The following is a 230,686-nucleotide window of genomic DNA, read 5'->3' as shown; positions in this document are numbered from 1 at the left end:
ACCCACTTGTAGCACTATTGACCGCGCTTTACATCGCAACACTTTCTTTCAGCGTTAGCGCTAATGCCGATAGCGCGCAATACGAAAAAGGCCAAACACTTTCACAATACTGTATGGGGTGTCACGGTGAAACAGGCATTGCCAACATTGAAAGTAACCCTAATTTGGCAGGTCAGAACAAACCGTACCTAGTTTATGCACTTAAAGCTTATCGCGACGGTATCAGGAAAGGCGGTATGGCCAGCATCATGCGCCCCAATGCATCAGGGCTTAGCGATGACGATATTGACGCCCTAGCCACTTATTTTGCAGCCCAGTCAGGTAAACAAACCACTAGCCAAAGCAGCAATAACTAGGAGCTATCCCATGAATTTATTATTGTCACGTTTTTCGATTGTTGCTCTATTGTTTGGCGCTAGCCAGGCAATGGCTGCCCCAGATCTGGTCGTTGTAAATGCAAAAATCACAAATGCGAGCGGCCAAACCTATACGGCTCTTAGCGTAGAAAACGGTAAATTTAGCGCCTTTTCGCAAGATGCCCAACAGCTGCTAGCAGACGCAGATAATGCCACTCAAGTAATCGATGCAAAAGGACAGCGGCTCATTCCAGGTATTAATGACTCGCATATGCACGTAACGCGTGGAGGACGTTTTTATAATTTAGAAACTCGCTGGGAAGGTATTACAAGCTTGAAAGAAGGCTTAGCCATGCTAGAAGCACAAGCCAAACGCACGCCCAAGGGTCAATGGGTAAGAGTCATTGGAGGTTTCAGCCCTTATCAATTTGAAGAGAAGCGCTTACCTACACCACAAGAGCTTACCGACATAGCGCCAAACACACCGGTATTTGTGCTTCACCTTTACTCAGGTGGTGTGCTCAATAAAAAAGGCCTTGAAGCACTGGGAATAGACAAAGACACCCAAGCACCAAAGGGAAGCGTGATAGAGCGAGATGCTAACGGCAACCCCACAGGTGTTTTGCTTGCTCAACCCAACCCAATGATTTTATATAAGACCATTGCCGCGCTGCCTCAACTAAGCGCAAATGAACAGTTAAATTCCAGTCGACAGTTTTATCGCAAGCTACTTAGCTTAGGCGTAACCAGTGTAGTAGACGCAGGCGGCGGTGGCCATACCTTCCCTGAAGACTATACAGCCAGTGAAACCCTTGCCAAGCTCGGTGAGTTACCGATACGGGTTTCTAATTACTTGTTCCCGCAAGTTCCCACTAAAGAAATGGTGAGTTTTGCTACATGGATGAGTAAGTATGAAGCAAATCAAAACCAGCATATTCATTTAGACAATGGCTATGTAATTGAAGGCGGTGGCGAGCTACTCACTTATAAAGCGTCAGACTATGAAAACTTTCGTGCGCCACGCCCTGAACTTCCAGGCGAAGCCGAAGATGCGCTGGAAGAAGTGATTAGGCTTCATCTATTGCAGCAGTGGCCGTTTAGGCTCCATGCCACTTATGACCAATCTATAACACGTATTTTAAACGTACTTGAACATATTCACTCAACACAGCCCGTTGATAGCGTGCGCTGGATTATCGACCACGCCGAGACGGTGTCTGATGAAAATCTCTCGCGCATTAAAGCGTTAGGTGGCTCGATTACGGTACAAGGCCGTATGGCCTTTGCTGGTGAGGATTTCGTTGAGCGATATGGCGCCGAGCAAGCCAAGCGCACGCCCCCTATAAAGCAAATGCTTAGTGCTGGCATCACAGTGGGCTTAGGCACAGACGGTACCCGCGTTTCAAGTTTTAATCCATGGGCAACCTATTACTGGGCAGTGAGCGGAAAAACCGTGGGTGGTTTTGATTTAGGTACAAAGCATGTAGACAGACTGACAGCCCTTAAGCTATTTACGCAAGGAAGCGCTGCACTATCTGGAGAAGAAAACGTTAAGGGTAGATTACGACCTGGCTTTTACGCTGACTTTGCTATTCTTAACCACGATATCTTAACAGTAAGTGAAAAGGCATTGCTAAACACACAAGCACAGTTAACTGTCGTAGACGGCAACGTCGTTTTTGCCGATAGACAGCAGTACCCAGAACTCGCAACACCAATAGAAACAGCCGAGCCCGCGTGGTCACCGGTTAACTTCTCCCAACAACGTTAATTGAGAAAGATCATGGCAAAACGAATTTCATCTCACAAAAAAGATTTAGGTGGCTTCTCAGTAAGTCGCATTATTCCCCACGTTGACGCAAGGAGCATTGGCCCATTTGTTTTTGTTGACCATATGGGACCTGCACATTTCCCAGCAGGCAGCGGCATTAACGTTAGGCCCCACCCGCATATAGGACTGGCCACCATTAGTTATTTAATGGAAGGTAGTATGCTGCATAGGGATAGCTTAGGCACTATTCAGGAAATACAGCCTGGCGACGTAAACTGGATGACAGCGGGTAAAGGCATTGTTCACTCTGAGCGAGAGACCATTGAAACCCGAGGCAGTGACCATGTGCTAAACGGTCTACAGTGCTGGGTTGCATTACCTGAAGAAAAGGCAGATATGGAGCCCAGCTTTATACACGTTAACAAAGCTAAACTGCCGTATATACATCGTGAAAAAGTACTGATGCGACTAATTGCAGGGGAAGCGTACGGCTATACGTCACCGGTTAAGACGTACTCACCCATGTTTTATTTAGATGTGATAACAGAAGCAGGAGCGGTTATTGAGCGTCCGTGTGGCAAATCTCAAACGGCCTGTTACGTTATTTCCGGAAAAGTAAAACTAGGCGATGCAGTTTTTAGCGCAGGCGAATTTGTGCTTTTGGACGATGAAAGTGAAATTGAAACCATGGAGAACAGTCGCTACTTCCTTTTAGGTGGAGAGAAAATGGAGAAACAACCCATTTTACGTTGGAACTTTTTGGCGTACTCTCAAGAGAAAATAGAAGACGCTGAGGCTCGTTGGGCAAACGGGTTATTCCCAACTATTCCGGGTGACGACCAAGAGTTTATTCCGCTGCCTAAATAAAGCTGTTGTTGTAAGCAGCTCTAGCAACAAACTAATGGCTTTAAGCACAAGGTACATTAAAAACAAAAAGAGCAGGCTTATAGCCTGCTCTTTCGTTTACTTAATCACTACTGCGTATTAGTGATCGTGATCGTCGTGCTCGTGTTCTTCAGCAATACCTAGCCAAACTGCACCTGCAGGCTCAAAGTCCAGTTCAAGCAAGGTTTCCGTGGTCTCGGCTTCCAAATCAACAGCGAGGATAGCTTGCGCAACAGGGTCAACAACAAACAAGGCTTCTTCGTGTTGCGATGCCGCCATGCTAAATGACTGACCTTCTGCTAGGTTTGCGGCGCTGGCACTGGCCACATCAATTTTGTGCGCAAATTCCCAGTGCGTGTCACCGTCTTCTTCATGCGCTTCTAGTAGTGTTACAAAACCTTTGTCATCTAAAATAACAAAGAATTCACCACCCATTGAGAAGCCGTATGACACTGCATGAGCATCAGTCTCTGGCTGCCAATCGATTACACTCATGGTGCTGGTTACAGGCGACACATTGGCCAAGATGGCACTACCGCCACCATGTTGTGAAGCAATACCGATAAAGGCTTCTGCGTGTTCATGTCCATACATTGTGCCAATGCGCAGATCGCCAAGACCATCAATGTTGTCAATAAACGTGCTGATAAATACCTCATCATCTTCGTTGAGAATTAATACGCCGTCGCTACAGCCAAATGCAACAGCGATTTCGTTTTGAGCGGCGCCATGTAAATCAGCACACTCGCCATCAAAGCGTTGCTCTTCTTCGTACTCGCCATCATGCCAGTGATATACCGCAACGCTGTCTGGCAAGATTGGGTTAGCAGAACGAGACTCTGCATCATCACGACGTACAGTACTAATTAGCATGTCTCCACGCGGTTCCGCGACACCGTGCATGTTTACAGTAAATTCCAAAGTAGGTACTTCTGTAATTTCACTGGCAATTTGGGTATCAGTTACCACTTTTACCGCTGCCGGCATGCTGGTATCGGCATTTCCGTCGTAAAACACAGCAAGCTGACCGTCGTGTGTTACTACGTGAGTTGGTTGACTACCTTCAAGTGTGAAACCAGACAGACTTGGGGCTTCTTCATAGTCGTGCAGGTGCTCTACGTGATCTTCTCGCCATAATCCACCATCAAGAAACTCAGTTAATCCGTTTGCTCGGCTGTTGATGACTGCAAAGCGATAGTCTGCTGAGGCGCTTACACTGCTTCCATCAAAGGTTGCTGAAAACGTATCAAGTACTGAATTATCATCTAGATCAAAGACAGTGAGCGTATTTGATGCAGCATCGGCAACAACCAATCTGCCTTCACTTTCTATTTCATAGTCTGAGTCGTGGTCGTCATCGTGATCATGGTCGTCGTGGTCGTGATCATCCTCTGGCACCTCAATAGGATCCAGCTCTACAATATTGGTTTCTGCATCACCACAGCCTGCAAGCAAAAGTGCGCTGGCTATGGCGCTTAGTACTAGTCTATTTTTCATGTGTGTATCCCTATCAATAATTCTTTTTTTAAGCTGATCTTAGAAATAACCACGTACGCCGAAAGCAAAGTTTCTACCCGGACGTGGTGCAATATCTTTCAAAAATGAGGTGTGAACGCGCGCTTCTTCGTCTGTGAGGTTTTCACCGCTCAGGTAAACCGATAAATCAATATCTCCCAAAGGAATGTCGTACGTGATTGAAGCATCAACAAGGGTGTAACCGTCTGTTTCAGTCTCGAACGTCGAGATATCGTCTTGTTTTGCAAAATATGTGATGTCTAAATCTGCGCGAATGTTATCTAACGTGTAGGCAAGGTGTGAGCCCACTCGCATGGGCGAAGTGCGAGGCAGTGCGCCACCATCTTTAAGGCGGGCTTTAACGTAGTCGGCGAAAAAATCGAGTTTTAGGTTGTCAGTGGTTTGCCAGGCAACTTGTAACTCAAAACCATAAAGAACGGCGTCAGCTGAACCAAACAGGTGAACAGGTAATTCATCGCTGTGTTCATCTGCGCTATGCTCTTCTTCACCGTGCTCCTCTTCTCCATGATCATGATCATGGCCACTTTCAGCAAATAATCCGGTTTCAGCTTGGAAGTAGTAATTATCTACCTGGTTATAAAAAGCATTAAACACAAAGCCAACGTCGCCCTGTGTTTTTCTAAACGTTAGGTCAATATTGTTAGCTGTCTCAAGGTCGATAGGCGTTTGAGAAAGCACAAACTCGCTCTCTTCTGACAAATCAAACAGCGCGCCAACTTCATAAGTACGGGTGCCGATATGCGGGCCAAAGGACAGAAGCTCGGATGCTGAAGGCGCACGCTCTGAGCGGGAAAGTGAAATGCCTACGTTGTAGCTTTCATTAATGGTATAGACCACACCTGCTGACAGAGATATAGGTGTAAACTCTTGGTCTACCGCAAACTGTCGTATGAACTCGCTGCCTTCATGTTCGTCGTGATCGTGCTCGTCATGTTCGTGTTCATCGCCATGATCGTGAGCGTCAAGTTCAGGCAACAATACACTTGATGCGTCTAATGTTACTCTTTCCGCTCGCGCCCCTAACTGAACCAGAAAATCACCAAAGTGACGCTCTTCCATGAGTGCTACAGCAAACATCTCCATTTCTGAAGGCGGTGTAAATGCTTCTTCGCCTTGAGCAAATACATCGCTCCCTTTGTAATGTAAGCTGATACCACCGCGCCAGCCAGCCATTGGTTTATGTAATAGCTCTACGCGAAGTTCTTCAGTTTCATTACTAAAGGTGGTACCTACTGAACCACCTTCAACTTCAGCATGTTCATAATCGGTATAACCCGCTCTAAAGTGAACACTTTGCAAAAAGTCATTGGTAAAGTTGTATTCACCTAAAAGCTGATACTTAGTTTGCTCAAGATTAGCGAATACCGAAGTATCTCCGCCGTGACTGTGCCCAGGCACGCCATACTCTCGCTCAAACCGCTCTACCGCTACGCCAACATAGCCTTGGTCGAATAAGTAGCTGGTACCTAACGTAAATCCGTGGGACTCTTCGTTACTGTTCTCAACCACGTGGTCGCCATCTGGGTCGTCAATATCAGGCGCCATTGGGGTTTCATAGTCATTTGAGTCGCGATAAAAACCGTCAACATAGAAGGCCATGTTGTCCACGCCAGTAGTCACGTTAAACGTTCCAAGCTTCTGGTCGTTAACGGTTTGCGTTTCTAATACAAATTCACCGCGCGTTTCAGTGGACGTGGGCACACGTTGGTCAACTACGTTCACCACACCGCCTATCGCACCGCTTCCGAAGAACAGGGTTGCTGGCCCACGCAGTACTTCAATTTGTTTAGCGGTTGATGCTTCACTTGCTACTGCGTGGTCGGGGCCAACGCGGGAAACGTCGCTCACATCCAAGCCATTTTGAGTAATCAGCACCCGTGGTCCGCTAAGGCCACGAATAATTGGCGTGCTCGCAACATTGCCATGGAAGTTAGACTGTACGCCGGGTAATTTTTCTAGCGTATCGCCCAGCGTGGCCGCTTGTTGCCGACGTAAGGTTTCGCCAGATAACACGCTCACTGGAGTGGCCGATTCCATCACCGATAAATGCATAGGCGTGGCGTGCACGTCAATCACTTCGATAGCACTACGCGCCAAGACAAAGTTAGCGCCACCCGCGCTGTCAGATTGAACTTGCATATGCTCATGTAAGTGAGCAAAGCCAGAGGCGAATATGTGAAGCGTATAGTCGCCCTCCTTTACGTCAGAGAAAGTAAACTCGCCCAGCTCGTTAGTACTGGTAACACGCTTTAGCGCCTCAATTTCAACAGTGGCATTGGCGAGCGGCTTTCCGGCTGCATTAGTTACCGTGCCAGAAAGTGTTTGTGCCAGCACTGACGGAGATGCTAATAGCAACGCAGGCGCTGAAAGCGATAAGCCTAACGCCAATCGAGACAGTTTCATTATTCTAACCTCTGAATTCGTGTAATGTGATAATGTATCAACTTTATTTTTATGGTATGTTATATTGTAACACTTACGCAAGAGGTAAAAATGAAAACCATTTCTATTACGTGGAAGAATTCACAAAAAGCGCTACGCGCCTCTTCAACTTTTCTTAAGGTAGGTACTTTTGTCGGACTAAACTTGGCTGGGATGAGTATCAACGCTGTTCATGCTGCGCCTCATACTCACGGCGAAGGCAAACTACAAATTCTGCAAGCGGGAAGTGAGTGGCAGTTTGTGCTGCAGCTGCCTGCTGCTGATGTCCTGGGGTTTGAATACGCGCCATCTACGACTAGCGATAAAAAACGTTATGAAGAAACGCAAAAGGTTTTTCAGCGCTTTGACGACATTTTTACCCTAAGCAATACGTGTGAATTACTCGATACCACACTTGAAAGCCCATGGGAGGTAGCTAACGAGCATGACGAGCATGACGAGCATGACGAGCATGACGAGCATGACGAGCATGACGAGCATGACGAGCATGACGAGCATGACGAGCATGACGAGCATGACGAGCATGACGAGCATGAAAGTGAACACGAAGGCCATGCCCATCGCAACACGCATTCTGATTTTCGTGTCGCATATTTGCTTAGTTGCCAAGGCCCCGTAAAGCGTATTGAGATGACAGGGTTTCCCCATTGGCCAAGCCTGCAGCATGTTAATGCAATTTGGGTAACCAACAAAGGACAAGGCGCACTGGAGATAACTCCAAGTCAGCCAACCTTACTGATAAGCAGCTAGTTATATTTTTTACTCTCTCAGGCGCAAGCTTCACCCATTATAGCTGCGCCATAGCAATTTTCGGACATATTATGAATTCGATATATCAAGGAAGCAGCGCAATGCCAAAAGTGCAGTTTATTTCAGACAGGCTCGCTATGCTCCTTTCATCCCTTTGCGTAATACATTGTTTATTAACGCCTATTTTATTGATTTCCATACCTGCATTGGCAAGTGTGTCAATGCTCAATGATGAAACCTTCCATCAAATATTGCTGTTCTTCGTGTTACCCATTGGGGTTCTTGCACTTTCACTAGGCTACCTACATCACAAAAATAAGTGGGTAGTATTTGCTGGCGTTTTTGGCCTAACACTTTTAAGTAGTCCGCTGCTCGTTGAGTGGATAGGCTTAGGACACGAAGTGCTAGGTGAATATGGTGAAGTGATAATCACGGTAATCGCATCGTTTATTATCGTTGGTGCGCACCTGATTAACTATAGGCTTAGGTCGACCGTACAGGTGCCTATTTGCGAAGAGCGCGAGACCACCCAATCACAACCCTATTAGTTTCATCATAACCTCAAAAGCGGGTAATTCTTATCTAGCGACGCTCGCAATATTAGTGATGTAAGCCGTTTTTGAGGTCTCATTCAGAGGTTATTTTGTCTAGTTTCAATCATTCCGACACGGTACTTCCCGATGTCACTACAGAGCATTCCACTGCGCAGCTTCCTGTTATTGATAATGTTGGTATGCAGGGTATTGCAATACCGCTACACGTGTTAGGTAAACGCGGAGAGCGTTTAGCTAGCCAAGCAAAGGTAGATGTAACGGTAAGTTTGGATCATCCCAACGCCAAAGGCATTCACATGTCTCGCTTGTACAGCTTGCTGCAGCGATATTTGAGCAACCAAGACTTACATAAGTCGGCACTTGTGTCGTTAATGAACGCGCTTATCGAGTCTCAAGATGGGCTGAGCAACAGCGCCCAGCTTAATCTACACTTTGACCTCACCGTGTCGCGTCCGGCACTCATAAGTAGGATGTCAGGATATCAATCGTACCCCGCTTCACTTTGCGTAAGGCGTTCATCTGAACGTTATGAGGCACAGCTTAAGTTAAGAGTACCGTACTCTAGTACTTGTCCTTGCTCGGCCTCCCTCTCTCGCAAGGCGTTATCAGAAGTGTTTGTGCAGCAATTCGAAGGAAAAGGTTTATCTGTAGAAGAAATGGGCGCTTGGCTCGCTTCTAAACAAGCCAGCATCGCCACGGCGCATGCACAGCGTTCCTTTGCCGACATAACATTGGATTTAACCAATAACGAAATTCCCGACTTCGTAGGCATTATTGACTTAGTAGAGAACGCGCTGGGCACGCCGCTTCAAACCGCGGTTAAGCGGGAAGATGAGCAGGCGTTTGCAAAACGTAATGCAGAAAATTTAATGTTCGTTGAAGATTCGGTAAGACGTCTACATGCCGCGTTCAGTACGTATTACCAAGCAACCTATTTTCGTGTAAAAGTAGAACATCAAGAAAGTTTGCATGCACACGACGCCATTGCTGAATTATCAGGCCCAGTTCATCGATAAATTCAGACATAATTTGGGTGTTGAAACCGGTAGGCAGAAAAAACAATAAAAGGAAAATAACATTGTTATCTCTTAACAAGCTCGCTTACATCAGCAAAGCAGCGTGCATAGGCGCTGCAGTATCAGCTATTGCGGCGTGCTCGTCTGCGCCATCAACCCCGCTTGCTGGTGTAAAATCACACACTCTGTCAAATGCCGTGATATACCAAACCAGCAGCAAAGAGTACCCTGTTCTTTCAAGTTTTGTGTATGGCCAAGCTATTTCAGCGCTACCTACGCGTTTTGCTAATGGCGATGTTGTGGTGATGGATGTTGATGAAACCGTGCTAGACAATAGCACCTATCAAAAAGAACGGGAAAGTGCTGGCTTGGGATATTCTTCACAAAGCTGGGCCGAATGGGTAAAACGTGAAGAAGCCACATTAGTACCCGGAGTCGCTGATTTTATCGACGAGGTTGTTAAGCGAAATGGCAAGGTGGCGCTTATTACGAATCGCAATAAAGCGCTTGATAGTCACACCTGGAATAACCTTTTGGCGCAAGGTTTGCCGCTTACCTCGAGTAATACCTGTGTTGTTGGCCGCACTGCTGAAGACAAAGAAGCGGTAGGCCAAGAAGGTATGGTTAATGACAAAGACTTGCGCAGAATGCAGCTTACCCAGGGCAAGATCGCATGTTCGAATACGTCTAAAGACGCGACGTCTACGTGGGCTGTGCCTCACACTATTATCATGCAAATTGGCGACAACATTGAAGATGTGGGCGGCGTAACTCAAGAATCTGCCAACGTTGAGTTGCTCATGCCACGAGTGGGCACAGAGATTTTTATTCTGCCAAACCCCATGTACGGTTCTTGGTAAACCATTGATAAAGTAAAATCAACGAATGTCGCTTTCTATATGGAAAGCGCCGTTCGTTAAATTAGCGCTGTCATCGTTAATGCCATTTCCCAGCCCTGAATAGGGCTTTATTTCTACCACATCCAGTAAGTAAGCGGATGTGCCCTGAGGGTCTTCATACAACCCGGTAGAAAACTCACCCGAGAAGGTGTAAGCCTGCTGGATGTCTATTCCTCTAATACCGCCTTGCTCGTGGGCATTATTCAACGAAACAAACACAATTTGATTTGGTGGCGGTGGTGGGTAATGAATACACGCGCCGAAATAAGGCACAATGAAGAACGCCGTTATTTCTCGCTGTGCATTGGCCTCTACAGGCACAATAAACCCGCTGAGTTCGACGTACTTGCCGTTAAATGTATTAACCGTATTCACTGAGATTAGTGCTTGCTGGTATTCATCGTCAAACGTGCGTTGAATAGACTGAAATACCTGTTCATGAAGGGGTAAATTTTGTTGAGAACTCTGAGTAGACTGGGCTTTACCCAGTAACACTTTTTCAGCTTCAGGTAGCAAGGCATCCCAAGATAAAACTTGATATTGTTGGGTTTCCTGCAGTCGCGTGCTGTCTTGATAAATGACAACGTCACTGCTGAAAAATCCGATAAGGCCGTTAAGTTTGCCATTAAGCCCTAAACCAACTAATGCACCTAATGCGGCGAATGCGATGAGGAAAGACAGTAAAGCAAAAGAGGGGCGCTTCATTTTTTGAGTCAGCGCCTAACTCGCTAGAATTTTTACTTTGCGCGTATAAGTGACTGGCACATTCTTTTTAAGCGCATACACTTTTAATACGAGTTCGTGGGTGCCTTCTTCTTGTGCCTGAAAGCTGATAGCTTGTTCGCCTTTAGCCGAGACCAGAGCGAATCGCTGCGGCGAAAGTAGTGTTACGCCGTCGCTTGCTATTATATCTACACTCACTTCTTTATAGTTCGAAGGAATAGTAAATCGCAAAGGTACAGCAGACGCTTCAAGCTTGGCCACTTCATGCTTCCTATCTATGTTAAGGGAAATAAGTGGTTCTTTCGCTGCCGCTAGGTGCTGCTGCATCATAGGATGCTGAAAACCAAACTGCATATTACCCATACCCGCGTGCAGTTCGCATGCACTGCTTTGAAATACTATCAAGCTTGATAAAAGAGTGGCTGCAATGACCGTCTTTTTCATGTTAGTTACTCCTCATACAGCGTAAAGCTGTCTAGCACTAATGAATAGGCTGATGTCCCAAGTGCGCTTTCGTGGTTGTCGATTTTTACCGTACCCTCGAACCAATAAGGGTCGTACAAGTTCTCAACTGCGATACCTTCTTTGTATTCAACATATAAAATTTGATTTGGCGGCGGTGGTGGCATATGCAAGCAAGCCCCAAAATACGGTACGACGAAAAACGCCGTCGCTTTTTGCTCTTCGTTTTGCTCTAGAGGCACAATAAATCCCGGGATGCGTATAGCCTTTCCATCAAACGCCTCTATCACTCGCGTCGACACCAACGCTTGTTGGTATCGCTGTGCTTGTTCATCTTCTAACTGCTTTGAAGCAAAATCATCAATTGAGTCAGCAGCAGACCCATCAGCAATATCATTTAAAAATTCAGGTCTGTTTAAAAGCGCACTCAAGTCGTCCTCGGGCATAAGGGCAACCCAGTCAATTTCCTCATAATCGGCGGCTTGGGTTTGGCTTAATGCGCTAATTAAAATCAATAGTGCAGCAACTAAACCCAATTTAACGCTAGTGTGCATAGCAAAAAATTTCACAAAGGTGACCTAACATATTATTCAACAATCACGTTATAACATATCACAACGTAGTGAATTGTGATAAACGTTTATCCTTTTAAAACGCTGTTTAAAGGCCTTGGATATTAATTTTTTTCTTGTATTCTCACGCAACCTTAAAACAAGGCTATAGTTATTGGAGAGAAAACCTGAAAGCAGACGGAACGCCTTCACATGCCCAAACTTGGTTTCATCGCCCTAACCTTTTTGATGACCTTCTTTTTCTTAAATAAATTAGCAATTGCTAATACTCAATTAAACTTGGCACCTAACGATGACGTTATAAAGGGCATTAAAGCACTGCATCGTAATCCAGAAATAGAAATGACTAAGTTAAAAACCTTATTAGAAGAAAATGACGCTCACCCAGAGCGACACAAATGGCTTTATTTGTATGCACTGGGCAAGGAAAAACGCGGTGAATATGATGCAGCACTAGACTTAGTGGAAGCCGGTTTACGCAACATCAATACAGAAGGTTTGATGCGGCAACGCCTGAAGATGCTACAAGCCAAGATTTACGCTAATACTGGCGAAGTAATGACTGCGATAACGCTACTTAATTCAGTAAAGCAGTGGTCTATCAACAATGGCATCATACAATTAAACATTGGCGTTCTTATGACGCTCGGCACAGTCTTTGAAAGCATACAAGAACACCAATTAGCACTGGATAACTACTTGGTGGCCTATGAAATGGCCGTACAGTTTAAAACGCAAATTTCAGCACCTCATATTGCCGGGTTAATTGGAACTGTTTATTTAGAACTGTCTAGATATGAAGATGCAAGAAACTATTTACTAGAAGCTTATGACTTTTCGAAAAAGAAAAACAATGCACTGGTCCAAGGGCGCTTCGCCGAAAAAATTGCGCTAGTAGAATACGAATTATTAGATGTCGAGAGCTCAGAAGAATATTTCGACCAAGCCATAGAGATTGCCCAACGTATTAAAGACACACCTTTACTAGCCCGCTCACTGCTAGGAAAAGGAAAAATGTTGCTACGCCAAACAGACAAAGGAAAAAGTATTGAGGTTGTCCGTTCTTACTACGAAACGGCCCTTTTACTCGCCAGCAACTTAGATAACAAGACCCTTTATTTTGACGCACTGCTTGCTCTCTCGAAGCTGGCGCTTTCCAATGGAGATATCGATGTAGCCTTGTTGCGATTGGAAGAGGCCGAAGCGTTATTGAAAGGAAAAAAGCCGGGACAGCAAAACCTTAAGGCGGCGCACCTTAGATTGTCGATTATGGAAACTAGCAATAACGAGCGATCACAAATTAATGCGCTTAAAAATTTTATCTCGCTTAGTGAGACAGTGTCACAATCACTCGACAAATCAAGGGTTCAAGTCATCAGGACGCTATACGAATTAGACGAAATTCAAGAGGAAAATACTAATTTAAAAAAGGTAACTCGACTACAAGCTGAAAAACTCAATCTCAATAAACAGCGCAACTACCTTTTTGGAGCCTTGGCAGGGCTTCTATTCCTTCTAAGTATATCGCTTTTTCTGCTATACGCTAAACGCATTCGCTACCAGAGGAGATTGGAAAAATTAGCAACAACAGATTCATTAACGCGCTTCTTTAATAGAGGTAAAACCTTAGAGCTGCTAGATGCTCAAATTAATAACCTTGCACAGAATGGCCATGATTTTTGTGTGGCCATGCTAGACATCGATTTCTTTAAAATGATAAACGATAAATACGGACATAAGGTGGGCGACGATGCATTACGTCTATTTTCCAACGTCGCGCGTGAACACTTCACTGACAATGTATTAATGGGACGCTTAGGCGGAGAGGAGTTTCTATTTATTTTCGATAAAATTTCGTTAAAAGACGCGCTAGCTTCCCTCGACGTGTTTCGCTGCTCATTAAAAGAAACTTCTCAAGATGAACTATCTGATGAAATTAAACTCACCTTTTCAGCAGGTTTAATGGCTATATCAACCTCGCAAAGCGTCACCTCTGTTTTGGAAAATACAGACATAGCACTCTACCAAGCCAAAGAGTCTGGTAGAGGCAAAACCGTAATATTTAATTGTTTGTAATTTGAGACATGTCACTAGGAAAAATATTCACATCTTTCCTCATTGCACCTTTCAATATATTTTCAGCTTTTCTAAAAAAATAAAATTATCCAAAAAATTCAACATCTTAAAAAACAAAAAGAGAAATAACACAACCTGGCACAGATCACGCATAATCTATACTAACGAATAAGTGCAGAACGTAATTTGTAGCCAGGACGGCTTTAGCGACGGAGAGGCCAGATTACGTAAATATCAAAGACTGAAGGTGACGACATAGGAAGTATATGGAATGGTCACCAAGGATAAAAGGATGAGTCAGTGTTTGAGATTAAAGGATACCTGTGGAGCATTCGTTAAATTGCTGGTCGATGATGAGGTTAGGTAAAAGATAACCTAAATAAACTCGCAGGATGCAAGGCTCTTGTTTCATAAGGATTGCGAACAGGCACTGAGTACCTACATCGCAAGCATCGACAATGATGTCTCGTGCAGCAAGGGACTGTTGACCCAATTTGGATTCGTTGAAGTATATGTGTGTTGCTTCAGCGAGACCATAGTGAGGACACTGGTAATGTCGTCGATATTATTAGTGAGTTGTCACCCGACGACATTCCTCTCCCCTCTAAGGCCCATCCCGGCCTTTACATACCTCTGATTTTGGCCCGCCTTTGGCGGGCATTTTTTTATCTTCATTTGTGATAAAATTACGTTGTTTCTTTATCGCCTACCAAAAGGGCTACCTGCGTGCTTTCGCCGTCTGCATCTACCATTGTTTTTAGAGTTCTTTTTTGTGCGTTGCTCGCTACGTCTGTTGGCCAAAGCGTTATGCTTACCACACTCCCTTCTATGGGGCGACAGGCGAACCTTTCTGAATTTCACATTGCCACTATTATGTCTAGCTCTGCACTTATCTTTGCGTTCGGTACGAATGTGTGGAGCAAGGTCGCTAAGCGTGCGGGCTTTAAACGTATTTTAATGGTTGGTCTGTCGGGTTATAGCTTGGGCACGTTTGCCTTCGCTAGTGCATGGATGGCAGGTTTTTCTGGCATTATAAGCGGCACCAATTTGTTTTTGGCATTGTTGATAAGCCGAAGTCTGCAATCAACCATTATGTCTGCAACTCCGCCTTCTGCGGTAGGTTATGCCGTCGCCATCAGTACGCCCCAAAGTAGAGTAAGTGCAATCAGCAAAGTCACCTCTGCAAGCAACGTAGGGCAAATTGTTGGTCCGGCTTACGCTGGATTATTGGTAGGGTTCGGCTTACTAGCTCCACTGTACAGTATTGTTTTATTGACCTTGTTAGCGCTGACATTGGTGTATTATAAGCTGCCAGTTTTACCCCCTTTATCTAAGCAGCAGACAGCTGTGCATACAGGTGAAGACAGTCGAGCTCCCACCAAACTACCGTATGTGTTTGTTGCTGCATGTATTTGCGTGTTCTGCGCGATGGCAATGATGCAGCAGTCGCTAGGTTTCTTTTTTATCGATTTCTATCATTACACGCCTGTTGAAGCCGCTCGACAAGTGGGTTTTGCAATGATGGTCAGCGCTGCAGCCTCTCTTACTGCGCAATTTGGTTGGGTACAAAAAGGCCGAATAAGCAAAGAAGCGATGATCACTATCGCGCTTCCGCTATTGGGCTTAGCCTACTTGCTGATCTTTCTTCAACATTCGTTATTTATGCTTTACGCGGCCATGACATTAATGGGTTTAGGTATGGGAATGGCCTACCCATCTTTGGCAGCTGCGGCAACGACCTACTGTGCCCCCTCTCAACAAGCCACGATCACTGGGTTAATTACAGCAACGACTGCCATGGGCTACGTAATAGGTCCGCCACTGGCAGCTTTCATTTACCAACTGGACATCGCGCTACCGTTCGCTATCGCGTCAGCGCTAATCGCAGCAACCACATGCGTCGTCTACATAACATTGCGAAGAATAAGACACGTTGGCTAGAGCCTGTTAACCGTTGCTATACATTTGGCCCAATTCGCCATCAAAGCTAAACAGGCCTTAGCGAATTAATGCCAGCCTGACAGGTGACAGGAATACGCCTATTTCAAAGGTATTTATTTTTTTACCTTTTATTTTTAAAAAAGCGGAACCTTTTTATAATTAGGCTATCTTAACTTATACATGAAGTCGTTGAGTGTGCGTCTTTGTGGTGTGTAAATGTGTTTTCCAAGTTATGTTGTGGTTTTTTAAGGGGCTATTTAGCCCCTTTTCTTTTGCTCTCATCTTTCCTTTTCCAGTGCGTATTCCTCGCTTACTTTTATAGTGCTAACCCAACGTACACCTATCTATTTTATTTGCATTAGTTTCTCTTATGACCAATCAGTTAATCTAAAAAATAGAACTAAACAATCCTGATCGTTTCACCTTTAGAAATGGAAATGAGAATTATTACCAAATAAAATAGTTGCTCAAGATTACAGGAGTAAGCTAATGTCTAAACCGCAACCTCGCAGAGCTATTGTCACCCAATCAGTCCGAATTACCCCAAATATGCAGCGTGTACACCTTAGTGGGGAAGACCTTTTTACCTTTCCCTCGGTCACTGCAGGTGCGTACATTAAACTTATGTTCGACCTAGAAGGGAACCCGCTCAAACGCCCCACAGACACAAGCCAAGTGGCAATGCGCACCTATACAGTTGCGCACTTTGACGCAGAGAAGCCTGAAATGGTTCTGGATATGGTTATCCATGCCGATGGTGGTAAAACTGGCCCTGCGTCGGCATGGGCAACAAGTACAAAGCCTGGCGATATCATCACGCTCGCAGGGCCCGGTTCTAGTAAGGGACTAAGCGAGCAATATGATTGGATACTGTTGGCTGGCGACATGACAGCGCTTCCTAGTATTAGAAATCACCTTGCTGAGCTTCCTGCGCAAACCAAAGGCTACGCCGTGATTAGAATTGAAGACGAAAAGGATGCAGTTACACTTAAAAAACCCGAAGGAGTAACGGTGATATGGGAACATGAGCAATCTTTACCTTCCCGCCTTGACCAGTTAACTTGGCTCGACGGAACCCCCACTGTTTGGGTGGCGTGTGAATTTTCTGATATGCGGGCGATTCGGACATGGCTCAAGGACGAAAAATCCGTGGCGCACGAGAATATTTATATTAGTAGCTACTGGAAGCATGGCCGCAGTGAAGATCAACATAAAATAGAAAAAAGGCAGGACAGTGAAGCGTATGCTAAAACATTGGCCTAGCTGATGACTATGCTTCCTGTAGGCTTTGCAAGAACTTGTAAATTCTGCATAAAAAACAACTGTGCGGCAAGATTTTTACAAACAACAAATTCAATACTTTCATACACCTACATAATGGAACAGCATTTGCTGCTGAGAAAATAACTGGCCAATTAATTCCGCCAGTTTTTTCAACCAATTGTTTGGATAAGGAGAGCAAGTTATGAACAGTGATCGTATTGAAGGTAATTGGAAAGAAATGAAAGGTAAGGTGCAGCAAAAGTGGGGCAAACTTACCGATGACGACCTAGATGTAATTGACGGTCGACGTGAAGAACTAGTAGGTAAGATTCAACAAGCTTATGGCAAAAGCCGTGACGAAGCTGAAAAAGAGGTCGATGGTTATTTCAATTAATCGCCGTCTTCAATATATGAATTAAGACACTGGCAGTATAACAATCTGGTATCACTGTATTGTTAATCTTTACTGCTACTAAAAGGGCCGCTGCATAATGCAGCGGCCCTTTTTATTTGTGTCGTAGTCAAGGGAGGTTATGCCCTTTGATTTTTTATCACTCTTCCGTCTTAGGCTGTAAGTTATCGCGAACTTCCCTTGCGTCAAAGCTCGTTGCCGACGTTGGACGCGTACCTTTGCCTATCTCAATGCTCAAGATACTTTCGATCTCACTTTGCTGAGAGCCCCCTACAAACACACCCGTTTCGAATTGGGTAGTAGGGTGGTAGGACGTTCTGCAAGTGAGCACACCGCACTCGGTAACCCGTGTATATCGCTGACTAAAGCCTGCGGTAGGTGTGGTTTGCACGGTTTCCTTATCTACTAAGGTCTCTCGGTCAGTCACTACAAACCAGTCGTAACCTTCTAATAACGTAAGCTCGGCAGCACGGAGCATGGCGTAATCCATCGCCTTGCCTTTATCAGACCCCTTCGCTTTGAAATGCACGCGATATTGGGTATCACTCAACTTACTTTCCGTGTAGCCAAAGCCGCCTTTTTTGGCCTGTCTATAATCGGGTTGACTGGCGCAGCCCGCCATAATTAATACCGCAAGTACTAACATAATTTTAGTTTTCATCATTTACTCCTTCGGCCTTGTCAGCTAGCCAAGTTGCTTCAATTGCGTTTTTCTCTTGCTCTCGGTTTAATGGCGCAGACGCCATCATTTTGTCTAACTCTTCTTCCATTACTTTAGCGCTAGTGGCGGTTTGATATTGACCTGCATTCTCACCTAGCTCGTCCAATTTGCTAGCGGCAAGCTGCCACGCACCTTGCTTATCTTTACAAGCAATCATTACATTTAGTTCATCTTTCGATGCGACTTCAGCCTGTCTACAGTAGTTAAACTCCGTATTTACGAAAGACAACTGCGGCGTAACCGTCACGCCCGAATCAAAAGTTGTTGCTTCGCCAGTTAGGTTACTGTCGAGTACCGATGATACTCTCGCCCAATGAGAAGGCTGCGTTGTTTCAGCGCCCTGTTGATTAAAGAACACTAAGCCCGTTAATACCGCCACACTCGCAGCTATAGCAAAAGGCCCCTTCCACTTCGTTTGTTTATGTGGCGCACTATTAGTTGAATTCGCTTTCTTTGGAAACGGCTTAACGTTTTCCGCAGGGCTTTGATTTACAGAGCCTTGCTTTGCAGCGCTTACGCTGGCTAAGCTTGCATCAGATGCCTGTACGCCGCTTGCCTGGCTTAACGTTTTTTCATCACTCAAAAGGGCCACGATTTCTTTAGGCAGCGCCACTGCTGTCGCTTTTTCTGCAGCCACCTTCACAACTCTATCCACTTCTGCAAGTGCGGCGAGTCGGTCAGAAACGGTAACATCGTGCGCTATCGCTTCACGAACCAGATCCATCTCAGCGGTATCTAACTCTCCATCTAAAAATGCTGAGAGTTTTTCGTCAGTTAAGATCACGATAGCACCTCGTTTTGACCATTTAGTAAGTTTGATATTTTTGCTCTCGCTCTGGCAAGACGGCTCATAATGGTGCCCGTCGGTACCTGCAACACTTCAGAAGCATCCGCATAACTCATCCCTTGTACAGCAACCAAAGAAAGGGTTTCTCTTTGCTCACAGGGTAACTCATCCATAGCGCTTGAGACTTGTTTAAGCGTAATTGTCTGCGTTATTGCGTCATCTATGTCATTGCAGCTATTCGCCGATTGCGCTTCATAGGAAAGGGCATCTGTCGCATTGGTTCTAACTTTCTTCGCTCTGTATTCGTCTATCCAACAGTTGCGGCACACTCTAAATGCCCAAGCCATTAATGTAACTTGCTCAGGAAGCGGTTTACTCAATAGCCGTTCAAGCGTGTTCTGAAGTAAATCATCAGCATCATGCATGTTACCCGTCAACGAATATGCAAATTTTCGCAATGACGGGACGAGTTCAGTCAACTCATCTTTCATTTTCATGTACCTTTGTAGGGTTCCCGTTATCTCTACCCTGTTAACGAGCCACTTTTGTTTTTATTCCACGTACTACGACCTATTTTTTTACTGCACTGTATTGCAGCGGTCTATGAGCCATCTAGACAAGGCGAATGTTTAACAGTCTAAAGGGTCGCATTGGAATTTTTCTTCTGTCTAATCGTCACTACACTGTATGGTAGTGGTAAATGCCTGTTCGCCTTGAGCGCACATTTAGAACAACGTTTGTGCACAATGGACCACAGGCCTCTAATAGAGGCTATGGCACAATTTATGCCATTCCTTCTTTAGGCACCGATCTGCCCCAACGTTAACGTAAAGGTAGTAAAATGAAGTACACACTCATTGTGGCGATTTTGAGTTTGATTGCGGCACCAACATCACAAGCCCAACTAGCAGGAACATTGAATCAAGTGGTGTCTCCTGTGCGTCCGATAATTGATCGAACCTCCTCCGACCTAAACGCCATTCGCGAGGAAGCAAGACGAAAAGCGCAATCATCTATCGAAGGCGCCAGAGGCTTATCAACAGTGGCGTCGGGCGTACTAGGCGACATTCCTGCCCCCCGATTTATCGCTCCTGCAGCAACCACTATTTTATCGACTTCAGGCCTGGTAATTGTTAATGAAGTAACGGTTGAAAATGGCTTTCTGGCTGTCGAAAAGGAGTGGCTATTCCTAGGGGAAGAAGCCGACAAAGTACACTTTCAAGGTGCCAATATTGAAATACAAAAAGCTCAGTTTTTGCCCGCGCTCTCTCAGTGGCTTTTTAAAGTTAAAGTCACAGGAGATGAGGATGATGTGTCGTCTATTCGCAACAGTTTGCCCCATAATTTGCAGTCTCAAATTGGTCGAAATCATATTTATTTATCACAGACCAAGCCCACTTCGAACGGGTCTTTTCAAGAGATAAGCAGTGAAAAGCTGGAAACCTGTCCAACCCCACTGCGCATTGGAATGGTTGATACTCATGTAGCGTCCAATCACCCACTGCTCTCACACGTTAATCTAACGCAAGCGTCTTTTATTGTTGGTCATAATCAAGATCGAAATCAGGAGCAAGATGGCAATGCGGGCAGCGAAACTGACGTTGCCTTTTCGTCAGACCACGGTACCGCAGTAGCCAGCCTATTGGCGGCGTCGTTGCCTAAGTCTAGCCAGGTGTTTAACGCCAGTGTGTTTTATTCGCGTAATAGCGTTAGCCAAGGCGCTACGCTAATGTCGTTAATTGAAGGTTTAAACTATCTTGCCTCACAGCAGGTAGACGCCATAAACATGAGTCTTGCAGGTCCCGACAACCCTATTTTAGCGCGGGTCATAAATCAATTGGATAAGAGCGGTATTCAAATCATTGCTGCGGTGGGCAACGAGGGACCAGCCTCTTTACCCTTGTACCCCGCGGCTTATACAGAAACGTTAGGCATTACGGCCGTTGATAAATCTAATGTAATTTACCGGTGGGCAAACCAAGGGGATTACGTTGATTTTGCTGCGTTTGGCGTGTCGGTAGATGCCGCACATCCTAATGGAAAAACGATCAGGCAAACGGGAACCTCTATGGCTTCACCGCGCGCCACCGCTTTGTATGCATGCTTTTTGCGCGAAAAACAAGAAAGGAACGCTGCCTTGTTGAAACTTCAGCAGCTAGCTTTAGATGCAGGGGCTCCCGGACGAGACAGCGTATTCGGTTTTGGTGTGCTGCCTTAAATTAAGCGTGCTGTTCATTATAGAATTTATATTAACGCCCACTAAAAATGAACGTTAATGCCTAACTCAGCAATGGTTTCTTGGTAATTTGCACCATCGACGCTAGAAGCAAAGTCTCCATATTGCGTAGACAGTTTAATATCAACATTGTTGTGAATGGCGTAATCGGCACTCATCTCAACAACGTGTCTGTCGTCTTCCCTGCCTATACCTCCATCTTGTTCTGAGGCGTAATCTCTTACATCTAATTGATAGGCAACCGTAAGCTTCAAGGGTTTACTAAACACCGCTAGAGGATAGGTGTACGCTAGATCCATCCCAATACCGGTGTAGTCGAACACATTATTTTGGGCATCTTCATTTTGATACTTAAGTGCGATTTGGAAGAAGTCTTCCCCTTCGAAGAAGTAAAATAGGTCACTGCGCACAGCTGCTACTTCACTATCTCGGTTTGGCGTACCTTCAGGCGTGTTCTCGAATTGTTTATCGATAAGGTCGCTACTAACACGCAAGTAAGTGCGCTGCCCCAACAATTTTCCGACAGATAATCCAGACTGTTGATAGGTGAGGAAGTCACGCCCGTCTAGCTCAGCGCTAGCGTGATAGTAGTGCGCTCCTAGTTTGGCGAAGTCAAACGCATAGCTGGTGCTAGCGGACAGTGTGGTAAGGCCAAGATCGAACTCGCTTAGCGTTTGATAGTTGGTATTCGCCTGACTTACCGACAGTACATTTTCCCATTTCGCTGTGGGTTTCACCAGCACCTTTAGCTGAGCTTCTGACTGTACCGCGCCGTCGGCCACCTCTGAATTCGTATCGAGCTCGCTAACGCTCACATTGCTATCAGAGCGGTACCCTAAATAGCCAGACCCTGAGAATGAAATCGTTTGATGTTTTGCGTTTGTATGATTCGCATCTTCATCATTGTGCGAGTGACTGTCAGAGCCCGCATAAGCAGCGCTACTACCGAGTAAAACAGCTGCCACGGACAGCGATAGGCATTTGCGGCAGCCACGAATAAGGTTGTTTGTTGTTGATGAGTGTTGAAGTATTTGCGTATTCATTGTTGTTACCTACCACAGAGAAAATGAAACTTAGCGATTGCTGTTTTTAAGGAGAGACGTGAGATTTGACTTGAGGTGCTCGCTTTAAGGAATGCACGATAGCGAGGCAGTGTATTCGCACTTGCAGCCTAGACCTTAAATAGCGGCTTGCCTTTCTATTTAGACAAGCCGCACTCAGACTTTAAGGTGGCTATTTAACGTGCTAGCTCAAGATTGCTCTACGCCCACCTAGTGGTTTAGGCCCTTATATTAAAGGCCAAGCGCACCTGAGATACTTGAAGCTACGTTGTCGTTTACAGTGCTTGTTACGGCGCTTTCAACCGAACTCGCCACGGTATTATTTACCGTGCTTGCTACGGTGCTATCCACCGTATTTGCTACCGTGCTTTCTACCGTATTTGCTACCGTGCTTTCTACCGTATTTCCTACCGTATTTCCTACCGTATTTGCGACTGTTGCTGACACAGTTTGCTCGACTGTATTTGAAACTGCGCCTTCTACAGAGCTATCCACCGTACTTGCTACCGTACTTGCTACCGTGCTTTCTACCGTGCTTTCTACCGTATTTCCTACCGTGTCAGTAATTGTTCCTTCGACAGCGGTGCCAACCGTTCCGGTTACAGAACTGGTCACTGAGCTTGCTACGGTGCTGGCTGCTGTATTGGCTACGCCGCCGTTTACCGCACTTTCGATGGTGCCTGCAGCCGTGTTCGATAAGGTACTACCTGCTGCTGTTTCTGCAGTATTGTTTAGTGCACCACTTACACTGCCAGCTAGCGAAACTCCTGCGGTATTTTCCGCACCATTGTTTGTTAGTGAACCGATTTGGTTCAATGCCAAGCTTGGCGCTGTCTGCGCTGTACTTTCTGCTTCACTTTCTGCTCCATCGACTTGTTCTGCATTTCCAGACGCTGATGACAGTACAGATAATGACCCAGACACACTACTTGTCAGTGCGCCTGCCACTGGCGAAGTTATCGAATTCGCCATATCTGAGGTTGCAGAAACTTGACTCACTCCCTGATCGGCAGATAGATCGTTGCTTGTTTGGTTTGCGGATAATTGTTCACCGGTATCGGCTGAGCTCTCGGTGGACATTTGGCTCTGCGTAGATGCTTCGCCTTCGGCAGAAGTCTGGGTATTAACCTGATTTGCAGACTGTGTAGTTGCACCGCTTGTTAGTGAAAGCGATGCAGAAGTCGACGCATTAGCTGATGTGTTAGCAGAGAACGTGGTTTCTTGAGCCAACACAGACGTTGACGCGATACCTAAAGCCAGTGCAATTGCAGTATTTAACTTTTTCATCCGTTTATCTCCGTTTTTCATAAAGGACACTGAGATAACGATTAGACGAAAGGTTTTATTCCGTTGGGGGAGATACTTTTTTGCGAAGAACAGAAAAAGCCCTGTAAAAACAGGGCTTTCTTAAAACTATTTTTCTGAAGCAGTCATGCTCTTTTCCCACCAGGGAAGTGAAAAATCTATATTATCTGGGTCGTAGGTTTTAGCATATTTCATTTTTACAGAACTCCAAAACGCTGCTTTGAAGACAGGGTCGTAAATGACAAACTCACCTTGTTCTCGATACTGCTCAAACAGTTTTTGGTAGGCACCTACAGGTGTTAACGGGTTGTCTTGTTGAAAAACCACATCACCACCATAGGCTTCATAAAGCGCTTTAGATACTTTCCAGCTTTTTGCCATACCTTCAGCCATTGCCAAACGGTAGCGCTCTAGTTCTTCATCTTGATAAGTGCCATCACTATCTAATTCAACGGTCCAAAGTTTAATGACAGAGTATGCAGACTGAATTTCGCTGTCGTTGGGCTCTATGGCGTTTTTATTTGCGAAATCAGAAAGTACAGATTCGGTAATTTTGTTACCAAGCGCGCGTTGCGCCAAAATATTGCGCACTTCTTTTTCTGATTTGTCAGTGAGAATAGACTGAAAACGATCAACGTCTGCCTGTGAAGGCTGTAGTTCAGTACTAGAAATAGATTTGTTAAACAAACGAGCAATAATTTCGTTTGCGGCTTGCGGTGTATTAATCCCAAGCGAAACCACTATGGCTGCAAATAGCACCATAGGAATTACGTTCGAACGCGTCACTTTGTATGCTTCCCTAAGTTCCAATAATTAGCACAAGCACAAGACACATTCATTTGTTATTGTAAGAATTTTCCGTTGTCTTGCGAAATGACATCTAACAGGCTTTATACTTTAGATTAGTTTTGTTTAAAATTCCACTTTCTTACGCATAGATTTTTTCGCACCCTGTTGTTTTTTTACATCTAAACGACGGGCTTTAGCTGCTCGGCTTACCTTAGTTTTTATACGCGGCTTTTGTTCTACGGTTGCCGCCTTTATCCACGCGACAAGGCGCGCTAATGCATCTTCTCTATTTTGTTCTTGAGTGCGAAAATTTTGTGCTTTAAGTACAAAAACGCCTTCGTTAGTAACGCGACTATCTTTCGCATTCAGTAATTTGGCTTTAAGCTTATCGGGTAAGGTCGACTTATTGATATCAAATCGCAGATGTATTGCGCTACTTACCTTATTGACGTTTTGCCCCCCGCTACCTTGAGCGCGAATAGCCTGAAGTTCGGCTTCGTCCTCATCTATCGAGATAGAGCTAGTTATCTTTAATTCCATATCAGTTCCTATATGCTTAGTAGCATGGCGTATTATTTTTTCTGCGCATATATCACGCTAATAGCTTGCGACTATAACTCATCGCTTACTTGACCGTTAAAAGGTAACTCGATAGGTTAATTTATCCCCTATCTTGGAAACACAGCATGCTCACTATTTTACTTATCGTTATTTGTATCTTTGTAGGTCTTATTTGGTTTACTGCAAAAATGGATAGCAGCATCGAGTCAGCGTTTCGGCCGTCAGGAAAACTTACCCCTGTCGAGGGAGGAATTATTCACTGGCAAAAACAAGGGAATGGACCATCACTTTTACTTATTCACGGCTTACTAGGCAATAGTAACAACTTTAATGAATTAGCAAAAATCCTTGCGCAGCATTACACGGTTTATTCCGTAGACCGTCCTGGTAGCGGTTTTTCTAGTCGATACAAAACCACATCGGCCAGCTTTGAGCAGCAAAGTAAAATGTTATTAGAATGGATGGAAAAAGAAGGCGTTAAAGAAGCTAGCGTTGCTGGTCACTCGATGGGCGGGGGTATTGCGTTAAGGATGGCAATTGATGCACCTAGTGTCATTAAATCTGTATCATTGCTATGCCCGTTAACTACGCCACTTAAAGGCGGTGCTGGCCCGCTTTCGGTGCTTTACATACCCAACGAATTTGTGCGCAATAGCATATCTAAAACCATTGCCAGTCCATTAAGAGCAAAACTGGGTAAAAAACAGGTTGCTCAAATTTTTCATCCAGAACCTGTACCTACCTATTTTTCTGTTGAAGGAGGCGGATTACTTGCGCTTCATTCTCGCAGCTTTTATGAAGGAAGCCGTGATACTGTTTCTGCACAAGGTAGCTTACATAGACAGCAGTCTTTTTACGGTGAAATCCAATGCCCCGTAGGCGTCCTATACGGCGAAAAGGACACCATCTTAAGGCCAAGCGAGCATATCGAAGCTGTCACTTCGGCAATAGACTCGGCTGAACATAAAGTAATTCCTGACGCTGGTCACATGATACCCATTACTCAGGCGCAAATATGTGCCGACTTTATTGTTGAGATTGACAGTAAAGCGGAACAAGCCGACTAATGAAACACAGCGCCCATTTTTGAAGTGTGAGCATTGTGAGAGAACTCAACAATTGCCAGCGCGTTTTGTCTGCCAGATTCAGTCTGTTTTAATTTACGCAACTGGTCAGCCACACGCTCAATACCATCGTATTCCTTACACATCTCAAGAGGGCTCGATTCAAGCGTAATATTGTAGCTACTATACCAAGTTTTCATTTGTTCACTGTCCCCTTCTGACAATGAGATGAGTAAATGATACATACGAATAAATGCAAGTTGCTTTCGGTACTCCGCTGTGCCGCTTTCAAAACCAAGCAAGGTAGTTTGCGCAAGAGAGGAAGGAGAAATACCCAATATTTCAGAGGCTTGTTTGATATTTAAACCCAGCTCTTGATAAGCCCAAGTGAACGCTTTGGTTACTACGCTGGTAGGAAATGGTAATCTATTCATAATTTCGCCTCGTTTCATCAAATAATCGCAACTAGATTTTTTGCTAACTATGCATTGATTTGCGAAATACGTACCAACTCGCTTGCTAGTTAATTATTCACTTAAAACGTCCCCAGCTAAGACGCTTGCTTTGCTGCAACTTTTGCTAAATGTGATGAGATACCTTCTGGTTCGATATTAAACCTGTGCTCGGAAAGCCATTCAACGGCCTCTTCGATTATTTCAACAAACGTAACTTCGATATTGAGCCCTTTGTACACGCGTTTAAGTTGACTCTTAGTCGTTGCTTTTGCTGTCGAATCACCTAATACAACCGCAACGTGAGTCAAGCCCAAAGGTTGCATTGCCGCCGTACGCTCGCGCAGCTGTGCTTCTGCATCGGGTATCAGCAGCGACTCTCCTGTAACGCACACGATATTACACCACTTTTTGCCAAATAACCCTTGAGCACTTACTCGGTATTCATCAGCAAAGCTTTTAACACATTCTTGATTCCATGGACCGAAAGCTTGTGTTACGACGGCGTCACCACACCGAGTTACAATAAATTCACCATGAGCGTACCGCATTAAACCACCTGATTATTCGAGCAAATTATTGAGTAGCATATATTCAGATACTGTATAAGATGAGTATCTTTTACTACGCGGTGTTATGTACAGCGCGCAGTAAAAGTATGGTCCAAAATTTATTAAATGCGAAAAATATTAAAGATGCTAAAAAAGTGAAGTTTATGCCGCTAGAATAGTGAGCAACTCCGCAAATGTAGGACGACCTTGAATATCAAGTGGCAACCGCAATTCTCTAGCAATATCGCTCACGCTGATAACACCACGAACTTCGTGACTCTCTCTGTCCATTACTAGGCAGTGATGTTGCCCGTAATCTTTGAGTGTCTCTATCACATCACCCACCGATGAATGAGTTAATTCAGTGTAATCAAAAGACATAAGCGACGTTTTGGGGCGCATAAAATCGTGAATCGTTAACTCTTCGCGTTTCACTTTAAGCTCGCTTAAACGCTGAACAATTTGCTGTTCACCTACATCATGACTGGTAACAATTCCAATGAAACGATTTTCACTGTTCACCACCAGCATCATACGAACGTGTGACTGACGCATAATCGAATCTGCTTTGATTGCCGGTGTTCTGGCATCCAGAACATGTGGCAAGTGCTGCTTAAAGTCCGTGAAAACAGCCATAGCAGATGAGTTAACGGTAATAGTGTTTTCGACAACCGGCCATGCCAATGTATCAATAGATTCAGTTTTATATAGATTTAAGGCGTGCATACCTTTCTCCTAATCAAAAGTAAAAAATTAGTTTTTCAAATGATTAAGTGAAAGAGGGCGGCCCTCGAATGATGTTAGCGCGAAGTTTAGTAAAGGCCTCTGCATCAACCGTTTCACTAGCCGAAAATAAGTATTCTTCCAAACCGTTAATTAGGCTGAAAAACGAAATATCATCGTCAACGTCGTCGCCCAGTACTTCGAAAGCGGAGCTTTCCCATTCGCTAAGTAATGTCGAGAACGCAGTAGCGCCGTTCGACTGCTGAGCAATATTTTGCTCACTTCGCCCCTCTCCAATTACGGAGACGGATACCAGTGATGAGAATAACGCTGGCAAAATAATTGCCAACAAAACGAATGAAACGCGCAAAGCGTACGACCTCTACCTGACTAGACGATGTTGAAGCAAAGCAGCCAAGTTTATGACTGCTTATTTGAACTATAAGAACATTTAACACGTTTTACATAGGTGTTGAGCGCATTAAATCGACGATTAAACGATCCATCTTCGAAGAACGAAGCATGTGTTCACCCGCTTTAACGAGTTGTTATTGCATGTTTGTTCTAAAAACAAGAACGAATACTCCCAATAAATGTGATGATTAGCCCACGCTATTAGAAATACACTAAGGCTACTTAACAAATGAGGCGTTTTATTCAGCGGGCATTTAGCTGGTGAGATAACGAGACTAGCAGAGGGCCAAAACAAGCTGCACGCTAGTAAGTAAAAATGGAAGTGATATGAAACCTAGGTGGTCAAGACCTATAGTTGTTCTACATTGGATATCTGCGCTTGCCGTTGTTGGCATGTTTGCATCAGGACTATGGATGGTCGACCTTACTTATTACAGCGACTGGTATAAAACCGCGCCACACTGGCACAAGAGCGTTGGATTAATTTTGTTAGCTATCACCGTAATCCGCTTGGTGGCTCGCATAGTTACTACAAGACCACCGTCATATGGCACCCATTTAGAAAAAGGACTAAGCCACGCAGCTCACGGGCTTTTGTACACCCTGATTATCGCGCTATTCGCGAGCGGCTATTTAATTTCAACGGCCGATGGAAGAAGCATCGACGTATTTAATTGGTTTTCTGTACCTGCAATGGGCGAGTTCTTTGAAAATCAAGAAGACATTGCAGGAGAGGCCCATTTTTATATTGCGTGGTCAGTGATTGTATTGGCGATCATTCACGCGCTGGCTGCGCTGAAACACCACTTTATTGGTAACGATGACACACTGAAGCAGATGTTACGGCTTCGATGATATTGAGGAAAAAGGAGAAATGATGAAGAAGTTAACACTTGCCTTAGCCGCTGCGCTGTCTTTAAGCACCGCTAATGCCGCAGATTACGTGATTGATAGTAAAGGCGCCCACGCGTCTATCAACTTTAAAATTCAACACTTGGGCTACTCGTGGCTTACTGGTCGTTTCAATGATTTTAAAGGTAACTTCAGTTACGATGACAAAGCACCAAGTGCAGCAAAGATTATGGTGACTATCGATACAGACAGTATCGACTCGAACCATGCAGAGCGTGATAAGCACCTTAAGAGCGACGATTTCTTAAATGTTGACGACTTTCCAGAAGCGAAGTTTGTCAGCACAAAAATTGTCGATAAAGGTAACGGCATGATGGATGTAATGGGTGACTTCACGCTTCACGGTGTGACAAAGCCTATTACTATCGAAGCCAAAAAGATTGGCGAAGGCAAAGATCCATGGGGCGGCTATCGTGCAGGCTTTATGGGCACAACGACGATTGCACTTAAAGACTATGGCATCGACTATGATTTAGGCCCAGCGTCGCAAACGGTAGAATTAGAGCTTCACGTGGAAGGCGTGAAACAATAGCTATTTACGTTTAGTCCCATCGAGCTAAATTTATGATTTAAGAAAGCCCCAAACATGGGGCTTTCTTTTTCATATGTGGTTAGTGAAGCTTCAGCTTGGGGCTGATGGCCTGACTTAACTTTTTCACAAGAAGCTTTAGTGCACCTTTTATCTTTCCGTGTACTGCAAATTGATGCATGTTGTATAAAGAAACATAGACCAGCTTAGCTAAACGCCCTTCAATAAACATACTGCTGTTAGATAACGAGCCCATTAGGCTTCCCACCGTGCTGTATTTGCTTAAGTGAACGAGCGATCCATAGTCTTTGTACGTAAAGTCTTTCGTGTCTTTTTGAGTAAATAACGATGTTATATTATGTGCAACAATATCCGCCATTTGGTGAGCAGACTGCGCTCGAGGCGGCACCCACTTTCCATTTTCCTGCTGGAAGCCACAGCAGTCGCCTAACACCCAAATATTTTTGTGAGACGAACTACGAAGTTGTTTATCAACAAGAATCTGATTGGCTCTGTTTGTCTCAAAAAGCTCAAGCTTGGTAATAAAGTCAGGCGCTTTAACGCCTGCTGCCCATACCATCAAATCGGCATCAAGGCGCCCACCGTCTTTGGTGATTAACCCTTTGGCATCGGCTTCAGCCACCATGGTTTGCTCTTTTATATCGACACCCAGCTTATACAGTGCTTTTTTTGCAGAGTTCGCAATCCGTTCTGGCAATGCCGGTAAAATTCGATCGCCCGCTTCTACTATAGAAATTTTTAGGCGAGAAGCTGACATATCTGGCATGCCATAGGCCTTCGACAAGTTCGCAACGTGATGAAGCTGCGCAGCCAATTCAGTGCCCGTAGCCCCTGCACCCACTATAGCAACTTTAATTTTGGCGTCTTTGTCTTCTTGCTGATTAATACGGATAAGCTGATTGAGAAGTGCTCTATGAAAGCGCTCAGCTTGCTTCAATGAATCAAGGAAGTAACAATGCTCAGCAACTCCTGGTGTGCCGAAGTCGTTACTCACGCTGCCAACGGCTAGTACTAACTGATCGTATTGAATTTCGCGTTCGGGTAAAACTTGTGTCCCTTCCTCGTCAATTAAAGGAGACAAGGTTATGGTTTGCGCCTGCGCGTTAAGCGAGCACATTTCACCTAATTGGAAGCGGTAATGATGGGATGCAGCGTGAATTGCGTAGTCCACACCGTCTGAATGTTTATCAATTACACCGGCGGCTACTTCGTGTAAGAGCGGCTTCCAGATATGAGTTCGACTGCGATCGACAAGGGTGATTTCGGCTTGTTTTTTTCTCCCGAGGGTTCGGCTTAAGCGACTGGCTAATTCAAGACCACCAGCACCGCCACCAACAATTACTATTTTTTGCATGGGTATACCTATTAACAATCATTCCACCTATATCGCCTCGCCGTTTAAAGCGCAATACATGGCATGACTGAAACCCATGCTGATAGCTACAGACTACGCCTGAAGGCAATGAGGTACAAGCGGATCACGGCGATAGTCTATATTTCTGGGATTAATAGTAATCTATTACATATGTCTATTTAAGCTTATAAGGTAAACGATGCCGTTATCATGTAGTTGCGAGGCCGCCCCGGAAAATAACGCGGCCCAGTGAAACTGGTAAAATCAGCGCGTTCGGCGTATGCCGTGTCAAATAAGTTATTAATCCGCGCATATAGCGTAATATCGTCACTCACGCTGTAACGCACGCGAGCATGCACTAAGTCATGCCCATCATATTCGTTTAGGTTTTCAGCGTCGGTAAAATAGCGTCCAACATGCTGCCACTCTAACTGAGTTTGTACCGATTTCGACACATCGAAGCTTAAGCGAGTGTTAAACTGAAGCTTGGGCGCGGTATCGATATCATTACCCTCAATGTCTTGTTCACCTGAAAGCTGGCTGTGTTCATAAGTGTGCCTTGCGTAAGTACCAGCAAAATCTAAGCGAAGCGCCTCGCTTAGTTTCTGGTCAAAAGCTAGCTCTACCCCTCTATGCCAAGTTTCGCCGTTACTTACATTAAAGAAGTCGCTATCGCGATAAATAACATTGTCCTTGCGCAGGCTATAAAGGCTTAGCGTATAGTTGCCCTTTAACAGCGCGCCGGTTACGCCCACCTCAATATTGTCAGCCGTTACTGAATCTAGATCTGAAACAGTCTGTGCGCGTTGTAAGCGATACAACTCTGTTGCCTGAGGGGCGCGATAGCCTCTAGCAACTCCCCCAAATAATTGTGTTTGCTCATTTAATTGATAACGGACGGAGAGTTTAGGACTGAAATTATCATAATCGTTTTCACTGTCTGCAGGTCTGGAATATCTACAGCCGCCAAACCCACATTCTGTACCATCTTCACGTACACGACCTACATTCATATTATTGGTGTAGTCGTATTTCATGGACTCAAAACGCCCGCCAGCAGAAATAGCCCAACGCTCAGTTTGCCAATTGAAAATAAAGAAAGGTGCGAATAAGGTGGCGTCCACATCGTAATCGTAATGCTTGCCTACAGGTATCGTTTCCACTAGAAAAGCAGAACCTTCGGTGACGCTGTCTTGCGATTGGGTGAGTTCACCTTCGGTATATTCAATGTCAACCCCAATATCTGTGCTTAGGTTGTCGTTGATAACATAGTTGAATTGGGACAGTACACCAACCCCTTGTTGCGCATTGGTTTCAAGAGGCTTTCCGGGCAGAAAGTGCATGCGAAAACGCATATCTTGGTTACGTACATAAGGTGTAATTGAAAGGGCGTGACCGCCATTAAAAGTGGTGTCTAGTTTACTCCACAACCTGAAACTTTCTGCCTTTCGAAACGCCTCGGGATTAGGATTGCTTTTCGCTAATTGCGTGTCTTTGTAACTTTCAAACCCTACTATGTATCCAGCCGTTTCCTGCTCTAAATGGGTATAGGTAAGTCCACTTGTGATAACCGTGTTATCCCACTCAATCCGGTGGCGAAGCGAAACCTTCTCTTGGTCAACGCCTTCTTCATCTCTGTATCCGGTGTCACGGGTTACGCTAGCCGCAATGCCTACACCGCTACTACCGAAGTCTTTCCCTTCTTTAAGCTTAATGCGATGAAAGCCATAGGAGCCATAATCAGCACTTAGCAAGCCTTCGCCTTGCGTGGTATCTGGCGTGATTACGTTAATAACCCCGTGAATGGCATTAGAACCATAAAGCGCTGACGCCGGACCTTTAATTACGTCAATACGCTCAGCAAGCTCGCCATTAGCTTCAAACAATTCATTGATATTGCAAAATCCTGCCGCTCGAAGCGGAATACCGTCTTCAGCAGCTAAAATGCCTCCGCATGCCCCTGCACCGGTTAACACGGGTGAACGCAGGGCTGGTAGATACTCTTGCCCGTTACCACGCTGCACGCCTGCCCCCGCTATATAGTTAAGCGACTCTTGAATATGCTGAAATGAAAGCAGTGAAAGTGTTTCTTCTGAGATAGACGATACCGCGTAGCCAGAAGCATTCATACTACCTTGTATACGAGAAGACGTAGTTTCTATTCTTTCTATCTCATTGGTTTCATGGGCGAGCACGGCAGGCGATAACAGTGCCGTTGTTAGCAATGAAAGTGGAAAGCTTGGGGCAAAGCGCATTATCTATCCTTTTGATGACAAATGTTTTTTTAGCAATTAGCTCTAGTGTATCGTTAATTAGTGAATGAATGGGTTAAAAACCGATAAACTATTGCAATGTTCAGATAACTAAGCCAATTATGTGATTAAACCCTTGGCGTAATCTTTGCTGTAATTTTTGCTGTGAGCTTGGCTAAAAGCCTTGTAAAAGCAATGAGTAGTTACCTTACTCACTGACTACACACGGCCATAAATACTGCACAGTAAATAGGCAGTGCGTTATCAAAAAAGTTGAGCCATTAGTTAAACACCGTTGCACTAAAACAAAAACCATGTTCGCTGGAGGAATCATTGGACACACTTATTCCGAGTCTTTCACAGCTTATCGAATTTGCTGTAGCCCCTGTATTTTTACTTACCGGTATTGCGGGGTTCCTAAACGTAATGTCGTCCCGGTTGGGGCGAATATCAGATAGGGTCAGAGTCGCAGAAAGGCAAATTCATACCTTGTCAGACCCACATATTGTCGACCGCTCTAAAAAAGAAATAAAAGTACTGTGGCGCAGGGTGAAAGTCATCAACTGGGCGATTGGACTTTGTGTCGCTTCGGGGCTAATGGTTTGTACGGTTATTATGGCGCTCTTTTCCGGGTCACTGTGGGTGGTCGATTTGAAAACGCCTATTATAGTACTGTTTATATTGGCAATGATGTTTCTTATCAGTGCACTTATTGTATTTCTGGTTGAAGTGAAGCTTGCCACCAATACTATAAACTTAGTCAGAACTATTCGATAGTTTCTTTATTTCAGCTCCAAAGCAACCAGTGCTGTGTTTGTAATAACTAGCCCCATCAGAAAGACGACTAGAGAGTTTCCCTCTCTAGCCGCCTTATCTTGTTCCTACGCAAGGCTTTAATTTTTTTGAAAAGCATTTTTTATGTAAGAATTGAGTAAAGAGCACGGTTAAACACGCTCATTAACTTTTAAGTGAGGTAAAATTCGCACATTGCCGTCGGTAATTTGCTACAAATGTAGCCCTACAATACTGCGGCCAATAGAAAGGATTTAACTGCGCCATGAATACTAAATTACTTCGCTCTCTCCAGGTTTTTGTTGCAGTGACAGATAGCGGTAGCATGAGTGTTGCAGCCCGCGAGCTACACATGACTGTTTCTGCAATTAGCCAGCAGCTACGAAAACTCGAACATGATATAGGGCTTAGTCTTTTTAACCGAAATACACGAAGCTTAAGTCTCACTGAAGCCGGACGCATTTACTACGACACCAGCAAAAAAATGCTGCAAACCGCAGAGCTTGCCCAACAAAGAATTGAAAGCCTACAAGATGATCCTACAGGAAACATCAATATCATCGCACCTGAAGGATTTGGTGGTGGTTTACTAAGTGAACCGTTGAAGAAGCTATGCGAAGAGTTTCCAAAAATTACAATATCATTAACCGTTACCGACGAACCTAAAGACATCATTGCATCAAGCGCAGATCTTGTACTTTGCTTTGCTCCCGTTTCTGACACTAATTTTAGTAGTTTGAAACTTGCTACATGGAAGCGGATTTTATGCGTGTCCGATAAGCACCCGCTAGCTAGGTTAAGCTTGTCTTCACCAGAAGCGTTGAATGGTCATGCTTACATTGTGCACAGGCACATTGAAGACTATGTGATGAAACATGAAAGCAAAGGTGAGTTTGAACTAGATTCTCAGCGTATTGATGTAAATTCAATGCAGACATTGATTAAACTTACTCAAGATAATTTGGGCTACGCCGTATTGCCTGAGCCAGAGGTAAGACACTTACTTAAATCAGGTGAAATGAAGCAGCTTTTCACAGAATGGGAGTTGCCCGACTATACCGTTTATGCGGTTACGCCAAAACGGGATCTTATGCCCGCCAAAATTAGCGCCGCGATTACTTGCTTACAAGATTTGTTCGCGCAGATTTAATCGCTAAACAGCGGAAAAAAAGCCCGTGCTCTAGTACATCTAAAACGAAAAAGGCAGCGTAACAAGCGCTGCCTTTTTCGTGTTTTTAGCTTCTTTTTATTAGAAGCGAGTGTTCATCTGAACACTTAGAATGTGCGCTGTAGCCGACTGAGTACCAGTGAAGTTCGTGGTAAAGTTCGTACTAGGAAGAACATTGTTTAAAATAGTTCTGTCTTTATTGATATCTGCTTCACGACCATCGATGAATACATAGGCAAGGTCAATCGACGTATCTTCGCTCATGGTGTAAGTCATACCACCAGAGAACCAGTGACGGTCAGTGTCTGGGATACTTAGTGAGCGGTTTTCTACAGATACCACGCCATCATCATAAGCATAGCCTGCACGAAGGGTGATTTCGTCACTTAAGATGTAAGTTACACCAAGAGCCGCACGCCACGAGTCATCAAAGTTTTCTTGTTTAATTAAGAAATCGACGCCGTCTTCTAGATTAGCTTCAAGCTTCTCAAACGTGCTCCAGTCGGTGAACGTCAAGCTTGCTTGTACAGACCACTGGTTATCGATTTTTTGATCAACCGCTAGCTCTGTAATAGCAGCAAGGTTTAAATCTAGGCTACCAGGCTGATTAAGGTTAATAGGGAAAATAGGCGTTTCTGAAGAGACGTCACCTTCAAGTTCTAATTTTGTTTCCGCACGGTATGAAAGCGCAATATTAGTCATATCCGTCGGCTGCCAGAAAACACCCGCGTTCCAACCAAAACCTATGTCATCACCTTCCATGCTAAACAGAGAATTCCCAGCAGTAAGCTCTGGTAGCGTTACACCTAGAGCTTCAGCGTTTGGCGCGAAAGCGACTAAAGTGTCTACAAGTGTGTTTGAAACGCCAGAGCCGATTTCAGCTTCTGCATATGTGATGTTCAAACCAAAACCAACCATAAGTTGCTTATTCACTTTATAGGAAATAGCAGGGTTAACCGTTACGGTTTTTACTTCTGCTGTATCAGCGAAGTGAAGCGCACCGAAATCGTCTGAATAATCTGAGCGAAGGCCGTAAGTGGTGAAAACGCCAACACCCGCAGATAGTTCATCGTTGATAGGCGAAACATAGAAGAAACCAGGCACTATTGCAGTATCAGCGATGTTGTCTTCTTGCGCTGCACCAGCACCAACGGTAGTGTCGCCAAGGTCATAAGTAACCGCACCGTTAATATCTACATTTGGGTCGATAAAACTTACTGACGTACTGAATTCAGCTTCTTTAAATACACCGATTGCTGCAGGGTTGGTTGCAAGAATAGAGGCATTCTCTGGCTTTGCCGCTTGACCGGCCATAGCACGGCCTAGGCCATTTGCACTGTGTTCATTAACTTGGAAACCAGCTGCCAGCGCAGAAGAAGAGGCTAAGGTAGCAAGCGCTAAGCAAACTGAGGCACGTAAAGAAAACTGTTGCTTCATAAAATACTCATTGTAATAGGGGAAAATTGCAGCGGGCATTTTACGGATATGAGTAGTTTTGTTCAATGCAAGTAAACGTTATTTACGCACTTTTATCGCATTATTTACAATTTTAGCTACAACTTCGACGCATTTGTAGACAAAATTGATAAAGCCAAGTTAACCAAAGATCACAATAATGTTAACAACATTGTTAGGCAACTAGTACCAGCAACTATTGGAATTATCTTTTTCATTCACTCAAATTTAGGGGTACAGATTCCTTTTGGTTGTGTTTATAACAATAAGCCCCACCCTATCTTTACAATTGATGGGTGATCTCAGCTATGCATATTGCGTTTCAATACTAGGCAAATACTTAGGCACATCACCAAAAACCTTTCACATGTTACAGGAGGATACAATGTCAACATATAAAGCTATCACGCTGGTAAAGCGTCCCGAAGATGGAAAAATTGGCCCACACTTGTTTGAGACAAAAGAGCTTGAAATACCCACACCAAAAGATGGTCAAATTCTAATTAAGCAAACTCACATGTCTCTAGACCCTGCCATGTTAGGTTGGATGAGTGAAGACAGAGAGAGTTATATTCCTCCTGTAGAGCTTGGCGATGTTATGCGCTCGAGCGGTGTGGGCGAAGTAGTTGAGTCTAATAATCCAGACTTTTCAGTTGGCGACAAAGTTATGGGCATGACCGGCTGGAGTGAATATGTGCTAAGTGATGGCTCAGGCTTCAATAAGCTTCAGCAAGGCGTGACAGAAGAAATGGCACTTTGTGTATTTGCGCTACCGGGTTTAACCGCGACAACAGGGCTTTACAACTTTGGCGAGCCAAAGAAGGGCGAGACCCTCATTGTTACAGGAGCAGCAGGCTCGGTAGGTTCAATTGTAGGTCAATTAGCAAAAGCAGACGGGCTTCGCGTAATTGGTGTCGTGGGTAGTGACGATAAGGCTGACTGGATTGTGAACGAGTTAGGTTTTGACGGTGCAATTAACTACAAAACTGACGACTTGGAGAAAAAGCTGGCTGAGCTAACACCAGATAAAATTGATGTATTTTTTGAAAACACGGGTGGCCCTATCCAGCACCACATATTCAACAGGATGAATGCACATGGTCGTATTGTCGTATGCGGAATGATTGCCGATTACCAATCAGAAAAGCCATCACCTGGCCCTAACTGGATCCCGTTAATTAAAAAGCGTATTAACGTTCGTGGATTTGCGATGCCAGACCATTGGGGTGAAATCCCACAACTTTTACAGAAGCTTACTCCATACGTACAGCAAGGTAAGATAAAGTACCGTGCCCATACCATTGATGGGTTAGATAACGCTGAAAAAGGCTTAAACATGTTGTTTGAAGGTAAAAACACCGGAAAAATGATAGTGAAGCTGTAATTTTTAAAATGAAGAATGCTGTTTAAATCAAAAGCACGGTGTTAACTTTAACACTGTGCTTCTATTACCACATACTGAGCTTTACCTTTTTCTTTCGCTTCATAGAGTGCTTTATCAGCTTCATCAATGAGCCTATCAATGGACAACTCGCCAACTGAATTGGCGTAAGACACACCAATTGAACAACTCATAAAAGGGTGCTTGGCTTCATCAGCATGTTTAAGTTTAGTGTCGTTCCATTTATTCAGTATTGTTTGCGCGTGCTTTTCAACCTGTTCTTTACTGATATCGCTTAAAACAACAATAAATTCTTCGCCACCGTAGCGGCCCAAAATATCAGTTTCGCGCTTAAGCACCTCTTTCATAATACGTGCCTGCACTTTTATTGCTTCATCGCCCTGTTGGTGACCAAAACTGTCGTTGTATTTTTTAAAGTCGTCTAAATCGAGCATTAATACTGCCATAGAGACATTATGACGCTTACTCAAGGCCAACAGTTTTTCACTTTGATCTCGCAGGGCACGCCGGTTAAGTAAGTCCGTCAACGGGTCGAACTTGCTAAGTTTCAATAAGCGATCGTTAGTTTCTTTAAGCATGCGCACACTGCGATCTAATCTGTACTTAGCATAAACACATATAAACAGAGAACCTGTTACAAACGCAGCTGAGATTAGCACCCTGTCACCGTAAACTGGTGCTAACCACATCAACCCTAAAAACCCAAAGATATTAATAACATTAGCTGCTATCGCTAATTTAAATGGGATACCCAAGGCAAATACGCAAAAGAACGCATATAGAATGGTGCCCTCGTAAGGAAAAATAAAATTGTACTCTTCCCAACATACCCAAATCAGCCAATAATTGCTGTAGGAAAGGGCTACAAGCAAACCTGTAAAAATATACGCTCTGTACCGTATGAAATCACGCCAAAAAGAGAGTACAACGACGGCGATTACAATAGGAAATTGAAGCAGTAGACGGTCGAAGATATAGAGCTCGAACATACTACTAGGAATTAACACCAAGTCGGCAGCCATGAACAAAAGCACCAGAACTGCGCCTATGATAAGAGCGATTCTAAGCCTGCGAAGTTCACTGGGTCTGTTGCTGTGCACGCATCACCTTGATAAGAATATATCCATTAAAGTTTTCCAACATAGCCAATCATGACAATTGCCACCGGCTATGCTAGCGGTACGCATTTACGCAGAACTGCTTTAAGTATTATCAGAGACTTCTTGGCTAAGCGCCAGTTTTAACAAACTTTCTTGGAGCGCCTCGACGGTGACAGGTTTTGTAACTATGTCGTCCATCCCTGCCTGCTTAAATGAAACATGGCGCTCTTTAAACGCTTCTGCGGTAAGCCCTATAACCGGCGTTTGGCTAAGGTCACCCTCAAGTTTTCTAATGCGCTTAGTCGCTTCAATCCCATCCATGACAGGCATATGCACATCCATGAAGACCACATCAATTCCGCCCTCTTCTACCCGTGCGGCTGCTTTTAACCCATTATCAACATGCTCGACATTACAGTTTAGCTGCTCTAGTAACGCCTGTGCGACTACCGCGTTAATTGCGTTGTCTTCCGCCAATAACACCTTTAAGCCTGTTGGTAGGTCAGTGCTGAGGGCTTGACGCGCCGATGAAGATTCGGGTGATGAATCTGAGATAAGCCGTGACTGAACCTCTGCTGTAACAGTAAAGCATGACCCTTCACCCACTGTACTAACAACTTTTATATCGCCGCCAAGTATCTGGGCTAGCTGCTTAGCTATGGCAAGACCAAGTCCAGTACCGCCATATTTGCGGGTAATAGAAGAGTCGGACTGGGTGAATTTATCAAATATATGATCAAGCCTTTCAGCTTCGATACCAATACCAGTATCTTTTACCGCAATGACTAAACGGTTATCGCTCATAGTTTCTGTTGAAGGCTGTTTAAGTTTAGCGGAAATTCTCACCGTACCTTTGTGAGTAAACTTAATAGCATTGCTGACCAAATTGATAATAATTTGGCGAAGCTTAGTGATATCGCTGGTTACCGCCACAGACTCTAAGTTTTTGCTTTTATAAACTAACCGTGTACTGTTCGCGCTAGCGTTCGTGCCTAATAGCGTAATGAGGTCGTTGAGCATTGAGTCAAGGTCGAACTCTGTCACATCAATTTCCGACACACCCGATTCAATCTTAGAAAGGTCTAATACATCGTTTATAACAGTAGCAAGAATAGATGCTGAAGACTTCAAATCGCTGGCATACTGATGCTGCTTGTCAGACAGTTGTGTATCTAAAAGCAATGTTGCCAACCCTTGGATACCGTTTAGCGGCGTGCGTATCTCATGACTCATTACCGCTAGGAAATCGGTTTTAGCGCGGTTTGCTTGCTGAGCTTGAGCAACATACTGCTCGATTTCTCCAGACATTGCCTCAACGTCTCGCGCTAAACTACCCAATTCGTCGTTCTGCTGTAAGTCTATGCTGACCCTCTTATGGTCGAGGGCAATGCGACTCGCTGCTGATTTTATTTTTTCGATAGGAGCAACAACAAACACCTGTGTGACTCTTCCCATAAGCAAACTAACAATAACGACAGCAAATAGCGTCACTAGTGACGTTAGCCACGCAATAGTAGACAAGGAAGATTGCAGTGCGTCAGCAGGCTGCAATACGGTAACTTTCCAATTCCATGGCGCAAATTCAGCACACGCAAACAATACATCCATATCATTTACGTTCGACTCGCCAAACGCCACACGCCGGTTGGCAATAGTCGCCAAATTAGCGTCTTCTACATTAAGTACTAACGCATTATCGGCCGTGCTAAATATGACAGTATTTGTGCTTGTGTCATTAATAGCAAAATGTCTGTTTGTAGCTTGTTGCAGCGATTTTAACTCTTCAAACACTTCGTTTTGATAAGCCTCGCGAAACACAGGAACATTCTCTAGCCCAGATTCAATGAGCAGTTCTCGCCTCTCATCGATAATTTCTAAAACGTTCAACGTAAGGGTTTGAGTAAGAAGCTGATATTCTCTCTCGCGCACCGAGTCGTACGCGGTTAAATAAGCCCAATACCCAGTAAGTGCCATACCAATTAAAAGTATTGGAATGTAGATGACTAGCAGTTTTGATTTAATCCGCATACTTACTTCTAATCAGACCTTATTGATACACATGCTCTTTAGAGAGCTTCAAATAATTGGAAGGAATGGGCAATTGTAGTTTAATTGCCGTAGCAACATTCACCGCAACAGTGTACGTATCCATTTTACCAACAGGAATGTCTCTCGCCGAATTTCTTTGCAGTATCAGCTTTGCTTTTCTTGCTGCTGATTTGCCAATACTTTTTGATTCAGATACCACACCGATAAGCGCACCTTTTTTTACTGATGCAATACTTTCAGCAAATAGAGGAAGCAATCCAGTCTTCTCTTTAACCTTCTCCACCAACCCACTGGCTTCAGCTAAAGGGCCTGAAGATAACCAGTAGCCATCAAGTTTTGAGCTATTTTGTCCTAATCTATCAACAATACTATCCGTCATTTGAACAAGTCCTTCATCACCTTCTAAATAAGGCGTGCTGACCTCGACTAAGTTTATATTTTCATACTCACTATCTAACGCTAGTAGTTGGTTTACCAGATTACTCGATGAGGGATAGGTTGAATGTACTAAAGCTATAGTAAATGGAGACGCAGGATTTGATGCTCTGAGCACGCCATCTAACATATCAAGCTTTACTTTCGCATCAAGTACATGAGACTCGCCTGTCATATTGCGTTCACTTATCGCGCCAATAGCCGGAACTATCCCCTCTTCAACAGGGGAAGAAACCGCCATAAAAAGCTTAGGCGTATCAATAAACTCTTCAGACGCATTCAACGCGCGAGTGGCCAAAGTCGCTATGGACACAATGAGATCAGGCTCTGGCTCTTGCGCCAGTTCGCTCAGTATTTCTTTAGCGCGAGTCTCGGCTCCTTCAGCATTGTATGTGGTTACGTTGATATCGTGCTCGGGCATAATTCGAACAAGCTCTTTTACAAACTCATCTCGCGATTCAGCAACGATAGGAACGGGGAGCGTTTCAATGATGACAAGGTCCAGCGCTTCTTTCGCATGTGCAGAACTTAGGCCCGCTGCGAGAGACGCAAAGGCAAAGAAAAAGGAAAACCAGACCTTTGGCATGACTGTAAACCTGTAATAACTAAATGAAAATATGTATTTCTTTTCATATCATAAAGTTATTCTATGCCATTGCATAGAAGAAGTTATAACCAAGTATTAAAAGCTACTCATAAAGTTTTGTGCATTAAAACACGATGTCTGCAAACGCCCTAACGCTGAATAAACGCGCGTCTATATCGTAAATGGGCATAGACACAATAATCTCATCAATATCCGTTGCTTCGATAAATTCAGCGAGCTTGCGTTGCACGGTTTCTCTCGAGCCAACTAAGGCATATCTGAGTACACTTGATAACATGGCCTCATCTGGTACCGTACAGTATTCACTAAAGTTATGCATAGGCTTTGCGAACGGCTTGTTAAGGCCACGTCGCATGTTCATAAATTGCTGCTTCACCGATGTGAACAACAGTTCTGCTTCTTCATCGGTTTCAGCAATCACCACCATTACACCTGCCATCGCTTTTGGCGCTGATAATTGGGACGAAGGTTTGAACATATTGCGGTACACATGAAGCGCATCGAATAGCGCATCGGGTGCGAAGTGGGATGCAAATGAATAAGGCAGCCCCATTTTTGCCGCCACTTGTGCGCTATACAAACTAGACCCGAGTAACCACAAAGGCACATTGGTATTCGCCCCAGGCACAGCAACGATTGACTGACCTTCCCGAGGTGTGCCCAAGTAATGCTGAAGTTCTTGAATGTCTTCTGGGTAGCTATCTACGTCGCTTTGTAAGTTACGACGAAGCGCTCTTGCCGTTGCCATATCAGTACCTGGTGCTCTCCCAAGCCCAAGTTCTATGCGATTGGGAAATAACTCTGCTAGCGTGCCAAATTGCTCAGCAATAACCAAAGGCGCATGATTAGGCAGCATAATGCCCCCAGCTCCAATTTTGATGGTAGAGGTAGCATTAGCAATGTGCGTTAACACTACAGAGGTGGCAGAACTGGCTACACCATGCATGCCGTGATGCTCGGCTAACCACACTCTTTCATAGCCACTGCGCTCGGCTTCCATAGCCATTAGCTTAGAGTTGTTTAGCGCGTCTTTTACGCTATACCCTTCAGATATAGGGGCTAAATCGAGCAGTGAATAAGGAATAGCCATGGTGCCTCGCATTGTTGAAACTCGGTAATGATTTATAAGTATGAACGTGCCGTCCGTTTTACAACGGTTGTATTGATTGTTTAAGACGGCTGGGGAGGGTTTATCGATGAAGTGGTGTCAGTAAATAAGTGAATAGGCTTAATGCGTTGCTACTTTCATTCAGCGAAAACCTCTGAGAAATAAAAAAGCCTGCGAGTTTGTCAGTCGCAGGCTTTGTTTTCAAGCACCTAAATGTAGGCGAGTATTAATTTAGGTTCACAAAAGTATATTATATTTGGTCTAATCAGGATTGGTTAGTGAAAAGCTATCCGCTTTCCCCCTTAGGCGGAGTCATCTTTTACCTTTCTCATTCATTTAGCTTTTAAACAGACAATAACTCTAGCAGGTTAGTAAGACACCACTTTGAGCAAGTGGTGTCTTTGCAGTTTGCCTTTTTCTTTAGTAAGTGAATTTCGGTTTAGGCTTCATATTTTTCTTGCCTTGTCCATATTATCGTTAACATCATTAGTATAAGAATGATACCTAAAGAACCGCCGCCCCCAGAGTCACTAGAGCGGTCTGATGTCTGTGTTGTTGACGCCTCAGCCTTATTAGTCACCGTAACCTTTACAGTGTCCGTCGCTGTTGCTTTACCATCAGTGACTGTCAGCTTAAACTCTAAGTCATGTTTATTGGTTACTTGCGGGGCAGTGAATGTTGCTTCTATGTTATTCGGGTTGTTTATAGAGACAGACTCTCCCGTTACTTGAGTCCAGCTATACGTCAAGGAATCGTTATCAGCATCACTTGCTGTAGCATAAAGAGTTACACTACTTCCTTCGACGACTGTTTGATCATCACCTGCATTTACCGTAGGGGATTGATTTGCTCTATTGACTGTTATAATTACTGTATCTTCAGCGCTATCTTCGCCATCACTTACACTAACTCTGAATACCAATTCAATCGACACGTCAGTTTCTGGAGCTATAAATGAAGCAGTATCTGTATCTGCACCAGTGAGGTCAACGCGGCTACCACTCTCCTGCACCCAAGTAAACTCGAGAGAATGGCCATCGGCGTCAGTGGCAGATGCGCTTATCGTGACTATATCACCTTCCGTTACAGACTGATCTTCTCCCGCTCGAACTTGAGGTGGGTTGTTTACATTTAGTATGGTAATTGCCTTTCTAGCAGGTTCACTTTCAATACCGTTTTCAGTAACTATCAACTGAATTATAATTTCTTGGTCATCCTCTACTTGAGGGATCTCAAACGAAGTCGATGATGCAGTCTCATCGTCTATCAAAACTGGAATCCCGCTGATTTGAGACCACCTGAAATCAAGCATGCCGTTTTCGTTGGCAGGTTGTGATGCGCTGCCATCGAGCGTTGCAGAGCTACCTTCGTATGCAATACTCTCTGCGTTTATATTAGCCGTTGCCCCAATTACGTAAACAGGTGCTCCGGGGTCGAGAATGACGCCATTTAATTCTCCATCAGCGTCCCCATCACCACCGTCTGTTAATATGAGGCGGATAAAGGTATCACCCGGAGTCAATAGACCTTCAGTTTTTGCTTCCCAGTCCAATCCCGTCGAACTTGAATATACGCGTTGATAATTGCGCCAACCGGAGTCACCTGCATAAAATTTTCTATAGACGAGCCTTTCATTAGTCTCTGGCTCTGTCAGCGGAAACGCCAACTTTATAATAACCTCTGCTGTTCTACATTCCATATCAGCTTCTTCACAGGTTTCATCAAGATGAATTACAAAGTCTGATAAGCCATGACTTATGCGATTGGATAGATTAACTAAAGAAGCTTCTAAAACTTGACCACATTGATAAGAAAGTGACGGTGTTCCTCGAGTTCTAGCAAGACCGCCAAGGGTTATACGCCCTTTATTTGAGTAAACCCAAGTGTCCCCTGCAATTTCGCCACCATTACTGTCGCCAATAGACACTGCTGGGCATGTAGAAAAATCATCATAGCTTGAAATAGCTACATTTCCGGAATAACGAGTTCTCATTGCCATTAAATTTTTGACTTTATCGGCGGTTATATCGCCTATTCCCGGAACTAACACTGAGCCCTCGTGCACATCCAAAATTCCGTCGGCATCCAAGTCTGCAAATTCCAATATGTCTACGACTCCGTCTCCGTCAGAGTCGAATACATTCGGATCTTGGCCTGTTGCACCATTCAGAAGTTCAGTAAGCGTAAAAGCCCCTGTAAATGCGTAATAATCTGTATGACCTATGGCTGTACTTGTTGTCAAACCTACAGCATCGTCCAATAGAGGAATTCTATTACCGACGTTCATTTTGACTCTATAGCCGTACTGTGAATCAAGCGCGAACCCGGCATCTAAATTATTTGCCGGTAGCAAGTCTTCCGATTCAAAATCGACTCTAAATGGTCTGGGTATAACCATGTAGAGCGCACCTTGTTTCACATCTCTAATACCTTTTTTTAAGCCGCTAATACCCCTACCAGTCTCTAACTCGATACTATACTGACGAGCGTTGTACTGTTCATTGGTGCCTAACCCTGTGATTTCTAATTTAAGAGGTCCTGTATCAATTAATTCATCGCACAGTGAATCGTCATTAGGATCACTTGAAGTCTTTGCATTCAAACATGCGAGTGTAAACCTTGTTCGAAGGAAGATGACCGGATAAAGTACCTCGCCTGATGAATAAGCCCCCCCCACTGGCACTACGTTACCGGAGGAATCAAACAGTATATAGTGCCATTGATTGTCACCTCCAAGTTCAGAATACAACTTGCGAATAGTACCGAACCAATTCAGTGGAAGCAGATTATTTCCTAAACCAAGTGTAATGCCAACCGAACCGAAAGCTTTATCTTGAACACCTGCCTTTAATACATTCCATGCACCTCTGAGGAAATTATTTAGAGCAAGCTTATCCCCAACCAGCTCGTCATAAACCTTCGAATATTCGTATACGACAAAATGCTCAAATTCACCAAAGTCTTTTAGCTCAGAAATAAGATCGCTAGTGAGTGCAAACTCAACAGTTAATTCGGTGTTTGAATTGGCTACAAATGTGCAATTCAATTGCAGTTCACATTCAGGCAGAGTCCAAGATGAGAAGGCATAATTGGGAGAAGCTAATGGTTGTAAAGTCACATCTACTCCAGCATCAACAAGTAGTTCACAAGATGTTGCTAAACATTCAATATCACCGGCTGAAGAGATAACACTTCCGTTTCCTAAGATATTTATATGAACTTTAACAGGAGGAGCGAGGCTCGGATTATTGGCCGAACTCACCCAAGACGGAATATTTACGTTGCCATACACAGAAGGGCCTAAGCCGCTGGGGTTTACTGTTGGTAGAAAAGGACCTGTTGGAGTTCCAAAGTAAGAGTCAATAATTTCAACAGTCCCACTTTCTGAGTTATTTTGAACCGCTATTTGAGTCGAAGTGCCATAAAAGTCATTGCTTCTGAAAACATAGTTGCCATTCTCTTCTATTGTAATCGCTGGCTGGGAGCCAATAAAAAAGGCATTGTTATCAACTTGATAATTTGTTCCTGCAATTTTTAAAGGTATATGAATTGAGTTAGAGCTTAAAGTTCCACTACCGGGGGCATTCAAGTAAAGGTTTGTTCCATTAATAGTAGAATTGATAATATTAATTTCACCACCTTCGACTTTAAAGTCGTATGACTGCGTTGGAAATCCAATTGTAAATGTTACGCCATCTGCGTTCAGTTTACCGCCGCTGCGTACAACTAAATGATCAGTGGAGTGGACCTCTACACTCTCCTCTATTGTTAACGCCGCATTAACCGAAAAGACTGCATAATTTGCATAAGAGGTGTTAAGTACATACTTTGAGACCCCGTCAACAACATCAAGTGATGTGGGCACATCTATACTATTAACGATTTCAAAAGCACTATTGCTATATGAGTTTTCACTCAAAGAGTAAGTCGATAGCGAACTGCCCTCTCCATCAACAATGATTCTATTCATAACAATAGAATTATTTCGCAGAACACCACTCCCTTCATTCTTAAGATAAAATGCTGACCCATCAATAGAAGAATTAGTAATGTTGATTTCACCACCTTCAACTTTAAAGTCGTATGACTGCGTTGGAAATCCAATTGTAAATGTTACTCCATCTGCATTCAGTTTACCGCCGCTGCGTACAACTAAATGATCGGTGGAGTGGACCTCTACACCCTCCTCTATTGTTAATTCCGCATTAACCGAAAAGGCTGCATAATTTGCATAAGAGGTGTTAAGAACATACTTTGAGACCCCGTCAACAACATCAAGTGATGTGGGCACATCTATACTATTAACGATTTCAAAAGCACTATTGCTATATGAGTTTTCACTCAAAGAGTAAGTCGATAGCGAACTGCCCTCTCCATCAACAATGATTCTATTCATAACAATAGAATTATTTCGCAGAACACCACTCCCTTCATTCTTAAGATAAAATGCTGACCCATCAATAGAAGAATTAGTAATGTTGATTTCACCACCTTCAACTTTAAAGTCGTATGACTGTGCTGGAGATCCAATTGTAAATGTTACGCCATCTGCATTCAGTTTACCGCCGCTGCGTACAACTAAATGATCGGTGGAGTGGACCTCTACACCCTCCTCTATTGTTAATTCCGCATTAACCGAAAAGGCTGCATAATTTGCATAAGAGGTGTTAAGAACATACTTTGAGACCCCGTCAACAACATCAAGTGATGTGGGCACATCTAAACTATTAACGATTTCAAAAGCACTATTGCTATATGAGTTTTCACTCAAAGAGTAAGTCGATAGCGAACTGCCCTCTCCATCAACAATGATTCTATTCATAACAATAGAATTATTTCGCAGAACACCACTCCCTTCATTCTTAAGATAAAATGCTGACCCATCAATAGAAGAATTAGTAATGTTGATTTCACCACCTTCAACTTTAAAGTCGTATGACTGTGCTGGAGATCCAATTGTAAATGTTACGCCATCTGCATTCAGTTTACCGCCGCTGCGTACGATTAAATGATCGGTGGAGTGGACCTCTACGCCCTCCTCTATTGTTAATTCCGCATTAACCGAAAAGACTGCATAATTTGCATAAGAAGTGTTAAGTACATACTTTGAGACCCCGTCAACAACATCAAGTGATGTGGGCACATCTATACTATTAACGATTTCAAAAGCACTATTGCTATATGAGTTTTCACTCAAAGAGTAAGTCGATAGCGAACTGCCCTCTCCATCAACAATGATTCTATTCATAACAATAGAATTATTTCGCAGAACACCACTCCCTTCATTCTTAAGATAAAATGCTGACCCATCAATAGAAGAATTAGTAATGTTGATTTCACCACCTTCAACTTTAAAGTCGTATGACTGTGTTGGAGATCCAATTGTAAATGTTACGCCATCTGCATTCAGTTTACCGCCGCTGCGTACAACTAAATGATCGGTGGAGTGGACCTCTACACCCTCCTCTATTGTTAATTCCGCATTAACCGAAAAGGCTGCATAATTTGAGTATGACGAGTTAATTACATAGGGGCTCCCAGCCAGCGTCCACACTGTAGGCTCATTTATACTGTTAGATACGTCTGTATTTGCTTTGACACTATTCGAAATTACTAGGGTAAGAAGCAGACATAAAAATAGAATCGGGCGCATCGTTAAAAGTCCTTTTGCAAATGTAAGTGCGTTTTGGATACACAAAGTATTATCGTGGTAACAAAGCTTTGGATAATTAAGTAGTATTTTGGTTGTCCGATTGGCGTTAGTAACCTTAAGATAAAACTACACCGACAAATGATATATATCGAATAGAGGTATATCGAGATTTTCGAAAAATCTGTCGAAAATAACCTAATACTTAGATTTACTTGCTTTTTTCTTGTTTAAACTGAGAGGGAGTAATGCCTTTTTCCTTCTTGAATACTTCAGAGAAGTGAGAAGGGCTTTTGAATCCAACGGAATAGGCTACTTCAGTTGGAGACTTATGAGTAAGTAATGCGCATGCCCTTTCTATCCTTATATTGATAAGGAGTTTTTTGAAAGTTAATGAGAACATATACTTTAGCTTTAAGTTCATTTTTGTTTCGGAAATCGACAAAAAGTTGGATAGATCCACGGCTTTTAAGTTTGAGTTATCGCAATTGTCGTTAAGCCACGCGACAATCATTTTTTTAGACTCAAGTATGGATTCTTCCAATTCAGATTTGGTCTTAAATAACTCTTGATTTTTTTCTGCAATGATTTCCTTATATTGATTTACGAGCGCAATATGAGCTGCTTCGCGTTCACGCTGAAGATTTTCTTTGATTGATAATTGGTATTCATAATTTTGCATTAAGTCACTATGGTAAGTGTGGAGGTAGCTGTCAGAACGAAGGTACTTGTTCAAAAGTTTGTCTGCTAGCAGCTTTTGCACTGTCTCTACGAGATTTCTCAATCTAGACTTTTTTTTCCAAGTGAATCTAATTTTCGAATAACCAGACTCTAAACCATTTCCAAAAATGTCAACTTCAGTATGATAGCTAATTTCTTCATATTGAAGATATTCCAAAACAGCTAAGTAACAACCAATATTATGCATCGTTACGTATCTAAAGTGCGTAAAGCCTTTAAAGTAAAAGAGCTCAACAACACCACCAGTAGAAGTCACTTCAGATACTTTTGCCATTTTACTATGGTTGTATTTCTCATTAACTCTCTGAACACCCTGCAACGTTCGACCAAGCCCTACTAAATTAACTACAGCGAGAATCATGCTGCCCCTATTGTTAAGGGTTTGACTTACGGTTGCTTTACCAAGCTGCACAGGATCAAGACCATAAATTTCAAAACGCTTAAATATTTGCAGGTTTAGCTCATAGTCGAACCAATAATTTGGATCTTTGAGAAACTCGAGCGTTATTGGCGAACCCAAGTAGGTCCGCTGTTTATCTTGTTTCCGAAGTAATTCGTTGAATACCTGATTTATTAAATGGGATTTACCCGTTTTTTCTAGTTGAGAGATCCAACCAGATGTGTTTAACGTCGATATATGCTGATTACTAGTATCAGATAATTCAACTATCATTACCGAATTAATATCCTTTTAAACTTATAACGAAATTCATATTTGCGGAAAATTAATAATTTAACCTAGTTATTAGGAACAAGCCAGAATCTTGATACCTGCACCAGCTTCAATCCCCAAAGCCTCACAATACTGCACATACTCATGCACAGACAAATTTCTTTGTCCTTTCTCTACCTTACTTACGACCTGAAACAGTTTGTCTAGCAACTCGCCAAGCTGCCTTACTGTTAAGACACGGTCGAGACGCGCCTTTTTTAAGCCGAGCAATCAGCTAATGTTGCAAAATCAATTATCACATTAGCGTTGAATTGTTGAAAAACAAAAAATTCTCATACACTTAAAAACTTTAACTATAAATCAATACGATAATTAGTATTCATTTAGTAAGAATTTAAATAGACACATTGCACCTTCAAACAGAGTTTGACAGTCTGTCTAATATCCTACGGTCACAGAACACCAGCAATAGTATCCCAATAGTTTATGGCAGTGTATAAGACTCCGCCTAGTACAATGATCAATACGAAAACCTTCAATATTGGAAATCTCCCTTCAGAAGATCTCTGCTGATTTCTATTGGTGGAGTAAGGTGAACTAAAAGCCGTATCTGACCTATTGATGTCATTAGCAAATCTTTTAAGTAGAGCTTCCGCATGCTCACTTGATAACGGTTGTTGCACGTTTCCAGGCTGAATTATTTCCTGTAAAGCGGTTCGTTTCTCGAAAAGAATTATTTTCTCTTGGGCATTTTGTAGTGCGTAATACAAAAACATCAATACAAAACTTAGTATTAACGCTACGAAAGTCGTATCAAAAGCAACACCAATACTACTACCGACAGAAGATTCGGCAGCGGAGTTTTTCGAAAGGACAGAAGACTGAATATCTACGGTTGCTAACAATGCCTCACCAATTCCTAAAACTGTACCCACAAAACCAAGTGTTGGAATCGCCCAAATTAAAAACTGTATTGATTTACTATGTGCTTCAAATAATTCGAAAAAGCTGTCTGCTTGAGCAGAAATAAATGCAGGTACATTGGATGCCGAAGGGTCACTCTGCATAGCCATATAGCCTATTCTTCGCAACTCTGTAACAGGAATTACCGGGGATACCCTTGGGAAACTAAACATGTCAGTGAATTTTTGGTGTAGCTTGGAAAAAAATCTTTCAAAATCATGTGATGTACCTTCAATATGATGACGATCTGACCAAGGAACAGGTATCTCACAGCCATAGCCATTTGCATTGTCAGGGTCGAAAAACAAGATCTGTCTGCCTTCAGTGTCTTTTATGGTTTCTCCTTTTAGTCGAATCCTTTTGTGCATTCTTGCCAGATAATTTGGAAAGACAGTGCTCATGTGAGAAAGGAATAGATTTATGAGCGCAAATGAAAACAACAAATAGCATGCAAGTTGTATTGGCCCCATCAATCGCCTAGCAGAGACCAAATCAATTTGGTTTGGCGACGGTAATCCGCCCACAGCATTGTCAATGATTGCTCTAAGCTTTTCAATTTCGGAATTATCTAGCTCTCTCCCTCCTACTTCACCACCTGATAGAGAAGCCTCAATCATTTGAGCACTAAACACGTAGGGGCCCGAGAAAAATTCTATTTGATAAAATGGCCAATTATATGTCGGTAAAAACTTATGCAGGAAACCAAATTCTGCCATCAATGGTTTGATTTCAAAAAGTATTATTTCGCCTTCACCTCCAATCTCTGCACATTTATCGCATACAGTAATTAACTTATAGAATTTTTCCTCTTGATTTTTCAAGACAACATCTCTTTCGTCCTCCATTAAATTTGGAGAAGTTCTAAGCTTAACGTTTGCTAAATCGATGTTTGATTCTTCTAGTTGGCTACTTGCTAACAAAGATTCAATCTTCTCTATTTCGTTATTTACATCGGACTTTAATGGTAAAGTAGGAGTTAGAAATAACTTAGTAATAAAAACAAGGAGTGCAGCAGACAAAGCAAAAACACATGCTAATCGCAAAAGCCCAGAAATCAAATGTGACAACCAACCTGCTTTAAATTCGTGCACCCCGAGCCAAATAAATGGCATCAATAGTATCCCTAATATTCTCATATCCCCTCCGCCAAATAAAAAACAGGGTCCATAACAAAACCTTCGATTTGAAGCGTTGATATATCATGTTCAGGATCCAAAAAATTAAGTATTAGTGACTCTAAAACCTCTTCAAATCTCTCGCTCTCACTTTCGAGTTGAACTACTAAGTTAAATTTCTTAATACGAGCCTTTAAGGCTACCGAATCCACTATTCTCAATCCGGTAGAACCAACAACCCCAGATACTTCACCAGTATCTGTGATCAATTCGTAATTTGGTCCAATCCATTTAATCTGTTCAGTGCGTATACTATGACTATTTATAGCCTCGAATAGGGCCTTGGCGTCTATGCTTCTGACGCTATCACTTATCTTCGAAATAACAGTTTTTTCGCCGCCAGGCATTGTGATGACAAGACCTTCTGATGGAAACTGGATTGATAAGTTTTCTGATATATTAACGTTTTGCTCTCTAAGAGAGTCAATTGCGTTAAGGCTAAACAGCGTTTGCAACATCTCTGTATTTTCTAGCCATAAGGAGCGAGGGGCACTATACAAATTTCCAAGCTTTGCAGAAGGACAATTTGAATACATTTTGATTAAGTATTGTTTGTCAATATTTACAGTGGCACATGCAGTAGGCTTTCCCCCCATATCACAAGCACCCGACACTCTAGAATCAAATAATGTCAGCGAAAGTTCGCCATCTTTTTCTAAAATCAAACCGTTGTACGTAGAGGTTTTCGATAAAAGGCATCCTTTGTCCGCTACCTGTGAAACAAAGTCATTTAAATGCACGCTACCTCTATCTGTGGGGGACTCAGCATATGCCGGTTTAATCAGAAGACAGCAAGCTAAACTAAGTATCGATTGAATTCTTATCACCTTAGCACCCTAAATAATTGGCATCTGAAGAAATAGAAGCTCTATATCCTTCTGAGCGTTTAAGCGGTAGAGTAACGTCTAACGAGGAGCCAGGAGAAGAAACCCTCACGCATACTCGTTCAGGAAAGGCAAACCTATCGGATGTTCTCAACATAAAAACATCGATATAGCCATCAATATCAGCTCCTAAAATAGTTGCGGTCGTTCTCCCATTAATTGCTGACCACAAGACCTTACCGTTGACACATCCTTGTTTCACACCTGGCCAGCAATAATGTGTTTTACCCTTTACAGTTATTCTCATACCCAACTTCTCTGGATATGTCCTTGGTAACTCAGCTATCACTAGCCTTAGGCTTTTAGTGGCTGGGTTTTCCTCTCCGTCAGTTCTATCAGCTAAGATGTAAAGCAACAAAATTCCGCCAAACGCGCAACAAATCAAATCTAAAAAAGACATGCCGACAACTTCGAGTGGGCTTTTTCTTCTTCTCATTAGCACCCAGTCTCCTTATGGTCAGTTGACCAACACTTTAGCTTGCGAATAATACTGTAATCTATCTTACTGAGTTGTTCCCCACTGGTCTCTCTGACAGGCCTATCGAATAATACTTCGACACTCCCTCTTGATGTAGCTCTAAAATTAACTTTGGACGCTTCTGGATGATCATCTAACCACGTATAGGGAACGAATTTTTTCTTGGATTGAATAGAAAAATCGGGATTTTCAATTAACCACCTAGCGAAGCCGTGTGTTGAACCATCCTTGCTAAGAGCAGAGTTCAATGTATTAATATCTTGATGTAAGTAAACTCTTTCGTTAACACCCTTTCGATCTGCTTGCAGAATTGAAATTGCATGAGGAGCGGTATCTGCTTCACAAATCCGGACGTGAATGGTGACATTTGCATTAGGTTTTACATTTTCAAAATTGATAGATAAATCACCAGCAAACGCTCCATGCGAACCTTTAGTTTTAATTGATATTTTGGGTTTGTCCTCAACCAATGTAGTTGATTCAAAAGTAAGCTCCGAAACCCAGTTTCCGCTCTTTTCCGTTGAAATTTGTTGAGAACTATGCTTTTGAACGAATGCATTTACTAAAGGGGTACCATCGCCAAAATCTACCGTAATATCCGGCTCAAGCGAATTTGAAGGGGAAAAAATGTGACCAATACCGTATTGGGATACCCTTACCACTGCATTAACGCGCTCTTGAGTTCCTATACCAGTTTGACCGGAATTTGGCAAAACCAAGAGCCATAATACTGCGGCGGCAGCAAGGCCGCATGATAGTAAGTCAACAGCTGCGGCTGAAAACGTTGCAATAGAGTCCTTTCTTCTAGCCATTTCCTACCTAATCGCAGTAATTTGTGTCACCAATTTGAACAGCTAAAGCCTGATCTTTTACTGGAACGCCATCTTCCACTCTGCCATCACTGTCAATCAAATGTACGCAAACATCTCCACCATCATTATTGACAACCATTCCCAAGGCTTTATTTTCTAAGCTACACTTTATTGATTTAACTTTGGGGTCTCTTGGACCTGAGAGTTGAGGAATTCCTTTGCCGAAAATCAGCTCATCCCACTCAATTATGAATCTATTAGAGTTGTTTGCTTTATCGGAAATTATGAGCCTCCCATTCCTAAAACTTGCTTTACATGGTCCATCTATATTGTCACCAAACTCACCACCATCTGTTGACCTACCGGAGCCTTTAGAAGTGCCAGCGGGGGCTTCTCCGTTGTTACCATCTTCTCTACCATCATTACTGCTTCTACTTACTCCATCGCCTTCAGTGCCACCATCTGAGCCACCGTTACCGCCTCCTCCACCCAGCTCACCACTCAGAATTGCAAGAGCAAACATTAACGCCGCTGCATAAGGGTTACCTGTTGAGAGCAACATCATGGCCATATTCATAGCTTGACTTTGCATTTGCTCCGCTACCATACTGCCATTTCTATAGTCAGAGATTATATCTTTTGCTTTTTTTGCACATTCAGGCAGATCGAATGAACTTTCTCCTGCCTTAATAGCGCTGTCAACATACTTTAAAATGTCAACGACTTGTGTTTTTTCACATTCACTAATTGCAGATTCAATTTCTGCACGCTTTTTCTGCAAATCATCTTTCAGCTTATTGAATTCATCCGTGTATTTAGTTTTTAGTTGCTCAAACTCTTCTCTGCTTAAGTTTTCCCTACCTTCCCACATTTCGTTGAGTGCTGTTCTTCCGTTCTCTAGGGCGCCTTCGTAAAGTCTTTTTGCTTCCCTCTCGTTTAATTTGAAAGCAAATTCTTGAGCTTTGAGTTCTGCGTTTTGGATGTTCTGTTGCATGTTGTTTAAAGTAGAGGCTGTGTCAGCTATTGAGCTCGTCACAATCCCTAAAGCTTGCCCTAGACCGTTTGTCATTGCTCTTAGTTCGCTATTTTCTTTTTCAAGTGCTGATAAAGAAGATCGAACACTCTCTAGATTACTTACCAGAGCATTTGCAGAAGACTCAGCGAGCCCAATTTGCTTTAAATTTTCAACAACTTTTTCCAAGTCTTCTACTTGTCTATCCTGAGAGAAAACCATCTTAATTGGAGCCATTGCCAATGCAGCACAAAATCCTAAACAAACAACTTTTGAAGAACTATTTCTCTTAAGCATTTTAATTCCCTTCATTTAAATTAGTGGCTCTGTCTATCAATCTAAACATTTCATCACACCTCGAAGTATCCTCTTTAACTCGTTTCACTTCGTTAAACATACTTTCTAGCTCTAGCTCTAAATAAGTAATCGAATCTTTTGCTCGCAAAGCTTCTTGTAGTATTAATGAATTTGTTGTTGCAATATTCTTTGGATACAGGGATTTATTTACTGTAGAAGAAAGGTCTAATCTTTGAAGGAAAGTGGGCTCGCCGTCATTGTGCTTATCTAATCCGGTATAGATTAATAGTTCTGTATATTGTCCCCCTGTTCCGGAGTAAACACCTAACAAATAGAATGAAGATAATGCCGCGATTAGAAATATTGAACTCGCGGTGCGATGTAGAAAAGTCTTGGTTACGTAAGTGTTGACTGCTTTAGTGCCATTATTAATTATTTCAGGCATTCCTATACCCTCAATTTGTTCAGCCTAATACAGAATTCTAATCCTGAATTAAGCGTTTACCTTTCAGATTTGCTAAGAAGCTGTTCATAATTTAGTCTTTTATGCATTAACTTAAGGTTAAAATCAAATGATTTAGTTTTTCACCGACGGAGGTTTTCCATGTTCAGGCTTTACTTAGCGTTCACTATCTTAATACTTTGGAGTGATATGGTGTCTGGTGTAGATTTATACGTTGACACGAAGCCACAGGCGGAAACCAATACTTGTCAAAGCTACTCTTCAATTCTGTCACTCGCTATGAAAAGGGACGAACGCTTTGAAATAGACACGTTTGAAAAACTTAGGGAACTTGAAAAATCTTTCAGTAGAATTTTGCGAGAAACCCAAGGTTCGCCTTACTTACATTCAAAATGGCCGAAAGCAATGGAGGCAATCACTGGAGGCGCATATACATTTGAACTGAAATATGAGACAGATATTACTCGTTGGATGGAATACATTTCAGATAACACAACACACAGTAACAACATCGAAGATGCACTTTCAGTTCTACAGAGCAGTCCGAGAGATACGGTATTGACCAGTGTTACCAAGCTGGGAGAATCAAATTATGATGGCCACATAATCACTGTTCTTGGGATGTCAGGAACGGGGTTAGACAGTACAACCAGTTTGATCGCATTTAACAGCGCGATCAAGGGTACATCAGGAGCTGTTTACTCATGTGACTCTGAAAATGAACCTGGTGATGAGAAGTACCAAGCTGGGGTTATCGAAACAAACTCTTTTTCGTTAAAAAGCTTTGAAGGGCTTGGTTTTGTGTCCCTTAGGCTTGTAAAGAATGAATGATTTGTCAAAGAAGAATGCTCATCTTCATTACAGCGAACAAGCTAATTAATATGTATAGCTCATAGCTGCCTGGCAGATAAGGTCTAAAACAATTCAACAAAACTATAGGAGCAGATATGAGCTGCTACACTTTACCCACTCGTTTTAGTTAATTTTGAATGATTACTTTTTCTTGGGAATAACTCTAAATCCCCCGAAAGTTTTCGTATAAGATGAAATAAGATTATGTTCCTGCAAAAGGTCTAGCATTCTTTTCATCACTGGGGTTTGATTCACTACCGGCCTTTTGTTATCGACAATAGCGCTGTAGATATCTTCGTTAATATACGGTAATAACGCTATTACCTCTTCCGAATCTAAATCTTCAAGTTGCTGGAGCAACAGTTCAATTCTCACTTCTACTTCTTTTGAGCTAATTGATTGAATTAGCAAATTTAAAATCTCATAGCCAATTTTTATCTTTTGGTCACCATCTTTAGTAAACTTTAAGACCCACTCTGCTATTTCTTCATTGTCTTCTTTTTCAGATAGAAGATGGCCATGGTTTTCTAATAAGAATTTTTTGAAATCTGCTGAAAAGTCTCCACCCATTACTTCGTAGAAGTCATCCTCAATAAAATTAATTCCTTCAGAGCTAAAATCTGCTGTTTCATAATGTTTACTTAGTAACATATAAGCTAAGTGATCATCATGCGAGTAAAGCAACCGATAATTTGAAACACACATATCAACACGATCGGCTTTTATGTACTTAGATAATGACTCAACAGGAGCAAGACGAATAAGGAACTCATCAAATTCAAGTTTAAAAAGATCAATAACTTTTTCCGCGTAGCTTGCAGCTTCATTGTTAAAAAGAATACTTACTAAACGTTGGATGTTACTGAGGTCAAGGTCTTTACAAAGACTATTGCTATCGATTGCTTTCTCAAAATAGCCTGCCAGATAACTTTCACCAACTTCAATTTTCGTGCCTAGAAGGTCAATTTGATTCTTGCAGTTAAGCGCTAGTTTTTGCTCTGCCATGAGGCTCTGGACGATATCTTCGAAGTAATCTGTTTCTAAACCGCCTGAATACTTGATGTTTTCCAGATCTGATATGTCCACAGCAATTGTTTTAATTAGTAACTTTTTCATCTCCAAGTCTATTTCGTCGCTGTTTAGCAATCTTGACAACACTTTCTCTGTATTGATTACAAGTTGCCTATTAACGACACAGTTAGCAAGAAACTCGTCTTCATTCTTAATAATGCGTTTCACTGTGTCATCTTTTATGTTAAACAACTCATCAAGCGCTATAGCACCATCATTATCGAGCTCAATACCAAAACAAACTGTCAACAATGCACGAAAGTTGGGATAATTGAGTTCGAACAATTCATCGTCAAGGATCAGCTTCATCTCTTTTGTCAGATGCATGCTTTTATCTAAGTTTGCAAAGTGAACACCTATTTCATTGAGTTTCTGTAGGTAGACATGTGGTTGCGAATATTGCGAAACGTACTCTATGAAAGACTGATTCGCCGATATGTATCTCGACAACGCCGCACTTTCTTTTGTGAATGTCTGACCTGATTTACATGAGTGAACTACTAAATCATTAACAAATATAGATATATATTTATCAATAGAGTCAAAAGCAAATACCGTCTTTAAAAATTCATGTAGTTCGGTAAATATTATCCATGCTACTTGCTCAGGAGTCTCGAACCCGTCACGCGAATTTATAAAAAGCGAAAGTAATTCCGACTCATCCTCATAAGCTGATCTGAAGTGAGCTCGAACCATATTTTCACCTGTAGCAGTTGGCAGTAATTGATTAATCATTGCTACATTAAAAAACGCTTTTTTCGCGTAATCGTGACTATCGAGATACTTTGTAAATTCAGCGATATCAGAAGGCAAATAATCAGGTAACACCTTTTCGTCGCGTTTAATCACTCTCAAGTAAGCCATATCCTTTGAGTTGAGTACCCCATCTCTGTGATGGAATATATACAAATGATAATGTTGATCAATGTAACCTCTCTCTATCATGTGTATTAATAGGTCATATTTTTTTCTATCACTGCTGCCTTCTACTCCAAACACATCGAATATTTCTTTTCCACCATGACTAAGGCAGAGTTCAGATATACTGTCTTGAGATATTTTAGAGGCTTCGTGTTTTAGCTCGATAATTTTAGCTTCAATACTCTTTTTCCTATTGGAAGCTTTATCTAAAACCAATCCTAATCTCTCATCGAATTTAGGCATAACTTTTGACACATAAGTCTTAAAAGTCATGTTTTGATTATTTCTGTACAAATTTGACTGGGGAAAATGATACGGGGTAGAGCTTTCGTAGTACTTCATGAACTCTTCATATTCGAATAGCTCTGATATATCCGTGTTGTTAATAAACTGCTTTATTTGTCTATTTTGTTGCACATAGCATTGTTTAAAAACTTCTCTAAAGCATAGTGATATGAGCTCTTTTTCATCCTCCAACTTTTCGTTCTCAATCTGTAACACTTGCTCTTCTAGCTCTTTAATTTCATCTTGCTTATTCTTTCTAGCAGTATCTTTGTAACTTGCAACGAGGTTAAAAAAATCCGCAAGCTTTCCAGAACCTTCATTGAGAAGCGCAAAATCATCGCTATAGTTGTTTTTATATACGACGAACGCGAAGATTTTTTCTAAGTCTCTTTTATCAGATGAACGAGTTAATACATCTTTATAAATACCATACTCTGCAACGATATTATTGATCATCCGCATATCGTCTAAAAACACTGAGATATCACGGATATAATCATCTCGAAGATCTTCGTTATATCTGCATTTTTTTAACAGCTTTTCCAATTGTGGATAAGAATTAGAACTACTCGCATATGGGACTATAGGAATTATTGAATCAAAGAATTTTGTTCTCGTTTTTCCCTTAAAAACATCATCTTTAAGAGCGTAAATGAATCTGACTGACTGCTTAACGTCAGCGCTATCGTTTATCAATTTATTTAGCTCTTTAAGGCTTACGAATATGTCTGTTGAGCCAAAGCGATCTAGATCCTCGAAAACTACGATATCTGTTTCCTGTACCGCGAAATAATAAATAATTTCCTCTAGATACTTATTGAAAACCGAATCATTAGACTTTTCTGAAAATGCAAACTCCCCTTTAAGAGGATTTAGTTTTGTTAATGAGTAAGAACGTGAAAACTGAATTACATCTTTAAGAACCAAAATTGGTAATGATATTGTGGAAACGATGCAGGTGAACTCAAAAGACAGATACCGCTTCCAAGAAAAAGCGTCATATTTCAGAAGTGTCTGAATAACATCATTTAAATTTATCTGTCCTCCTAAAAGAACATACAGAAAGGCGACTACGGTTAGTAGCCAACATGAAAAAAGAGTGCTCCTCACGCCTCTAGCGGGTCTAGGGAAGATTCTTCTAAATCTGGAGTATGTAGTCTTATTAGAACTTGTTCTATAAAGCAATTGCTGCAATATGCTCTTCTCGATTTTATTTTCACGGCTTGTAGTATTTATCTCACTCCCATTTGATTCCGTTTCTTGGTCGTTAGCTTCACTCGCTATAGTATTTTGATTCTCGTCTTTAAAAGCTGCAAGAGAGATTACCTCAATAAGAAGTGATGGGCGTTGCTTCATGTAAGTGCGTAAAAATGAACTTTTCCCTCCCGAAAATGGCGCAGTAACTGCAATTTCTTTTACTTTTTCAGATCGCGAAAAAATAAGGTTGTCCAATCTCTCGATATAGTCTTGGACTAGTTCTGCATTTTCATTGGGGGCAAGATCGGGGAAGTCTCGATTGGGAGTAAACGTAAGCTGCTTGAAAGCTTTGAATATCTGCCACTTTGTCTTTAATTTACGGCTAACAAATATGTAGCGCTTTTTTAAAAAAATACGGGCACGCTTGGCCTTTTCCTTGAACATGTATCAACTCCATGATTATTAGCCGTACTTCAAATTCTTTACCTTGACGGAGTGTCCATAAAACTCATTAACTTATCGCTGCTTATTGCCACACAATAAGTCTAATCCAGTCTGGGAATTTTCCCCCAAAGCCTCACAATACTGCACATACTCATGCACAGACAAATTTCTTTGTCCTTTCTCTACCTTACTTACGAACTGAAACGGTTCGTCTAGCAACTCGCCAAGCTGCCTTACTGTTAGGCCACGGTCAAGACGCGCCTTTTTAAGCCAAGCAATCAGCTTTTGATAATCCTGATGATTAGTTGATTTGATAATTTGTCCCGAAAAAAGTGACAAAACTATTTGTCCCTATTATGATGACAAAAACAAACGTCCCGAAATTAGGGACTAGAGCCCAAATGGTCACATTACCGTTTTTCCCGTCTCCATATCCGAATGAGCTTTTTTATAGCGTGTTAGCTCGCTATAAAGTCCGTTGTGGATACATTTCTGACAGGCACCTTCTCCATGAAGTATTCAATAGATATACAACGCTCGCATCACCTGAAATGCCAAACTGTATTTCATTAGCTGTTGATAATATAAGACCTACTATCGCCTCAACAGCCAAAGAAATAATACGCGACCACACCTTATACCCTCTCTATACCTCATTCAGCCCACCGAATATCAAGAGAGTCGTAGCTTAAGAGTAGGTCCGTAGTAAAAATATGAAACTTGTTACCTTTTTTCGGGTGTTTAATACCAGCCTCTTCTGCCACGGTAAGCGATGTTTCTAAGTCGAAGGGATACTGTTCGCGAATATCTGTTATAGATTCGTTCCAGTCGCAAAGTGAGAATGCTAGAAATTCAAGTTTTGAAAGTAGATGTACAACTCTACCCGAGGTATGGGAGAGCGCTCGATAGCTTGTACCATCGCTAGAGATTTCTTGAATACGGATCCACGGTTGATATGTGAGGCCGCGGCCCACACCTCTGCGGCTTTCAAAGCGCTTTTTAATTTCTTCTTTTGTCAGCCATTCAAGCTTTTTCATTGTTTATGCTCACCAATCTCCTATTTGATGAGCATAAACCAAGATTTTTTATAAACCAAACTTACGTCGATTTATTTTAGTCAAACCAAATATAATATTACATGAACCAAATATAATGATGCTAAAACCAATTTTAATAGGCTCTGACACTAAAGCTGCTTTAACAGCGTGGAGCTATTCCACCGTCACACTTTTTGCCAAGTTACGCGGCTGGTCAACGTCTGTACCTTTGATTAACGCTACATAGTAGCTCAATAGCTGTAGCGGTAAGGTATAGATGATAGGTGCAATTGGCTCGTCGCAGTGCGGCACGTCGATAACGCGCATGGTTTCATCCCCTGCAAACGCCGCGTCTTTATCTGCAAATACATACATAATACCGCCACGGGCGCGCACTTCTTCAACGTTCGACTTAAGCTTTTCAAGCAGTTCGTTATTCGGTGCAACCACAATTACCGGCATTTCATCATCAATTAGCGCAAGCGGGCCGTGTTTCAATTCACCAGACGCATACGCTTCCGCATGAATATAAGAAATTTCTTTAAGTTTAAGCGCACCTTCCATAGCAATTGGGTATTGATCGCCACGACCTAGGAACAAACTGTGGTTCTTATCTGCAAATTCTTCAGCTAAATCTTCAATGCCGCCAGTGATAGCTAAGGTCTCTTCAAGCTTTGCTGGTAGGCTATGAAGCGCAGATACTATGGCCTTGCTGTCGGCCTCGGTCATGCCGTTATCTTTGCCCAATGCAAGAGTTAGCATAAGGAACGCAGCAAGCTGGGTAGTGAAAGCTTTGGTAGATGCTACGCCAATTTCCGCGCCAGCCCGGGTCATAAATGCAAGGTCTGACTCGCGTACTAATGACGAACCCTGAACATTGCAGATAGTCAAACTAGACATATAGCCCAGCTCTTTTGCTAAGCGAAGGGCAGCTAACGTATCGGCTGTCTCGCCCGATTGAGAGATGGTAATAAGTAGGCTGTTTGGGTGAACCACTGACTTGCGGTAACGAAACTCTGATGCAATTTCTACGTTGCACGACACATTGGCGTACTGCTCTAGCCAGTAGCGCGCCGTCATTCCCGCGTGGTAGCTAGTACCACAGGCAATAATTTGAACGTGTTTAACCTTTTTAAATATTTTGTCTGCACCAGGGCCAAATATGTCTGCGGTAAGACCATTTTCATCAATACGATCTTTAAGCGCATTACGTACAACAGTTGGCTGCTCGTGAATTTCCTTGAGCATGTAGTGGCGGTAACCCGCTTTGTCACCAGCATCGTGATCGATATTCGACTCAATCACTTCGCGTTCAACGGCATTGCCGTCTTTATCGAAGATTTTAACGTCGCGACGAGTAATCTCTGCCACATCGCCTTCTTCTAAAAAGATAAAGCGGCGTGTCACTGGCAGAAGTGCCATTTGATCTGATGCAATAAAGTTTTCGCCAAGCCCTAAACCTATAACTAGCGGGCTGCCCGAGCGTGCAACCACTACGCGGCTTGGGTCTTCTTTATCCATGATGACGGTGCCATAAGCGCCGTGAAAAGTTTTAACCGCACTTTGTACTGCGTGAAGCAGAGCTTTACCCGACTTTAGCTCTTCATGCACAGTATGAGCAATGGTTTCAGTGTCAGTGTCGCTGGTAAAGGTGTAGCCTTTTTCTTTTAGTTGGGCTTTTAGATTTACGTAGTTTTCAATAATGCCGTTGTGAACAACAGCTACGCGCTCGGTTGAAAAGTGCGGGTGAGCGTTCGCTTCAGTTACGCCACCGTGGGTTGCCCAACGGGTGTGTGCTATTCCTGTAGAGCCTAACGCTTCGCCTTCTGCTACCGCGTCAGCCAGCTCTTGTACTTTTCCTGTGCGACGAATGCGAGTGAACGTGCCGTCGCTTTGCAATAGCGCTACACCAGCTGAATCATAGCCGCGATATTCTAGTCTTTTTAATCCTTCAAGAAGAATTTCTACCACATTACGCTCAGCAACAGCGCCAACAATTCCACACATAATTATTCTCCACTCGGCGCTGCAATAAGCACGGTCACGCCCTGATTTTCAATATTGAGTTTGTCTTCATCACTAATGTCTTCATCAGTAATCAAAACAGAAATGTTTTTCCAGCTCAGCTCTAGGTTAGGCATTTTATGCGTTAATTTTTTTGAGCTGGCTAATACCGCCACCTTTGTCGCAGCCTCGGCCATGGCACGGGTCACACCAATAAGCTCGTTAAAGGTGGTAGTGCCTCTGTTTACATCAATGCCCGCTGCACCAATAAGTGCAATGTCAAAACTATAGGCGCTAACTAACTGTTCAGCCATTGCACCTTGGAACGACTGAGACTGGGCATCCCATGTCCCCCCCACCATTAACACCGTAGGCTCTTTAGCACTTTGGGTAAGGTAATTGGCAGTAGATAGTGTATTGGTCATTACCACTAAGTCATCAATATCCGATAGGTAAGGTAAAACTGACGCAGTGGTTGAACCGCAATCTATGACTATTTTATTGCCCGGTTTAACTAAACCTGCCGCACACTGACCTATGGCTTTAGTTATTGGGCTACCGTTCTGGCTTGAGTAAGCTTCATTAGTGATGGATTGAGAAGAGTGAGTATCTAAGGCTACTGATGGCACAGGCATTGCGCCGCCAAACTGGCGAATCAGCAAACCTTGCTGAGAAAGGGCAGCAAGATCTTTTCTTATCGTGACTTCAGAGGTAGCAAAACGCACGGCCAAATCTTCAACTTGTGACTGACCGCGTTCTTTCACCCACGCCACTATCTGCTGGCGGCGCAGCTCAACTGATTGACTACTTTTCAATATAACCTCGATGGCTTTACGAATTACTTTAGCGCTTGAGTACGCGTTGGGAGTTCGCGGTATAAACACACCAGCTCGTTAGCTTCATAAATATTTCGTAAAAAATACGCTTCTCGCACTTCATAACTTTCAAAACGAAAGTCATTAATTACAAATTGAAAGCATCGTAAGTTAAATTGAAACTTTGATCAAGATAGTTTGTTTAAATAAACGACAGCGTTTGCTTTTGCTCACTTGCTTGTATAGCTAATTCAATGACCTTGATAACAGGTACAACTGTGCTTGCATCAGCTGGCGAAAACTTACCGTCTTCAATAGCGTGAGCAAGACGATTGAAAAACGTCAGGTATTCCCCTTTGCGCGTTTCGATAGTTTCTTCCAGCAACTCGCCACTTTCGCTTGCGACCGTTAGCACACCATGCTCTTTATCATTGGTTAACGCCCAGCTTGCATCGTCAAAAGACAGCCCGGCACGTAACTGGTTTTCTTGTGGGTCCAGATGAAACTTTCGAAAGCTACCTTTTGTGCCTTGTAGGTCGTAGCGCAGGGTTGCTCCCGCCTGAAAAGCTGAGCTACCCAATTTTATAACCTTATCGCCATAGTGAAGCGTAATATCAAAAGTGTCATCTGATTGCCCGTTTTCACGTAACGCCATTATATTTGCAGACACTGCTTTTGGGTTGCCAAAAAGCTGCAATGCTTGGTCTATTAAATGCGGCCCTAAGTCCCAGAAAATACCGCTGCCTGGGCCTTCGTTTTCACGCCACCTATCGCGAGGAACTGGGCGGAAACGATCAAAACGGCTTTCCAAGCGTTTAATCTCACCAAGAGCACCGTCGTCGATAAGCTTTTTAATTGTAAGGAAGTCGCCATCAAAGCGCCTGTTCTGGTATACACAGAGCTGTTTTTTCTGGGCGTTTGCAAGCTCCACAAGAGCTTGTGCTTCTTCGCTATCCAATGTAAATGGCTTTTCAACTAGCACATGGCAGCTATGCTCTAATGCCAATTTAGCTTGCGGACCATGAAGGTGATTCGGCGTAGTAATAACCACTAGGTCTACGTCATGAATTTTTAGCGCTTCTTCTAACGAGCTGTACACTTCAGCTTCAGGCAAGAGCGCCTTAACCACATCGGGTTTTGAAGAAATAACCACATCTACCGAGAACTGCGGAAGATAATTTAGAAATGGTAAATGAAACGTAGTGGCTGAAAATCCAAAGCCAACAAGAAGAGTAGATATCATCGCATATCCTTGTGTAACGAGAATTAAGAGGTAAGTAAACACACACTATCAGTTATGATAGATGGAGGAAACCTCAGATAGTTCATTAGTTAGAAGATGTGAAACAAATAAGATAGCAGGATGAGTTGCGTTTATACCAACACAGTAGACGTAAAATTTAGCCCTCTGGTTTTATCACCTTTCTAACTGGGCGATATTTTAATGGGACTGAAGAAGAAACTGGGCTAGCTAATCACTATTTGTGTTTGCCAGCCCTAATTCATCAAGTGACCCTTTAGCGTCCTTCAATAAGGATACGCCTTTATTTTTTGGTCGGTCGTGGCCAATTTGGAATATTGCGCTGTTTTCCACGAGCAACGGCTAGTGCGTTTTCGTCTACTGTTGACGTAATTACAGAGCCTGCACCCACAGTGGCGCCATCACCAATGTTTACCGGTGCGACAAGTGATGAGTTGGAGCCGATAAAAGCGTTTTCGCCTATCACGGTTTTTGATTTATTCACGCCATCATAGTTACAGGTAATTGTACCTGCGCCAATATTCGCTTTGGCACCAACTTCTGCATCGCCTAGATAGGTTAAATGGTTCGCTTTGGCACCTTCACCTAACGTGGCCTTCTTCATTTCTACAAAATTACCCACCTTGGCATTTTTCAACATGACTGCACCAGGGCGTAATCTTGCGTAAGGCCCGACTGTACACGCTTCACCAACATTGGCATCTTCAACAATAGAATTTGCTTCGATGACCGCGTTATCGGCAATAGTACAGTTGCGCAGAATACAGTTAGCGCCAATGGTAACGTTACTGCCAAGCGTAACCTTACCTTCAACAATAACGTTAACGTCGATAATTACATCGTTGCCGGTTTCAAGCTGGCCACGTAGGTCAAAACGAGCGGGGTCTAGCAAGGTCACGCCATTGGTCATTAGCTCTTCGGCTTGACGGTATTGAAGCGCACGTTCTAAGTTAGCTAGCTGCAAACGGTTATTTACGCCTTCCACTTCTACAGCCGACTGCGGCTGAGCAGAATTAATGCGCTTGCCTTCAGCGGCAGCCATTGCAATAACATCGGTAAGGTAATATTCACCCTGTGCATTGTCGTTGCTTAACTCCCCCAACCAGCGCTTAAGGTCTTTGCCAGACATCATCATCATGCCGGTATTAATTTCTTTAATTTCACGCTGTGCTTCTGTAGCGTCTTTATGCTCAACTATCGCGGTGATATTGTCATTTTCGCGAATAATGCGGCCCATACCTGTAGGGTCATCTAAATTCACAGTCAATAAGGCTAAATCACAGCTTTCCTTTGCTGCTTTTAGTGCACTCAAAGTTTCTTCACGGATAAGTGGGGCGTCGCCAACAAGAACAAGTACATCTTCATCGTTATTAATATGTGGAGCAGCTTGCTGAACAGCGTGACCTGTTCCTAACTGTTCGGCCTGTAAACACCAATTTAGATTGTCTTCAACTATCGTTTCCTTTAGCTGATCACCGCCATGGCCGTAGACCAAATGAATATTATCAGCACCCAATGACTTAACGGTGTTGATAATTCGCTGCACCATAGGCACGCCACCCACTTTGTGTAATACCTTTGGCAACGCCGACTTCATACGGGTACCTTTACCCGCTGCTAAGACAACCACTGAGAAAGCCATATAATTCCTTTATTTCGCAAAGAGAATGAAAAAACGGAACATAGTGTAACCAAGGGCCAACGATATGTCAGCGATATCTTTGATGCGAGGTCTGACCGGACGACTTTGCGTTGCGCTTTCGCTCTTCGTTATTTAGTCTAAGTTAATCCAAATCGCCTAGTAGTTAATCATTGCAACAGGTATACTCGAAACCTAAGTAAGGTTCAGTCAGGCAAGGGAGCATGCGCAGTCTGTGAACACATTTCGTACACTACACAGAAGTATTCTGGTGTTATTTGCGGTAGTGGTTATCGCTATTGTAACACTGGTTCATTTCAGTATTTCAAAAATCGTTGCCGAACAAAGTCGAGCGCAGCAACAGTCATTGTCACCTGCTATTTCACTTATTGTTGAGCAGCTTCTTAAGCCACTGCATATATCTGAAGCTTTAGGACATTCTACCGAACTGGTCGACTTAATGGATGGCGATACCATCGATCAAGAAGCCGTTTTCAAAACATTGGATCGTCTTGAAAATGAATTTGGATTGTCTTTTTTCATCGCCAGTGAAGCAGACAGAAAGCAATACAATTCCGATGGCAGCATTATTAACCTTATTGAAGGTGAAGTGAGCTGGTACTTCAAATACCGTGACTATCCCGCCGATGCCGTTGCCGATATCGGCAAATGGGAAGACACGCATTTTTACATTGATATAAAAATCCACGATGAAGATGACCGCTTCCTAGGCTTTTTTGGCTTAGGAAAAAGCTTACGTAGCTTTATTGAAGTATTTGATACCTACAAACAAGAGTACGGCTATGACTTCTTATTTGTAGATGGCGAAGGTGACATTATGTTGTCTTCAGATCCAAGCCTTATTGCCTCTTATTCTGATTTTACCAACTTATCGGAACTACCCTGGTATGCCAGTCTTCCCATGACTATTCAAAGCGAGCAAGCGCTGAACAATAAGTTAGTCACTATTGATCAAAAAGACTTCCTTATTGCAGAAGTTAAGCTGAATCAATTCGGGTGGACAGTATTTCTTTTAAGTCCGCTAGAAGACCGCCAAGCAGAAATTTCTCAAGCGTTCATCTTTAGCGTGGTAACACTGCTGGTTGTCGTATTCTCACTGTTTTTGCTGATCTACAATCTTCTGTATTATTTCAGAAAAGATATGCAGCCAGACTTAGTGGTACGTCAAAGCAACCGTCTGCCTGAAAAGGATAATTTACAGCTTATTTATAAAACGCTATTGGCCGAGCACAAATCGCTTAGCATTATGTTAGTCAGCGTTGATACACTTTCAGAAATTGTTGACGCCCATGGACGCAATGCGGGCGATGACATTCTAGATAAAGTGGTATCTTACTTAGCTGAGAACATGCGCGAACAGGATGTAGTCGGTAGATGGAGTAGCGCTGAGTTTATTATTCTGCTGCCTCACACTGGCCCTCATGTGGCATTCGACATAGCACAAAACCTTCGCCATGGCATCGCTACGCTTCCCCCTCTGCAAGATTTACCGGAGGTAGTCATTACCGCTTCTATTGGTATTTCATATACTGCGTCAACCCGGGCTATGCACGAGGTAACCGCGCATGCTGAAGACGCGCTTTATCAAGCTAAGCGCGACGGCAGCAATTTGGTAAGAATGCAGCTGATAGACTAGTCAAAGCTGGCTTTAGTTTAAGCAGGTTTAACCTTAAGGCGTTTTCGTTTGAAAACGCCAGTGGTTAGCGCAACACCGAATAAAATCATTAAGCCTCCCACTATGGTTTGAACAGACAAATGTTCCTGCAAGAACAGTACACCCCAAATAATGCCAAAAAGCGGTACTAGATAAGCTACGGTAATAGCCTTTGCTGGGCCAATATCGGCGATAAGTTTGAAATACAATATATACGCGATACCGGTACCACCGACGGCCAGCGCTACGGCATTTACCCATGCATTAACGCTTGGCATTGTGTCTGGCAAAGTTGCAAGCGCAAAGGGCGCTAACATAATGCTGGCCATAGCTTGACTGCCTGTGGCCACAACTAAAGGCTTTACACCCTGCAGCCATTTTTTCATCATGCACGCCGCAATTCCGTAGCCTGTTGTAGCTAAAAGCGCAGTTAGAATAGGAAGAAAGCTAATATCTCCCTCGCCAAGCTTTTGCTGACTAATAACGGTAACGCCTACAAAGCCAACAAAGAGCCCAACGACAGCTGACTTTGTTAGTTTATCGCCCAACCAAAGCCAAGCAACAATAGCCCCAAACATGGGTGCGGTAGCGTTTAGAATAGCGTTAACGCCAGCCTCTAAGTGCAGACTGCTGTAATTAAAAAGTACAAATGGAACGGCGGTGTTCGCCAACCCTACTAGCGCTATGGCAAGCCAGTGATGCTTAATATCTTTAACCGAGCCACGCAATAACAGTAAAGGAAATAGCACTGCAGTTGCTAGCAATGTACGTATTGCCACCAACACATAAATGCCAAATTCTGGTGCCGCTACACGCATAAAAATAAACGAACCGCCCCAAATACCCGCTAACACCAGAAGCGAGAGAATGTCTCTTATTGCCATTTTTCTATCACCATTCTCTTATAACCCATTATTTTAGGACCACAGCACCCCTTGGGCTCCCTCCAAATTCAGTAAATACTGCTTACGTGGTAAACCACCCGCGTAGCCCGTTAAGGTTTTATTACTGCCAATTATACGATGGCAAGGTACTACAATAGCAATAGGGTTACGACCATTTGCCATACCCACTGCCCTAACGGCTTTTGGGTTACCTATTGCTTTGGCGATATCTAAATAGCTGGCCGTTTCACCATACTTTACTTGCTGTAATGCCTGCCACACTTGGTTCTGGAACACGGTTCCCTTAGGAGTAAGCGGTAAATCGAATTCCTGAAGCCGCCCATCGAAGTACGCCTTAAGCTGACGACAACCTTCATCAGTAACTGCGTTAGCGCAAGAATACGTACGAGCGTAAGCCTCATCACCAAGGGAATTGTATTGCTCAGCTTCATCTGCGTTTAAAAACGCAATGGCTGTTATGCCTTCATCAGTTGATTCTATTTTGACTGGGCCTTGCTCGCTATTAACGAAACCTGTGTATACCATGATTAAGCCTCTTTTTGCTGATTGCCAAATTGCCAAAGCTGAAGGGTTAAATAACTGCGCCATGGTGCGGCCTTATCAGGCTCAATCGGATACTGCTCTGCCACTTTACGAACAATTAAATCGCCCCCAAGATAGATATCTGGATTTCTCTCGCCACGCATTTTTAAATAATCCAGTGTCCAAGGGCCCACGCCCTTAATTGCAAGAATATCTTCATGGGCTGGCATGCTATCGCCAACAAACAATTGTGCAAAGCTGCGTAACGCGTTTTTTCGCGCCTGTGGCATACGCAAAAACTTCAAGCTGTTGTCTGCGACTACTTCTGGGGTGGGAAAGCTATAGTGTTCCCTCGCCTCTAGTCCAGAGTCGTTAGGCGTAGTTGCACTCGGACGCCTTTCACCAAGTTGATGTACAAGTAGTGTAATCTGTCCAATAGCCGCTTTTACACTGACTTGCTGCCCGACAATAGCACGGCAGCCGCTTTCAAATACGCTCCACGCGCTAGGAAGGCGTAGACCTGTCGTTAGCTGCTTTTGCGATAACCCGGCCTGCATTAAGCTTTGTTCAATTAATAGTGGGTCGGCATGAAGGTCTAGAACCAGTTTTATGTTTTCTATTACGGTATGAAGAGCGCGTAAATCTGGCATATCAATGTGAACATTGAAGCCGTTGCGCGTGTGATCATGTTCTGCTTTGAAGACACCAACATTGGACTGACTTGAAAAATAGCGCTGATAACTGTTTTCTGTAACTAGCTCCATACCCTCAATGGCGCGCGCTGCTAAAAAATCACGTACATAGGGCCAGTTATACGGAGGACGATAAGCAAGAAACAGGGATATCGACTTTTGTTCAGCGCCCTGCTTTTTTCTAAGCTGTGTCGGCGAGCTTCCGCAATATTGTTCTACAGCTCGCTGTAATTGCCTAAGCGACTGATAGCCAGCGGTTACTGATATATCTGTCATAGACAAGTGGGTTTGTTGAATAAGCTGTTTTGCAAACAAAGTACGCTGCATATTCTGAAATTGTTTAGGCGATATACCTACCGCATTGACTATCAGCTTATTTAAGTAGCGTTCACTTATACCTAAACGGCAGGCGATATCAGCCACACTCTCTACAGGAATGGCAGATAATAGCGATAGCGCTCGACTTACTGTTGCGCCCACGCCTTTCCAAGCTGCAGAACGAGGTGCGCTGTCGGGTCGACACCGAAAACACGGTCGATAACCTTGGCCCATAGCCTGAGTAGCATGTTCGAAATAAGTAACATTCTCTTCTTTTGGCAAGCGCGCTGGGCAAATCGGCCTACAAAATATGCCCGTCGTTTTTACTGCAACGAAAAATCGCCCGTCGAAACGCGGATCTCTGCTAAGTCTCGCCTTGGAAAATACGGACTCAGCTAAACTTTCCCTTTCTGACGCCTCTTCTTCTTGCACAACATTGTTATCTAACATAAGTATGCAGCGCTCGCCCTTAACTCGTTACCAGAGCATAGTGTATCGCGTCTTTACTGTGTAAGTGCGACAAAATCGGTACTCTATAAAACCAGGGTTAAAATGAGTGAGTATAATTAGCGACATTTGATCATTGATGCGGCTAAACGCATAATAACAAAATAATAATAATGAACGTCCTGTGAAGTAACCTTGAAGGCACAGGCACAATGAGCTGACTATATGCTGAACTCTTCGCGCTTTTCACTACTTAGCCTAGCTACACTTTGGCTATTTGCGACACTAATGCTCATAGCTCAGAGTGCTTCTGCTGATTGGTTAGATGACTACGCAAATCACGTGAAAAAAGAAGCGTCAAAATACAATGTTCCTGGTTATGCATTTGTGTTTTACGAACAGGGAAAAGCGCCGCGGGTTTACGTTTACGGAAAGACCCGTAAAAAAAGCGGAAAGAGCGTTACTGAAGATACCGTATTCAGGCTAGCCTCTGTTTCAAAAACCTTCACAGCCCTTCTATCTGCTAAGCTTGTTGAGAAAAACCAGCTTAGCTGGGAGACCCCTATCTCCACTTTATTGCCCGACATACCTTTTACAGGAAAAGGTATGGGCGCGCTTCAGCTACAACATATTGTAGGGCAGTCCAGTGGCTTTATGCCTAACGCCTACGACAATCTAATTGAAGCCGATTATTCGTTAGAACGCGTATTAAAATCTCTCGGTGAGCTTGAACCCTTGTGTACACCTGGCGAATGTTACACCTATCAAAATGCACTTTTCGGAGCATTGGAGTACTACTTTAGCAACAATAATACTTCCTACTCGCGCCAACTTCAGGCAAACCTTTTTTCACCATTAGGTATGAAGACAGCCAGCGTTGGTAAAGGCGGTTTACTCGCATCCCAGTCATGGGCACAACCTCATATCGCCATTGCTAGAAATAAATGGCGTGAAGGCAAAGTTGAAAGTAACTACTACCGCTTTTCTCCCGCGGCAGGAGTTAATGCCAGCATTTCAGATATGACCATTTATTTACAGGCGTTGCTTGGCGAATTCCCAACGGTGATTTCTGATGAAATGGTGGACTATGTCACAACAAAACGAGTCAGAACCAAGCGTGAAACCTATCGCAGGGGTTGGCGCGGTATGATAGACGATGCGCATTATGGTTTAGGTTGGCGTATTTATGACTTAAATGGCGTGCAGCTTAACTATCATGGCGGCTGGGTAAAAGGCTATCGCGCCGACGTAGCCTTTATGCCCGAGAAAAAAGTGGGCTACGTGATGTTGATGAATGCAGAGTCAAATATGATTAACTCTACAACAGCGGAACTTTGGAAGCGCTATTTAAAAAAAGCCGATGCAGCTAATAAGTAGCGGCACCGGCTATATGAACCTGCGAACTTAAGTATAAAGAAATCGTAGACTCTGGATTATTTACTATTGCTTAAGGTAAGTGTAACCCGCTAAACACTTCTCGTAGAAATCAGTCCAACGAACCCCTTCACGAGGATTTAAGTTACCGTCCCACACGTGTTTGTCTATCATGCGCTTCACATCTGATGCCATTGCACGCGGGTTATATTGCATAACGTTAAGCACATCTTCTACCGACGAGCCTTTCACCACTTCTTCAATGTAGAAATCTTCCGGATCATCATCATAGCTGTAAATATGCACTTCATTTAAGCGGCCAAACAGATTATGCATGTCGCCCATTACGTCTTGATACGCGCCCGTTAAGAACAAACCAATGTAGTACGGCTCGTCCTTCTTGAGTGGATGCATAGGCAGCACATCAGTGATCTCACGACCAATAGTGAACTGGTCAATCTTACCGTCACTGTCACAAGTAATATCCACCAGTGAGCAATTAACCGTGGGCTCTTCATTCATTCGAATAAGTGGTACTACTGGCAGAAGCTGGTCGATAGCCCATGTATCAGCTGCTGACTGGAACACAGAGAAGTTACACAGATACTGAGACGACAAACTGTAATCTAGCTCTTGTAGCTCTTCAGGTACGTACTCTTCGTTGCGGTACCACTTCTGTAAGCGACCCATGATATCCCAATAAAGGGTTTCTATTTTGCCCAGCTCTTCAAGTGACAACACGCGAAGCTTAAACGCATCAAGCGCTTGCTCTTTATACTGAGAAGCATCGTTGTAAATCTCATGCATATTTGTTTGTTCATCAAACGTATCGGCAAGTTCACGCATGTTTTTCAAAAAGAAGTGCTCGCCTTCTTTTGCAGACGTATCCATATGCGATGCATTCGACTTAATCTCGCCCACAATTTCAGTGATAACACAGCTGTGGTGCGCAGTAATTGCACGCCCACTTTCACTTACCAAGTGCGGATGTGGTACACCTTCAAGGTCACACATTTCCTTCATGCCATAGACAACATCGGCAACGTATTCTTGCATGCTGTAATTACGTGATGATTCATTGGTTGAGTTACTGCCGTCATAGTCAATACCAAGACCGCCACCAACATCTACATAGTCCAGCGCAAAGCCCATTTTATGAAGGTCTGCATAAATACGTGCACCTTCGGTTACCGCTTCTTTAACCGCGCGAATATCGGTCAGCTGACTACCAATATGAAAGTGAAGCAGCTTTAAACAATGGGCCATGCCCTGCTCTTCAAGATAGCGGGCTGCGTTGATAATTTCAGTAATAGTTAAGCCGAATTTCGCACGCTCACCACCAGAGCTTTCCCACTTACCTCGCCCTTTTACGGTCATTTTAGAGCGCACACCGATAATAGGGTCGATGTTAAGCTCTTTTGAAATTTTCACGAGTAAAAGTAGCTCGGTATATTTTTCCACTACCACAACAACTTTGCGACCAAGCTTTCTGCCTAACAGTGCAAGGCGCATGACTTCATCGTCTTTATAGCCGTTAAGGATGGTCAACGAGTCTTCGTTGGTATTCATTGCCAATACAGTAAGTAGCTCAGCTTTAGAGCCTGCCTCTAGCCCATAATTGTAGGGCTTACCTGCATCAACAATTTCTTCAACCACTTCACGCATTTGGTTAACTTTTACCGGATACACACCTTGGTACTGGCCTTGGTATTCGGCTTCTTCGATGGAGCTTCTAAATGCTTTGTTCAAACCGGCAACTTGCGAACGCAAAATGTCGTGAAATCGCACTACAACGGGAAACTGTACGCCCTCTTTGCGGATATCTTCTATTACCGAGTTAAAGTCGATTCGAATGCTAGGATCTTCAGGAACAGGAGTAATATGAACATTGCCATTTTCACCAATTTGAAAATAGCCACCACCCCATTGAGACACGCCATAGACGCGCTCTGCTTCTTCGATGCTCCAATCTGACAATTTATTCACCTATGTGTAAGTGGGCTAGATTTATAACCTAGCAAAGTAAGTGCGAAAATAAGCCGCGTATTATAGACAACGCAAGGCTGAACGCGAGCCTTGTTGCGATGTAAAATATCTATTGTGGCGACTAATTTTGTTTATCGAACTAAAGTTTAGTTCAATTATGAGAAAGCCATATTTTGATGTATTGCACTACACTGTCATCGGCTTTCTGTGCACATTGCTCTATGAAATCTGTGATGCTTTTTGTACGGCTGAGCGTAAATTTGGTTTCAGCAAAAAATTTTTCTGCAATATGATTGGCTTTTGTCTCTTCATCCTCTAGCCAAAGCTCACTAACCTGATTACTTCTGTCTATTTTTATGGCCGCTTTCATTTGCGTGAACGTCTTCGCAGTAGGAATTTGCCATGAGCGCATATCAACAATGAGATGAAAAGGGCGCCCCTTGCGTTTATTGATTTCTTCTGCCATTACGGCGAGGTACTCAATATTGGTCGCCATCGTCCAATTGCCTCGAAGGGTGACCAAAATACAATTTTTAAACTGCTCTATTTTGTAACAAGTAGCGCGCGTCATAATTCGTCTCAAACTGGCGTCAAGTGCACTGACGTTTGTCCAATCCATAGTATGGAAGATGGACATTAACTACAACTTAAATAAAAGAGGCCAACAATGTTGGCCTCTGTGTGCAAATTATGCCTTGTATCGTTTAGTCGTCTCCGAACTCGCGAATAATGCTGTTAATGGTGTCTTTAGCGTCACCCAGAACCATGCGCGTGTTGTCTTTGAAAAACAGCGGGTTGTCTACACCGGCAAAACCGGCATTCGCAGAACGCTTAAGTACAAAGACCGTTTTCGCACGATGTGCTTCGATAACTGGCATGCCGTAAATAGGGCTGCCTTTCATCTCTTTGGCTGCTGGGTTAACTACATCGTTTGCACCGATAACAATAACCACGTCATAGTTTTCCATACGAGGGTTAACGTCATCCATCTCGTATAGTTGGTCATAAGGCACGTCAGCTTCTGCCAATAACACGTTCATATGGCCCGGCATACGCCCCGCTACAGCGTGAATGGCGTAGTCAACCGTACAGCCATTTTCCTCTAGCAATGACTGAAGTTCACGTACCGCATGCTGCGCTTGCGCAACCGCCATACCATAGCCAGGCACCACTAGTACTGCTTGCGCTGCTTCTAATACATAAAATGCATCTTGCGCCGCCAGTACTTTAATTTCACCCTCTATTTTTTCACCGGCTTCTACTGGCTTGGCAAAGCCAGATAACAGCACATTCATCAGTGAACGGTTCATTGCTTTACACATAATATTGGTAAGAATTAAGCCTGACGCGCCTACTAATAAGCCGGTAACAATCAATATTGTGTTGCCAGTAGCCAAACCTGCCGCCGACGCTGCTACACCTGAGTAACTATTTAAAAGCGCAATAACCACCGGCATATCTGCACCACCAATTGAAATGGTAGCCCACAAGCCGAAGCTTAGTGACAACGCAATAGCACAGTAAATCCAAAGTGGGTTGCTTGGGTCGGTAGTAAAGAAATAACCAATCACCACCATGCCAATTAGATGCAAGATGCTTAGCTCGCGAAGCCCTGTGAAAATAACGGCTTTAGAGCTCATTTTTCCTGACAACTTACCCCAGGCTACCACCGAGCCAGAGAACGTAATGCCCCCAACTAAAATTGTGAAAAACAGGGTAATAAAAGTAAACGCACTTTCAGTTTTAAGAGTAATTAGGCTCATTCCGGCTAATGTTGCCCAACCCAGAAGCAATGACGCTGCCCCACCAAAGCCATTAAATAACGACACCATTTCTGGCATTGCCGTCATTTCAACGGTCTTGGCTTTCCACGCACCAAAGGCGCCACCAATAACAAAACCTAGCAGGATGTAATGATAGCTAATAATCTGCTGGTCAAGCAGGGTGACGACGACAGCAACCAGCATACCAATGGCAGAAATAAAGTTACCTTTTTTCGCGGTATCTGGATGGCTAAGTAACTTAAGTCCTAGTATAAATAGTGCCGCAGCTACTACGTACGCAAGGTTTATTACGGTTACGATATCACTCACTTGCGTACTCCTTATTTATCTTTTTTCTTGAACATGCCAAGCATGCGATCAGTAACGAGATAACCACCCACCACGTTGATGCTGGCCAGCGCCACCGCTGCGGTACCAAGAGTGGTCGTTAGCAAGTTGTTGTCGCTACCCGAGGCTACCAATGCTCCCACTAACGTAATACCCGATATCGCGTTAGAGCCTGACATTAAGGGTGTATGTAAGGTTGCTGGGACTTTTCGAATTAACTCAAAACCCAAAAACGCAGCCAGTAGCACGATGAAAAGTAGGTAAATGATTTCCATGATTAGGCTCCTTTGTATGCGTTGTTAAGCATGTCGTTGGTAATGTTACCGTCGTGGGTAATAACACAGCCGGCCAGAATGTCGTCTTCTAAATTCAGCCCAAAGGTTTTGGTTTCGTCGTCAAAGAACTCATCCACAAGGTTGTAGATGTTATTGGCGTACATGTCGGTGGCGGCTTTAGCCACATACTGGCTCCAGTTACCGTTACCAATTACCTTTACACCGTTAACCTCAACCGTTTCGCCAGCAACCGAACCTTCAACATTACCACCTGATGTTGCGGCCATATCGACCACGACACTGCCTGGCTTCATGAGAGCTAATGTATCTTTTGATATAAGCACTGGTGGTTTGCGACCAAATAACTGCGCTGTTGTAATAACAATGTCAGAGTCGGCAATCGCATCACGCTGGGCTTCTTGCTGCTTTGCTTTTTGCTCTTCGGTGAGTTCTTTGGCGTAACCGTCCTTCGTTTGGCCTGTTTCCCCAATGTCAATCTTAAGGAATTTACCGCCTAGAGACTCTACTTGCTCAGCCACTACCGCACGGGTGTCGTAAGCAAGTACGTTAGCGCCTAGGCGCTTCGCAGTTGCGATCGCCTGAAGACCCGCTACGCCAGCGCCAATAATAAATACCTTTGCTGGTTTTATTGTTCCTGACGGTGTCATCATCATAGGTAATATTGATGGCAACTGGTTGGCTGCCTGCATTACCATGACATAACCTGCAAGACTCGCTTGCGAGCTCAATGCGTCCATTTTCTGTGCACGAGAAGAACGAGGGATCATCTCTACAGAAATAGCGGTTAGCCCCTTTTCTGCAATAGATTCAACAAGCGATTGCTGAAAGAAAGGGTCGAGATGGCCTACCACAATGGCCCCTTTTTTCATCAACGCTAGCTGTGCATCGGTGGGTTTGTTCACCGCCACCAGCATATCAGCTGTTGATAATGCATCATTCACATCATCGATAACAGTCACGCCTACATCTTTGTATTCTTTATCTGAATACCCTGAGTGTACGCCCGCCCCCGCTTCTAGCAGTAAGGTCGCTCCTTTTTTCACCAGACGCTGTGCACTACTAGGTGTAGCCGCACATCGCTTCTCCACATTATTTAGCGGATCTGGCGCTTTTGACTCATTTAATATTATGATTTTCACACGCTTCTCCTCACATTCCGGCTATCCGAGAATGACACTCTTTAATCAGTACTAAGCCATTTTATTCACTTATGCCTAGCATTCTCTAGAGAAATCAAAAACAGAACAGGCAATTTTTGTATTTATTTTGCTTCGAATAGCACCGCTTATTTCGCTTATTTTTCAAGCGAAACTGCGGCAAAGCTACGCTATATGGACATACATCACTAGTATCATTTACTTCGAAGTCATAACTAATATTTATATAGAAATGGCATACAGGCGATAAATAAAGTAGATGAAGTAGCATTTATTCTGTGAATACACTAATAATTGTGCATTTTTTAAACATACGTAAAGGTGGATTACACTAATCGATGTCGAAGAAATCACGCCTTTTAGATAAGGTGATTAAATTAATTTAAAAAATTGTTAAATAAATTTGGGGGATTTTACAAACCGTGTCGTCTTGATGAATTAACAGCGAAATGCTGTGAGAAAAAGCCAAGTGGGGTGCACACCATAAGGCGCATTAAAATTAACGATTAGGACACACACCATCATGTATAGGAAAACCAAGCTTGCATGCTCAGTGGCAGCAGTTTTAGCGTCGGCTATTTCTGCAAATAGTGCATTTGCCCAAGACGCGCAACCCAATAAAGACGTAGAAGTGATTGAGGTAAGTGGTATCCGCTCATCGGTTGCTAAATCGATGGATGTTAAACGCAGCTCTGCTGGCGTAGTCGACGCCATTAGCGCAGAAGACATCGGTGATTTTCCCGATACCAACTTAGCTGAATCACTACAGCGTATTACCGGCGTATCTATCGACCGTTCAGGCGGTGAAGGCCAGCTAATTACCGTACGTGGTTTTGGACCACAGTTTAACACCGTGTTGGTAAATGGCCGTCAGATGGCGTCTGAAAACGATTCGCGTGCGTTCAGTTTCGACACGATTGCTTCTGAGTTAGTAAGCAGCCTTGACGTGCATAAAACGTCAACGGCCACAATGCAGTCTGGTGGTGTAGGCTCTACCATTAATATTAATACCGCGCGCCCGTTTGCATTAAACGGTTTTAAAATGGCGGGCTCGGTAAAAGGCGTGTACGACGAAAATAGCGAAGAAACTACGCCGCAATTTTCTGGCCTTATTAGCAACACGTTCAATGACGACACCTTCGGTGTATTACTTGCCGTTTCACATCAAGAGCGTGAGACTCGCCTTAACCAGGCTCAGATGGACGGTTGGCTAGAAAACGTTGGCGTGCCAAACCCTGTTACCCAATCAGGCGACGCTTGGACAGGCAATGTATTTTCACCGCGAAACTACGATCACAAAGTGACCTTTGAAGAGCGTACCCGTACAAACGCTAACCTTGTATTCCAATATGCACCTAACGACAAGCTAGTTGTAACTGCTGACGCATTGTATTCAGATTTTGACGTAGAGTCTGAAGCAACGTCTTACGGCCATTGGTTTACTGCACCTAACATTCAGGGTGTAGGTGATGACGGCAGCCTATTTGATGAAAACGGCAATCGCCGCAGCCCAACGGTTGATGCAAACGGTACTATTGTCGATTTATACCAAGAGGTAGGTTTGGCGACGGACATGCACGCCAAAACGTTCGACCGTTTAACCGATACCTATGCCTTAGGCCTTAACTTTGATTACCAGTACTCTGATAATCTGAATTTATCGTTTGATTTAAGTCATTCAGAAGCCGAACGCGAAGCCAATAATGGTGGCGGCGATCAGCTTTCACTTATTGGTTATGCCAACCGCGTACGATTCCAAGTAGATGACAACATTTTACCAGTTGCCAGCATGTTCGCTTCGCCTAATGACAATATTTATAGCGGACAACAAGAACTCGATGGCGCGATTGTTACGGGTCCTGACGGATTCCCTATATACAACCCTGCACTGACACCTGATGGTGTAAGCAATCATCTTGATGAAGCTAACAGCCGAGCTCACGTAATGCTGCGTCGAGGCTGGGCGGTAGAAGATGAAGTGAGCCAGCTGCGCTTTGACGGCGAATACGTAACAGATGGCAGCGGCTTAACTGAAATTCGCTTTGGCGCACAGTACAGCACCGAAACCAAATCACTTACCCGTTGGGACAATGAAGGTGTTGGCATTCACTGTACATACTGTGGTTACCCTGACTTACCTGAAATCCCAGCAGGAAGCCAATACGTTTTTGACGCAGGTAGCGATTTTCTTTCTGACGTAAGTGGTAGCGGTCGCATGCCCACCTCTTGGCTAACTCACGATGGCGAAGCCAACTTTGCGTTTTTAGAGTCTTACTATCAAAGCGTAAACGGTGATTCGATTAGTTTTGATGCGGTGCGCCGTAACAACAGCTTTGAAGTTGAAGAAGATATTATCTCTACCTATATGGAATTCGACTTTGAAGGCGAAGTTGCAGACATGTTCTTAAGCGCAACCGCAGGTGTGCGTTATGAAATGACGGACGTGACGGTTAACGGAACGCAAGCGCCTATAACGGGATTAACGATTCTGGATCAAACCGAAATGCTGGCTGGTTTTGGCGATGCGCAAAGTATTGCCACTGAGTCTGATTACGACGTGCTATTGCCAAACTTCAGCGTACGTTTGGAAATTACCGACGACTTAATTGCGCGATTTGCTGCGAGTTCAACTATTACTCGCCCTACGCTTAACAGCATGTCGCCGGTGACAGTAATTACAACCACCCGCCAAGGTGGTGATTTAACGTCTACCAGTGGTAACCCTGCACTAGAGCCATTCAAATCGGACAACTTGGACTTGTCGCTTGAGTACTATTACGACGAAGCAAGTTATGCATCAATTGGTTACTTCAGAAAGCTGGTATCGAACTTTATTGTTAATAGCCAAGAAGACAAAACTTTCGAACTTGCTGATGGCAGCCTGCTAACAGACCCCTCTACAGGCGCTAACGCCAGCGCGCCAGATGCGGGTGACGACGTTGCTGTGTTTACCAATACTCTGCCAAATAACGGTGAAGACGCAACGGTAGACGGCTTCGAGCTTGCGCTTCAGCACACCTTCGATAACGGCTTTGGGGTGCTTGCCAACGGAACTATCGTTGACAGTGACGCCGAGCTCGATCCATTCGATATTAATCAGGTATTTGCACTAACCGGGTTAAGTGATTCTTACAACTTGGTGGCATTTTATGAAACTGACGACTATCAAATTCGTCTTGCCTATAACTGGCGTGATGAGTTTGTTCAGTCGTTAACACAAGGGCAGGGTGACGGCCCAACCATTGTTGAGTCTTATCAACAGCTTGACATTAGCGGTAGCTACAGCGTGACAGACAATGTAGAAATCTTCTTTGAAGGTATTAACCTTACAGAAGAGTTTGTACATAAACGCGGTCGCTTCTCTAATCACTTGCTGTTGGTTGAAGACAGCGGCAGACGTTGGGCTCTCGGTGTGCGCGGAAACTTTTAGTTTCGCGTAATTGGGGCCGGCATTTGTTGGTCCCACATTCGTGGCTACCATTTGGTAGCCACAGTTTTTATTCAGGAAATCAGTATGACAACAGCAACTCCCATAACGCACATTGTAGTAGTTGGTGGCGGTAGCGCAGGGTGGCTAACGGCTGGTCGTATTGCAGCGCAACATCAATGCGCTACTCGCAAAGACATTAAAGTAACCTTAATAGAAAGCCCCAATGTGCCTATTATTGGCGTGGGCGAGGGCACCTGGCCAACCATGCGCTCAACACTAATTGCATTGGGTATTAGTGAAACCACTTTCATCAAAGAATGCGACGCCACATTCAAGCAAGGAGCAAAGTTTGCTAAGTGGACCACTGGTGAAGAGCACGATTTTTACTACCACCCTCTTATGCTGCCCCAAGGGTTTTCGCAAACAAATTTAGGTCCTTACTGGCAGACTGTAGCACCAGAATTAAACGAGTCTTTTTCCCATGCAGTATGTGTTCAGGAAGCTATATGCGAAGCAGGTTGTGCACCTAAAAGCATACGCCACGCAGAGTTTGCAGGCACCGCAAACTATGCTTATCACCTAGATGCAGGAAAATTTACCGCCTTTTTAACCAAGCACTGCACAGAAAAACTAGGTGTACACCATGTGCTGGCCGACGTTAACCGCGTCGAAAGCAGCAATAACGGCGATATCAAAGCCCTTCATACCGAGCAAGGGGTAACAGTAGAAGGCGACCTCTTTGTTGACTGTACCGGCTTCAAATCTATGCTGCTCGGCGAACACTACAAGGTGCCGTTTATTCCCTGTGACGATGTACTTTTTATCGACCGAGCATTAGCAGTACACGTGCCTTATGACACCCCGCAAAGTCCTATTGCATCCCACACTATCTCCACCGCACAAGACGCCGGTTGGATTTGGGATATCGGTTTGCAGTCACGCCGAGGTGTAGGGCACGTCTATTCCAGTAGGCATCAGAGTAAAGATGACGCCTATGCTCGCTTAGACACATACGTTCGCCAAACCAGCACGTTAAACGGCATAGATGGGATAAACGTAAAAGACATTACTATTCAAAGCGGACACAGGCAGCACTTTTGGCAAAATAACTGCGTGGCTGTTGGGCTAGCGGCGGGCTTTCTAGAGCCGTTAGAAGCCTCAGCGCTTGTACTGGTAGAGCTGTCTGCCTCAATGATCGCCGAACAGTTGCCAGCAAACCGAGCCGTAATGGATATTGTGGCGAAGCGCTTTAATGACACCTTTTCTTACCGTTGGCAGCGAATTATCGACTTCTTAAAGCTGCATTACATGTTGAGTAAGCGAAAAGACAGCGCATTTTGGCGGGACAATCGCGATAGTCATACTATTCCCGATTCATTAAAAGAATTACTCGCACTGTGGCAATACCACCCGCCTAGTGACAAAGACTTTACCAGCAATAATGAAGTATTTCCCGCGGCAAGCTATCAATATGTGCTGTACGGAATGGGATTTACCTCAGATTTAGCTACACATCAGCAATGGGTGAACGCCGACTTCGCCAAGCAACAGTTAATGCAGAACAGGAAAGCACGCGACATGGCGGTGGAGAGGCTGCCTAAACATCGCGAACTTATTAATAAAATTCACCAATTCGGCCTGCAGGCCGTTTAACGTAAATCAATAAGCAGGACCTACGTATGACTCACATGGTTGCCATTAATAATAAACAGCATGCAGACTTAAAAGTAACCGACGATGCATTGTCACTAAGCGCCAATCAGCACCTTGTTCCTGTGGTGGTCTCTGAACTCAACAAGCTTGTTGTACATTACCCCGTGGTGATCACCAAGTTTGACGATTCTGGACAATTTGGCTTATCTGCCTTGCTAGGTTTTGAAGAAAAAGAAAACCTATTTTGGCAGCAAGGTGAATGGGATGCGGTTTATATTCCCGCACAGTTTGAACGCTTGCCTTTTTATGTAGGAACGGAAGCGCAAAGCGCTGACAGCAGTAACCAGGTGCTGTGCATTGATATGGATAACGCTTCAGTAAGCGAAGAAAAGGGTACGCCGCTTTTTGATAACACAGGAGAGCCCAGTAACTACCTGTTAGAAAAGCAGCAGATCCTTGCTCAGCTTCTTGACGGTGAAACGCAAAATCAACGTTTTATTGCCGCGCTGCAACAGCATAACCTTATCACACCATTCACCCTAGATATTACCTTTGAAAACGAAAGCAAAACGTCTATAACAGGGTTATATACTATTGATGAAGATAAACTAGCGGCGCTTAGTGCTGACGCGATTGCTGATTTGCATGCACAACACATGCTGCAAAGCATTTACACGCTCATAGCGTCAAACGCACAAATCTATGCCCTTATCGACAAAAAGAACAAGGCGAATAAAAACGCAGACGCATGGTTTCAAACTACGAATTGATTAAGGTTGGTGAGCAAGCCACACCGATTGTTGTTATCGATGGTTTCATACCAGACCCGCTGAGTTTGGTAGAAACAATTGCTCAACACCACCCATTTACAAAACAAGATGGCGACTTTTATCCGGGGGTGAGAAGTCACCCGCCCCAGGAGTATGTCGAACACCTACATACCTCGCTTCCGCTGCTGTTTAGCCAACTTGCTTTGCATAATGGGCTACAAGATTTTGGCGTGGAAAAGCCGCTTCAAATACCCCTAGTGCAACTTTCCATAGCCAATCAAGCACCGAAAAGTTTATCGCCCATTCAATGTATTCCGCACATCGATACGCAAAAGGATAATGAATGGGCATTGGTACACTATCTGTTTAGCGCGCCTTTGGGCGGTACTGCATTCTATCGACATATTGAAACGGGGTTAGAGCGGGTTAACGCAGCGCAATACGAAGGCTATTTTAAAACCTTAAAACGTCAAGCCACCAGCGTAGGGTTACCACCTAAAGCGTACATAAACGGTGATACCGCCATGTTCACCCAAATCGCCCGCATTGAGCCTATGTTTAATCGCGCCGTGTTGTATCCAGCCAACTTGCTGCACAGCGGCTGTTTACCTAACGATATTTCGGATTCGGTTGATGTGAAAGAAGGCAGGCTAACCGCAAACGCCAGTATCGTTTTTTGACCCCCTTTTTTAACAGGGCATGACGTAACATCAATAGAGTAGTCTGCGCGTGCAGCATCACAATTGTGTGCCTTGTGCAAAATATTCATGAAGGTTTATTCATACAAAAAGGTGATCGAAACTTTATTTTCAAACGTTTCCTCGCTAAATCACCATATAGGATATTTATTATGTTTGGACTTTTCAAAAGCAACCCAACCAAAAAGATGCGAAAGCAGTATGACACCCTTCTTGAGAAAGCCATGCATGCGCAAAGAAACGGCGATATAAAAACGTACTCCTTGCTCACAGCGCAATCTGAACAGCTATGGAAAGAAATAGAGGCATTGGAACAAGGTACGCTAAAATCATAGCGCGCTATGAATTAGGATAAATAAGGCGGTTAGTAGGTGATGTTAACGCCCACTGCATAGCGGGCGCCTGCATCTTGCACTAACAACAAATGGTTACTGAATCGACCACGTTTGTGCACGGTTTCATTAGTAATATTGATGCCTTCAAAGAATATAGAAACCCTTGGACTGAACTGATATGACAGACTCATATCCCACTGCTTGTAGGGGCTAACAAAGGTAGGCTCGGTGCTTTGGGTTTGGTTCAGCGATTGCAAGAACCCTTCTCGCTGGTTCCAGGCCACCCGCCATTGCAGCGCGTTTTTTTCATAAAACAGCACCATGTTTTTGGCACCCGACAAGCCCGTAAGCGCAAAGGTTGAACGGATATTGGCGGTGTCTAATTCAGCGTTGCTATCTACAAAGCTCGCATTGGCCTGAATTCCCCACCCTGACTCGCCAAACAAATGCTGTACTGCTACCTCTACCCCTTCAACCGATGCAGACTCACCGTTGCTAGGAGATATTACGGAAAACTGCGCTAACGCATCAGCATCGTCAACCGCATTTGGATCTGTGCCGGTACTAGGGTCAGTCACGTTATTAAAGGTTTGTGTACTGCTTTCATTAACAATGAAATTATCAACCGTTTTTCTAAAGTAACCTGCAGATAAGTAGCTATTTTCTTGGTAGTAATGCTCAATGGCCAAATCAATGTTTTTTGCCTCGAAGGGCAATAGCTGTGCGTTTCCGATACGCGCTCTCAGATCCCCACCTTGTCGCGTAGTGGTATAGGTTACACCCGGCGCCATCTGCTCTAAGGTTGGACGGGTGATACTGTGATTGTAAGCAGCCCGAAATACCCAGCTATCTAACCAGCTGGCTTTAAGACTTACGCTAGGTAGAACGTTGGTGTAGTTTGACGATTCATCAATGCTTACCGAGGCGCCAAACTCTTGCCCCAGTTCGGTTTGGTCTAAAATGACTAACGCCGATAACTGTTCGTCGACACCACTTACTTTTACGTCAGTATACTCAGCGCGTAGTCCTAAATGCACATCGATAAACCAAGGCGCAAAATCCTTTTCGATAGCGGCCTGAGCATACCCCGCATACACCGTTTCTTTGACCGCGAAAGAACTCCCCCGGGTTTCAGCGGCTAAACTGACATCACCGGTGCTCTCCAAGTAACGGAATAACGTATCACCGTCGTGACGTAGCCACTGATGAGGTATGTTCTCGTGCCCGCTAATTGACCCAAGAAAATCGTCGCCTGCGTCAAATATGGTTTGGAAGCTGTCGGGAATATCTGGTGCATCAAAATAGCCGCAAAAACTGCAATGTCTTGCGTCTGCTTCGTTGTCTCTTCTTTCGTTGGCCTTTTCTCGTTGAGTTAATGCTCCGCCAACGTCAATTTTGCTAAACCAGTTATCATCGCCAAGTACGCTTACATTGATTTTTGCTTGCCCTATATCGTCGTCAACACTCCATCCTCTGCGCAACATCACGTGGGAACGCCCGTTAGCGGGGTCTAAGTATTGGGACACCCCCACAGGCTCACCTAAAGCATTAACTTGACGAGAGTTGGCTTGTTCAAAGCCCGATATAGCCGGCAATATGTTTGACTGAGTGTGGTCGAATGAAGAGCGATTTAAATAGCCGATAAGCGAGAGAGAATTGCCCTCTCCGTTATTGTCATCGACATTAGCCATTGAATAAGACAGATCAGTATCAACGATTACGCTATCGCTCGCGATATAGTTTGCTGCAAAACCGAAGCTTTTTAAGGTCGATGAACGGTTAAAAGTGCGAGCGTGAAAGTCTGTGGCATGCCCGCTATTTTGTGAAAAAGCCACCGCTGTGCCATTTTTATCAACCGTAACATCTTCAAGATTGCTTGACGTGAACCAATGACCCATTGAGGTTGCCGAGGTCTCCACATCGAATGTCGACCCCAGATAATCGGCCGTAAGCTCGAGCTTGTTGTTGGGTCTATACTGTAAAACGAGCGCAGATCCCGTACGGGTTCTATCATCAAACCGCACTCTTTGATCGTAATTTCTGGGAACGTACAATGTAGGAACGTCTTCATTAAGCTCACTTTCAGGTACGTTAGTATTCACTAACCAGCCATCGATTTGCGCTTCTTCTAACCGCGCTTGGCGCTTGTGCTGAGTAAAAGAGGCTAGAATACCAAACGAATTATTTAAATAGGTGTTGCTGAACATGGCAGACGTCGAAGGCGCGTATTGTTGCGAGTTGGTATCGTACTGCATTTTGACGCTGCCAGCCGCCCTCATTCCTTTGAAAGAAAGAGGTTTAGCGGTGTGAACATCAATTGTAGCGCCGATGCCACCTGACTGCATAGTCGCCTGGCTTTGTTTGTGCACGGTAACACTGCTGACAATCTCAGAGGCCAGTGTATCAAAGCTGAATTCGCGCCCGAGCTTATCCGTTGCCATAGGCCTGCCGTTTAGTAAAACCCGATTAAATTCCGGCCCAAAGCCCCTCACCGTAACCAGTTGGCCTTCACCTTCTGCGCGGTCAATAGACACGCCAGACACACGCTGTAGCGCTTCTGCAAGGTTTTGATCGGGGAACTTGCCCATATCCACCGACTGGATAGTATCAATGATAACGTTCGCGTTGCGTTTAATCCCCACCGATTGAGTAACACGCGCTCGCAAGCCCCTTACTTCAATGTATTCAATATCGTAACTACCTTGCTCGTCAGGTACGGTTACCAAGCTATCGTCTTGTGCGGTAATGACGTTAAATAGGCGACCAAGCAAGTGATTGTTTTCATCGCCATCGCTAGCAGGCACTATTTTTATGCGGGTATTATCAATAATGTGAGCACTTAGGCCCGTACCAGTTAAAAGCTTTTTAATTGCCTCTTGTGGCGTATAGTTACCACTTACTTCGTTGGCAAAGACATGTCTTACTTTATTGAAGGGAAAGACTACAGTCAGCTCGGCCTGATTAGCAAACGCAATGATCGCCTCGTCTGCACTTTGTGCAGGAATAGCGAAATCTATTGAGGAGAGCGGCGATGTATTCTGTGTAATCACTTCTGCTTGTTGGTGAGGCAGCACTGACTGCGCAATAACAGTGTGACTTGCGCCGAACGACATCATGCACAGCGCAACCGTTAAAGCTTTAGGCTTAAAAGGCAGCATGATTATTGTGTCGAATGGTTCACTTGCCACAGGCATATTCGGTTTTACGCTATTGTTATTATTGATTATTATTGATTATTATTGATTATTAGAGTGTGTGATGCGTATGCGTCACCCTGCTCGTTATTGTTGGTGTTGTTTTAAACTAGCGTCGCATTATATACAACCCATTAACAAATTTAATTTTTGAGCGATAATGTTGAAAATACTGGGGGAAAATAGCCTGGCTGTCGTCTTAGTAAGTAACAACGATAAAAAATAACAATATGCCCATAGAAACAGCCATACATAATGCCTATATGTCGGCGCGCGGCTCGATGGCCAAAATGCTATCGCGCCTTGTGCCACCTAAAGAAGTGGATGACATACTACAAGATACGTATGTTCGCTTGTGTCAGGCGAAATCTACCGAGCATATTAAAGAGCCTAAGTCGTTTTTGTTTAAGACCGCAAAAAACTTGGCCTACGATCATTTAAAGCGTGCTGACACGCGCATGGTCGACGACAGCGTAGAGGTTGCGGCAGCGTTGGAAAGTGCAATTAGCGGTGTTGAAGATGAGACGTTTCACAACAACGCTACCCAGCAAGAGTTTAAGCTGTTTTGTGACGCAGTGCGCGCCCTACCCAAACAATGCAGGCGCGCATTTGTATTGAAGAAAGTGTATGGCTACTCTCTTAAAGAGATTGCCCAAGAATTAGAGATAAGCGAAAAAACCGTGGAAAAGCATATTGCTGAAGGAATAAAAAGATGCACCTTGTTTATGCGACGGCAAAGGGCGTCACATACACGGCCGAATGCTTATCAAAGTGGTGGGCAACACAGTACGGCGGATGTAAAGAGAGACGCCCATGAATAGTTCAAGAAACGAAACAAAAAACGCTAAGTCAGGCACCAATAGCAACGTTGTACAGTTTAATAGCGATGAGCGTGTGCTTGATGCCGCCAGCGAATGGCTTGTGAAGCTAGACGAGGGGCTTGATGACGAAGAAATGCAAGCGTTAAAACAATGGCTTGCAACGCCATTGCATCAAGATACTTTCCTCGAGATGGTAGCGCTATGGGACAAGATGTCGGTGCTTAGCGAACTCGCTGATATCGTACCTCATACACCTGAGCCTAGCGCCAAACACAAAGCAAACAACACCGTGACTTGGAAGCGCCCGCTGGCCATTGCTGCCTCGTTTTTAATGGTTGGACTGTTAAGTTATCAGGGGCTAAATTTATTCTCGCCGTCTAACCAAACCGAACCTGTTGCACAAATGGCAAGCTACTCGTTACAAGCCTCGACCAAACCAGGCGAGCACAAGAGCATTAGCTTAGAGGACGGCAGTACACTATGGCTTAATACCAACTCTCAAGTGAACATCGCTTTTACTGAAACCTCACGGGTTATCCAGCTTATTAAAGGCGAGCTTCATATCGAAGTGGCGAAAGACAAATCCCGCCCGCTCAATGTACTTGCAGCCGGTAAAGCCATACAGGCGGTTGGTACTGCTTTTAATGTGCAATATCACCGCGGCGACCTTGAACTGGTAGTTACCGAAGGCGTGGTAGAAGTCGCCAGCTATACACTTAACAAAGCGAATGGCGAAAGCATTATTGATCCAATTATTAAACCGCAGGCTCAGCCACTGACGTTAGTTCAAGGTGAAAAATCGCTTTTATCTTTGCCTAACAGCACCGTTGAGACCGTATCAGATGAAGATATCGCGAATGATTTAAGCTGGCGTGAAGGCAAGATTGTATTTCGCGGCGAGCCATTAATTGACGTGATTGAAGAAGTAAGCCGATATACGGATAAAACGGTTGTTTTAGGTGATGCTGCGCTTGCTAACATGCAAGTAGCAGGGCTATTCAACACCAATGATGTAGACGCCCTTATTGCCGCTCTTGCCGACAATTTACAGATATCTACAGACTACTCTAGCGACACTATCGTCCTTCGCCCCCGTTAATGGTGGGTTTGGCTAATAGTTTCTTACTTAGCTTTATTGAGCTACAAGCTAAACACAAAGCGCGTTCTAAAGCTTAACTCGCGCTTTTACCCACTACCCCTTACAATGACGCCTCATACCAATCCGCATGCGTTGGTATTATATAAATGCATCAAACAATAAGGCGTCTTTGATATGCAAATAGGCAGTGCTGTAACGGCAATTAAGCAGCTCACTTCTAGGCTACTACTTCTGGCCACCTGCGCGGTGCTATCTAATACAGCTTTCGCCATTGAAGCTGGCCAATATTATTATTTCATTTCTGACAAGTGCGTAGCCAAAGGCCCGCAAACACCTGAAGAGCGCGGTGCGGTCACCCCAGACGTCATGCTGTTTGAAGTAGTACCTGCGGGGATCAGCGACTACTATGTAAATATGAATACAAGCGCCCTAGTTCACTATGCAGAGGAAGGGCAAGACACCCTTTCTTCGTTAGAGACAGAGCAGGCTTACACTGCTGGCAAAACACCGTCAAAGGACAGCCTTAGAAAAGACGGGAATGCTATTCATCACGACTTTATGTTGCAGCGCGAAGCCATAGATTTGAAAACCTTGATTAACACCTTAAACGGTTTTTCGCAGCTGCAATCTGATAAAGGCTACTTTTTTAAGAAGATTGTAGGGCTTTCAAACCCTAACGCTAAGTTCAAAGCTATTACCCGAGTTCGCTTAACCGATATGGGTTATGAAAACCGTATGATGCTAACAAGCTATACCAGCAATTATTTTATGTTGGATGGGCAAGGCAAAGCGCCTGATACACCTTTTATTGAAGTAGATCACGGTTCAGCACTTCGCGGTTCACTTCACGAGACCAACAGCCCTTACGCCATATTTACCAAAAATTCAGTATGCGGTGAAAAGTGGGAGCCGGGTAACTAGCCAAACAAAATACTCGGCTGCACAATCTTTCTATATTAGTGGAGAGCGTGTAGTGGGTAAGATGTGTTGCCCACACTTCGGCTATGCTGTGCGTTATTTGGTTAATTGTCTCTTTAATTACTACGATAGAGCGTTTTTATTAGATGAAAACCAAAGCGAGTTTTAACTGGCCCATGCACTTTAAGCACTTCTTTCTTAAACACCACATCATCAAAAGCTTTTACCATTTGGCCTCGGCGAAATTCACCAAGATCGCCGCCACGCTTGCCCGACGGGCATTTAGAATGACGCTTTGCTAATGTCGCAAAATCCTTGCCCTTTTTAAGCTGCTCTAAAATAGAAAGCGCTTCTTTTTCTGTTTTAACCAAAATGTGAAGTGCGGATGCCGTTGCCATGAAAATTTTCTGCCTTACGAAATAATTAGTGCCAATTGTACCTCAGCACTAAGGTCTATACGCAATTTTAAAGTGTAATTGCAAATAAACCGACTAACACAACGCAATAGTGGGAACGATAAATTGTGAAAGCGTGTAATTCGCTTATGTAGAACAGAAAATAATATAAATTCTTCGTTTATGAAAACTTGGCAAAGCAGAGAACGCTGGAAAGTTATTAATGCGTTAAGCTTCCGATAAATAAGACGAAACACACGAAGCTTTTTCTAGTTGGCTATAAGTATGCTCTTATTACAACAAAGTGCATATAACACTTTATGGCATATGCCTTTGCTATATACTAAATTCATGTATATAGTAATGGTATATACCAATTAAGAGGTGTAAAAATGACGACAGCTAGAATTTTTATGAACAACCGCTCTCAAGCAGTTAGGATGCCAGCAGAAGCACGTTTTGACGAATCTGTTAAAGCAGTTAATGTTCGAGTTGTAGGTAAGGAAAGAGTATTAAGCCCTATAGAAAATACGTGGGATAGCTTTTTTAATGCAAGCAATTCAGTAACAGATGATTTTATGAGTGAGAGGGCGAGCCAAGAACAAACTGCTCGAGAAAGCTTTGATGATTAAGTACCTACTAGACACCAATATTTGTATTTATGTCATCAAGAATCGCCCTTTGGAAGTTTTATCAAAATTCAATGAATCAGCGGGCAGAATGGCTATTTCGTCAATTACATTAGCTGAACTTTTGCATGGATGTGAGAAAAGCCAAAAAGTCGAACATAACACCAGGCAGGTAGAAGACTTTTGCTCCAGGCTTGAAGTTCTTGAGTATGGCAACAATGCAGCGCAACATTATGGTTCAATTAGAGCTAATTTGGAAAAGTCCGGCCAAATGATTGGTGTGAATGACCTACATATTGCGGGCCATGCGCGTAGCTTAGGGTTGACCGTTGTTACAAACAACGAACGAGAGTTTCATCGGGTTAAAGGGCTACTTGTAGAAAATTGGATATCTTAATTAGAACAACTGTCCAGTAAAGTCTGGTCAATTCATGGTTAGGGGCAAAGTTAACCGAGAAGCAGTAGATACAAAAAAGGCGCCAACTCATCGAGTAGCGCCTTTCTTTTAAGCGTTAAGCTTGGGGGATGAATTACATCATGCCGCCCATACCGCCCATGCCGCCCATATCAGGCATTGCAGGAGCTGCTGCCTCGTCTTTAGGTAGTTCAGCTACCATTGCTTCAGTTGTGATCATTAGTGAAGCAATTGAAGATGCGAACTGAAGTGCAGAGCGCGTTACTTTAGTTGGGTCAAGGATACCCATCTCTAGCATATCGCCGTAAGTGTCGTTACCTGCGTTGTAACCGTAGTTACCTTCGCCGTTCTTCACTTCGTTAACAACTACTGATGCTTCTGCACCTGAGTTGATAGAGATTTGACGTAGAGGCGCTTCCATTGCACGTAGTGCAAGCTTAACACCTACAGTTTGGTCTTCGTTGTCGCCCGTTAGCTCAGCAAGTTTAGCTGCTGCGCGAACTAGTGCAACACCACCACCAGGTACCACACCTTCTTCAACCGCTGCACGCGTTGCGTGTAGTGCATCTTCTACGCGGTCTTTCTTCTCTTTCATTTCAACTTCAGTTGCTGCACCAACCTTAATTACTGCAACACCGCCAGAAAGCTTAGCTAGACGCTCTTGAAGCTTCTCTTTGTCGTAGTCTGACGTAGAGTCTTCAATTTGACCTTTGATTTGAGCACAACGGCCTTCAATCGCTTCTTGGTCGCCGTTACCGTCAACAACTGTTGTGTTGTCTTTGTTGATAACTACGCGCTTAGCAGTACCTAGGTCTTCAAGCTGAACTTTTTCAAGGTCTAGACCAATTTCTTCAGAGATTACTGTACCGCCAGTTAGGATAGCGATGTCTTGTAGCATTGCTTTACGACGGTCACCGAAACCTGGTGCTTTAACCGCTGCAACTTTAACGATACCGCGCATGTTGTTTACTACTAGAGTAGCAAGCGCTTCGCCCTCAACATCTTCAGCGATGATCATAAGCGGCTTACCAGCTTTCGCTACGCCTTCAAGGGTAGGAAGTAGTTCGCGGATATTAGAAATCTTCTTATCAACCAATAGGATGAACGGGTTGTCTAGTTCAACAGTACCGTTTTCTTGGTTGTTGATGAAGTATGGAGATAAGTAACCGCGGTCAAACTGCATACCTTCAACAACGTCTAGTTCGTTTTGAAGTGCTTGGCCTTCTTCTACAGTGATTACACCTTCTTTACCTACTTTTTCCATTGCTTGAGCAATGATGTCACCAACTTCTGCATCAGAGTTTGCAGAGATAGTACCTACTTGTGCGATAGACTTGCTGTCTGCACAGTCAGTAGAAAGGGCTTTAAGCTCTTCAACTGCTGCAACAACCGCTTTGTCGATACCGCGCTTAAGGTCCATTGGGTTCATACCCGCTGCAACGCTCTTAAGACCTTCAGTTACGATAGCTTGCGCTAGAACGGTTGCAGTAGTAGTACCGTCACCCGCTTCGTCGTTCGCTTTAGACGCTACTTCTTTTACCATCTGAGCGCCCATGTTCTCGAACTTGTCTTCAAGCTCGATTTCTTTCGCTACAGACACACCATCTTTAGTGATAGTTGGTGCACCGAAAGACTTGTCTAGAACAACGTTACGGCCTTTTGGACCTAGTGTTACTTTAACTGCGTTAGCTAGTGTGTTTACGCCTTTTAGCATTTTACTGCGAGCGTCATCACCAAAACGTACTTCTTTAGCTGCCATGATTAAATTCCTCTAAAATTCGTTTTAACGTTAGTTGTAATTACTCAACAATCGCTAGAATGTCGCTTTCGCTTAGGATTAGTACTTCTTCACCATCCAGCTTTTCTGTTTTAACGCCGTAACCGTCGTTGAAAATAACGGTGTCGCCTACTTTAACGTCTAGCGCTTTAACTTCGCCGTTCTCAAGAATGCGACCGTTACCTACTGCGATTACTTCGCCGCGTGTAGATTTTTCTGCTGCAGAACCAGTCAGAACGATACCGCCTGCAGATTTGCTTTCTTGCTCTGCGCGCTTAAGGATTACGCGGTCGTGTAAAGGACGAATTGCCATTTTCAAGTCTCCTGAAAATTCCACTATTCAAGTTTATGTGATTACCAACATTCAGACAGTCTGAATGTTGTGTGCCTGGGTTGCTCATTGCTGAGCAGTTAAATTCTTATCTGCACGGATAGATGGGGTAGTACCCAGATAACTTCAAGGGTTTTTAAACAAAAAAATGTAAAAAAATTGGTTTTTTCGCTAAATACTTCTTTTTGTTGGGCAAGTAAACGCCGTTTATCTCGGTAAACAGCGTTAATAACCTGAGAGAAAGGGCCTTGAGATTAAGGTCTGTGGACCTTTTTATTTTAAGCGCTTATCCGGGTCGTTGGTGGTGCGATCCGAGTACTCACCTTCAAATACATCACCATCGTTGTTGTGTGAGCGTGAACGCTCGTCGAAAGGGCTTTGCCCAAACGGTGACTGACCTTGCCCGAAACCTGAAGCTCCCGGACCCATACCAGGCCCCATTCCTGGAGCAACAACGCGCATTTTCATATGCTTACTGACCTGAGCAGCAAAGAAGTGACGAGAGCCTGGCATTGCCAATAAGAAGCCGAAAATATCGGTAATAAAGCCTGGCGTAACAAGCAATACGCCAGCAACCACCAGCATCAAGCCTTCAACTAACTCTTTTCCTGGCACTTCATTTCGCTGCATTTTTTCCTGTGCCGTCTGCAGTGTGCTTACCCCCTCGCGTTTAACAAAATAAGCACCGATAAAAGCAGAAAGAAGAACCAAGCCAACGGTATTCCAGCCTCCGATCACGCTGCCTACATTAATAAGCAACGCAATTTCTAAAATAGGTAATAGGGCAAACAATATAAATAAAACCCGCAAAACGCTTCCTCTTTCATGTATTCATAACCTGTTATAGGGTCTTTGTACGTAATAACAAGAAAAGGTGCCTTCCCTTTCGCTTAAATAGCCACTTAAAGCGACCGATAGCGACCGTGATATACTTTGGCTATGAAAGAATAGTGTGGATTTTAAGGTCTATTACACATCGACTCATTAGCTAAGTAGCAGGTACGAAAAAAGTAGGAAACGTATATGACAATAAAGCTTGTTCTGTGTACTACGCCAGATGAAAAGACAGCACAGTTGATCGCCAGTACCCTCGTTAAAGATAGGCTTGCAGCTTGCGTGAATATTATTAAAGGTATTGAGTCTGTTTATGAATGGCAGGGTAAAATAGAGACCGACACGGAATGCCAGTTGATCATTAAAACGAATACACACCTTGTATTACAGGCTTTCGATAAGGTTTGTGAACTACATCCGTACGATGTACCTGAATGGCTCGAACTTAATGCCGAGGCTAGCAGCACTTACGGTCAGTGGTTAAAAACTACGCTACAGCGATAGATAAAAACGTTTCCCAATAAAAATAACGACAATGCAAAATAGATAATATGAATCTTAACTTTATGACTTTACCTTTTGTTTTATCAGGCACTGCATCAGCCTCGCTGTTCCATCGCTTTAGTGCTTATGTTCTCTCAGCGTTTTGTTTGATGTCGCTATTAAGCGCGTTCGCCTTTGCACAGGTGCCAAGTGCATTTGACGACCCTTTTACAGATGAACCTCAGTTTTTAGATGTAGACCAAGCGTTTGCATTCGATTTCAATCAAAAAGACGATGTGCTTACCTTAAGCTTCGATATTGCCGATGGCTATTATCTGTACCTAAAACAATTCAAGTTTGTGGCTAAAGAAGCTGAAGTCGGCGAGCCTGTGTACCCCACTGGCGTAATGATTGAAGATGAGTTTTTCGGCGAGTCTGAAGTATTTTACAACGGCGTATCTATTACTCTGCCTATCGAATCGGCAGTTCGTGACGGCGTAGTTAAAATTCGTTATCAAGGCTGCGCTGACGCAGGGCTTTGCTACCCACCAACGGTGAAAGTCGTGTACTTGAACGAAGTGGGAGGTGTTACAGCAGACAATTCAGATGAGGTGTCTGGGTCAAATAACGCAGCCGCCTCTTCGCAAAGCGAGCAGTTCGATTTAGCGCAAAGGCTAATCGATAAAGATAACCTTGCTCTCACTTTAGCTTTATTTTTTGCACTGGGCGTAGGCTTAGCTTTCACGCCTTGCGTATTTCCTATGTACCCCATTGTGTCGGGCATTGTGATTGGTCAGGGCAAGCCTAAAACCGCATCACATTCGTTCTGGTTAACTTTTGTTTATGTACAAGGTATGGCGATCACTTACTCACTACTTGGTTTGGTGGTTGCAGTAGCCGGCGCGCAGTTTCAAGCCGCGCTGCAACATCCTGTGGTGCTGGGCGTATTCATTGTGCTATTTGTGGCGCTTGCCATCGCCCTATTTGGTGGTTTTGAAATTCAGCTGCCAGCAAAGTATCAAGAAAAGCTCACTCATATGAGTAACAACCAAACGCCAGGCAGTTTTGCGGGGGTGTTTATAATGGGTGTATTGTCTGGTCTTATCGCATCGCCCTGCACTACTGCGCCGCTAACCGGCATATTACTATTCATCGCCCAAACCGGCGATATGACGCTGGGCTTTATTTCGCTTTACTTGTTAAGTATTGGTATGGGCTTACCACTTATTCTGTTCGGCATGACAGGCGGTAAGCTGCTACCTAAAGCAGGTAACTGGATGAATGTGGTTAAAGTCACCTTCGGCTTTATGATGCTTGCCGTGGCCATTGTGTTTATTGAGCGTTTATATAATAGCCCTGCCACTGGCTTCCTATGGGGATTGCTTGGCTTCGGTTTGTTCGGTTATTACTGGGCACTTAATCGCGCAAGTAAGAATTCACTGATGAAACTTGTACGTGCTGTTGTAGTTGCAATAGGCATTATGGGAAGTGCTGGCCTTACCTATCAAGCAGGACTAAACACTGGGCTTTGGGGCGAACAGGCTGATGGTGTACACGCAGGGCACCCAGACTTTGTTGTTGCGCGAGACTTGGCAGACTTACGTAATAAAATTGCGGCGGCTAACACACAAGGTAAAACCGTGATGGTCGATTTGTACGCCGACTGGTGCGTAGCCTGTAAGGAGTTCGAGAAGTACACCTTCCCTGACGAGCAAGTGGTATCTGCACTTAGCAATACGGTATGGATGCAAATGGACCTTACCGATAACACACCAGAACGTCAGGAGATTTTTGACACCTTTACTGTGCTAGGCCTGCCTACCATTTTGTTCTTTGATGAAAACGGCGACGAGCTAACCAAAGCCCGTGTCACCGGGTTTATGAAAGCAGACGCCTTTGCCGGTCACGTAAAAGAGTGGCTTAACAATGGGTCTAACACTAATGACGGTCAAAGTGGTCGCTTGGACTAAGGCGCTTCGATTCGAAGCCTTTCCTCTTCTCATATGGCGAGTATGGCGAGCGGTGCGAGACGCCGCTCTCTTTATCTCGGGTAGGGGCGGGTTTCAGAAAAGAAGGTTGGCTTCAATGCTGGCCTTCTTATTTATTTCGCTCACTTTTTCCCTATCAGTAACAGCGAAAACCACGGGATGCTTTGATAACAAACGCTTTTGTTTTGAGCTTACGCCTTCGTCTTCTTCTCTTTATTTAGTCTCAGTACAGAGAAAAGTGGAGTTGCCCGTAGCACTAACCCTTTATTCTAATGTTTTGCGTCAATTCCCTACGGGTAACAGTGAGCCTAAACCGAAAGCACACGTTAATGCGTTTTTGGATACCGATGACAAAGTGCCGCTAGGCGTAGTAAACAATGCCAATGCGTTTTGGCAGTCGATGCGGGTGAAATGGACGGTAGGGCGTGTGGATGCCATACATGATATCGACTACCCGTACACGTCACCGCTACAGCCAGCTAGTGAATACCGCATTGTTCAAGGCTTTAACGGTAACTTTAGTCACTCAGGGGCGTCAAGGTATGCACTTGATTTTGCAGCCCCAGTGGGTACCCCCATCTTAGCGTCACGTGGCGGCATAGTGATAGACACTAAAGGTGATGGAACTAGAGGCGGGCCTACCCCGGAGTTTGCTAAGTACGCTAACTATGTGGTTATTCTTCATAGCGACGGTACAACTGGTGAATATTACCACCTCAAACATAAGGGCATTGCCGTAACCCGTGGTCAAAATGTGCAGAAAGGGCAACTTATCGGCTATACCGGCAATACGGGGTTTTCTTCATTGCCCCATTTACACTTCGGTGTTTATGTAGCGAAATTCCATGGTAAATACATAAGTGTGCCGTTTTCTCTCGCGAACGCCTCTACTGAAACCGCGCACTAATCTTTTCCTATCGCATGCCCTCAAGAATGCAGCATGCTGGGATTCAGCACATGTATCTCACTCAAACCAAACAAAAAAACTTTGCCCCGAAAACACCTGATTAGACCAGTATTTTGCTGCTAAATCTTTATCTATCACTATAATCACCAATTAACACAATAAACGAGCAAAGAAATTGGCTTTTTTTCGTGCAACTGTCACAAAAGTTTGTTGAAATGGCAACAACAGTGACATTTTCCCGAAGATAGCAGCAAACTAGATGAATATTTTGTTATTAAATGGCCCTAACCTGAATATGTTAGGCCAAAGAGAACCCGACAAATACGGCACACAAACCTTGCAAGACATCGTAGATGATTTGCAGGCGCAGGCTGTGTCAAGCAACGTGACCTTAACGCATTTTCAGTCAAACGCTGAGTTTGAACTGATTGATCGCGTGCACGCTGCTATGGGTACTGTTGATGCCATTATTATTAATCCTGCTGCCTTCACGCACACCAGCGTCGCCCTTCGCGATGCGTTATTGAGTGTCAATATCCCGTTTATTGAAGTGCATTTGTCGAACGTTCACGCCCGTGAACCTTTTCGTCATCATTCTTATTTTTCTGATGTTGCAGCTGGCGTCATTGTTGGCCTTGGTGCCATGGGCTATTCGCTCGCGTTAACTGCAGCAATCAATTTACCGAAATCGCCAAAATAGAGCAGAGACAGAACATGGATATTAGAAAGATTAAAAAACTCATCGAACTAGTGGAAGAATCTGGCATTGCCGAGCTAGAGATCACTGAAGGCGAAGAGTCTGTACGCATCCACCGTGGCCCAACGGGTGTTCAAGCACCAATGAACTACAGCTTTGCAGCACCTGCTGCCCCGCAAGCTGCGCCAGCTGCTGCGGCAACAACGGCGTCAGAAGCGCCTGCTGCAGAGCCTGCACAGCCAGACGGTCACGTTGTTAAGTCTCCAATGGTAGGTACGTTCTACCGTGCATCTTCACCAACGGCAAAGCCGTTTGCAGAAGTTGGTCAGCAAGTAAAAGTTGGCGACACGCTTTGTATCGTTGAAGCGATGAAGATGATGAACCAAATTGAAGCAGATAAAGCAGGCGTGGTTAAGGCAATCTTGGTTGAAAACCAAGACCCTGTAGAATTTGACCAGCCAATGTTCATCATTGAATAAGCGAGTGCTTAACTATGCTAGATAAAGTACTTATTGCTAACCGTGGTGAGATTGCCCTACGTATTTTGAGAGCCTGTAAAGAACTAGGCATCAAAACCGTAGCTGTGCACTCTACTGCGGATAAAAACTTAAAGCACGTGTTGCTGGCTGACGAATCAATTTGTATTGGTAAAGCATCGGCAACTGAAAGCTACCTGAACATTCCTCGCATTATCGCTGCTGCAGAAGTCACTAACTCTATCGCTATTCACCCAGGTTACGGTTTCCTAGCGGAAAACGCAGACTTTGCTGAAGCGGTAGAAAAAAGCGGCTTTATTTTCATTGGCCCTAAAGCTGAAACTATCAACCTTATGGGTGACAAAGTATCTGCTATCAACGCCATGAAAAAAGCAGGCGTACCGTGTGTACCCGGCTCTGACGGCCCGCTAACTGACGACGCAGAGCGCAACAAAGCCATTGCTAAGCGCATTGGTTACCCAATCATCGTTAAAGCTGCGGGCGGCGGCGGTGGCCGTGGTATGCGCGTAGTACGCAGCGAAAGTGAACTTGTAAAAGCCATTGAGACCACACAAGCGGAAGCTGGCGCAGCCTTTGGTAACGCAACGGTTTATATGGAAAAATTCCTTGAAAACCCGCGCCACGTAGAAATTCAGGTATTGGCCGATGGCCAAGGTAACGCTATTCACTTAGGTGAACGTGACTGTTCAATGCAGCGTCGCCACCAAAAAGTGGTTGAAGAGGCACCTGCACCGGGTATTTCTGAGCAAATGCGCACCAAGATTGGCGATCGCTGCCGCAGAGCCTGTATTGAAATTGGCTACCGCGGAGCAGGTACTTTCGAGTTCCTATATGAAAACGGTGAATTCTATTTCATTGAAATGAATACCCGTATTCAGGTAGAGCACCCTGTATCTGAAATGATCACAGGCGTTGACCTTATTAAAGAGCAGCTCCGCATTGCAGCCGGTCAGCCACTGTCAATTGATCAGTCGCAAATTCAAATTCGTGGCCACGCTATTGAATGTCGAATTAACGCAGAAGATCCACAAACCTTTATTCCTAGCCCTGGTCCTATCGATATGTTCCATGCGCCAGGTGGTTTAGGTATTCGTTGGGAGTCGCATATTTATGCGGGCTACCACGTGCCTCCTTACTACGACTCAATGATAGGCAAGCTTATCACTTACGGTGAAAGCCGCGACGAAGCGATTGCTCGTATGCGCCATGCCCTTGAAGAGATTGTGGTTGAGGGTATTAAAACGAATATTCCGCTTCAACGCGCTATTATGGCCGATGAAAACTTCTTCGCAGGTGGAACCAACATCCACTACCTAGAGAAGAGCTTAGGTTTAGCCTAATCCCCCCTTTGGGCTACACGCTGTTTTTTGTGTAGCCCAATTTTCTTTATTCGCTATTCGCTATTCGCTATTCGCTATTCGCTATTCGCTATTCGCTATTCGCTATTCGCTATTCGCTATTCGCTATTCAGAGCATTCTAATTTTCCGATTACCACAATCAATTTTTAACGATTTTCCTATTTAAAAACTGGTTCTATACTGCACACAAGTTTTAAGACATCTCCCTTAAACTTTTGTGTGTTTTACCCTCATTGGAGTCCCACTCCACTTATCGCCGGCATCCCTGCCGGCTTTTTTTTGTATTTTTTCGTTAAGTCTTTCTTTTTTGCGCTAATTAATTAGATTTAATGTATAAACTAGCTAATTGCTTTGTTTAAGGTTCGATAGGTGCGAATTCCGTTTTTGCTTGTTTTACCACTCATTACTTTTTCGGGAACCAGTGCGTTTGGAGAACAAATAGCACCCACTTTTTCACAGAAGCTAGACATACAGGTTCGATACGATGATCGCTCTAACCGCCCTAGCCGCGAACAATATCGACTGCGCTACTATCCCTCTCTTGCCATCACTTCAGCATGGTCAATAAACAGCTTTGTGGTAACTGGTGATGACTTTTCATCAAGCCACAATACGTTCGGTAGCGACAATACTGATTATCTCTACGCAAGGCGTCTGTATTTGAGACATGAAACCGAATCAGGAAAAACTGAGCTAGGCATTATTCCAACCTACAAAGGGCGTGTTTCTTCCACCGGTTTATCGAAAGATGGGTGGATAACGGGAGTACGTCACGTAAGGCAATTACAAAACGACACTGCTCTTGAAATAGTTTTGGGTCAACTTGCAAATGCTGAAGCCTCAGAAGCCTTTAATATTGGCGGAGAGGATGAGTATTTCGAAATTGAATATTCGGCCAAGATGGGGCAACGACATAGCTACGAGGCCAGTTTTGAAAAAATGCTCGGTGGTAGATTTGCACGTGCTGAGTATCGGTTTCGCATGAACGATAAAGATACCGCCTTTATAGAACTGGTTCAGCGCACTGATGAAAGTGCTGCAAAAATTGTAGCGGGCACCAGCGGCGAATTCGCGGCAAGCGCTTTTAATACATCTTATCCTATCGAGTACTTCGCATACTATTCCTACATAGACAGTAACTTTGGTGAACGCGCTGAACTAATTGAAGATTTTTTGGGAACTGGGCACGGCGGTTCATTAGAGGTGAGCGGCGTGCTGTCTGAAAAGCATGATGTAGAATGGTTTGTCAGGGCTGATGTCGTAGATAGCGTCAGCAGGTTACTGGCCGGCGTAAAGCTTTCCTTTGAAAGTTGAATGACTGACGCTCTTTTGCGCTTTAGCGCAACCGACAGCACGATAACTGCTAAGCCCAAAAAAAGGCCCATCAAACGATGGGCCAAACAGCAAGAACGCGTACGCACTTTAACAGTGCATAATAAATTACGGCTTATCGCCGTTGTGAGTTTAGTTACCGCAGATTACGTATTTTTAATCTCTTGAACTTTAAACTTAAAGTTGAGTTTATTAAACTTTAGTCTAATAAACTCACTACATTTGTATTGTTTAACTTTAATATTCGTAATTTGAAGGTGTTCTTGTGCCAAGCCGTTACGCTCAGTTCAAAGATAAACTTCCCATTTCTCGACTCTCTGATGAAGCGCTTCTTGCGTTTCGCGTCCTCTTTGATGATCCACTTGATATTGTAGATTTAGCGCAAGATATTGCAGATTTGGCAATATACCCTGAACGCTTAAAAGAAAGTTACAGAAAAGAGTGGGAGGCCTATGTTCTTAAAGCGCTTGCTTTTGAAATTAGGCAGCACGACGATTTATCCACCGCTGAGTTTATAGAGCTTATGATGAGAAAGGTTGAAGCATTGCAGCAAACCAATGACACCTACCAAAATCTTTTACGTCAGGTTCACCATACGAAGAGCATTTTGCAATCAGAAAACACGGTTGTTTTTCCAACGCCTTTGCGTCAGGAACTAACCGCGTTTCTTTTACCTATAACCACTATTACTCCGCCAAAGAAATAGCCACAGCATCACATATTTCAAGAAGCTAGAAGCTTCCCGAAAATGCAAATGTATTTCTATTTATTTGCACCCTTGTATTTGTACTGAGATGGGCAATAGCCTCTATCCACACCTTCAGGGCGCAAACTCGCATGTTTGGTTTTTCGACCTGACACCCGTTCTCGCCAATTTTTAAAGGTTTTTTGTTTAAGATTTTTACGCATGAGCTTTATTACGTCTTTCTCCGGAAGCCCGTATAAACGCTCAATCGCTTCAAACGGCGTGCGATCTTCCCACGCCATTTCAATTATTCGTGATTCTTGTTCTTCAGTTAATGCCATGTCTTACATCTCAATATGCACGTTATAACTCAACTCAATACTGAGTTTACGCACATTTTGTTCAGTGTCCGCATGCTAAAAATTTCAATAACAACCTAATTAATTCGACGACAGCGCCGTGATTTCATCATCTTTCTCAAACGCCAGCTTTAACAGTTCGGCGGCAGCCTTGGCATCGCTGAGCGCTCGGTGATGTTGCTCCATCTCAATATGGAAATGTTTAGTTAAATTAGCCAACGAGTAAGATGGCAGCCCTGGGTAGGTACGCCGCATTTCGCGAACGGTGCACATTTTAGGGCGTCTGAAGTTTTGCTCTAACCGCGCAAACTCTTGTTTAATGAACCCATAATCAAAGTTTACGTTATGCGCGACAAATACGGCATCTTCGGTAAAGCGTGCCACCTGCTCAGCGACTTCAGCAAATAGCGGTGCGTCTGCCACCATGTCATCCGAAATCCCGGTAAGACGGGTTATGTTACTAGGAATTCTGCGCTGCGGATTCAACAAGGTTTGAAATCTATCGACCTCTTCACCGCCGACTAATTTGACCATGCCTATTTCGGTAATGCGGTTATAACTGTTGTTGCCACCAGTAGTCTCAATATCTACTACCACATAGGGTTGTGCAGGGTCGCGTACCCAATTTACGGTTGTTACCGCAACATCAAAACCGGCTTGCTGCAAACGCTGAATGGAAACCAATTGGTTTCGACGAAGCTGATCGCCCGGCGCTTTTATCTCTTCAAAGCGAAGCGCATCGTCAAACACCATAATATCTGGGAAGCCATCTCGAAGGCTTTCGAAGTCTTTGCACATCATGCGAAGTAAAGCATAAATAGAGTCTAGCGAACCATGCTCAATTAGCGCTTCTATAGGCGTAAGCAAATGGCTTGACCACATAAACAGGCTGTTTACTTTACCGTAGTGCATGGTGGCCATCTTGTGGATGTGAAAACGCAGTTTCTCTTTGCTATCAAGGGCAAGCAGTAATGCTTCAATACTTTGCTCAAACTTGGCGTAAAAATTATTTTGCTTAAGCGATAATGGCCTTCGATCAAACTCTGTTACTAACGTATCTTCTTCGTAAAGTTGCTTCCAAAAAGTAAGGCCGAATAGGCTGCGCCACAAACGGTTTTCTGTACGCCAGCCTTCCACGCCTTGTCGAGCATAGTGCGCTAACACTCCACGCTCTACTTGCTGATTTTGGCTTACATCAATATCCAAAGTTCGGCTGGCATTGCGAAGCATATCGGTAACGGTACTTGTGCGCTTTTTATGGTATTTACGGGCATAAAAATCTTCGGCGAACGCCAATAGCGTATCGGATTGAGGGTTATCAATAATGTCCTCAAGGGCTTGTTTGACGTCATCTTCTTGTCCGCCTTTATAGCTCTCCCTTAGCCACTTTTCTTTTGCTTTATCGCTTTGAGCTAATTTTAAAATGTCTAACCCTTTGGGTTTATCGAAAGCCAACACTTTGAGCCCTAGCGCATAAAGCAGCTGGTCGCGGTAGAAACTGGCTGACACACCCTCTGTTATAGGAAAGTCACCTTCGGCTAAGGCAATTAACATATCATTGTTATAGAAGGCCAACTGACTGAAGTGATTGGCGTAAAACCAAGAAGCTTCGGCGTCGCTTTTAGTATCAAAACGCGCTGTATCGGTTACCGAGTCAGAACGGGTTCTCATTACGCCTAAATCACGCATAGAAAACTGATTTAAACGACTTTTGGTGTTACCAAAATAGAGAAACAGTAAATAGCGAAGCGCGTTATTAAATAAACACACCAAATAATTGTTTAGTGAAAAGCGCTCTGGCCAGCCTCTAGCACCGATATGTTCATTAAGTAACGTCACGAGTTTCGGCTTAGTGAGAGATGCTAGCCCCCGCGTACTTCCGTATTCAGCAAGAAGTGTCAGCAACGCGTCTTTGGTTAGAACGCCGGCGATATCATTAAGCGATGCGTTCGAAAGGTCGCCAAACCACCCGCTATCAATGAGCCAATCTATTTGTGCTTGCGGTTCGTTTATTTCACCGTAGTTAAACTGGGTTCTGTCAATAACCGCATACTTGCGATTTGCAGCGCGCACTACAATACATTTTTTGTCATCGTCTAATGCGTTAAAGCGCTCAACAAAATCAGCCGCCTCATCACTCAAAAGCATGCTGTTAGCACCTTCAAAGAACTTAAGGAACTCGTGAAAATGTGTGAGGTAATAACGTGGCGGTAAATCTTTTCGCATGAGGTATCTTTGGCTATGAAAACACCAACAGTGTATATTTATACAGCCAAGTTAATCAAATTAAATCCATATCGAATGTATTTAAAGTCTACTGGCCGGTATTAGACCAAGCCATTTATTAAACACGCACTCGCTGTTTAGACACCCACTGAAAGAACGTCGAAAGCTGCTCGTCATCTAGTAAACGTTGTAAATTGAAGTAGTGCTTGGCCAATGTCATCTCATCATAAAAGCGATGTATGCCGCTATGGCACTGCCTACAAATATAGATACCGTCCTGCAGTTCGGCTTTGCTAAAGTGCTTTTTGAAATAGGTGCGTCGGTGCATTTTTTTCGGGATAAGGTGATGATAAGTCAGGCGCGTTTCTCTATTACAACACGGGCAGTTTCCTACTTTATTTGCCACACCATCACCTCTATTCATTCACCTTGCTACTGTTTATTCGGGCTAATTATTAAGACTTTCATTTAACAATGGCTATTGCGATTGCCTCAGCGCGTTCTTTTCATAAATAACGAGGTATTTTGCTAAAGAAAATCCACTCGTCTTAGCATTACGTAATAACCACTATTCATGATTAATAAGGCAATGAAATATGAGCTTAACCCGTTCCATGGGCTTCTCCTGCCCTTACTGTATGGCGCCTAACGACGTTGAAATAGATGAAGTTAACGATGTGGGTCAAGTCCAAGTACTCGACTGTCAGGTGTGCTGCCAACCAATAGAGTTGACCACGTATCAGCATGGTGACGACATTCAAATTGAGGCAGAACGAGAAAATGACTAAGCAGTTTACACGCAGCGATATTGACGAACTTGCTCAGCGATACCGAGCTAATCTAGTCAACAGTTTATCTGGCTTTAAGTCGGCTACTTTGGTGGGTACCACAAACGGGAACACCAACAATTTAGCCATTGTAAGCTCTATCGTTCATGTCGGTGCTAACCCACCACTTATAGGCATGATCATGCGCCCACATACTGTGGTAAGAGATACCCTTAGCAATATAAAGCAACAGGGCTTTTATACGCTAAATCACGTGTCGACTGATTGGGTCGATAAAGCACACCAAACATCTGCCCGTTATGTCCCTGATGAAAGCGAATTTGAAGCAGTGGGTTTAACGCCGCACTTCAGCGAGTCTTTTAGTGCACCGTTTGTCGAAGAGAGCGAAATTAAAATGGGCTTAAAGGTGGCGCAACATTTAAAACTGCTTAACGAAACCGAAATGGTTATTGGAGAGATCCAAGAGCTTCATATGCCAGAGAGCATTATTGATGAAAACGGATACGCCGATATAGAAAAAGCCAACACCGCCTGCATTTCTGGGTTAGATAGCTATCACAGCACTACGCGTATTGCACAATTTGCCTACGCTAAACCTGGTGTTCCCCTCGCTAAAAAGTGAACTTGTAGCAGAACAAACGGTCTGATCTTTATAATCTGGTGGCATCACTCTGAATTTTATTTAATCTAGATCAAGTGAAAATACGACTTTTCGTTCGATCTTTTTTCAAAAAGAGATAGTATTTAAACAATACACAAAACCTGCCTCTATGGGCAGGTTTTTGCGTTTAAAGCACTGAATAAAAAAGAATCATTATCGTTTCTATCTCTTAAGGAGAATGTTATGAAATCTGTAAATCGCCGTGACTTTTTAAAACTGTCGGGCTCTACAGTTATCGGTCTTACATTAGGTGGTGTAGCGTTACGTGCACAAGCTCAAGAACAATTGAGCGCTGATGACCCAACTGCGAAAGCATTAAACTACACACCGTCTTCAACCGTTGAAGGTGCAAAATGTGCAAACTGCATGTACGTGCAGGGAGCCGATGGCGAACAATATCGGCCTTGTAACATTTTCCCTAACAAGCTGGTTAACGCTGATGGCTGGTGTAGCGCGTGGGTTAAAAAGCCAGGCTAAACCATCACTCGCAGCTACATAAATAGAAAAATCCCCCGATAAGTATCGGGGGCTTTTTAGTTTCAATACTGCTTAACGGACTACACATTCAAACCACGTGCTTTTATCTAGCGGCTCTCATTTAGACCATTTTGGATGCCCTTTAAGCTCGGGTCATCAAAACGTGTAGGTAAAAGACCTGGCTTAATGAAAAAGCCATGTTTAGCTTCAAAGACTTTACCTATCTTTAGCACATCTTCATCTTTCCACTTAGCACCGATAAAGCTAATGCCTACTGGAAGACCTTTCACTTCACCCGCTGGTACTGTGAGATGGGGATACCCCGCTACAGCGGCTAGATAGCCTATACCAATGAAACCCGCTGGCGAATGATCGCCATACACACCGTCAATTAAAAATGACGGGCTATTTGAAGGTGCAACTAATACATCGACATTGTGTTTTGCTAGCAATGCGTCAATACCATTTTCGCGCGCTGTATCTTGAATAAGACTTAGGGCGCTGTGATACGCTTCGCTATCAATAGGCGCCGCGTCTAGCGACTTTTCAAAAATATCTTGGTTGAATAACGCTAGCTCTCGCTCGGTTTGGCTGTTAAAAGCGATAAGCTCAGATAAATTTCTTGCGGGGATTTCTGCTGGCGATCCCGACAAATATTCGTTGATGCTGTGGTGAAACTCACTCAGTAAAACATTATAAGAGTCGGCCCAAAAGGAGTCAGGCTGAGAAAAATCACTAATATCCACCAGCGTAGCACCCGATGCTTTTAGCTGATTTAACGCGCTTTCGTAGACGTCAAGTACATGAGGGTTATCACCTTGACGATACCTGACAACACCAATGCGCTTGCCTTTTAAATCTGTTGCCAGCATTTCCGATGAAGGCATGTTAGGTTGATGAGACGCCGTGTTTTCAGTTGCACTATCGTTCACGTCTTCACCAGCCATAACTGACGTCATCAGCCATGCGTCTTGAACGTTGGAAGTCATAGGCCCCGCTGTATCTTGGCTGAATGAAATGGGTACAATATGAGTTCGTGAAAGTAAACCAACGGTTGGCTTAAAGCCCACTACACCGTTAATAGATGCCGGGCAGATTATAGAGCCATTGGTTTCAGTACCTACGGCAAGTGACGCTAATCTAAGTGACATTGCTGCGCCCGAGCCAGACGATGAACCGCATGCGCTTCTCGATAATATGTGAGGGTTACGGGTTAGTCCCCCTACTGCACTCCAACCGCTTATCGATGATTCAGAACGAAAATTTGCCCACTCAGATAAGTTAGTCTTGCCAAGAATGATTGCGCCCGCTGCTTTTAGTTTCGCCACAATGGGGGCGTCTCGTCCGGTGTCGTTATTAATAAGCGCCATAGAGCCTGCCGTTGTGGGCATTTCCGCGCTCTCTATATTGTCTTTTAAAAGTACAGGGATACCGGCTAACGGGCCTAATTCCGCTCCACTGGCAAATTGTTTATCAATTGATTTAGCGTCTGCTAATGCATTGGGGTTTAGTGCTAAAACGCTATTTGTCTTTTCATCTAACTTATTAATTCGAGCTAAATATCCGCTCACGAGCTCTGTCGATGTTGTATCGCCTTGAGCAATAGCTTGAGCCTGCAGGTATGCTGGCTCATCTAGCCACTTTTTATTATCGCTATCTTCACGGTGCGCTTGCGACACGCAGGCGGTACACAGCAAGGTTACGGCTAGTAAATACCACTGTTTCAACATAGAGCTTTCCTTAACGCATTGTTTTTAATGTGGACGTGCTTATGCCATCGTGTCTCATCTTCGGTTAGGTAGGAGGTGATGGGCATTAACGTAATGGTAGTTTGATATACGTTGAACCAGAAATAGTTCACTGTCTAGACGATAAAATGTGCATTTACAGTGCGGCGGGCGCCTTTGGCAGTTTGTGAAGCAAATTATCAAGTTGATATTCATCGAGCAGTAATTGATACCGACCATCTGCAATAAAGCGATGAAGAGCAGCATTAAACTTTTCTCTTAGCTCAGGATCAGGAATAGCCGCGCAATATGCCGAAATAGGAAACAACTCATGGAACACCGTTTCTTTCTCAGCATAGGTGCTGTTTTGGGATCTGAAGTGATTGAAAATATTTCTATCTAGCACAATCGCGTCCACATGATCGAGCATAAGCATGTCGACCTGACGGTCCTGCCTTGCCATTTCCATATACATTGGTTCTAGCGCTAATGCTTGCTTAAATTCTTCACCTAATACCGATTGCGCTGTTTGAAACGCGATGACACGCTTGCCCTTCAGATCATCAATATCATTGATAACATAGTGGCTCTGCGCTTTTGTCACAACAACATTTTGATAGATGATATATGGGTCGGAAAGGACAGTATCATCCACATTGTGCGCAGCGTTTTGTGTAAGTCCTATATCCACAGCGTTATCTTTCAAAAGCCGCGCAGTTCGCCCAAAAGGAACATAGATGGGCGAAAGCGTATGCCCCATTTCCGCTAAAATGGCTCTTACCAAATCAATTTCAAAACCACTGTGTTCTTGTGAAATCACATAGGGCGGCTTGTTCCAGCCAACCACCACGTCTAATTCACGGGCTTTAGTGGGCAAAGCAATGGCAACAACACACATAAAAGAGATAAGAATACGCATAAAACTCCGATTAACTTTACAATCGAACCGCACTAATAAATAACTATAGGCGCATTTAGAATCCATACCAGTGAACAAAAGGCTAAGGCTTTAAAACACCGCTGACTCTGACAAATCACACCTATCGTAACGCTTTTCGCTTGCTTCCATTTTGTTTGACGCCGAGCAAAGGTACAATAACCAGCAAAGGTCCCAACGAACGATAACTATGGCTTGGCTACAACTTCGAATTAATACTTCTTCTGAATATGCAGAATCAATAGGCGACATGCTAACGGCAAATGGCTCGCAGGCGGTTACCTATGTAGACGCGAAAGACACCCCAATGTATGAACCCAAGCCGGGTGAAGTCTTATTGTGGCCAGATACACAAGTAGTGGGTTTGTTTGAAGCAGATGCGGATATGAAAGGTATTCTGCAGCGCCTAGGTAAAGCTAAAGTGCTTGGCCCAGACTTTAAATACAAGCTAGAGCCGCTTGAAGATAAAGACTGGGAGCGGGAATGGATGGATAATTTCCACCCAATGCAGTTTGGCGAACGCTTATGGATTTGTCCAAGCTGGCGTGACGTTCCAGACCCTGATGCCGTTAACGTTATGTTGGATCCAGGCCTTGCTTTTGGCACAGGTACGCACCCTACTACTGCACTTTGCCTACGCTGGTTAGACGGTATCGATATGACAGATAAAACTGTGGTCGATTTTGGCTGTGGCTCGGGAATTTTAGCGCTGGCCGCGTTGAAATTGGGTGCTAAACGCGTAATTGGCATTGATATTGACCCGCAAGCACTTCAAGCGACAAAAGAAAACGCACGCCGCAATGGCGTTGAAGACCGACTAGATGTGTATCTACCGGAAGACCAGCCTGAGCTTGAAGCCGATGTGGTTATGGCGAATATCTTGTCAGGTCCATTATTAGAACTCCAAGGCGTTATTACTAATTACTGCAAAAAGGACGGCTTGTTAGTGCTCTCAGGCATACTGGCAGAACAAGTTACTCGCATTGAAGACGCTTATTCAAACGACATTACGCTTGAACCCAGTACCATTGACGGAGAGTGGGCGCGAGTGTCGGGTAAAAAACACTAAGCGCGATTAAAAAACTGACTAGACGGTTAAATATACGTCTAGTCGCATTAGAGCGTTTACGGCAAACCACCTCAATATTGCGACGAAAATTCATACGATAAAAATCGTCAGCATCTAATAATTTGTTAATTTTTTTCACATTACAGCCCTTTCAAATCGGGGGCTGTAAGACTTTCGCACAATATTCGTACTAAAAATCGACGTTAGCTTACTAATGTGACAGATTTTTTTCACTGTCAAGACCACGAAGTGAAATTTTGTGTGATTTTTAGCCTTTTCAAGCCTTGCGAAAACACGTACACTTAGCGCCCCGTTTTAGCCGGGTGTATATTTTCTGTGCAGTTTTAGATGGTGAGCTATACATTTTACAATGCGAATTGGACCTTACGAGTTAGAAAACAATTTGATGTTGGCCCCCATGGCTGGCGTAACAGATAGACCGTTTCGCCAACTTTGTAAGCGCTTAGGAGCAGGGCTTGTTGTTTCAGAAATGCTTTCGAGTAATCCGAAGGTTTGGAACACAGCTAAGTCCCAGGCGCGTATGAACCATGAGGGTGAAGAAGGCATTCGCTCTGTACAGATAGCTGGGGCCGACCCTGAGCTTATGGCTCAGGCAGCGCAATTCAATGTTGAGAATGGTGCGCAAATCATCGATATCAACATGGGTTGTCCTGCTAAAAAGGTCAATAAGAAGCTTAGCAGGTTCTGCGCTGCTTCAATACCCAGACACAGTGGAAGCGATTATTAAAGCAGTAGTTAATGCTGTAGAAGTACCCGTGACACTGAAAATTCGTACCGGCTGGAACCCAGAAAATCGCAATGGGGTAGACATTGCCCGCATTGCAGAGCAAAACGGCATACAGTCGCTTGCTGTTCACGGCAGAACGCGAGCTTGTATGTACAAAGGAGAGGCTGAATACAGCACCATACGTCAAATAAAGGCGGCAATTTCAATTCCGGTTATTGCAAATGGTGACATTACTTCTCCAGAGAAAGCACAAGAGGTGCTGAATTACACCGGTGCAGATGGCGTAATGATAGGTCGCGGCGCGCAAGGTAAGCCTTGGATATTTAAACAAATCCAACATTATCTTGAAACGGGCGAGAACCTAGCACCACCGCCGCTGTCAGAGCAATATGAGATTTTGCACGAGCATGTAGCTAATGTGCAGGACTTTTATGGCGACATTGCCGGTGTAAGAATTGCCCGTAAGCACGTGGGCTGGTATCTCGCGGAGCACGATACGGATCGTCAGTTTCGTAAAACGTTTAACGCTATCGATGATGCGAATGAGCAACTCGATGCACTAAATGCATATTTTCAAGCGCTGCAGACACGAGAGACCCGACAGATCTCTCCCGCAGCATAGTGATGACTAACTTAAGAGCAACACAGTATTATGTTCGATCAAAACGTGACTTCACCTTTTACTACTACAGTAACTACGCCTTCACAAACGCAAGCTCAAAAGCCATTGCGTGACTCTGTAAAGCAAGCGGTTAACAAGTACCTTAAGCAATTGGATAACGCAAACATCGATAACCTGTACGAAATGGTACTGGCTGAAGTTGAAGCGCCGCTGCTAGAAGAAGTCATGACTTACACACGCGGCAATCAAACCCGCGCTGCCATCATGATGGGCATCAACCGTGGCACACTTCGCAAGAAGCTTAAGCAATACGGCATGAACTAAGATTCCAAGGGCTTTGCCCACCAAAGAGCACCAATCGGTGCTCTTTTTGTTTCAACACTACAACATTAGAAACTTAAAATTTATGCAAACACCAAAACCTATTAAACGTGCTCTCCTTAGTGTCTCTGATAAAACCGGTATCCTCGATTTCGCGACAGCGCTGCATAACGCTGGAGTAGAACTTCTGTCGACGGGCGGTACTGCTAAACTTCTCGCTGACGCTGGCTTACCTGTTAAAGAAGTGTCTGATCACACAGGTCATCCGGAAATTATGGCTGGCCGCGTTAAGACCCTTCACCCGAAAATTCATGGCGGTATCCTTGGTCGTCGCGGTACCGATGAAGCGGTGATGGAAGAGCACAATATTGCGCCTATCGATCTTGTGGTGGTCAACCTTTACCCGTTCGCTGCAACCGTGGCAAATGAAGACTGCACGCTTGAAGATGCGATTGAAAATATTGATATCGGTGGCCCTACAATGGTTCGCGCGGCAGCCAAAAACCACAAAGACGTGACTATTGTGGTTAACGCATCTGACTACTCTCGCGTTCTTGCTGAAATGAACGACAATAACGGCTCTTTGTCTTACAGCACACGCTTCGATCTAGCCATCAAAGCATTCGAACACACAGCTGAATACGACGGCATGATTGCGAACTATTTTGGTGCCCGTTTAGACAGCACTGGTTGTGAAGCAGACTGTGACCATCAGCACAGTGAATTCCCACGTACCTACAACATGCAGCTGACTAAGAAGCAAGATCTTCGCTATGGCGAAAATAGCCATCAAGAAGCGGCCTTCTATGTTGAAAACGATATTCAAGAAGCATCGGTTGCTACTGCTACTCAGCTTCAGGGTAAAGAGCTATCGTTTAACAACATTGCTGATACCGATGCAGCGCTAGAGTGCGTGAAAGAATTCGAAGAACCAGCATGTGTAATTGTTAAGCACGCTAACCCGTGCGGTGTTGCTATTGGCGACGATATTCTAAGTGCCTACGACCGTGCGTTTAAAACTGACCCAACGTCTGCATTTGGCGGCATTATCGCGTTTAACCGCGAGCTTGATGCGAAAACGGCACAAGCCATTGTTGACCGTCAATTTGTGGAAGTGATTATCGCACCAACAGTAAGCGATGAAGCGAAAGAAGTCGTAAGTGCGAAGAAAAACGTACGCCTTCTAGCGTGTGGCGATTGGGCTGGCCAGCTAACTGAAGGTTATGACTTTAAACGTGTAAACGGTGGTTTATTAGTACAAGAGCGCGACTTCGGCATGGTTGAAATGGAAGACCTAGAAGTGGTGACTAAACGTAAGCCGAGCGAAGAAGAACTACGCGACCTTATGTTCTGCTGGAAGGTAGCAAAATACGTGAAGTCTAACGCAATTGTTTACTGCAAAGACGGCATGACAGTGGGCGTGGGCGCAGGCCAAATGAGCCGCGTTTACTCTGCAAAAATTGCAGGTATTAAAGCAGCTGACGAGAACCTTGAAGTGGCAGGCTCTGTTATGGCATCTGACGCTTTCTTCCCATTCCGCGACGGCATTGACGCAGCAGCTGAAGCTGGCATTAAGGCAGTAATTCAGCCTGGCGGCTCTATGCGCGACCAAGAAGTAATTGACGCCGCTGACGAACACGGCATTGCTATGGTGTTCACGGGTATGCGTCACTTCCGTCACTAATAGGTATCTGCGCTATATCTTTTAGTGCAGGCTTAGTGAGGGAAACCAATACCTAAGTTAAACACGCAGTAAAGTGGCATTTAGTTACTTTACTGCGTGTTTGTTATTTTTCCTTAACCCTTTTTATTACGCAGACCCGAGGCCAATCGCATGGTTGTGTTGATACCTCATCGAAGCGACAGAGTTGCGGATAATTCTGCTAAGGCGTAAGTGCGAATAGAGGTTAGCTGATAGGCTTGATCTGACTTGTAGTAATTTGTAGTAATAGTGTTACTAATAAATGTTATGTTTTACTAGTCCGCATAGACAACTACCTACCCTCGACAGAAAAAGGAAATAAGAATGAAAAAGTTAGCCCAACTCGTATTAGCAGCAACACTAGGTGTAACAGCAACCTATGCCGGTGCCGATGCTATTTCTGACGCCGCAATGAGCGATATCCGCTCTGATAAAGCCAAAGTGCGCGATGAGTATCGCAACCCTCAACAAACATTACGCTTTTTTGGTCTACAGCCGGACATGACTGTAGTCGAAATTTCTCCAGGTGGCGGCTGGTATGCCGACATTCTTTATTCTGTTGTAAAACAAGACGGAAAATACGTAGCGGCTCACTTTTATGTAGACGATGAGACCAGTGGCTACTATAAAAAGTCGGTAGAAGGCTTTAAAGAGAAAATGAAGCCAGGCATGAAGTATGAAGGTGCTGAGCTTACTGCATTCGACCCTATGAAAGCGCTAGATATTAGCGAAGCGGGCAGCGCTGATATGGTGCTAACCTTTCGCAACGTACACAACTGGTACATGCGTCACGGTGACGAAGGCATCGACAATGCATTTGGCGCATTTTTCAAAGCGCTTAAGCCAGGCGGCGTACTGGGCGTAGTGGAACATGAGCTACCTGAAAGTGCAGATGATGAAGCGATGAAGAAAAGTGGCTATATGAAGCGTTCTTACGTTATTGCTGCCGCTGAAAAAGCGGGTTTTGTCCTTGAAGCTAGTAGCGATGTTAACGCAAACCCAATGGATAGCGCAGATCACCCGAAAGGTGTGTGGACGCTACCTCCTCGTTTGGCGCTTGACGACCAAGACCGCGAAAAATACATGGCGATTGGCGAGAGCAATCGCATGACGCTAAAATTCACCAAACCAAAATCATAATATTAAACACTCAAAACGGAACAGTTAATGAACGTACTTGTAATTGGCGGCGGTGGCCGCGAACACGCGCTAGCGTTTAAAGCAGCGCAGTCTTCTGATGTTTCAACCGTATTTGTAGCTCCTGGTAATGCAGGCACTGCTACAGAACCTAAGCTTGAGAACGTAGCTATTGATGTCAACGACATCGCAGGCCTAGTTTCTTTTGCTCAAGGTAACGATGTTGCGCTTACTATTGTAGGCCCAGAGGCGCCGCTAGTTGCAGGTGTAGTAGATGCGTTCACTAACGCAGATTTAATGATTTTTGGCCCTACTCAAGCTGCGGCGCAGCTAGAAGGCTCAAAAGCTTTTACCAAAGACTTTTTGGCTCGGCACAATATTCCTACGGCTGAATACCAAAACTTCACCGAAATTGACCCAGCTATTGCTTATGTTCGCGAGAAAGGCGCGCCGATTGTTGTAAAAGCTGACGGCTTAGCGGCAGGTAAAGGTGTTATTGTTGCGATGACCCTTGAAGAAGCCGAAGATGCTATCCGCGACATGCTGGCAGGTAACGCGTTTGGTGAAGCCGGCAGCCGCGTAGTTATTGAAGAATTCCTAGACGGTGAAGAAGCGTCCTTCATTGTCATGGTAGATGGCAAAAACGTACTGCCATTTGCCACCAGCCAAGACCACAAGCGTGCGGCTGACGGTGACAAAGGGCCGAACACAGGCGGTATGGGTGCTTATTCTCCGGCTCCAGTTGTAACGCAGGACATTCACGACCGTATTATGCAAGAAGTGATTATGCCAACAGTTAACGGCATGGCTGCTGAAGGCAACGACTACGTTGGCTTTTTATATGCTGGCCTTATGATTATGGCCGATGGCACTCCAAAGGTAATCGAATACAACTGCCGCTTTGGCGATCCGGAAACCCAGCCAATCATGCTGCGCTTAAAATCTGACTTGGTTCCACTTTGCCAAGCAGCGTGCAAAGGCGAACTTGCTGGTAAAACAATTGAGTTTGATGAGCGCGCATCGGTAGGTGTTGTGCTTGCCGCTGGCGGCTATCCAGGCAGCTATGATAAAGGCGACGTGATTACTGGTTTCGAAGAAGCCGCTAAGTTAGACGGAAAGGTTTTCCATGCAGGCACCGCCCTTCAAGATGGCGAAGTGGTAACCGCAGGTGGCCGCGTACTTTGCGCTACAGCTTTGGGTAACAACGTTACTGAAGCGCAGCAAAAAGCTTACGAGCTACTAAAAGCCATTCAGTTTAAAGATGTGTATTACCGTACTGATATTGCACACCGCGCTATTGCCCGTGAAGCCGAAGCAAAATAAACGAAACACAAAACATTAGAAACGCGGCTTAATGCCGCGTTTTTTATGACGTATACGACCAACATTACTTAGTTAAAAGCACTTTTCCAAACACCGACGCATCTTTATACCCCAAGTTTTTATCGCCGTTTACTGGGGTAATCTCATGGGAGCCTAAAAAATGCTCTCTGTCACCACCATCTGCGTCGCAATAGGCAAGCATAAAACCCAGTGCCATATCTTCTTTTAATGCAACAGGCGAATTATCTTTTCCGTGTTGATAGCTATCATCAAATACATGAACCGCTGCTTCCCAATAAATATTGTAAGGCGCTTGTGTATCACGCTGCCACTTATTCTCAACATGGTTGTTGTATAGCTGCGGTACCGCCTCTCCCGCCTTATTGGGGCCAATATCAACAACCTGATTGTCTAGCGCCAGGTGATAGGCAAACGCATTGTAGTTATTAAGATGATCGCCACCAGAGGCATCCGCATCAATGAAAATTTCTAAACAGTCATCATCCCAGTAACGCTCAAGCGGGTTAGCATATGTGTCGGAAAGGTGGTCGTCTTGTATTTCTGCCAGCAGGTATAACGCATCTTTGTTCCAGCGAAGCTTATATCTACCAGAAAAATCGCTGGGCTCAGGTGCAGTGCCCCACATAAGCGAGGTCATTTCGTGCCAATCGCCCTCTTTCCATGCCGCATCATTTGCTACGCCATCTATCACGGGTGCATTCTTGGTAAACATAACATTGTCTGGATCCGCCTTTGCTGCAGGTGCAAGCATAGCGACAACAAGTGTTGCGACAAATAGTACCGAGTTGAATACTGACACTAGGGGTTTAGTACTTTTCAATTGAATACGCTCTTAGTTTGCCTTCTTGTCTTTTAAACTAACATGTTTTAAGCCCTGCTGCGTTTGAAATGCTGACCAGTAACGTCTCCCTTTGTCAGAAGCATTACCAATTTATCTCCGTTATTGATATAACAAGGCTAATTCTTAAATCATAAATTTAGCTATGTCATTTCGAAACGCGTGCTATCACATTCTTGCTCCCGCTAGCGAAGCTCACGAATACAAAAAACGTAGCAAGTGGTTTGATATATTGCTTATCACGCTGATTATCGTAAATGTGGCGGCTATGATGTTAGAAACTGTACCGGGTATTCCAACCCTTTGGCAGAATGAGCTGCATATCATTGAGGTCGTTTCGGTACTTATTTTCACTATTGAATACATACTTCGCGTTTACAGCAGTGCATCAGCGCCTCCCCGTATTTCCCAAGCCAACAGTGCTTCCCAAGCTAACGGCGCTCCCCCCAAAATAACAACGGCATGGCAAAAGCGTTGGACTTATATAAAGAGTCCGATGGCACTGGTTGATTTGATGGCAATCCTACCTTTTTACTTAAGCGTTTTTGTAACATTTGATTTGCGCATATTAAGGGTATTCAGAGTACTACGAATTTTGAAAATTGGACGCTATTCCCGTTCAATGCAAACCCTTGTTACCGTTTTGCGCAACGAGTCGCATAGCCTCATTGCTGCTATCAGCGTACTTCTGCTGTTCACTGTTATTGCCGCCACGTGCATTTACTATATCGAACATACCGCGCAACCCGATGTTTTCAGCAGCATTCCAGCGTCATTGTGGTGGGCACTGGTTACGCTTACTACCGTTGGCTATGGCGATGCCGTTCCCGTGACAGCATTAGGCAAGATATTTGGTGGCCTTATAACTATCATGGGTATTTGCTTTTACGCCTTACCAGCAGGTATTTTATCTTCTAGCTACACGTCGCAGATGCAGCTAAAGCGCGATAGGTTTAAAGACACAGTACGAAGCGTTTTGGACGACGGAAAGCTTAGCGAACACGATGTACACCACCTAGAACATGTTCGCGCACTTCTTGATTTAGATGAAGAAGAGGCAAAGTTAATTGTGCGCCTATTGCAGCATCATCACAAACGGCTAGATGATTGACTGCACGCAGGCTGCCGCGTAAATTCCCCCAAGAATTGAGTGTTAAGCGCTTATACCTCCCCTTGATTCTTGTCGCACATCAGCTTATAACTAGTACCCGTCATTTCCAAAAAGAATTCCTATGTCTGTCAAACACCCTATTATTGCTATAACAGGTTCTTCCGGCGCGGGTACTACTACCACGACCAATGCTATTCGCCATATTTTCAGGAACTTAAATGTTAATGCTGCAGTAGTTGGCGGTGACAGCTTTCACCGTTTTACTCGTCCAGAAATGGAAGTTGAAATTCGTAAAGCCCAAGAACAAGGCAGACATATCAGCTACTTTGGTCCTAAGGCCAACGACTTTGAATTACTGGAAACGCTTTTTAGAGAATATGGCAGTTCGGGCACGGGGCAGTTTAGGCAATACCTTCACACCTTTGATGAAGCTGTTCCTTTTAATCAGATGCCGGGCACCTTTACTCCGTGGCAAGATTTGCCGCAAAACACCGACTTGCTGTTTTATGAAGGTTTACATGGCGGTGTTAAAACTGAAGAAAATGACGTAGCGAAGCACGTAGACTTGCTGGTTGGCATGGTGCCGATTGTAAATCTAGAGTGGATTCAAAAGATTGTGCGTGACACCACTGACCGCGGCCATTCGCGTGAAGCGGTAATGAGCAGCATTGTTCGCGGACTAGACGATTACTTCCACTACATCACGCCGCAGTTTTCTCGCACCCACGTTAACTTTCAGCGCGTCCCCACGGTTGATACTTCGAACCCTTTCAGCGCCAGGGAAATTCCCACCCAAGATGAAAGCTTTGTTGTAGTGCGCTTTAGACGTGAAATGAAGAATGTCGATTATCCTTACTTGCTTCAAATGATCGACGGGTCGTTTATGTCACGTATCAACACGTTAGTTGTGCCGGGCGGTAAAATAGCGCTGGCCATGGAACTTATCCTAACTCCGCTGCTTGAAGATATTTTGAATAAAAAACGACGAGCCGGCCATCAAATGGATTGGCTTAGTACCGACGAGTAGCAGCGGGCTGTATACACTGCTTCTATAGGCATCTATTTAAAACATTAAGTCGTAATGGCTATTCCCCTGCGTCAGTCTAGGTTGAATATTGCTTAGCTTTTTTGACTAAGCTTTTTTCGACTAAGCTTTTTAACTGGGCCTTTTAACCCAGTTCTATGACCGTTGGGCACCTATTATGACTACAGTTCAAAGCCAGCAAATTTGGATAGATCAGCAAGACCTTACCAACACTAAAGTTGTTTACTGCGATATAAACGTAGGCGATCTACAGCAAGACGAAGTATTGCTGGAAACCGACAGCTTCGGCTTTTCTGCCAATAACATCACCTACGCAGCGCTGGGTTTTAAAATGGGCTACTGGGGCTTTTTCCCACCACAAAGCGATGACAGTTGTGATAGCCCAAACGGTTTTGGCATAGTACCGGTTTGGGGCTTTGCTACAGTGAAAGCGTCTTGTCATCCTGATATCAAAGAAGGCGAGAAAGTATTCGGCTACCTGCCCATGGCGAGCCACTGGGTAATTAAGGCAGGAAAGGTTGCTCCACACGGATTTTCCGACGTACACGAAATGCGTAACAGCATTAGCCCAGTTTACGACCAATACCTGCGCTGTGTGGCGGACCCTGGCTACGACAAAGACCGTGAAGCATGGCAGCTAAATTTCAGGCCCCTTTATATGACCTCGTTTGTACTTGATGATTATGTTGCAGAGAAAGCGCAGGGCGAGACTTTGCTGCTATCTAGCGCTTCAAGTAAAACTGCATTGGGAACGGCGCAACTACTTAAAGATCAAAAAGCATCTCGCAAAGCCAGCTATAAGGTGGTTGGGTTAACCTCTCAGTCTAATGTGGATGTGGTCAAAGCGTTTGACTGCTACGATGCAGTGTATAGCTATGATGACCTTAATGCGCTTGCGAGTGACAAAAGCGATTCACGCTACTGGCTACTTGATTTTGCAGCTAACGGCACGCTAATTAATAACCTCAGCGAGCGGCTTGGCGATAGCTTGAGCGAAGTAACCTTAATAGGTGCAACCGATTGGAAAGCCGAAGAAAAGCCCAACCCCAAACGGCTTAATGCAGAAATTTTCTTCGCACCAGCTCGCGTAAAACTGCGCCAAGGGGAATGGGGGCATGAGGCCTTTTTAGCGAAATACGCAAGTGCATGGCAGCGCTTCGCATCAAAAGTCAGCGACCAGTTCTTCGAACAGCCGCACAAGGGCACTGATGCCATAACAAAGTTATATCTGGAAACACTTAACGGCACGGCGGATACTAAAGCGCTTAATGTCGTTACTTTTGATTAGTATTCAACAATCTATACAGCCAGCATTTCACGAGTGGTCACGCTCTTATCTGAATTATGCTAGATAAAAAAGAAAAATGGATGAAAGGCAATGTCCGAGGGGCGAGCAACCCGCCCCTTCTCTCGACTTATCTGCCTTAGACACTATTTGTAACAATCATCCCTTAGCTTTTACGCTTTTCTCGCTTTTGTATTTCACTTCTTGTGGTTATAGTGAAACAAAATTAAAACGAAAGGTATGAGTATGGGTCAGGAAACCTCTAAAATTCTCGTTGTTGATGACGACATGCGCCTGCGCAGCCTGTTAGAGCGCTATTTGCTAGAACAGGGCTACCAAGTTCGTAGTGCTGCCAATGCAGAGCAAATGGATAGACTGCTTGAGCGCGAGAATTTTCACCTAATGGTTTTAGATCTTATGCTACCAGGCGAAGATGGTTTATCTATTTGTCGCCGTCTTCGTCAGCAAGAAAACGACATGCCTATTATTATGCTTACCGCGAAAGGCGATGAAGTTGACCGCATTATTGGGCTTGAAATGGGTGCAGATGATTATTTGCCAAAGCCATTTAACCCACGCGAGCTTTTAGCCCGCGCTAAAGCAGTATTGCGCAGGCGCAGCAGCGAAGCGCCGGGCGCACCGTCTAAAGACGTGCAAATTGTGGAGTTTGGCAATTACAAACTTAATCTCGCCACCCGTGAGATGACAGCAGGCGATACGCCGTTGACTCTGACAAGCGGCGAGTTTGCAGTATTAAAGTCTTTGGTTACTCACCCCCGTGAGCCTTTGTCACGAGACAAATTGATGAACCTAGCACGAGGCCGAGACTACAGCGCCCTTGAGCGCAGTATTGATGTTCAAGTTTCTCGACTACGTAGAATGCTTGAAGATGACCCAGCCAACCCGCGCTACATTCAGACCGTATGGGGTTTGGGCTATGTTTTTGTCCCAGACGGCGAGCAAGTTTAACCACCTATGAGCTACACAGCAGACGGTGAGCTATGCGTTTAGTTCCCAAAAGTGCTTTTGGTCAAACCGTCATGCTCATTGGCGTGTTGTTGCTTATCAACCAAATAGTGTCCTACATCTCGGTCACCTACTACTTTATTCAGCCCAGCTACCAGCAAATTAATAGCTTATTAGCCACACAGGTTAAGTCTGTGCTGGCTAATGATTTACTGGTGACTAACCAAGAAACTCGGGAACGCTACTTTCAGCAAACGCAGGTGCAAGTTTTCGATGAAAGCGTGGCGAGAAAGAACGGCTTAGAAAGCGCTGTTTATTACAGCTACATATCGACGCAGGTAAGTGAACAGCTAAGGCAGCTGGCCGATGTGCGCATAAGTACAGCCACCCAAGCTAGCGACGAGAATGCGCCCTACATTGTATGGATATCTCTTATTCGCTATCCAGACACCTGGATTTCTATTCCCATTTCGGGGTTAAACGAGGCGAATATCTCCCCACTGACTATGTATTTAATGGTAATTGGGATATTGAGCGTAGCCGGTGGCTGGTTGTTTGTAAGGCGCATGACGCGGCCTTTATCAGCCTTACAAAAAGCAGCAATTGCCGTGGGTAAAGGTGAGCACCCCGCGCCGCTTCGCGAGCAAGGCAGTACGGAAATGATCCAGGTAACGCGTGCTTTTAACCGTATGAATCAAGGTATAAAGCAGCTTGAGAACGACCGTAATATTATGACCGCAGGTATTTCCCACGACTTGCGCACGCCGCTCACACGCATCCGCCTTGCTTCGGAAATGCTGCCAGAAGATCAGGATTGGATAAAAGACGGCATTGTAAATGATATAGAGGATATGAATGCCATTATTGACCAGTTCATTGACTATGCACGTTATGACACAGAAGAAGTCACACAAGAAACCGATTTAAACGCGATTATTGCAGAGCTTGTGCAAGCAAGACATTTAGATGATAAACACCATATTGAATTAAAGCTTAACGCCATCCCTCCATTATCACTGCGCCGTATTGCAATGAAACGAGTCATCGACAACCTCATTGAAAATGCTTTTAAATACGGTTCTGACGAAATCGCCATTAGCAGTTTTTATAATCGTCACGAAAAACGCGTGTACTGCAAAGTGCGTGATTTCGGGCGAGGTATTCCCGAAGAAGAGCTCAGCAGTGTTTTTATGCCCTTCGCACAAGGTGACAAAGCGCGTAACTCGTCAGGCTCTGGTCTAGGGCTTGCCATTATTCGTAGAATAGTAGAGGCTCACGACGGCGAAGTGTCGCTTAGAAACCACCCGCAGCAAGGGCTAGTGGCAGAGTTTTACTTACCCTACCTTTCAGAACTACCTCAAAAGAATTAGCGCTATAGGTTTTCGCTGTTAACGCGCTGCCATTTGCCATTGAGATTAAACTTATTGCAACTAGCTAGCCCTCTCAACCTATTCAGCTTCTGTGGTACTTAATCTTCCTACTGTAACCGTAAGAAGCTTAGCCAAAGCACACATCCACCCAATGGGATCACCCAAAATGCCGTGGTAAGGGGTGCAAAGTTAGCCCAAAGTCCGGTAGAAAACAGAGCTACCTGTACCCCCGTGGCATTGCCGATAATGGCAATGCCAGAAAGCACAGGGCCGTTGTCGCTGTCGATATTCATTGCCGCAGACAGTGCAAGCGGAAAAAGCCCACCTAGCCCTAAGCCTAGCAATAAATTACCCGCGCCGATGCCATAGGAAGTCGGCATCATTTTAAGTGAAAAAACGCCAGCAAGCGAAGCGGTGGCCATGAGTACAATCATGCGGTGGACTGATACAAAGCGAAGCAGAAATGGAAAGCTCAGGCGACTTATCACCATACCCGCGGTAAAGCACGCGAGTAAATTACGGGATTGTTCACCGCTAAAGCCTAAGCCGTTTTGCGCATAGCTCACAAACCAGTTAGCGTTACCAAACTCTACCGCGCCATAGCCAAACGAGAGCAAAGTTAAAAATATAAAAACTGGCTGCTTGATGATTACGCCAAATGCCAAGGTTTTCTTCGGCTGTTTTGGTTGATCTTTACTAACTTTTGCCTGCGACCGCGCAGCGATATAGGTATAGCACGATAGAATGATCATCACGCCAGCCACTACTTGAATAGGCAATCGCCAGTTTTGTTCAATAAGATATAACAGTGTTACAAAAAACGACGCGGCAAACGTACCTAAGCTGAACATAAAGTCCATTAAGCCCATCATAGTAAAGCGCTTTTCTGCGTACATTCGTGCAATAAGCGTGTGGCCAATAGTAAATATTGTTGAGCTCACCACACCGATTAATACCGCTAACACCAAAAACCATTGCCAAGCGGTAAGCACTGACACAAGCAGCAACAGCGCCGAATTCATACTGAATAACGTAGCTAGTAGCGGCATATATTCGAAGCGACTGGCATACTTGCCACCAATCACAGCGCCTAACATCATGCCTACAGAGAAGAGCGAAAAAAGTGCGCCACTGACTACTTCAGCCATTTGCAAATCGGCTGCAATATCTGGCAGTAATATTCCCCACAAGAGAAACAATTTACCAATTAGAAAAAAACCAGCGAAAATAACGATGGTGGCAGGAAGTCGGCTCATTTAGGCTCCATGGCTGATATCAGTAGAAAGACATCCGATTTAGGCGTGAGGGCACAGCGTAGTTATGCCCTTGACCACAAAGTGAACCTTTTGAGGGCGCTGACCTTTACTGTGCAAGAAAGAACAGCAGCCCTTAATTATCACATAATCACTACCTCTACAGATTGCTGATAATCGCAAGAAATTGCAAGTGAAAGCGTTTTCCCTTTTTCATCCCACATTACAGGCACGCTCCTGCCATCAAGTGAAACGCTCTGTGGTTTTTCGCTTAAACCATGCACGATGTAAGTGATGTCTCGCTGCTTAGGCATACCTATATAGCTGCCTTCGCTATCAAGAGTCAGGGTTAATGCGGCCTTTTCGTCTACTGACGCACTGAGCTGTAGTTTGGTGTACAAGCCTTTTTTGACAGACGCTGGATTTTTGCCGGCATCCTCGTAGTAGGTGTAAGAAGACGAAGCTACAGAGCTGTCGTGCCAATAATGTATCTCTAGCTGGCGAGCATTAAACTGATCTGTACGATCAAGCCCTTTTGACATGGGCATAAAGCTACCTGCTTTAACCCATACAGGGAAGTTGTCTTGGGTTAATGGGTAATCTACCGTTTGCCCGCCTTGGTATTTGGTGTTGGAGAAAAAGTCGAACCAAATACCTTCAGGAAGAGCTGTCGTCCATTGGCTTTGATCAGGGCGGGTCACCGGTGACACCAATAGCGCGTCGCCCCATAAATAGCTGTCAGCGTTTTCAAACCATAAGCTTTCACTATACTCCATGGCCAATGGGCGCATTAGCGGTGTGCCGTTCAGTGCATTTTCAAACGCCAATGAATAATTGTACGGGAGCATGTCGTAACGAAGCTGAATAAACTTGCGCGCAATAGACTTCACGGGGTCGGCATGGAAAACAGGCTCTGGGGCAATATCATCCTGTGCATGAGGCCTAAATACCGGTGAAAAGGTACCGAACTGAAGCCAGCGGGTATAGAGCTCGGGATCAAAGGTTTCGCCTCCGGCAAAGCCTCCTAAATCAGAATGGGTATACGCCATACCAAAAACACTCATTTGAAGTGCTAGTTCTACCTGTGGCTTAAGTCCGCCCCAGCTTCGGCTTACGTCTCCGGTCCAAGGCACCATACCGTAGCGTTGGCTGCCCAAAAAACCTGAACGCATGAGTATGAACGGACGTGTGTCAGGCTGTAGTGCAGTCAAATTGTTATACACGGTTTTCGCCCACTGGTGGCCATAACCATTGTGAACTTCTGCACCGCTTACCGTGTTATTTTCTAGACCTGCATCGCTCCAATTGTGCTGTATATCATTAGGGTGTACTTCGGGCTCGCCCAAGTCGCCCCACCAGCCAGCTACACCTTGCGCAGCAAGTTTTTCATAATATTGCCAAAACCAATCTTGGCCGCTTTCACTGAACACATCAACTAGGCCCGTATTGCCAAAATAGAAGTCGAAGGTGTAAGGCGTGCCCTTGTCATTTTGAGCAAGAGCATTATTGGCAACGGCGCTTTTCCACTGTTTTGATGTGGTTAGAATAAAAGGCTCGGTTATAAGCACGGTTTTCACGTCTTGATCGCGTAGCTCGCTAATCATTTTCTCAGGTTCTGGGAAGGTGGCGCTGTCCCAACTTAAATTACCCATGTGCCCTTTAACATCCTTGCCAAACCAGTAAAGGTCTAGCACCACGGCATCGACAGGAATATCTTGTTTGTTAAAAGCATCTACCACTTCCAACACTTCGTTTTGGGATTTATAACCAAAACGAGACGCAAAGTTACCTAACAACCAACGCGGTGGAAGCGGCTGCTTTCCCGTTACTGCTACAGTAGACCTTACCGTGTCTTCCAGGTTTTCCCCTAATACCATGATGTAGCTGGCGCGGCCGCCTTGTGCCTTGAATAGCAACTCGTCGCTGTTCGTTTTGCCAATATCTAGCTCGCCAGAAGCAGTGTTATCGAACAATACGCTGTAATTTTTTGACGACATCACCGCCGACAAGCCAAAGTACATCTGATTTGAAGAGGTGGTGTAACCGTAATGTGCTTTGTTATAAAGCGGCATGCTATGACCACGACGGTCCATACCCAATACCCGCTGGCCGCCACCATAGAGTTTTTCGTTTTCATCTAACGCAAACGACAGGCTGACGCCGTTACTGGAAATACTTAGTCCGCCTTGCTCTTTCGCGACAATTTTGCCGTTAACAGAATAACTGATAGCGTGCGTCGCCTTATCAACATGCGCTGCAATGTTATTGCGTTTTAAGATTAGGGTTGTCGCAGTTTCAACTAGCTCTGCATCATTAGCCGTTTTGTTTGTAACATCAGTCAACGCGGCCTCGGGAAGCGCCATAGACGGTAGATTTGCGTAAGGCGTGCCATTATCATCAGTAAGATACGTTACTTGAAAGCTACTATCGTGCAACGCGCTTATCGTGAAGTCATTGGTATCCGTATCAATAATTAGCGTAGCTTTTTCGAGTGTTGCTGTTTGAACTTCGGCTAGCGTATTTACCGAGAAAAATGCCAAACCAACACATGCAAGCGCTATACGCTGTTTCCTGTCTATCATGCTTAGAACCTTCTTTGTGCTTCCTAGCGAAGCGTACTGAATTAGCGAAGCGCACTTAATTAACAAAGCGCGCATAATTAAAGCCTATTTGTGTACGGTGAATGATAGCTAGTGCATTGCTCAACTTAAATAAACATACGTATTCATAATGTTAAATTTGTTAACAACAATTGCTTTATTAATGATTATCTCTTTAGCTCACTTACTGATATAAAAAGATATATGAATTGGGAGTCTATTAATCATGGAGAATACTACGTTATGCCATCAACTGATTATGCGCCGATGCCAACCTCACCTAATAAAGTTAATCTAAAGCGAAATAAATAATGCGATGGATGTTATTTGGTGTCATAACATCTTTATTTGGGTTTTATTGCTTTGTCAGATTATTTCAACCTAGCGCATTTATTCATGTTGGAGATAATAACGTCGCTTTAGCGACAGTATTTATTGACTCCAGTTGGGACATCCAACAATTGGGATTTGATCGCGAAGAGTTATTTGAAGTTGTCAGTAAACATAATCTCCCACAGGGCGTTGCGTACTTACATGTCCCAGTTATTTATGATGCTCAAAACAAACTAACTCCACCACCAAACAACAAACAGAGAGAGATTCGAATTTTTGATACTTCGCTACTTATCGAAACTGCTCCTCTAGATCCATTTGGCGTTCCATACACCCTAAGACTTATCTCTATTGATAAACAGAAATACTGGATAAGAGATAGTCATATGGACAGCGAGCTTTTTCAGTACAAGGCCGACATCAACTTTACTCCAGTATCAACGAACTGGTTTAACTCAATACTTTAATATTACATGTGTGATTAACTTAGCTAGTTCTCGAAAGCCATGTGAACTAAGCAGTAGCCGCATAAAAAAGCCCGCAACACGGTGCGGGCAAAACATCAATCACGTTGAGTGTGATGAACGTTGGGAAGGGGCGGACCGAGTATTAGTTACCCGGCCCGGCTTTAACGATAGCGTCGCTAACGTCATATTTTTCAAAGTTCTGTTTAAAGTCGTTAACTAAGTTAGCGGCATATTCGTTGTACTTCTCTTTGTCTGCCCACGTGTTTTGTGGCACAAGCAAATTGCTGTCTACACCGTCTATTGCCACTGGCACATCTAGGTTTAACGCGTCAATGTGCTGGGTTTCAACATCAGCCAAATTGCCCGATACAATGGCATCGATAATGGCGCGCGTAGTAGGGATATCAAAACGGCTACCTGTGCCGTAAGGGCCGCCTGTCCAACCGGTATTGACCAAGTAAACCTTAGCGCCAAACGCTTTAACACGCTTAATCAGAAGCTCTGCGTACACACCTGCCGGACGCGGGAAGAAAGGCGCGCCAAAACAAGTTGAGAAGGTTGATTCTATATCGCTAGTAGAGCCAATTTCCGTAGAGCCTACTTTCGCTGTGTAACCGCTTAGGAAGTGATACGCCGCAGCTTCTTCAGTTAGTACAGAAACCGGAGGCAATACGCCACTTACGTCACAGGTCAAAAATACGACCGAGCGAGGTTCTCCACCACGGTTTTCAGCAACGCGCTTTTCAATGTGTGAAAGTGGGTAAGCAGCTCGCGAGTTTTGGGTTAGTGATGTATCGGTGTAATCTGGTTTGCGTGTATCATCAAGCACTACGTTTTCCAAAATAGTGCCAAACTTAATCGCATTCCAAATGACAGGCTCATTCTTTTGAGATAGGTCGATACATTTCGCGTAGCAACCACCTTCAATATTAAATACGCTACCTGGCGCCCAGCCGTGCTCGTCGTCGCCAATTAGGAAACGTTTAGGGTCGGCTGAAAGCGTAGTTTTACCAGTACCTGAAAGGCCAAAGAACAAAGTAACATCGCTTTCTTCACCCACATTCGCTGAACAGTGCATAGGTAGTACATCTTTTGCTGGAAGCAGGAAGTTTTGTACTGAAAACATGGCTTTTTTCATTTCACCTGCGTAACGCATGCCTGCAATCAACACACGCTTTTTAGCGAAGTTGATGATAACTGTGCCGTCGCTGTTGGTGCCGTCACGCTCAGGTTCGCAGGTGAAACCAGGTACGTTTAAAATTTGCCATGGCTGCTCACCTTTAACATTCCACTGCTCAGGGATGATGAAAAGGTTACGAGCAAAAACGTGCTGCCACGCGGTTTGCGTTCTTACTTCAAGCGACAAAGCATGTTCAGGATCAGAGCCCACTTGAAGGTGTGAAAGAAAGTGTTCTTGGGTAGACAAGTAAGCTTCAACACGGTCCCACAACGCATCAAATTTGTTAGTGTCAAAAGGCTTGTTCACCTTGCCCCAATCGATGTCGTTTTCTGTTGAAGGCTCTTTAACGATAAATCGATCGTTTGGAGAGCGGCCCGTACGTTTGCCGGTTTCAACGACAAGCGCGCCGTTTTTGTCTAATACACCTTCACCGCGTAATACGGCGCGTTCGATAAGTTCTGCATTTGGCAGGTCGGTGAGTGGCGTTACTTTCAGTTCCGTTTGAATTGAGGCTGCTGCGGTCATGGCTGTTACCCTATATGTAATTTTTCAAAAGCACTTTCAAAAAAGTATCACCTCTTCGAGTGTAAAGTAAATAAGGGCTTAGGCGCATTTATAAGACATATAATCATTATTCAAAACGTTGAGATTTCATAAATATTGTAAATTAATTACAGTAAAAGCGTTTTCCTTGGATATAAATGCATAAAATATGCGTAGCGAGGCTTTAATGATCGATGAATTTCAAAATAAAAAATTAAATTTTTTTTGAAACAGCGAGTGAAAACTTTCACTGAAACCGGGAGAAAAAGGAAAGTGGGACTGTGGAGAAAAGTTAAACACTTACTACTGGGTATTTTTTGACCATAAGTGAAGTGTTGAGCGAATGAATTGAGATATACTGCGAGGTGTTCTGAAATAAAAAAGCACCTTCGAAAGAAGATGCTTTAACACAGAAGTAAACAAGTAGTTACTGATTAGAAGAAGGAGCGTCGAAGTTGCCACTGTGAATAGCTTCAACGTCTATACTGTCAAAGCGGTATTCTGCATGGCAGTACTGACAGTTCATTTTGATCGCGCCTTCTTCAGCAATAATCGCGTGAAGTTCAGACTTCTCTACATGACGAAGCGCTTCTGCGCTGCGTTCCTTCGAGCATGAGCAGGCAAAGGTTACGTCTTTAGCTGGATACACTTCCACATCTTCTTGGTGATAAAGACGATACAAAATGTCCTCAATAGGCAAAGAGAACATCTCTTCTTTGGTCAGTGTTTCGGTAATTTTTGAGATGTGAGCAAATTCATTGGCCTGCGACACGTCAGTTGCGCTTGCATCGGTCGGTAGAACCTGAAGCAATACACCCGACGCTTTCGCATTTTTAGGGTCGCTCATGTCTGTCATCAGATGAACGCTGGTTGCAAGCTGCTCTGACTGAGCAAAGTAGCCCTCAATACATTCAGCAAGAGAAGGTTTATCCAAGGCTACTACGCCCTGATAACGCTCACCTTCATCTGGTGTAATAGTGATCACTAGCACCGCTTGAGACAAAAGCTCCGAAAAAGCATCTGGCAGCGTATCCAACGTTTCATCCCAGCGCGCTACTCCGCGTAATGTTTGCTCATGCGTGGCGTTTAATACCGCGTAACTGACCGGGCCCTTGCTTTGAATTTGAAGTGAAATCTCACCTTTAAACTTTAGCGTTGCCGTTAACAAAGACGTCGCCGCTGCCATCTCGCTAAGCAAGGTTTGAATTTGCACTGGGTATTCATAACTGTGAACTATATTTTTTAGGCTTTCATCAAGACGCACTAACTCGCCTCGAACATTAGCTTGGGTAAATAGGAAGCGGTGTAATTTATCGAAATCGCTCATAAATGATCCTGTTGAGCAGCAAACTATTGCTGCTTAAATTTAATAATCTGTCGTCGCTGCTTTTTATCAGGTCTATGATCTGGCTTAGGGCTATGAAAAGCGCTCAATTTTCGTGCAGCCTGGTTTTCTTCACGTTTTGTTACACTTTCAGCCGTTTCTTCGAAAAGAGCTTGTGCCAATGGCGCACTCAAGCGCTTGTCGCTTAAGCCTAGCACCTTTATTTCGCGAATATCCCATCCCGCGGGAACTTTAATCATGGATCCAAGCTCTACATGTTTACCAGGTTTGGCCCGTTGCCCGTTGTACTGGACTTTTCCCGATTGCACCATGTCTCTCGCAATGGCGCGCGTCTTAAAAAACCTTGCAGCCCATAGCCACTTGTCCAGCCTAACATTTTGTGGTGTATTGTTACTTTCCGATTGGCTCATGTAATAATTTCGTAATGGTGCGGCTTTAGTGTTTGACCCTCACCTTTACTAGGCTATTATGGGTTTGCTAAAGCGCGGTTAACCAAAAATTCACTATATTATAATAAAGCAGTACCATTAGTGGCAGCATGACATTCAATAAACCCAATCCACAATCTCTGGTTGTTTATCTAAGCCAGCATCAAAAACAGCTACATACCATAGTAGTGGTTCTGCTTAGCCTGTATTTAATTGCATTTGCTGCCAAACTTGTGTGGCGAATTATACCTGAACCTCAACTATCTGCGACACCCACAGTAAGCCGAGCTCCGGTTATTTCATCGTCATCAGGCAAAAGTGGGGTCAACATAGCGAAAATACAACAGCTGAATTTATTTGGTAATGCTGCGGCCAAACCTGCTGAACCGGTCGCCGAGGTTACCGACGCACCAGAAACGCGCTTGAATTTAACATTAACGGGTGTGGTAGCAAGTTCAGAGCAAGAGGCTGGTACGGCGATTATTGAAAATCGCGGCAGCCAAGCGGTTTATGGTTTGGGTGAAAAAATTGAAGGCACCAATGCCACGTTGCAAAAGGTGTATAACGATCGCGTCATTATTAAAAACGGGGTAAGAAACGAAACCCTGATGCTAGACGGCATTGACTACGATGAAGCTAATCGTCGCCGTGAAATGCAGGCAAGAAATCGCCCTGAGCCAGAAGAGTTAGAAGAAGACACCGTTGAACTTAGCGAAGAAGCATTAGAGGCAACTGCGGCACTTCGTGAGCGGCCAGCTAGCTTTACAGATTTTATTTCGATATCGCCGAAAACTGAGGAAGGCCAACTTATAGGTTATCAAGTTAGCCCTGGGAAAGAGCCTGAGTTATTCAAATCGGCCGGGCTTCAGGCTGGCGATGTTATTACACAAATTAACGGGCTAGACCTTACCGACTTGCAACAATCGCAAGAGGCGCTGTCTGAGCTACGCAATGCACAAAATATAGAATTAACGATTATTCGAGATGGCAGTTTAACCACGCTCTACTTAGATTTACCCGAGGCGTAACAACAACTAAAACGGTAACGGCTCGCTTTTTACTAGTAAGCGTTTGTGTAGAGGTCAGCACGTAACTGACAAGCAATTCAGCCATCGACATGTTAGGAAATGAAGGAAGTTAGAATGAAAAGGCGCACTAGCCATAAACTATTATCTCGCTTAGGCACAGCTATGTGTACGGCGCTTCTGTGTTTCTCGGTGACTGCCGCTGAATACATGCCTAATTTCAAAGATACTGACATCAATGAATTCATTAATATTGTCGGTAAAAACCTTGAGCGAACCATTATTGTCGACCCTAACGTACGCGGCAAAATTAGCGTGCGCAGTTACGACATGCTTAATGAAGATCAGTATTATCAATTTTTCCTAAATGTACTCCAAGTTTACGACTTTGCTGTGGTTGAAATGCCTAGCGGTATTTTGAAAGTTGTACGCTCTAAAGACGCGAAAACCTCAAATATTCCAGTAGTGGAAGGCGCACAACAAGACGGTGATGAGTTTATTACCCGCGTAGTACCAGTATATAACGTGCCAGTGCGTGAGCTTGCGCCTATTTTGCGACAGCTTAATGACCAAGCAGGTGGCGGTAACGTGGTAAGTCACGACCCATCAAACGTTATGATGTTGACAGGCCGTGCGGCGGTAGTGAACCGTCTTGTGGAAATCATTGAACGCGTAGACCGCGCCGGCGATGAAGAAGTCGAAATCGTAAAGCTTCGTTATGCCTCAGCATCTGAAATGGTGCGAATTATCGAAAGCATTAATAAGTCTCAAGGCAAAGCGAATACGGGTGCAAAGTCTGAGCCTCGCGTAGTAGCTGACGATAGAACTAACTCGGTTATCGTAAGTGGCGACGTTAAAGCCCGCCAGCGCCTTATAAACCTTATTCAGCGCATGGATCAGGAACTTGAGTCTAACGGCAACACACGCGTACTGTTTCTTAATTACGCAAAGGCAGAAGACTTAGTTAAAGTTCTTCAAGGTGTATCAGCCAGTATCCAAGCAGAAGAGCAAGGCAGCGGCACCACGACACGCCGAGCGAGTTCAAACCGCGAAATCAGCATTGATGCGCATGAAGATTCTAACGCCATCGTTATAACTGCAGAGCCAGACATGATGCGCTCGCTAGAAGAAGTGGTGCGTCAACTGGATATTCGCCGTGCACAGGTACAAGTTGAAGCCATTATCGTTGAAGTTTTTGAAGGCGACGGCAACACATTAGGTGTGCAATGGGTGTCAGAAGAGGGCGGTGGTACACAGTTCAATAATGGTGTTATAGGCGTCGGCTCATTAGCTGTGGCACTACGACAGGCCGAAGATAGAGAGACCACGCAAACCAACATCACTGCCAACGGTGAAGTGGTAGAAACAACGGATACGATTGAAGGCGACTTCACTGCTCTTGCAAGCTTACTTGGCGGTGCAAACGGCCTGATTGCTGGCGTGATCGAAAATGGCTGGGGCGCAGTGGTACAGGCGGTAAGCACTGATACCAATTCAAATATTCTTGCCACACCTCACCTAACCACCATGGACAATGAAGAAGCCTTTTTCATTGTAGGTCAGGAAGTACCGATTATTACCGGTACTACAACAGGCGCGAACAACTCTAACCCGTTCCAAACAGTCGACCGTCAAGAAGTGGGGATCAAACTTAAAGTAACGCCGCAAATTAACGAAGGCGATGCAGTTCAATTACTTATTGAACAAGAAGTATCGAGCGTAAGCGGTGCAACTTCGGTTGATATTTCAATTAACAAACGTGAAATTAAAACCACAGTAATCGTTGATGATGGCGGTACTATCGTACTAGGTGGATTGATTGATGAGGACGTACAAGAAAGTGTGTCTAAAGTGCCACTTTTAGGCGATATCCCTATTCTTGGTCACCTTTTCAAAACTACGTCGACCAGCAAACGTAAGCGCAATCTAATGGTATTTTTGAAGCCAACGATTGTGCGCGATGGCGCTACGATGAATTCAATCAGTCACCGTAAATACAACTATATTCGTGCGCTACAGCTGAAGCGTCAGCAAGAAGGCGTGTCTCTAATGCCATCGGCTGAAACGCCAAGTATGCCTGAGTGGAACAATGCACTAGAACTACCACCTTCATTTGAAGAATATCTTCTAGAGAAAGAGAAACAAAAAGAAGGTAACGAGTAGTATGGCGGATGAACAACTTACTCAAGCACTAGAGGCGCAAGAAGAAGCCCTAGAAGCCATGGGTGAAGAGGCCGGTTTACCTGAAGAAGAGGCTGGCCCTAAGCAGTTATCGTTTAGTTTTGCAAAGCGCAACCAAGTGTTGCTTGAAACCAACGAAACGCCTGCAGTTCTGTATTTTACAGAAAATACGCCATTTGACGTGTTCGCCGAAGTTAGGCGCTTTTATGGGGAACCGTTTGTACCTAAAACTATCCCTGCTGACGAGTTTGAAAACTTACTGACTAGCGCGTTTCAGCGCGATAGTTCTGCAGCTAAACAACTAATGGAAGACCTTGGCAACGAAAGCGATTTATTCGCTCTTGCCGAAGACTTGCCTGACACTGAAGACTTATTAGACAGTGAAGATGATGCGCCTATTATCAAGCTTATCAACGCTATGTTGGGCGAAGCGATTAAGGAAGGCGCGTCGGATATTCACATAGAAACTTTTGAAAACCAGCTTGTCGTTCGCTTTCGCGTAGACGGTGTATTGCGCGAAATTTTGCGTCCTAATCGCAAACTTTCATCCATGTTGGTTTCGCGTATCAAGGTAATGGCGAAATTAGACATCGCCGAAAAGCGTGTGCCTCAGGATGGTCGTATTACGCTTCGTATCGCCGGTCGCGCTGTTGATGTGCGTGTTTCTACCATGCCTTCGAGTCACGGTGAGCGCGTAGTTCTGCGTTTACTTGATAAAAACAATGCTCGCCTGAATCTAGAAGATTTGGGCATGACGCTTCAAAACCGAAACCATTTTTCTTCTCTTATCAGAAAGCCTCACGGCATTATTTTGGTTACAGGTCCAACAGGTTCTGGTAAAAGTACCACGCTGTACGCCGGGTTGACTGAAATAAACTCGCGAGACAGAAACATATTAACGGTTGAAGATCCTATCGAGTTTGATCTGCCAGGTATCGGACAAACACAGGTTAACCCTCGTGTGGATATGACCTTTGCCCGCGGGCTTCGCGCTATTTTGCGTCAAGATCCTGATGTAGTCATGGTGGGTGAGATCCGCGATATCGAAACCGCACAAATTGCCGTTCAAGCCAGTTTAACCGGTCACTTGGTACTGTCTACACTACATACCAATACTGCAGCAGGTGCCATTACTCGTCTAGAAGACATGGGTATTGAGCCATTTTTGCTGTCTTCGAGCTTATTGGCCGTATTGTCACAGCGACTGGTACGTACCCTGTGCTCAGATTGTAAAAAGCCCCATACGCCAGACGCTTCTGAGCTTGAAGTACTAGGGCAGAGCGCAACGAGCGACACCACTATCTATAAGCCGCACGGCTGCGCAGCGTGTAATCAAACTGGTTATCGTGGCCGTACCGGCATTCACGAGCTGTTGTTAGTTGATGAAAAAGTACGTGAAATGATGCACGAAGGTGTAGGCGAACAAGCCATTGAGCGTTATATCAGAACCTCGACCCCAAGCATCCGTGAAGACGGCTGCAGCAAGGTGCTAGCCGGAGAAACATCTCTTGAAGAAGTGCTTCGAGTAACGAGGGAAGACTAAATGGCGGCATTCGCTTATAAAGCGGTTAATGCCCGCGGTAAAAATACAAATGGGGTGCTTGAAGGCGATAACGCACGTCAGGTACGCCAACAGCTGCGTGAAAAAGGTTTAATTCCGTTAGAAGTAGAGCAAGTTGCAGAGCGCTCTCAAAGCGAAGGCAAAGGGCTTTCTTTTTCACTGTTTAAGCCACGTATTTCAGCATCGGATTTAGCGCTTCTTACACGCCAAATGGCAACGCTTGTAGAATCAGCACTTCCTGTTGAAGAAGCACTACTTGCCGTCGCCGAACAGTGTGAAAAACCCCGCCAGAAGAACATGATGATGGCGGTACGCAGTAAAGTGGTTGAAGGTCACGGCCTTGCAGACGCGCTTGCACAATTTCCTAGTGTGTTTGACGAACTATACCGCGCGATGGTCGCGGCAGGGGAAAAGTCAGGTCACCTTGATACCGTGCTTAACCGACTGGCCGACTACACAGAGCGCAGGCAACAAACCCGCAGCCAAATTACTCAAGCGATGATTTACCCATCGTTAATGCTGTTCTTTGCAATGGGTATCGTATTACTGCTGTTAACCGTAGTGGTGCCAAAAATTGTTGGCCAGTTTGACCATATGGGGCAAGACCTGCCGGGCATAACACAGTTTCTTATTTCCGTAAGTACATGGCTTCAGAACTACGGTTTATTTATGCTAATTGGCATAGGCGTACTTATTGTTATTATCCAGCGAGTGCTACAGCAAAAACACATGAAGCTGCGCTATCACAGAGCACTTTTAACCCTACCTTTAATAGGCAAAGTGTCTAGAGGCTTAAATACAGCTCGCTTTGCTCGTACCTTAAGTATATTGAGTGCCAGCGCAGTGCCGCTACTTGAAGCTATGCGTATTTCAGGCGATGTACTGGAAAACCAGCATATTAAAAATCAAGTGGCCGATGCGGCGGTCAACGTTAAAGAAGGCTCCAGCTTGCGCGCTGCGCTAGATAACACGAAAATGTTTCCGCCAATGATGATGCACATGATTGCATCAGGTGAAAAGTCTGGCGAGCTACAGCAAATGCTAGCTCGCGCAGCAGATAATCAAGATAGGGAATTCGAAGCGCTTATTGGTGTCTCACTTAAGGTATTTGAACCCTTACTTATTGTATCGATGGCAGGCATTGTCCTGTTTATCGTTATGGCAATATTGCAACCAATTTTAGCATTGAACAACATGGTGAATATTTAATGAAAACACTTAATCGCAGTTCTGGTTTCAGTTTGATTGAAGTCATGGTCGTACTTCTAATCATCGGTATTATGGCCTCGATGGTTGCACCACAAATTTTGGGTAATCAAGAGGAAGCGCAGCTTAAAAAGGCCGCGGTAGACATCCAGCAAATGGAAAGTGCGCTTGAGATGTACAAGTTGCGTAACAACCGCTTCCCAACGACTGAACAAGGTCTGGACGCGCTAGTGACAGCGCCGACTATCGACCCGATCCCACGCAACTATCCAGAAGGCGGCTTTATTAAGCGTCTACCTGAAGACCCATGGGGCAACCCATATGCGCTAATTAGCCCGGGAGAGCTTGGCGTGGTGGATATCTTCTCTAATGGCCCAGACGGTGAGCCGGGTACTGATGATGACATCGGTAACTGGAACATCAACGAATACTTGAACTAACCTATATGCGCTACCGCGGCAGTACATCGGCTTATAAAGCAGGCTTTACCTTATTAGAAGTCATGCTAGTACTGCTGCTTATGGGCTTGGCGGCGGGTTACGTTATGTTTAACGCCTTCGGCGCAAGTAAGTCAGACCTATTAAAAACCCAAGCCCAACGCTTACAGGTCATTATTGATATGGCCAGCGACTTCGCGGTATTAAATCAACAACAGCTGGGTGTACGTTTTGAAGCCGACAAAAACGAATACTACTTCGTTTACTTAGACGACGATGATGAGTGGCAGCGTATTGAAGGGGAAAAAACCTACGAGCCCTACACGTTACCCGAACCTTTTTCCTTCACGTTAAATTTAGACGACCTACCGTGGGACGTGGAAGATAGACTCTTTGACAGAGACTTGTTCGACGAAAACCTCAGTGTTTCTGACGAAGGGGTAGAAATAGGTAACGAAGAAGAGAAAAAGCTGCCTCCACCACAAGTGCTGATTATGTCGAGCGGTGATATCACGCCCTTTACCGTATCGTTTAACTATGAAGGCGATGAAGGCGACGACCCTGTCTATTTCAGCCTTCAAAACCAAGACTTACCGCCTTTAGTGCTTGAAGGGCCCCTGGAGCGCCCACTATGAAAGCGCCTACTATAAGCACAGCCACGGTGAGTATATCCAAAACAAGCGGCGCCTCTAACAAACCCCATAACCAACGTGGTTTAACCCTACTTGAAGTTATGGTGGCCCTGCTTATATTTGCGTTAACAGGCACAGCGGTACTTAAAGCCGCTGGCGAGCATTTATCTAGCGTTGGACAAATAGAGTCGATTACCTTTGCCAACTGGGTGGCAAGCAACCGCTTAAACCAGCTTCAGCTAGATACTACCTGGCCGCCCAAAAACAATCTAAAAGGCACCATGGAGATGGCTGACCGCACCTGGTACTGGCAACAAACCGTCGCAAAGACCAACGATAACGACTTACGTGCCGTTACCGTTTCGGTAGGCGAAGACGAAAGCTACGAAAGCTCAGTGACATCGGTTACCACTTTTGTGGCTAAGCCAACGGCGGGGAACTAGTATGCAGCGCGGATTTACGCTTATAGAAATACTGATTGCCATGGCCATATTTACCCTTATCGGGCTGGCATCAACTGGCTTGCTTACCACCGTTATCGACAGCAATGATATTTCTGAAGAGCGTTTTGCTAAGCTCCAATTACTACAGCGGGCCATGATAACCATTGAACGAGATCTTCAACAAGCAGTGCCTCGCGCTTCTCGTGTAAACGGTGAAAAGCAAGATGTGGTAATGGCAGGTGGAGAAACCGACGACAGCGATGATGATGGTATTGGTTTTGTGCGAGGTGGTTGGCACAATCCTCAGTTAATGCTGCCAAGAAGTACTTTGCAGTTTGTTGCCTACCGGCTTCAGGAGAACAAGCTTGAGCGTCTTTACAGTAATTACGTGGATAATGTTATTGGTTACGAACCTAAAGTACGGGTACTGCTAGACGACGTAGAAAGTTTAAAAATTGAGTTTCTCGCCACCTCGAATGACAGTTCGTTAGATGAAGACGAGGATATCTCGTGGAGTGAAAACTACAAAGGTACGGCACTACCGCGGGCAGTCGCGATAGAATTCGTAAGTAAAGACTTTGGCAAAATTAGAAGGGAGTTTACCTTAACTACGGGTGAATCGTCATAATGCCAAACACAGAAACACACCTTTTAAAAAATCATAAGCGCAATAGAACAGCGACATGTACGCACCTACTGTCTAGCCCACCAGCTAAACAAAGGGGTGTAGCGCTGATGATTGTTCTAATGATTGTGGCATTGGTGGCCGTATTGGCTACAGAAATGGGTACGCGATTACAGCTACAAGTACAGCGCACTATGAATTTAAAAGACAATAATCAGGCTTACTGGTACGCCATGGGTGCCGAAGCTTTTGCGCGCAAGTCAATTCAGTCCCTGATAGAAGAAAGCCCTGAGGTTATTTCTGTTGACCAACCTTGGGCACAAGAATTTAGCTATCCGTTAGAAAACGGTGGCTTAACGGCTAATTTGGAAGACCTTCAAGCTTGCTTTAATCTTAATGCGATAACATCGGGTAGTGCTTCGAATAACGCAAACAGCGCGTCAAGCAATACCACAGAAGCTATGGAAGCCTTTCACACCATGCTGCTATCGCTAAACGTTGATGGGTTAGACAACTTTACCGCCGATACGCTGCGTGACAGCTTAGCAGATTGGGTAGATGAAGATGACAGCATGCGCCCCTATGGCGCGGAAGACAGCGAGTATGAGTCAAGAGAGTTTCCATACCTTGCGGCCAACGGACCACTGGCATCAAAAAGTGAATTGCGTATTATTAACGGAGTATCACCAGCGTGGCTAGACGATTTAATGCCTTTAGTTTGCGTGATCCCAGATTACAGTGAATTGAAAATAAACGTTAACACGTTAGAAGAAGAAGATGCACCACTGTTAGCAGGCCTAACGGGGCTTGATATTCAGCAAGCTGCGAGTTTACTCAGCAGCCGCCCGCAAAATGGGTGGGATGATAAGAATGCATTTTTAAATGAGCCGTCTATTCAAGCGCTTAACCTAACAAGCTCTCGACAAGATTGGTTTGCAGTTAAAACTGAATATTTTATGTTGCATACAAAAACACAATACAACAAAGCAACCTTTAAGCTTTCCACCGTGTTTCGTGCAAGCGCCGATAGTGGCGTAAGCATTGTGAATCGCGAGTTTGGGGGAACCTATTAATGGAACAATTATTGGTGCGTTTAGGCGCCAACTATACCGACCCGATAAGCTGGCTCGTTTATTCAAAATCTGAAGACGAGATCATTGCTTCTGGTGAACTACCTAGTGCAGAAGACTTATCTACGCTCACTGAGCGCGCTGGTCAGCGAAGCGTTATCGCTCTAGCACCTAGCAGTGAGATACTGCTTAAATGGGTAGAGCTACCGCCTAAAGCTGGGCGTAAAATTATCTCTGCAATTCCATTTATGCTAGAAGACGAATTGGCTACCGACATTAGCCAGCAGTTTTTTGCCATTGGCCCTAAGCGCGGTGATAAACAAGCTGTCGCTGTGGTTAGCCATGAAAAAATGGAGCAGTGGAAAGCTTGGCTAAGCGAAGCAGAGTTATTCTGCGACACCATTATTCCTGATGTACTCGCGGTTCCAGTAACAGAAAACGGCTGGTCGGTACTGACCTTAGGTGAGCAACTATTGGTTCGCCAGGACGAGTTTAAAGGGGTACAAGGCGAACAAACCTGGCTGCTTCCTACATTAGTACACTTCACTGCGCAGCAAGAAGCACCTGTGACCATTACGAATTACGCAGGTATTGATTTAAGCAGTCTGCCGAATATTGAAGAAGCACAGGCCCCACTTGAATTGCCTATGCAAGTCTTGGCCAAAGAAGCCATGCAAAGTAGCTTTAATTTGTGCCAAGGCGAGTACAAGATTAAACGTAAGCGCAGCGGTGTGCTAAATCAGTGGCGTGTAGCCGCTGTACTCGCTGTACTTGCACTGTGTACCAGCTTAATAGATAAAGGCGTTACTCTTTATCAGCTAAAGTCGCAAAACCAAACGCTTAGCAGTGAAATAAGTAGCGCAGTTAAAGCTGGGTTTCCAAACATTGGTACCTATCGCAACGTGCGATTAAAGCTGCAAAGCGAGCTTGCCAAGCTAGAGCAGGGCGGTGGTGATGCATCCATGCTTATTATGTTAGATCAGCTAGCACCGGCTTTTTCAGCCACCGACGTTAAGCCGCAAACATTGCGATTCGACGCTACCCGCACAGAAATTCGAATTCAGGCGCAAGGCAAAAACTTTGAAGCCTTAGAGCAGTTTAAACGCAGCGCTGAAAACGCGGGTTTTGTGGTTGAACAGGGGGCAATCAATAATCGTGACAATGGCGTTGTGGGTACGGTGTCAGTAAGGAGTACGTTGTGAACGCGCTTTTAGAAAAATACAAAGCCCTCACTGAACGGGAACAAAAATTAGTGCTCATTTCTGCTGTGATGATAGTGATAGCACTGTTTTATTTTGCAGTATGGTCGCCGCTCAACGCTGCGCTAGACAAACAAAAACAACTGCTTGATAACCAGCAGTCACTTCTAGTTTGGGTAAAAGACAGTGGTGCACGCGCTCAGCAGTTACGTCGTAGCACGGGCAACAAACGGGCGTTTTCGGGGTCGTTACCGCAAGCGGTGAACCGAACAACTGCCCAACATGATATTGCTATTTCCCGTATGCAGCCTCAAGGTGATGAACTGCAAGTATGGGTAGACCAAGCGCCATTTAATGCGGTGCTAGAATGGCTTAAAGCCATGGAAAACATGGGCGTAGTTATTCTACAAGCTGATATGGCTGAAGCAGATGCGCCGGGCTATATCAAAATTCGCCGACTACAGTTAGGTAAAGCATGAAGTCGAAAGTTAGTTGGATCATAGGCGGAATTTTTGCCTTCCTATTGTTTGCTATTGCTTATATGCCAGCAGTGCAGGTTATTGGCCGTATGACACTGCCGAATAATGTCTCTGTAAGCGGAGTAAGTGGCACCTTATTTTCTGGTAAAGCACAGACCCTAGTGGTTAACGGCTTGCCGGTTAACAACCTAAAGTGGGAACTCAGCCCACTCCACATGTTATTGGGCAAAGTTAAGCTAGACCTCAAAGCAGGTAATATTCGCGATAAAAACGACATCGCGTTTGAAGGGCCTGTCACCACAGGGCTTTTCAGCCAAGATACAATTAATACCGAGAACTTTACGCTGTACCTACCTGTAGATAGAGTACTTGCACAAGTTCGCCTACCCTTACCTGTTAATGCAGGCGGACGCTTCAAAGTCTCGTTAAATGACCTAACATTTGGCCCAGCGTGTGAGTCGCTAGATGGCACAGGAGATTGGTTAAACGCGACGGTTGCGGGAACTCAAGGGCCCATTGATTTCGGTACTTACTCAGCGAAACTTCGTTGCGAAGGGAAAGACATTGGCATCATGGTGAGCGAGCCTAACTTGTTAAGCTTATCTATGGACGCGGTCATTCCCACCAACATGAAAAATATCCGCGTTAGCGGTAAGTTTAAACCCGACGAAAGCTTGCCCAACGAAGTACATCAAGCGGCTCGCTTATTTGGTACACCTAATAGCAGCGGGTATATCCCGATAAAGCTTTAACCTGCGAAGCAGAATTACTAATACAGAGCGTGCCCTGATTTTTTAAATCAGGGCACTAGGAAACACACTCAACAAAGGATTGTACAATGAACAAACCACTTTTAGCTGGCGCTGGTGTTACTTTAGTTGCGCTTGGTATTGCCCCTTATTTTATCGGCTCTAGCGTTGAAGATAATATTAACGCAGCGATAAACGAAATTAACGAACAGGCTGTGTATTCAGCCGAAATCCTTTCATACGACAAAGGCTGGTTCTCAACAAAAGCAGAAGTCAAACTTGCTATCGACTTTCAAGCGCTTTTTAATGCGCAAAATGTCGATGCTGCAGAAATGCCTTTAGACGAAAACCCCAACATCACCGCTACTTTGGTTGCGCATCACGGTCCTGTGTACTTTGGTGACGGCGTTGGATTAGGTCGCGTTCATTACACGGTGTTTGTTGATGGCGATAAATTGAGAGAGTATGTTCAATGGGATGCGCAACAGCCTATTTATCACAATGAAGGGGTAGTTGGTTTATTTGGCGACCTAAGCTATGAAGATGTAATTCCCGCCCTTAGCGCAACCGATGAAGAAGAAGGCTTTACCCTACTATTTTCTGGCTATACAGGTAAAGCTAAGCCAGATGGGGGGCAAACCTTGTATACATCTTCGGGTGAATCGCTAAGCATCAACGCCGATGAGTTTTCGATGAAAATGGCTAACTTATCTATGGATGTAGCCTATGACGGCAGCATGATGGAAGCTTTCAAGGGTGAGTTATTTGAGTCTAAAGTAGAAGCGCTCATCGAAACCATGGAAGTATCTGGCCTTGAAGCGGGCGCTACGGTGCAGCTAGAAAATATTGCGCTGATTACAGACACTAACATTGATGATGACAACAATACCGCCAATGTGTACGTAGAATACGCCATTGATAGTGTCAAGGGGCCAGAACTTGAAGCCTCTGATATGGTGTTAGGTGTTGCCCTAAACAACTTAGACGTAGACTTCATCAAGGCTTATCAGGATTTTAGCAACACGTCTTTAATGGTCCCTTCTGAAGAAGTACCCGCTAAAATGATGGAGTTTATCGAAGCTAACCTACTGCCTCAGCTTAAAGCCGAGCCCGAACTTAACATCACCACGCTTAAAGCGACGTTGCCTGAAGGCTCGTTTACTGCCCATGCAAATACTAAGCTAGTAGGCATTGATGCGCTGCCCGGTACCATGGAAGATGTGGCTTATTGGATAACTCATCTCATGGCCGATGCACAAATAGTCGCTGACAAGGCTTTTGCGCAAAGCGTAGCGTCTGGTTATATGATGGGTCAATTAATGGCAACACCACAAGCGCAAAACATGTCAGCAGAAGAACTCGAAGCCGCAGTAGAGCAGCAAACACCAATGATGTTAAGCACCTTTGCTCAGCAAGGCTTGATAAAAGAAACCGAAAAGGGTTACGAGACAAAACTGGAGCTTAAAGACGGCAAAGCCAGCGTTAACGGCACGCCTATTCCGCTGCCTTTTGCACCTCAGTAACAAGTAGAACAGTATTTTAAATACCCGAAAAGCAAAGTACGGTTAAAATCGCGGTTAATAGTACGGTTAACACAAAGCGCTATTTGCGCTGAGCGTTGACTGACTTAGTTTGAATTAAACATGCCCAAATTAAAAATGCAGAGCCCAAACGCTCTGCATTTTTTTGATAACCCCATTCAACTCAGCTTTAAACATCCAAAACCCATAAAAACCAAGCTCCTTGTTTCAGGCTACCATAGCTACGTTTTTGACTTGAAACTCCGGCTAGTTGTCATCAAGCAACTCGATATTCATCAATTCTTGAGCAGCGTACACACGCCCTTCGGCTACGACTGTAATAGCCTCGGTAAGCGCGTCTAAGCCCGATTCGCTGCGCTTCATAATATGAGACAGTACGATGCGCTTTGCTTTAGATTGGGTGGCGATATCAACAATTTGTGTTGGTGTCATATGCAGATTTTTCGCAACGCGCCCCGCGTTATCGTTAATGGCGTTATGCAGTACTAAAAGGTCAGCGTTCTTAGCGAAGCGGGCTAGGTTTCCCTCTTTATCGTTAGTATCACCAGAAAATACCATTTCACACCCGTTAGCCCTAACTTTCCACGCAAGTGTTGGTATAGGCCCGTGATTTACCGACATAGCTTGAACGCTAATGTCACTATTGACTGCGTATTCAAAGGGTTTCTTTAGTGTGGCGCTAGCAACGCTTTTCGTCGATATTGTGTAATCGTCTTGACCTTCGATAGTATAAGAAGACAGATATTTAAATGCGCCTTCCTCGCCAATTAACGATAACACATAGGCGTTAGTAGAGGGCATAGTTTGGTTGCCGTCTGGTCCCATAACCCATAAGTCATTTTCGCGATTGGTGAAATAGCCCCCTTTTACGAAGCTGGGTAAATCCGCTGAATGGTCGGTGTGTAAGTGGGAAAGTAGAATCACATCAAGGGTTTCAAATGACGCGCCAGCGGCGCCGAACTGAACACTGCTGCCGCTGCCAGCATCTACCAATACGCGGGCTTTATTATTTACCCAGATCAAATAAGCACTAGATGTTCTTCCATCATCCAATTCAGGTCCGCCAGACCCTAACACCTGCACGGAGACATTACCGCAAGCCATAGAAGCGGCGTTTTTGCTTTCACTTGTTACATGATTCGTTTGTTTAGAGGAGGGTTGAGGTGATACATCAGTTTGCAGTGATGCATGAAGTAACGCACTAGACGATGCAAATGCTGCAGAGGAAAGCGCCAGCGCAGCAGTAGCAACTAGAATAGTCAACGAGCCTGTACACGCTTTATTGTTAAGCATCTCGCGCCTAATGGATCTGTTGCGGCCCTTTTTGTCTGCACTTAATCCTATAACGGTTATCGCTCTCTGTAGAATCTTCATCACCACTATCCTTTGTCACTTTTTATGGTTTATACATTCATATCGAAGGAAAAGACCTGATATGGTCACAAAATTATTCAATGGAAACCAAGTAGTAGGCAAGAAAGGATGTAAATATAAAAGAGAAATAGAAAAGAGGACATACAAAAATGGACACGTAATACGTGCCCATTTGTAGTGACTTATTTTGCTTAGCTAATAGTTTTACCTAGCTAAAAGCTATATTTAACTAATGATCACTCCGCAGCGTTCTCCGCTACCATGATGGTTTTGATATTTACGAATTCACGCATACCATAACCACCGTGTTCACGGCCGTAACCACTGTCTTTCACACCGCCAAAGGGTAGGTTCGGTTGTGCAAGAGAATACCCGTTAATGTTTACCATACCGGTATCAAATTCATCTTTCGCTAGGGCAACAGCCTTATCAGTATCAGTACTAAAGATACCGCCGCCTAAGCCATAGCGCGAATCGTTTGCGACTTCCATCGCCTGTTTATCGTCGCGAGCTCGAATTAATGACGCAACAGGACCGAACAGTTCATCATCATACGCCGGCATGCCAGATGATACGTCTTCAAGCACAGTTACAGGGTAAAAGTAGCCATTAGAGTCTGGAATTTCACCGCCCAGGGTAAGTTTCGCTCCAGCTTCTACTGATTTTTTCACCTGCTCATGAAGTTCATCTCGCAAGTCTTCTCTGGCCATAGGGCCTAGGTCAGAGTTTTCATCCGTTGGGTCACCCACTTTAAGCTTCTTACACTGCGCCACGAACTTGTCTCTAAACTCGTCATAAACACTATCCACGATTACGAAACGTTTAGCTGCTACACAGGTTTCACCGTTATTTATTACGCGACCTTGAATACACATTTCTACCGCATGGTCGATATCAGCATCCTCGAGTACCAAAAACGCATCATTACTACCAAGCTCCATCACGGTCTTCTTAGAAAGGCTCGCAGCTTCTTTCGCAACTTGTTTACCTACTTCATCACTTCCAGTGAAGGTAACGCCGCGCACGTATTTATGCTTGATTAGGTCGCTTGCCGTGCCACCATCAATTAACAACGACTGATATACGTTTTTCGGGAAACCAGCATCTTCGTACATCTGCTGGATGGCTTGTGCCATACCAAACACGTTTTTAGCGTGTTTAAGCACTGTCGTATTACCTGCCATGATGTTTGATACGCTGTAGCGAATAACCTGATAAAGCGGGAAATTCCACGGCTGAATGCCCAGAATAACGCCAATAGGTTGATAGGTAATAATCGCACGACCACCTTCAAAAATACGGTGCTCGTCTTCTAGAAATGATGCGCCATGCTCTGCTGTATAACGACATATTTGAGCACACAACTGCACTTCTTGTTTACCCTGCGCCATTACTTTACCCATTTCTCGGGTCATTAGACTAGCAAGGTCGTCAATGCGCTCTTCCATTAAATCCGCAAGGTTGTTGAATAAATCAGCGCGAGTTTCAAATGACGTTCGGCGCCAGTTCAAATATGCTTCTTGAGAACGTGTTACCGCTTGTTCAGCGTCTTCTGCTGACATCAAATGATAATGATCGATCTTTTCACCTGTAGCAGGGTTGTAGGTATTAATTGTCTCACTCATTGTCACTCTCCTTAATCCGTTTGTTAAAGAGAAGGTGCAACTAGAAAGCCAAATTGCAAAAAACTTTTTTTTCGCAACATATTCAGCAACATAGAGCGACGTCACAGCAAAGATGGAAACTGAGAATAAAACTGGAATTAGAAAAGATTACCTATCGCAGTAAAGATTTCAGAGCGAACACTTCAGGAAAAGAGAGGCGGCCCTCAAGAGGTCACATTTGTCCAAGGGCCTATATGCTGCGTTTTGTAATGGCTAATTTAGTGAGAGGAAACTTAGCCTGACTAGTCGGTATATAAGTCTGGAAAATGAAACTTCGCCATTGCAAGGGTCAGCGCAACTTCGTAAACACTTTGACGCGAAGCGTGATTTAAAGTCAGTAACCCTATAGCACCGCCTTTTTGCTTTATATTTACCGTATCAAAAAGCTTGTCCATAACCGGCCCAAGCTCTTCGCCACGCTGTAGCGCCTGATAAACGCTCACTGGAAGGGGCAAACTCGCACTTCGTGTTACCGACCAGTGGCCTTCATGGTAAATCGCCACATAGGCAAAGGTCGCGGGGCCATCTTCAAATACATCCACCCCACCTTCAATTGCCACATACCATGCGTCAGTAAGGCCGCCCTGATGATGAGCTAGCATGGCCTTCACCCGATTAATAGCACCCTGGCGCGTTTCATCTTCATTCATCGGCTGGTCGGGCACGCCGCTTGGCACAGCCATTCCTTGGGCGTCAAAGTCGTGCTCTAGTGTGTCGGAAAGTGTATTGAGCGCAGCGTTTATTTTTACCGGATTTAGCGAGCCTACAAAAATTGTGTCAGATACCATTTGCATTTGTCCTTTAAAATGTCCGGTCAAACAGCACCAACAGGGTTCTGCTTGATATCTTCTAACATTAAACGGTAATCGCGTACCGCTGGGAATTCGCTAATATTGCGATTTGGCAAGGTACTATCAGGGTTGTCGACAGCAAGTAAATGTTTGATACCGTACGTCTGTGCCGCTTTCAAAATAGGCAGCGAGTCATCGACAAATAAGGTGCGGCTATTATCAAACTGCACTCTCTTGTGTAGTCGCTCCCACAAAAGCTGAGACTCTTTGGTTACGCCAAATTCATGGGTAGAAATAAGGTTGTCGATGTGCGCATCAAGTTGGGTATGCTCTATTTTAAGCGCTAGGCTATTTGGATGCGCATTGGTTACTAACACTACCTGCCTACCTGAGTCATGAAGTGCATCAAGGAAGGGAATAGTATCGTCGCGAAGGGCTAACAAGTGCGCCAATTCTCGCTTCAGCGGCATAAACTCATTTTCTAAGTCCATTGCTAGAGTTTCAGCCCAGTAGTCTAAGCAGTACCACTGAATTTGCCCAAATACTGACTCATATCGCGCGCTCATTTCCTTTTGACTCTCGGCCTCAGAAATACCTTTTATCTGAGCTAACCGCTTAGGTAAATGGTGCAGCCAGAACTGGTTGTCGTAATGAAGGTCTAACAAAGTACCGTCCATATCTAGCAGTACAGTTTCTATTTCATTCCAGGGCAGAAAGGGCAAGCGATTTTCCTTATAATGAAGTAAGCTAAGAAATTGTATACAAGTATGATAACAAAGTTGTAGCGATAGACATGCCAAAAATTGATCCGAACAAACCGTTACCACACATTCATTCTCGTGAAATCGTTGCGCAAAGCAAACTCTTTAGGGTAGAACGCTTAGACCTTGAGTTTTCGAACGGCGCCACCCGTGAATTCGAGCGGATGGCTGGCGGAAACAGGGGCGCGGTAATGATAGTGCCTATGCTTGATGAAAACACCATGGTGTTAATTCGTGAATATGCTGCCGGCACACATTCGTATCAACTAGGCTTTCCAAAAGGTTTAATAGACCCTGGCGAAACTGCCATTGAAGCTGCTAATCGCGAACTACAAGAAGAGGCGGGCTTTGCGGCGAACGATCTTACAGAGCTTCATAAGGTCAGTATGGCGCCCACTTTCTTTAACGCCAATATGACTATTGTTTTGGCTCGCGACTTGTATCCAAAACAACTTGAAGGCGACGAGCCTGAGCCTCTTGAGGTGATTCACTGGCCTTTAGACGAAGCAGATGCTTTACTTGCACGAGAAGACTTTGTTGAAGCACGCTGTATAGCCGCGCTGTTTTTAGCTCAAAAGTGGTTTAAGGAACAATAAACAATGCCCGATGACGCCCATGCCGACCTACTAGAACTTGCGAAAGAAATTGCCATCGAAGCCGGTGAAGCTGTGCTAGAGGTATACGATAAAGGTGAGTTTGACGCTTATCAAAAAGACGATGAGTCTCCCGTTACCAGCGCAGATTATTTAGCAAACGATATCATCAATAAGCGCTTACAAATCGCGACGCCTGATATCCCAATCCTCTCAGAGGAGAACAAACACGCAAGTTTAGAAGAGCGAAAGCATTGGCCACGATACTGGTTAATCGATCCCATCGACGGCACCCAAGAATTTATCGCCAGAAGCGGGGATTTTGCGGTCAACATTGCCTTAATAGAGAACAATGAGCCAACTATCGGCGTTATTTTCTGGCCTCCAGGGCAATCGTTATATTACGCCCAGAAGGGCAAAGGTGCGTTTAAGTCATCCCCTGATGGCGATCACCCAATAAGCGTTCGCAAACTAGACGACCCTAAGAATAGTGTGGTGATGATTGCAATTAGCCGTCGCCAGTCAAGAGAAAAAGTCCTCAGTAGAATGTGCGCCAAGCGCGTATATCAAACGCTTCCATTGGGAAGCTGTTCACTGAAAGCCTGCTTTATTGCCGAAGGAAAAGCCGATGTATTCATGCGTATTGGTATCACAGGTGAATGGGATACAGGCGCATCTCAGTGCATTGTCTCTGAAGCTGGCGGGAGTATCGCCGCGGCCAACTTCGAACCGCTTACCTACAATCAGCGTCATTCGCTAGAGAACCCAGATTTTGTGGTAATGGGCGATCAAAGGGTGCCATGGCAAGACGTAGTCCAGTATGATGACTTCGTAAACCCGCATCAGCACTAGCGCATATTATTTACTTAGCGCAGCTTATAAACCTACGTATAATAGCGTAGTAATGTTGTTGGGCCACATTACTCTGGTATTGGTTAAATCAAGCCAGATGGAACCAAAAAGTAAAAGGAGTAACCTATGATGACAACACGTATTCGCACGTTATCTGCAGCATTGCTCGCATGTGGGCTAGCATTCCCTGCCGCAGCCGACTGGTCAATAGACGGCGAGTCAAGTGCTCTACATTTCTTATCGACTAAGAATACACAGATCACTGAAGTACATAAGTTTGATAGCTTTGACGGTACCCTGTCCGATAGCGGCAAGCTCTCCGTGGCGGTAGACCTATCGTCAGTTAATACAGCGATTGATATTCGCAATCAGCGAATGCAAGAGATGCTGTTTAACGTGAGCAAATATGCTCAAGCTAAGTTTGAGGCCGATTTACCTGAGTCGATGATGAGCCTGAAAGCGGGTCAAGTTGTTAACGGGAAAGTAGATGGCATTTTGATGTTACATGGAAAAGCCGTTCCTACATCATTTGCGGTTAAGGCGAGTAAAGTAGACGACGATACCCTGACTGTATCTACTACTGCTCCTACACTTATTAAAGCAGAATCTTTCGGCCTTGCCGAAGGCGTAGCTGCGCTACAAAAAATTGCAGGGCTAAAGAGTATCACTACGACAGTCCCAGTGACGTTTTCTGTTACCTTTACGCAATAGAATACTGCTATTGCTAAGGTCTATCGATAAGAGTTAGGCAGTGGTAATAAATGAAAGCATAAAAAAAACCGCACGAAAACGTGCGGTTTTTTGGTTTAAAGAGCTTCTCTCTAAGACTGATGTAGCCTGTTAGGAAGTCTATAACGCATAGGCAGTGGTTTTTCACTTAGCACTTGCTCTGGCATGCTCTGCCACGTGTTATCGGGGAGCGCAGGTACTTCTGCCTTATATTGAGAGACAGTGAAATATCCCATCGCGACACGTAAACGCTTAAGAGCTTTACACTCATTCACTTCCTGATCGATGACAAACACTCCCCACTTGCGCATCGCCAAGCCGAACTTATCACTGCTTGTAAGGCGAATAACCGGTGCCGCTAATACCATGCCTACCAATACAGGTAATAACCACATAAATAACGACGGGGTGAAGTAGAAGGTAGTTACGCCCCACGCTACCGCTAAGCAGCTCATAATTTGCGTGTGTTTGATTGCAACGGTCCAAGGTACTTTGCGACCTTCACGCTCTTGTGCTTCCCATTTAACTGAGTGACCGATAAACACGCTGATCACAAAATAGCTATGGTAGAACATCATCAGCGGCGCAATTAGTACAGCCATGGCTAATTCAATTGCCGCGCCTTTTAGTAAAGACCACGCCCCACCAAACTCTTCACGACGTTTCATTAAAGCCAAGGAAATACCTAAAAGCTTAGGTAAGAATAGTAAGGCGGCGGTACCCCACATGGTTACCATCATCATGTCCTGACGGGCTACCTGCCAACTGGGGAAAAGCTGATACTCAGATACGAAAAACTCTGGCACTGACGTGGCGCGAATTAATGCATCTGCGGTACCTAGTGCCAACATACAAAACAGTATTAGTGAAGAAATGTACGCAAAGGCACCAAATAAGAAGTGCAGACGGTTCGCCATTTTAAGACCTTTCACCTTCAAAAGCCCTAAATGCTGTATGTTGCCCTGCACCCAGCGGCGGTCGCGAATGGCGTAGTCAACAATGTTACTTGGCACTTCTTCATAACTACCCGTAGTGTCGGTAAGTAAATAAGCCTGCCAACCTGCACGGCGCAGTAGAGCTGCTTCGACAAAGTCGTGGCTTAGTATTTCGCCACCAAAAGGTGCACGACCTTCAAGAGTCGGAAGTCCGCAATGCTGCATGAAAGGGGCAATACGAATAATGGCATTGTGCCCCCAGTAGTTTGCACTATCTGTTTGCCAAAACGATAAGCCTGTTGCCAACATTGGGCTGTAAAGGTGAGCAGCAAACTGTACGAAACGACCAAAGAAGGTGTTTTGACGCACTGGCATAGGTATAGTCTGCACTAAGGCCGTATCAGGGTTTTGCTCAATACGGCGGGCCAGATCCTGCATACGCTCTGCGGTCATTACGCTGTCGGCATCTAATACAATCATCGACTCGTAATTTGCCCCCCAGCGTTCACAAAACTCTTTGAGGTTACCCACTTTTCTGTGCAGGTTTTGCTCGCGACGGCGGTAAAATACTTGGCTAGAGAATGCACCCAAACGCTTTTTCAATCGAGTAAAAGCGCGTAGTTCAGCATCCGCTTTTTCCATATCACGGGTGTCGCTGAGCATATAGAAATCGAAATTCGAACTGTTTTCGCTTTCCATCAACTCGCGAATACAGGCTTCGAACCCCACCATAATACGGCGGGTATCTTCGTTATAAACCGGCATGACTACAGCGTGTTTTTGCTTTAACGGCGACGAAGCATCGGGCTTTACTTGGTTTCTGCGTAAACTCAGTGGATCTATATTGAAAAGCTGTAAAAAGAAACCAATGATACCCGTCCAAAACGCCATGCACAGCCAAGCGAATAGGGTCAAACCCAAGCCTAACTGCGCAATTTCTAGATTCGTAAGGCCGTTCGGTAAAAATATCTCGTATAAGCTCCAACCGGCCAATGCCGTGCTTGGAATTACTAGCATTGCCATGATAAACAAACGCATATGCTCTCCTTTTAAGAAAAAGTGTGAAGCACGTGCAGTGCTGTCACGTTTAACCTGAGGCACGGCTTTAGCCTCGTTCGATACTGATGTATGAGTGCGATTATTTTGGCTGGTAGACATAATTCCAAACCTCGCTAACACGCTTTCCGTCTTTTTCAATGTAAGCGCGCATATCTACCGTTTGCCTTCTCTTTCGGCTTCACGAAGAAGGAAGCACGCCACTCTTGGCCGTCGGCTACAGGGTAAAGTCTCTGCTGAGAAATTGTGCCGTTAGTACCCTGTACCACCAGCTTCATCGACTCGTTATCAAAAGCAACGGCAGAAGGCGCGCTAAAATCTACATTGAACTGCCGTGTCGTATTTAAACTGTCGTTTTTAAACTCGTCACCGGGCAATACAGCCTTTCCCTGACGGGTACGCACAACAGACGCTAATTCGCTTACAAAAGGGTTTTGCTCTACCGTTTTAAGGTCGTAAGAGAAGTACAGGGACTCACCGGATTTAAATGGCTTTTCAGGTGTCCAGAAAGCCACGATATTGTCATGAATTTCAGACTTAGTTGGTATTTCTACGACTTCCAAGCGACCTTTCTCAAAGCCGGCTTCCGGAGTAACCCATAGCCCTGGACGTATATGATAGTTGGCCTCAGCATCAAGGTAGTTACCCCACTCGCCGTCGCGTTGAAGCATGCCAAAGCCTTTTGGATTTGTATCGCTAAGTGACGTAACCTGAAGGCGTGCTGGGTTAGTCAGTGGACGCCAAATCTCTTCACCCGCATGAGTTACCATTAGCACACCGTCACTATCGTGCACTTCTGGACGATAGTCGTCATGACGCTTTTCTGTGTTCTCGCCATATAAAAACATACTGGTAAATGGCGCAATACCTAGCTTATTCACGTCGTCGCGAGCAAATAACCAGCTCTCTACCTTTACACTGGTATCAATATCAGGCTGGATAACAAATTTATAAGCCCCCGCAACAGAAGGACTTTCTAGGCGAGCATAAATAGTAATTGGCTTGCCTTCACCAGGCTCGATAACCCAGAACTCTGTGAAATGAGGGAACTCTTCACCTTTCGCTAACGCGGTATCAATTGCCAAACCGCGTGCTGAAATACCATAAACTTGATTTTTACCTACCAAACGAAAATATGAAGCACCGAGGAATACAGCAAATTCATCTTTGTACTCTTCGTTTTTTATAGGGTAGTGAACACGAAAGCCTGCAAACCCTGACTTTTCATCCGTCATGTCCGCTAAACCTGCTGCAGAACCATCGTAGTTAAACATGTCGCTGTTAAAAGCTAAACGTTCGGGCTTATTGCTTTCGCCAATAGTGTGAATGGTAACGGGGTATTCGTATAAAAAACCTGGATGAAAAAACTGAAGTTCGTAGTCGTTCTCACCGTGCCAAAGACTTTGCTCAGGCTTAAAGCGAATAGAACGATAAGTGGTGTAATCAATCTCTTTTAATTTGCTGTTTAGTCCGTGATCGTCTTGTTCATAGCTTTCTGTTGCTGATTTGCGAGCAGCATCAATAATAGATTGAAGAACGGGTGATGCTTTTTGAGGCTGATTGTTGTCATTGACCTCGACAGCGCCCGCTTGTTGAAATGCAAATAGGGCAATAACGCTGGTCATTGCTAAAAGAATGCGCGACAGCTTTCGATGCTGAAACGCATTAGTTTGTAAATCTTTTCCGAAAATTGAAACTGGCTTAGCCATTCGTCCTCTCCTTATGAAAACAATGGTTATCCAGATGGTCGTCAATCTCTTAGCTTTATCGCTTAGCTATACATAGCGAGCAACAGATTATCTGCTGCTTTAAAACGATGATGAGAAAAAGTATTCATTGAAACCATTTAAGAAAGGCGCTCTATTCCTTTCTTTATTCACTGGTATCGCAAAAAGTCGAATTCCGTGCCTGTTGGCAAAAGTGAATGCTGGATAACACAGAAGTACTTGAGCAAAAGCTGTTCCAATACTAAAAACACGGTCTTATTAATTAAATTTACATTTATTTACAACAACTTAAAAACATCGACATTGAAGGTGGCAGACAATTTCTTTGTTGTAAATTTGTCCGATGAGTTAGACAAAAGGTTAACTGTTGTTTTTTAGAGACAGTTTCCCATGCCAATATGCTTACTTTTTAAACTCTACACAGGCTTTAGCAGCTCAGGTATTCACATAACGCTTCTTCTTACTTTTAATTTCTCTATATTTATTAGATAGATAGATGCATCTCATTTGATTTACAGCTAAGTTTTTTTCGCAGTTGGCAGACGCTTTGCACTCCTCCATGTTGATAAATACATCGGACAGGATTTCTGGAAGGAAATGATAGAGATGACATGAAGACGTTTTTGGCTTTGTGTTCATCAACCAAGTAACCCACTGCGGAGCGATGTAGAAGAGCATTGCATTTGCAAAAGAGCAGCGCGCTTTAGAAGCGCTGACTACCAACACGCTTTGCAAACACATTGAATGTTTGCGCTGCAGACAGTGGGTTACTGAACATACTAAGGAGTTATCACATGCGTAAATCAATCACACTTATTGCAGCGGCACTTACTGCGGCAACACTTCCTCTTACAGCAATGGCCGACAAGCCAGACTGGCGTTACGTAGAAGGTGGTTATACCAAAATGGACTTTGACGACAACGAGTCTTTCGAGCCGGACGGCTTAACCGTGAATGGTAAGTACCTCTTAAACAGCAACTGGTACTTAAACGGCGAGTACAGCTTTTTTGAAGAAGGTAACTTCGACTTCGATATGCTAACACTAGGTGCAGGTTACCGCTTACCTGTAAACGCCACAACAGATGCCTACTTCGGTGCCAACCTAGAGCGTATTGATGGTGACGTAGATGACGAGACAGGTTACAGCATTAATGCCGGTCTTCGCTCAATGATTACAGAGCAGGTAGAGCTTGCTGGTGAAGTAGGCTATTACGATGTAGACGACGGTGAGGCCACATTTAAAGTAGGCGCTAACTACTACATCACGCCACAGTGGGCTGTTGGCGCAAACTACAAAATCATTGATGATTTAGACATTATGCAGGTAACTGCACGCTACGCGTTTTAAGCCTTCCTCTCCTCAGGTAGGTAGCCGGGTTGCTCGACCCGGCTTTTTTGTGCCTGCATTTCAAGAAGATGGCTGTTCTTTCGCTTTGTTTTCTATTCAGCTGTGTCGCTGGGCTCAATATCTTCTTTTCTTTTTATATCCACACTTTCGTGAAGCTCTGAGTATACGAGTACTGCCTCGCCAGATTTTAACCTGTCTAGCACCTGCTGAACTTTTACTTCTAGCTCAACTTCCTCAGCACCATAGTCGGTGCCTTCACGTAATACAAAAGACTCAGCCAAGCTATAAAGCGTATCTGCTTCTAATGCGTCGATGGGAATTATCATTCACACTCCTGGGAAAAACGTTTTATAAAACTTAAACCGCACAAATATCACCGCGGTACTAGCGACTAACATAACCACAGGTTGAGTTTACCGGTAAGGCTTCGCTAACGAAGCGTTTGACGCGCTCGTGCAGCCAAACCTTCGGGTTTAATACAGAGCCTTGCATAAAGCCAACATGACCGCCCCGTTCGCTCAATTCTACGGTGACGTTACGCGCAAGTTCCTCTTCTTTTGGCACAATTAAGTGGTTCATGAAGGGGTCATCGATGCTATGCAATACTAACGTTGGGCAGTGGATGGCGCTTAAAAAGTGATACGCGCTGCACTTTTCATAATAGTCTTGCGCATCTGCAAAACCGTGCAGGGGAGCCGTGATCTTTTCGTCAAATTGAGTAAAGCTAGTAATGCCTTCTACATCACTTTTTGTAAGCTGAATAAGCTTGCGATAATCAATGTATTCCATCTTCTTACGCAAAGTATCTTTCATGCTAGTAAGTAAATACTTTTGATACACACGAGAAAAACCCTGATTAATTGACTTTGCGCACTCAGATAATTTAAGCGGAGAAGAGATGGCAACCGCCGCTTTCAGCCACTTTTGTGCAGGGTTTTCACCCAACAGTTTCAGCAGCATATTACCACCAAGGGAAAAGCCAATAGCTACCTTGGGTATTCGGGGGAATTTATCGTGCAACCACTCTAAGAAAAAGCTAGGGTCTTCTGTTTCGCCACTGTGATAAGCGCGCGCTTTTAGGTTTGGCACACCGCTACAGCCGCGATAATGCATCATTACCACCTGCCAACCATTCACAGATAGTTGGGCCATCATATCGTTCGCATAATGCGACTTGATGCTGCCCTCCAATCCGTGAAACATCACCACTACCCCTGATGTCTCTTGTGGTTTGGGGCCCCATGCTACGTCAACAAAGTCGTCATCCGGTAAGGTTAAACGCTCCATGTTATAAGAAAGGGGTAAGCGCTTTTGAATAAAACGCGGCCATATGGTTTGCACATGTCGGTTCTTTGCCCATCCTGGCACTTTAAAGCTACTTTTTATTATCTTTCCATGCGATAGCGCTGATTTGCTCATTGTATTTTCTTATTGTGTTTTTACGATAATTGATTTACCACAAGGCTCACTAACTGACGCGCCTCGTTGTTGTCGCGTAACTCGTATGCATTAATAAACGCAGCGATAGACGCGTTAAATATATTCGTTGGCGAGGCTTGCTGACCCAAGTGCGTAACCGCCTGCTCATTAAAAGACGCAACGATGTCTTGCTGCTGTTGCCTTTCAAGCTCTAATTCTTGCGCTTTGAGTGCATCGTAGGCTGTTTGCTCACCACCTTTCTCAGGGCTTGCTGCTTTGCGCTTCTCGCGATGCTGTTTTAACTTTTCGTCAGTGCTCGTTGATGCCGCTATAACCGATTTAAGCTGAGGCAAATTTATAATGACATTATTCTCTAAACACCAGCAAATCAGCAAGAGAACGTTTACATTCACCTTGTGGTTATCTTGAAGCAGAAGCGCGAGTGGTGCCATATCACCTTTCGTATAGCGAGATACGCTGTACTCCCAAAACACACTGCTTTTTATATTAGGCGCTGACACTGTCATACTCTTCTCTTTTTTGCTCTATCTGCTCTTGGGCATCTAGCCATGCCATCTCTTCCTCTTCAAGCTGTTGCTTAAGCTGAGTTTGCTTGTCGAGCAAGCCCATGAGTTCTGCTTTTTTGTCATCGCTGTAAAGCGAGGTATCGGCGAGTGATGCTTCTACCTCTGCCAGGGCGGTACTGCATTTCTCCATGGCTTTTTCGTGTTTTTCGATGGCTTTTTTAAGTGGCGCTACGCTTTGCCTGAACTCGGCTTCGCGGCGCTTTTCTTCTTTACGATCTAACTTGCGTTCCGGCTTACTCTGCACTCCTGCTTCTTGCTGCGCGCCGTTTTTAGCGTCGCCATTGGCTTTTTTAACGTCGCTGTTGGCCTTGGCTTTTTCTGCAGCCTGCTGTTTTAAAATCCAGTCGCGATAATCATCCAAGTCGCCTTTAAATGGCTCAACTTCACCGCTGTCTACCAAATAGAAATCTTCACAAACCGAAGAAAGTAAGAAGCGGTCGTGAGATACCAGCACCATAGCGCCTTCAAAACCCTGAAGAGCAATATTTAGCGCATGGCGCATTTCTAGATCTAAGTGGTTGGTAGGCTCATCCAGCAGCAATAAGTTAGGTTTTTGGTAAACAATTAGTGCCAACACCAAGCGCGCCTTTTCGCCACCTGACATAGGTGCCACGGGTGCCAATGCTTCATCGCCGTTAAAGCCAAAACCGCCCAGGTAATCGCGAAGCTGCTGTTCAGTAGCTTTTTCATCAATACGCTGCAAATGTAAAAGGGGTGTGGCATTAGCGTCTAGTGTTTCTAACTGGTGCTGGGCAAAATAGCCAATCTTCAGACCTTTTGCGGTATTGAAAATCCCCTGTTTGGGCGCATGAACGCCCGCTAACAGCTTGATTAACGTTGACTTACCTTGCCCGTTTCTACCTAGAAGACCTATTCTGCTGCCAGGTACTAAATTCAGTTTTACCTGTTGAAGCACTATATGATCATCATACCCCAGCTGTATTTTTTCCATTTGAACCAGTGGGTTTGGAAGCGCTGTTGGCGGTGAGAAAGAAAAACTAAATGGGCTTGCCATGTGCGCTGGCATTAGCGTTTCCATTTTCTCTAGCTGCTTAATACGGCTTTGCGCTTGCTTTGCTTTACTAGCCTTGGCTTTAAACCGTGTAATAAATGAATTTAGGTGGGCTACCTTTTGCTGCTGCTTTTCATACTCAATGTTTTGTAAGCGCATGCGCTCAGCACGCTGAGTTTCGTAAGAGGAATAGTTACCTGTGTAAGTAACAAGTTTTTGTTGCTCAACACTGATAATTTGCGCCACCGTATTGTCGATAAAGGCTTTATCGTGAGAAATAAGTAATAAGGTGCCTGCATAGCGCTGGAGCCATTTCTCTAACCAAATTACGGCGTCTAAATCCAAGTGGTTAGTGGGCTCATCAAGCAGCAATAAATCTGATGGACAAAGTAGTGCTTGTGCAAGGTTTAAGCGCATGCGCCAACCACCAGAAAAGTCACTCACCGGTGCGCTTAGCTGCACATTAGTGAATCCGAGGCCGGAAAGTATAGTCGCTGCACGTGATTCCACATCGTAAGCTCCAGCCTGCTCAAGCTGCCCGTGAATTTGGCCTATTTTTACACCGTCGCCGCTTTGTTCAGCTGCGTCTAGCTTAGCCTGTAAATCACGTAAATGTTTGTCACCGTCTATCACGTAATCTATCGCAGTTCGATCAGTTGCTGGCGTTTCCTGAGCCACGCTCACAATTCGCCAATCACTTGGAACGCTGCAATCTCCGGCATCAACGCTTAGTTCACTGCGCAACAGTGCGAACAGCGTAGACTTTCCGCAGCCATTACTGCCTATAAGCGCCACTTTGTGGCCTGGAAAAACCTGTGCCGACGCCTCTTCCAGCAACATTTTGCGGCCGCGAAGTAGCGATACATTTGAAAGCTTAATCATGACTAACCTGTGATAGAACAATCTAGGGCGCGTATAGTATCAAAAACTTAAGGTAAAAGCTGATCAACACATGCCATTTCAAGGTATAATACTGGCGAAATTTCCCAAAGGTGTATGTATGTCAAAACGTGTAAAACGTCGCTTTGTAGCAGGGGCTACGTGCCCAAAATGCCAAGAGCTAGATACTATTTCGTTATATTTTGAAAATAACGTGGAAAAGCTGGAATGCGTCGCATGTGGGTACAACGAAGCGCAAACTGACGAAAAGGTCAGTGCCGCCACGCGCTCCAACGAAAACGTGATTGGTATTTTCAAACCTCACTAGCATTCCTACTCACTGTTAAGAAAATCTTACCATCAGGCCTGTGTAACACCTTCTCATACTGTACTCAGGCTTTTTAAAACCTTCTCTGGATACCGCGCCAGTCGCGACTAACGCTCTTACCGAGGAAAAACGCTCTCCAAGGCATGTTTTTTGTATTCCTTTCCCTAAGGAGTGAAATATGAAACACGCTAAAAAACGATTTTGCTATGTAGTAGCAGGGCTATTGCTCATGCTCGTCGCGTTTAGGTTGTACCTTCCTTATGCCGCAGCCACATACATCAACAACACACTAAGCCAATCGGACCAATACAACGGTCGAGTGGGTGATGTTGATTTAATGCTGTGGCGAGGTGCCTACAGCTTAGAATATGTGTTGCTGTATAAAGCGAATGGACAAATAGATAAGCCGTTGTTTAAGGCTGACTATGTGGAATTTACACTATCGTGGTCACAGCTTTTTAAAGGTGCGGCCGTTGGCAGGGTGGTGGTAAATTCTCCCGAAATTAACTTTGTAGACGGAAACACGGAAGAAAAGAGTCAGTCGGGTAAGAACGAAAATTGGCTGTCTATTGCCGATCAATTATTTCCTCTGCGTATCGACAAACTCACCATTAACGAAGGGAAAATTGCCTTTCACAATCCTGATACCTCTCCGGCTATTGATATTGCGCTGCATGATATTCATCTTGAAGTGAATAATTTGGTAAACAGCGACGATTTGTCGGACACGCGCGTGGCCACAGCTAAAGCGAAAGGCCAAACAGCAGAGCAAGGCACTCTTTCGTTTGACGCCAAGCTTAATCCCGCAACTAAAGTCCCTACCTTTGACCTAGACATTCAAGCTGATAACGTCGGTTTAGTGAATTTTAAAAACCTGCTCGATACCTATGCGCCTTTTGACTTAGAAGCTGGAACCCTTACGCTTGCTGCCGAGATCGCATCTAACGAAGGGCAAGTAAAAGGCTACATCAAGCCAATTTTGCATAATGTTGAAGTATTTTCTTGGAAAGGCGACATTGAGCGGGACGGAGACGGTTTTATTGAAGGCAGTATTGAAGCGATTTCTGCGTTTGTCACCGAACTGTTTGAAAATCAGAGCGAGGATCAAATTGCCACACGTATTCCTATTGAAGGCGACTTATCTAGTCCAGAAACCCAGACTTGGGAGGCATTTACGGCAATATTAAAAAACGCATTTATCAAAGCGTTTGAAGGCGATGTGGAGGAAAGCGTAGAGCTTGACCGGTTGGAGTTAGACAGACTGGAAAACCCTGAAAGGTCTGATTAAAAACGCTGAGGGCTTATTTAACGCTGAGGGCTTATTTAACGCTGAGGGCTCTGCATGAGCCCTAGCCGTTATAGCTGCTGTTATAAGGTACTTATATGGTACAGCTATCACCACAATCGTTGGCACCGTCGCGCATGCCTTCAATTTCTTGGCTTTCTTGCTTGTCTTTTTCAGCCTGCTTTTCGGCTACTGACTGCTCAATTGAGTCAAAATCGATGCTGTCAAACGCATCCATATCAAAATCACTCATAATTTTCTCTTATTTGTTGAAGATAAGGCTCAGTATTACTTGGGCCTGTGCAATTGCGCGCAAGTGTAATTCAATTAGATTATCAGGATAAATGCAGTCTTAGCCTAACTCATAACAAGATAAACTAGTGTTTGAGTCGAAGCTTGTGCAGCTTGGTTTTATAAACCTTTGAATTTACTAATTTGTCACCTGCCTATGAGGCGCCCCCTTCAAACCACAGGCGCCCCGATGCCCTTTAAAAATGACTACAATTAATAATGCGGGGGCGGGGTTTCTTCTGATTGCTTAGCAATATTAGACGGCTCTATGCTTTTAACACGGTCTATTACGTGACTTACTTTAAACGCTAAATCATCGAGTTGCTTTTGTTGTGACGCCAGCGCTTCATTAAGTGCCTCGATAGTGTGTTCTTGAAAGGCTACTTTCATCTGCAACTCTTCAATATAGCTATTGGCGCTATCTACTTGCTGTTGTAACTGCTCAGCGCTTTTGTCTGTCATGTAAATTCTCTATCTCTCTCGTTGCCATTCTTCGGCAAGGCCACTGCTACTTATAGACAGTATATTATCATTGGGGAGGAAGCCGACGCCATAAACAACTGCGGTTGGCGGTGAAATAGACTCTCTCGATGCAACTTTAATTGACTGGACTTGTTCACCGTTTTTCAAATTCCAAAGATATACCTTCCTGGCTGGCGAGCCTGTCAGTAAATACTGACCATCTTTTGAAAACTCGACATCTGTGAAGATTTTTTGTCGTGATGCAAACTTGAGTGAAGTCACGGGCTGCCCCGTTTGCGCATTCCATACTTGCGACTTACTTTGACTGTCGGCAGTAAAAGCAAACCGGCCTTCATCGTCTAACGCAACTTTGGTTACTCGGGTGGGGTGCGTAAAGGTGTGGATAATCTGCCCAGTGTCTGTACTCCACAAGTAGGCAATGTAGTCATTGCCACCAGTAAGGGCAAACTTGCCATTAGGTGAGATATCAATGGAATTAACTTTTTCCTGATGCCCAAAAAACTCAAGACGACGAGAGGTGCGCGGCTCAAAATACATAACCTTACCATTTGAGCGAGCGACGAGTATCCCATTACCATTATTGGTGACTACCACATCGCGAATAGAGGACTCATCTATTCGCCAAAATCCTTCTGGTTCGCCAGTTTCTAAACTCCACAGAGCAAACGCTTCACGGTCGGCAGTGACCACATAGCGCTTGTCCGCACTAATGTGCACTGACATCACTAAGTTATTACCTTCCCCTTGATGACTCCAATGATAGAGGGGTTCGCTCTGCCCAATTCGCCATACATTGACCCCATTATTTACGCCGGATACCACCGCTAACGTGCCATCGGTGGATATATCTGCCGCGTATGCGCCCTCTTCTACATGACGCCACTGCTGTATTGGCGTAGTATCAGGGACAGAACATCCCATGGAATTGCCAATAAGTAAGGTGAGTAACACTATTCTATGGAACATTTGAGGCCTAAACATAATCAAATGGGTTTCGCTTTGTAAACGCTAGGTTTAACATAGCATGGATCACGCATCTTTAACTATCGTGCAAACTGCCTTAGATGCAGCAGTATAGACATAGACGCATGATGATAATAATTAATGGAGACGTTTTTATGCAGAAGTCGCTCGTTGCCTTATCTACTATCGCTGCGCTAGGCCTTTTCGCTTGCCAGCCAAACACATCTGATGAGGCCGCTTCTACAAGCGCTGATAGTGCAAAAACAACTGCTGTTGCAGCAGAAGAAATGACAGATACACAAAAGCAAGCTTACGCCATGGGCGCGAGCATGGGTCTATTCGTTAGCAACCGTGCAGAGCAGCAAGAGCAGCTTGGTTTAACCCTAGACCAAGATGCGCTACAACAGGGCTTTAAAGACGGCCTAAACGACACCCTTAAGTTTACGCCAGAGCAAATTCAGCAAATCGCTCAACAGGGCGAAGAAGTATTGCGTGCTAAACAGCAAGAAATGGCTGAACAAGCTGCTGAGAAAAACATTGAAGCAGGTCTTGCTTACCTAGAAGAAAACGGTAAGAAAGAAGGCGTGACGACAACAGAGTCTGGTCTTCAATACGAAGTACTTGAAGAAGGCAAAGGCGCAAGCCCAGAAGCAACAGACATGGTAAAAGTTCACTACCGTGGTACCTTGCTTGATGGTACAGAGTTCGACTCTTCTTATAAGCGCGGCGAGCCAGCTGAATTTCCTCTTAATCGCGTAATCGCGGGTTGGACTGAAGGCGTACAGCTAATGAAAGAAGGCGCGAAATACCGCTTCCACATCCCATCAGAGCTTGCTTATGGCGCACGCTCAACAGGCGCTATTACGCCTAACTCAACGCTAATCTTTGATGTTGAGCTTCTAGAAGTGGTTAAACCTGAAGCCGAAGCGCCAGCTGAATAAGCTAGTGTTTCAGAAAAGAGAAAGCCGACGCTATGCGTCGGCTTTTTTGTTTTAGTGAGTCAGCGTGATCCTTGCTTACCTTTTCCCTACGAGCTAGTGGATTTTCACCACGCGCGTACCCAAATAATAATGTGGGTTATTCAATATGCTTGGTGCCTCGAATTACACTTTTAAGCTTAGCTCAAAGTTGAAATATTTCACGGCCCTAACAAGGTTTTTTAGGAACAATTAAACCTTAAAAATGCAGGCTTAAAACTAAAGGTTTTAACGGTTAGGTGCGCGTCGTCTTTCCGTATGGACTTTAAACGTCGCAAAATGATTAAGCAGCGAGTGCCCTACTTTATACATAGCACACGCTAAGATAAGGTATATCACGGTTCGTACACTATTTAAGCGAACAACTATATCAAGTAAGGCATACAACAATAACAGCGCGCCGCTCAAAAACAGCATAAAACCTATGATAGTACCGCTGGTTTGAAGCGGGTCGCTCCCCGACCTTCGGCGGTTCAACACAGGCATTCTGTTACGCATTCATTTCCCCTAATGGCTAGTATGTCATTTATACTAAGACACTGGCAGAAAGGTTTATGTTCAATAATTATTCAATCTGCCTAGCTTGTCACTTTTTACTTTATCGAAAGATTGCGTTTTGCCTTATTACCCACATAAAGTAAGGGTAATTAGCTGGATTATTTATAGGACATTGTGAAAACACCGCTTATCACTCGAAAAGGCTATATAAAGCTTCAACAAGAACTGGATTTCTTGTGGCGTGAAGAACGACCAGAAATCACTCGCAAGGTAACTTGGGCAGCCAGCCTGGGCGATAGGAGTGAGAACGCTGACTACCAATACAATAAAAAGAAGCTTCGCGAAATTGACCGTCGGGTTCGTTACTTACGCAAATGTTTAGAGAACCTAAAAGTTGTTGATTATGATTCACAGCAAGAAGGCAAAGTGTTCTTTGGTGCTTGGGTTGAAATTGAAAACGAATCGGGCGCTGTTATGGAGCTTCGCTTAGTTGGCTATGATGAAATCTTTGGCCGCAAGGACTACATTTCTATTGATTCACCCATGGCCCGTGCTCTACTTGGCAAAGAAGAGGACGATGAGTTTATTGTTAAAACTGAGGCGGGTACTAAAGAGTGGTGGATAAACCGTATTTGGTACGACGCAACAGATAAGCTTTGAAAAAAGAGATGGTCTACTTAACTACTCAGTTGTAACACAATGATCAGACGACTTTCCCTACACCGCGGTGATATACTCACCGCTCTTATTTTCACTACTAACGCTGTGTATACAAGCCTGTCACACACCGTTTATTCGCCATTGCCTAGCGCGAACTTTTAGTATCTTAGAGCGACTTATGATTACCAATAAAATTGCAGAAGAGCTTAGCGTCCAACCCTCGCAAGTAACTGCCGCAGTAAAACTTCTTGATGAAGGGGCAACCGTACCTTTCATAGCCCGGTACCGTAAAGAAGTAACCCAAGGCCTAGATGATACGCAGCTGCGTAATCTAGAGCAGCGCTTGACCTACTTACGCGAACTAGAAGAGCGCCGCGACGTTATTCTTAAATCTATCGAAGAGCAGGGCAAGCTCACTGACGAGCTTAAAAGCAGCATTGCCAGTGCTGACAGCAAAACAACCCTTGAAGACTTGTACTTACCGTATAAGCCTCGCAGGCGTACTAAAGGGCAAATTGCTATTGAAGCTGGTTTAGCACCGCTGGCCGATGCCTTATTTAGCAACCCTGACACAGATGCTGAAAGCAAAGCGCAAGAGTTTGTAAATGCAGACAACGGCGTGGCTGATACTAAAGCCGCGCTAGAAGGTGCTCGCTATATCCTTATGGAGAGGTTTGCTGAAGATGCCGCTTTGCTAGCTAAAGTGCGTCATTACCTTACTGAAAATGCGCATATAAACAGTACGGTTGTACCAGGTAAAGAACAAGAAGCCGCTAAATATAAAGACTATTTTGAACACAGCGAAAAATACAAAAAGGTACCATCGCACCGCGCATTGGCCATGTTTAGGGGTCGCAATGAAGGCATGCTTCATATTCAGCTAGATGCCGACCCGCAGTCAGAAGAAAAAGGCCCATCTCATTGCGAGCACATTATCGCCAGCCACTACGATATCAGGCACCGCGGTCGTGGCGCTGATGATTTCTTAGCTCAGGTGGTGCAGTGGACGTGGAAAATCAAAATTGGTTTACACATGGAAACTGAGCTATTCAGCGCCCTGCGAGAGCGTGCTGAAGACGAAGCCATTGAAGTATTTGCCAAAAACTTAAACGACTTGTTGATGGCTGCACCTGCAGGTGCAAAAACCACGATGGGTCTAGATCCAGGTTTAAGAACAGGCGTTAAGGTAGCGGTAGTAGACAGTACAGGTAAGGTGGTAGCGACCAACACCATATTCCCACACGCACCGCAAAACCAATGGGATAAGTCTATTCGCACGCTAACAACCTTGTGCAAACAATACAAAGTAGACTTAATTAGCATTGGCAACGGAACAGGTTCCCGTGAAACCGACAAACTTGTCGGTGAAATGCTTAAGAACAACAGCGAACTTACAGCACAGAAAATTATGGTAAGTGAAGCTGGCGCTTCTGTGTATTCAGCGTCTGAGCTTGCCTCTAAAGAGCTGCCTGATCTGGATGTTTCAATTCGTGGAGCCGTGTCTATCGCACGCCGCCTGCAAGACCCACTCGCAGAACTAGTTAAAATTGAGCCTAAAGCCATTGGTGTAGGCCAGTATCAGCACGACGTAAGTCAAAGCCAGTTGGGCAAGTCCCTTGACCGTGTTATTGAAGACTGTGTAAACGCTGTTGGCGTTGACCTTAACACCGCATCGCCTGCCCTATTGAGCTATGTATCAGGCTTAAACAAAACTCTAGCGCACAACATTGTTAACTTCAGAGACACTAATGGCGCTTTCCCAGACCGTAAAGCACTATTGAAAGTTGAGCGTTTAGGGCCTAAAGCCTTCGAGCAAGCGGCGGGTTTCTTGCGTATTGTAAACGGCACCAACCCACTTGATGCTTCTGCGGTTCACCCCGAAGCATACCCTGTAGTCGATAAAATTGTAGATACCACTGCGGTTGCAGTTAATGACATTATCGGCAATACCGAGCTTCTAAAAAGCCTGTCGCCAGATACCTTTACCAGCGACGCATTTGGTTTGCCAACTGTTAAAGACATTCTAAAAGAGCTGGATAAACCAGGCCGTGACCCTCGTCCTGAATTTAAAACAGCGGCGTTTAAAGAAGGCGTTGAAACTATTAACGACCTTAAGCCGGGTATGATCCTAGAAGGCGTAGTGAGCAACGTAGCTAACTTTGGCGCATTTGTTGATGTGGGCGTGCATCAAGACGGACTGGTACATATCTCTGCATTGACTAACAAGTTTATTTCAGACCCTCGCGAGGTAGTTAAAGCCGGCGATATTGTTAAAGTGAAAGTGCTTGAAGTCGACGTACCGCGCAAGCGTATTTCCTTTACCATGCGCTTAGACGATACACCAAGTCAAAGTAATAATACCGGTGGCTATGGCTCTTCAGGTAAAGGCGCGAATAACCAAGGCTCAAGTAAAGCTCAAAACAAAGGGGCTGGACGTGCTAACGGTAAAGCAAGTTCGCGCTCAAATAAGGGAGGCGGTAATCGCAGCAGTCAGCCTCAAAATAGCGCCATGGGCAATGCCTTTGCTGACGCGTTTGCTAAAGCGAAAAAGTAAACCTTAGCTGTTTATTGTCGTTTATTTTGTCTTATAAAGGGCTTGTCGCAAGACAGGCCTTTTTTATTGCTCTTCCATTTATCCTTTCGCTTTTGCTACATTAGTCATGGTGCATTGGAGAGTATTAGCGCTCACCAACGCTTGCTTAAAAAGCATTAAGATACCGAAACAATGAAAAGGTGTGGGTCACACCGAAACCGAAGTTCGTATGTTATTCGCGTTTAACGAAGGTAATGTTGCTCATTTGACCTCAGCCTTTTTCCAGGCAGTACTTTCGGACAACCATAATGAGTTAACGGCCAACGACCTTTGATGTACGCGCGTTTCATCTAGCTGTACAGCAAAGATCATCTGCCCTAATCGGAGGATGATGTTATGAACTTACCAGTTTCAAAAAGTATGCTAAATGTCAGCGCAGACTACCCAGACCTTCGGGATCGCTATTACCAACCCAACCTTACCCCGCTTAAACCTTTTATCGACCCGCCGGGTAACTTGGTTATTTTAGATCAAGGCAAGGACGGCGCCTGTACAGGCTTTGCCTTGGCCGCCACCATAAATTTTATCTATCGCCAACAAGGCCGAAAACATACTGTGAGCCCGTGGATGCTTTATGCCATGGCAAAGCGTCACGATGAATGGTTGGGCGAAGCCTATGACGGCTCTAGTTGCCGCGGCGCTATTAAAGGCTGGTATAACAGTGGGGTGTGCAGCGACTCTCTGACAAAAGATATTAATCACAGCAATGAATTTGAAATGACCCTCGCCATAGCTGACAACGCCAGTAATCATAGGCTCGGCGCATACTACCGGCTTGAACGGGAAATTAGCGATTTTCATGCTGCACTTAATGAAGTGGGTGTTATTTTTGTGTCAGCAAGAATACATGAAGGCTGGAAAGACGCCGAGGGTGATGCGATAAAATTAAAACCTGAGCCCATGGGAGGCCATGCGTTCGCCATTGTTGGCTATAACGATGAAGGCTTTTGGATCCAGAACTCGTGGGGTACGGGTTGGAAAAAGTCAGGGCTGGCGCTTTGGCGATACGATGACTGGGCGTTGAATGTTATGGATGCCTGGGTGGTACAACTCGCTCTTCCTATTTCAGGTACGGGTACCTACCATCAGGCTACGCGCTCTGTTGCACAAGGGCTATTCTCTCGCTCTACGCCACGGGTAAGTATTCAAGATCACTTCGTTCATTTTGATGACGGGCACTTTGATACTAAAAGTAAATATTGGAGCAATAAAAACCACGTCGATGCCATTATTGAAAAACTTTCTGACAGTAATCATCAACATGTAATGCTATACGCGCACGGCGGCTTAAATAGCATTAAAGCCTCGGCTAAACGCATTGCTGCCATGAAAGACACCTTTCTTAAAAATGATGTGTATCCCATTCACTTCATGTATGACACAGGCATGCTTGAAGAGCTAAAAGACATTTTAGGCTTCAAGAATGAAGAAATTAGCACCAAAGTTGGGGCATTTACCGACTATACCGACCGCATTTTAGAATGGGCAACACGCAAAGTAGGCGGCGCGCTGTGGCGTGAAATGAAATCAGACGCTTGCACGCCTTTTACTCGTACCACGTCCGACGGCACCTACTTTTTATCCAAGTTAGCCGGCTATCTCAAAAATAACCCGAGGATACAGCTTCACGTTGTGGGTCATTCGGCAGGCTCTATTTTTCATGCACACAGTCTATCAAAGTTATTCAAAGTTGATGAAAATATAAAAGTAAAAAGCCTGCATTTAATGGCCCCCGCCATTAGCTACTCTCTATTCAACGAAAAGCTTTCGGAGTTTATTGAGGGAGAACATATCCAGTCGACCACGATTTACAACTTATCCGAAGCGTTGGAAAAAGATGATCACGTGGCGCGTATTTACCAAAAATCATTACTTTATTTAGTATCAAATGCATTTGAGCCTAAACCGGAGATGCCATTATTAGGTATGGCCGTGTTTAATCAGCCGCTGTCTAACGTAACGTTTAAATACAGCGAAGGAAAAGAAGGTGATGCGACGGCAGCTACGTCCCACGGTGGATTTGATAGCGACGTAGATACCATGAACTCGGTGCTATCAGATATCACTGGTGGCTCACCTAAATATCCGTTTACGAAGGCAATATTGGATTATTAACGCTTGCTGATGTGAAGAAACTTTTGCATAAATAAAAGTGCCGTGCTTGCGATTTAGCGCGCAGTTTCTTGGGTTAAATCGTAATTTATTCCGCGGGTTAATTCGTTGGTGTAATGTGAAGCAGCCAGCGCTAACTTGACGCTATTATGCTTGAAGCCGGCTATTATGCTTGAAGAGATATACCTTCTCTAGATGGAGTGTAAGCTTGTAAATAAGCGTTTTGAATGCGGCCTTTTCGCGTTTGCATGGCGTCAGGCGCATTTGCCTCTAACCCCTGTGAAGATATAGCGTTTGCGGGGTTAGACGCTACATCCAACACTTCGTCTGCCGCAGCTCCTATCCTTGGGCCAGTGTTAATTTCAGACTCAGTGATAGTTTCAATACCTGAGACTGTATCGACACTATCGGTTGGAGTCTGCTCTGTAATAGATTCCGCTGTTGGTAGGTTACCAGCTTGCGCTTTAGCAATCTCACTTCGCGCTTCTGTCGCTTTTTGAGATGCCTCTGCGGCCACTTTTAAGTCTTGCGAAGAAGGCTCAGCTGGCGCGAGCGCTGCGGCGCGCACCTGTTCCATTTTTTGCAGCGTTTCTTCTGGCGTTTTTTCTTCCGAAACATCGATAGACACTTCGCCATCGGTAACATAGCGCTTATTATCTGGGCCTGTAGTGTATTCATATCGCGGTGCACCAGCGTACTGCCCACCTGTTGCTGCATGCGCCTGCTCGTGAACTCTTACTTCCTGATCACGGGCTTTTAGCTGTTCAATTTCCGCAGCTTCTTGCTTTTCTTGTTGCTCTTGCTGCCTGTCTTTCGCGTCTTGCTTACCTGCACTCTCGTCCTGCGCATTGTCTTTTTCTTGTCCAAACACGTTTTGGAAAGCGGCTTGAAGCTCGGTTTGTATTTGAGGACGTTCATAGGTGACAGGAGCTGGCGGCTGACCCGGGCTTTTAGCCTTATCAGTTTCAGAACCTAAACCTTTTTGAGAAGCACCTTGCTGGGAATCTGACGCTTGGGGAATAGTTTCCCGCTGCACGTTATCTCTACGGGCAGATTCTGTATTTACATTCGCCGTGGGATAAGCAATGGCGGTAAGGATTGGCGTTACAATATTCACCGTAGCAGCTCCACCTAAGCCAATACGTCAATGATAGTGCCAAGCATCTCGTCGGCCACCCCTAAAACTTTGGCGGAAGCTTGGGCATTACGCTCGTTTACATTAAGCGCAATTAAGTCGTCGGTTAAACGCGTAGTGCTAGAAGCTGAGTTAGAAGAAGCGTTGTTTGTTTCGCTGCTAGCCACTGTAGGTTGAGCGGGTGCAATAGCATCTTCAGCTGTGCGCTGAGCAATATTTGCCGCTGCCTGCGATACGCCATCGCTTGCACTTTGTAATCCATATTGAGCCGCTGCAAATGCAGAGCCTACACCTAAACCATCAACACTTGTCATACACTACCTCTAACCTCTCATGTGTAATTATTGACCAATTTCACACAAATGGAAAGACGTGTATCAGGCACTGACATTAACTTATTGTTAGCTGGCGACTTTTATTTGGCTGTAACGAAAGAAAAAGCTTCAAACCACCAATTTAGATAGGTTTGAAGCCTGTTGAGGCGTTAGTTCAAGACGCTTTCTGTTGGTAAATACCTGCTGCAAAACGAAATAGAATATCGGCGGTTTGCTGAGGATGTGAAATAAACGGTGCATGGGAGGCATGAGGAAGAACAACAGTATCTGCCTGTGGGTGCAACTCACATATACGATCTATTCCACTGGTAGGCACCAAACTGTCTAACCTGCCATACAATCGTAATGTAGGCGTAGTTATTCGCCCTACATCTTGTCGCATGTCCTCTGTAGAGAGTATTCGTAGCCCTTTTTTAAGCGCTTCCTCTGCAGGTTCTGGAAACTGTGTAACCTGCTCTCTAATTGACTTAATATCTTGCTTAGCCGTTTCACTGCCCATAGCCTGAATTGCCAAAAATCGTTCCAGTGTTTTTTGGTAATTCTTCTCCAGCTGCGTTTCAAACATAGTAAGTAAGTCACCCGCAATGCCCGGCCAGCATGGTCCGGCTATAAAACGAGGCGTTGAGGCAATAATAACCAGTCCAGTAAGCTTTTCTGGTGCTAATAACGCGAGCTTTTGGGCTACTAATCCCCCTAATGACCACCCGACCAAGACACACTGCTCTGGCAGTTTATCTACAACAGCTTGAGCAAGTGATTCTACATTGTAAGGTGAGGGCACGATTCCTGCGTTTTCGCCAAACCCAGGAAGGTCAATGGTAGTAACGCGAAAATTATCACTAAGATATGGAATAAAAGATGTGAACGCCCCGCTGTTCATACCCCACCCATGAAGAAATACTACATCTACGCCTGTACCCTGAGTACGGGTGACAAGCTCGCCGTTTGTATGCAAAATTTCCATTTACACCTCCTTAGGCAGACACGTGCTTTTTGAAAAAACACGAAATGATGAAAACAGGTCGACGTTCGACAATTCAAGGAAGTTGATGGAATCAACACTATGAACCTTTCATGCTTGCTATGTTATCAGGCAAGTCCTACGCCAGTATGTCACTGGTGTGAAGATGACATGTTTTTTTTCGAAGCCCCATTACATGGGAGTAACCTACTTCAATACGGCCCTGTGGCGGGCCACGTCAAGCATAGCCACTACGACGCACTATCCGTGCTGGGTCTCCACACATGGCCCATGTCATCGCTGGTTCACCAGTTAAAGTTTACGCATTCACTGACTGCAGGGAAAGTATTAAGTAACTGGTTTGTCCATAAAAAGCGACAGTGCACTCTATCAGTGCCAGATGTACTGCTTCCGGTTCCAATTAGTGCATGGAGGCTTGCAAAGCGCCACTACAACCAAGCTACGCTTTTGTGTGAAAGCTTAAGCCGCGAATTAGGTATACCCATTAACCAAGCGTGGGCTAGCCGCAAAGGCTTTAGTGTGCAGCACCACTTATCCAAGCTAGCCAGAGCAGAGAACGCAAACCGTGTATTTAATTTATCTAAGCAGTGTATTGATGGCGAAATAGCGGCAGCGCAAAGTAATAAAGATGGCAGCGATTTCACCGTTGCGATTGTGGATGACGTGCTTACTACGGGTGTGACCGTAAACACACTAAGTAAAAGACTTAAGCAGCGCTACCCAAATATACAGGTTCAAGTGTGGGCAGCGGTATTTACGCCGCCACCTAAAAGCAGCTTATTGCTAAAGGCGTAAAGTTTAAAAAGGAATATAGAAAGATGCGCTGTTAGGCGCGGCATGCACCGCGCCTCATAAACTGATTTAACGGATAAAATGCGACTGGTAAATGGCATTAGCTAGCATTTTGTTCGTGCCGTACCAGTAACCTCTAAATTGCGTATTGTCGGTAAAACCAATCACCACACCACGCCCCATCTTCTGCGTCGTCACCGCGGTTGATTCAGCCATTAGCGCAACCATTCTTTTATCGCTAAACCCTGCCATGAGCGGCTCGTCGGTGTAGCGTGCTGGCGTGACGAACGGCGAACTACTTGCTTCAACGATCATATTGTTCGTTTTAAACATAGGTAGCGTGTCATCGCTGTAGCCGTAAAAAAGCGGATGAGTATTATCAATATCGGCTTCAAATACAGCACCTGCCACAAGCTTTTTAGCATAGAGCGAGGAACCATCTTCGTAGCTTAAGTCGCTTTCATCAAAAGCATTATCTATGGTCTCTCTACTGACAACCTCCGCATCTAGCCACTTGTGTTTAGTAAAGTAACGCAGTGCAGATTTTTGGCCTACGATCACGCCACCGGCTTTCACCCAGTCTTCAATTCTTGCTCTGTCATTCTCTGTAAAGCTATAGCGACCACTTGGAAATAGAATGTGAGTGTATGCAATGCTAGGGTCATTAAGCGCACGTAGTAAATGTTGTTGCTCTACGATGCTTGCAGACAAGCCGACTTTTGTATCGAAGTAGTGCCACATTTCTCCCACTTCGTATTCACTTGTCCCTTCACCACCTACAATTAATACCTGCGGTAAGCCCACGGGCGCCATACTCCGGCTACCTAAATCATTACCTGTTGGCGTTAACCCACTGCGCAAGCTAAACACAGGTACTTGCAGTTGTTGCTGCGCTTTGCTCAAAATGGCTACTAAGTTTTCGGGCTGCCCCAAACCTTTAGGCACCACGATACTACCGGGCTGAAGGTCAACATTTTTGCCATCGTATTTAATAGCGGAAAACGCTTTTTCACTACTGCGCACTTTCACACCGGCTTCCAGCAAGGTTTGAAGCATGGCAGGCGCATAGTAATGCTGCCATGAAAACGCATAGGCATAAGCGTCTTCATGAATATCATTAAGTGCTATTTGTGCCAAAGAAGTACTGTCACTTAGCGTAAGGCTTCGCACATCGCCTTTGTCTAAAGGCGCGTAATCTAAGTTAAAGGCCAGAGCCAAATTCCACGTTGAAACGTCATAGAAGGTGTTATTTTCAAATGAGGTTTGCGTAGAAAAAATTGACTTTACTAGACGGTATTGGGGTTGGTTAGTAGGGATAAATATTGCCTTCCCAGCCTTGTAGCTAATCTTGTTCGCGTCGAAGTTCTCTGTAAGCACTTCATATTCGATGTGATGCTGCTCTAGTAATGCGATAAACGCGTTAAAACGAGCGGTATCATTCGACGCACTTACCACAAATCCAGCCTGTGCATCTTGCTTAGCTAAAGACTGCGTACTCTTCACAAAGCCCGATTGGTAATCAAGTATTGCAGCCTTATTTGCCAATGCGCCCCTAAAGGTACTGAGAGACGTGGTAATTTGGTTCGCTATGGTGTCTTTGAAAGCAAGCTTGCCGTTTATAGAGTCTTGAAGGTGTCCTCGTGAACTGGCCTGTTCAAACAGAATACCAACGCTACCGTGTAAATCCGGGTAAGTAGATCCTTTACCAGCGTAGAAATCATCGAATGCTTCTTCGGTGAAATACAGCTCGCCCTGTTCATCAAATGCAGCCGCGTGATAATTCGCAAGCGCTTCGGTTAAGGTGACGTTCTCGTCTGGCGTTAAAGGGTTTTTGCGCGAGCGTACGCCGGGCTGAAAGAAATAGGTACTGTCTGTGCCCATTTCATGAAAATCGGTCAGAATATGTGGCCGCCATTTGTGAAACTGTTTAATACGCGCCTGCGACTCAGGATGCGCCAGCAATAGCCAGTCACGATTTAAATCGAACCAGTAGTGATTTGTTCTGCCCGACGGCCACCCCTCGTCATGTTCACGGTGGCGGCTGTCAGAAACTAACTGCTTGCCTTTGTGCATATTCGCCCACTGAGCAAAACGAGAAAGCCCATCGGGGTTGAAAGATGGATCAAACAGCACAATATTGTTGTTCAACAAGGCATCGATTTCTTCACCTTCAGCGGCGGCTAAGTAATACGCCAGCGCAAGGGAGGCATTGGTACCGGAAGGCTCGTTACCGTGAATACTGTAACCCATATAAAAAATCAAGGGCGCGTCGCTACCTACTTTTTTGCCACTTTCCATGGCATCAATATGCTGCTGCCTCATGGCTTCAACATTGTTTCTATTTGAAGGTGCGGTGATTGTCATCAACAAAAGCGGGCGATTTTCGTGGGTACGACCGGTTTCTTCGATAGTGATGCGGTCAGACTTCTCGGCAAGAAGCTGCATATAATTTACGACTTGGTCGTGGCGTACATGCCACTCACCAATGTTGACGCCAAGTACAGACTCAGGCGTAGGAATAGCTGGGTTGTAGGATACAGTATTTGGTAAGTAAGCTGTAACTGGCTGCCCGCCTGTATCAGGGGTAATCGTAACCACTGATGATAAGGCTGGCTGTGCCAATGCTTGCTGGCTGGTTGTCGCCCCAAAGACGATGGTGCCAAGCGCCAACAATACTGTAAGTGATAATGGGTTATTTTTGGCGGAGTTTTTAAGTTTCGCTAACATAGCGCTTCCCGTCTTGTTGTTATGGTTGAGAGTAATACCGAAGTACGTCGCTCTTAACAAATTCGATTCACTGGAATAATTTATTTGATTAATACCTGACTGTTTTACTCAGGTAAATTTGATACAATAATCCAAATTTTCAAAATATGTAGGACTTGCTGATGATAACTATATCAGAAGAAGCCCAGGCTCACTTCGTAAAACTGTTGAGTAAACAAGAGTCTGGCACGAATATTCGTGTATTCGTCGTAAACCCAGGCACCTCGTCAGCTGAGTGTGGCGTGTCCTATTGTCCGCCAGATGCTGTGGAAGAGACGGATACTCGCCTTCCGTTTAACGGTTTTGATGCCGTGGTGGACGAAGAAAGTGCGCCGTACCTTGATGAAGCGGAGATTGACTATGTTACCGATCAAATGGGGTCTCAATTAACGCTTAAAGCGCCAAATGCTAAAGCCCGTAAAGTGGCTGACGATGCCCCTTTGGTTGAGCGGATCAACTACATGATCGAATCAGAAATCAACCCGCAGCTAGCCAGCCACGGAGGTAATGTTGTACTTACCGAGTTAACTGATGATGGCTACGCTATTCTTCAATTCGGCGGTGGCTGTAATGGCTGCTCAATGGTAGACGTTACGCTTAAAGAAGGTATAGAGAAGCAAATGATTGAACAGTTCGCTGGCGAGCTTAAAGGCGTGCGCGATGCAACTGAACACCAAGCCGGTGAGCACTCTTACTACTAAGCGCAATACTGCGCTTATTTAGGTGCACATTACAATGCTGCCCTTATGCTGACGCAAGATCCACTCAAGAGCTGGCAACGATTCAAAATAGGCTTATCTATTTTCGTTGTCGGCGTCTTGATGTTGTTTACCCTTAGCGAACTTCATGTTGCGCTGCGTTACCTAAGCCTTTTAGTGCTATTTCTTGGCTTTGCTATTGCCATGTTAGGTTACTGGGGCATTTTCATTCAGCGTTTCTCGTTCATCAAAAATAAGAAGCCGCCGCCTAAGTTCTAGTCATTGAACTTATCTACTTAATACCAGCCACTTTTTAGTATTAAAATATTCACGAAGCGCAAGGGCACCTGTTTAGGCCACCAAAACATAACATCGTTATAATTTGTTTTTTGTATGACTTGCCAACTTCCTACCACTAGTCGCGGACGCATTTTGTCGGTAACTTAGCGTTTGTGCTTAGTGTTTGAAAAAGGAAGCCAAATCGTGGAAAACAAACTAAAGAAGCTAGGTCTGCTTGGCGGTATGAGTTGGGAGTCTACGGTCAGTTATTACCAAGCTATAAATCGCGGCGTCAACGCACAGCTTGGCGGCCTGCACAGTGCCCCCATGCTAATAAGCAGCGTTGATTTCGCTTACATAGAGCAGCTTCAACATAAAGGTGAATGGGATAAAACTGCCGACATTTTAATTCATGAGGCAAAGCATTTAGAGGCAGCAGGTGCAAAAGCAATATTAATTTGTACCAATACCATGCACAAAGTGGCCGCTCGTATCGAGCAAAATATTACCATTCCACTTATTCACATTGCCGACGCCACGGGCCGTGTATTGCAGCAAAACAGAGTTAAAAAGGTCGGGCTGCTGGGTACGCGATTTACCATGGAGCAAACCTTTTATACATCCCGTCTTGAAGAGGCTTTTGATATTGAGGTTGTTATTCCAAATGCACAACAACGAGACACAATTCATAACATTATTTATGAACAATTATGCAAGGGCGTGATTTGTGTTGAATCTCGTGAGGCGTATATTGAAGTAATTAACGCGCTAGCGGCTGAGGGTGCTGAAGGCGTTATTCTAGGCTGCACAGAAATTGCGTTATTAGTGCAACAACAGCATACCAAGATTAGGTTATACGACACTACAGCTATCCATGCTTCAGCTGCGGTGAACTTCGCTTTAGCGCAATAAAGACACTAAAGCAGGGCACGAATAACCTAATTTGATAAAAGGGGTTACCCCTACTATTTCAGAGGACACAACTATGTTTAGCCACGTGATGTTAGGTGCAAACGACCTTGAGGCGTCTAAGAAATTCTATGACGCTATTTTAGGGGTATTGGGTTACGAGCCAGGCGTTTTTGATGAATATGGCCGCGTGTTTTACTACACGCCCAAAGGTATTTTAGCCCTAACTAAGCCGATTAATGGCGAGGAAGCGACACACGGTAATGGAACAACCTTTGGTCTTGCAGCCCGTACACCGGACATCGTAGATGAATGGCATAAAGTTGGAAGCGAGAATGGGGGAGTTCCATGTGAAGACCCACCAGGCATCCGGGGAAATAGCGAACGCCAATTATACCTCGCTTACCTGCGAGATCCTTCAGGTAATAAACTCTGCGCTACGCACATAGTAAGAAAATAAAACGCATCGTACCTGATTTTATGTTGAGCGGCCAAATAGGTTGAAATGATGTGAAAAAGTATAGGCGTTATCTGTTGGCAGTTTATGACCAAGGCAGGTAGCGTCTTTCCTCCCTGTATACACTTCCCACTATACATTTAGGCTAGATGAATTAACCTTAAAGAAGCAAAAGTTCAGCTAACAGAAAGCATATGACTCCTGAAGAAACTGGCAAGGCCTACGACACCATTACTCACCGCTGGACTCGACCCGAGTTTAATCAAAAAAATGGCATAGCTGCCTATCAAAAAGCCCTGTCATTTCTGCCACACACCCCACAACCAGAGCAGGATAGAGTGTATAGTAGAGCGCCTAATGAGGGAGATGCGCACAGTGAAAGAAAAACACAGGAATACGGCTACGCACTAGACATTGGTTGCGGCTGTACAAACCGCTTTGTTCCCATTATCGAAAGTAATGGGCTAACGTACGAAGGCATCGATGTTTCTAACGATATGCTGGCTATAGCTAAGTCGCAGTTACCTGCCCACACCTTCTATTGCGCCGACGTTTGCACATTCACATTAACTAAGCACTATTCGTTCATTAGTGCATGGGATAGCTTTTGGCATATTCCCTTAGCGCAACAAGCACCTTTGCTAAAAAAGCTGGTGGATCACTTAGTCGACGATGGCGTGTTACTTTTTAGCTGTGGGGGCACAACAGAAAGTGGAGAGCACACAAACAAAGTGATGGGCCCTGAAGTTTATTATGCCTCTCTCGGGCTGCATGGATACATAGCATTATTAATGGATGCGGGATGCTTTGTTCGTCATATTGAGTTCGACCAACACCCAGAGCTTCACACCATTATCATTGTGCAAAAGCGTGTTGAGTAGAGGAAGGCTGGGCAAAATTCAGGTAAATAAGCGCTAAATAAAAGCGCGGTGGAATTAGCTTTTTGATGGGGCTAACTCACTACACTTATCTAATCGATAAAAACTCCAAGCCAATGTCACGCCGCGAGCAAGTAAAAAGGCAAGTAAAGCATACCACAAGCTAACGTTACCTTGGTCTTGCGTAAGGTACCAAATAGGGAAATACACACCTAACGCACTTATTATCATGGTATTTCTCATCGCGCTTGCTCGGGTAAGACCAACAAACACGCCGTCGTATAAAAAGCACCAGTGGGCTAATAAAGGAAGTAACACCATTAGACTAAGATAAGGTAGCGCAGCGTCTACAATGTCACCATGCTCAGTAAGCAACGTAATAATAGTCTCACCACCTGCGAAAAATATCAGGCTATAAATAAGAGCAAAAACGCTCGACCAGGCTAGCCCTTGATAGGTGCGTCGCTTTATTTCACCGCTGTCAGACGCCCCTTTAGCTTCCCCCACCAGTGCTTCAACACCGTAGGCAATGCCATCAAGCCCCAATGCAATTAAAACAAAGAACTGCATAAGTATAGCGTTGACTGCCGCCGACGTTTCACCGTAGCGGGCCCCTTGGATAGTGAGGAATGCTAGGCAGCCTTGCAGTGCAAGATTACGTAGTAACATATCGCCGTTTAACTTCATTAGCACCTTGCGGGCCGCCCGATTAAACCAAGACGCACTAACCGCAACACCGCCAACGTGTTTAAATGCCACAATAAGCGCCATTATAGCCATAGTATATTCAGCTATCACACTGGCTAATGCCACGCCAGCTACTGACATATGCAGAGCAAATACAAATACCACATCAAGTGCAGCGTTCAGTAAATTTCCCACAACTTGAATAGTCATTACGCTGCGCGTTTTTTGCTGCCCCACTAGCCACCCTACTAACGCAAGGTTAAGCATTGCAGCAGGCGCGCCCCATACGCGCACAGAAAAGTAGCTTTGAAGGTGCAGGGCTACTTCGTCATTAGGTTGAGTTAAGGTTAATCCTATAGAAAGAATAGGGGACTGAAGAGCCAGTACGGCTGCACCTAACAACAAAGCCACGGCCACCGTTTGCCACAATACTTTGGAAGATTCTAACTTATTATTGGGCGAGCCTTTCGCTTGTGCACTTAAGCCCGTTGAGGACATGCGAAGAAACCCGCATACCCAGTATATTTGCGTTAAAATAAGTGCGCCTACTGAAGCGCCTGCTAGCATAGCAGGTAAGGACATGTGCCCTAAAACTGCGGTATCCACTAGACCTAGTATAGGCGTGGTAACATTCGCTAGGATCATAGGAAGCGCTAACGCCAACAGACGGGTATGGTCGTCAAAAAAGGAGCGCTGGCTTACTTGGACACGGGACATAAATGATCTCAGTAGAGGTTGGTTTCGCTATATACTAATAGGCTATGCAGCGGCGTCAGTGAGAGGTGAACTCGTTTATCTGCATAAATAGAAAGTTAAGTTTTACTTCTTGGGAGTTTACCATGCTATTTAATTTAATCAGATATTCAGTGGATGAAGATATGAAAAACAACAATCTACTTCAAAAAAGAACAAAGCAATCCACGGGTTTGAAACTTTTATCCTTAATGTTGATGGGCATTTGCAGTGTATTGTTGAGCGCGTCTAGCTTTGCATCAGATTCGGGCGAATATTCTGCCGTGAGTAGAGCATCCAATACGAAAGAACAGGGCGATGAAATTAGCAAGACGAGTATAAACACCGCGCCCAACGCCGCAATCTTGCTTTATCACCATGTGTCTTCATCTACACCAGCGAGTACCAGTATTTCACCTGAGGCATTTAAATCTCATTTGGAATACTTGGATGCACATCACACCGTGGTGTCGCTTCAAGACGTTGTTTCAGCTATACAACACAACAAAACACTGCCAGAGAAAGCAGTAGCAATCACCTTTGACGATGGTTACGCGAATATCTTACACAATGCTCACCCAATACTGGCAGACTTGGGCTTCCCGTACACGGTTTTTATCAACCCTGATGAAATTGGCGTAGGCCCGAAGCAACTGACATGGGAGCAAGTGACGGCAATGCATAACGATGGTGTTGCTTTTGCCAACCACACGCTAGATCATCTTCACATGCTAAACGGTGAGCAAGCGATGGGCGAGCCCGCATGGCTGGAAAAAGTGTGGGAAAACGTAGAAAGTGCTGAAAAGAAGATAGAAGCCAAGCTAAATATGAGCCTTAAATATTTAGCGTACCCCTTTGGGGAATACAATACAGCGCTAGCCAATAAGCTCGAAACTGAAGGTTATATTGGGTTCGGCCAACACTCTGGGGCTGTAGGCCCAACCAGCGACATGCAGGCCCTTCCACGGTTTCCAGCAGCAGGCCCTTACGCTAATCTAGCAACGCTTAAAACCAAACTAAACAGTCTGGCAATGCCAGTAACACACAGTTCACATGAAAACCCTCGCATGACGACACGTACCTTGTCTTCACCAATAAGCTTGACGATAGACAGTAAAGATGTGCGCCTTTCTCAGGTTAATTGTTTTTTCGGGGGCGATACCATCGAGACTAATCTTGAAGGTAAGGTGCTTACATTCGCCTTAAATAAGACGCTTCCCGTAGGTCGCTCACGGGTGAACTGCACAGCACCATCCAATACACAAGCTGGTCGCTATTATTGGTACTCTGTGCCTTTTTTTGTAGCAGATGAAAGTGGCAATTATCCTGACTAAGCAAATTGGAAATGTTGAATCGGAATTAGTCTGATGTGGGGCTCGCGCGAGTTCTCATCAATGAACTCGCGCTTATATAAGAAAACGTTTACCTACACTTTGCGGGCAAAGCGTATAAAGCCTTTATTTATCGACTCTTCTTCAAACTCGTGGTGTTGATAAAAACGAATGGCAGACACGTTTGATACTTCAACATCAAGCACAAGCTTACGTTTATTTAACTTTTTCGCTCGTTCGTGCATCGCGTCTATCAACATTGAGCCTACCCCCGTACGGCGAGCACTCTCTTCTACCGAGAGATGACCAATCATAAGCTCTGTATTGGTGGGGGGCGTAAGGTTCACCGCTACTGTTTGGTTACGCATGAGTACTGTCATAGCTTCATCAAGCGTAAAGTATGACGTTATACTGTCTAGGGTTGCCCTATCAAACGCTGCACCTAGTTTACTATGCCAGGCAGTCACCACGCCTAACACTTCATCTCCACTGCATGCCACCCAATGATTATTGAAGCCATACTGACCGCCACCCAATTCCCAAGCATGAGAGAGATAACCATCGGCCGTTTTATTTTTATTATGTCCAAAAATAGACGTTAATAATGACTGTGCCGCGTTCAATATGAGCGGCGTAGTTTGCGCGGCATCAGATGCCACACCTTGCCTAATTTCTATTTCCATACTACTGCTTCGAGGTAATTATCGGCATATCTGCCAATATTTGCTGAGAATCACTTATCGATAGCTTTCCTGGCTCTCTTTTTGGTTTGAACCTTCCTATCACCCTAGCTTCAGGGTCGACAAGTACAACAGATGCACTGTGATCAACTAAATAGTTGGGGTTATCGGTACTTTCAGCAATAGCATACATCATCCCTAAATTACGTACGAACGGGAATAGCATTTTATGCTCTCCAGTAACCGCAATGAACTCCTCATTAAAATAGCTTACATACTCTGAAAGTCTTTCTATTGAATCGCGATTCGGATCAACGGATACGAATACAACTTGTATTGGTTCGACAGTATTTAACGCTTTTAGTTCAGGGTATATTCCGCTTAGCTCGGCCATAGTTGTTGGGCAAATATCCGGGCAAAATGTATAGCCTACAAATACTAAACTCCACTGTCCTTTAAGCGAGGCGTTATCGAATACATCACCTGCATGTGACGTTAGCTCAAAAGGTGATAATGCTCTTGGCTCAGGATAGGTTTGAAAGTACTCAGGCTGACTATCAACGCTTGGCGGCGCGATATAAAGCGCCCCTACAATGCCTGCACATAACGCTAAAAATGCAATAAGACCGACAGTAGTTCGTTGGTTCATAAACTCAATGGAATGTAGTGATCTAAGAGTAATACTACAAACAATACCATGAGATGAATAATAGAGAACCTAAAAGTTTTCATTGCCGTTTGAGGCTGAGCATCAAATTTTAGCTTTAATGCATAATATAAAAATCCAATATTAAGCACGCTTGAGCCAATTAAATAAATGAGGTCGCTCATACCTGTAAGGTAGGGAAGCAAGCACACAAGCCCTAGTAACACTGTATATAACAATACTGACGTCTTCGTAAATGAAACACCGTGTGTTACCGGCAGCATAGGCACCTTCGCTTTGGCATAGTCTTTTTCTCTATGGATGGCTAGGGCCCAAAAATGGGGCGGGGTCCAAGTAAAAATAATTAGTACCAAGAGTAGTGCATGGGCATGTATTTCCCCGGTTACCGCCGTCCAGCCTAAAAGTGGCGGTGCTGCACCTGCCAAACCACCGATCACAATATTCTGAGGCGTAGCGCGCTTTAAATACATAGTATAGATAAACGCATACCCAACTAAGCTCGCTAAGGTCAACCAAGCGGTGAGCATATTTACAAATAAAGCCAATACCACAAACCCTATAACACCTAAAATACCGGCAAACCAAAGAGCATTGTTCACACTGACTTTGCCTTTGGCGACAGGCCGATTAAACGTACGCGCCATGACGCTATCTATTTTGTGGTCGACAACGTGATTAATTACAGCTGCAGATGCGGATAACATACCAATACCCAATAGGCCGCAGATGAGTACGGTTGCATTTACCCATGTAGGCGTGGCTAAACACATGCCCACCAGCGCAGTTAACAACAGCAACATAACCACGTTTGGCTTTGTCATTTCGTAATAATCGCGCCACGTTACTGTATCGTGTTGACGGGAAGTACGTGCATGTAAAGAGACCGATTTAGCCATGGAAACCTCCTGGGGCTTTAGGAAGAATGTGCGAGGACGTAGACCCGCTCATAGGATCTTGATAAGAGTCGCGTAAAGATGCGTATTCAGATTCGTGTAGTGGTGTATTACTAGCTTGCTGGTTTCTAAAAGCGCCTTGCAGCGATTTAGACACCGAGAATGGCGCGTTACCTTGCTTCTCTAAATCGAAAGCCTGATCGTTTTCCAGAATTCGGAAAACGGTAAAAATAAGGTTTAGCAAGGATAGGAGCAATACTGCTGCAACCGCGTTATGCATGACGGCGACAGCCAGTGGCAGCATAAAAGCAACGTTACTAAGCCCCAAAGCCACTTGAGTACACAGCACAACCAACATAAATGCGCTCACATACTTTTGTTTATTTGTGGCGGAACGGCTAACTAACGCGTTTATACCAAGTGCTAACAAGTATAAAAACGTAATCACTGCGCCAAACCTGTGCACTATATGCATAGTGACCCGCTCGCCGTAATCGTGAGCGCCAAATTCATAGTTGTCTGCGTCAGGCACGCTGAATGCACCTGCGATATCGATTCTGTCCTGCCACCCGCTTTCACAAACCGGCATTTCGGTACAAGCTAAGGCTGCATAATTTGCGGAAGTCCAGCCTCCCAGCGCAATCTGCGTAACAAGTATGCCAAGCCCAATAAAAGCAAAGAATTTAAGGTTTCGCTGAAATGTCTTTGCCTGTGTTGAATCGCCAGCGTCATTGCCATGTAACGCTGACACAGTGGAGCGCTCTTTGTGCCCAAGTTCATCGTTGGCGCTCTCGCGCAAACGCAAGTAAAGAATAAACAAGCAAGAAAGCACAGAGAAACCACCCAATAAATGCCCCATTACGACAACGGGAAGCAGGTTGAGCGTCACTGTCCACATACCTAGGGCGGCCTGAAATATTATGAGCCCCAAAAGTAAAAGCGGCAGCTTAAGGGGCGTCCCTTTATCGCGCTGCCGAAAGGCGATAACCGCAATAGCTAGCACACATAGCCCCAGCGTTCCTGCAAAGTAGCGGTGAATCATTTCATTCCACGCCTTAAATGCTTCAACTGGACGCTCAGGGTAGGCGGCATTGGCTTGTGCCACCTTTTCTTCACTTAAAGGCACAGTTAAATTACCGTAGCACCCAGGCCAATCGGGGCAGCCTAACCCTGCATCGGTCAATCGTGTATAGGCACCTAATATAATAACAACAGCCGCTAGAAATATACTGAATAGGGTTAACTTTTTCATAGCGTTTATCCTATGCGTGATAGCTTTAATAGCTTTCTCATGTCTGCCAGCATGTTGCGGCTTTCCATCACGGCGTCTTTTCTATCGTCTTTGATCTCGTAAAAAAGCATAGCGTTATTTTGGGTATCGACGATATAGACACTGCTAGAGGCAAGTTCGGTAGCTGTGGTCACGGGCAAAGTTTCTACGAAAGGATAGTCCGCTAAGGCGGCTACCGCCCCTTGATCGCTTGAAGCTGTAGTAACGACCACCGCTTGGGCTCGGTCAGACTCTTTACCCAACGCGAGCCACACTTGGTTAATGCTAAAGAGTGCGTTTTCGCACACTGCATCACACTCATTAGGCATGACATAAAGCAGACGCCATTTGGGCTTTGCATCTTTTAAAAGTGCACTCATGTCGATAGTTGGCGCTAGCAACTGACCTTTATTAGTAGCACCTTTGGTGAACCAATCGTTGTCAAGTGCAAGCTTTGCCATAACGACGGGCAAAACAAACACAGCTACCATAATAATTAATGTTTTTTTCGAAGCAGTGTTACTCATAACTACGTCCTTTCTTGCTAATTGCAAAACCACCAATTGCCGCTGCGGCAATGGCTAAACCAAACCACTGGACAGCATAACCAAGGTGCTTTTCTGGAGACATTACAACGGCCTGGTGTTCGCGAATAAACGCAGAGTCAGGCGTAGTAAGTTGAAGAATAAAAGGTAAAAATTTACGATCTAAAGCGTCGTTTAATACAGGGAATTCGATGTGCTGAACAAGCGCGGGGCTTTGGGACAAGGCCATATTAGTTTCTTTAACTAAAGGGTTATTTCCCGGCACACTGATGACGCCGGTAAAATCGCGTAGTTCGCTGGTAAAGTTTATATCCGGTAAAGTGCGAGTTAAATCTGGCGCGGGCACCCAACCGAAGTTCACTAAAAGCCATCCGGCATTGGTGTACACAGGCGCTATTACGTCAAACCCTACACGCTGGTTTTGTACCTGGTTATCTAAAAGCAATATGTGATTTGCATCTAATGAACCACTGAAAGAAACGGTGATATCTCTTGGATCAGTGTGAATCAGTGCCTCTTCTAAACTCAAGGTTCCATTACTTTGCTTTTGCGCTATGCTAGCTAAACGTTGTTGCTTTTGGACCATGCGATCTAGTTGCCAGTAGCCTAAACCGCACATAATCGCCACACTAAAGCCCGTAAGTAACCAAGGAATAATATGGCGAGTGTGAGAGGACATGATTATCTCGCACCCTGCATAATGAGAATAAAAACAGAGGTAAGTATGCTGATAAAAATAATCCTTATTGCTTTGGTGCTGTACATGATTGTGAATTTGTTCATGGCGATGCGCATCATGATCAAAAACGACACTTCTAAGGGGCCAATGAGTAAGTATATTGGTCGACGTGTGCTCACTTCAGCCATCATCGTAGTTATCATTCTTATCGCTATTGGTACGGGCTTAATTACCCCAAACCCAAGACCGTATTGAGTTTGAGGCTTTATATCTAAAGGACGTAAACAAAGATGTAGAGCATGACCCACACAACATCTACGAAGTGCCAGTACCAGCTTCCCGCCTGGAAGGCGAAGTGGTTTTCTGGCGTAAAGTGACCTTTTAATACTCTAAAAAACAGTACAATTAAAATGATGGTTCCAAGAGTCACATGCATGCCGTGAAACCCGGTCAGCATAAAGAAGGTGTTACCGTAAATGCCTGACTGAAGCGTAAGCCCTAGATCGCGATAAGCATGTATATACTCCTCTACCTGCAAGAACAAAAACCCACACCCAAGTAAAATAGTGACACCCAGCATTAGCGTTAATTGCTTGCGCTTGTTTTGCTCTAACCCCACATGGGCGAAGTGCAAAGTAATAGATGAAATGAGCAGAATAATTGTATTGATAGTCGGTAGCCCAGCAGCGCTCATTTCTTGCGTGGTAATGCCTCCTGGCGTTGATACCAGCGGCCACATGGCTTCAAAAGTCGGCCACAAGACTTCATTGGTCATAGCATTGTTTGAAGCCCCACCCAGCCACGGAACCGAAATAAACCTTGCGTAGTAGAGCGCACCGAAAAACGCGGCGAAAAACATCACTTCAGAGAAAATAAACCAGCTCATCCCTTGTCGATAGGAACGGCCTAGCTGGTCGCTGTAAAGCCCGGCCATAGACTCATCAATTTGGTTTTTAAACCAGCCCACTAGCATAACTAGCAGCACGGCTATTCCTGCCAAGAGGATATGTCCTCCATAACCGGTTTCACCTCTAGTTGCCTGCACCACATAATTGCCTGCGCCAACGGCGATAAGAAACAGCGCCACGGCGCCTACGATGGGCCATGGGCTTTGTGCGGGTACATAGTATTTTTGGTATTCGTGATTCTGTACTTCGGTTTGCATTTTCTTCTCCTTATCCCTTCTGCTTATTCACCAGTTGATGGGGTTGAAGCCATAAAGGGATTCGGTGTTGTCGTTAGGTCACTGGCTCGCGCTGTGACGTCATAGAGTGTGTACTGCAAGGTAAAAAATGTTATATCTTCGGGTAGCTGCGGGTCGACGTAGAACTGCATGGGCATGTAGGCCTCACTTCCCGCCTCTAATGGCTGTTGATTGAAGCAAAAGCACTCTGTCTTGTTTAAGTAGAGCGCCGCTGTGCCGGGGGATACAGAAGGTATCGCTTGAGCAACGATGTTACTTGATGCAGGGTTTCTCACATAAAACGATACCGTGTTAAGCTCGCCAGGGTGCACCTTCACACGCTTAGTTTCGGCGCGAAACTCCCATGGCATTCCAGTATTGGTGCGAGTGATAAACTCTACGGTCACTTCACGTGACTCATCAATCTCAACTGATTGGTAAACTGCTGCCGTGTTCTCAGTTTTGCCATTAATTCCCGCTACGTCACAAAATACGTCATACAAGGGGACCAAGGCGAAGCCAAAGCCAAACATGCCAATGACAATAGCAACAAGCTTGATAACCATCTTGTTATTTGCATTTTGCTGTGACATTACGCAACCTCCGGGTAACTTCACTAGTGAAGCTTGTTAAACGCTTGTATAACCGCTTATTTACTCCACTGTCAGCACTATGTGAATGCCATCCTTACCGCTGCTTTTTAGCACTTTACAAGAATGGCTAATTCACAAACGCCACCTACCGTTACTTCACGACAGGTGGTGTTTCAAACGTGTGGTAAGGCGCAGGTGATGGAATTTCCCATTCCAACCCTTCAGCGCCATCCCAAACTTGCGCCGATACTGCTTCACCTTGCTTTTTGCACGCCTTGATAAGCAGGGCAAGAAAGATCAGCTGAGATAAGCCGAAAGCAAAACCACCCAAGCTTATCCATTTATTGAAATCAGCGAACTGTAATGCATAGTCAGGAATACGACGTGGCATACCTGCTAAACCAACAAAGTGCATAGGGAAAAACAAGACATTTACCGATATCAAGGAGCACCAGAAATGCCATTTAGCCAAGGTAGTGTCGTACATTTTGCCTGTCCATTTAGGCAACCAGTAATACACGGCCGCCATAATTGAAAAGACTGCCCCAGTTACCAGAACGTAGTGGAAGTGAGCCACAACAAAGTAGGTGTCATGATATTGGAAATCCACAGGTGTTATCGCCAGCATTAACCCTGATAAGCCACCAATGGTAAACAGAACAATAAAGGCAATAGCAAACATCATTGGCATTTCAAAGCTTAGTGAACCACGCCACATGGTTGCTACCCAGTTAAACACCTTAACCCCAGTAGGAACCGAGATAAGCATGGTGGCAAACATAAAGAACATCTCCATGTACACCGGCATGCCCGTGGTAAACATGTGGTGAGCCCACACCACAAATGAAAGCAGTGCGATAGACGCTGTGGCGTACACCATAGACGCATAGCCAAATAGCTGCTTTCTGGAAAAGGTAGGAACAATTTGCGAGATAATGCCGAAAGCAGGCAAAATCATGATGTACACTTCAGGATGCCCAAAGAACCAAAAAATGTGCTGGAACATAACTGGGTCGCCGCCACCTGCAGCATCAAAGAAACTCGTTCCGAAGAACTTATCCGTTAATACCATGGTTACCGCACCGGCAAGTACGGGCATAACGGCAATAAGCAAGAATGCGGTGATAAGCCACGTCCACACAAATAGCGGCATTTTCATCCAGGTCATACCCGGCGCACGCATATTGAAAATAGTCACAATCACGTTAATCGCGCCCATAATGGAGGAAATACCCATAATGTGAACCGAGAACACGAACAGCGCGGTGGAATCGCCACTATAGGTTGTTGAAAGCGGCGCGTAGAAAGTCCACCCGAAGGCAGGGCCACCACCTTCCATAAATAGCGAGCTAAGCAGAATTAAAAAAGCGCCAGGTAAAATCCAGAAGCTCCAGTTATTCATCCGCGGCAACGCCATATCTGGAGCCCCAATCATCATCGGGATAAGCCAGTTTGCTAGCCCCGTAAAAGCGGGCATTACGGCACCAAAAACCATGATAAGCCCATGCACCGTAGTCATTTGATTAAAGAAATTTGGTTCAACAATTTGTAGGCCGGGCTGAAACAATTCAGCGCGGATCACCATGGCCATTGCACCGCCAACTAAAAACATAATAAAGGCAAACCACAGGTAGAGTGTGCCAATGTCTTTGTGATTAGTAGTAAACAGCCAGCGCGTTATTCCTTTGGGAATATGATCGTGGTGCTCATGGTCATCATGTAGGTGACCACTGTGAGGCGCAGAGGTATCTGGCGAAATAACTTCAGTTGCTTTGCTCATTTTTCTGCTCCTAGTTTCCGTTTGCCACTGCATTGACGTCTTTGGCCTGAACCATATCGCCCGTGTTATTACCCCACGCATTGCGTTCGTAAGTGACTACCGCTGCAATTTCTTTAAGGCTAAGCATTTTGCTAAACGCCTGCATAGCCGTACCCGACTTACCATGTAGGACAATGTCGATGTGACCTTGTTGATCTTCTAACGCCATCTTGCTGCCTTTAAGTGCTGGGAATACACCTGGTAAGCCCTCACCATTTGGCATATGACAGGCTGCACACGTAGCGTTATAAACGCGCTCGCCTTCTTTCATTAATTCGTCCATAGACATATTCATAGAAAGTAGACGCTGCTCTTCTTCTTTGGCTTGACGAACAATTTCTTCTTGTTCGCCCATCCATTTATCAAACTCAGCGGGTTCTTTAGCGATAACCACGACTGGCATGTAACCATGGTCTTTTCCGCATAGCTCAGCGCATTGCCCCCGATAAATGCCTGGCTCGTTGACCTTAGCCCAAGACTCGTTAATAAAGCCGGGGTTGGCATCTTTTTTCACAGCAAAGTCAGGTACCCACCAAGAGTGAATAACGTCATCTGAAGTGATAAGAAAGCGTACTTTTTTTCCAGTAGGGATAACCAATGGGCGGTCAACTTCCAACAGGTAGTTATCTGTTTTTTGAAACTTGTTCTCTATTTGCTCGCGTTGAGTAGCAAGCAGAGAATAAAACTCTACGTCGCTGTCCATATACTTGTAGTGCCACTTCCACTGTGAGCCTGTTACTAGCACAGTCATATCTGGCTCAGATGTGTCTTCCATTGCAATAAGGGTGTTCGCCGCAGGCACAGCCATAAAGATTAGAATAAGAAAAGGAACAACGGTCCACGCAATTTCAACCTTCACGTTTTCGTGAAAGTTAGCCGGCTTAGCACCACGAGACTTCCGATGCAGATACATTGAGGCAAACATAACCCCAAACACTACAACCGCAATCCCTACGCATATAAAGAACATCAGCATATGCAGGTCGTAAACCTGCCCGCTGATGTCGGTGGCACCGCGTCTTAGATTAAGTGAAGAAGCCTCTTCACTGACTTCTTGGGCAAGAAGCAAAGGAGAAAAAAGCAAAAACGGTATAGTTGAACACCATTTTGCGAAAACGGTCGTTAGTTGTTTCACTCAGCACCTCCGTAATAGCAAGACCAAAAACGCTGATATTTTTGCGCGATGCCCTACCAAATGGTTTGCGAACGATTGACCCATAACCTCAACTTGTAAAACAAATTTAGAGCCATTGTTATTATTTTGTTAATCTTTGTCTAAGAATTGCGCAATAATTCCGTGCCGTCTAGTCTTTTCTGTTAAAAATTTAACGAAATGTTCAATTTTTAATCATTTGCAATGGCAGCCTAACGTTACGTTTTGAATAAAGGAGTAAATTGGTAGCTGTTGAGACGGGGTAAAATCAAACGCGCATTTTGAACAACGCATGTGAGTTTACGAGCAATCATTTGAGCGAAAAATCAACGAGTAACGCGCTATCGATATTTATTTTCAAACAAATTTTCAAACAAATTTTCAAATAATGAATGCATACCTAAAAATTCATTCATAGGCAGAATGGCTTTTGCGTGCTGCTTAATATTTATACTTGAGGTCATGATTATACGAGGTATTGCGCGCTGCTAACTTGAGAAAACTAGCATAAATATGGCAACAAAAGGCATTAAAAAAGCGGCTAGGGCGCCGCTTTTCGCTGAAGATGTTAAAACCTTACATCCAGTCGGCGTTTCTTATGACACCCACGGCAATACCTTCTATAGCAAAAGGCTCGCTTGCAAGATCTACTTTAATTGGCGAAAACTCTTCATTTTCGGCATGGAGTAACACTTCACGACCGCGTTTCTCTAAACGCTTAACCGTAACGTCTTCATCCACCCGCGCCACAACGACCTGACCATTGTGGACATCAGTCGTGCGATGCACCGCGAGGAGATCACCATCTAAGATACCGATGTCCTTCATACTCATGCCGTTTACGCGAAGCAAAAAGTCTGCCTGAGGCTGAAACAAAGCAGGATCGACTTTGTAGTGCGATTCTACATGTTCTTGCGCCAAAATTGGCTCACCAGCCGCTACGCGCCCGATTAGAGGCAAACCTTCTTCTTCTGGTGCTGTATCCTCAAGGGGGATATTGAGCTTAATACCACGGGAGGTACCAGGTAAAATTTCAATTACGCCCTTACGCGCCAATGCTTTCAAATGTTCTTCTGCTGCATTGGCAGAACGAAAACCAAGTTGACGAGCAATTTCCGCACGTGTAGGCGGCATTCCCGTTTCTTGCATGGTTGTTTTAATAAGTTCTAAAACTTCAGTTTGTCGAGCTGTGAGTGGGCGCATAAAAGACCTGTCTGTTCATACAGTTCCTGTAAGTATATACACCTAAAAACAAATAACAAGCACTTGCCGCGTCTTTTGCTACACGCATGAGTCTGCGACAAGTGCAGTATCCTTATTTTGCCAGAAGGGCCATGTCCGAGTTACCTATTTGTAGCTCCAACTCTCCATCGCTGTTTTGGCGGGTACGCATACCATCAACGTTTTGCAGCCCCAATAATGGACTGTGCCATACCGTATGCCCTTTATTATCAATCTCAACTACTTGGTACCCGATGCTGTCATAGTAATCATACGAATAGTCGTAATCATCTGGCTGATGGATGGCGAGGATCGACTGGTTAGACGATGTCGTTGGTATAGCTGCTATCTTCTGAGGGTAAAAAGACAGCGCTATAGTCTCTTTCAATGCTAACGCTTCGCTTGTCACGTCATACACATTGATAGTTGAATAATCTCTATCCAGACACACAAACTCAAGGTCACTATCGCTATCAAAATTTACTGTGAGCAGTTGATCGCAAGTAGTTTCCAACTCATTTAACTCAACGAACTCACCGTCCTGCATTTTATAGAGCTTGAACGAACGATACCCCCCGACAGCAAAATAATGCACTCCATTACTTTCTGAAACAGCCAGCGCGTTGATTGAAAAGTCGTTGTTTATCGCGTCAATTAGCACCTGATTTTCAATATCAAACGCTTTAAGTCGATCGTTTTCCACGACAACTGCATCAGCGTAACTGTCGTTATTCACATCTAGTGCTTCAATAAATGATATTTGACTGTTGTGATTTTGACTCAGTGTCCACTGAACAGAATTATCCGAAAGTCTCACCACATTGAACGACGAATTATAGTCCAGCGCCCCTATTAATAACTCACCCACACCGTCATTATTGTAATCTGTAACGACCGGCTTGCTGTAGTTATAGGCGTCTTCACCAACTTCGCCACTTATCGCAAACTCATCGTCTTTGTTTACTGATAGAATTTGAATAGATGAATCGTAATTGCTTGTGTCACTGACAAAGACAGCTCTTTCGTCATTGTCACCGTAGTGAGCCCAGCCTGCAGCGTGATATGTATAAGCGCGCGGCGCACTTTCAATATCTGTCAATGCGTACTCACCGCTAGCGTTCTGCTGTGCGACTAAAACTTGGTTGTCACCAGTCCAAATGATATCGGGCACATTGTCGTTATCTAAATCATCGATAAGAAGTGACATAGCACTGTACGTGTTGTGAGCGATAGCCCACTGCTCAGAAATTTGACCCGCATCGAATACAAAGCCTTTCACCTGTCCCCACTGACATTCGGATACCACCACGAGCCCTTTAGCAGCGGAGCTTTCATTGGTGTAGGCTATATCGCAAATGTCTGGATGTTCCAGCGTGGCTAAACTGTTTTTCGATACTGCTGAGTAAATTGAGATATGGTTCCAACTATCAGCACCGATGATTTCATCGACACCATCGTTACTCATATCGCCCACCACAACAAACATGTTGCTAAACCCGCTGCCATACAGCCATTGGTTGGTACCACTATCAATGTCAAATACGTAACCGTTGTTCGTTACCATCTCTATCGAAGCGTCATCATCTACATTACCAAAAGCAATATTATTTACGCCGTCGATATCATACTGCTGTAACTGTTCACCCGTTTGAACATCAACAATGACAATCGCGTTCGGATCATAATAGTCATCACCGTATAAATAAGCGACTTCATCAATCCCATCGCCATTAACGTCATAAAACAATCCAGAAACTATACTTCCTTCTACAACGAACACCGCTTCGGCATTACTTTCACGGTCTTTTATAACAGACATACCCTGTTGTGTAAGAAGGTAGATCTCATCGTTATTGTCACCGTCAACATCCTGGGAATGCACGCCCCTAATTTCACCTTTAGTGGGCAGTTTATAGGGATATACGTAGGTATTTTTGAGCGAATTTCCCTCTAACGAAAAAGTACCCACACTTCGCTCATTAATTGATACAAGCTCTTTTACACCATCAGATGAAGCGACTGCAAATCCGTGATTATAAATTGGTGTCATCGCCGTTGCGCGTGCGTAGGCTGGGGCTTTATTTGCGTAAGCCTTGATCTCTAGGGTTTGTAAATTCTCCTCGCCATCTAAGCTAGCAAAATTAAAAATATACGTTTGCTCGTTGAACAACTGACTCTCAGGTACCTGCCAAGTCAATAAGCCTTCGTCATCGAGGGTTACGCCTTCAGGCGCTGATACAAGCTGCCCTGCAGAGTCATTATTAATTTTATCGGGGTCCGTCATGCTCACAGTGAACTCGACGTAACCACCAGCAGCTACCGATTCAGGCATATTGGAAACGACAAGTGTCATTGGGGAGTCACTGATAGTAATAAATAATGGTTGCGACTCAACAACGTTTACACCGTCGGACACAACCATAGTTACTTTAAGTTCATCACCGAACACCGCGTTGTATGCAGGCAATGTGCTTCCGCTAACGCCCTCTAGAACAACGTTGTTAATATACCAACGGTAGGATATTGACAAATCAGGTTCAGGCGTATCAGAGTCGTAATAATACCCCTCATCAACGGTTATATCGTCAGACGTGTAAACAGGGTCATAAGCAAAGTAATAAGGTTCACCTGCAACGGGAGGTGCTGAAATGGTTTCTATATCGGATAGGACAATATTCGCGATATTACTGCTTGCAAAGGTCTCGATACTGCTGAAAAACACGCCAATATCATAGGTATCATCACCGTCGGAATCTTCACCATAGCGAACCGCGCCCTGCATTAAATCTATGCCTGCCGTTTTATCGCCCTTTACGACAAGGGAACCTTGGTAAGCATAAGGTAGCCCTCCTTCCTCAGACAAGTAAGAAAACTCTAGTTTACCTTTAGAGCCGATATGTATTGTCCCCTCAAATTCAGAGGAGTAACTAATACTTCTCATACCGTCAAAAGAGGTAGCGTTTATTTTGTAGGTCTCGCCGTTAAATGTAGCAGTCAGATATTGTGTGTATTCTTCGTTGTAATAACCCGTGCGTGAGTCGTAGCTTAAATCAGCTTTCATTAGCCCTTTTAGCGTTACGCGTTGGCTACCTCTTCCTACCGAAAGACTCGTGAAATACGAGGTGGCCTCAAAGTTGTCGTCGTCTGATTTAGTAATAGCGACTGAAAGTTGGCCGTCGTGATACGCATTTAGGTAGTAGTGAAGGCATTGGTCATAATCGACAACTATTGTCCCTATACCCGTTTCCAGATTCAGATTTCCAGAGTAAGAAATAGAGCCTGAATCCGAACACGGTGTGACACCCTCAATATTGCCGTTGGCATCTACAAACTCAGATACCTCGAACAGATCTAAATAAGGTGAACTCGTGATATCTTCACCGAAAAGTGCCACATAGACGTTTTGCACAGTACTAAGATCGACTGTTGCCACTTTTGTTGCGCCCGTATAACCATTGTCAGCGTAGTTCTTAGCTGCAGAATCTAGTTGTGCAGTAGAGTAGTCTAATGGATTCGACAGAATTTCTAACGCGGTAGGCTCAGGAGGAGGAGCAGGTGTTGGGTTAGGAGACGAGTCAGCCCCTCCTCCGCCACCACAAGCCGTTAGAGCTATAACAGAAAAAAGGCCAGAAAAACCCAAGCGCGAAGAGTTCATGTGTCGTCCCTGATTTGTAAGGCATGATGGCTTTTCATTAGTCAAAAGCTCAAAACACGCCTAATTTGTTAACTATAATATTAGGTTCTTATAACTTATCTTCTTTTGTCTGGCAATATCCCTGTTGCTTGATGCACAAATCACTAGCACATATCGACAAACAGCGACAGTCAATCTCCGTCCCAAACCACGCGATTTCGGCCTTGCTCTTTTGCCTTATAGAGGGATTTATCAGCCGTAGATAATAGGGCGCTAAAATCTGCGCCGAAGGTACTATCGACAAAGGTTGCTCCTATGCTGATAGTAAGTTTTATATTATCGTTCTTATAGTTAACAACACTTTCTTCAACGGCTATGCGAAGCGCCTCTAACTGCGTGTTAATTTCTTTTTTATTTTTCCCCAACATCACGATTGCGAACTCTTCACCGCCAAGACGGGCAACCACATTGGGTTCACTGTTTTGTTTGGCTATCTTCCTTGCCACACTAATGAGCGCCTGATCACCCGCATCATGTCCATAGGTGTCGTTTACCTTCTTAAAATAATCAATATCAACAATCGCAACGCAAGCGCTCAAATGCTGTTTTGAAAGTGCTGTGCACTCATCGATAAACGCCCTACGGTTATATAAGCCCGTCAACGAATCCGTCATAGCCAATTGCCGTAGTTTTTCTTCTGCGACGGCACGCGCTTCTTCTAATTCTACCGCATAGAAAAGACCAGCTAACGCATCGAGTAAAGGCTGTAGAAACTTAGCATCTTCTAAGCCGTAGGTCTCAAATTTGTTGGCTAAACCAATCATACCCACCACTCTATCCTTGACCTTGATCGGTAGCCCTAAAAATCGACTAATGCGGGGGTGCCCTTGGGGCACTCCTTTTGAATTGGGGTGACTCCCAGAGGTATTACTTATCGTTACTTCACCGGTTAAAATTGTGGTACCAAAAAGATTATCAAAGCTACTGAAATACAAGTTCCGTTTTTTATACTCGTTGTATTGCGTGAAGCTGCTACTGTCCCACACTATTTCAGAAATGGCGTGAATAAACAGCTTCGAGCCATCACCTTCCCCTTTCATTTGTCCAATAAAAGCAAACTGACTGTCTGATATATCAATAAGCTCGGGTAGCACTGTTTGGCAGGCCATGGTTAAATCGTTGTTCTGAAGATAAGAGGCGCGGGTTTTATTGATAAACTGAAGTAGCTGAGTTTTCTTTTTCTCATGAAGTTCGCTTTCCATTCGTTGGGTAATGTCACGATGAATTCCGGCAACCCGAGTGGGTTTTCCCATAATGTCAGTTTCTACAGTTTTTCCATAGCTTTCGACCCAAACCCAAGAGCCGTTAGTATGCTTCATGCGAAACGTAGTATTGAAAACCTTGCTCTTTCCAGCAATATGTTCGTGTAACTGCTTTTCGACTTTCACATAATCCGCAGGATGAATCAGCTGTCTGAAAAAGCGCGAACTGGTGTCATAGTATTCATATTCAAGACCGACAATATCACACCAGCGTTTGTTCACTTGGTTTACATCAGCGGTCAAATTCCAATCCCACGTACCTAACTCAGAGGCTTCCAATAACAGCCGCATACGCTGGTTTGTTTTGTGAAGTTTGTCTTCAACATATTTTTGGTCGCTGGTGTCAAATAGAAATGCCTGAACGGAATACAACATACCGTCTTCACGGAAACTAGCCGTAGAGATCATACTTACCCAAATGGTACGTGTGGGCGTGGCAATTTGAAGACGACAGGTATGCGTTTCTACGCCCTCCATATGGGCTTGCATAGCAAACGTAAAGTCTCCCTCAGCGTCTTGTGTTAAAACATCGCCAAGCTCGACTGCGCCGCTAAGTAAATCTTGGGACGATATGCCCAAAACGCGCTCGCTATTTTTTGAGATATGAACCAGTTTGAGCGACGTAGTATTTCGCCACGTAGCCAGAACAATGGGGGACTTTTCTATTAGCCCATGCTCACGCTTGAGTACTTCGTGTTCTTTTGAAAGAGAAATATGCTGACTAACAAGCGTGCCAATTCGATCTAGAACTTCTAGATATTTCTTGTCAATTTCTCTTGGAACGGTATCAATAAGACAGACAGCACCAATAATCTCATCATTAATTTCAATGGGCGTGCCTGCATAAAAGCAGATGTGCGGCTCACCCGTCACTAGTGGGTTGTCTTTAAATCTTGGGTCTTCTTGGGCATTGTTTACAACGACTTGTTGACGCTTTTGCACGACACGGCTACAAAAAGCATGTTCCCTACTCACCTTGGAAAGTGAAGTCCCATACCGCGCTTTAAATACCTCTTCAAACTCACCAACGATGCCAATTAGCGCAATGGGCACTTTGTATGCTGCAGCTAACACCACCATAAGGTCGTTGAGATCTAATGGCACGTCGTTGCTGAGCATAAAATCATCAATTGTCTTCAGGCGGTTTCGATCATCCACTACATCTTGCTCATATTCATTAACTTTTATAAAAGTAGTAACAATCAAAGCTTATAGCAATTTAAATACTGCTAATGTTGCGTTGCTAAAAGGGCCGGAGAGCCTTACCCTAAGTGGTGCTACGAAAAATATAAAAACACAGACGCTTTTGAACTTCTTGAACTTACAGCTAGGTACGGAGTCTGTAAAACAAGCAAATCAATAACATTGGCTCATCGCGAGATTGCGATGCGATTGTGTTACACTTCACCCGTTTTTATTTCATAGGATTACATAATTCATGTCGTGGATGCGAAAAGCCCTTCTGTCGGTGTTTCATTATCCTGTTAAGTTGCTGGTCAAAGCTCACAGTATTCCAGTTAACGTTGAAACCGAATTAGGAATAGATAAAAGCAAACCTATCGTTTATCTACTTCCCAACAACTCAGTGACAGATCAGCTTGCACTGAGAATGTCGACAAAAGCGCTAGGTTTACCTAGTCCTACAGATACGCTCACATTGGCAGGGCGAGAATATTCGTCGACGCTGTTCTTACGTAAAACCCAGCCTATTTTTCGCTCGTCAGCCAAAGATACCGGGATTGAAGAGGTTTTCACTGACCTTTTTCATTTGCATAGAGATCATGAAAATCTAGATTTACAGGTTGTGCCTGTATATGTCACGTGGGGTCGAGCCCCTGGGCGCGGGAATCCAGGCTTAAGCGATTTGATTACGGAGGCAGCAGCACCAAGTTGGCTTCGCAAATTGTTCATCGTGCTATTTTTAGGCCGAGATAACTTTATTAATTATTCTAAAGCTGTTTCCGCACGCGCAATGTCAAATCAACACGGTAGTGATCAAAGCATTGCCCACAAGCTTGTACGCGTAGCAAGTACTCACTTTCAACGAAAACGTCAGAGTATGACAGGCCCTACACTGTTAGAGCGACAAGAGCTCAACAACAGTGTGTTAGGATCAGATGCAGTGCGTCGTGCCATTGCTGAAGAGTCGCGAAGCAAAAAAGTGACTCATGAAAAAGCAAAGGAAACTGCACAGAGCTATATTACCGAGATTGCTGCAGACTACCGTGAAGGACTTATCCGGTTTGGTGACAGACTGCTCACACGCATTTGGAACAAGATTTACAACGGTATTAGCGTAGGCCATGCAGAGCGCATACGTGAGCTGGCCGCTAACGGCCACGAAATTATTTATGTTCCTTGCCACCGCAGCCACATGGATTATCTGTTATTAACTTACGTGATTTATCACGAGGGTATGGTAACGCCTCACATTGCAGCGGGTATCAATCTTAACTTTTGGCCTATTGGCAAAATGTTTCGCCGAGGAGGCGCTTTCTTCCTTCGCCGGAGTTTTGCTGGCAACAAGCTTTACACGGCTGTGTTCAGAGAATATTTAGAGCTGCTATTCAACAAAGGTTACTCTGTTAAATACTACCCTGAGGGTGGACGCAGCCGCACCGGTCGCTTGATCCCACCGAAAACCGGTATGTTAGCCATGACTATTCAAGCCATGCTTAAAGGCGTTAACCGCCCTGTTAGTATTGTTCCTGTTTACATTGGCTATGAAAACGTAATGGAAGTGAAGAGCTATTTGAACGAACTTAAAGGCTCTAAGAAGAAAAAAGAATCTAACCTTCAGGTGTTCTCTGCCATTCGTAAACTTAAAAATTACGGGCACGGTTATGTAAACTTTGGTGAGCCTATTGCGCTTAATCAGTTCCTTGAAAGTCATGTACCGAACTGGCGCGATTGTCGCGATGCTGAACCAGAGAAGAAGCCCGCTTGGTTAACGCCTGCAGTTAATGAATTGGCTAACAACGTCATGACGCGCATTAACCGCGCTGCAGCACTTAACGGCATGGCATTAGCTTCGCTATGTCTGCTGTCTTCTAAAAGGCAGACAATGAGTGAAGTGGAGCTTCAACAAGCCATGGATGACTTCATGAACTTGTTCAAAACGGTGCCCTTCAGTGATGATGCCACAATTCCAGATTCATCGGCACAAGAATTACTTCGGGATACATTAAAATTAGGTCGCTTCGATGTAAAAGAAGATGATTACGGACGTTTGATCAGCCCTCAGCCCAAATCTGCTGTATACCTGACCTATTATCGCAACAATATTTTGCACTTGTTCGCCATACCAGGCCTTATCATGGCGTCTATCTTTGCTAAGAAGGGCGCAACCAAGAACAGCATTTTCCAGCTCATTGCAGCGCTTTATCCTTTGCTACAAAAAGAATTGTTTTTGCATTTAACGCAAGATGAAGCACTTGCGCATACTGATGCCTTGATCACTGCCATGTTAGACAACGGACTGTTGCGCCAAAAAGATGGTGAGCTTTTACCTCCAGATGCACACTGCAAACAGTTCCATTCTGCTTGGTTATTAAGCCGCTGTATGCAGGAAACATTGCAGCGTTATGCTGTGGTATTAACTATTTTAGATAAAGAAAAAATAATTAGCCGCAGTGCATTAGAGCGAGAAAGTAAACAGGTCGCTGAGCGCTTATCAGCGCTTTATGGTTTAAGCTCGCCTGAGTTTTACGATAAGAACGTGCTTTCTAGCTTCATCGGCGCGCTAAAAGATAACCATTGGTTAGACTCTGAAAAAGACGGCAGCTTAAAATACTCGGAAGAGTGTGAAGCCTTGCGTGCTGACGTGATGGCGTTGATATGGCCTGAGATGATTCAGCATTTAGAAAATGTTGCGCTTAACACGGCAAATTAACTTTGTAAGCGACAAGGGCTATAGCTTTGTTAAAAGCGTAAAAAAACCCATGCATTCGCATGGGTTTTTTATTAGCCATCTATCTAACTAAATAGTGTCTCTCGCTGTCTATAGCGCGATAGGCGCCGAGACAGTACCTCTTAAATCGAGGTTAAATTAGCGAGGCTGTAATAGTGCCGCTTTGTATCGCTCCTCGGTAAACCTGCGCTTAACGTGAAGCAATACAAAGCGAAAAAAGGTTTAAAACGAGTTAAGTTGCGCTTTTGATTGCATAGCCGACAAAACGTTACGCTGGTTGCGACAGAAAAAAGCGATACGCAGGGTTATCTGTTACCTCTTCGACCTTATAGCCTAATTCAGCTACATGCTGATTAAAGTCATCCCGGCTTTCTGGCGCAATGTCAAAACCAGCCAATACCAAGCCTTCCGCAGCACCGTGGTTACGATAGTGGAATAAAGTAATATTCCACTGCTCACCCAATGTATTTAAGAAGTTCAGCAGTGCACCTGGGCGCTCAGGAAATTCAAAGCTGAACACCTGTTCGTTTAAAATGGTCGGCGGGCGGCCGCCTACCATATGCCGGACGTGAAGCTTTGCTAACTCGTTATCCGTTAAGTTAACGCAGTCATACCCCTTGCTTTCAAGGTCACTTTGCAGTGCAGCGAATTCTTGCTGCCCACCTTTTAGCTTAACCCCAACGAAAATATGCGCTTCGCTCTCACTTGCGTAGCGATAGTTGAATTCAGTAATCGCTTTTGCCCCAACGCACTCACAAAACTGTTTAAACGCACCTTTAGTTTCAGGAATTTTAACGGCAAAAACCGCTTCTTTCTGCTCGCCTAATTCACAGCGTTCAGACACATAGCGCAGGGTGTGAAAGTTGATGTTTGCGCCACATAAAATACCGCCTAGCTTTTTACCTTTAAGATCGTGTTGCTTGGCATATTTGCGAATTGCCGCTACCGATAATGCACCCGCAGGCTCGGCGATAACACGGGTATCATCGAAGATATCTTTTATAGCCCCGCAGATTTCATCATTGGTAACCGTAATGGTTTCATCAACTAAGCGGTTACATAGACGAAAAGTTTCTTGCCCCATTACTTTCACAGCCACGCCGTCGGCAAAAATGCCTACGCTTTCCAGCTCGGTAGGCTCGCCTTGCGCTTTTGCTTCAATGAAACAGGCCGACTCTTCTGACTCAACGGCTACAATCTTAATACTGGGTTTGAGTTGCTTTAAGTACACCGCAATGCCAGCGGCTAGGCCACCACCGCCAACAGCAATAAACAAAATATCCAGGTTTGGGTTTTGCTCCAACAACTCTCGTGCAACAGTACCTTGCCCAGCTATTACATCTGGGTTGTCGAAGGGCGGCACAAAAGTATAGCCGTGGGTATCACACAAGTCTTTGGCATGGTTGCTTGCCTGGTCGAAGCTCGTGCCATGCAAGACAACATTTACGTTATCACCACCGAAGCGACGTACTGCGTCCACTTTAATGTCAGGGGTGGTTTCTGGCATAACGATAGTCGCTTGAATACCTTTCATCTTTGCGCTGTATGCTAGGCCTTGCGCATGATTACCTGCCGATGCACCAATTACACCGGCTCGTAGCTGTTCATCGCTTAGCGAGCAAATGCGATTGTAGGCACCGCGCAGTTTAAAGCTTTTAACCGGCTGCTGATCTTCTCGTTTTAGAAAAATTTCATTGCCAAGCTCAGCCGAAAGCAACGACATATAAGACAACTCACTCGCCACCGCCACATCGTAAACCGGGGCAAGCAAAATCTTCTTTAAGTACTCGTGATCGCTAACGTGTGTTGATGTCATTACAAATTTTCCAGCTTACTGACATCGCGTACTGCACCCTTATCGGCACTGGTTGCTAACGCCGCAAAGGTTTTAAGTGACGTAGAAACTTCGCGTACACGATCTTTCGGTTTCCAAGGCTTATCGCTTGCTTCCATTTTTGCACGGCGCTCGGCAAGTGCTTCATCAGAAATAACAATGTTGATGCTTCTATTAGGGATATCTATTTCAATTTTATCCCCATCTTCTACTAGGCCAATACCGCCACCGCTGGCGGCCTCTGGTGAACAGTGTCCGATAGACAAGCCACTTGTACCGCCACTAAAACGCCCGTCTGTTACCAAGGCGCAGTGTTTGCCTAGGCCTTTCGATTTCAAATACGACGTTGGGTACAGCATTTCCTGCATGCCCGGCCCGCCACGAGGGCCTTCGTAGCGAATAAAGACCACATCACCGGATTTTACTTCATCGCCCAAGATACCTGCCACCGCGTCGTCTTGGCTTTCGTAAATACGGGCAGTACCATTGAATTTAAGAATAGACTCATCCACACCAGCGGTTTTAACAATGCAGCCATCTTCTGCTAAGTTGCCATAGAGCACCGCTAGGCCGCCTTCTTGGCTAAACGCATTCTCGATGGAGCGGATGCAGCCATTTTCACGGTCATCATCGGCTTCATCCCAGCGACAATCTTGGCTAAAGGCTTTAGTCGTACGAATACCCGCAGGGCCCGCACGATAGAAAGTAATTGCGTCTTTATTCTCTGGATTAGTGATATCCCACTCGCTGATAACATCAGTAAGCGGTTTACCTAAAACATGGTCAACATCGGTGTTAAGCAAGCCCGCTTTATTTAGCTCGTTCAAAATACCCAATACGCCACCCGCACGGTGTACGTCTTCCATGTGATATTTAGGGGTAGAAGGCGCCACCTTGCATAAGTGAGGCACTTTGCGAGACAGGCGATCAATATCATCCATAGTGAAAGGCACTTCACCTTCCATTGCTGCCGCCAATAAGTGCAGGATAGTATTGGTTGAGCCGCCCATAGCAATGTCTAGGCTCATGGCATTTTCGAAAGCTTTAAAGTTGGCAATGTTACGTGGCAATACGCTTTCATCATCATCGCCATAATAACGTTTACAAAGCTCAACAATTTGTTTGCCGGCTTGCTTAAACAAGCCTTCACGGTCAGCGTGAGTGGCTAGCATAGAGCCGTTGCCCGGCAGCGATAGACCTAACGCTTCGGTTAGACAGTTCATGGAGTTCGCAGTGAACATTCCTGAGCAAGAACCACAGGTAGGGCAGGCAGAGCGCTCAATCTCGTCAGTGTCAGCATCGCTCACTTTGTCATCAGCAGCCGCTACCATGGCGTCAACTAAATCAAGCTTAATAAGCTGGTCCGAAAGCTTGGTTTTACCCGCTTCCATTGGGCCGCCAGATACGAATATCACTGGCACGTTCAAGCGCATGGACGCCATTAACATTCCAGGGGTGATCTTATCGCAGTTAGAAATACAAACGATGGCATCGGCGCAGTGTGCGTTCACCATGTACTCTACTGCATCAGCAATGATCTCGCGAGACGGAAGGCTGTACAGCATACCGCTGTGGCCCATTGCTATACCGTCATCTACCGCTATGGTATTGAATTCTTTGGCGACACCACCAGCTTCTTCCACGCTGCGCGCTACTAGCTGACCAAGGTCTTTGAGGTGAACGTGCCCAGGTACAAACTGCGTAAATGAGTTAGCAATAGCAATAATAGGCTTGCCGAAATCAGAATCTTTCATTCCGGTTGCACGCCATAGCGCACGAGCGCCGGCCATATTTCTACCTTGTGTGGTAGTTGCAGAACGTAACTTGGGCATAAATCCTTCCCGTTAATTTTAGGTGCTAGGGTTTAATGCTAGACCTTATATGTGAAACTTAAAAACAGTGGTAAACCAGTGATGCTTTGGCTTGTTTTCCAATACACACTGTTTTACTCAAAATTGCATGTCATACTGATGATGTATTAAATCATCTTAGGTCGTTCAAGCGAAGGGCGACAAAGCCTAACTGCTCACGGACCAGTAGCGCTTTGTTTTATATGATATCTTTGACTTACAATGCCGTATTCCTTTGGCATTATAAAAATGAAATGTTGTTCGTTTGGGGTTATGGCTTTACCCCTACAAGCAATGCGCGGTAAACCGCGAATTGGTTTTGTGCACAGAAATAGCATGAAACACACGGCTTGATCAAGTTTTTGCGGTAGAAATAGCGAGTTCTTAAGAGTAGTAAAAGGGTAATAAGCATGTTCGATTGGTTTCACTGGTTAAACCTGGCAGGCGTTGCCGTGTGTGCAATTTCAGGCACCCTTATGGCTTATCAAAAACGCATGGATGGATTTGGTGTAGTCGTGCTTGCCAGCGCTACAGCCATTGGCGGGGGTACTTTGCGAGATGTGATGTTAGATGTACCCGTTTTTTGGATTGCCGATACCGATTACTTGTACACTACATTAATTGCTGCCTTTATACCCATTGTTTGGCTGCGAATCAGCCCACGCTTCCCTTTTCACTACCTGTTAATCGCCGATGCCTTTGGGCTAGCGCTTTTTAATGTAGTAGGCATAGAAAAAGCTTTAGCCAACGATACCGGTATGGCAGTGGCGGTTGCAATGGGCACCATTACTGGCGTATTTGGGGGGTTGTTACGAGACGTTATCTGTCGCGAAGTACCGCTGGTACTAAACGGCGAACTTTATGCGATGACCTGTATCGCTGGCGGTGTGGTATATGGCATTGCACTAGAATTTGACCTTGCTACCCAGTGGTGTGGTATTGCAGCCCTTGCGACCACCGTTTTATTCAGGCTAGGCGCCATGCGCTGGCATTGGCAGCTACCTGTATTTTACAGCGATCATCATTAGCATCTAATCTTCCTTGCCGAGCAAGGTAACCAATGGTCAAACCCGGTGAGTATTCGCGATAAATCTCGTCGTTAGTACAGTTACATTTTCATTCCACTCTCTCTAGAGTTTATGCCTAGTGCGCTGACTATTTGGCCGCACTTGAGTTTTTAAATTTCAGTAAGGCGAATAATGAGCGCGTAAGAGGAGAGGGTGTTCACAATATGGGAATGGCTGTTGTTAAAACCTTTGCGGGGCAGGGGGTGTCTGCACCAGAGGTAAGTGTGGAAATTCACTTGGCTAATGGCCTACCTGCCTTTCAACTGGTAGGTATGGCGGAAACCAGTGTGAAAGAAGCCCGTGAGCGGGTGCGCAGCGCGCTAATTAACAGTGGTTTCGAATTTCCTGCCAAGCGTATAACGGTAAATTTAGCGCCGGCTGATATTCCGAAGTTTGGAGGGCGGTTCGACCTTCCTATTGCCGTTGGCATTTTAGCAGCATCGGGCTACATTTCAGATATAAGCTTGCTTAATATTGCCTTTGTGGGCGAATTAGCGCTAAACGGTGAGATTAAACCGGTTAACGGGCTTATTCCTGTAGTGATGACCGCAGCAAACGAAGATATAGCCCTTGTGTACCCGGGAGATAACGATGTGGAAGCTGCCTTGGTTTCCCACGCCACACGGTTTCCAGCCTTCGATCTTCTATCCGTTTATGAACACCTTACCGGTAACAAAAAGCTCGCCAAAGGGCAGCCTTTCACTTCTCACTCATCACGCAACTCTCCAACTGGTTGGGATGATATTATCGGTCAAGAGCAAGCTAAACGGGCCCTAATTATTGCAGCTAGCGGGGCTCACAACCTACTGATGGTAGGCCCGCCAGGCACAGGTAAAAGCTTGCTTGCCAGTCGAATGTTGTCGCTATTACCGGATATGAGTGAAGAAGAAGCCTTGGAAGTCGCTGCCATTCACTCAGTAAAAGGCGAAAAGCTACATGCTGAACGCTTTCTCACACGCCACTTACGCTCGCCACACCATACCAGCTCTGCTGTAGCGCTTACTGGCGGTGGCTCTAACCCTGTGCCAGGTGAAATATCACTGGCCCACAATGGTATTTTGTTTTTAGACGAACTGCCTGAGTTTGGGCGAAAAGCACTGGATGTATTGCGCGAACCACTTGAAACCCGCGACGTGCATTTGTCTCGCGCTTCAGGAAGTGCAACATACCCTGCTAACTTTCAGTTAGTCGCTGCGATGAACCCAAGCCCGACAGGAGATATTGACGATAACCGGTTAACGCCACAGCAGCAGCTCAACTACTTAAACCGCTTGTCTGGCCCGCTCCTTGATAGAATAGATATACAAGTAGAGGTACCTCGACTGCCAGACTACGATCTGCCAGAACCGGCCAATAAACCTGACGACTCGTTACATGCCACGCGAGCGAGAGTTATTGCCGCACGTCGCAAACAAGGGCTACGGCAAGGCAAGCCAAATGGTGCGCTGCACGCGGGTGAGCTTGCCGATATATGCTTACTTGATGACGCTGATTTGCAGTTTCTACAAACGGCTGCTAAACAGCTTAATCTGTCTATGCGGGTGTTTCATCGCACGTTAAAAGTGGCAAGAACCATTGCTGACCTTGAAGATGAGAACGCCGTATCGCGGGTGCACATTGCAGAAGCATTGGGCTATCGCGCCCTCGATAATCTCATTAAACAGCTAAGCGCCAGCTAACGCAGTTAAAACTCGAACTTAAACACGCGCTTGTATGTTGAGCTGCATAAAAGCGTTAACAAGCGGTTCGTTCTGCTTATCTTGCAGGCAGCATAAACCAAGTGCGTAAGGCTCGATATCTTCAACCTGAATTTGGGTCACCGCATTAGCCATGCTGGAGTGATCAAGCACTACCTTGGGCACAAAACCTACACCGCACTCTAGCGCTACCATACTTACAATGGCTTCATTTCCCCCAACATAGGCATATACGTTAGGGCGAATACCGTGTTCGGCAAACCAGTGATAGGCGGTACGACGGGTTGGGCCGGTTTCAGGCATGATCACTTGGTGTTTGGTCCAGTCTAACTGACTCAGTTGAGTGAGCCGCCATTCCTTTGGTGCAATAAGCACTAAGGGGACGTTATCAAGAGCCGTGAAATGTAAGTCGGTTGGCAGGTCAGGTGTATAGATAGCAATAGATAAATCACACTGCTTGCTCTTAACTTTTTCTATAGCAAGGGCAGGGTCACCGGTTATAAGTCGTATATCAACGCCGGGGTGCTGTTGTCTAAATTGTCTTAACATTGCAGGCAAATGACTTTGACTGGCAGTAACCGAGCAAAATACGCTGAGCTCCCCCTGAAGTGCATCGCTATCTTCTTTTAAATCAATTTTTAATTGCTGCCAATCAGCTAACGCTTGCTTTGAGAAGGACAGCAACTTGTGCCCACTGTGGGTAAGCGCCACTTTGCGGTTGTCACGTTTGAATAGCGTACAGCCTAACTCGTCTTCAAGACGTTGAATTACGCGGCTTAACGTAGACGGCGATACATACATGGCCTCAGCGGTAACGCCGAAGTGTAGGCTGGTAGCCAGATGATTAAAGAGCTGTAGACTGCGAAAATCCATAAACGTTTCACTTTATGCAATATTGTCTTGCAAATATATCATTTTCCAAAACAAAAGAAATCTTTTAGTCTCATTACCAAGTCGTCATAGACGAGGTCTGTCAACGCCAAGGTCGGTGTTTGATATTGACAAAAATGAATGTTGTTCGGAAATTTTTATGGCTAATTATTTCAACACCCTGTCACTTCGCCAGCAGTTAGACCAGCTTGGCCGCTGCCGTTTTATGGCACGCGATGAATTCGCTGACGGTTGTCAGTTCTTAAAAGGCAAGAAAATTGTCATTGTAGGCTGCGGCGCGCAGGGCCTTAACCAAGGCCTGAATATGCGTGACTCAGGGTTAGATGTCTCCTATGCGCTGCGTCAGGCAGCCATTGATGAGCAACGCGACTCTTACAAACGCGCTTCAAGCAATGGTTTTACTGTTGGTACATATCAGCAGCTTATTCCAGAAGCGGATGTAGTGTACAACCTAACACCTGATAAGCAGCACGCAAGTGTAGTTGAGGCAGTAATGCCGCTTATGAAAAAAGGTGCAACCCTAGGTTACTCACACGGCTTCAACATTGTTGAAGAAGGCCAGCAAATTCGTAGCGATATCACAGTAATTATGTGTGCACCGAAAAGCCCAGGCTCAGAAGTACGTGAAGAATATAAGCGTGGCTTTGGTGTACCAACACTAATAGCTGTGCACCCAGAAAATGACCCTGAAGGTAAAGGTTGGGATCAAGCCAAAGCACTGGCAAGTGCAACTGGCGGTGACCGCGCAGGTGTACTTGAGTCTTCATTTGTGGCTGAAGTTAAATCTGACCTTATGGGTGAGCAAACCATTTTATGTGGTATGCAACAAGTTGCAGCAGTGCTTGCGTTCGAGAAAATGGTTGATGATGGTATTGACCCAGGTTATGCAGGTGCGCTTATTCAGTACGGTCTAGAAGCCATTACTGAAGCACTTAAGATTGGCGGTGTAACTAACATGATGGACCGTCTATCAAACCCTGCAAAAGTGAAAGCGTTTGAGCTTTCTGAGCAGTTAACTGATTTACTTCGTCCGCTATTTGAAAAACACCAAGACGACATCATCAGCGGTGAATTCTCTCGCACCATGATGGAAGATTGGGCAAATGGCGATGCGAACCTGCTTAAGTGGCGTGAAGAAACCGGTGATACTTCGTTTGAAAACGCACCAGCTTACGAGGGTGAAATCAGTGAACAAGAATTCTTTGACCACGGCATCTTACTGGTTGCCATGATCAAGTGTGGTGTTGAGGTTGCGTTTGACGTAATGGTTGAAGCTGGAATTCTGCCGGAGTCTGCGTACTACGAATCACTACATGAAACACCGCTAATTTCTAACACAATCGCACGTAAGCGTTTGTATGAAATGAACGTGGTTATTTCAGACACAGCAGAATACGGAAACTATTTGTTTGCCAACGCAGCAATTCCGATTTTGCGTGAGAAATTTATGCCTACCATTGATACCAGCGTTATCGGTAAGGGTTTGACTGCTGCTTCTAATCAAGTAGAGAACAAACGCCTTGTTGAAATTAACGAAGCCATCCGCTCACACGGTGTGGAATCAGTAGGTAAAACCTTGCGTGGCTACATGACTGATATGAAAGCTATAGTTGTGTAAGAACAGAGGTTAGGACAGTTTCTGTCGTTAGGTGCTTAACTAAGCCCTCTTGCCCGACCATTTTGGTCGGGCTTTTTTATGTCTGTAATTCAGTAATTCACATCTCTTTTTACAGCGAACTACTTCTCACTCAAAGCGGTTACTGACAAATGCTTATCTCGTTAAGAAACAACCACTTCCCGAACCCGTTCAGCGAAGCGAACTGATGCGTAAGCCAGTGCAAAAAAGATAAGAAAACCCCAACCTATTGGCATCAAGTTCCCATTTAAAAAACTATCAACTATAAGGGCAACGGGCACCGAGAATAAGCTTGAAAAGCAACCAATAATGGCTGCACCTAAGCCAGCCATATCGCCAAGAGGCTGCATTGCCATAGCGTTTAAGTTACCAAACAGAATGCCTACGAAGAAAAAGCCGACAAACATGACGGCCACGGTTGGAATTAACGGCGGCAGACCATCGAAGGCAAACAGCAGCGCTAGATACACCACCGCAAACCCATTTACGCCTTTTAGAGCAAAACGACACAGCTTGCGCATGCCAAAACGCATCACCATTTTACCGTTAAAGTAAGAAGCAAGCCCGATAGAGAAGGCAAGGGTAGCGAAGATATACGGGAACCATTCACCAACATTGTAAAACACGGTAAATATGGTTTGTGACGCGCTTAAATACGCCAAAAACGCCCCAAAAATACAGCCCATCGCAAAGGTGTAACCCATTACTTCTGGGTTGGTTAGAATGAACTTTGAGGATTTAAAAAAATGTGCCCGCGAGAATTTTCTGCGTTTTGCACGAGGCAAGGTTTCGCCTTGACGAGAAAAGAACCAAACCCCCGCCATAGTAGCAACCAGCAGAAACAGCGTAAATATATGGAACCAAGATGTCAGCTCCATCACGGTTTGCCCAATAATTGGGGCCAACATGGGCACTAAGATAAACACCATCATGATAAACGACATAACTTTTGCCATGGCATCACCTACGTAAAGGTCACGTATAATTGCCATAGAGGCTATGCGAGGCCCAGACACCCCAAACGCTTGAATAACCCGCCCAACCAGCATGGTCTCTAAGTTAGTGGCCAGCATGCATACAAAGGTACCAAGAGCAAAAATACAAAGTCCCACAAGAATAGTTAAACGACGACCACGGCTGTCTGAAAACGGGCCAAAAAACATTTGTCCAAATGCCATGCCTAAAAAGAACACGGTTACAATCAAATGGGTTTGATGAGCCTCCTCTACATTTAGAGCTTCACCAATTTGAATAAGTGCGGGCAACATAGCGTCTATACTAAGTGCCACCAGCGATGTCATGGTCGCCATCAAAGCAACAAATTCAACAAGGCCAAGGGCGGGCTTTTGCACAACTGCAGTGTCATTAGATACGCCATTAGATGTCTGGGGCATAAAGTCTCGAATATGAAATAAAGTGAGGGAAATAAAAAGGCGCGAAACCGTCGCGCCATTATTAGTATACCTTAAACCTGGTCAAAAAGCCGTCAAATTAGGCTATCTTATCGTAAATACTACCACCTTTAACGAGTGTCACTCCTCTGACAGACTAGCTGTTACCGCCTCGTCGTTTTTAGTCGGTTTCAGATATTGGTTTAAAAACGCATCCATTTCCTTAAAAAATAGATGCCGATTACGCTGTATCGATAGATGGTGATCACCACTTTCCAACTCAACATACTTAAAGACTTTATCAAGGTCATCTAATTCATCGGCCATGTAACGACTGTGAAGAGGTGGAACAATACGGTCTTCTTCGCCATGTACAAGTAAAATAGGTGTCTTGATACTTTCCGCATTGTAATAAGGTGAACGCGCTTCTAGATCATCGTAGTCGTCCCCAATCTGATTTTTAACGAATTCATTGTTCAGGAAACGGCGAGAGTGAATGACGACGTGTTTAAGTGAACTTACGCCGGCAAAACTCACCGCGCATTTAAATAAATCAGGGGTTTTAACCGTTGCCATTAAAGCTGCATATCCACCGTAGCTTGCGCCAACAATGCACATATTATCCTGTTCAGCATAACCTTGTTTAACCATCCAGCCTGCCGCGTCAGTGATGTCGTCTTGCATAGCTAATCCCCAGCCTTTCATTTGGCTTTGCGCAAAACTATAACCATAGCCTCTTGAGCCTCTAAAGTTTGGCCTCAACACAGCGTAGCCTTTCGAGGTGAAGTATGCTGTCCAGTAGTCGAAACCGCTGAAATCGCGAGCACCCGGGCCGCCGTGAGGGTGAATAATAGTTGGGAAAGGCCCGTCCCCTTTAGGAAGGGTTAAATATGCTTCAATCTTGATACCATCTCTGGCTCCATACTCAATAAGTTTATGTTCGGATAATTGCGTAGAATCTATTTGGCTGTATTGCTGAAATAATACATCGAGTGTGCCTTCCTTACGGTTACCTAGTAAGTAAACACCGGGCAAAACGTCCGATTCAGAATAAACAATGTAGGTTTGCTCATCATCACTGAAACTGACTAGCGTGTTATCGTAATCGGGGAGCCCAATATCAATACCGTTTTGAAGTGCAACATAGCGCTCATCCCAATAAAAACGACCATCATGACGCACTCCAATAGCATCTCGGGTAACTGGTGAATAGATCAGGCTGCCATCTACGTCGTACCCATCATCGGCATACACTTCAGTTCGCTCATTGGTTTTAAGGTTTAGGGTATAAAGTGCGCGGTAGTCGCCTTTGTAGCCCTTGAAGTATAAGATATTAGGGTCTTTTGCAAAGCCTACAGGGTATTCACCCTTCTCAGTCATAGCGTTATAGGCAAACAAAGTTCGCCATTCATCTTCCTCTTTTAGGAAAACTTCACGCTCACCGCTGTCATAATTGAGTGAAATGCCAATACGAACGTTGCTCTGTTGATCGGTAAGCCAATCTCTGATGCGCTTTTTACCGCGCATAATGCGGCTTACGCCTCCTGTGTTAACATTGACTTTATACACTGAAGGTAAACCTAGCACCTCTGCATCTATTGCTATAAGTACATGATCTGGGTCATCAGGTAGCCAATCGATAACCTCATCTTGAAACTGGGGAATGTGGTTAGGGTTACCGGCCCGGCGCTTAATGCGTTCCCATTCAACCATATTAAACGCACCGCCCTCGCCATCAAACTTAATGCTAAGTAACCGCGTGTCGTGCACTTTGGTTGTGCCTCGCCGAGTCTCATAACGAGCACTGACCACGATACGTTCGTTGTTTACCCAGTGGTACCAGTTAATCTTTACGCGCTCATTGTCAGATCGCAGAAGGTAGTGCTTTTCCCCCTTTTTTAAGTCGTAAGTGGCGAGCATAGCAAACGCTTCTTCTTGCTCAACGTTTTGAACAAACGCGATTTTCGTTCCATCGGGTGACAAAGATGGAGTCCAATATGTTGGCAGCGAGCTAAAAGCATCATAGGCATTTTTCTGCGCCCCCGGTTCAGCACTCAACGCAGTAGAAATAACTAGCAATAGCAGGGCAAAAAGCGTAGCCGGTAAGAAAGTCTTCTTATAAGACATAACATTCCCTTGTGATTTTTTATTGTGGGTGGAACTTAGCTAATAAGTAATCCTCAAAATATATTAGTTCGAGTATACAAAGGCGTGTCTGAATGTACAAAAATAAACCTAGCGGGTTTGATATAGACAATATTGGCGCGATAATTTGATCTCTCGTCGCACTTTACGGATACAAAATGCAAATGTGGTACTATTAACCGCAGATATAACATGGATTTTACCCTATAACGGTAAGCTTCAAAGCATAGCGTCACCTTAAGGATTTAGCCTTTTCATGCCTTCAACTTGGAGCGGACTTGCCACTTTGCAAGGCCTATTTTTCCGACAACTAGTGCGCAGAACATCCAAAGCCTATTGTTTATTAGCTAGGGGGTTATTGTGCGTGCAGCTGTGCTTGCTGTCCACGGTATCTTTGGCTCAAGAGTCAATTACCTATGATGTTCAAGGTGTAGAAGACGCGAAGCTACGTAATAATATTCGTCTGCATTTAGGCGGGCTTGATGTCGAAAAAGCATTACTAACTGACCCTTATTGGCAAGATGAAGTGGCAGAAACGGTGGCGACGGCAGTACAACCCTATGGCTTTTACAACAGTGAAACCAAGGTACGCATACAAGAAGGGAACAGGGTCACAGTAACGGTTGCGTTGAATACTCCTCTTACCATCAACAAAGTTACCCGAGAAATCATTGGTGCAGGTCGTGAAGATAAGGCATTTAGAGAACGCTTCAACTCACTTAAGCTCAAAGAAGGCGACGTGTTAAATCAGACTGTCTATGAGTCTTTTAAATCCTCCATGTTTAACTACGCTCTTTCCAATGGCTATTTTGATTATTTCTGGCAGGCAACACGCCTAGATTTAGTACGTGGCGAAAAACAAGCAAACGTGCTGCTTATCGCACAAAGCGGCCCTCAATATAAGTTTGGTGAACTCAAATTTGTCGGTGAAGATAAAGCTAAAGCGATTATAAAGCGCCTAAAGCCTTTTAAAACTGGTGATGCCTATTCATCATCAGTATTAGGCGATTTTAACAGACGATTAAATCAGTCAGGATACTTTAACCGGGTTATTGCAAGGCCGGTAGTAAGCGACGCAGAAGGGTTACTGGTTCCTATTGAAGTCTCGCTTCAGCACAGGCCTACCGATGCATTTGATGTCTCTGTCGGCGCGGCTACCGATACCGGGCCTAGAGTGCGCCTGGGTTGGGAACGTCCTTGGGTAAATGATAAAGGCCATTCAGTTTCATCAGATATTTTCATTTCAGAGCCTGAGCAATCGGTTACCGCCGATTATCGCATTCCAATGAAAAATATCACACGTGACTACGCCAGTATCGAAGCGGGCTATCAGTTTATTGAGTACGCCAATACGTCTTTTGAGAGTGAAACCCTTTCTTTGTCAGCACATAGATACACGCAACAAGATGACTCGCCCTGGCAGCATGATTATTCGGTAACCTTCCTTAGAGAGACATACGATCAGGGGGATCTTGATACCAACACCACATCGCTAGTTTTACCAGGCTATTCCATAACCTACCGTGATAAAGACGACGAACTAAACATTCGCAACGGCACCTATTTTCAAGCGCTGGTTCAATACGGTAAAGAAGGCTTTGGCTCAGACATTGATTATGCTAAAACTGCCGTTGAAGCTATGTTAATTCGTACATACGCAAATAAGCATAGAATTACTTTGCGCGGGGAAATTGGTGCAATTAAAACTAACTCTTTCGATGATGTGCCTGCTTCACTTCGCTTTTACGCTGGAGGCGACCAAAGCGTTAGAGGATTTAAATTTCGTGATTTGTCGCCTAAAGCAGATGTTATTAACCCAGAGACTGGCAAGCTCGACGTTGAGTCTATTGGAGGAAAGTACTTAGTTACATCAAGCATAGAATACGCATACTCAATTGCAGACAACTGGCGAATAGCCGCTTTCGTAGACGCAGGTAAAGCTGCAAACGATACAAGCGACTCTCTCGCTTATGGTATCGGCCCCGGGGTTCACTGGCTGTCACCTATTGGCGCTGTAAGAGTATATTTAGCCAGAGGCTTATCAAAACAAGAAAATGACTGGCGTGTTCACTTCATCTTGGGCCCTGAGCTATGAGAAAACGCACTGTTTCGGCCATCTTGCTCTCACCTGTACTGCTATTGGTAGCCGTTTACGCGCTACTTATAAGCCCATTGGGCGGCCCAACGGTAAAGCTTATCGCAAACAGCTTCGTTTCAAACCTCTCCATTGAAGATATCGAGGGAAGTTTTGCCGATACTCTTGAAATACGCGATTTGCGCTGGGAAAACGCGCAGTGGCGAGTGTCATCGCAGTACGCCTATATTGATATAACGTGGCGTTGTCTTTTTGAACCAAGAGTCTGCGTAAATGAAATCACGCTTGAAAATGCCACCTTAACGCAACTCGCTGCCTCGCCAGAAAACGTTGAAGAAACAGAGTCGAGTGGTGAGTTTAGCTTACCTATCCCCATTGAAGTAGGGTATCTGGTATTTACGGATATTAACGTTGTGCTTCCTACCACAACCATTGAAGTAGATGAGCTAGAGCTTACGGATTTTAGCGGCAACCAGATGCTGACTCTTGACAGTTTAGCCACAAAAGGGGTTCGTATTGCTTTAATTGAGGCGGATGAAAATGCAAATTTACCAGCCGCGAATACAGCTTCTCAAATTCAATCTTCCCAGGCTCAACAACCGCCAGAACAAGACGCAGATAAAACAACACAGCAAGCGACTTCAAGTTCAGAAAGCGCCTTGCCTAAGTCCTACTCGCTTAGCTACGACGTGCCTGAACTACCGACCATTACCGCTCCTATTCCCATATCGCTTGGTACCTTATTGGTTGAAGACTTACACATTACCCAAGACGGTAGCACGCAGCAAATAGCATTAATCTCGCTGCTTGATGCACAGTTCAACGACAGTGATATTGCCATTGAAGATATGGTCGTCGTGCATGAGCAAGGGGAAGTAAATGCAAAAGCGAGCGCCACCCTTAGTGGAAAGTTTCCACTAAGCCTTGCAGCTAGAATAAAAACAGTACTTGATGATGCTCCGCTTACCGTAAACTTAAACGCATCAGGAGCACTCGATGACTTGGCCCTTTCCGTCAATACAAAGGGTGCTGTAAACGCTGACGCCAGTTTGGCAGCAAACGTCTTAAATACCGAACTTCCCATTGAATTCACTGCAAAGTGGCAAGAACAACCGATTCCAACAGTGGAAAACGCCACGTTAAAAGCAGGTACGCTATCACTTGAAGGCACTATGGGTGATTACCAATTAAAAGGCGACGGTGCAGTAACCTTGCCAGACATAGGCAATGTGCCTGTATCACTGGATGTTGTGCTTAAAAAGAGCAATATCTATGTCAATCAGGCCAATGTTAAGGCGCTAGAAGGTAGCTTAGTTAATACAGGTACCCTTTACCTAAACGAGAGTATTGCATGGGAGGGTAAAACCACGCTTTCAAACGTGTCGGCGCAGCGATTCAGCACTTACGCACCTGAGAACTTAAACGGCGAGATAGAAAGCATTTTACAGTACTCTGAGCGTGGTGGGCTGCATATGAGCCTAAAAGATATGCAGATATCTGGCGTGCTACAAGGTGAGCCACTAGAGATAAAAGGCAACGCCGTATATGCCGGCCCCAGCGACTTATTCGTTACTAACGTGAATATTGCGCAAGAAGGGGAAAATGAAAAAAACGTTATCCGAGCTATTGCGCAGGTCTTAAACAAGCGTCATTTAAACGCTGATATTAATATTAGTGTAAACACCATAAATAGCCTTTATCCAGAAATATCAGGTGCGATAAATGGAAAAATATCTGCCTCTGGTCCATGGCAAAATCCACGTGCTAACGGCACATTAGATTTATCAAACATCACGATATCGCCAAATTTAAATGCCTCGGCCGCACAGCAAGGGCCACTAAGCGGTAAAATAACGCTAGATGGCACTTATAAAGATCACCAAGCTCAGCTAAACCTTTCTTTACCCGATAACCAAATTGCGTTCAGCCTTAAAGGCGCATGGGCAAACAATCATTGGGTAGGCGAGATTAGCGATACCCAGTTAGAGCTTGCTAATATGCAATGGGCGCTATCGAGCCCGTTCACACTTGATATAGGCACCGCGCCTGTGACAGCTAAAATAGGCCAGCACTGCTGGACATCTCGTCGCGAGGGGGAGCTGTGTATCTCGAACGTGAATTATCAAGACAGCAAAGCGAGTTGGGATATTAAGGCAACGTCACTACCTGTAGGGCTGTGGGCGAATGAACTAGTGCCGACCATGGTTTCAGCGCCTTCTGAAGCTACGTTGAGTATTCAAACTAAAGGCAGTTATTCACAACAAGATCCTATGGACGCAACATTTACTGCGTCAATGAGTGCAGCCCAGTGGCAATTAGGTGAAACCAGACCATTAACACTTACCATCAACTCTTTTGAAACTAGCGGTAAAATAAAACAAGGACAGCTGGAGTCAACTTCACTGATCTCCAGTCAAGATATCGGTGATGCTACGCTTACGTTAAATACCCGACCGTTTGAAGAAAAAATTCCTTTGGACGGTAAATTAGTCATGGAAGGGCTTAATGTAGCGCCATTGAAACCTCTTTCACCCGCTATTCGCACCTTAACTGGCGTGCTCAACGGTAATATTATTCTTAGCGGTTATGTCGATGACCCCTCCCTAAATGGCGAGCTTACTGTTTCTAACGGCGCAATAGATATTCAAGATACGCCTGTCACATTAGCCGACTGGAATCAAAAAGTAGTGCTTAGCGACCAAACTGCAGCGCTTGATGGCAGTTTTATACTCGGTGGAGGTAAAGGTACGCTAAAAGGTGAACTCAACTGGTCATCAGAGCCCAGCGCTAACTTTAAATTAAAAGGTAACAGTTTTGAAATAAGGCAGCCAAATATTCGCCTTAAAGTATCGCCTAACATTGATGTTGCTGCGACCAAAGAAAAAGTAGATGTAACCGGCGAGGTCAATATCCCTTGGGCCCGTATTGAGATTGAGTCCTTGCCTGAAAATGCAGTGTCGCCATCAAAGGACGTGCATTTGCGGGGAGAACCAGACAAAGAAGAGCCACTCGATATCGTTCATGCTTCTGTACTGGTTAACATTGATAAAAACAAGACAGAAGAAGTAAAGCTTGAGGCCTTTGGCCTGACGGCCAGCTTATTCGGCGGTATACGCGTAAACACTCAACCCGCGTTAGTTGGCTATGGAGACCTGCAAATAATAAACGGTCGCTACAGCGCCTATGGTCAGCAATTGATTATTCAAACCGGCGAAGTGCAGTTCAACGGCCCTATCGACCAACCGCTGTTGCTGGTAGAAGCGATACGAGACCCTGCCAAAACCGATGATGATGTTATAGCGGGTATTCGCATAGACGGCGCCGCTGACGCACCGAGCATCAACCTTTTCTCTGAACCCTCTATGGACCAACAGGGTGTATTATCGTATCTATTATCGGGGTCTGGGCCAGATGCTGGAGGCTCAGCAGATCCTAACTATGCAGCTCTGCTATTAGGTTTTGGGCTGTCGAACACGGAAACCCTTACCGGGCAGTTAGGCAGCGCCTTAGGCATTGACGACTTTAGCTTAAGTACCAATGAAAACTTGCTTTCTGTTACCGGCCAAATCAACGACAGGCTTTCGGTGGAATACAATGTGGACGTGGGCTTAAAAGATAACGATGCCAATAGCACGCTGAGACGTCGACAGCTCCCCCCGATTTAGCACTTAAATACCAGCTGCCTTCCTAGCCTGTATTTAGAGGCAATCCAAACCACACTGGAAAACCAGTCAGAGTTTGCGTTAGACCTTTATTATGAGTTCTTTTTAGGTGATAACAGAACCCGTAAAGGTGATGACGAGCGCAAAGATGAAGATAGCGATAAAGCTGATGAGGTCGATGATAGTTCAGAATCATCACAGAGAAGCAACGGTGATACCTCAAGTTCCAGCAAGGACAGCTAAACGCTCTGTGTTGATGCTTTGATTAGTTAGGCTCTATTTTCTAGTGCTGCTGCGCCATACTTTCTAGCGTTTTGAGCTGCCGTTCAAAGCGCTTTTGCCTTTTGTGAGCCCATACATACCAAATCAACATTCCAATACTAAGTAATGTCATGACTATCGCCATCTTAGTGATTTTCTCTGGCGTAGGGTCACCGAAAAAATAACGTTCCAACAAAAAAGCATATCCAAAGAGCACTGCAGTCCACGTTGAGTGCTTAGTGATAAAAGCAATCTTTACGTTATTTTTAATTTGTTTAGTCAACTGAATGAGATGATCAACGGTTTGCGTATCTTTTGAAAAAGCAGCCACCCTTCTTAACCATAGCTGATAAACAAGCAAGGGAAGGGCAGTAACAAGCATGAATATAAACATTGCGTGGGCGACAAACGTAAATTTATCCCAACTATTAATAAGCAAATAAATCGCTGGAATAAATGCTAGCGAGTCTATCACCATATACCAGCGCTGCTTTGTTCGTTCACTGCGAAGATTTTCTTTTACTTCCGTTAAATTGATAGCCGTAACAGATTGAGCCTGCCAGAGTGCAGACAAGGCATCGTCTCGATCGAGCTCTGCAACGTCAATTTGAATCTTATGGTTTTCTTTATCTGAATTATGCATGCGGTTGCTCCTGCATGATACTTTGCTTGGCGCGTTTTAATATCACACCAACATGGTTTTTTGTCAGACCACATACGTCTGCTATTTCGTCGTAACTCAAGCCTTCAAGAGAAAGAGTAAGCACCTGCCTTGGCTGCAGTGGTAACGCTCTGACAGCGCGCAATAGGCGTTCTAAAGACTGGTGTTGACTAGACACTTCCTCAGGTGACTGTGTAGTACCGACAAACCCATCGGAGCCCATATCCTCTTGGTCGTATTGGTGCGTATCGATGCGTTTAACTTGGCCGGCAACGTGTGTCACAGCCCGGTTGTGAGCAATTTTCAAAATATAAGTTTTCACACTGCTGTCTCCCTTAAACCGAGACAGTCCCTGCCAAACGGCAATAGCAATCTCTTGCAATAACTCTTGTTGCATTGCCTCGTTTGCTTCATAGCTGTTGGCTACACGGCCAAGTAGAGCGCCATATTGCGCGAAAACATCGTCAAAACCCTGCCCCAAGGTCACATCCCTAATCGCAAAAACTGTTGTTTTTTTATTGTGTTATTTCTATCAGTCTGCCCACACCAGTTTTTATTACAAACTTTTTTCATCACCGCTGTAATTTTTTTAAACAACGCCCGACTACTGATAATAGAAATGAAATTAGAATATGCCGAAATGAGAGATGAAGGCATTTCTTTAAATGCTTCGACCTTAAGTGAGGAAAATACTATGTCTACGTTAAGTTTAGTTTTGTTAATTGGCAGCATCACGTCGCTTGTGCTTTTGGCAAGCTACCTAGACGCAAAATTTCAGTGGCGATTAAACGACTGGATGAACGGCGAGTGCAGCAACCCTTTCATAAAAAACGTGACCGACAAACAACAACAGCGCTTAAAAGAAAAAGATGCGCAGATTGAAACCTTAATGGCGCGTATTGAAACTCTCGAAACTATAGTCACTGAGCCAGCCTACGAATTAAACAAAAAAATTAACGCGCTTAAATAACCGGCTAGCTCGATACCGGTGGGCGACGCATAAAGCGGGGCACTTTTCCCATTGCAATAGCGTTACCCACCAGCACAATCACGACGCCTAGTACGGATAACACACTCCAGGTATAGCCTTCAAAAAACGTTGAAATAACCAGTGCAACCATGGGGTAAACCAGCACCACGTAGGCTGCCTTGTCGGCGCCCATCTGCTTCAAGAGCTTCATGTACGCGCCAAACGCGAACACAGAGCCAAATATTGCCAAATACACAAGTGATAAATAAAACTCAATGTGGGTAGGTATTTTTAATTCACCTGGCATAGCCAGCGAAGTGATGAAAAGTAGTGCCATGGCGTAGCTCATGGCATAGAAATTCATTTGAATAACAGGTGTACCTGAAGTCAAAATCCGCTCGGAAATAACGTTACCCGTTGACGCACAAAAAAAACTGACGAACGCTATAGCAAGACCAGTGGCAAGCGCCGCGTCCATGGATACTTTTGAAAATTCGGGCACAAACAAACACACTATACCTGCCAAGCCAAAGGTGGCTCCAACGACCACTTCTTTTCTTATGGGCTCTTTCAGCCACCAGCGACGAAGCACAACGTTAATGTAAATAATGCATGAGCTCATTAGTGCCAGCAGCGCACTTATAATATGCGCTTGGGCAATATACAAAAGCGTGTAGTTTAAGCTGTATAAGAAGAGTCCTACTGCCGCCATTTTTACGTGAACGTGCAGAGGAAGATTTAGCGGTAAACGCTTAATAACACAGTATATCCCCAGACACGCCGACGCCAAGAAGTAGCGAAGCGCAATAGCAAATGTCTCTGATGTGTGTCCAATTTGATAGGTAATGGCTATCCAGGTTGAACCCCAAATTAGGCAGCACAGAGCAAATAAGGTCGCGTTATTCATAGTCGCCTTTTAACCCAGAAACTCTGTTAAGTGAGCAAGGGCTTTATCGAGCAGTTTTTGCCTGGCTCCGTTACCAATCCATGCATTATGCGGCGTTATCAGTAAATTAGGTAAAGGCTCTTTTAGTAATATGTGGTCCACAGGCGGTGGTTCTTCGCTCAGCACGTCTAAGCCTGCTCCACCAATTTTGCTGTGTTTAAGCGCATGGTAAAGCGCCTCCTCATCAATCAATCCGCCGCGAGCGGTATTAATAAGAAAAGCCGTTGGCTGCATCAATGAAAGTGTATCTGCGTTAATAAGCTTTTCGGTGTCTTCAGTAAGCGGGCAGTGGAGGCTTATCACATCGGCATAAGGTAAAAGGGACGCAAGGCTGGGGCGGGGGTCGTCTTGTTTACCGGGGCGGGCAGCAATACTCACTTTCATACCCATCGCTTTGAATAATGCTTCTACGCGTTTTCCAAGCTCGCCGTGACCTACAATCACCGCGTGTTTCCCCGCGAGCTCCACTACGGGATAATTGAGTAAGCAAAAATGAGAAGACGCGGACCATGCTTGATTATCCATATCCCGCTGATATGCCATAAAGTTCGTCGCTAAATTAAGCGTTAAGGTTAACGCGTGCTGCGCCACACTATCAGTGCCGTAGCCCTCTACATTTTGAATGGTAATACCCGCTTGTTTACAGTAATTACGATCGATATTGTTCATGCCAGTGGCCGTTACACCGATATACTTAAGTTGTTCTGCCTGCTGTAAATCTTCGGCGTTTAGCACAACTTTATTCACTAGAATCGCATCGGCTGCTCGAATACGCGCAGCAACCTCTTCAGCATGGGTCTGCGGATAAAGTGTGACGTTGGCATTAAGACTCTCGAATACAGAAGTATCAAGGCTGGGTAAATCCATGGTTTCAGCGTCTAAAAACACAACCTGCTTTTTTTGCTCGTTGCGCAACGAATGTGTCTGGTTATCTTCAATTTTACCCTTTGAAGCATTGTGTTTTGTCATTGTCGATAGGCCTACATTACTTCCACGATTGATTCTAACGCCGCTTTCACTTTTACAGGAATGGGAATAGCCTTGTCGGTCTTCCTATCTACAAATACATGCACAAATTGACCATGCGCCACTCGTCGCTTATTTTCGCCCGCATACACAGACAACCCATAGGTCACTGAACTTCGGCCAATTTTGATTACCCGTAGCCCCACAAAAATGTCTTCGGGATATGCCGCTGGAGCCACGTACTGGCATTGACTGCTTACTACATACGCAACGGTTTGCCCGTTATGTATATCTAGGTTGCCTTTCTCAATCAAAAAGCGGTTTACCGCAGTGTCAAAGAAACCGTAATACACAACATTATTGATGTGACCGTATGCATCGTTGTCTTGCCAGCGGGTGGCAATATTCACGTTATAAGGGTAGTCGGCAAGTGTTGGTGTAATATCAGTCATGATCAATCCTTGGCTTATACATTTAGCTGGGTGTTATTGCTCAATCAACACAAACAGTGAACTTAAATAACGTCTAAGCGCCATATCGTATTTTGATGATAGCGCTATGAATAAAGCACCATATCGTCGCGGTGAACGGCAACGTCGCTTGTTTCATAACCTAACACATTGGCGATTTCTTTCGACTTTTTCCCTTTTATAAGGGTTAAGTCTTTTGCGTTATACAAGCAAAGACCTTTAGCGATAATTTCTTCATCGCACATCACTTCAACAGCATCCCCTTGTTCAAATGAGCCAGCCACGCCCAAAATACCAGAGGGCAATAGCGACGCTCCTTTGCTTACTAATGCCTCTTTCGCTCCGCTATCTACCTCTATTCTGCCAGCAGTTTTAAGGGTGTGAGTAAGCCAAAGCCTTCGGGCGCTAGCCGGCGTGCTGCTAGCAGTAAACAAGGTGCCCGGCACCTTGCCTTCAAGTAAAGCATCGAAGGTTTCACCTTTTCGCCCGTTAACAATAAGGGTTTGGATACCACTACTGGTGCACTTATCCGCCGCTTCAATTTTTGTACGCATACCACCTGTGCCTACGACAGTACCTGCCCCCCCCGCTAGTCCGTATATGGTATGGTCTATTTTATCCACCTGCGGAATAAGGGTCGCAGAATCATCTTTTCTAGGGTCGGCAGTAAATAAGCCGTCAATATCAGAGCAAATAATTAAGGTGTCGGCCTGCGCCACTAATGCCGTGTAAGCGCCCAAATTATCGTTATCACCCACTTTAAGTTCATTAACGGCGACCGTATCGTTTTCATTCACGATAGGTAGCGCATTATGATTTAGAATTTCACGCAAGGTGTTTTTGATATTTACGTAACGCGTTCTATTGCGTAAGTCATCCGCGGTTAGCAATACCTGAGCGCAGGGGAAGTCAAAAAAACGCTGCCAGTTGGCCATCATCAGGTTCTGGCCAATTGCAGCCATGGCCTGCTTCTCTGCAATAGAGGCGTTGTGGCGAATTTTGACTTTACTTCTACCGGCAGCGACACTGCCAGATGAAACTAAAATCACTTCTTTGCCAGCCTCTCGGCTTGCGGTAATAAATCGAGCAAGAGACAGTAGGTAGCGCCCGCTGCATTCGTTGCCTTCAGGTGCAATGAGGGCACTGCCAACTTTAATAACGGCGCGTTGCCAGGAAAAACGGTTCATATTGGGAAGAAACGAAGAAATAAAGAGTTTAAGAATACGACAGTTAAAGCGTGAAACAAAACGTTCTGTTACAGTTTTTTTGCGTTAAAACATGGTTAGTTTACGGTCAAAAAATTGGATTGTGCCTGCCATACTTATATACTAGAGAGTGTTATCTTATAACAATTCTAACTTACAAGTTGCAAGGAACCCGCATGAGCACCGCAAAACGACACTTTTTCTGGCTAGCGCCAGTGTTGTCTATGCTGATTTCTCTTCCTAGTACCGCCGCTATAAAACAAACAAAAGGCGACTTTGAAGATAAATTCCGTCAGCTAGACGAAGTACTTCCTACTCCCAATGTTTACCGCAACGCCGCTGGTGAGCCTGGTCATCAGTACTGGCAACAACAAGTAGATTACGATATCGACGTAAAGCTACTAGAAGACAAGCGCCGTATTGAAGCAAGCGAAGAGATTACGTATTACAACAACTCGCCCGATACACTCAAATATCTTTGGGTTCAGCTTGACCAAAACAAATTCCGCGACGATTCGATGTCAGCACTTACTACCACGTTTGGCGGTATCGGTAACCGTGGGCCAGGCACGCAAGCTGCCAGCGGCGATGCCCCAGCGAAGCTAAGCATGGGCGCACTGCGTCGCCAGCAGTTTGTTGAAGACAATGAACTGGGTTACACCATTTCTCGCGTTGAAGACAATGCAGGCAACGACTTACGCCACACCATTGTCGGCACCCTAATGCGTGTTGACCTGGCTAAGCCATTAAAGCCGGGCAGCAAAGTAACCTTTGATATCGACTTTGCCTTTAACATTGTTGAAGAAGATGCAGTTTCAGCTCGTGCGGGTTACGAGCACTTCCCAGATGACGAGCGCGAAGGCGGCAACGATATCTTCTTACTAGCTCAGTGGTTCCCTCGTTTGGCGGCTTACACCGATTACGAAGCATGGACTAACAAAGAGTTCATTGGCCGTGGTGAATTCACTCTGGAATTCGGTAACTACGAAGTAGATATCACGGTTCCTGCTGACCATATCGTATCGTCAACAGGTGTGCTTCAAAACCCGAAAGACGTGTTAACTAAAACACAACGGGATCGACTGAAAAAAGCAGAAAAAGCTGACCGAATCGTATTCATTGTTTCTCCTGAAGAAGCGATTGAGAACGAAAAAGAAGGCACCTCTAAGCTTAAAACTTGGACCTTTAAGGCGGATAACGTACGTGATTTTGCATGGGCTTCGTCACGTAAGTTTGCGTGGGATGCACGTGGCTACCAACAAGGTGGTGACACTCAGCCACTTGTAATGGCAATGTCTTTCTACCCGAAAGAAGGTGGTGAGCTTTGGCAGAAGTATTCAACAGAATCAATCATCCACACTATGGATGTATACAGCCGTTTTAGCTTCGATTACCCATATCCAGTAGCCCAATCAGTCAATGGTCCAGTTGGCGGCATGGAATACCCCATGATCACCTTTAACGGCCCGCGTACAGAACTTCGTGATGACGGTTCTCGTACTTACTCGCTTGCTGAAAAGCGCTTCCTAATTGGCGTTGTCATCCACGAGGTAGGGCATATCTATTTCCCTATGACGGTAAACTCCGATGAGCGTCAGTGGACGTGGATGGATGAGGGCCTTAACAGCTTCCTAGATGGCGTAGCTGGTCGTGAATGGGATCCAACAATTCCATGGGGGGTAGAGCCGCGCGATATCACAGGTTACATGAAGTCTCAGACTCAAGTGCCAATTATGACGCAGTCTGACTCGGTACTTCGCCTTGGTCCAAATGCTTACACCAAACCAGCAGTAGCGCTGAACATCCTTCGTGAGACGATTCTTGGGCGTGAGCTGTTTGACTTCGCGTTTAAAGAGTACGCGCAGCGCTGGATGTTTAAACGTCCAACTCCATCTGATTTCTTCCGCACTATGGAAGAGGCGTCGGGTGTAGATCTAGATTGGTTCTGGCGCGGTTGGTTTTATACCACAGATCACGTAGATATCAGCCTAGACAGCGTACACAAGCTGCGTTTAGACACCGAAGATCCAGATATCGACTTTGCTCGTGAGCGCGAAGCTGAAATGGAAAAGCCTAAGTCACTTACCGATATTCGCAATAAAGAAGAAGGTAGGAAGCTGTGGGTAGACCGCTTTGAAGATATCAGCGATTTCTATGATGAAAACGACCGCTATACCGTAACTAACAAAGAGCGTAACAAGTACAAAAAGTTCCTTGATAAGCTTGAGCCTTGGGAACGTAAAGCCTTTGAACGTGCGGTAAAAGAAGACAAGAACTACTACGTGCTAGACTTTAGTAATAAAGGTGGTTTGGTAATGCCAATCATTCTTGAACTAGCCTTTGAAGACGGTACGAAAGAAGAAATGCGCATTCCGGCGGAAATCTGGCGTCGTACACCAAAAGCCGTAAGTAAGCTTATTGTGACTGACAAAGACAAAGAGTTGGTAAGTGTAACAGTTGACCCGCATTGGGAAACGGCGGACGTAGACGTGGAAAATAACCACTACCCACGCCGTATCATTCCTTCTCGC

198 protein-coding genes and 4 pseudogenes (2 of these 202 cut by a window edge) are annotated in these 230,686 nt (G+C 44.7%); 95 read left to right on the top strand and 107 right to left on the bottom strand.

Features of this window, described 5'->3' with window-relative positions; genetic code table 11:
• The 3 genes in view from ACYX4M_RS08350 to ACYX4M_RS08340 are tightly spaced (at most 12 nt apart) and all read left to right on the top strand, a layout consistent with a single transcriptional unit that may run on beyond the window.
• Positions 1-356, top strand: the 3' portion of a protein-coding gene (locus tag ACYX4M_RS08350; RefSeq protein WP_476082634.1) for a c-type cytochrome. 13 nt of this gene lie to the left of the window's left edge; only the last 356 of its 369 coding nucleotides appear in the window; its start codon lies off the left edge, out of view; its stop codon occupies positions 354-356.
• Positions 357-366: 10 nt separating this feature from the next.
• Positions 367-2,127: an amidohydrolase gene (locus ACYX4M_RS08345; RefSeq protein ID WP_476082633.1), complete on the top strand. Its 1,761-nt coding sequence runs from the start codon at positions 367-369 to the stop codon at positions 2,125-2,127.
• 12 nt (positions 2,128-2,139) lie between these two features.
• On the top strand, positions 2,140-2,994 hold the full coding sequence (locus tag ACYX4M_RS08340) for a pirin family protein (RefSeq protein WP_474809944.1): 855 nt from the start codon (positions 2,140-2,142) through the stop codon (positions 2,992-2,994).
• Between the two features lie 117 nt (positions 2,995-3,111).
• Here the strand turns inward: ACYX4M_RS08340 and ACYX4M_RS08335 are convergent, their stop codons facing one another.
• On the bottom strand, positions 3,112-4,509 hold the full coding sequence (locus ACYX4M_RS08335) for a 5-methyltetrahydrofolate--homocysteine methyltransferase (protein ID WP_476082632.1): 1,398 nt from the start codon (positions 4,507-4,509) through the stop codon (positions 3,112-3,114).
• A 39-nt stretch (positions 4,510-4,548) separates the two neighbouring features.
• Positions 4,549-6,951: a TonB-dependent receptor gene (locus ACYX4M_RS08330; protein WP_476082631.1), complete on the bottom strand. Its 2,403-nt coding sequence runs from the start codon at positions 6,949-6,951 to the stop codon at positions 4,549-4,551.
• 90 nt (positions 6,952-7,041) lie between these two features.
• On the opposite strand from ACYX4M_RS08330, the gene ACYX4M_RS08325 reads away from it, so the two are divergent.
• The 4 genes from ACYX4M_RS08325 (at position 7,042) to ACYX4M_RS08310 (ending at position 10,170) form a co-directional block, all read left to right on the top strand.
• On the top strand, positions 7,042-7,740 hold the full coding sequence (locus ACYX4M_RS08325) for a ZrgA family zinc uptake protein (protein WP_476082630.1): 699 nt from the start codon (positions 7,042-7,044) through the stop codon (positions 7,738-7,740).
• A gap of 71 nt (positions 7,741-7,811) precedes the next feature.
• The gene (locus ACYX4M_RS08320) at positions 7,812-8,288 is read left to right on the top strand and encodes a MerC domain-containing protein (protein ID WP_474872281.1); all 477 of its coding nucleotides are present in this window, start codon (positions 7,812-7,814) and stop codon (positions 8,286-8,288) included.
• Between the two features lie 95 nt (positions 8,289-8,383).
• Entirely contained in the window at positions 8,384-9,310 is a 927-nt protein-coding gene (gene folE2, locus ACYX4M_RS08315) for a GTP cyclohydrolase FolE2 (RefSeq protein ID WP_476082629.1), read from the top strand.
• Positions 9,311-9,372: 62 nt separating this feature from the next.
• Positions 9,373-10,170: a 5'-nucleotidase, lipoprotein e(P4) family gene (locus ACYX4M_RS08310; RefSeq protein WP_476082628.1), complete on the top strand. Its 798-nt coding sequence runs from the start codon at positions 9,373-9,375 to the stop codon at positions 10,168-10,170.
• Positions 10,171-10,188: 18 nt separating this feature from the next.
• On the opposite strand, the gene ACYX4M_RS08305 is transcribed toward ACYX4M_RS08310, so the two are convergent.
• Genes ACYX4M_RS08305 through ACYX4M_RS08295 form a run of 3 tightly spaced genes read right to left on the bottom strand, consistent with a single transcriptional unit; the run spans position 10,189 to position 11,948 of the window.
• The gene (locus ACYX4M_RS08305) at positions 10,189-10,914 is read right to left on the bottom strand and encodes a DUF3299 domain-containing protein (RefSeq protein WP_476082627.1); all 726 of its coding nucleotides are present in this window, start codon (positions 10,912-10,914) and stop codon (positions 10,189-10,191) included.
• 15 nt (positions 10,915-10,929) lie between these two features.
• A complete protein-coding gene (locus ACYX4M_RS08300; protein WP_476082626.1) occupies positions 10,930-11,376 on the bottom strand; it encodes a hypothetical protein in 447 nt (148 codons plus the stop codon).
• Between the two features lie 5 nt (positions 11,377-11,381).
• A complete protein-coding gene (locus tag ACYX4M_RS08295) occupies positions 11,382-11,948 on the bottom strand; it encodes a DUF3299 domain-containing protein (protein ID WP_476082864.1) in 567 nt (188 codons plus the stop codon).
• A 210-nt stretch (positions 11,949-12,158) separates the two neighbouring features.
• Between ACYX4M_RS08295 and ACYX4M_RS08290 the strand changes: the two genes are divergently transcribed.
• Positions 12,159-14,042 carry a tetratricopeptide repeat-containing diguanylate cyclase gene (locus ACYX4M_RS08290; RefSeq protein ID WP_476082625.1) on the top strand — a complete coding sequence of 628 codons (1,884 nt, stop codon included), beginning with the start codon at positions 12,159-12,161 and terminating at the stop codon, positions 14,040-14,042.
• A gap of 310 nt (positions 14,043-14,352) precedes the next feature.
• Here ACYX4M_RS08290 and ACYX4M_RS08285 read toward each other — a convergent pair whose 3' ends face one another.
• The gene (locus ACYX4M_RS08285; RefSeq protein ID WP_476082624.1) at positions 14,353-14,535 is read right to left on the bottom strand and encodes a hypothetical protein; all 183 of its coding nucleotides are present in this window, start codon (positions 14,533-14,535) and stop codon (positions 14,353-14,355) included.
• A gap of 284 nt (positions 14,536-14,819) precedes the next feature.
• Here ACYX4M_RS08285 and ACYX4M_RS08280 point away from each other — a divergent pair, with 284 nt between their 5' ends.
• The 3 genes from ACYX4M_RS08280 (at position 14,820) to ACYX4M_RS08270 (ending at position 17,640) form a co-directional block, all read left to right on the top strand.
• Positions 14,820-15,983, top strand: a complete 1,164-nt coding sequence (locus ACYX4M_RS08280) for an MFS transporter (RefSeq protein ID WP_476082863.1) — start codon at positions 14,820-14,822, stop codon at positions 15,981-15,983.
• Between the two features lie 489 nt (positions 15,984-16,472).
• Positions 16,473-17,246 carry a siderophore-interacting protein gene (locus ACYX4M_RS08275; RefSeq protein ID WP_476082623.1) on the top strand — a complete coding sequence of 258 codons (774 nt, stop codon included), beginning with the start codon at positions 16,473-16,475 and terminating at the stop codon, positions 17,244-17,246.
• Positions 17,247-17,448: 202 nt separating this feature from the next.
• Positions 17,449-17,640, top strand: coding sequence for a CsbD family protein (locus tag ACYX4M_RS08270; protein WP_014951177.1), 192 nt, complete (start codon positions 17,449-17,451; stop codon positions 17,638-17,640).
• Between the two features lie 157 nt (positions 17,641-17,797).
• Here ACYX4M_RS08270 and ACYX4M_RS08265 read toward each other — a convergent pair whose 3' ends face one another.
• From ACYX4M_RS08265 to ACYX4M_RS08255, 3 genes are read right to left on the bottom strand one after another with little or no spacing between them, the layout of a single operon-like run.
• Positions 17,798-18,319: a CC0125/CC1285 family lipoprotein gene (locus ACYX4M_RS08265; RefSeq protein ID WP_476082862.1), complete on the bottom strand. Its 522-nt coding sequence runs from the start codon at positions 18,317-18,319 to the stop codon at positions 17,798-17,800.
• Entirely contained in the window at positions 18,309-19,163 is an 855-nt protein-coding gene (locus ACYX4M_RS08260) for an anti-sigma factor (RefSeq protein ID WP_476082622.1), read from the bottom strand. The genes ACYX4M_RS08265 and ACYX4M_RS08260 overlap by 11 nt, the downstream gene beginning before the upstream one ends.
• Positions 19,160-19,657: an RNA polymerase sigma factor gene (locus ACYX4M_RS08255; RefSeq protein WP_039229337.1), complete on the bottom strand. Its 498-nt coding sequence runs from the start codon at positions 19,655-19,657 to the stop codon at positions 19,160-19,162. Before ACYX4M_RS08255 ends, ACYX4M_RS08260 begins: the two co-directional genes overlap by 4 nt.
• A gap of 350 nt (positions 19,658-20,007) precedes the next feature.
• On the opposite strand from ACYX4M_RS08255, the gene ACYX4M_RS08250 reads away from it, so the two are divergent.
• Positions 20,008-21,384, top strand: coding sequence for a S8 family serine peptidase (locus tag ACYX4M_RS08250; protein WP_476082621.1), 1,377 nt, complete (start codon positions 20,008-20,010; stop codon positions 21,382-21,384).
• Positions 21,385-21,425: 41 nt separating this feature from the next.
• Here the strand turns inward: ACYX4M_RS08250 and ACYX4M_RS08245 are convergent, their stop codons facing one another.
• From ACYX4M_RS08245 to arfB, 4 genes are all read right to left on the bottom strand, one after another.
• Positions 21,426-22,445 (bottom strand): outer membrane beta-barrel protein, encoded by a 1,020-nt coding sequence (locus tag ACYX4M_RS08245; RefSeq protein ID WP_476082620.1) that lies wholly within the window; start codon positions 22,443-22,445, stop codon positions 21,426-21,428.
• Positions 22,446-22,694: 249 nt separating this feature from the next.
• Positions 22,695-23,750, bottom strand: a complete 1,056-nt coding sequence (locus ACYX4M_RS08240; RefSeq protein WP_476082619.1) for a hypothetical protein — start codon at positions 23,748-23,750, stop codon at positions 22,695-22,697.
• A 126-nt stretch (positions 23,751-23,876) separates the two neighbouring features.
• Positions 23,877-24,554 carry a SurA N-terminal domain-containing protein gene (locus ACYX4M_RS08235; protein ID WP_476082618.1) on the bottom strand — a complete coding sequence of 226 codons (678 nt, stop codon included), beginning with the start codon at positions 24,552-24,554 and terminating at the stop codon, positions 23,877-23,879.
• A gap of 126 nt (positions 24,555-24,680) precedes the next feature.
• Complete coding sequence (gene arfB, locus ACYX4M_RS08230; protein ID WP_476074559.1) at positions 24,681-25,097, bottom strand: alternative ribosome rescue aminoacyl-tRNA hydrolase ArfB; 417 nt, start codon at positions 25,095-25,097, stop codon at positions 24,681-24,683.
• 146 nt (positions 25,098-25,243) lie between these two features.
• On the opposite strand from arfB, the gene ACYX4M_RS08225 reads away from it, so the two are divergent.
• Positions 25,244-26,185 (top strand): alpha/beta fold hydrolase, encoded by a 942-nt coding sequence (locus ACYX4M_RS08225; protein ID WP_476082617.1) that lies wholly within the window; start codon positions 25,244-25,246, stop codon positions 26,183-26,185.
• Here ACYX4M_RS08225 and ACYX4M_RS08220 read toward each other — a convergent pair.
• From ACYX4M_RS08220 to ACYX4M_RS08205, 4 genes are all read right to left on the bottom strand, one after another.
• Positions 26,182-26,616, bottom strand: coding sequence for a hypothetical protein (locus ACYX4M_RS08220; protein WP_476082616.1), 435 nt, complete (start codon positions 26,614-26,616; stop codon positions 26,182-26,184). The genes ACYX4M_RS08225 and ACYX4M_RS08220 overlap by 4 nt on opposite strands.
• Positions 26,617-26,732: 116 nt before the next feature.
• Positions 26,733-27,185 carry a hypothetical protein gene (locus ACYX4M_RS08215; RefSeq protein WP_476082615.1) on the bottom strand — a complete coding sequence of 151 codons (453 nt, stop codon included), beginning with the start codon at positions 27,183-27,185 and terminating at the stop codon, positions 26,733-26,735.
• 162 nt (positions 27,186-27,347) lie between these two features.
• Entirely contained in the window at positions 27,348-27,911 is a 564-nt protein-coding gene (locus tag ACYX4M_RS08210) for a CBS domain-containing protein (RefSeq protein WP_476082614.1), read from the bottom strand.
• Between the two features lie 43 nt (positions 27,912-27,954).
• On the bottom strand, positions 27,955-28,278 hold the full coding sequence (locus ACYX4M_RS08205; protein WP_476082613.1) for a hypothetical protein: 324 nt from the start codon (positions 28,276-28,278) through the stop codon (positions 27,955-27,957).
• A gap of 371 nt (positions 28,279-28,649) precedes the next feature.
• On the opposite strand from ACYX4M_RS08205, the gene ACYX4M_RS08200 reads away from it, so the two are divergent.
• Together ACYX4M_RS08200 and ACYX4M_RS08195 are read left to right on the top strand one after the other, a co-directional pair.
• Positions 28,650-29,177 carry a cytochrome b gene (locus tag ACYX4M_RS08200; RefSeq protein WP_476082612.1) on the top strand — a complete coding sequence of 176 codons (528 nt, stop codon included), beginning with the start codon at positions 28,650-28,652 and terminating at the stop codon, positions 29,175-29,177.
• Between the two features lie 22 nt (positions 29,178-29,199).
• On the top strand, positions 29,200-29,766 hold the full coding sequence (locus tag ACYX4M_RS08195) for a YceI family protein (protein WP_476082861.1): 567 nt from the start codon (positions 29,200-29,202) through the stop codon (positions 29,764-29,766).
• A gap of 79 nt (positions 29,767-29,845) precedes the next feature.
• On the opposite strand, the gene ACYX4M_RS08190 is transcribed toward ACYX4M_RS08195, so the two are convergent.
• Positions 29,846-31,138 carry an NAD(P)/FAD-dependent oxidoreductase gene (locus ACYX4M_RS08190; protein WP_476082611.1) on the bottom strand — a complete coding sequence of 431 codons (1,293 nt, stop codon included), beginning with the start codon at positions 31,136-31,138 and terminating at the stop codon, positions 29,846-29,848.
• A gap of 185 nt (positions 31,139-31,323) precedes the next feature.
• Positions 31,324-33,393 carry a TonB-dependent receptor gene (locus tag ACYX4M_RS08185; protein WP_476082610.1) on the bottom strand — a complete coding sequence of 690 codons (2,070 nt, stop codon included), beginning with the start codon at positions 33,391-33,393 and terminating at the stop codon, positions 31,324-31,326.
• A 330-nt stretch (positions 33,394-33,723) separates the two neighbouring features.
• On the opposite strand from ACYX4M_RS08185, the gene ACYX4M_RS08180 reads away from it, so the two are divergent.
• On the top strand, positions 33,724-34,167 hold the full coding sequence (locus ACYX4M_RS08180) for a DUF2721 domain-containing protein (protein ID WP_118491429.1): 444 nt from the start codon (positions 33,724-33,726) through the stop codon (positions 34,165-34,167).
• A gap of 280 nt (positions 34,168-34,447) precedes the next feature.
• Positions 34,448-35,332 carry a LysR family transcriptional regulator gene (locus ACYX4M_RS08175; RefSeq protein ID WP_476082609.1) on the top strand — a complete coding sequence of 295 codons (885 nt, stop codon included), beginning with the start codon at positions 34,448-34,450 and terminating at the stop codon, positions 35,330-35,332.
• A 99-nt stretch (positions 35,333-35,431) separates the two neighbouring features.
• On the opposite strand, the gene ACYX4M_RS08170 is transcribed toward ACYX4M_RS08175, so the two are convergent.
• Entirely contained in the window at positions 35,432-36,787 is a 1,356-nt protein-coding gene (locus tag ACYX4M_RS08170) for an OmpP1/FadL family transporter (RefSeq protein WP_476082608.1), read from the bottom strand.
• Positions 36,788-37,190: 403 nt separating this feature from the next.
• Here ACYX4M_RS08170 and ACYX4M_RS08165 point away from each other — a divergent pair, with 403 nt between their 5' ends.
• On the top strand, positions 37,191-38,189 hold the full coding sequence (locus ACYX4M_RS08165; protein WP_476082607.1) for an NADP-dependent oxidoreductase: 999 nt from the start codon (positions 37,191-37,193) through the stop codon (positions 38,187-38,189).
• 47 nt (positions 38,190-38,236) lie between these two features.
• Here the strand turns inward: ACYX4M_RS08165 and ACYX4M_RS08160 are convergent, their stop codons facing one another.
• The 13 genes from ACYX4M_RS08160 to ACYX4M_RS08100 form a co-directional block, all read right to left on the bottom strand.
• Complete coding sequence (locus tag ACYX4M_RS08160; protein ID WP_476082606.1) at positions 38,237-39,307, bottom strand: GGDEF domain-containing protein; 1,071 nt, start codon at positions 39,305-39,307, stop codon at positions 38,237-38,239.
• A 102-nt stretch (positions 39,308-39,409) separates the two neighbouring features.
• Positions 39,410-41,335, bottom strand: coding sequence for an ATP-binding protein (locus ACYX4M_RS08155; protein ID WP_476082605.1), 1,926 nt, complete (start codon positions 41,333-41,335; stop codon positions 39,410-39,412).
• A 19-nt stretch (positions 41,336-41,354) separates the two neighbouring features.
• Positions 41,355-42,377, bottom strand: a complete 1,023-nt coding sequence (locus tag ACYX4M_RS08150; RefSeq protein ID WP_476082604.1) for an ABC transporter substrate-binding protein — start codon at positions 42,375-42,377, stop codon at positions 41,355-41,357.
• Between the two features lie 124 nt (positions 42,378-42,501).
• Entirely contained in the window at positions 42,502-43,488 is a 987-nt protein-coding gene (locus tag ACYX4M_RS08145) for an LLM class flavin-dependent oxidoreductase (protein ID WP_476082603.1), read from the bottom strand.
• A gap of 457 nt (positions 43,489-43,945) precedes the next feature.
• The gene (locus ACYX4M_RS08140; protein ID WP_476082602.1) at positions 43,946-49,060 is read right to left on the bottom strand and encodes a PKD domain-containing protein; all 5,115 of its coding nucleotides are present in this window, start codon (positions 49,058-49,060) and stop codon (positions 43,946-43,948) included.
• 307 nt (positions 49,061-49,367) lie between these two features.
• Entirely contained in the window at positions 49,368-50,570 is a 1,203-nt protein-coding gene (locus ACYX4M_RS08135; protein ID WP_476082601.1) for a helix-turn-helix domain-containing protein, read from the bottom strand.
• A 72-nt stretch (positions 50,571-50,642) separates the two neighbouring features.
• Positions 50,643-50,840 (bottom strand): helix-turn-helix domain-containing protein, encoded by a 198-nt coding sequence (locus tag ACYX4M_RS08130; protein WP_476082600.1) that lies wholly within the window; start codon positions 50,838-50,840, stop codon positions 50,643-50,645.
• Positions 50,841-51,022: 182 nt separating this feature from the next.
• Positions 51,023-52,669 carry a MotA/TolQ/ExbB proton channel family protein gene (locus tag ACYX4M_RS08125; protein ID WP_476082599.1) on the bottom strand — a complete coding sequence of 549 codons (1,647 nt, stop codon included), beginning with the start codon at positions 52,667-52,669 and terminating at the stop codon, positions 51,023-51,025.
• Positions 52,666-53,535: a hypothetical protein gene (locus ACYX4M_RS08120; protein WP_476082598.1), complete on the bottom strand. Its 870-nt coding sequence runs from the start codon at positions 53,533-53,535 to the stop codon at positions 52,666-52,668. The genes ACYX4M_RS08125 and ACYX4M_RS08120 overlap by 4 nt, the downstream gene beginning before the upstream one ends.
• Before the next feature lies 1 nt (position 53,536).
• On the bottom strand, positions 53,537-54,028 hold the full coding sequence (locus ACYX4M_RS08115) for a hypothetical protein (RefSeq protein ID WP_476082597.1): 492 nt from the start codon (positions 54,026-54,028) through the stop codon (positions 53,537-53,539).
• Complete coding sequence (locus ACYX4M_RS08110) at positions 54,028-54,882, bottom strand: hypothetical protein (protein ID WP_476082596.1); 855 nt, start codon at positions 54,880-54,882, stop codon at positions 54,028-54,030. The genes ACYX4M_RS08115 and ACYX4M_RS08110 overlap by 1 nt, the downstream gene beginning before the upstream one ends.
• 7 nt (positions 54,883-54,889) lie before the next feature.
• On the bottom strand, positions 54,890-56,191 hold the full coding sequence (locus ACYX4M_RS08105) for a hypothetical protein (RefSeq protein WP_476082595.1): 1,302 nt from the start codon (positions 56,189-56,191) through the stop codon (positions 54,890-54,892).
• A gap of 1 nt (position 56,192) precedes the next feature.
• Positions 56,193-56,636, bottom strand: coding sequence for a hypothetical protein (locus tag ACYX4M_RS08100; RefSeq protein WP_476082594.1), 444 nt, complete (start codon positions 56,634-56,636; stop codon positions 56,193-56,195).
• 159 nt (positions 56,637-56,795) lie between these two features.
• On the opposite strand from ACYX4M_RS08100, the gene ACYX4M_RS08095 reads away from it, so the two are divergent.
• Complete coding sequence (locus tag ACYX4M_RS08095) at positions 56,796-57,485, top strand: hypothetical protein (RefSeq protein WP_476082592.1); 690 nt, start codon at positions 56,796-56,798, stop codon at positions 57,483-57,485.
• A 162-nt stretch (positions 57,486-57,647) separates the two neighbouring features.
• Here the strand turns inward: ACYX4M_RS08095 and ACYX4M_RS08090 are convergent, their stop codons facing one another.
• The gene (locus ACYX4M_RS08090; protein ID WP_476082591.1) at positions 57,648-61,424 is read right to left on the bottom strand and encodes a YobI family P-loop NTPase; all 3,777 of its coding nucleotides are present in this window, start codon (positions 61,422-61,424) and stop codon (positions 57,648-57,650) included.
• Between the two features lie 72 nt (positions 61,425-61,496).
• On the bottom strand, positions 61,497-61,763 hold the full coding sequence (locus ACYX4M_RS08085; RefSeq protein WP_476082590.1) for a helix-turn-helix domain-containing protein: 267 nt from the start codon (positions 61,761-61,763) through the stop codon (positions 61,497-61,499).
• A gap of 17 nt (positions 61,764-61,780) precedes the next feature.
• Between ACYX4M_RS08085 and ACYX4M_RS08080 the strand changes: the two genes are divergently transcribed.
• Entirely contained in the window at positions 61,781-62,116 is a 336-nt protein-coding gene (locus ACYX4M_RS08080) for a TniQ family protein (RefSeq protein ID WP_476082589.1), read from the top strand.
• Here the strand turns inward: ACYX4M_RS08080 and ACYX4M_RS08075 are convergent.
• From ACYX4M_RS08075 to glmU, 5 genes are all read right to left on the bottom strand, one after another.
• The gene (locus ACYX4M_RS08075) at positions 62,078-62,461 is read right to left on the bottom strand and encodes a PDDEXK family nuclease (RefSeq protein ID WP_476082588.1); all 384 of its coding nucleotides are present in this window, start codon (positions 62,459-62,461) and stop codon (positions 62,078-62,080) included. The two genes, ACYX4M_RS08080 and ACYX4M_RS08075, sit on opposite strands and share 39 nt — an antisense overlap.
• A 174-nt stretch (positions 62,462-62,635) precedes the next feature.
• Positions 62,636-64,468, bottom strand: coding sequence for a glutamine--fructose-6-phosphate transaminase (isomerizing) (gene glmS / locus ACYX4M_RS08070; protein ID WP_476082587.1), 1,833 nt, complete (start codon positions 64,466-64,468; stop codon positions 62,636-62,638).
• Between the two features lie 2 nt (positions 64,469-64,470).
• A complete protein-coding gene (locus tag ACYX4M_RS08065) occupies positions 64,471-65,280 on the bottom strand; it encodes a DeoR/GlpR family DNA-binding transcription regulator (RefSeq protein WP_476082860.1) in 810 nt (269 codons plus the stop codon).
• Positions 65,281-65,482: 202 nt separating this feature from the next.
• Complete coding sequence (locus ACYX4M_RS08060) at positions 65,483-66,523, bottom strand: Gfo/Idh/MocA family oxidoreductase (protein WP_476082586.1); 1,041 nt, start codon at positions 66,521-66,523, stop codon at positions 65,483-65,485.
• Between the two features lie 301 nt (positions 66,524-66,824).
• Positions 66,825-68,183, bottom strand: coding sequence for a bifunctional UDP-N-acetylglucosamine diphosphorylase/glucosamine-1-phosphate N-acetyltransferase GlmU (gene glmU, locus ACYX4M_RS08055; RefSeq protein WP_476082585.1), 1,359 nt, complete (start codon positions 68,181-68,183; stop codon positions 66,825-66,827).
• Between the two features lie 232 nt (positions 68,184-68,415).
• Between glmU and ACYX4M_RS08050 the strand changes: the two genes are divergently transcribed.
• Positions 68,416-69,837, top strand: a complete 1,422-nt coding sequence (locus tag ACYX4M_RS08050; protein WP_476082584.1) for a sensor domain-containing diguanylate cyclase — start codon at positions 68,416-68,418, stop codon at positions 69,835-69,837.
• A gap of 17 nt (positions 69,838-69,854) precedes the next feature.
• Here the strand turns inward: ACYX4M_RS08050 and ACYX4M_RS08045 are convergent, their stop codons facing one another.
• From ACYX4M_RS08045 to ACYX4M_RS08035, 3 genes are read right to left on the bottom strand one after another with little or no spacing between them, the layout of a single operon-like run.
• Positions 69,855-70,739: a DMT family transporter gene (locus tag ACYX4M_RS08045; RefSeq protein WP_476082583.1), complete on the bottom strand. Its 885-nt coding sequence runs from the start codon at positions 70,737-70,739 to the stop codon at positions 69,855-69,857.
• 33 nt (positions 70,740-70,772) lie between these two features.
• Complete coding sequence (locus ACYX4M_RS08040; RefSeq protein WP_476082859.1) at positions 70,773-71,285, bottom strand: methylated-DNA--[protein]-cysteine S-methyltransferase; 513 nt, start codon at positions 71,283-71,285, stop codon at positions 70,773-70,775.
• Positions 71,286-71,287: 2 nt separating this feature from the next.
• Positions 71,288-72,742, bottom strand: coding sequence for a DNA-3-methyladenine glycosylase 2 family protein (locus tag ACYX4M_RS08035; RefSeq protein WP_476082582.1), 1,455 nt, complete (start codon positions 72,740-72,742; stop codon positions 71,288-71,290).
• A gap of 222 nt (positions 72,743-72,964) precedes the next feature.
• Between ACYX4M_RS08035 and ACYX4M_RS08030 the strand changes: the two genes are divergently transcribed.
• A complete protein-coding gene (locus ACYX4M_RS08030; RefSeq protein ID WP_476082581.1) occupies positions 72,965-74,116 on the top strand; it encodes a serine hydrolase domain-containing protein in 1,152 nt (383 codons plus the stop codon).
• A gap of 63 nt (positions 74,117-74,179) precedes the next feature.
• Here ACYX4M_RS08030 and speA read toward each other — a convergent pair whose 3' ends face one another.
• The 5 genes from speA to ACYX4M_RS08005 all read right to left on the bottom strand — a co-directional run bounded on the left by speA (position 74,180) and on the right by ACYX4M_RS08005 (position 79,645).
• Complete coding sequence (gene speA, locus ACYX4M_RS08025; protein WP_476082580.1) at positions 74,180-76,090, bottom strand: biosynthetic arginine decarboxylase; 1,911 nt, start codon at positions 76,088-76,090, stop codon at positions 74,180-74,182.
• A 160-nt stretch (positions 76,091-76,250) separates the two neighbouring features.
• A complete protein-coding gene (locus tag ACYX4M_RS08020; RefSeq protein WP_476082579.1) occupies positions 76,251-76,736 on the bottom strand; it encodes an arginine decarboxylase in 486 nt (161 codons plus the stop codon).
• A gap of 67 nt (positions 76,737-76,803) precedes the next feature.
• A complete protein-coding gene (locus ACYX4M_RS08015) occupies positions 76,804-78,192 on the bottom strand; it encodes an NAD(P)(+) transhydrogenase (Re/Si-specific) subunit beta (RefSeq protein ID WP_474829170.1) in 1,389 nt (462 codons plus the stop codon).
• Between the two features lie 11 nt (positions 78,193-78,203).
• Positions 78,204-78,485, bottom strand: a complete 282-nt coding sequence (locus ACYX4M_RS08010; RefSeq protein WP_476082578.1) for an NAD(P) transhydrogenase subunit alpha part 2 — start codon at positions 78,483-78,485, stop codon at positions 78,204-78,206.
• Between the two features lie 2 nt (positions 78,486-78,487).
• Entirely contained in the window at positions 78,488-79,645 is a 1,158-nt protein-coding gene (locus tag ACYX4M_RS08005; RefSeq protein ID WP_476082577.1) for an NAD(P) transhydrogenase subunit alpha, read from the bottom strand.
• A 541-nt stretch (positions 79,646-80,186) separates the two neighbouring features.
• On the opposite strand from ACYX4M_RS08005, the gene ACYX4M_RS08000 reads away from it, so the two are divergent.
• From ACYX4M_RS08000 to ACYX4M_RS07980, 5 genes are all read left to right on the top strand, one after another.
• Positions 80,187-83,093 (top strand): TonB-dependent receptor, encoded by a 2,907-nt coding sequence (locus ACYX4M_RS08000; protein WP_476082576.1) that lies wholly within the window; start codon positions 80,187-80,189, stop codon positions 83,091-83,093.
• A gap of 84 nt (positions 83,094-83,177) precedes the next feature.
• Positions 83,178-84,746, top strand: a complete 1,569-nt coding sequence (locus tag ACYX4M_RS07995) for a tryptophan halogenase family protein (protein WP_476082575.1) — start codon at positions 83,178-83,180, stop codon at positions 84,744-84,746.
• Between the two features lie 26 nt (positions 84,747-84,772).
• Positions 84,773-85,516: a SapC family protein gene (locus ACYX4M_RS07990; RefSeq protein ID WP_476082574.1), complete on the top strand. Its 744-nt coding sequence runs from the start codon at positions 84,773-84,775 to the stop codon at positions 85,514-85,516.
• Positions 85,495-86,196 (top strand): DUF6445 family protein, encoded by a 702-nt coding sequence (locus ACYX4M_RS07985; protein WP_476082573.1) that lies wholly within the window; start codon positions 85,495-85,497, stop codon positions 86,194-86,196. The genes ACYX4M_RS07990 and ACYX4M_RS07985 overlap by 22 nt, the downstream gene beginning before the upstream one ends.
• 170 nt (positions 86,197-86,366) lie before the next feature.
• A complete protein-coding gene (locus tag ACYX4M_RS07980; RefSeq protein ID WP_476082572.1) occupies positions 86,367-86,549 on the top strand; it encodes a DUF6435 family protein in 183 nt (60 codons plus the stop codon).
• Positions 86,550-86,578: 29 nt separating this feature from the next.
• On the opposite strand, the gene ACYX4M_RS07975 is transcribed toward ACYX4M_RS07980, so the two are convergent.
• A complete protein-coding gene (locus ACYX4M_RS07975; RefSeq protein WP_476082571.1) occupies positions 86,579-89,743 on the bottom strand; it encodes a TonB-dependent receptor in 3,165 nt (1,054 codons plus the stop codon).
• A 230-nt stretch (positions 89,744-89,973) separates the two neighbouring features.
• On the opposite strand from ACYX4M_RS07975, the gene ACYX4M_RS07970 reads away from it, so the two are divergent.
• The 3 genes from ACYX4M_RS07970 (at position 89,974) to ACYX4M_RS07960 (ending at position 92,584) form a co-directional block, all read left to right on the top strand.
• Positions 89,974-90,564, top strand: a complete 591-nt coding sequence (locus ACYX4M_RS07970; RefSeq protein WP_476082570.1) for a sigma-70 family RNA polymerase sigma factor — start codon at positions 89,974-89,976, stop codon at positions 90,562-90,564.
• Positions 90,557-91,663, top strand: a complete 1,107-nt coding sequence (locus tag ACYX4M_RS07965; protein WP_476082569.1) for a FecR family protein — start codon at positions 90,557-90,559, stop codon at positions 91,661-91,663. The genes ACYX4M_RS07970 and ACYX4M_RS07965 overlap by 8 nt, the downstream gene beginning before the upstream one ends.
• 174 nt (positions 91,664-91,837) lie before the next feature.
• Entirely contained in the window at positions 91,838-92,584 is a 747-nt protein-coding gene (locus ACYX4M_RS07960) for a hypothetical protein (RefSeq protein ID WP_476082568.1), read from the top strand.
• Between the two features lie 113 nt (positions 92,585-92,697).
• Here the strand turns inward: ACYX4M_RS07960 and ppiC are convergent, their stop codons facing one another.
• Positions 92,698-92,979, bottom strand: coding sequence for a peptidylprolyl isomerase PpiC (ppiC, locus tag ACYX4M_RS07955; protein WP_071953019.1), 282 nt, complete (start codon positions 92,977-92,979; stop codon positions 92,698-92,700).
• Between the two features lie 389 nt (positions 92,980-93,368).
• On the opposite strand from ppiC, the gene vapB reads away from it, so the two are divergent.
• Positions 93,369-93,608 carry a type II toxin-antitoxin system VapB family antitoxin gene (vapB, locus tag ACYX4M_RS07950; protein ID WP_474872229.1) on the top strand — a complete coding sequence of 80 codons (240 nt, stop codon included), beginning with the start codon at positions 93,369-93,371 and terminating at the stop codon, positions 93,606-93,608.
• The gene (gene vapC / locus ACYX4M_RS07945; RefSeq protein ID WP_476082567.1) at positions 93,601-94,002 is read left to right on the top strand and encodes a type II toxin-antitoxin system tRNA(fMet)-specific endonuclease VapC; all 402 of its coding nucleotides are present in this window, start codon (positions 93,601-93,603) and stop codon (positions 94,000-94,002) included. The genes vapB and vapC overlap by 8 nt, the downstream gene beginning before the upstream one ends.
• 133 nt (positions 94,003-94,135) lie before the next feature.
• Here the strand turns inward: vapC and groL are convergent, their stop codons facing one another.
• The 3 genes from groL to ACYX4M_RS07930 all read right to left on the bottom strand — a co-directional run bounded on the left by groL (position 94,136) and on the right by ACYX4M_RS07930 (position 96,938).
• The gene (gene groL, locus ACYX4M_RS07940) at positions 94,136-95,779 is read right to left on the bottom strand and encodes a chaperonin GroEL (protein WP_474872227.1); all 1,644 of its coding nucleotides are present in this window, start codon (positions 95,777-95,779) and stop codon (positions 94,136-94,138) included.
• 40 nt (positions 95,780-95,819) lie between these two features.
• The gene (locus ACYX4M_RS07935; RefSeq protein ID WP_012520088.1) at positions 95,820-96,110 is read right to left on the bottom strand and encodes a co-chaperone GroES; all 291 of its coding nucleotides are present in this window, start codon (positions 96,108-96,110) and stop codon (positions 95,820-95,822) included.
• Positions 96,111-96,401: 291 nt separating this feature from the next.
• Complete coding sequence (locus ACYX4M_RS07930) at positions 96,402-96,938, bottom strand: FxsA family protein (protein WP_476082566.1); 537 nt, start codon at positions 96,936-96,938, stop codon at positions 96,402-96,404.
• Positions 96,939-97,151: 213 nt separating this feature from the next.
• Here ACYX4M_RS07930 and cutA point away from each other — a divergent pair, with 213 nt between their 5' ends.
• The 8 genes from cutA to ACYX4M_RS07890 all read left to right on the top strand — a co-directional run bounded on the left by cutA (position 97,152) and on the right by ACYX4M_RS07890 (position 104,931).
• Positions 97,152-97,466 carry a divalent-cation tolerance protein CutA gene (gene cutA / locus ACYX4M_RS07925; RefSeq protein WP_476082565.1) on the top strand — a complete coding sequence of 105 codons (315 nt, stop codon included), beginning with the start codon at positions 97,152-97,154 and terminating at the stop codon, positions 97,464-97,466.
• 62 nt (positions 97,467-97,528) lie between these two features.
• On the top strand, positions 97,529-99,415 hold the full coding sequence (locus ACYX4M_RS07920; protein ID WP_476082564.1) for a protein-disulfide reductase DsbD: 1,887 nt from the start codon (positions 97,529-97,531) through the stop codon (positions 99,413-99,415).
• Between the two features lie 115 nt (positions 99,416-99,530).
• A complete protein-coding gene (locus tag ACYX4M_RS07915; RefSeq protein ID WP_476082858.1) occupies positions 99,531-100,340 on the top strand; it encodes a M23 family metallopeptidase in 810 nt (269 codons plus the stop codon).
• A gap of 259 nt (positions 100,341-100,599) precedes the next feature.
• Positions 100,600-101,040 (top strand): type II 3-dehydroquinate dehydratase, encoded by a 441-nt coding sequence (gene aroQ / locus ACYX4M_RS07910; RefSeq protein ID WP_476082563.1) that lies wholly within the window; start codon positions 100,600-100,602, stop codon positions 101,038-101,040.
• A gap of 14 nt (positions 101,041-101,054) precedes the next feature.
• The gene (gene accB / locus ACYX4M_RS07905; protein ID WP_476082562.1) at positions 101,055-101,516 is read left to right on the top strand and encodes an acetyl-CoA carboxylase biotin carboxyl carrier protein; all 462 of its coding nucleotides are present in this window, start codon (positions 101,055-101,057) and stop codon (positions 101,514-101,516) included.
• Positions 101,517-101,530: 14 nt separating this feature from the next.
• Complete coding sequence (gene accC / locus ACYX4M_RS07900; protein WP_476082561.1) at positions 101,531-102,874, top strand: acetyl-CoA carboxylase biotin carboxylase subunit; 1,344 nt, start codon at positions 101,531-101,533, stop codon at positions 102,872-102,874.
• A 388-nt stretch (positions 102,875-103,262) separates the two neighbouring features.
• Positions 103,263-104,207: a hypothetical protein gene (locus tag ACYX4M_RS07895; protein ID WP_476082560.1), complete on the top strand. Its 945-nt coding sequence runs from the start codon at positions 103,263-103,265 to the stop codon at positions 104,205-104,207.
• A gap of 283 nt (positions 104,208-104,490) precedes the next feature.
• Entirely contained in the window at positions 104,491-104,931 is a 441-nt protein-coding gene (locus tag ACYX4M_RS07890) for a hypothetical protein (protein ID WP_476082559.1), read from the top strand.
• Positions 104,932-104,987: 56 nt separating this feature from the next.
• Here ACYX4M_RS07890 and ACYX4M_RS07885 read toward each other — a convergent pair whose 3' ends face one another.
• The 3 genes from ACYX4M_RS07885 to ACYX4M_RS07875 form a co-directional block, all read right to left on the bottom strand.
• On the bottom strand, positions 104,988-105,251 hold the full coding sequence (locus ACYX4M_RS07885; RefSeq protein WP_476082558.1) for a TIGR03643 family protein: 264 nt from the start codon (positions 105,249-105,251) through the stop codon (positions 104,988-104,990).
• Between the two features lie 99 nt (positions 105,252-105,350).
• A complete protein-coding gene (locus ACYX4M_RS07880) occupies positions 105,351-107,495 on the bottom strand; it encodes an exonuclease domain-containing protein (RefSeq protein WP_476082557.1) in 2,145 nt (714 codons plus the stop codon).
• Positions 107,496-107,613: 118 nt separating this feature from the next.
• Positions 107,614-107,919 (bottom strand): hypothetical protein, encoded by a 306-nt coding sequence (locus ACYX4M_RS07875; protein ID WP_474834369.1) that lies wholly within the window; start codon positions 107,917-107,919, stop codon positions 107,614-107,616.
• Between the two features lie 172 nt (positions 107,920-108,091).
• Between ACYX4M_RS07875 and ACYX4M_RS07870 the strand changes: the two genes are divergently transcribed.
• From ACYX4M_RS07870 to ACYX4M_RS07860, 3 genes are all read left to right on the top strand, one after another.
• Positions 108,092-108,283 (top strand): zinc ribbon domain-containing protein, encoded by a 192-nt coding sequence (locus ACYX4M_RS07870; RefSeq protein ID WP_105932532.1) that lies wholly within the window; start codon positions 108,092-108,094, stop codon positions 108,281-108,283.
• Positions 108,276-108,905, top strand: coding sequence for a flavin reductase family protein (locus tag ACYX4M_RS07865; protein WP_476082556.1), 630 nt, complete (start codon positions 108,276-108,278; stop codon positions 108,903-108,905). The genes ACYX4M_RS07870 and ACYX4M_RS07865 overlap by 8 nt, the downstream gene beginning before the upstream one ends.
• Before the next feature lie 222 nt (positions 108,906-109,127).
• The gene (locus ACYX4M_RS07860; RefSeq protein WP_118491294.1) at positions 109,128-109,421 is read left to right on the top strand and encodes a high-potential iron-sulfur protein; all 294 of its coding nucleotides are present in this window, start codon (positions 109,128-109,130) and stop codon (positions 109,419-109,421) included.
• 107 nt (positions 109,422-109,528) lie between these two features.
• Here ACYX4M_RS07860 and ACYX4M_RS07855 read toward each other — a convergent pair whose 3' ends face one another.
• Together ACYX4M_RS07855 and ACYX4M_RS07850 are read right to left on the bottom strand one after the other, a co-directional pair.
• Positions 109,529-111,151, bottom strand: a complete 1,623-nt coding sequence (locus tag ACYX4M_RS07855) for an amidase (RefSeq protein WP_476082555.1) — start codon at positions 111,149-111,151, stop codon at positions 109,529-109,531.
• Positions 111,152-111,305: 154 nt separating this feature from the next.
• Positions 111,306-112,067, bottom strand: coding sequence for a substrate-binding periplasmic protein (locus ACYX4M_RS07850; protein ID WP_476082554.1), 762 nt, complete (start codon positions 112,065-112,067; stop codon positions 111,306-111,308).
• A gap of 208 nt (positions 112,068-112,275) precedes the next feature.
• On the opposite strand from ACYX4M_RS07850, the gene prmA reads away from it, so the two are divergent.
• The 6 genes and pseudogenes from prmA (at position 112,276) to purD (ending at position 119,007) form a co-directional block, all read left to right on the top strand.
• Complete coding sequence (prmA, locus tag ACYX4M_RS07845; protein WP_476082553.1) at positions 112,276-113,154, top strand: 50S ribosomal protein L11 methyltransferase; 879 nt, start codon at positions 112,276-112,278, stop codon at positions 113,152-113,154.
• A gap of 370 nt (positions 113,155-113,524) precedes the next feature.
• Positions 113,525-114,524: pseudogene (gene dusB / locus ACYX4M_RS07840) on the top strand (tRNA dihydrouridine synthase DusB).
• Between the two features lie 30 nt (positions 114,525-114,554).
• Positions 114,555-114,848 (top strand): DNA-binding transcriptional regulator Fis, encoded by a 294-nt coding sequence (gene fis, locus ACYX4M_RS07835; RefSeq protein WP_012520109.1) that lies wholly within the window; start codon positions 114,555-114,557, stop codon positions 114,846-114,848.
• Positions 114,849-114,930: 82 nt separating this feature from the next.
• Positions 114,931-116,529 (top strand): bifunctional phosphoribosylaminoimidazolecarboxamide formyltransferase/IMP cyclohydrolase, encoded by a 1,599-nt coding sequence (gene purH, locus ACYX4M_RS07830; protein ID WP_474872213.1) that lies wholly within the window; start codon positions 114,931-114,933, stop codon positions 116,527-116,529.
• 342 nt (positions 116,530-116,871) lie between these two features.
• On the top strand, positions 116,872-117,687 hold the full coding sequence (locus ACYX4M_RS07825) for a class I SAM-dependent methyltransferase (RefSeq protein WP_476082552.1): 816 nt from the start codon (positions 116,872-116,874) through the stop codon (positions 117,685-117,687).
• Positions 117,688-117,714: 27 nt separating this feature from the next.
• On the top strand, positions 117,715-119,007 hold the full coding sequence (purD, locus tag ACYX4M_RS07820) for a phosphoribosylamine--glycine ligase (protein ID WP_476082551.1): 1,293 nt from the start codon (positions 117,715-117,717) through the stop codon (positions 119,005-119,007).
• A 64-nt stretch (positions 119,008-119,071) separates the two neighbouring features.
• Here purD and ACYX4M_RS07815 read toward each other — a convergent pair whose 3' ends face one another.
• On the bottom strand, positions 119,072-119,848 hold the full coding sequence (locus ACYX4M_RS07815; protein WP_476082550.1) for a sugar-binding protein: 777 nt from the start codon (positions 119,846-119,848) through the stop codon (positions 119,072-119,074).
• Between the two features lie 163 nt (positions 119,849-120,011).
• Here ACYX4M_RS07815 and ACYX4M_RS07810 point away from each other — a divergent pair, with 163 nt between their 5' ends.
• The 5 genes from ACYX4M_RS07810 (at position 120,012) to envZ (ending at position 125,643) form a co-directional block, all read left to right on the top strand.
• Complete coding sequence (locus ACYX4M_RS07810) at positions 120,012-120,977, top strand: ion transporter (protein WP_476082549.1); 966 nt, start codon at positions 120,012-120,014, stop codon at positions 120,975-120,977.
• A 121-nt stretch (positions 120,978-121,098) separates the two neighbouring features.
• A complete protein-coding gene (locus tag ACYX4M_RS07805) occupies positions 121,099-122,004 on the top strand; it encodes a phosphoribulokinase (protein ID WP_334060839.1) in 906 nt (301 codons plus the stop codon).
• A gap of 175 nt (positions 122,005-122,179) precedes the next feature.
• Positions 122,180-123,310, top strand: a complete 1,131-nt coding sequence (locus ACYX4M_RS07800) for a DUF2855 family protein (RefSeq protein ID WP_476082548.1) — start codon at positions 122,180-122,182, stop codon at positions 123,308-123,310.
• 243 nt (positions 123,311-123,553) lie between these two features.
• Positions 123,554-124,276, top strand: a complete 723-nt coding sequence (ompR, locus tag ACYX4M_RS07795) for an osmolarity response regulator transcription factor OmpR (RefSeq protein ID WP_118491268.1) — start codon at positions 123,554-123,556, stop codon at positions 124,274-124,276.
• Between the two features lie 32 nt (positions 124,277-124,308).
• On the top strand, positions 124,309-125,643 hold the full coding sequence (gene envZ / locus ACYX4M_RS07790; RefSeq protein ID WP_476082547.1) for a two-component system sensor histidine kinase EnvZ: 1,335 nt from the start codon (positions 124,309-124,311) through the stop codon (positions 125,641-125,643).
• An 82-nt stretch (positions 125,644-125,725) separates the two neighbouring features.
• Here envZ and ACYX4M_RS07785 read toward each other — a convergent pair.
• Positions 125,726-126,899: pseudogene (locus tag ACYX4M_RS07785) on the bottom strand (MFS transporter).
• Between the two features lie 140 nt (positions 126,900-127,039).
• Positions 127,040-129,478, bottom strand: coding sequence for a TIM-barrel domain-containing protein (locus ACYX4M_RS07780; protein ID WP_476082546.1), 2,439 nt, complete (start codon positions 129,476-129,478; stop codon positions 127,040-127,042).
• A 329-nt stretch (positions 129,479-129,807) separates the two neighbouring features.
• Between ACYX4M_RS07780 and ACYX4M_RS07775 the strand changes: the two genes are divergently transcribed.
• Positions 129,808-130,296 (top strand): hypothetical protein, encoded by a 489-nt coding sequence (locus ACYX4M_RS07775; protein ID WP_476082545.1) that lies wholly within the window; start codon positions 129,808-129,810, stop codon positions 130,294-130,296.
• A gap of 142 nt (positions 130,297-130,438) precedes the next feature.
• Here the strand turns inward: ACYX4M_RS07775 and ACYX4M_RS07770 are convergent, their stop codons facing one another.
• The 3 genes from ACYX4M_RS07770 to hslR form a co-directional block, all read right to left on the bottom strand.
• A complete protein-coding gene (locus tag ACYX4M_RS07770) occupies positions 130,439-132,001 on the bottom strand; it encodes a phosphoenolpyruvate carboxykinase (RefSeq protein ID WP_476082544.1) in 1,563 nt (520 codons plus the stop codon).
• A 445-nt stretch (positions 132,002-132,446) separates the two neighbouring features.
• Positions 132,447-133,346 (bottom strand): Hsp33 family molecular chaperone HslO, encoded by a 900-nt coding sequence (gene hslO / locus ACYX4M_RS07765; protein ID WP_476082543.1) that lies wholly within the window; start codon positions 133,344-133,346, stop codon positions 132,447-132,449.
• A gap of 23 nt (positions 133,347-133,369) precedes the next feature.
• On the bottom strand, positions 133,370-133,774 hold the full coding sequence (gene hslR, locus ACYX4M_RS07760) for a ribosome-associated heat shock protein Hsp15 (RefSeq protein ID WP_476082542.1): 405 nt from the start codon (positions 133,772-133,774) through the stop codon (positions 133,370-133,372).
• Positions 133,775-133,902: 128 nt separating this feature from the next.
• On the opposite strand from hslR, the gene gspC reads away from it, so the two are divergent.
• The 13 genes from gspC (at position 133,903) to ACYX4M_RS07695 (ending at position 146,922) form a co-directional block, all read left to right on the top strand.
• Positions 133,903-134,820, top strand: a complete 918-nt coding sequence (gspC, locus tag ACYX4M_RS07755; RefSeq protein ID WP_476082541.1) for a type II secretion system protein GspC — start codon at positions 133,903-133,905, stop codon at positions 134,818-134,820.
• 114 nt (positions 134,821-134,934) lie between these two features.
• Positions 134,935-136,980, top strand: coding sequence for a type II secretion system secretin GspD (gspD, locus tag ACYX4M_RS07750; protein WP_476082540.1), 2,046 nt, complete (start codon positions 134,935-134,937; stop codon positions 136,978-136,980).
• Position 136,981: 1 nt separating this feature from the next.
• Positions 136,982-138,541 (top strand): type II secretion system ATPase GspE, encoded by a 1,560-nt coding sequence (gspE, locus tag ACYX4M_RS07745; protein ID WP_474829101.1) that lies wholly within the window; start codon positions 136,982-136,984, stop codon positions 138,539-138,541.
• The gene (gene gspF, locus ACYX4M_RS07740; protein WP_474829099.1) at positions 138,542-139,768 is read left to right on the top strand and encodes a type II secretion system inner membrane protein GspF; all 1,227 of its coding nucleotides are present in this window, start codon (positions 138,542-138,544) and stop codon (positions 139,766-139,768) included.
• Positions 139,768-140,205, top strand: coding sequence for a type II secretion system major pseudopilin GspG (gene gspG, locus ACYX4M_RS07735; protein ID WP_012520130.1), 438 nt, complete (start codon positions 139,768-139,770; stop codon positions 140,203-140,205). Before gspF ends, gspG begins: the two co-directional genes overlap by 1 nt.
• A 5-nt stretch (positions 140,206-140,210) precedes the next feature.
• Positions 140,211-140,837, top strand: a complete 627-nt coding sequence (gene gspH / locus ACYX4M_RS07730; RefSeq protein WP_476082539.1) for a type II secretion system minor pseudopilin GspH — start codon at positions 140,211-140,213, stop codon at positions 140,835-140,837.
• The gene (gene gspI, locus ACYX4M_RS07725) at positions 140,834-141,277 is read left to right on the top strand and encodes a type II secretion system minor pseudopilin GspI (RefSeq protein WP_476082538.1); all 444 of its coding nucleotides are present in this window, start codon (positions 140,834-140,836) and stop codon (positions 141,275-141,277) included. Before gspH ends, gspI begins: the two co-directional genes overlap by 4 nt.
• A 1-nt stretch (position 141,278) precedes the next feature.
• A complete protein-coding gene (gene gspJ / locus ACYX4M_RS07720; protein WP_476082537.1) occupies positions 141,279-141,905 on the top strand; it encodes a type II secretion system minor pseudopilin GspJ in 627 nt (208 codons plus the stop codon).
• A gap of 68 nt (positions 141,906-141,973) precedes the next feature.
• Positions 141,974-142,975, top strand: a complete 1,002-nt coding sequence (gene gspK / locus ACYX4M_RS07715) for a type II secretion system minor pseudopilin GspK (RefSeq protein WP_476082857.1) — start codon at positions 141,974-141,976, stop codon at positions 142,973-142,975.
• Entirely contained in the window at positions 142,975-144,174 is a 1,200-nt protein-coding gene (gene gspL, locus ACYX4M_RS07710; RefSeq protein ID WP_476082536.1) for a type II secretion system protein GspL, read from the top strand. The genes gspK and gspL overlap by 1 nt, the downstream gene beginning before the upstream one ends.
• The gene (gene gspM / locus ACYX4M_RS07705; protein ID WP_476082535.1) at positions 144,171-144,650 is read left to right on the top strand and encodes a type II secretion system protein GspM; all 480 of its coding nucleotides are present in this window, start codon (positions 144,171-144,173) and stop codon (positions 144,648-144,650) included. The genes gspL and gspM overlap by 4 nt, the downstream gene beginning before the upstream one ends.
• The gene (locus ACYX4M_RS07700; RefSeq protein WP_476082534.1) at positions 144,647-145,402 is read left to right on the top strand and encodes a type II secretion system protein N; all 756 of its coding nucleotides are present in this window, start codon (positions 144,647-144,649) and stop codon (positions 145,400-145,402) included. The genes gspM and ACYX4M_RS07700 overlap by 4 nt, the downstream gene beginning before the upstream one ends.
• A gap of 86 nt (positions 145,403-145,488) precedes the next feature.
• On the top strand, positions 145,489-146,922 hold the full coding sequence (locus tag ACYX4M_RS07695; RefSeq protein ID WP_476082533.1) for a YdgA family protein: 1,434 nt from the start codon (positions 145,489-145,491) through the stop codon (positions 146,920-146,922).
• A 264-nt stretch (positions 146,923-147,186) separates the two neighbouring features.
• Here the strand turns inward: ACYX4M_RS07695 and ACYX4M_RS07690 are convergent, their stop codons facing one another.
• From ACYX4M_RS07690 to yrfG, 4 genes are all read right to left on the bottom strand, one after another.
• Complete coding sequence (locus ACYX4M_RS07690) at positions 147,187-148,233, bottom strand: MBL fold metallo-hydrolase (RefSeq protein WP_476082532.1); 1,047 nt, start codon at positions 148,231-148,233, stop codon at positions 147,187-147,189.
• 317 nt (positions 148,234-148,550) lie between these two features.
• Complete coding sequence (locus tag ACYX4M_RS07685; RefSeq protein WP_334060799.1) at positions 148,551-149,939, bottom strand: NAD-dependent succinate-semialdehyde dehydrogenase; 1,389 nt, start codon at positions 149,937-149,939, stop codon at positions 148,551-148,553.
• Between the two features lie 281 nt (positions 149,940-150,220).
• Positions 150,221-150,772: an inosine/xanthosine triphosphatase gene (yjjX, locus tag ACYX4M_RS07680; RefSeq protein WP_476082531.1), complete on the bottom strand. Its 552-nt coding sequence runs from the start codon at positions 150,770-150,772 to the stop codon at positions 150,221-150,223.
• Positions 150,773-150,792: 20 nt separating this feature from the next.
• Positions 150,793-151,491, bottom strand: coding sequence for a GMP/IMP nucleotidase (yrfG, locus tag ACYX4M_RS07675; protein ID WP_476082530.1), 699 nt, complete (start codon positions 151,489-151,491; stop codon positions 150,793-150,795).
• Positions 151,492-151,562: 71 nt separating this feature from the next.
• On the opposite strand from yrfG, the gene nudE reads away from it, so the two are divergent.
• The 3 genes from nudE to ACYX4M_RS07660 all read left to right on the top strand — a co-directional run bounded on the left by nudE (position 151,563) and on the right by ACYX4M_RS07660 (position 153,686).
• Entirely contained in the window at positions 151,563-152,126 is a 564-nt protein-coding gene (gene nudE, locus ACYX4M_RS07670; protein ID WP_476082529.1) for an ADP compounds hydrolase NudE, read from the top strand.
• Between the two features lie 3 nt (positions 152,127-152,129).
• Positions 152,130-152,975 carry a 3'(2'),5'-bisphosphate nucleotidase CysQ gene (cysQ, locus tag ACYX4M_RS07665; RefSeq protein WP_476082528.1) on the top strand — a complete coding sequence of 282 codons (846 nt, stop codon included), beginning with the start codon at positions 152,130-152,132 and terminating at the stop codon, positions 152,973-152,975.
• A gap of 126 nt (positions 152,976-153,101) precedes the next feature.
• Positions 153,102-153,686 (top strand): YceI family protein, encoded by a 585-nt coding sequence (locus tag ACYX4M_RS07660; protein WP_476082527.1) that lies wholly within the window; start codon positions 153,102-153,104, stop codon positions 153,684-153,686.
• A 110-nt stretch (positions 153,687-153,796) separates the two neighbouring features.
• Here ACYX4M_RS07660 and mdoH read toward each other — a convergent pair whose 3' ends face one another.
• Both mdoH and ACYX4M_RS07650 read right to left on the bottom strand, forming a co-directional pair.
• On the bottom strand, positions 153,797-155,797 hold the full coding sequence (gene mdoH / locus ACYX4M_RS07655; RefSeq protein ID WP_476082526.1) for a glucans biosynthesis glucosyltransferase MdoH: 2,001 nt from the start codon (positions 155,795-155,797) through the stop codon (positions 153,797-153,799).
• Positions 155,778-157,404: pseudogene (locus ACYX4M_RS07650) on the bottom strand (OpgD/OpgG family glucan biosynthesis protein). Before ACYX4M_RS07650 ends, mdoH begins: the two are co-directional and overlap by 20 nt.
• 812 nt (positions 157,405-158,216) lie before the next feature.
• On the opposite strand from ACYX4M_RS07650, the gene ACYX4M_RS07645 reads away from it, so the two are divergent.
• The gene (locus ACYX4M_RS07645) at positions 158,217-158,771 is read left to right on the top strand and encodes an outer membrane beta-barrel protein (RefSeq protein ID WP_474872131.1); all 555 of its coding nucleotides are present in this window, start codon (positions 158,217-158,219) and stop codon (positions 158,769-158,771) included.
• A gap of 92 nt (positions 158,772-158,863) precedes the next feature.
• Here the strand turns inward: ACYX4M_RS07645 and ACYX4M_RS07640 are convergent, their stop codons facing one another.
• The 4 genes from ACYX4M_RS07640 to ACYX4M_RS07625 are packed head-to-tail and all read right to left on the bottom strand — an operon-like array spanning position 158,864 to position 162,671.
• Positions 158,864-159,097 carry a YheU family protein gene (locus ACYX4M_RS07640; RefSeq protein WP_025257266.1) on the bottom strand — a complete coding sequence of 78 codons (234 nt, stop codon included), beginning with the start codon at positions 159,095-159,097 and terminating at the stop codon, positions 158,864-158,866.
• Between the two features lie 58 nt (positions 159,098-159,155).
• On the bottom strand, positions 159,156-160,190 hold the full coding sequence (locus ACYX4M_RS07635; RefSeq protein ID WP_476082525.1) for a hydrolase: 1,035 nt from the start codon (positions 160,188-160,190) through the stop codon (positions 159,156-159,158).
• 20 nt (positions 160,191-160,210) lie between these two features.
• Positions 160,211-160,717 carry a TIGR02444 family protein gene (locus ACYX4M_RS07630; RefSeq protein ID WP_476082524.1) on the bottom strand — a complete coding sequence of 169 codons (507 nt, stop codon included), beginning with the start codon at positions 160,715-160,717 and terminating at the stop codon, positions 160,211-160,213.
• Positions 160,698-162,671, bottom strand: coding sequence for an ATP-binding cassette domain-containing protein (locus tag ACYX4M_RS07625; protein WP_476082523.1), 1,974 nt, complete (start codon positions 162,669-162,671; stop codon positions 160,698-160,700). The genes ACYX4M_RS07630 and ACYX4M_RS07625 overlap by 20 nt, the downstream gene beginning before the upstream one ends.
• A 118-nt stretch (positions 162,672-162,789) precedes the next feature.
• Here ACYX4M_RS07625 and ACYX4M_RS07620 point away from each other — a divergent pair, with 118 nt between their 5' ends.
• A complete protein-coding gene (locus tag ACYX4M_RS07620; protein WP_012520152.1) occupies positions 162,790-162,996 on the top strand; it encodes a YheV family putative zinc ribbon protein in 207 nt (68 codons plus the stop codon).
• A gap of 178 nt (positions 162,997-163,174) precedes the next feature.
• A complete protein-coding gene (locus ACYX4M_RS07615; protein WP_476082522.1) occupies positions 163,175-164,284 on the top strand; it encodes a DUF748 domain-containing protein in 1,110 nt (369 codons plus the stop codon).
• A gap of 91 nt (positions 164,285-164,375) precedes the next feature.
• Here ACYX4M_RS07615 and ACYX4M_RS07610 read toward each other — a convergent pair whose 3' ends face one another.
• The 3 genes from ACYX4M_RS07610 to ACYX4M_RS07600 all read right to left on the bottom strand — a co-directional run bounded on the left by ACYX4M_RS07610 (position 164,376) and on the right by ACYX4M_RS07600 (position 165,976).
• A complete protein-coding gene (locus ACYX4M_RS07610) occupies positions 164,376-164,534 on the bottom strand; it encodes a hypothetical protein (protein ID WP_474829052.1) in 159 nt (52 codons plus the stop codon).
• Positions 164,535-164,785: 251 nt separating this feature from the next.
• Entirely contained in the window at positions 164,786-165,034 is a 249-nt protein-coding gene (locus ACYX4M_RS07605) for a SlyX family protein (protein ID WP_476082521.1), read from the bottom strand.
• A gap of 9 nt (positions 165,035-165,043) precedes the next feature.
• A complete protein-coding gene (locus ACYX4M_RS07600; protein WP_476082856.1) occupies positions 165,044-165,976 on the bottom strand; it encodes a WD40 repeat domain-containing protein in 933 nt (310 codons plus the stop codon).
• Positions 165,977-166,173: 197 nt separating this feature from the next.
• On the opposite strand from ACYX4M_RS07600, the gene fkpA reads away from it, so the two are divergent.
• Positions 166,174-166,959 (top strand): FKBP-type peptidyl-prolyl cis-trans isomerase, encoded by a 786-nt coding sequence (fkpA, locus tag ACYX4M_RS07595; RefSeq protein WP_476082520.1) that lies wholly within the window; start codon positions 166,174-166,176, stop codon positions 166,957-166,959.
• 264 nt (positions 166,960-167,223) lie between these two features.
• On the opposite strand, the gene ACYX4M_RS07590 is transcribed toward fkpA, so the two are convergent.
• Complete coding sequence (locus ACYX4M_RS07590; RefSeq protein ID WP_179985024.1) at positions 167,224-167,493, bottom strand: hypothetical protein; 270 nt, start codon at positions 167,491-167,493, stop codon at positions 167,224-167,226.
• 174 nt (positions 167,494-167,667) lie between these two features.
• Between ACYX4M_RS07590 and greB the strand changes: the two genes are divergently transcribed.
• The 4 genes from greB to ACYX4M_RS07570 all read left to right on the top strand — a co-directional run bounded on the left by greB (position 167,668) and on the right by ACYX4M_RS07570 (position 172,861).
• Positions 167,668-168,153: a transcription elongation factor GreB gene (gene greB / locus ACYX4M_RS07585; RefSeq protein ID WP_476082519.1), complete on the top strand. Its 486-nt coding sequence runs from the start codon at positions 167,668-167,670 to the stop codon at positions 168,151-168,153.
• 178 nt (positions 168,154-168,331) lie between these two features.
• Positions 168,332-170,707 (top strand): Tex family protein, encoded by a 2,376-nt coding sequence (locus ACYX4M_RS07580; protein WP_476082518.1) that lies wholly within the window; start codon positions 168,332-168,334, stop codon positions 170,705-170,707.
• 181 nt (positions 170,708-170,888) lie between these two features.
• A complete protein-coding gene (locus tag ACYX4M_RS07575) occupies positions 170,889-171,020 on the top strand; it encodes a hypothetical protein (protein ID WP_476082517.1) in 132 nt (43 codons plus the stop codon).
• A gap of 62 nt (positions 171,021-171,082) precedes the next feature.
• A complete protein-coding gene (locus ACYX4M_RS07570) occupies positions 171,083-172,861 on the top strand; it encodes a C1 family peptidase (protein WP_476082516.1) in 1,779 nt (592 codons plus the stop codon).
• A 163-nt stretch (positions 172,862-173,024) separates the two neighbouring features.
• Here ACYX4M_RS07570 and ACYX4M_RS07565 read toward each other — a convergent pair whose 3' ends face one another.
• The 3 genes from ACYX4M_RS07565 to bioH form a co-directional block, all read right to left on the bottom strand.
• Positions 173,025-173,975: a putative metalloprotease CJM1_0395 family protein gene (locus ACYX4M_RS07565; protein ID WP_476082515.1), complete on the bottom strand. Its 951-nt coding sequence runs from the start codon at positions 173,973-173,975 to the stop codon at positions 173,025-173,027.
• A 14-nt stretch (positions 173,976-173,989) separates the two neighbouring features.
• Positions 173,990-174,307, bottom strand: coding sequence for a hypothetical protein (locus tag ACYX4M_RS07560; protein WP_474803522.1), 318 nt, complete (start codon positions 174,305-174,307; stop codon positions 173,990-173,992).
• Between the two features lie 175 nt (positions 174,308-174,482).
• The gene (bioH, locus tag ACYX4M_RS07555) at positions 174,483-175,292 is read right to left on the bottom strand and encodes a pimeloyl-ACP methyl ester esterase BioH (protein ID WP_476082514.1); all 810 of its coding nucleotides are present in this window, start codon (positions 175,290-175,292) and stop codon (positions 174,483-174,485) included.
• A 99-nt stretch (positions 175,293-175,391) separates the two neighbouring features.
• Between bioH and ACYX4M_RS07550 the strand changes: the two genes are divergently transcribed.
• The gene (locus ACYX4M_RS07550) at positions 175,392-176,105 is read left to right on the top strand and encodes a ComF family protein (RefSeq protein ID WP_476082513.1); all 714 of its coding nucleotides are present in this window, start codon (positions 175,392-175,394) and stop codon (positions 176,103-176,105) included.
• A gap of 66 nt (positions 176,106-176,171) precedes the next feature.
• On the opposite strand, the gene ACYX4M_RS07545 is transcribed toward ACYX4M_RS07550, so the two are convergent.
• The gene (locus tag ACYX4M_RS07545; RefSeq protein ID WP_476082512.1) at positions 176,172-178,829 is read right to left on the bottom strand and encodes a M14 family zinc carboxypeptidase; all 2,658 of its coding nucleotides are present in this window, start codon (positions 178,827-178,829) and stop codon (positions 176,172-176,174) included.
• Positions 178,830-178,990: 161 nt separating this feature from the next.
• On the opposite strand from ACYX4M_RS07545, the gene nfuA reads away from it, so the two are divergent.
• From nfuA to ACYX4M_RS07520, 5 genes are all read left to right on the top strand, one after another.
• Positions 178,991-179,569, top strand: coding sequence for a Fe-S biogenesis protein NfuA (gene nfuA, locus ACYX4M_RS07540; protein WP_474803514.1), 579 nt, complete (start codon positions 178,991-178,993; stop codon positions 179,567-179,569).
• A 45-nt stretch (positions 179,570-179,614) separates the two neighbouring features.
• Complete coding sequence (locus ACYX4M_RS07535) at positions 179,615-179,845, top strand: hypothetical protein (protein ID WP_476082511.1); 231 nt, start codon at positions 179,615-179,617, stop codon at positions 179,843-179,845.
• A gap of 204 nt (positions 179,846-180,049) precedes the next feature.
• Positions 180,050-180,757: an aspartate/glutamate racemase family protein gene (locus ACYX4M_RS07530; RefSeq protein ID WP_476082510.1), complete on the top strand. Its 708-nt coding sequence runs from the start codon at positions 180,050-180,052 to the stop codon at positions 180,755-180,757.
• A gap of 73 nt (positions 180,758-180,830) precedes the next feature.
• Positions 180,831-181,214 carry a VOC family protein gene (locus tag ACYX4M_RS07525; RefSeq protein WP_476082509.1) on the top strand — a complete coding sequence of 128 codons (384 nt, stop codon included), beginning with the start codon at positions 180,831-180,833 and terminating at the stop codon, positions 181,212-181,214.
• Between the two features lie 191 nt (positions 181,215-181,405).
• Positions 181,406-182,092 carry a class I SAM-dependent methyltransferase gene (locus tag ACYX4M_RS07520; RefSeq protein ID WP_476082508.1) on the top strand — a complete coding sequence of 229 codons (687 nt, stop codon included), beginning with the start codon at positions 181,406-181,408 and terminating at the stop codon, positions 182,090-182,092.
• Between the two features lie 54 nt (positions 182,093-182,146).
• On the opposite strand, the gene ACYX4M_RS07515 is transcribed toward ACYX4M_RS07520, so the two are convergent.
• Positions 182,147-183,493: an MATE family efflux transporter gene (locus ACYX4M_RS07515; protein ID WP_476082507.1), complete on the bottom strand. Its 1,347-nt coding sequence runs from the start codon at positions 183,491-183,493 to the stop codon at positions 182,147-182,149.
• A gap of 122 nt (positions 183,494-183,615) precedes the next feature.
• Between ACYX4M_RS07515 and ACYX4M_RS07510 the strand changes: the two genes are divergently transcribed.
• A complete protein-coding gene (locus ACYX4M_RS07510) occupies positions 183,616-184,842 on the top strand; it encodes a polysaccharide deacetylase family protein (protein WP_476082506.1) in 1,227 nt (408 codons plus the stop codon).
• Between the two features lie 92 nt (positions 184,843-184,934).
• Here ACYX4M_RS07510 and ACYX4M_RS07505 read toward each other — a convergent pair whose 3' ends face one another.
• The 6 genes from ACYX4M_RS07505 to ACYX4M_RS07480 are packed head-to-tail and all read right to left on the bottom strand — an operon-like array spanning position 184,935 to position 189,573.
• A complete protein-coding gene (locus ACYX4M_RS07505; RefSeq protein ID WP_476082505.1) occupies positions 184,935-185,522 on the bottom strand; it encodes a GNAT family N-acetyltransferase in 588 nt (195 codons plus the stop codon).
• A 1-nt stretch (position 185,523) separates the two neighbouring features.
• Positions 185,524-186,168 (bottom strand): SCO family protein, encoded by a 645-nt coding sequence (locus ACYX4M_RS07500; RefSeq protein WP_476082504.1) that lies wholly within the window; start codon positions 186,166-186,168, stop codon positions 185,524-185,526.
• Positions 186,165-187,082 carry a heme o synthase gene (gene cyoE, locus ACYX4M_RS07495; RefSeq protein ID WP_334059759.1) on the bottom strand — a complete coding sequence of 306 codons (918 nt, stop codon included), beginning with the start codon at positions 187,080-187,082 and terminating at the stop codon, positions 186,165-186,167. The genes ACYX4M_RS07500 and cyoE overlap by 4 nt, the downstream gene beginning before the upstream one ends.
• Entirely contained in the window at positions 187,075-188,331 is a 1,257-nt protein-coding gene (locus ACYX4M_RS07490; protein WP_476082503.1) for a COX15/CtaA family protein, read from the bottom strand. The genes cyoE and ACYX4M_RS07490 overlap by 8 nt, the downstream gene beginning before the upstream one ends.
• Positions 188,332-188,336: 5 nt before the next feature.
• On the bottom strand, positions 188,337-188,876 hold the full coding sequence (locus tag ACYX4M_RS07485) for a hypothetical protein (RefSeq protein ID WP_334059761.1): 540 nt from the start codon (positions 188,874-188,876) through the stop codon (positions 188,337-188,339).
• Positions 188,869-189,573 carry an SURF1 family protein gene (locus ACYX4M_RS07480; protein ID WP_476082502.1) on the bottom strand — a complete coding sequence of 235 codons (705 nt, stop codon included), beginning with the start codon at positions 189,571-189,573 and terminating at the stop codon, positions 188,869-188,871. Before ACYX4M_RS07480 ends, ACYX4M_RS07485 begins: the two co-directional genes overlap by 8 nt.
• A 45-nt stretch (positions 189,574-189,618) precedes the next feature.
• Here ACYX4M_RS07480 and ACYX4M_RS07475 point away from each other — a divergent pair, with 45 nt between their 5' ends.
• The gene (locus ACYX4M_RS07475; RefSeq protein WP_334059763.1) at positions 189,619-189,828 is read left to right on the top strand and encodes a DUF2909 domain-containing protein; all 210 of its coding nucleotides are present in this window, start codon (positions 189,619-189,621) and stop codon (positions 189,826-189,828) included.
• Positions 189,829-189,844: 16 nt separating this feature from the next.
• On the opposite strand, the gene ACYX4M_RS07470 is transcribed toward ACYX4M_RS07475, so the two are convergent.
• The 7 genes from ACYX4M_RS07470 to ACYX4M_RS07440 form a co-directional block, all read right to left on the bottom strand.
• Positions 189,845-190,738 carry a cytochrome c oxidase subunit 3 gene (locus ACYX4M_RS07470; protein WP_334059764.1) on the bottom strand — a complete coding sequence of 298 codons (894 nt, stop codon included), beginning with the start codon at positions 190,736-190,738 and terminating at the stop codon, positions 189,845-189,847.
• 23 nt (positions 190,739-190,761) lie between these two features.
• A complete protein-coding gene (locus ACYX4M_RS07465) occupies positions 190,762-191,349 on the bottom strand; it encodes a cytochrome c oxidase assembly protein (protein WP_476082501.1) in 588 nt (195 codons plus the stop codon).
• Positions 191,350-191,500: 151 nt separating this feature from the next.
• Positions 191,501-193,129 (bottom strand): cytochrome c oxidase subunit I, encoded by a 1,629-nt coding sequence (gene ctaD, locus ACYX4M_RS07460; RefSeq protein WP_476082500.1) that lies wholly within the window; start codon positions 193,127-193,129, stop codon positions 191,501-191,503.
• 10 nt (positions 193,130-193,139) lie between these two features.
• A complete protein-coding gene (coxB, locus tag ACYX4M_RS07455) occupies positions 193,140-194,303 on the bottom strand; it encodes a cytochrome c oxidase subunit II (protein WP_476082499.1) in 1,164 nt (387 codons plus the stop codon).
• 594 nt (positions 194,304-194,897) lie between these two features.
• A complete protein-coding gene (lexA, locus tag ACYX4M_RS07450) occupies positions 194,898-195,524 on the bottom strand; it encodes a transcriptional repressor LexA (protein ID WP_474803480.1) in 627 nt (208 codons plus the stop codon).
• A 112-nt stretch (positions 195,525-195,636) separates the two neighbouring features.
• On the bottom strand, positions 195,637-199,197 hold the full coding sequence (locus tag ACYX4M_RS07445; RefSeq protein WP_476082498.1) for a hypothetical protein: 3,561 nt from the start codon (positions 199,195-199,197) through the stop codon (positions 195,637-195,639).
• Positions 199,198-199,367: 170 nt separating this feature from the next.
• Positions 199,368-201,656, bottom strand: coding sequence for a sensor domain-containing diguanylate cyclase (locus ACYX4M_RS07440; protein WP_476082497.1), 2,289 nt, complete (start codon positions 201,654-201,656; stop codon positions 199,368-199,370).
• Positions 201,657-201,936: 280 nt separating this feature from the next.
• Between ACYX4M_RS07440 and plsB the strand changes: the two genes are divergently transcribed.
• The gene (gene plsB / locus ACYX4M_RS07435) at positions 201,937-204,390 is read left to right on the top strand and encodes a glycerol-3-phosphate 1-O-acyltransferase PlsB (RefSeq protein ID WP_476082496.1); all 2,454 of its coding nucleotides are present in this window, start codon (positions 201,937-201,939) and stop codon (positions 204,388-204,390) included.
• A 286-nt stretch (positions 204,391-204,676) separates the two neighbouring features.
• Here the strand turns inward: plsB and ilvA are convergent, their stop codons facing one another.
• Together ilvA and ilvD are read right to left on the bottom strand one after the other, a co-directional pair.
• The gene (gene ilvA, locus ACYX4M_RS07430) at positions 204,677-206,224 is read right to left on the bottom strand and encodes a threonine ammonia-lyase, biosynthetic (protein WP_476082495.1); all 1,548 of its coding nucleotides are present in this window, start codon (positions 206,222-206,224) and stop codon (positions 204,677-204,679) included.
• On the bottom strand, positions 206,224-208,074 hold the full coding sequence (ilvD, locus tag ACYX4M_RS07425) for a dihydroxy-acid dehydratase (protein ID WP_476082494.1): 1,851 nt from the start codon (positions 208,072-208,074) through the stop codon (positions 206,224-206,226). Before ilvD ends, ilvA begins: the two co-directional genes overlap by 1 nt.
• A gap of 428 nt (positions 208,075-208,502) precedes the next feature.
• Here ilvD and ACYX4M_RS07420 point away from each other — a divergent pair, with 428 nt between their 5' ends.
• Positions 208,503-209,120 (top strand): trimeric intracellular cation channel family protein, encoded by a 618-nt coding sequence (locus ACYX4M_RS07420; protein ID WP_334059774.1) that lies wholly within the window; start codon positions 208,503-208,505, stop codon positions 209,118-209,120.
• Positions 209,121-209,323: 203 nt separating this feature from the next.
• Complete coding sequence (locus ACYX4M_RS07415) at positions 209,324-210,838, top strand: YifB family Mg chelatase-like AAA ATPase (protein ID WP_476082493.1); 1,515 nt, start codon at positions 209,324-209,326, stop codon at positions 210,836-210,838.
• A gap of 18 nt (positions 210,839-210,856) precedes the next feature.
• On the opposite strand, the gene ilvY is transcribed toward ACYX4M_RS07415, so the two are convergent.
• Complete coding sequence (gene ilvY, locus ACYX4M_RS07410) at positions 210,857-211,729, bottom strand: HTH-type transcriptional activator IlvY (RefSeq protein WP_476082492.1); 873 nt, start codon at positions 211,727-211,729, stop codon at positions 210,857-210,859.
• Positions 211,730-211,886: 157 nt separating this feature from the next.
• Between ilvY and ilvC the strand changes: the two genes are divergently transcribed.
• Entirely contained in the window at positions 211,887-213,365 is a 1,479-nt protein-coding gene (gene ilvC, locus ACYX4M_RS07405; protein ID WP_474872063.1) for a ketol-acid reductoisomerase, read from the top strand.
• A gap of 161 nt (positions 213,366-213,526) precedes the next feature.
• On the opposite strand, the gene ACYX4M_RS07400 is transcribed toward ilvC, so the two are convergent.
• Together ACYX4M_RS07400 and ACYX4M_RS07395 are read right to left on the bottom strand one after the other, a co-directional pair.
• Complete coding sequence (locus tag ACYX4M_RS07400) at positions 213,527-214,777, bottom strand: multidrug effflux MFS transporter (RefSeq protein WP_476082491.1); 1,251 nt, start codon at positions 214,775-214,777, stop codon at positions 213,527-213,529.
• Positions 214,778-214,915: 138 nt separating this feature from the next.
• Positions 214,916-216,901 carry an alpha/beta hydrolase family protein gene (locus ACYX4M_RS07395; RefSeq protein ID WP_476082490.1) on the bottom strand — a complete coding sequence of 662 codons (1,986 nt, stop codon included), beginning with the start codon at positions 216,899-216,901 and terminating at the stop codon, positions 214,916-214,918.
• Between the two features lie 274 nt (positions 216,902-217,175).
• Here ACYX4M_RS07395 and ACYX4M_RS07390 point away from each other — a divergent pair, with 274 nt between their 5' ends.
• A complete protein-coding gene (locus ACYX4M_RS07390; RefSeq protein ID WP_476082489.1) occupies positions 217,176-219,014 on the top strand; it encodes an autotransporter assembly complex protein TamA in 1,839 nt (612 codons plus the stop codon).
• Positions 219,011-222,919: pseudogene (locus ACYX4M_RS07385) on the top strand (translocation/assembly module TamB domain-containing protein). Before ACYX4M_RS07390 ends, ACYX4M_RS07385 begins: the two are co-directional and overlap by 4 nt.
• Positions 222,920-222,959: 40 nt before the next feature.
• Here the strand turns inward: ACYX4M_RS07385 and ACYX4M_RS07380 are convergent.
• Complete coding sequence (locus tag ACYX4M_RS07380; protein WP_476082488.1) at positions 222,960-223,580, bottom strand: hypothetical protein; 621 nt, start codon at positions 223,578-223,580, stop codon at positions 222,960-222,962.
• On the bottom strand, positions 223,573-224,079 hold the full coding sequence (locus tag ACYX4M_RS07375; RefSeq protein ID WP_476082487.1) for an RNA polymerase sigma factor: 507 nt from the start codon (positions 224,077-224,079) through the stop codon (positions 223,573-223,575). Before ACYX4M_RS07375 ends, ACYX4M_RS07380 begins: the two co-directional genes overlap by 8 nt.
• 138 nt (positions 224,080-224,217) lie before the next feature.
• Between ACYX4M_RS07375 and ACYX4M_RS07370 the strand changes: the two genes are divergently transcribed.
• The gene (locus ACYX4M_RS07370) at positions 224,218-224,568 is read left to right on the top strand and encodes a hypothetical protein (RefSeq protein ID WP_476082486.1); all 351 of its coding nucleotides are present in this window, start codon (positions 224,218-224,220) and stop codon (positions 224,566-224,568) included.
• 4 nt (positions 224,569-224,572) lie between these two features.
• On the opposite strand, the gene ACYX4M_RS07365 is transcribed toward ACYX4M_RS07370, so the two are convergent.
• The 4 genes from ACYX4M_RS07365 to proB all read right to left on the bottom strand — a co-directional run bounded on the left by ACYX4M_RS07365 (position 224,573) and on the right by proB (position 228,137).
• Positions 224,573-225,475, bottom strand: a complete 903-nt coding sequence (locus tag ACYX4M_RS07365) for a DMT family transporter (RefSeq protein WP_476082485.1) — start codon at positions 225,473-225,475, stop codon at positions 224,573-224,575.
• A 9-nt stretch (positions 225,476-225,484) separates the two neighbouring features.
• Positions 225,485-226,483, bottom strand: coding sequence for a D-2-hydroxyacid dehydrogenase (locus ACYX4M_RS07360; RefSeq protein ID WP_476082484.1), 999 nt, complete (start codon positions 226,481-226,483; stop codon positions 225,485-225,487).
• Positions 226,484-226,494: 11 nt separating this feature from the next.
• Positions 226,495-226,932: an acyl-CoA thioesterase gene (locus ACYX4M_RS07355; RefSeq protein WP_476082483.1), complete on the bottom strand. Its 438-nt coding sequence runs from the start codon at positions 226,930-226,932 to the stop codon at positions 226,495-226,497.
• A 104-nt stretch (positions 226,933-227,036) separates the two neighbouring features.
• Entirely contained in the window at positions 227,037-228,137 is a 1,101-nt protein-coding gene (proB, locus tag ACYX4M_RS07350; protein WP_476082482.1) for a glutamate 5-kinase, read from the bottom strand.
• Between the two features lie 194 nt (positions 228,138-228,331).
• Here proB and ACYX4M_RS07345 point away from each other — a divergent pair, with 194 nt between their 5' ends.
• On the top strand, positions 228,332-230,686 hold the 5' portion of the coding sequence (locus ACYX4M_RS07345) for a M1 family aminopeptidase (RefSeq protein WP_476082481.1). 108 nt of this gene lie beyond the right edge of the window; the window shows 2,355 of its 2,463 coding nt (coding positions 1-2,355); the start codon lies at positions 228,332-228,334; its stop codon lies beyond the right edge, outside the window.

The sequence above is a fragment of the Alteromonas sp. ABV4_150 genome (assembly GCF_056311745.1).
Note: the sequence above shows the minus strand (reverse complement) of the source record. Positions and strands in the feature narration are given on the sequence as shown.

What these genes read in the sequence shown, in the direction of transcription:
- ACYX4M_RS07660 (WP_476082527.1), top strand. Translation starts at nt 153,102, where the DNA reads ATGATGACAACACGTATTCGCACGTTATCTGCAGCATTGCTCGCATGT.
- envZ (WP_476082547.1), top strand. Translation starts at nt 124,309, where the DNA reads ATGCGTTTAGTTCCCAAAAGTGCTTTTGGTCAAACCGTCATGCTCATT.
- ACYX4M_RS07610 (WP_474829052.1), bottom strand. Translation starts at nt 164,534, where the DNA reads ATGAGTGATTTTGATATGGATGCGTTTGACAGCATCGATTTTGACTCA.
- ACYX4M_RS08105 (WP_476082595.1), bottom strand. Translation starts at nt 56,191, where the DNA reads ATGCTTAAGAGAAATAGTTCTTCAAAAGTTGTTTGTTTAGGATTTTGT.
- fis (WP_012520109.1), top strand. Translation starts at nt 114,555, where the DNA reads ATGTTCGATCAAAACGTGACTTCACCTTTTACTACTACAGTAACTACG.
- ctaD (WP_476082500.1), bottom strand. Translation starts at nt 193,129, where the DNA reads ATGAGCAAAGCAACTGAAGTTATTTCGCCAGATACCTCTGCGCCTCAC.
- ACYX4M_RS08300 (WP_476082626.1), bottom strand. Translation starts at nt 11,376, where the DNA reads ATGAAAAAGACGGTCATTGCAGCCACTCTTTTATCAAGCTTGATAGTA.
- hslO (WP_476082543.1), bottom strand. Translation starts at nt 133,346, where the DNA reads ATGAGCGATTTCGATAAATTACACCGCTTCCTATTTACCCAAGCTAAT.
- ACYX4M_RS07560 (WP_474803522.1), bottom strand. Translation starts at nt 174,307, where the DNA reads ATGACAAGTGTTGATGGTTTAGGTGTAGGCTCTGCATTTGCAGCGGCT.
- ACYX4M_RS07810 (WP_476082549.1), top strand. Translation starts at nt 120,012, where the DNA reads ATGTCATTTCGAAACGCGTGCTATCACATTCTTGCTCCCGCTAGCGAA.
- yjjX (WP_476082531.1), bottom strand. Translation starts at nt 150,772, where the DNA reads ATGCAAATGGTATCTGACACAATTTTTGTAGGCTCGCTAAATCCGGTA.
- ACYX4M_RS07965 (WP_476082569.1), top strand. Translation starts at nt 90,557, where the DNA reads ATGAATAGTTCAAGAAACGAAACAAAAAACGCTAAGTCAGGCACCAAT.
- ACYX4M_RS08295 (WP_476082864.1), bottom strand. Translation starts at nt 11,948, where the DNA reads ATGCACACTAGCGTTAAATTGGGTTTAGTTGCTGCACTATTGATTTTA.
- ACYX4M_RS08060 (WP_476082586.1), bottom strand. Translation starts at nt 66,523, where the DNA reads ATGATATCTACTCTTCTTGTTGGCTTTGGATTTTCAGCCACTACGTTT.
- ACYX4M_RS07995 (WP_476082575.1), top strand. Translation starts at nt 83,178, where the DNA reads ATGACAACAGCAACTCCCATAACGCACATTGTAGTAGTTGGTGGCGGT.
- ACYX4M_RS08225 (WP_476082617.1), top strand. Translation starts at nt 25,244, where the DNA reads ATGCTCACTATTTTACTTATCGTTATTTGTATCTTTGTAGGTCTTATT.
- ACYX4M_RS07635 (WP_476082525.1), bottom strand. Translation starts at nt 160,190, where the DNA reads ATGAGCAAATCAGCGCTATCGCATGGAAAGATAATAAAAAGTAGCTTT.
- ACYX4M_RS08185 (WP_476082610.1), bottom strand. Translation starts at nt 33,393, where the DNA reads ATGCGCTTTGCCCCAAGCTTTCCACTTTCATTGCTAACAACGGCACTG.
- ACYX4M_RS08335 (WP_476082632.1), bottom strand. Translation starts at nt 4,509, where the DNA reads ATGAAAAATAGACTAGTACTAAGCGCCATAGCCAGCGCACTTTTGCTT.
- ACYX4M_RS08270 (WP_014951177.1), top strand. Translation starts at nt 17,449, where the DNA reads ATGAACAGTGATCGTATTGAAGGTAATTGGAAAGAAATGAAAGGTAAG.
- ACYX4M_RS07485 (WP_334059761.1), bottom strand. Translation starts at nt 188,876, where the DNA reads ATGAGTAACACTGCTTCGAAAAAAACATTAATTATTATGGTAGCTGTG.
- ACYX4M_RS07645 (WP_474872131.1), top strand. Translation starts at nt 158,217, where the DNA reads ATGCGTAAATCAATCACACTTATTGCAGCGGCACTTACTGCGGCAACA.
- ACYX4M_RS08170 (WP_476082608.1), bottom strand. Translation starts at nt 36,787, where the DNA reads ATGAAGCAACAGTTTTCTTTACGTGCCTCAGTTTGCTTAGCGCTTGCT.
- ACYX4M_RS08345 (WP_476082633.1), top strand. Translation starts at nt 367, where the DNA reads ATGAATTTATTATTGTCACGTTTTTCGATTGTTGCTCTATTGTTTGGC.
- ACYX4M_RS07850 (WP_476082554.1), bottom strand. Translation starts at nt 112,067, where the DNA reads ATGCGTATTCTTATCTCTTTTATGTGTGTTGTTGCCATTGCTTTGCCC.
- ACYX4M_RS07355 (WP_476082483.1), bottom strand. Translation starts at nt 226,932, where the DNA reads ATGACTGATATTACACCAACACTTGCCGACTACCCTTATAACGTGAAT.
- ACYX4M_RS07975 (WP_476082571.1), bottom strand. Translation starts at nt 89,743, where the DNA reads ATGCCTGTGGCAAGTGAACCATTCGACACAATAATCATGCTGCCTTTT.
- ACYX4M_RS08100 (WP_476082594.1), bottom strand. Translation starts at nt 56,636, where the DNA reads ATGCCTGAAATAATTAATAATGGCACTAAAGCAGTCAACACTTACGTA.
- ACYX4M_RS08195 (WP_476082861.1), top strand. Translation starts at nt 29,200, where the DNA reads ATGAAGAAGTTAACACTTGCCTTAGCCGCTGCGCTGTCTTTAAGCACC.
- ACYX4M_RS08245 (WP_476082620.1), bottom strand. Translation starts at nt 22,445, where the DNA reads ATGAATACGCAAATACTTCAACACTCATCAACAACAAACAACCTTATT.
- ACYX4M_RS07465 (WP_476082501.1), bottom strand. Translation starts at nt 191,349, where the DNA reads ATGTCACAGCAAAATGCAAATAACAAGATGGTTATCAAGCTTGTTGCT.
- gspD (WP_476082540.1), top strand. Translation starts at nt 134,935, where the DNA reads ATGAAAAGGCGCACTAGCCATAAACTATTATCTCGCTTAGGCACAGCT.
- ppiC (WP_071953019.1), bottom strand. Translation starts at nt 92,979, where the DNA reads ATGGCAACGGCATCCGCACTTCACATTTTGGTTAAAACAGAAAAAGAA.
- ACYX4M_RS08220 (WP_476082616.1), bottom strand. Translation starts at nt 26,616, where the DNA reads ATGAATAGATTACCATTTCCTACCAGCGTAGTAACCAAAGCGTTCACT.
- ACYX4M_RS08075 (WP_476082588.1), bottom strand. Translation starts at nt 62,461, where the DNA reads ATGAAAAAGCTTGAATGGCTGACAAAAGAAGAAATTAAAAAGCGCTTT.
- ACYX4M_RS07550 (WP_476082513.1), top strand. Translation starts at nt 175,392, where the DNA reads ATGAACCTTTCATGCTTGCTATGTTATCAGGCAAGTCCTACGCCAGTA.
- arfB (WP_476074559.1), bottom strand. Translation starts at nt 25,097, where the DNA reads ATGGAATTAAAGATAACTAGCTCTATCTCGATAGATGAGGACGAAGCC.
- ACYX4M_RS08010 (WP_476082578.1), bottom strand. Translation starts at nt 78,485, where the DNA reads ATGGAAATCATTTACCTACTTTTCATCGTGCTACTGGCTGCGTTTTTG.
- ACYX4M_RS07415 (WP_476082493.1), top strand. Translation starts at nt 209,324, where the DNA reads ATGGGAATGGCTGTTGTTAAAACCTTTGCGGGGCAGGGGGTGTCTGCA.
- ACYX4M_RS08240 (WP_476082619.1), bottom strand. Translation starts at nt 23,750, where the DNA reads ATGAAAAAGTTAAATACTGCAATTGCACTGGCTTTAGGTATCGCGTCA.
- fkpA (WP_476082520.1), top strand. Translation starts at nt 166,174, where the DNA reads ATGCAGAAGTCGCTCGTTGCCTTATCTACTATCGCTGCGCTAGGCCTT.
- ACYX4M_RS07630 (WP_476082524.1), bottom strand. Translation starts at nt 160,717, where the DNA reads ATGACAGTGTCAGCGCCTAATATAAAAAGCAGTGTGTTTTGGGAGTAC.
- ACYX4M_RS07970 (WP_476082570.1), top strand. Translation starts at nt 89,974, where the DNA reads ATGCCCATAGAAACAGCCATACATAATGCCTATATGTCGGCGCGCGGC.
- glmS (WP_476082587.1), bottom strand. Translation starts at nt 64,468, where the DNA reads ATGTGTGGAATTGTTGGCGCTGTTGCTGAGCGTAATGTGGTAGAAATT.
- ACYX4M_RS07490 (WP_476082503.1), bottom strand. Translation starts at nt 188,331, where the DNA reads ATGAAAAAGTTAACCCTATTCAGTATATTTCTAGCGGCTGTTGTTATT.
- groL (WP_474872227.1), bottom strand. Translation starts at nt 95,779, where the DNA reads ATGGCAGCTAAAGAAGTACGTTTTGGTGATGACGCTCGCAGTAAAATG.
- ACYX4M_RS07605 (WP_476082521.1), bottom strand. Translation starts at nt 165,034, where the DNA reads ATGACAGACAAAAGCGCTGAGCAGTTACAACAGCAAGTAGATAGCGCC.
- ACYX4M_RS07380 (WP_476082488.1), bottom strand. Translation starts at nt 223,580, where the DNA reads ATGCATAATTCAGATAAAGAAAACCATAAGATTCAAATTGACGTTGCA.
- ACYX4M_RS08275 (WP_476082623.1), top strand. Translation starts at nt 16,473, where the DNA reads ATGTCTAAACCGCAACCTCGCAGAGCTATTGTCACCCAATCAGTCCGA.
- ACYX4M_RS07980 (WP_476082572.1), top strand. Translation starts at nt 86,367, where the DNA reads ATGTTTGGACTTTTCAAAAGCAACCCAACCAAAAAGATGCGAAAGCAG.
- ACYX4M_RS08035 (WP_476082582.1), bottom strand. Translation starts at nt 72,742, where the DNA reads ATGTTAGATAACAATGTTGTGCAAGAAGAAGAGGCGTCAGAAAGGGAA.
- ACYX4M_RS07505 (WP_476082505.1), bottom strand. Translation starts at nt 185,522, where the DNA reads ATGGAAATAGAAATTAGGCAAGGTGTGGCATCTGATGCCGCGCAAACT.
- ACYX4M_RS07695 (WP_476082533.1), top strand. Translation starts at nt 145,489, where the DNA reads ATGAACAAACCACTTTTAGCTGGCGCTGGTGTTACTTTAGTTGCGCTT.
- mdoH (WP_476082526.1), bottom strand. Translation starts at nt 155,797, where the DNA reads ATGTCTACCAGCCAAAATAATCGCACTCATACATCAGTATCGAACGAG.
- ACYX4M_RS08000 (WP_476082576.1), top strand. Translation starts at nt 80,187, where the DNA reads ATGTATAGGAAAACCAAGCTTGCATGCTCAGTGGCAGCAGTTTTAGCG.
- ACYX4M_RS07615 (WP_476082522.1), top strand. Translation starts at nt 163,175, where the DNA reads ATGAAACACGCTAAAAAACGATTTTGCTATGTAGTAGCAGGGCTATTG.
- ACYX4M_RS08045 (WP_476082583.1), bottom strand. Translation starts at nt 70,739, where the DNA reads ATGGCAATAAGAGACATTCTCTCGCTTCTGGTGTTAGCGGGTATTTGG.
- ACYX4M_RS08265 (WP_476082862.1), bottom strand. Translation starts at nt 18,319, where the DNA reads ATGAAAACTAAAATTATGTTAGTACTTGCGGTATTAATTATGGCGGGC.
- ACYX4M_RS07915 (WP_476082858.1), top strand. Translation starts at nt 99,531, where the DNA reads ATGCTGGCCTTCTTATTTATTTCGCTCACTTTTTCCCTATCAGTAACA.
- ACYX4M_RS07525 (WP_476082509.1), top strand. Translation starts at nt 180,831, where the DNA reads ATGTTTAGCCACGTGATGTTAGGTGCAAACGACCTTGAGGCGTCTAAG.
- gspI (WP_476082538.1), top strand. Translation starts at nt 140,834, where the DNA reads ATGAAAGCGCCTACTATAAGCACAGCCACGGTGAGTATATCCAAAACA.
- ACYX4M_RS07690 (WP_476082532.1), bottom strand. Translation starts at nt 148,233, where the DNA reads ATGCTTAACAATAAAGCGTGTACAGGCTCGTTGACTATTCTAGTTGCT.
- ACYX4M_RS07420 (WP_334059774.1), top strand. Translation starts at nt 208,503, where the DNA reads ATGTTCGATTGGTTTCACTGGTTAAACCTGGCAGGCGTTGCCGTGTGT.
- ilvC (WP_474872063.1), top strand. Translation starts at nt 211,887, where the DNA reads ATGGCTAATTATTTCAACACCCTGTCACTTCGCCAGCAGTTAGACCAG.
- ACYX4M_RS08250 (WP_476082621.1), top strand. Translation starts at nt 20,008, where the DNA reads ATGAAGTACACACTCATTGTGGCGATTTTGAGTTTGATTGCGGCACCA.
- ACYX4M_RS07625 (WP_476082523.1), bottom strand. Translation starts at nt 162,671, where the DNA reads ATGATTAAGCTTTCAAATGTATCGCTACTTCGCGGCCGCAAAATGTTG.
- ACYX4M_RS07510 (WP_476082506.1), top strand. Translation starts at nt 183,616, where the DNA reads ATGCTATTTAATTTAATCAGATATTCAGTGGATGAAGATATGAAAAAC.
- ACYX4M_RS07885 (WP_476082558.1), bottom strand. Translation starts at nt 105,251, where the DNA reads ATGGCATTAACTGAAGAACAAGAATCACGAATAATTGAAATGGCGTGG.
- ACYX4M_RS07800 (WP_476082548.1), top strand. Translation starts at nt 122,180, where the DNA reads ATGACTACAGTTCAAAGCCAGCAAATTTGGATAGATCAGCAAGACCTT.
- ACYX4M_RS07620 (WP_012520152.1), top strand. Translation starts at nt 162,790, where the DNA reads ATGTCAAAACGTGTAAAACGTCGCTTTGTAGCAGGGGCTACGTGCCCA.
- ACYX4M_RS07475 (WP_334059763.1), top strand. Translation starts at nt 189,619, where the DNA reads ATGCTGATAAAAATAATCCTTATTGCTTTGGTGCTGTACATGATTGTG.
- ACYX4M_RS08320 (WP_474872281.1), top strand. Translation starts at nt 7,812, where the DNA reads ATGAATTCGATATATCAAGGAAGCAGCGCAATGCCAAAAGTGCAGTTT.
- lexA (WP_474803480.1), bottom strand. Translation starts at nt 195,524, where the DNA reads ATGCGCCCACTCACAGCTCGACAAACTGAAGTTTTAGAACTTATTAAA.
- ACYX4M_RS08090 (WP_476082591.1), bottom strand. Translation starts at nt 61,424, where the DNA reads ATGTTCAAGGAAAAGGCCAAGCGTGCCCGTATTTTTTTAAAAAAGCGC.
- bioH (WP_476082514.1), bottom strand. Translation starts at nt 175,292, where the DNA reads ATGGAAATTTTGCATACAAACGGCGAGCTTGTCACCCGTACTCAGGGT.
- glmU (WP_476082585.1), bottom strand. Translation starts at nt 68,183, where the DNA reads ATGGCTTTCTCAGTGGTTGTCTTAGCAGCGGGTAAAGGTACCCGTATG.
- ACYX4M_RS07780 (WP_476082546.1), bottom strand. Translation starts at nt 129,478, where the DNA reads ATGATAGACAGGAAACAGCGTATAGCGCTTGCATGTGTTGGTTTGGCA.
- ACYX4M_RS07870 (WP_105932532.1), top strand. Translation starts at nt 108,092, where the DNA reads ATGAGCTTAACCCGTTCCATGGGCTTCTCCTGCCCTTACTGTATGGCG.
- ACYX4M_RS07370 (WP_476082486.1), top strand. Translation starts at nt 224,218, where the DNA reads ATGAAATTAGAATATGCCGAAATGAGAGATGAAGGCATTTCTTTAAAT.
- ACYX4M_RS08330 (WP_476082631.1), bottom strand. Translation starts at nt 6,951, where the DNA reads ATGAAACTGTCTCGATTGGCGTTAGGCTTATCGCTTTCAGCGCCTGCG.
- prmA (WP_476082553.1), top strand. Translation starts at nt 112,276, where the DNA reads ATGGCTTGGCTACAACTTCGAATTAATACTTCTTCTGAATATGCAGAA.
- ACYX4M_RS08200 (WP_476082612.1), top strand. Translation starts at nt 28,650, where the DNA reads ATGAAACCTAGGTGGTCAAGACCTATAGTTGTTCTACATTGGATATCT.
- ACYX4M_RS07545 (WP_476082512.1), bottom strand. Translation starts at nt 178,829, where the DNA reads ATGTTAGCGAAACTTAAAAACTCCGCCAAAAATAACCCATTATCACTT.
- ACYX4M_RS07685 (WP_334060799.1), bottom strand. Translation starts at nt 149,939, where the DNA reads ATGAGTGAGACAATTAATACCTACAACCCTGCTACAGGTGAAAAGATC.
- ACYX4M_RS07480 (WP_476082502.1), bottom strand. Translation starts at nt 189,573, where the DNA reads ATGTCCTCTCACACTCGCCATATTATTCCTTGGTTACTTACGGGCTTT.
- plsB (WP_476082496.1), top strand. Translation starts at nt 201,937, where the DNA reads ATGTCGTGGATGCGAAAAGCCCTTCTGTCGGTGTTTCATTATCCTGTT.
- ACYX4M_RS08115 (WP_476082597.1), bottom strand. Translation starts at nt 54,028, where the DNA reads ATGAGAAGAAGAAAAAGCCCACTCGAAGTTGTCGGCATGTCTTTTTTA.
- ACYX4M_RS08020 (WP_476082579.1), bottom strand. Translation starts at nt 76,736, where the DNA reads ATGTCCATCTTCCATACTATGGATTGGACAAACGTCAGTGCACTTGAC.
- ACYX4M_RS07875 (WP_474834369.1), bottom strand. Translation starts at nt 107,919, where the DNA reads ATGAATAGAGGTGATGGTGTGGCAAATAAAGTAGGAAACTGCCCGTGT.
- ACYX4M_RS08110 (WP_476082596.1), bottom strand. Translation starts at nt 54,882, where the DNA reads ATGGCTAGAAGAAAGGACTCTATTGCAACGTTTTCAGCCGCAGCTGTT.
- ACYX4M_RS07445 (WP_476082498.1), bottom strand. Translation starts at nt 199,197, where the DNA reads ATGAACTCTTCGCGCTTGGGTTTTTCTGGCCTTTTTTCTGTTATAGCT.
- ACYX4M_RS07960 (WP_476082568.1), top strand. Translation starts at nt 91,838, where the DNA reads ATGCAAATAGGCAGTGCTGTAACGGCAATTAAGCAGCTCACTTCTAGG.
- ACYX4M_RS08215 (WP_476082615.1), bottom strand. Translation starts at nt 27,185, where the DNA reads ATGCGGTACGCTCATGGTGAATTTATTGTAACTCGGTGTGGTGACGCC.
- ACYX4M_RS07865 (WP_476082556.1), top strand. Translation starts at nt 108,276, where the DNA reads ATGACTAAGCAGTTTACACGCAGCGATATTGACGAACTTGCTCAGCGA.
- ACYX4M_RS08030 (WP_476082581.1), top strand. Translation starts at nt 72,965, where the DNA reads ATGCTGAACTCTTCGCGCTTTTCACTACTTAGCCTAGCTACACTTTGG.
- ACYX4M_RS07395 (WP_476082490.1), bottom strand. Translation starts at nt 216,901, where the DNA reads ATGTCTTATAAGAAGACTTTCTTACCGGCTACGCTTTTTGCCCTGCTA.
- ACYX4M_RS08175 (WP_476082609.1), top strand. Translation starts at nt 34,448, where the DNA reads ATGAATACTAAATTACTTCGCTCTCTCCAGGTTTTTGTTGCAGTGACA.
- ACYX4M_RS08135 (WP_476082601.1), bottom strand. Translation starts at nt 50,570, where the DNA reads ATGATAGTTGAATTATCTGATACTAGTAATCAGCATATATCGACGTTA.
- ACYX4M_RS07390 (WP_476082489.1), top strand. Translation starts at nt 217,176, where the DNA reads ATGCCTTCAACTTGGAGCGGACTTGCCACTTTGCAAGGCCTATTTTTC.
- ACYX4M_RS07855 (WP_476082555.1), bottom strand. Translation starts at nt 111,151, where the DNA reads ATGTTGAAACAGTGGTATTTACTAGCCGTAACCTTGCTGTGTACCGCC.
- nudE (WP_476082529.1), top strand. Translation starts at nt 151,563, where the DNA reads ATGCCAAAAATTGATCCGAACAAACCGTTACCACACATTCATTCTCGT.
- ACYX4M_RS07400 (WP_476082491.1), bottom strand. Translation starts at nt 214,777, where the DNA reads ATGCCCCAGACATCTAATGGCGTATCTAATGACACTGCAGTTGTGCAA.
- purD (WP_476082551.1), top strand. Translation starts at nt 117,715, where the DNA reads ATGAACGTACTTGTAATTGGCGGCGGTGGCCGCGAACACGCGCTAGCG.
- gspC (WP_476082541.1), top strand. Translation starts at nt 133,903, where the DNA reads ATGACATTCAATAAACCCAATCCACAATCTCTGGTTGTTTATCTAAGC.
- ompR (WP_118491268.1), top strand. Translation starts at nt 123,554, where the DNA reads ATGGGTCAGGAAACCTCTAAAATTCTCGTTGTTGATGACGACATGCGC.
- ACYX4M_RS07500 (WP_476082504.1), bottom strand. Translation starts at nt 186,168, where the DNA reads ATGAACCAACGAACTACTGTCGGTCTTATTGCATTTTTAGCGTTATGT.
- cyoE (WP_334059759.1), bottom strand. Translation starts at nt 187,082, where the DNA reads ATGGCTAAATCGGTCTCTTTACATGCACGTACTTCCCGTCAACACGAT.
- ACYX4M_RS08165 (WP_476082607.1), top strand. Translation starts at nt 37,191, where the DNA reads ATGTCAACATATAAAGCTATCACGCTGGTAAAGCGTCCCGAAGATGGA.
- ACYX4M_RS07985 (WP_476082573.1), top strand. Translation starts at nt 85,495, where the DNA reads ATGGTTTCAAACTACGAATTGATTAAGGTTGGTGAGCAAGCCACACCG.
- ACYX4M_RS07600 (WP_476082856.1), bottom strand. Translation starts at nt 165,976, where the DNA reads ATGGGATGTTCTGTCCCTGATACTACGCCAATACAGCAGTGGCGTCAT.
- ACYX4M_RS07365 (WP_476082485.1), bottom strand. Translation starts at nt 225,475, where the DNA reads ATGAATAACGCGACCTTATTTGCTCTGTGCTGCCTAATTTGGGGTTCA.
- ACYX4M_RS07470 (WP_334059764.1), bottom strand. Translation starts at nt 190,738, where the DNA reads ATGCAAACCGAAGTACAGAATCACGAATACCAAAAATACTATGTACCC.
- ACYX4M_RS08305 (WP_476082627.1), bottom strand. Translation starts at nt 10,914, where the DNA reads ATGAAGCGCCCCTCTTTTGCTTTACTGTCTTTCCTCATCGCATTCGCC.
- ACYX4M_RS08210 (WP_476082614.1), bottom strand. Translation starts at nt 27,911, where the DNA reads ATGCACGCCTTAAATCTATATAAAACTGAATCTATTGATACATTGGCA.
- ACYX4M_RS08340 (WP_474809944.1), top strand. Translation starts at nt 2,140, where the DNA reads ATGGCAAAACGAATTTCATCTCACAAAAAAGATTTAGGTGGCTTCTCA.
- ACYX4M_RS08145 (WP_476082603.1), bottom strand. Translation starts at nt 43,488, where the DNA reads ATGGCTATTCCTTATTCACTGCTCGATTTAGCCCCTATATCTGAAGGG.
- vapB (WP_474872229.1), top strand. Translation starts at nt 93,369, where the DNA reads ATGACGACAGCTAGAATTTTTATGAACAACCGCTCTCAAGCAGTTAGG.
- ilvD (WP_476082494.1), bottom strand. Translation starts at nt 208,074, where the DNA reads ATGCCCAAGTTACGTTCTGCAACTACCACACAAGGTAGAAATATGGCC.
- ACYX4M_RS08190 (WP_476082611.1), bottom strand. Translation starts at nt 31,138, where the DNA reads ATGCAAAAAATAGTAATTGTTGGTGGCGGTGCTGGTGGTCTTGAATTA.
- aroQ (WP_476082563.1), top strand. Translation starts at nt 100,600, where the DNA reads ATGAATATTTTGTTATTAAATGGCCCTAACCTGAATATGTTAGGCCAA.
- gspF (WP_474829099.1), top strand. Translation starts at nt 138,542, where the DNA reads ATGGCGGCATTCGCTTATAAAGCGGTTAATGCCCGCGGTAAAAATACA.
- ACYX4M_RS08080 (WP_476082589.1), top strand. Translation starts at nt 61,781, where the DNA reads ATGATGACAAAAACAAACGTCCCGAAATTAGGGACTAGAGCCCAAATG.
- cutA (WP_476082565.1), top strand. Translation starts at nt 97,152, where the DNA reads ATGACAATAAAGCTTGTTCTGTGTACTACGCCAGATGAAAAGACAGCA.
- hslR (WP_476082542.1), bottom strand. Translation starts at nt 133,774, where the DNA reads ATGAGCCAATCGGAAAGTAACAATACACCACAAAATGTTAGGCTGGAC.
- ACYX4M_RS07920 (WP_476082564.1), top strand. Translation starts at nt 97,529, where the DNA reads ATGACTTTACCTTTTGTTTTATCAGGCACTGCATCAGCCTCGCTGTTC.
- ACYX4M_RS07535 (WP_476082511.1), top strand. Translation starts at nt 179,615, where the DNA reads ATGCTGACGCAAGATCCACTCAAGAGCTGGCAACGATTCAAAATAGGC.
- ACYX4M_RS08155 (WP_476082605.1), bottom strand. Translation starts at nt 41,335, where the DNA reads ATGCGGATTAAATCAAAACTGCTAGTCATCTACATTCCAATACTTTTA.
- accC (WP_476082561.1), top strand. Translation starts at nt 101,531, where the DNA reads ATGCTAGATAAAGTACTTATTGCTAACCGTGGTGAGATTGCCCTACGT.
- ACYX4M_RS07360 (WP_476082484.1), bottom strand. Translation starts at nt 226,483, where the DNA reads ATGACAAAACACAATGCTTCAAAGGGTAAAATTGAAGATAACCAGACA.
- ACYX4M_RS08150 (WP_476082604.1), bottom strand. Translation starts at nt 42,377, where the DNA reads ATGCCAAAGGTCTGGTTTTCCTTTTTCTTTGCCTTTGCGTCTCTCGCA.
- vapC (WP_476082567.1), top strand. Translation starts at nt 93,601, where the DNA reads ATGATTAAGTACCTACTAGACACCAATATTTGTATTTATGTCATCAAG.
- ACYX4M_RS07825 (WP_476082552.1), top strand. Translation starts at nt 116,872, where the DNA reads ATGAAAAAGTTAGCCCAACTCGTATTAGCAGCAACACTAGGTGTAACA.
- ACYX4M_RS07520 (WP_476082508.1), top strand. Translation starts at nt 181,406, where the DNA reads ATGACTCCTGAAGAAACTGGCAAGGCCTACGACACCATTACTCACCGC.
- ACYX4M_RS07700 (WP_476082534.1), top strand. Translation starts at nt 144,647, where the DNA reads ATGAAGTCGAAAGTTAGTTGGATCATAGGCGGAATTTTTGCCTTCCTA.
- ACYX4M_RS07990 (WP_476082574.1), top strand. Translation starts at nt 84,773, where the DNA reads ATGACTCACATGGTTGCCATTAATAATAAACAGCATGCAGACTTAAAA.
- ACYX4M_RS07775 (WP_476082545.1), top strand. Translation starts at nt 129,808, where the DNA reads ATGCGATGGATGTTATTTGGTGTCATAACATCTTTATTTGGGTTTTAT.
- accB (WP_476082562.1), top strand. Translation starts at nt 101,055, where the DNA reads ATGGATATTAGAAAGATTAAAAAACTCATCGAACTAGTGGAAGAATCT.
- ACYX4M_RS07590 (WP_179985024.1), bottom strand. Translation starts at nt 167,493, where the DNA reads ATGCGTAACAGAATGCCTGTGTTGAACCGCCGAAGGTCGGGGAGCGAC.
- ACYX4M_RS07570 (WP_476082516.1), top strand. Translation starts at nt 171,083, where the DNA reads ATGAACTTACCAGTTTCAAAAAGTATGCTAAATGTCAGCGCAGACTAC.
- ACYX4M_RS07580 (WP_476082518.1), top strand. Translation starts at nt 168,332, where the DNA reads ATGATTACCAATAAAATTGCAGAAGAGCTTAGCGTCCAACCCTCGCAA.
- ACYX4M_RS08325 (WP_476082630.1), top strand. Translation starts at nt 7,042, where the DNA reads ATGAAAACCATTTCTATTACGTGGAAGAATTCACAAAAAGCGCTACGC.
- proB (WP_476082482.1), bottom strand. Translation starts at nt 228,137, where the DNA reads ATGAACCGTTTTTCCTGGCAACGCGCCGTTATTAAAGTTGGCAGTGCC.
- ilvY (WP_476082492.1), bottom strand. Translation starts at nt 211,729, where the DNA reads ATGGATTTTCGCAGTCTACAGCTCTTTAATCATCTGGCTACCAGCCTA.
- ACYX4M_RS07770 (WP_476082544.1), bottom strand. Translation starts at nt 132,001, where the DNA reads ATGACCGCAGCAGCCTCAATTCAAACGGAACTGAAAGTAACGCCACTC.
- ACYX4M_RS08125 (WP_476082599.1), bottom strand. Translation starts at nt 52,669, where the DNA reads ATGAGAATATTAGGGATACTATTGATGCCATTTATTTGGCTCGGGGTG.
- ACYX4M_RS08255 (WP_039229337.1), bottom strand. Translation starts at nt 19,657, where the DNA reads ATGAAAGATGAGTTGACTGAACTCGTCCCGTCATTGCGAAAATTTGCA.
- ACYX4M_RS07515 (WP_476082507.1), bottom strand. Translation starts at nt 183,493, where the DNA reads ATGTCCCGTGTCCAAGTAAGCCAGCGCTCCTTTTTTGACGACCATACC.
- gspE (WP_474829101.1), top strand. Translation starts at nt 136,982, where the DNA reads ATGGCGGATGAACAACTTACTCAAGCACTAGAGGCGCAAGAAGAAGCC.
- ACYX4M_RS07935 (WP_012520088.1), bottom strand. Translation starts at nt 96,110, where the DNA reads ATGGCAATTCGTCCTTTACACGACCGCGTAATCCTTAAGCGCGCAGAG.
- gspH (WP_476082539.1), top strand. Translation starts at nt 140,211, where the DNA reads ATGCGCTACCGCGGCAGTACATCGGCTTATAAAGCAGGCTTTACCTTA.
- ACYX4M_RS07640 (WP_025257266.1), bottom strand. Translation starts at nt 159,097, where the DNA reads ATGATAATTCCCATCGACGCATTAGAAGCAGATACGCTTTATAGCTTG.
- ACYX4M_RS07880 (WP_476082557.1), bottom strand. Translation starts at nt 107,495, where the DNA reads ATGCGAAAAGATTTACCGCCACGTTATTACCTCACACATTTTCACGAG.
- ilvA (WP_476082495.1), bottom strand. Translation starts at nt 206,224, where the DNA reads ATGACATCAACACACGTTAGCGATCACGAGTACTTAAAGAAGATTTTG.
- gspJ (WP_476082537.1), top strand. Translation starts at nt 141,279, where the DNA reads ATGCAGCGCGGATTTACGCTTATAGAAATACTGATTGCCATGGCCATA.
- ACYX4M_RS08290 (WP_476082625.1), top strand. Translation starts at nt 12,159, where the DNA reads ATGCCCAAACTTGGTTTCATCGCCCTAACCTTTTTGATGACCTTCTTT.
- ACYX4M_RS08095 (WP_476082592.1), top strand. Translation starts at nt 56,796, where the DNA reads ATGTTCAGGCTTTACTTAGCGTTCACTATCTTAATACTTTGGAGTGAT.
- cysQ (WP_476082528.1), top strand. Translation starts at nt 152,130, where the DNA reads ATGCCCGATGACGCCCATGCCGACCTACTAGAACTTGCGAAAGAAATT.
- gspG (WP_012520130.1), top strand. Translation starts at nt 139,768, where the DNA reads ATGAAAACACTTAATCGCAGTTCTGGTTTCAGTTTGATTGAAGTCATG.
- ACYX4M_RS07805 (WP_334060839.1), top strand. Translation starts at nt 121,099, where the DNA reads ATGTCTGTCAAACACCCTATTATTGCTATAACAGGTTCTTCCGGCGCG.
- ACYX4M_RS08040 (WP_476082859.1), bottom strand. Translation starts at nt 71,285, where the DNA reads ATGGTATACACAGGTTTCGTTAATAGCGAGCAAGGCCCAGTCAAAATA.
- purH (WP_474872213.1), top strand. Translation starts at nt 114,931, where the DNA reads ATGCAAACACCAAAACCTATTAAACGTGCTCTCCTTAGTGTCTCTGAT.
- nfuA (WP_474803514.1), top strand. Translation starts at nt 178,991, where the DNA reads ATGATAACTATATCAGAAGAAGCCCAGGCTCACTTCGTAAAACTGTTG.
- gspL (WP_476082536.1), top strand. Translation starts at nt 142,975, where the DNA reads ATGGAACAATTATTGGTGCGTTTAGGCGCCAACTATACCGACCCGATA.
- ACYX4M_RS07860 (WP_118491294.1), top strand. Translation starts at nt 109,128, where the DNA reads ATGAAATCTGTAAATCGCCGTGACTTTTTAAAACTGTCGGGCTCTACA.